We start from the raw sequence: 163,442 nt of genomic DNA, 5'->3' as shown, positions 1-163,442 counted from the left end.
GCCACCGCCGTTGACCACGATACCATCGGCCATCGCCACCACAGGCTGCCAGAACATCAGGTTGGCCAGGATGAACGCCAGGCTGCGCTTGGACAGGCCGCAGAACGAATCACGGGATTGCAGGGCAGCAGCCGGTTGCTGGGCCAGGAAGGTGAAGTGGCGAACGTCCATGTCAGTCTCTTAGCAATGCAGGAGCACAAGCCCCTGGAGCCTTCATCCTGAAGGCCCATGGCGAGGAAAAATTGATTTCGGCAAGCAGGATCGAACTGGCAGACCCTCTATCCCCGACAGGCAAAACAGGGACAAAAGGCACAGAGCGCGAGCAAAAATGATATCAATTCAATATCAAAATACTAAATAGCCACTATTCTGGCGTCAATCTTTCATTCACCACACCGTCATTTCGATGAGCTTTACTCGGGCATTTTCAGCCTGATGAATAATCCTCATTCCGACTATCCATTGGCTGGATAATTGCCCGCCGGCTACGCTGCAGCCCATAAAAACAACAACGGGAATCGGGCCGTGCGAGAAACCACCCAGCACTTTCGTCTGCAGTACCGCGCGGCGGTCAGTCCGCGCTACAACCCCTGGCTGCATGGCGGCTTTGTCCTGGCCTATGGCCTGCTGTGCATCGTCCTGCTGTGCAGCACCCTGAATCAGGTGCAGCCCCTGGAGTGGCTGGCGGTGCCGCTGGCGCTGCTGTTCTTCAACCTGTGCATCTACGGGGTGCACCGCTGGCTGGGGCACCACAAGCAGCGCTTCGCGCGGATGTTCTATGCCCGCCATACCGGCGACCACCACAGCTTCTTCGCCCCCGGGCTGATGGCCTACGAAGGCTACCGGGACTGGCGGGTGATCCTGTTTCCGGCCTGGCTGATCGTGCTCCACAGCCTGCTCTTCGCCCTGCCCCTGTGGGCCCTGCTGCGCCTGTGGAACGGCAACGTGGCGGCGCTGTTCGCCAGTTGCACCCTGCTTGGCTACCTGGCCTACGAGGTGTTCCATGCCTGCGAGCACCTGCCCGCCAGCCACCCGCTGGCGCGCCTGCCCTGGATCCGCCAGATGCGCCGCCTGCACGAACTCCATCACCGCCGCGAGCTGATGCAGGAGCGCAACTTCAATATCGTCCTGCCGTTGATGGACTGGCTGTTCGGGACCTTGTACTGGCAACCGGAAGAATCACCGCTCGCCACCCACTCCTCAGACAGGTCCACGCCCATGACGCGCATGCAGCATCAGGTCGAGATTCCCCGCAGCGCCGCCACTGCCCTGGCCTACGCCGCCAGCCCACGGTGCTGGCCACAGTGGCACCCGTCCTCGCTCAGGGTCGAGGGCGATGAGGGCCCGCTGTTCGCCGGGCAAGGCTTCGAAGAAGACATCCATGCCGGCGGACGCAGCGGCCACCTGAGCTGGCAGGTCGAGGAATACCTGCCGGGGCACCGCTGGCGCGCCACGGCCCGGGGCGATCACGGCCTGCAGTTGCAGGTGACCTATGAATGCCAGCCGCTGGCCGCCGAGCGCACACGCTTTGTGCGAACCCTGGACTACCGCTTCGACGGCCTGCTGATGCGCCTGGGCAATCAGCTGTTATTCAAACGACGGATAGAACGGGAATCCGCCGCCTCATTGCTGGCATTGTGCGAAATGGCTCAGCGAGCCATCCCGCTGCCGTCCACCGATCCGGCCCGCAGCTGATCCTGAATGCGTCACTTGAATGGAGTCATTGCATGAACCAGATTGCCCCCCGACGCTTTCGCCTCAGTCGGATCCTGCTGTTGCTGCTGATCGCCCTCCTGGCCTTCCTGTTGCTGGCGCCGACCGCGGTCCAGCCGGTGGCCTGGCACCCGGCGCCGGCGCCATCCCTGAGCCAGGGCCCATTTGCCGCGAACCAGAAACTCCAGGCGGTGCAACCGGTGGGCGCCCGCGGCATCGACGGCCCTGAAGCCCTGATCCTGGAAAACGACCAGTTGATCACCGGCCTGCATGATGGCCGGGTGATCCAGACCAGCCTCGACGGCCAGTCCCTCAAGGTGCTGGTCAACACCGGCGGCCGGCCCCTGGGCCTGGCCCGACACCCGGATGGCCGCCTGATCATCGCCGATGCCATCAAGGGCCTGCTGGCCCTGGACGGCCAGGGCCAGTTGCAGACCCTGAGCACCGAGGCCAACGGCCTGAAGTTCGGTTTCACCGACGATGTCGCGGTGGATGTCGCCGGGCGCTACGCCTACTTCAGCGACGCCACCAGCCGCTGGGGCTATGGCCATGACGGCGAAGCGGTGATCGAGCACGGCGCCGATGGTCGCCTGCTGCGCTACGACTTCCAGAGCGGCACCACCGAGGTCCTGCTGGACCGCCTGGAGTTCGCCAACGGCATCGCCCTGGGGCCGGACGAAGCCTATGTCCTGGTCAATGAAACCGGCGCCTACCGCATCAGTCGCTACTGGCTCAAGGGCGACCAGGCCGGCAGCCATGACCTGTTCATCGATAACCTGCCGGGGCTGCCGGACAACCTCAGTTTCAATGGCCAGGGGCGTTTCTGGGTGGCTCTATACGCACCGCGCAACGCCCTGCTCGATGGCACCGCCCCCTACCCCTTCGTGCGCAAGATGCTGGTACGGGCCATGACGGTGGTGCCCAAGCCGGTGGAGAAGCGCGGCTTCGTCCTGGGCCTGGATACCCAGGGCCAGGTGATCGCCAACCTGCAGGATGGCAGCAGTGGCAACTACTCGCCGATCACCACCGTGCGCGAATACGGTGACGCCTTGTACCTGGGGTCGCTGAGTGCCAGCCACATGGCGCGGCTGCCGTTGCAGGAGGCGCTGGCGCCTTGAGGATGTGAAGTGGGTGCGCGGTAGCGTGGTGAGAGAACAGGCGGAGGGCGTCAGGGCGGCTAGGCCGCCCAGCGGGAGCAAGCTCCCTCGCCACAGAAAATCTCCTTGTCACAGGGGGAAGAGTCAGGAACGGGCGGTGAGTTTCCCGGCGATTTCATCCTTGATCAGCAGGCGTTTTTCCTTGAGTTTCTTCAGTTCGTCGTCTGCGGCAGCGGCAGCTTCGGCCTTGAGCACCTGATCGTCGATGCTGGTGTATTTGTCGAACAGCGCATTCAGGTGGGGATCACTGGCCCGACGCTGCTGAATGTCTTCTTTACTGCAGCTCAGGTCCTGGTAAAGGTCGTGGGTCACCGGCATGGAACACCTCCGTGGTTAATCGGCAGCAAGGGCGTCTTCACGCCCCTGCCGGTTACCAGAATGGCCTCGCCGCCCCGGGTCTGTCGACCGCCAATCAGACCAGCGGTAACCGTTCGTCGCCAATTCCTGCCCTGGATCAATGCCCCGCCAGGGCCGCGGCGAGGAATGCCGCGGTGCGGCTGTTGCGCTGCTTCGCCACCTGTTGCGGTGGACCGCAGGCCACCAGGGTGCCGCCCTGATCACCTGCGCCCGGGCCGATGTCGATGACCCAGTCGGCCTGGGCCACCACGCGCATCTCGTGCTCGACCACCACCAGGCTGTGCCCTGCCGTCACCAGCTTGTCCAACTGCTCTAGCAGGCGATCCACGTCCCGGGGGTGCAGGCCAGTGGTGGGCTCGTCGAGCACGTACAACGTGGCGCCCCGAGCGTTGCGCTGCAGCTCGGTGGCCAGCTTGATGCGCTGCGCCTCACCACCGGACAGTTCGGTGGCCGGTTGCCCCAGGCGCAGGTAATCCAGGCCGATGTCGCGCAGCACTTCCAGGGAACGGCGAACGCCCGGTTGCCCGGCAAAGACCGGCAACGCCTGCTCGACACTCAGTTGCAGCACCTGGGCGATGTTCAGGCCCTGCCAGGTCACGGCCAGGGTCTGGGGGTTGTAGCGCGCGCCATGGCAGGTCGGGCACGGGGCGAACACGCTGGGCATGAACAACAGTTCGACGCTGACAAAACCTTCGCCTTCGCAGGCCGGGCAGCGGCCCTTGGCGACGTTGAAGGAAAACTGCCCGGCATCGAAACCGCGCTCCCGGGCCTCGGGGGTGGCGGCGAACAGCTTGCGCACCTGATCGAACAGCCCGGTGTAGGTCGCCAGGTTGGAGCGCGGCGTACGGCCAATGGGTTTCTGGTCCACCTGCACCAGGCGCTTGATCTGCTCCATCCCAGCGGTGATCCGGCCACCACTGCTGACCGGAGCCTCGTCTTCCAGGTCCAGTTCGGGGCTTTCGCCACTGTCTGCGGGCTTGCCCAGATGGCTTCCCACCAGCTCCAGCAGGGCCTGGCTGACCAGGCTCGACTTGCCGGAACCGGAGACCCCGGTCACCGCGGTGAAGCAGCCCAGGGGAAACTCGACCTCCAGTTGCTTGAGGTTGTTGCGGCTGACGCCTTCCAGGCGCAGCCAGCCCTGGGGCTCGCGGGGGCTGCGGCGGGCCGGGGCCTGCTCGGCGAACAGGTAGGCCCGGGTCTGGGACGCGGCAACCTGTGCCAGCCCCGCCGGCGGCCCGCTGTACAGCACCTGGCCGCCACGCTCCCCCGCGGCCGGGCCGACGTCCACCAGCCAGTCGGCGCGGCGCATGGTCTGCACATCGTGCTCCACCACAATCAGCGAATTGCCGGCGGCCTTGAGCCGCTGCAGGGCCTCGAACAAGGCTTCGGCATCCGCCGGGTGCAGGCCGGCCGAGGGCTCGTCCAGCACATAGATCACCCCGAACAGCTGCGACCCCAGCTGGGTCGCCAGGCGCAGGCGCTGCAATTCGCCGGAAGACAGGGTCGGGGTGCTGCGCTCCAGGGCCAGGTAGCCCAGCCCCAGGTCGGTCAGGGTAGCGACCCGCTCCAGCAGGTCCTGAGCGATGCGTTGCGCCGCCAGGCGTTTCTCCAGGGACAGGTTCGGCGTGTGGCGCACATCCGCTGCGCCGCGATGCGCCGCTGCCCCCTGGGCATGACGCTGCTGGCGCGCGGCGCGGGTCTGCGCACGGCTCAAGACCGGATCATCGGCGGCGGCCTGCGCCAGGTAATCCGCCGCGGCAACCGGCCGCAATACCTCGGCCAGTTGCATCAGCGGCAGGCGCGCCAGCTCGCCGATATCCAGCCCGGCAAAGGTCACCGCCAGGGCCTCGCGCTTGAGGCGCTTGCCCTCGCACAGCGGGCACGGGCTGCCGCGCATGAACTGCGACACACGCTTTTTCATCAGCGCGCTCTGGGTGTGGGTGAAGGTGTGCAGGACATAGCGCCGAGCACCGCTGAAGGTGCCCATGTAGCTGGGCTCCTGCTGGCGCTTGAGGGCTTCGCGGGTCTGTTCCGGGGTCAGCCCGGCGTACACCGGCACCGTGGGGGTTTCCTCGGTGAAGAGGATCCAGTCGCGCTGCTTCTTCGGCAGCTCGCGCCAGGGGATGTCCACGTCGTAGCCCAGGGTCACCAGGATGTCCCGCAGGTTCTGCCCCTGCCAGGCCAGGGGCCAGGAAGCCACGGCGCGCTGGCGGATGGTCAGCGAAGGGTCGGGGACCATGCTTGCCTCGTCGACCTCATACACCCGGCCCAGGCCATGGCACTCCGGGCAGGCGCCCTGGGGGGTGTTCGGCGAGAAGTCCTCGGCATACAGCATCGGCTGCCCCGGCGGGTAGCTGCCGGCCCGGGAATAGAGCATGCGCACCAGGCTCGACAAGGTGGTCACGCTGCCCACCGAGGAGCGGGTGCTGGGGGTGCCGCGCTGCTGTTGCAGGGCCACCGCCGGCGGCAGGCCATCGATCCGGTCGACATCCGGCACCCCGACCTGATCGATCAGGCGCCGGGCGTAGGGCGCCACCGATTCGAAATAGCGGCGCTGCGCCTCGGCATACAGGGTCGAGAACGCCAGGGACGACTTGCCCGAGCCGGAGACCCCGGTGAACACCACCAGCGCGTCCCGGGGAATGTCCACGTCGACATTCTTCAGGTTGTGCTCGCGGGCGCCGCGCACCCGGACAAAACCGCCGTGAGCGGAGGAAGGCGTACTCGCCGGGGAAGCACCTGGGGCATTGCGCGTAGAAGTCATGGACCTGCCTTATGTCGAAAGCCTGGGCGTTGAAAATCCGGCATCGAGATCCATCGATGGGCAAGCGCCGGCCGCCGATCATCACACAATCCGCCGCCCCGAGGGCAACCCGGCGGAGAACGACGCAGCGGTTTTCACGCCAGGTTTTCGAACCTCGCAGCTCAGGCAAGGTTCCATCTGCAACAGGCTTGCCGCCAGGGATGCCGCGCGCGGCGCCCGGTGCGCCAGCTGCTGGAGCCGGCTACCTGCGGCCCGCCTGTTCCGCCGCCAGGCCGGTGTGCTTGAGGTCGTAGCGCAGTTCGGCAATCAGCTCCGAGAGGGCCCGGGAGCTGGTCAGGGTACGGGTGTTGATGCCCGTCACCAGCAGATCGACGCGGCCGCTGGCCGGGTCGCAGATCCGCACGGTCATGCCGCCGTGGCCGACGGTGCACTGGCATTGCAGGGGCAGAAAGCTGGTTTCAATGATTCGGCGCAGTTCAAGGGTGGAGATCACGGCGGAGCATCCAAAAAGGGTTGATCGGTAAACCGCGCAAGACAGGCTGTATCGGGGTGGGTTCAGGCGGTCAATGCCCTGCCCTTGGTCACTGGGAAAACAGTACAAGTTCATTCAACTTGGTGCAGCGTAGAAGCTTGGCCGCCACTTGTCGTCAACGACTGTCGGTTTTTATGCGCTGCTTCACATTGATGCCGTTACGCCCTCGGCCAGCAATGCTGCTCGCACGCCCAAGGTGTGGGACTGCTCGGCAGGCGGGCGGCGCCGGTGATGGCAGCCGCTAAGAAGGGGCTGCGCCGTAGCACACTGACGCCTGATCGGTGACAGGGGCCGTGCCTGAGCGAACTGAAAAGACAGCTCAGGCGATACCGGCCGGCCCAGGTGGACGCCCGCAGGCGCCACCTGGCAAAGGGTGGATTGCCCACCCTGAGGTTTCAGTCGGTGCCGTATTTCGGCGAGCGGGGACCGTACAGCAAACCGGTAGGCCGCCCTGCCGACAACAGCCGCTGGCTGGCGATGCCGGCAATCGGGTGGCCAGCATCGGTGGCGGTGTTGATGATCTGCTTCACCGCCGCGGTGATCAGCATGCCCACCAGGCCGCCGTTGTTGCCGTTGTTGCCCTCCTCGCTGGATGCCCGGGCACTGCCGGTCCATAGCGTGGTGCCGGTCTTCAGGTCCACCAGGGTGGCACTGGCGGTGACCACCGTCTCACTGCTGATCAGCATGTAGCTGGTGCCGTACTCCTTGACGGTGATGTACAGGCCGGCATCGGCGCCGAAGATCTCGTTAAGCTTGGCCGGCGACAGGCCGTGGATGTCCGCCGGGTTGGTCACGCCGTTGTGGCGGAAGGTCTCATCGACCACCGCGATCGGCATCACGTAGTAACCGGCCTCGGCCAGGGGCAAGGTCACCTGGGACAGCATGCTGTAGGTGGCCTTGACGTCGGGCGACTCATTGAGCGGCGGCAGCACCAGGATCGACTTCGGACGGGCCTGCTTGTAGGCCGAGTAGTCCACGGTCTTGGGGGCGGCGCAGCCCACCAGCAGGCTCACCGACAACAGAGCCAGCACATTGCGCAGGGCATTGAGGCTCATTGGGCGCCTCCCTTCTTGGCGTTTTTCAGCAGAAAGTCCATGTAAGACGCGGACTCGGGGAACAGCGCCTTTTCAGTACGGAACTGCTGCACCATCTGGTCATCCTTGCCCAGGCCCGCATAGAGCATGCCCAGGTGCGCGTGGTAACCCGGCGGCACCGCCTTGCCGGTGGACTTGATCTTCTGCAGGTCGCGCTCCAGCGCCTCGACTTGAGCTTCTTTGGCTTCCTCGCCCTTGAAGTACTCATAGGTCTGGGCCTGGTAGGTCTCCCACTGATACAGCGTCTGCGGACTGCTGCAACCGGCCAGCCCTACGCTGCCCAGCAAGGCGGCGACCCTCAATGGTCGTGCCATCATTGTCTTGAACATGCTTGCACTTCTCCCTGTCAGCAGTGTTTATCAGCGGCTCGGTTTCCAGGCGCCGGCATCGATGGCCTCGACCATGCGGTTGACCGCCTCGCGCATGGCCAGATCGAGGACCTTGCCGTTGAGGGTCGAATCGTAGGAGGCAGTGCCGCCGAAGCCGACCACTTCCCGGTTGGACAGGGCGTACTCACCGGCGCCCTGGGTGGAATACACCACTTCCGAGGTGCTGATGTTGACGATGTTCAACGCGACCTTGGCGTAGGCCACCTGGGTCTTGCCACGGCCGAGGATGCCGAACAACTGGCGGTCGCCGGTTTCCTTGCGGCCGAACTCGGTCACGTCGCCGGTCACCACGAAATCCGCGCCCTTGAGCTTCTGCGCCTGGCCCTTGATGGCCGCCTCCTGCTGGATCTCGCCCATGTTGTCGCGGTCCAGCACGCTGAAGCGGTTGGTCTGCTGCAGGCGGGTAATGAGGATGGTCTTGGCCTGGCCACCGAGGCGGTCGACGCCGTCGGAGAAGATCCCGCGCATGTAGCTGGAACGATTGTCGAACTTGCCCACGGCCATCGGCACCCGGGCCCCGGTCCAGGCCTGGCTGGCACTCTGAACCTTTTCCACCGGCAGCGCACGGGAGCTTTCCGTGGCACAACCGCTGACTCCTGCCAGCACCGCCACGGCTGCGCCCGACAGTACCCACTTCGAGATTACTCTCACTCTGCGTTCCCTCTTGATTGATCAATAACGACTTTGGCACCTGGCATAAATCCTCCCCGGCGCCTCTGGCAAAGGGCCGCGGGAAAGATCACAGGGCTTGGCAAGCTGACGCAGGGGGCGCCGTCGGCGGTGAGTATGACAAAACGCTATCATCGCGAAAAGGAATAAAAATCTTTGACGTCAGTCCATTGGCGTCTTTCAAATCCCAGGGCAGGCACCCGGTTTACGCCACCCGCAGGCAAGTGCCTGATCCGTCAGCGAAAATCCCGGCTGCGCACGCTGATGCCGTCCAGCAACGGGCTCAGGTCCCTCAGGCGTCCGGCGATCAGGTGCCGCACCTCGCCCTCGGTTTCCAGGATGCCGTCGACCCGCAGCAGCTGCGAGCCCACCAGTACCCGGCGCTGGCGCTCGGCCAAGTCGCGCCAGACCACCACATTGACGTTGCCGAACTCGTCTTCGAGGGTGACGAAGGTCACCCCACTGGCGGTGCCCGGACGCTGGCGGCCGGTGACCAGCCCGGCGACGCTCACTGGCCGCCCATGCTCGACCTCCTGCAGCTCCCGGGAACTGCGGCAACGCTGGGCCTTGAGCTGGGCCCGCAGCAACGCCAGCGGGTGCGGCCCCAGGGTGGTGCCGAGGCTGTGGTAATCGGCCTGCAGGTCTTCGCCGACGCTGGGCCGGGGCAGGCTCACCGCGTCCTCTTCCTGGCTCGGCAGGGCCGCGAACAGCCCCAGCTGTTGCTCGACCCCGGCCACTTCCCAGCGGGCCCGGAAGCGATCCCCGGCCAGGCCGCGCAAGGCCCCGGCATCGGCCAGCAGTTCCTGGGCGCGGTCATCCAGCCGGGCCCGGCGCCCGAGGTCGGCGATGTCAACAAAGGCCCGCTGCTGCCGGGCGTCCTCGATGCGCCGGGCATCTTCCTGGCGAAAGCCCTTGATCATCCGCAGGCCCAGGCGCAGGGCCGGCTGGCCAGAAGCGGTGACTGTCGCGTTCGGCCATCTTGCGTTGCAAGCAGGTTCGCCAGGCTCATTCACAGCCTGCGCCCTCGCCTGTTCCGGCCCGGCCCGGCCTTCACTCGCAAGCTTTTCAGCCCCTCTGGACTGGCCCTGGATCGGTTCCAGGCTGCAATCCCAGTGGCTCGCCCCCACATCCACCGGCCGGATCTGCAAACCGTGGCGCCGGGCGTCCTGGAGGATCTGGTCCGGGCTGTAGAAGCCCATCGGCCAGCTGTTGATCAGGGCACAGGCGAAGGCCGCCGGCTCATGGCATTTGAGCCAGCAACTGGCGTAGGTCAGCAAGGCGAAGCTGGCGGCGTGGGACTCGGGAAAGCCGTAGCTGCCAAAGCCCTTGATCTGCTCGAAGATCTGCGCCGCGAACGCATCGCTGTAGCCGTTCCTGCGCATGCCCTGGCGCAGCCGTTCGCGGTGCGGTTCCAGGCCGCCGTGACGCTTCCAGGCGGCCATGGAACGGCGCAACTGGTCGGCCTCGCCCGGGGTGTAGTCGGCGGCGACAATGGCGATCTGCATCACTTGCTCCTGGAACAGCGGCACCCCCAGGGTGCGCTGGAGCACCACCTCCAGCTCCGGCGAAGGGTAGGTCACCGCTTCCTCGTTCTTGCGCCGGCGCAGGTAGGGATGAACCATGCCGCCCTGGATTGGCCCCGGGCGCACGATGGCCACCTCGATCACCAGGTCGTAGAAGTTCTTGGGCTTGAGCCTGGGCAGCATCGACATCTGCGCCCGGGACTCGATCTGGAACACCCCGATGGTGTCGGCGCGGCCGATCATTTCGTAGGTCGCGGCGTCCTCGGGAGGAATGCTCGCCAGGCTGTAGCGCTGCTGGCGATAGCCGTGGATCAGGTCGAAGCAGCGGCGGATGGCGCTGAGCATGCCCAGGGCCAGGATGTCGACCTTGAGCAGGCCGACCCGGTCCAGGTCGTCCTTGTCCCACTGGATCACCGTGCGCTCGGCCATGCTGGCGTTCTCCACCGGCACCAGGCTGTCCAGGGGCTGCTGGGAAATCACGAAGCCGCCAGGGTGCTGGGACAGGTGCCGGGGAAAGCCTATCAACTGCCCGGTCAGGCTCAGCACCCGGCGCAGCACCGGGCTCTCGGGGTCGAAGCCGGCCTCCTGCAAACGTTCGACGCTGGGCGGCGTATCGCTCCAGTGGCCGCAGCAGTCGGCCAGGGCATTGACCTGGTCCGGGGGCAGGCCCAGGGCCTTGGCCACGTCGCGTACTGCGCCGGCGCCGTGGTAGCTGCTGACCACCGCGGTCAGCGCCGCGCGGTGCCGGCCGTAGCGCTGGAACACGTACTGCAGCACCTCCTCGCGGCGCTCATGCTCGAAATCGACGTCGATGTCCGGCGGCTCGTTGCGCTCCCGGGACAGAAAGCGCTCGAACAGCAGGGTCGAACGGTCCGGGTCGATCTCGGTGATGCCCAGGGCGAAGCACACCACCGAGTTGGCCGCCGAGCCCCGGCCCTGGCAGAGAATGGCCTGGCGCCGGGCGAAGTCGACGATGTCGTGCACGGTGAGGAAATAGCTCTCGTAGCCCAGTTCGCTGATCAGTTCGAGTTCTGTTTCGATCTGCTTCAGCACCTCGGCCCGGGCCCCGCCGGGCCAGCGCCGGAGGATCCCGCGCCGGGTCAGGACCCGCAGCCAGGACTTGGCGTCGTGGCCGTCGGGCACCAGCTCCCGGGGGTATTCATAACGCAGTTGGCCGAGGTCGAAATGGCAGCGCTCGGCGACCCGCAGCGATTCGTCGAGCAGGGCCTGGGGGTACAGGCCTTGCAGCACCGACAGCCCTCGCAGATGACGCTCGCCATTGGCGAACAGGCGCTGGCCGGCCTCGGCCACCGGCAGGTGATGACGGATCGCGGTCATGGTGTCCTGCAGCGCCCGGCGTCCGCGCACATGCATGTGCACATCGCCACAGGCCAGGGCCGGCAGCGCCAGTTGCCGGGCCAGGGCCAACAGCTCCTGCAGGCGCCGGGTGTCGTCCTGGCCGCAGTGCAACTCCACCGCCAGCCACAGCCGCCCGGGGAATAGCCGCTGCAGCCAGTGCCCCTGCTCCGGCGGCCCGGCGCCGTCCGTCAGCCACAGGGCCAGGAGCCCCGGCAAGGGTTCAGCGAAGTCTTCGCGCAGCAACCGGTAGCAGCCCTTCTCGGCCCGGCGCCGGGCCCGGGTGATCAGCCGGCACAGGCCCTGGTAGCCCGCCAGGTCTTCTACCAGCAGCACCAGACGCGGGCCGTCCTCGACCTGCATTTCACTGCCGACGATCAGCTTCAGGCCCGCCTCGTCGGCCGCCTGCCAGGCCCGCACGATGCCCGCCAGAGTGCATTCATCGGTGATCGCCAGGGCCTGGTAGCCCAGGGCCTTGGCGCGCTGGAACAGCTCCGCGGCACTGGAGGCGCCGCGCTGGAAACTGAAATTGGACAGGCAATGCAGCTCGGCGTAGCCGCTCATGCGAACCAGCCTTGCAGCAGCAGCGGCCCGGGTTCGCCGACGCAGCGATAGGCCCAGCCCTGCTGGCCGCTGCGGGTTTGCACCAGGTAGTAGTCGCGGCGCACGTCCCCCCCGTCCCACCAGCCAGACTCGATGCGTTCCGGGCCCATGAGGATGCGCACCGTGTCCTCGCTCAAGGCCTGGGGCTCGCTGAACAGCCAGCCGGGGCGGCGCAGCCCGGGGCTGGCCGGGCACGGCCGCGGGTCGCTCAGGGCCTGCCAGCTGCATTCGGGACGATGATCGGCGCGGTGCCCAAGGCCCTGCACCGCCTCATCCCCCAAGCGCGCCCGCAGGCGCTCGCGCAACTGCTCCCAGGGCAGGTTCTGCTGCGGGCGCTCGTCGAACAGCTCGGTGTGCTGGGGCACGAACAAGGGCAGGTCCTCGGCCACCAGCCGCAGGTTGCGCACCGGCGCCGGCACCTGGATCTGCTCCAGGCGCCCGCGGGCCAGTTCGAAGAGCAGCGCCGGGTCGCGCTCGGCGCTGAGCAGGCCCACCGGGATCAGGGTGTCGGCGCCCTCGGCATGTTCCAGGTGCAGGGCAAAGCGCTGCACCCCGCTGTCGCGGCCGCAGAGAAAGGCCGCCAGGTCGGCCGTCAACCGGCGCAGGGGAAACAGCAGCGCCTGGTGCGACAGCACATCGAAATTCAGTTCGATGCGCAGGTCGAAACGGTCCGGCGGCTGGTAGAAGGCCAGCCCCAGCGGGCGTTCCCCGAGCAAGGTATCGAGGTGCTTGAGCAAGCCGCCATCAAAACGCCGGGCCAGGCTTGGCCGGGGCAAGGCGCGCAATTGCTCGAAGGTGCGCAGGCCCATGCGCGACAAGGCCGTGGCCTGCTCCGGCACCAGCCCCAGGCGCTCGATGGGCATCGGCCCCAGGGCCTGGCGCAAGCTTGCCTGATCGGCCACCGCCAGCCCGTCGTAGGCATTGGCCAGGGCCCGGGCCGCCGCCGGGTTGGGCGCGGCGACAATCCGGTGACGAAAGCCCAGGGCCACAAGTTCCCGGCGCAGGCGCGCCTCCAGCTGCGGCCAGGGGCCGAACAGCCCCAGGCTCGATTCGATCTCCAGCACCAAAGTGCGCGGGTAGGCAACGCTGACCTGGGAACTGAAGGAATAGGCCCAGGCCGCCAGGAACTGCTGCCAGTGCTCGATCTGCTGCGGGTCGTATTCGGCGCTGGCAAAGGCCTTGGTCAGGGCCTGGGCGGCGGTCAGCGACTGCCCGGGGCGCAGGCCCAGTTGCCGGGCGGCCTCATTCACCGCCTGGATCACCCGCCGCTGCGGGGTACCGCTGAGCAGCGCCAGGGGCGCCTCGGGTTCGGCGCGCTGGCGCAGCGCCGCGTCCAGCGCCAATTGCGGGAACAGGATACAGACCCAGCGCATGGCAACCTCAATGCCCCGGGCTGAAAGCAATCGGTGCCGAATGGGCCAGCCCGCCCCGGCACTTGAGCACCCGCAACTGCGCCGGCCGGGCATCCACCGCGATCCGCAGGGCCGCTGGCGACGGGTTGACGGCCTCGGCCTGCGAGCGATAGGCGAAGGCCAGGGTCTGGCCGGTCTCGGCTGCCACCTGCAGGCGCCGCAAGGCCCGGTCATCGGCCTGTTGCGGCCAGCACAGCACCGCACCGCAACTGCCCGAGCGCAGGCACTGCTCGGCCGCCCACAGGGCATCGCGGTCGGCCGCCCGGATCAGCGACAACTGGCGCACATCCACCCCGGCGTTCTGCCAGGCCTGGGGATAGGGCACGTAGGGTGGCGCCACCAGCACGATGCGCTCGCCCGCCGCCGCCAGCCGCGCCAGGGTCGGCCATAACAGTTGCAACTCGCCCACGCCCTCGGCGGCGATGAGGATCTCGCTCAGGGCCGCTTCCGGCCAACCGCCACTGGGCAAGGCCGCATCCAGCGCCGCATGGCCCGTGGGCTGCGGGCTGACGCTGGGCGCAGCCGGCCGGCCCTTCCACACCCGGCCGGCATTGAACAGCGAGTCCAGGGCAACCACGGCGCCCATCAGCCTTGCCTCACCAGGCCACAGAACACCCCTTCGATGGCCAGCTCCCGATCGGCCTCCACCAGGATCGGTTCATACGCCGGGTTGCGCGGCAGCAGGCGCACCTGCTCGCCACTGCGCTCAAAACGCTTGATGGTGACCTCACCGTCCAGCCGGGCCACCACGATCTGGCCGTTGCGCACCTCGCTGCTGCGGCGCACTGCCACCAGGTCGCCATCGAGAATGCCGTCGCCGATCATCGAGTCGCCCTGCACCCGCAACAGGTAGTCCGGGGTACGGGAAAACAGCCCGGCATCGAGCATCAAGCGGCTGTGCACCTGGGCATCGGCATCGATCGGCGCACCGGCGGCCACCCGCCCCAGCACCGGGATCTCCAGCAGTTCGGGGCGCCGGCCCTGATGCACCAGGCGGATGCCCCGGGCCTGGTTCGGGTTGACCTCGATAAACCCGGCCTCGGTCAGCGCCAGCACGTGCTTGCGCGCCACGCTGCGGGAGGCGAAACCGAAAGCCTCGCTGATTTCAGCGAGGCTTGGGGGCTGACCATGATCGGCGATGCGTTCGCGGATAAACGTCAGGATGGCACTGCGGCGGGGAGATAAAGTCGTCATGGAGTACATTTGTACTCTTCTCAGATTTATCTGACAAGAACCGCCAATCAGTCCAGCCCGCGGCTGGCCAGAAAACCTTCCACATAGTCGATGAACGCCTGCACCTTGGCCGTCGCCCGGCGGTGGCTGGGGTAGACCGCGAGGATGTGCGGACCGAAGGAATCCGGGTCGATGGCGTAGTCCGCCATCAAGCGCACCAGGCGCCCGTCGGCCAGGTAGGGCGCGGCGCTCCACAGCGGGGTGTGCAACAGCCCGACCCCGGCCAGGGCATTGGCCAGCAGCAGGTCGTAGTTGTCGCTGCGCAACCGCGGTGCCAGGGGTTGCGCCAGGCTCAGGCGCTGGCCGTCGCGCTCGACCCACCAGAACTCGCGACTGAGCAAGGGGTGGCGATAGAGCAGCCATTCATGCTGGTCGAGGGTCTGCGGGGTCACCGCCAGGCCCTTGCGGGCCAGGTAGACGGGGCTGGCACACAGGGCCAGGCAATTGCGCCCGACCACCCGGGCGATCAGCCCCGGCAAGTCGTCATGGCCTTCGCGCAGGGCCAGGTCGTAGCCGCTTTCCAACAGGTTGACGAACTCGTCGCACAGGTCCACCTGCAGGTTGATCTGCGGGTACTGCTGCAGAAAACCGCCACAGACCTGATCGAGAAACGCCTGGCCGTAGGCCAGGGGCGCGGTGACCTTGAGATTGCCCCGCAGGCCATGCTGCAACTGCTCGACCTCCTCGCCCACCTCTTCCAGCCGCTGCAGCACCTGGCGCGCGGTTTCCAGGTAGAGCCGGCCGACCTCGGTGAGCACGATGCGCCGGGTGCTGCGCTCGAACAAGCGCGCGCCGAGGTCGGCCTCCAGGTGGTTGACCGCCTTGGTCAGGGCCGAGGGGGTCTTGCCCAATTGCTCGGCAGCCCGGCTGAAACTGCCCAGTTGCGCGGTGACCACGAACATCTTCAAGGCACTCAACTTGTCCATGGTTTTTCCATTCAGGCAAAAATGTTTTTCGCTGGCGAGGCGTTCTGCTGAGCGTGATCAGCCCCTAATCTGCCGATCACCCAGAATAATAAGGAAATGCTCGATGAAAAGATTCATCCCCAACCTGCTGCTGGTCGCCATGGGTTTTGCCTCGATGGAAGCCATGGCCGCCACCGACCTGGTGCTGCTCAATGGCCAGATCTTCACCGCCGACCGCGCCCAGCCCAAGGTCCAGGCCCTGGCAGTGGAGAACGGCAAGGTCTTGCAGGTGGGCAGCGATGCACAGATCAAGGCGCTGATCGACAAGGGCACCCGGGTCATCGATCTGCAGGGCAAGACCCTGATGCCGGGCCTGATCGACACCCACTCCCACGCGATCTTCGGCGGCCTGGAAATGACCTCCGCCAATCTGCAGGACGAAGTGCTCAAGCTCGACGAGCTGGAGCAGCGCCTGCGCACCTGGCGTGACGACGGCACCGCCCGGCACGGCGATGTGCTGAACATCGCCGGCATCAGTTCGGCCTACTGGGCCCAGGCCGAAGCCCTGGGCCAGCGTTTCAACCGCGGTGAGTGGGCCAAGGTAGCGGTGGTGCTCACCGGCAGCGACCACCACACCGCCTGGGCCAATGACGTCATGCTGCAACGCGCCGGCATCGACGCCGCCCTGCTCAAGCGCCTGCCCGAGGCCGAGCGCGGCACCATCGGCAGCCTGGCGGACGGCCGCCCCAACGGATTCCTGGTGGACGCCGGCTGGGACCGGGTCGCGGCGCAGATGCCGGTGGCCGACGCCGCGACCCTGCTGCGAGCGGCGCAATCGGCCCTGCACTACAACAACAGCCTGGGCATCACCGCCTGGATGGACCCGGCCGCCAACGCCGCCCCCGGCGAAGCGCTGTTCGCCCTCAAGCCCACCGAAAAGACCGTGGGCATGCTCCCCGCCTACAAGGCCCTGGCGCAAAGCGGCGGCCTGACCGCCCACGTCGCCGCGCTGCTGGTGGCCAACCCGAAAAGCGTACCGGCCGACCTCGACACCCTGGACAAGGTGCGCCAGCAATTCCAGGGCATCCCCAACCTGACGCTGCCAGGGATCAAGATCTTCGCCGACGGGGTGATCGAGTACCCGGCCCAGAGCGCAGCGATGCTCGAACCCTACAAGAACTCCCACAAACCCGGCGAACTGCTGATCGACCCGGCGCACTTCGGCGAGCTGGTCAGCGCCATCGACCAGCGCGGCTGGCTGGTGCACATCCATGCCATCGGCGACCGCGCGGTGCGTGAATCCCTGAACGGCATCGAGCAGGCACGCAAGGACCGCCAGAGCGGCATCACCCACTCCATCACCCACCTGCAGATGGTCAACCCCAAGGAGTTCGCCCGGTTCAAGCCGCTCAACGTGATCGCCTCGATGCAACTGCTGTGGGCCTCGGCCGACGACTACACCACCGACATGATCAAGCCCTACGTCAGTGCCCTGGCGTTCCGCTACCAGTACCCGGCGCACTCGCTGCTCAAGCAGGGCGCGACCCTCGCCGGTGCCAGCGACTGGCCGGTGTCCTCGCCCAACCCATGGAACGCCATGGCCCAGGCCATCACCCGCCAGGGCCCGATGGGGGTGCTCAATGCCGATGAAAGCCTGGACCGCGAAACCCTGTTCTACGCCTACACCCTGAATGCCGCGCGCACCCTTGGCCTGGAGCAGCAGATCGGCTCGCTGACAGCCGGCAAGCAGGCCGACTTCATCGTCGTCGATCGCGACGTGTTCGCTGTCGATGAAAAGGCCCTGCATGAAACCCAGGTGCTGCAGACCTGGTTCGCCGGCCGCGAGATCTACAGCCGCCCGCTCTGACCCCGCGCCACCGTTGCACCGCCTGCCCCGCGCCCTGGTGACGCCGGGGTACGGCGCCGCCTTGCCCGCTCCCCCATAACAATCACAACAACGGGATACCCATGAAGACCCTCACCCTGCTCACCCTGGGCGCCGTGTGCCTGCTGCCGCAGGCCGGCCACGCCCTGCCCCTGACCGACGACCTGGCCGTGGAACTGGAGCTGACCCTGGCCAGCGACTACCGCACCCGCGGCATCTCCCAGACCCAGAACGACCCCGCGGCCCAGGCTGCCGTGACCCTGCTGCACAGCAGCGGCCTGTACCTGGGCACCTGGAGCTCCAACGTCGATTTCGGCGGTGGCCTGAAGACCCGCCAGGAAGTCGACTACTACGGCGGCTGGCTGTGGCAGGCCAGCGCAGACATCAGCCTGGACCTGGGCTACCTGAAGTACAGCTACCCCCGGGAAGCCCAGTTCAACCAGAGCGAGGTGTACGGCATCCTCAGCGTCTACGGGGTCAAGCTGGCAGCCTATTACTCCGACGATGCCCCCGGCCTCGACAGCCAGCAGAGCACCCTGTACCGCTACCTCGGCTACGAGACCCGACTGCCCCTGGAACTGGGGCTGCAACTGCGCTACGGCCAGATGGACTTCAAGGACCCGCGGCTGATCCGTGCCTCGGGCCAGGGCGAGGACAGCTACCACGAATGGCAAGCCAAACTGACCCGGGAACTGGCCGGGCTGGAACTGGGCCTGAGCTACATCGACACCGACCTGTCCCGCAGCCAGTGCACCAGCAACTACGGCTTCAGCGACCTGTGCGGAGCGACCTGGGTGGCCAGCGTCACCAAGACCTTCTGAGCGACCAGCCGCCCGCCCCCGTAGGAGCCGGCTTGCCGACGAAGAGGTCCTTGAGTCTTGCACCGCCTGGGTGGACGCCTTCGCTGGCAAGCCAGCTCCTACAGCAGTCAGACAGACCGCGCAGATCCCCGTAGGAGCCGGCTTGCCGGCGAACAGGCCCTTGAGTCTTGCATCGCCTGGACGGGCGCCTTCGCTGGCAAGCCAGCTCCTACAGCAATCAGATAGATCGTGCAGTTCCCCGTAGGAGCCGGCTTGCCGGCGAACAGGCCCTTGAGTCTTGCATCGCCTGAACGGACGCCTTCGCTGGCGAGCCAGCGCCTACAGCAATCAGATAGATCATGCAGTTCCCCGTAGGAGCCGGCTTGCCGGCGAAGAGGACCTTGAGTCTTGCATCGCCTGGACGGGCGCCTTCGCTGGCAAGCCAGCGCCTACAGCAATCAGATAGATCGTGCAGTTCCTCGTAGGAGCCGGCTTGCCGGCGAAGAGGCCCGCAAGGCATGCCCCCACGGATCAGCCGCGCTGCAGGATCCGGTCCATCAGCCGGTCGGTCTTCAGGGCTTCGCTGGCCAGGGCCGGGTGCCGGATCTGGCCGCGGATATGGGCGTTCATGCCCTGCACGTGATGCCACTGGATGTGCTCGGGGTTGTCGATGAACAGGTTCAGGGTCTCTTCGGCTTCGAGTTGCAGCGGATGCTCGTCGAACACGGAAAAAGTGATGCGCCCCTGGCTGCCGATGATTTCCACCCGGTCCACCCGGCGGTCGGCGACGAAGTTCCAGGCGCCGCTACCCAGCGCCCCACAGGCGAAGCGCCAGCTGGCGCTGACCGCATCCTCGGCGGCATACAGCCCGGCCTGGCGGGTGCTGAAGCCGGCCACCTCGACGATATCGCCCAGCAGGTACTGGAACAGGTCCAGGCCATGGCTGGCCAAATCGGCGAAATAGCCGCCGCCGGCCACTTGCGGGTCGGTACGCCAATTGGCCGCGCCGCTGCGGTCGGCCTCGGAGGCGGCCTTGCTCAGGCTCCAGTGCAAGTGCCGGACCGTACCGATGCGCCCATCCGCCAGCCATTGCCGCACCTGCGCAAAGCGCGGCAAGGAACGCCGGTAATAGGAGACGAACAGATGCAACCCGGCCTGCTCGAAGGCCTGCTGCATGGCCAGGCTTTGCCCGGCATGCAGGGCCATGGGTTTTTCCACGCAGCAATGCTTGCCGGCGGCGGCCACTTGCAGGCTGTAGGCGTGATGACTGTCGGGGGGCGTGGCAATGTACACCGCGTCCACCTCAGGGTCGTCGATCAGGGCCTGGGCATCGGTGTACCAGCGGGCAATGCCGTGGCGCTGCGCATAGTCGCGCACCGCCTCGGCCCGGCGTCCCATCACCGCCACCAGCGCCGACCCTGGAGCCTTGTAGAAGGCCGGGCCGCTCTTGCGCTCGGTAACACTGCCGCAACCGATCATGCCCCAGCGCACGGTCCTCAGCGGCTCGGCCCCGGTGTTCATTTCGGCGCTTGCAGCGCGCTCAGGTCGAGGCGACCGTCCCGCAGCGGCGGGCACCAGTAGTAGCCGCCGGTGATCGGCCGGCTCATGCGGTACAGGCCATCGACGATGCCGTCTTCCAGGCCGCTCATGCGTCGCAGCTGCACTTCGAAGGCATTCAGGGTGCAGCCAAACGCCAGGAACATCAGGCCGCCCTTGTCGCCTTCGATCCACGGCATCGAGCGGCGCACCATGAAGGCTTCCGGGGTAAAGCTTTCCTGGGCGGTGCGCTTGACGTGGGCATATTCCGGCGCGTCGTCCAGTTCTTCGTTGTCGCTCAGGCGGCGGCCGATGATGTGGTCACGCGCTTCGGGCGACATCGCGGCAAACCCCTTGAAGTCGTGCTGCCACTGCTGGATCGCGGCAAAGCTGCCACCGCGCAGGCCGTCATCGCCCGTGGCCAGTGCAGCGGCCACAGCGGCCTGGTCCTCGGGGTTTTCCGTGCCGTCTTCGTAGCCGGTGAGGTCGTGGCCGGTCTTGTGGCGGAACGCCTCGCTCATCTGCACCAGGCGAAAGGCCGGGGCCAGAGCGGCCTCAAGCTCATTGCTGCGGTGCAGCAGTTCGCCGCGCTCGTCACCGTGCAACCAGACCCACAGGGCGTGCTGGGTCGAAGGGTTGTCGACACCGACCCCGGTCAGCGCCGGGAACGCCTTGAGCCCTTGCACCCGAGCCCCCAGGGCCTTGACCAGCGAAGCACCAAACCCTGCCACCGCCGTTGCGCCGTCGACCCGCGTGAGCAATTGATCGAGGGCCTGGGGCAAGGCCTCGATGGACTCAAGGCTAAAAAACAGGTGACGGGCCTGGGACGGAACGGGTGCAGCGAGGATGCCGGGCTGGTAGTAACTCATGGGAACTCCTGAATGAAGCCGGGCAGTTTAACCCTCCGGACGGCCGGCGTCAGCGTCGACACGCGAAGGCGGGACCCTTTGCCGCAGACAGACAGGCAGAGGATGGCCACGGCCTTGAAACAGCCAGGCTCGATGACTCAATCCTTCATGTTCACGAGCGCCTGGCGCGAGCAAGCACCCTCGCCACGGGGCCCGGCAGCCCTGGTCGCGCAAGCAGGCCTTGGCTGGCGTCGCCGGGGCGCACGAGCCCCCAGGCAGAGAGGGATCAGTGCACCGCGGTTTCTTCGCGAAAGGCGCTGGGGCTCAGGCCGGTCCAGCGCTTGAAGGCCCGGCGGAAGCTGCGCACGTCGCTGTAGCCGACCTCTTCGGTGATGCGTTCGATGGACAGCTCCGGGTTGCCCAGCAGGGTCAGGGTGCGGGCCTGGCGCACCCGCTCCAGCAGCGCTTCGAAGGTCAGGCCGTGCTCGGTCAGGCGCCGGCGCAGGGTGCGCCCGCTCATGTTCAGGTCCCCTGCCACCTGCTCGATCGGGCTGCCGGCCCGCAGGTCCCGGGACAGGGCCCGCTCCACCGCCTGGATCAGGTCCATCTTCTGGTGCACCTGGGCGCTTTCCAGTTCCAGCAACTTGAGGGCCTGGCGCAGGGCCACCGGGTGGTGATTGGGCAGCGGCACCTGCAGCCAGCGGGCCTCGATCACCAGGCGCGCCTGCAGGCAACCGAAGCGCACATTGTCGCCGAGCAAGCGGGTATAGAGCTCGGCATAAGCCGGCGCGGCGTGCATGAACTCCACCCGCAACGCCTGGAAGTCCGCACTCAACAGCGCCCGGCCATAGATCAGCAGGCTGGCGAAGAACTCTTCGGCAGCAAAGATCTGCACCTCGCCATAGGGCAGGCGGCATTGCAGTTCGACAAAGAACTCATCCCCCTGGCGCCCGACGTCGGCGCTGACGATGGTGCCCGAGGTGTGCTGGTGGCGGATACCCAGTTCGAAGGCATCGCCCAGGGTCCGGCACAGGGACAGGGCGTGGCCCAGCAGGCCCAAAGTGCCCAGCACGTTGCGGCTGCCGACCCAGAGCCCCAGCCCCTGCTGGGGCAAGGCCGCCAGGGCGCGCTCGATCATCGCCACCGCCTGGCGGTAGGAGATGCGCAGGGTCGGGTCTTGCAAGTCGTCCAGGGTAAAGCCCAGGCCCCGGCACAGGCGCTCGGCGCTGACCCCTTTGTCCTGGGCGACATCGGCCAGGGTCTGCAACAGGAAGGGTGAAACCAGGGCTAGCTGGTCATGGGCATCGACGGCTTTGATCGGCATGGAGTCGGCTTCCGGGCCGCTTGGGCGGCTGTTCTTATTGTCGGGCTGCACCGGTGCCAAGGCACCACCGGCAGCCCAAGCATATCCCGTGGCGGGGGAATTGGCGGGAGAATGTAACAAGGCATTGCAACCTGTCCGACAAAGTCCCCCTCAGTGGCCGCCAATACCCTGCCCCGCGCCCCGGCCAGGGCTTATTTCTATGGGGCGGCCGGCGCGCCTGCCACCGCGCTCCCCCACTAACAATAAGAATGAGCCCAACCATGCACCCGAAGCGTCTCACCTCCCCTCTGCGCCTGGGCCTGGCCCTGATGGCGTCCTGCAGTCTGACCGCCCAGGCCACGGAGTCCGGGGTCGACAACATCGGCCCCGGCACCGACGGTTTCTACGTCCTGCCCCTGAGCCCCGACCAACTGCCGGACCACATGTTCGCCTTCAACCTCTACTACAACCACTACCAGGCCAAGAAGCTCGACATCAGCTCTTTTGGCGGCAAGGTGCAGGAGGTCAAGATCACCTCCGACGCGATCATCCCGCGCCTGGACTACCTGAGCCCGCTGCGAGTCTTCGGCGGCCGCCTCGGGGGTTACGTGGCCCAGCCCTACCTGCGCCAGCAGGTGTCGCTGTTCGGCCAGAGCGACCGCCGCGAGAGCATGGGCGACACCACCTTCGCGCCGATCATTCTCTGGGACCTGGGGCCCAACCTGACCCTGGGCGCGGCGGTGGAAGTGACCTTGCCCACCGGCGAATACGATGCCGAGCGGCTGGCCAACACCAGCAACAACTTCAGCACCTACAAACCGCTGTTCTCCATGACCTGGCTGCCCAGCGAGCGCAGCGAACTGTCGTTCAAGACCACCTACAGCTTCAACCAGGAAAACCACGCCACCGACTACCGCTCCGGGCAGATCTTCCACTTCGACTATTCGGCCAGCTACCGGGTGACCGATGACCTGAGCCTGGGGCTCAACGGCTACTACCTGAAGCAGACCACCGACGACAAGCAGTTCGGCAAGACCGTGACCTTCATGGGCGAGGACGTCAGTGATGGCGTGCGCGGACAGGTATTCGCCATCGGCCCGGCAGTGCACCTGCGCTTTCTCAAGTACGCCAGCGCCGAGGTGCGCTGGGCCAAGGAGTTCGAAGTGAAGAACCGCCCCGAAGGCGACATGCTCTGGGCCAAGCTGACCATCCCCTTCGCCCTCTAGAGCCGCCCCGCCGGCAAGCCTCAAGCCTCAAGCCTCAAGCCTCAAGCCTCAAGCCTCAAGCCTCAAGCCTCAAGCTTGGGGTTTGAAGCTTGGGTTTTGTTATTTTTCGCTTTTCGCTTTTCGCTTTTCGCTTGCAGCTTGCAGCTTGCGGCTTGCAGCTGCCCCTCACCTATAAACCGGCCAGCGTTCGACGATGCGCCCGCCGCGCAGCGCCAGCAGGTCGCCGAATTGCAGAAGCACCGCCTCGCTCTGCTGCGGCCGCAGGAACACCTGGTCGTCCACCTGCAGGCCCACCGCCGGGGAGCCGTTGACCATCTCCTGATTGGAGCTGCGGCCAAACAGCTCGTTGCTCTGCAGGCCCGCCGGCGACTCGAAGTCCGCCAGCCAGTGGCCGCCGTAGATGAAAAAGGTCGCCCGCTGGTTGCTGTCCCACCAGGAGAACAGCCGCGACTTGTCGTCCAGGGCCGGGATCCGCACCGGGCCGGTGCTCTTGAGCACCGGGGTGGCGATAAAGGCCGCCGGTACATGCTGCTCCAGGGACGCCAGGTCGTAGTGGCTAGGTTTGAGCAGCGCCGTGCCCACCGACAGTTCGGTGCTCAAGGACTCCTGCTGATGCCGGCGATAGCTGGGGCTGCCGGCGGTGTTCAGGGTCAGGCCAGCACGCCACAGGGCCGGGTACTGCTGGCGGGTGAAATCGACGAAACCGTTGTAGAGCAGCATGACCTGGGCGAACAGGCTCTGCGGGGAGCCGAGGATCCCCGGCACGCCCATGTCGACAAAGGGGTCGTAGCCCATGAACCCGGCAAACTCCAGGTGCTGGGGATTGGCCTGGATCAGGCCGAGCATCTGCCCCAGCACGGCGTTGTCTGCCACCCCGCCCCGGTGCAGGCCCACGTCCAGCTCGATATTGATGCGCATCCGCTGGCCCAGGCCCTGGGCCAGCGCCAGGTACTGCTGCAGGCGTTCGGGGGTGTCCAGCAGCCACTGCAACTGACGCTGGGGGTCGAAGGGTCCCTTGAGCTGCTGGTAGAACAATTGCGCGGCGCGCACCGGCAGCGGCTTGCCCAGGAGGATATCGGCGTCGGGGAACACCTGGGCATCGTGATTGAGAAACGGCTGGTGGAAGGACATCAAGCGCCGGGTGCCGGCGCGCTGGGCGATATAGCCCAGCAGCCCCGGCGACGGCAGGGACTTCTCCACCAGGCGCAGCTGCTTGCCCCCGGCGCGCACCGACTGCATCACCTGGTCGATATTGTGGTCCAGGCGGTCGAGGTCGATCAGCATCACCGGCTGCATCGGCCCGTTGGCCTTGAGTTCGCGGTTGAGCGCAGCGAAGTAAGGGCTGTAGGGCGCGCCCCGGTCACCGGGCCGCAGCCAGGCGCCGACGCCCGCCAGCAGGACACCGGCACCCAGGGTGCCGGCCATGAAATGACGACGGTTCATGTGCTGAATCTCCGTTTCACGCCACACCCAGCACCGAGGCCAGGTGGGCATTGATGAACTTGCCCTGGGGGTCCAGTTCCTGGCGCACCCTGGCAAAGGCCGACCACTGCGGGTACAGCCCCTGCAAGGTGCGAGCGTTGAGACTGTGATGCTTGCCCCAGTGCGGACGGCCCTGATACTTCCAGAAGATCGGCTCCACTGCGGCGAAGAAGTTGTGGTGATCCATGCTGTAGTGCTGGTGCACCGAGATCGAACAGCTGTCGCGGCCCTCGAACATGCTCAGGGGAATGTCATCGGCCTTGACGTAGCGGTACTCGATGGGAAACCAGGTGCGCAGGTCCTTGTCGCGGATCAGCGCGAGGATTTCCCGCAGGCAGGCTGGGCCCTGGGCTGCCGGCACCGAGTACTCCATCTCGTTGAAGCGCACGCTGCGCACGTTGGCGTAGACCTGGAAGGAATCCCCGACCCGCTCATCGAAACGCGCCAGCCAGCGCAGGCTGTTGAGCAGGTGGCGGCGAGTCTCGGGGAAGTCGCTGACGTACTTGTCGAGGTTCTCGATCAGGCTGACGAATTCGTTGCCGCCCTCTTCCGCCGGATCCCTGGGCGCAGTGGCCGGATCGGAGGTTTCGTTCAGCGCCACCGCCAGGGCGTAGTCGGAATGGGTGACCACGAGCATTTCCCAGTGCTGGTTGTCACGGGTGAGGTGGTCCATGTCTTCCAGCAGTTCGTCGGTCCTGGCGATCCATTGTTTTTCCCGCAGGCGGTAGGCCGCGCGATTCTGCAAGCGCACCCGGGTGGTCACCCCCAGGGCACCGAGGGACACCCGGGCGGCGTGGAACACTTCGGCGTTGCCCTGGTGATCGCAGTCCAGCACTTCACCCTGGGCGCTCACCAGTTGCAGGCCGCAGACCTGGGACGAATAGGAACCGAAGCCGACCCCAGTGCCGTGGGTGGAGGTGGAAATCGCCCCGGCCAGGGTCTGGTAGTCGATGTCCGCCATGTTCCACAGGGCCTGGCCCACGTCCTTGAGGGCCGGGCCCATCAGCGCCATCGGCGTGCCGGCGGCGAACTCGGCCTGCAGGGTCTTGGAGTCGTGCGCCAGCAGGCCGTTGAAATAGGCCAGGGACAGCAAGGTGCCGTCGGTGGGCACCAGGGCGCTGAAGGAATGCCCGGAACCCACCGGACGGACCTTGCCCGGGGCCTGGCGGATCACCCGGATCAGTTCGTCGAGGTCCTTGGGCGCCAGCCGCGCCTCGGGCAGGCAGCTTTGCGCGCCGGACCAGTTGCGCCAGGGGATCAGCCGCGGGGCGCGGACCAGCTCGGCCAGCACCGGGTTGCTGCACAGTGCGGCAAAGGCACCGAGGGCGCCGGCCCCTTGCAGCAGCCGGCGTCGAGAAAGAGGCATGACCATGGGGCGGTCCTTGTCTTGTTATTGGAATGAGTGGCCGGACATGAAACTGATCAGGGCCAGGAACTGCTCCTCGCTGCACTGCATGCACTGGCCCATGGGCGGCATGCCCTGATAGCCGTTGATGCTGTGGTCCAGCAGGGTGTCGGCACCCTGGGCCAGGCGCGGGGCCCAGGCCTTGGCATCGCCGGCCAGGGGCGCGCCGGAGGCCGGGTTGGCGTGGCACAGCTGGCAGCTGCTGGCGTAGACCTGGGCCAGGGCCGGGTCGGCCGGGCGCTGCCGGGCGGCGTCGAGGCGCCCGGCAGCGGGGGCTTCAGCTTCGCCGCAGGCACTCAACAACAGGCCCAGGAGCAGCACTGGAGCCAGACGCAAGACAAACCAGGCGGGCTGCCTCAGCGGGCGGGAACAAGCGGGAATGGCGGTGGGCATCGACGGTCCTCTGTGCGGCCAGGGCAAAGGGCCCGCCCCAGCAACTGGAGCGGACCACACCCGGCCACACTAAGGCACCCCGACGCCGCGGTTGAGGGCATTGGCGGACAGCCAAGGGGACTTGCTCGGCCACACAACGAGCCCTCGGGCAACCTCGATGGGCGCCCGAGGCCCTAGTGGATCCGGTAATGGAAGGTGTTGCGCACCGCCGGCACCGTGACTGCCCGGCCATCGAGCAAGCGTGGCTGGTAACGGAAGGTCGCCACCGCCGCCAGGGACGGGCGCATGAACAGCGGATGGCAGCCATCGATGACCTTGGGGTTCTCCACCCGGCCCTGTGGGTTGACGCTGTACTCCACGGTGCAGTCGCCTTGCAGGTTCTTGTCCAGGGCTCGCTGCGGATAGTCCGGCGCCTCCTTGCTCAGGGGCTGGTACTGGCGGCTGTCGGCCGCCGCCTGGGCGGCCTGCTGGCGCGCACGCTCGGCGGCCAGCCGCGACTGCTCGGCACGCTGGGCCTGTTGCGCCTGTTCCTGGGCCAGGCGTTGCTCGGTATCGCGCTGCCGCTGTTCGGCCTCCAGGCGCTCGCGCTGCTGGCGCTGTTGCTCCTGCACCTGCTCGCGCTGCTTGTCTTGCACGCGCTTGCGCGCCAGGGCCGCCTGCTCCAGCTTTTGCGCCTGCTCCTGGGGGGCGACCTGGGGCGTGGGCGGTGCCAGCGCAGCCGCAGGTGGTGGCGGTGGCGGTGGCGACACCTCGGCCACTGCCGGCACGGGTGGCGCAGGCGCGGCGGGCGGCGCCAGCATCACCAGTTGGGTGGTCAGCACCGGCGGTGTTTCGGCCTTCGGCGTGTCCACCGCCCCGCCCAGCACCAGCGCCGCCAGCACCCCGGCGTGCAGGGCCAGGGCCAGGCTCGCCGCCAGGCTGTTGCGCCAGAAACCGGACGCCTCGGGGGCCATCGGCAGCAAGGCCGGGCCGGGCATGCTGAGCGCCGTCATTGCGGGGCCTCGGTCACCAGCCCGAGGTTGCGCACCCCACCCTGCTGCAAGGCGGCCATGGCCGCCACCACGCTGGCGTAGGCGGCGTCCTGGTCGGCGCGGATGTACACCTGGGTGTCGCCGCGCTGGGCAATCACCTGGGCCACCTTGGCGCGCATCTGCTCAAGGTCCACGGCGCTGTCGGTCTGGCTGTGGGTGTCCAACTCGCTGCCCAGGTTCCAGTAGTAGCCACCGCTGGCCTGCACCGACAGGGTGAGGATCTGCTGGCGGCTGTCGGTGGCCAGGGCCTCGCTGGCAACCTTGGGCAATTCGAGCTTCACCCCCTGGGTGAGCATCGGCGCGGTGACCATGAAGATCACCAGCAGCACCAGCATCACGTCGATATAGGGCACCACGTTCATTTCCGCCTTGGGTCCGTGCTTGCGTTGCGGCCTGACTAACATCGGTTTGCTCCTCGTTCAGGCGGCCACGGCCAGGTGGCTCGGGGTGCCCTGCAGGGTCCGGTGCAGGCGCACTTGCAGCTCGTTGCCGAAGGCGTAGTAGCGGGTCAGCAGGGTCTGGCTGCGGGCGGCAAAACGGTTGTAGGCGATCACCGCGGGGATCGCCGCGAACAGGCCCATGGCGGTGGCGATCAGCGCCTCGGCAATCCCCGGGGCCACGGTGGACAGGCTCGCCTGCTGCACCTGGGACAGGCCGAGGAAGGAGTTCATGATCCCCCACACGGTGCCGAACAGGCCGATGTAAGGGCTCACCGAACCCACACTGGCGAGAAACTGCAGGCCCTTCTCCAGGCGGGTTTCCTGTTCACTGACGGCCACGTACAGGGCCCGTTCCACCCCGTCGAGCACCGCCTCGGCGGCGCTGTGCAAGCGCAGGTGGCTGAACTCCTGGAAGCCGGCGAGGAAGATCGGCTCGACGCCGCCCTGCGGGTCCGCTTGCTGGGCCGTGTCGCGGTACAGCGGCAAGAGTTCGGGGGCCGCGCGAAAGCGCTGGATGAACGCGTTGAGCCGGCGCTCGTCTGCGCGCAGTACGCTGGCGCGCTGGATGATCAGGTACCAGCTGAGCAGCGACGCCAGAAGCAAACTCAGCATCACCGCCTTGACCAACAGGCTGGCCTCGCTGACCAGCCCCCAGATGCTCATGTGTTCGAGTGTGGCCTGCATGGTGGAACTCCTTCTCGGGTGCCCGCCAGGGCGTGAGCCAGTGCTGGCAGGACTATTCGATGAGATTCAAATGACCGGGTGATGACCGCCGGCTCAGGGCAGCTTCAGGGCCCGGGTGACGTCGGCCCAGGGCACCAACTTGAAGTTCTGGGTGTCTTCGGGCATGCGCTTGCGCCCGTCCTGGACCACCAGCAGGCCCTGCCCCCAGGGCCCGCCGAGGTTGGCCGAGGTGACTTCCAGGCCATCGGTTTCCGAGGCGCCGTCGATCCTTGCCGCAGCGTTGAGGCCGACCCGGAACGCACCGTGGGAAGCAAAGGGCGGCTCGGCATCGAGCACCAGGTAGCTGTCGTTGCCCTGGCTGGAAATCACCAGGTAGTCCCGGGCCTCGCTCTGGTACAGGGCCAGGCCTTCGACATCGGCCTGCAGCAGGCCACCGACCTTGATCACGCTGTGCAGGGTCGCCGGCTGCTCGGGACGGGCATCCACCGCCCAGACCCCGACATCCTCTTCACCGAGAAACAGCCGCTGGCGCTGGTCGTCGGCGACGCAGCCCTCGGGCTGGCTGGCCACCTTGAACTGGCGCACCAGCTCGCCCTGGGCGGTGCCGCCGGGGGCGCTCAGGCGGTACTGGACGAAGGTGCCGTCCTTGTCGTTGGCAATGGCGTAGATCTCGCCGCTGGCCGGCTGGAACAGGCAGATGCCGTAGATTTCCTTGAGCGGCGTGGGCACCTCCCCGGCCTCGCTCAGCTCGCCGCTGGCCCGGTCGATGGCGAACAGGCTGAGGCTGTTGCGGTCGCGGTTGCTGGCCACGGCCAGGTCCACGCGGCGCTCGCCGAGCTGGAAGTTGGGCCGCACGTCGACGTTGTTCAGGCGGCCCACCGCCAGCTCCTGCAACAGCTTGCCCTGCAGGTCATAGGCCAGCAGGCCCTGCTTCTTGTTGGTGCCCAGCACCCGGCTCAATTCCGGGCGCTGGGGGTGAATCCAGATCGCCGGATCATCGGCGGCATCGCCCTGGCGCCCCACCGGCGCGCTCTGCGCCGCGGCCATCACGCTGGGCAACACCTGTGGCAGGGCCTGCGGCGTCGGTTGCCAATCCAGCTGGCCCTGGTACAGGCGCCCGTCCTGGTCATCGCGCAGCAGCACTTGCAGGCCCTTGGCCGTGGCGCGCACGGCTAGGTTCTCCGGTTCCTTGAGGCCCTGGAGTGGCAGCGTGGCCTCGGCCGTCCAGCCCTTGGCCTGCTGCTGAAAGAGGTGCAGTTGCGCAGCCTTGGGGTCCAGGCCCAGTACCCCGCCCGGCACCAGGGCCATGGCCCCGGCGCTCTTGGCGATGGCGCCGAAAGGAGCACGCAAGGCCACCGGCTGGCGGCTGGTGTCGGCTTCGGCGTGGGCCGGGTAGGCCCACCAGCCCAGGTTCTGTTCATTGACCAGCAGTTGCTGGGCCCCATCCTCTACCTGGCAGAACTTGGCCTCAGGCGGCAGTGGCAGGCCGCGCACCCGTTGCGGCTCGGCGCTCAACTGCGCAGCGTTGCCCACCAGCCATTGCTCACCCTTGCCCTCCTCGCCCACCAGGAACAGGAACAGGTTGCTGGCCTCGTCGCGAAACAGGCACAGGCCATTGACCGGATAATCCCGGGCCGGCAAGTACAGCGGCTGGCCCCAACGGCGGGTCGCCGGATCAAGGCTCACCAGCAACGCCTGCTGACGGTCGTTGTCGAGGCTGGCCACCAGCACCTGCTGGCCGGCGGCGCGGCTGTCGAGGCCGCTGAACGACCCCTTGAGCTGGGCCAGGGAGCGCCCCTGCTGATCCAGCAGCAACAAGCCGTCGCGGGTGCTGGCGGCCAGGCGCTCGCTGCCCTGGCCCACGGGCAGAAAACCCAGGGCCTCGACACTCAATTGCGCGGTGGCCCAGGGCTTGAGGTTCAGGCCCGGCACGCTCGGCGCCGCCTGGGCAGCGCCCCAGGACAGGCCGACCAACAGCGCCAGCAGGCAGGGTTTGCGGGCAGATACAGTGCTCATCAAAAGGTGATTCCTTGGCAGAAGTCGATTGCGTCCGCCGCCACCGGGGCAGCGGCCGCAGGCTTAGAAATGGGTGAAGGTCAGGCCGAGCTTGTAGGTCGGGCCGTACTCTTCGTACTGGGCGTTGTAGGAGCGGTTGCCGGTGTAGACGAAGTACGGCTGGTCGGTGAGGTTCTGCGCCTCGAAGCTCAGCTGCAGGTTCTTGGTCAGGGCGTACTTGGCGCTGAAATCGACGAAGGTCTGGGCATCCACGTGCAGGTCGTGGGCCTTGTCGCTGATGGAGGCCAGTTCGAACAGGTAGGCCGACTTGTAGTTGGCCGACAGGCGCAGGCTGAGCTTGTCGTCTTCCCAGCCGAGCATCAGGTTGCCCACGGTGTTCGACTGGTTGGGCAGGTCGATGTCGCGCTTGCGGTTGACCCCGGCCTTCTGGTCGAAACCCTCGATGCTCGCGCTGGAACGGCTGAAGGTGCTGTTGGCGCCTACCAGCAAGCCGTTCCACGGCGCCGGCAGCCAGTCGAATTTCTGCGAGTAGGCCAGCTCCAGGCCGTACAGCTTGGCGCTGTCGCCGTTGGCGAAGGTGTGGGCCTCGGAGAACCCGCTCCAGGCGCCGGTGCCGGCCAGGTCGGTGTTGTAGACGAAGTTCTGGATGTCCTTGTAGAACACGAAGGCCGAGACCGTGCCGGCATGGCCCATGTAGTGCTCGATGCCCAGGTCCAGGTTGCTCGACTCCAGGGGCTTGAGGTCGGGGTTGCCGAAGGTCGCCTCGTCGCCGTCGATGACAAAGCCCGGGGCCAGCTGGCCAAAGGTCGGGCGCACCACGCTCTTGGTCCAGGCCGCGCGCAACTGGGTGTTCTTGTCCAGCTGGTAGCGTGCGTGCAGCCCCGGCAGCCAGTGCTGGTAGCGGCGTTGGGTGTCGGTGGCGGTGAAGGCGCCGTCGGTGACCCCGGTGCCCTTGGCCTGGAACTCGGTGCCCTCGTAGCGCAGGCCGGCGATAAAGCGCCAGTCGTCGATGTCCAGGGTGTTCATGAAGTAGCCGGCGTTGATGTCTTCGCGGATCTTGAAGTCGTTGACCCGGGATTCTTCCTCGTCGTAGAAGGCCGCCTGATTCAGGCCGCCGATCAACTGCTTGATGGCACCGCCACTGATGCCCGGGCCGAAGCGGCCGAGGGAATAGTCCACGCTGCCCTTCTGGAACTGCCCGAGGTTGAGCTGCGCGTCGCTGAACCCCAGGGCGTCGAAGTCCTTGTAGACCCAGGCCTCCAGGTCGTTGTCCTTGTTACGCCGGCTGAGCTTGCCGCCGAACTTGAACTGCGCGGCGTAGCCACTGAGGTCGTAGTCCCGGGCCAGGTCCAGGCGCAGGTTCTTCTCGGTGTCGGTGGTGTTCTGCTTTTCCCAGTCGACCTTGTCCAGGGTGAAGTTGGCCGGGTCGTAGAAGCCGGCGCCGATCACCGGGCGTGGCTTGCCGTTGCCGTAGAAACCGCTATCGGAAAAATCGCTGTTGCCCTTGAAGGTGGCCCCGGCGATGTGCGCCGGGCTGTCTTCGCTGGAACGGCTGTAGCCGGTCTGGCCGCTGAGGGTCCACAGGCCCAGCTGGCGCTCGCCGCCGAACACGTAGGACTGGATCTCCTGGGTCTCCTCGCGCTGCTTGAGCTTGCGCGCGGCTTCGGCGTCGCCACGCTCGCCGGCCGCCAGGGGATCGGCGAACTCGATGCTGGTGGAGTTGCGGGTCTCGCTGTCCTTGTAGCGGCTGTAGAGGGTGCGCAGGTAGTAACTGCTGCTGTCGTCGGGCTTGTAGTCGAAGTTCAGGCCGCCACCGGCGCGCTCGCGGCTGATGGCGTAGTCGCGCTGCTCGAATTCCTGCAGCTTGGCACCTTGCTCGAAGTCCCAGGCGCCGCCGGTCTCGACGTTGTCGGAACCGAAATCGCGCTTCTGCCAGCTCAGGGCCGCGGCCACGCCGAAGTTGTCGATGCCGTCGCCGAGGCTGAAGCGGTTGCTCGCCGCGCCGGAGAATTTCGGGCTGGTCTGGCGTGTGTTCTGGTCGTAGCTGGCCTCGCTGCTGCCGGTGTAGAACAGGCCCTTGTGGTCGAAGGCCGAGAGGCTTTTCACGTCCACGGTGCCGCCCAGGGAGTTGGCGTCCATGTCCGGGGTCAGGGTCTTGATCACCGACAGCGACTGCACCAGCTCCGAGGGCAGCACGTCCAGGGCCACGGCCCGGCGCGCGCTTTCCGGCGAAGGCACCAGGGTGCCGTTGATGGTCACGCTGTTGAGGTCCGGGCCCAGGCCGCGAACGCTGACGAAGCGCCCTTCACCCTGGTCGCGCTCGATGCTGATGCCCGGCAGGCGCTGCGCCGCCTCGGCAACGTTCTGGTCTGGCAACTGGGCCACGCCGTCGGCATGCACCACGCTCTCGATGCTGTCCGAGCGACGCTGCTCCTTGAGCGCCTGGTCGATGCTGGCGGCCTGGCCCACCACTTCCACGTGCTCGGTGGCCGCTGGCTCCGCGGCATTCAAACGCTCGCTGGCGATGGCCATGGCCAGCGCGGTCAAGGTAAAGCTGACAAGCCCGGGACTGCTGCGCTTGTACATGATGGTCCTCCCCCAAGAGTCCGCTGACGCCGGGCAAGGGGCCCGGCAACTGGGAGGGCACGCTAGGGTCGGCGAATGACGGTTCTGTGACAGGCCGGGGCGCAAGGCGAGCAAAACGCCCCTTTGCCCGGGTATCGCCCCGGCAAATGAGCTGAAATGACCCCTTGGGCAAGCGCACGTCGCGCGGGCCCCTTCGCCGGCAAGCCGGCTCCTACGGGAAACTGCACGGTCTATCTGCCTGCTGTAGGAGCTGGCTTGCCAGCGAAGGCGTCACCCAGGGCGCTGCATCACTTGCGGGCCCTTTCGCCGGCAAGCCGGCTCCTACGGGGATCTGCACGGCCTATCTGCCTGCTGTAGGAGCTGGCTTGCCAGCGAAGGCGTCATCCGGGGCGCTGCATGACTTGCGGGCCCTTTCGCCGGCAAGCCGGCTCCTACGGGGATCTGCACGGTCTATCTGCCTGCTGTAGGAGCTGGCTTGCCAGCGAAGGCGTCACCCAGGGCGCTGCATGTCTTGCGGGCCCTTTCGCCGGCAAGCCGGCTCCTACGGGGATCTGCACGGTCTATCTGCCTGCTGTAGGAGCTGGCTTGCCAGCGAAGGCGTCACCCGGGGCGCTGCATGACTTGCGGGCCTCTTCGCCGGCAAGCCGGCTCCTACGGGGATCTGCACGGTCTAACTGCCTGCTGTAGGAGCTGGCTTGCCAGCGAAGGCGTCACCCAGGGCGCTGCATCACTTGCGGGCCCCGCCAGCAAAAAAGATCGCCTGCACCCTGAGCTGATTCGACCCCCCAGCGGTTTTTCCCGGCGTCACCCCAGTGTCATGAACATCTGCTGTGCTGGCGCCCTCTCACTCCTGGCAAAAAGGATCGCGGCCATGTTCTGCGTGCTCAAACCCCATCGCTGGAAGCTCGCCGCGCTGCTGCTGGCGGCCAATGCCGGGCTGCTCCTGCACCTGGCCTGCGGCACCCTCAAGGCGGTCAGCGAATGGCAGTGGCTGGACATCATCGGCGAAGGCGGCTCGGCGCTGCTGGCCCTGGTGTGGCTCGGCCTGGTGCTCAAGAGTCGCCCCGCCGGCCGGGTCACCAACTACCTGGCCCTGGGCCTGAGCTGCATCTTCTTTTCCTGGTGGATCGACAGCCTCGACGAGTTCATCCGCCTGCCCGACAGCATCACCTGGGACCATTGGCTGGAGTCGGGACCGATGCCGGTGGGGATGATCCTGCTGACCATCGGCATCTATCACTGGCACCGCGAACAGCTGGCCATCAGTGCGCAGATGGAAAAGAAGGAACGGCTGTTTCGCGAGCATCGCCAGTTCGACAAGCTCACGCCCCTGGCCGGCGCCGATTACCTCAAGCGCGAGCTGGCCGCCAGCCTGGAAGACGCCCGCCGCCAGCAACAGCCCCTGTCGCTGCTGGCCCTGGACCTGGACCATTTCGCCGCGATCAACCAGCACTACGGCCATGCCGAAGGCGACGCGGTGCTGCAGGCCCTGAGCCATGTGCTGCTGCTCAACCTGCGCCGCCAGGACCTGCTGTGCCGGCTGGCCGGCGATCGCTTCGTGGTGCTGCTGCCCCACACCGGGGAAAGCCAGGCGCGGCTCCTGGCCCTGGAGCTGGAACAGGCGGTGCAAGGGCTGGCGCACAAGACCCGACAGCACGGCGAGCGCCTGCACCTGAGCGCCAGCAGCGCCGTGGTGATGGCCCTGGACGAGGCGCCGGAGGGGTTGCTCAAGCGCCTCAACCTGGCCCTGGCACGGGCCAAGCAGCCCCTGGCGAAAACCGCCTGAGGCGCCGTCATGACCGTGAAGACCAGTTGGTACGAAGCCGACACGCGCTTTATCCCCGGGCACTATCAACCGGCGGCGCTGATCGACCTGGCGCTGTCCCGGGACATCGACAGCCATCGCCTGCTGCGCGGCACCGGGCTGTTCCACGAGGACATCCTCGCCGGCCAGACCCGCCTCAGCCCGCAGCAGTTCCTGACCCTGATCGGCAACAGCCGGCGCCTGCTGGATGCCGATGACAGCAGCTTCCTGTTCGGCCAGCGCCTGCTGCCCGGCCACTACGGCGCCGCCAGCCACGCCCTGCGTCACGCGCAGAACCTGCACCAGGCCCTGGACAGCCTGATCCAGCAGCAGGCCCTGCTCAGCCCCCTGGCCAGCCCGCGACTGCTACTGGACGAGCACTTCGCCTATTGCTACTGGCTGGACAGCTGCGGCGCCGGCGAGCACTGGCGCTTTGTGCTGGAGGCGAGCATGACCGCGCTGGTGGCCACCAGCCAGTGGCTCAGCGGCCAGCGCCTGCCCTGGGAATGCGGGTTCAGCCATGCCGAACCGCGCTATGTGGAACAGTACTGGGTGCACCTGGGGGAACACAGCCAGTTCCAGCGCCCCCTGGACCTGATGCGCATCCCCCGTGCCTGCCTGACCCAGCCCTGGCCCAACGCCTCGGCCACCGCCGGCCAGGTGGCACGCCTGGAGGCCGGCGAGCAGCTGCAGCAGCTGGGGTTCGACAGCAGCTTTCTCGACGTCCTGTATGACTACCTGCACGACCAGGTGCGCCAGCCGCCCAGCCTGGAGCAGACGGCCCAGGCCTTCGGCATGAGCCCGGCGACCCTCAAGCGCAAGCTGAGCAAGCACCACAGCGGCTACCAGCAACAGGTGGATCGGGTGCGCAAGCACGTGGCCCTGTACCTGTACCAGATCAAGGGCTGGAGCAACGAGGCGGTGGCCGACTACCTGAACTTCAATGACCCGGCCAATTTCCGTCGCTCGTTCAAGCGCTGGACCGGCAGCACCCCGACCTTGATCCGGCAGTTGCTGGGCAGCGGCTGAAACGTTTAATCTCAAACCGCCAGCCACCGCGCCCCGATCCCCCGCCAGGGCTGATCCGGGCCCCTCGCGCCCTGGCGCCAGACGCAAAAACCACTAAAGCGCCGGGCCATTCAGGCGTATAAACCCTGGAGCGATGTCGCCACCTGTCATCCGCGCCGGAGCCATTTCCAACACGGGGTAGAGTCATGACCACAGCCACGCTGCTCGACAACCTGTTTCCCGCCGCTGCCCAGATTCCCGAAGCCTATCGCCTGCCCGACCCGGTGCAGCAGCGCGACTACCTGGTGGACGGCGAACTGCGCACCTGGAACGGCCCCCTGGCCCAGGTCCGCAGCCCGATCTACCTGGACACCGCCGACGGCGACCAGCAAGTGATCCTCGGCAGCACCCCGCTGCTGGACGCCGACACCGCCCTCACCGCCCTGGACGCCGCGGTGCGCGCCTACGACCGTGGCCAGGGTGCCTGGCCAACCATGCGCGTGGCCGAACGCATCCAGCACGTGGAAGCCTTCCTGGCGCGCATGCGCGAGCAGCGCACGGCGGTGGTCAAGCTGCTGATGTGGGAGATCGGCAAGAACCTCAAGGACTCGGAAAAGGAATTCGACCGCACCTGCGACTACATCGTCGACACCATCGGCGCGCTGAAGGAGCTGGACCGGCGCTCCAGCCGCTTCGAACTGGAACAGGACACCCTCGGCCAGATCCGCCGCGTGCCCCTGGGGGTGGCCCTGTGCATGGGCCCCTACAACTACCCGTTGAACGAGACCTTCACCACCCTGATCCCGGCGCTGATCATGGGCAACACCGTGGTGTTCAAGCCGGCCAAACTCGGCGTGCTGCTGATCCGGCCGTTGCTCGAAGCCTTCCGCGACAGCTTCCCGGCCGGGGTGATCAACGTCATCTACGGCAGCGGCCGCGAGACCGTCAGCGCGCTGATGGCCAGCGGCAAGATCGACATCTTCGCCTTCATCGGCACCAACAAGGCCGCCAGCGACCTGAAGAAACTCCACCCCAAGCCGCACCGCCTGCGCGCGGCCCTGGGCCTGGACGCGAAGAACCCGGGGATCGTGCTGCCCGACGCCGACCTGGACAACGCGGTCAGCGAGGCCCTCACCGGCTCGCTGTCGTTCAACGGCCAGCGCTGCACGGCGCTGAAGATCCTGTTCGTCCATGAAAGCGTGGCCGAGCGCTTTATCCAGCAGTTCAACGCCAAGCTGCAGGCCCTCAAGCCGGGCATGCCCTGGGAGCCGGGGGTGGCCCTGACGCCGCTGCCGGAGAACACCAAGGTCGACTACCTGCATGCCCTGGTGGCCGACGCCCAGGCCCACGGCGCCAAGGTGGTGAACGCCCACGGCGGCGAGGCTCGGGCTTCGTTCTTCTACCCGGCGGTGCTGTACCCGGTGAACCCGCAGATGCGCGTCTACCACGAAGAGCAGTTCGGCCCGGTGGTGCCCATCGTGCCCTACCGCGACCTGGACACGGTGATCGACTATGTCCTGGATTCGGACTTCGGCCAGCAGTTGAGCCTGTTCGGCAGCGACCCGGCGCAGATCGGCCGGCTGGTGGACTGCTTTGCCAATCAGGTCGGGCGGATCAATATCAACGCCCAGTGCCAGCGCGGCCCGGACACCTTCCCCTTCAACGGTCGCAAGAACTCCGCCGAAGGCACGCTGTCGGTACATGACGCGCTGCGCACCTTCTCGATCCGCACCCTGGTGGCGACCAAGTTCCAGGAGCGCAACAAAGCACTGATCAGTGACATCATCCGCAATCGCGAGTCGAGCTTCTTGACCACCGACTACATTTTCTAAGGCACATGCCATAGCACCCCGGCAGCCGCGCGACCCGCGGCTGCCAGTTGCCCCAAGGCCAACCGGAGGACCCGACCTGGACCTGTTCAAACCCCTGCGCAACCTCCACCTGCCGCCCTGGCTGCGGCGCCTGCTGCGCCCCGTGCTCGACCCCTACCGGCGCTACCGCCACGCCCGGCTGATCCATGCCGTGCGCGTCGCCCTGGGCCTGATCGCCACCATCCTCCTGACCACCGGGCTCAACCTGCCCCATGGCGAATGGGCCTCGGTGACCATGCTGGTGGTGATCGGCGGCCTGCAGCACCACGGCAACATCGGCAAGAAAGCCACTGAGCGGGCCATCGGCACCCTGGTGGGCGCCGGGGTCGGCCTGGTGCTGGTGGTGCAGCAGGCGTATTTCGGCCACCCCTGGGTCACCTACCTGGCGATGTCGGCAGTCTGCGGCTACTTCTCCTACCACGCCATCGGCAAGGGCGGCTACACCGCGCTGCTGGCGGCGATCACCGTGTTCATCGTTGCCGGCCACGGCGACAACCAGATCAGCGACGGCCTGTGGCGCGCCGTGGACATCCTCATCGGCATCGCCCTGGCCCTGGCGTTTTCCTTCGCCATCCCGCTGTACGCGGTGTACTCCTGGCGCTATAACCTGGCCAGTGCCCTGCGTGACTGCGCGCAGTTGTACGGGCGGATCATCCGGGGCCAGTCGGTGACAGACGACGAGCACCTCAAGCTTCTGGGCCGGGTCAACAGTGCCATGCTGCAACTGCGCTCGCTGATGCCTTCGGTGTCCAAGGAAGTGCGCATCTCCATGACCGAACTGGACGCCATCCAGCGCAACCTGCGGATGTGCATCAGCACCCTGGAGATTCTCGGCAACACCCGTCCCGACGCCAGCGACCGGCAAGCCATGGCGCAGATGCAACTGGCGCTCAAGAGTGAGCACCGGCAGATCCGCGTGCAGTTGATCGGCATGGCGCGAGCCTTGCAGTCGGGGGTGACCCAGCGCCTGGACAAACCCCTGGAAGGCGGCGCCGAGAACGCCCTGGAGGCACCGGTGTATTCCGCCCTGGACGGTTACCGGCTGCTGACCCGGCAACTCGCGGCCACCCTTGGGGAAATGCGCCAGCGCCTGGCCAAGAGCGCCCGCCACTGGCGGATCTGATATGACCGCAGCCCTCCAGCGTACTTGTCCAGAGTGAACTCTGGACAGTGCCTATAGAGTCACTCCCTCTGCCCCGCCCCCATCGTTTTCCAATCGTCATAGCGCCGACTATTCACACCCTGGAAAACAACTTAATAGCCTTATCCACACAAAATCCAATGATATATAAATAGCCTTCACTGCTCTAAGCGCAGGGTAGTCTTTGATAAATCTAAGAATTTTCCTATTTCCCCAAAGATGTGAAATAGCGATCATTATCGCGGAAACCTTAATGGCTCCCCAGCCACCAAAGTAACCTCGATAATTAAAACACTCTTCGCTCAACTCATTTTCAGCATGGAAGTAATCATGAAGCTTAAACACATCCTCATCGCCATGGGCTTGAGTGGTGCACTTATTGGCATGGCGCAGGCCGCACCCGCTTCGTCAAATACCGTTTCCAAGAAAATCACCCTCACCGCACAAATCAACGATGCCATGTTCGTTTCCAAGGCCGATGGTTCGACCTGGTATGAGACTGAAGAACTTGAGCCGGTGGATTACACCCAGAAAGCGTTCTCCAAGACCCTGCCAATTCGTGTCTGGACCAAGAACAGCGAGTTCAATGTTTCATTGGCACAACCGTTGAAACTGTCCAACGGCAGTTATGAAATGACCAACACTACCGTGAGTATTTCGCACTCCGGCGGCGAAGCTGCGGTGACCTTCGGCACCCCACTGAAAGTGACCCAGACCGTGGTCGCCAACGGCGGCTATGACGAAGTCCACAGCCTGAAGATAGGCGCCAAGGCACCGATCAAGACTGCAACCGGCCCTAGCACCAACGGCAGTTACAGTGGCGAGTTGGTGATGCTGTTCGAACCTGTTGCCGCAACTGGTACATAAGTAGCACCTGTCTCTCGAGCCCTCTTTGAGGGCTCTTCCCGGCTGTCACTGGAAACACTTAGGCATGCGCCCGCATCCCCCCTTCTTTCAACTACACAGATTGTTTGTGTGCGTCATTTCGCTTGTCTCGACCCAAGTACTCGCTCAAGTAAAGATTACCTACGGGATTCCTGAAGGTTTTAGCGCGATTGAAATGGAAAACACTGCACGCTATGTCGCCAACTATAACGGCCAGACCTTGCCCGGCTTTATCAGTTACTCGATGGAACAGCGTGGCTTGGTATTCGATTCGGCCCAGTACAGGGAAAATGGCATCACACTTGAAGACCTGCAAACCATCAGGCGCGTATTGGCAGGAGTCAACTACAAACAATGCAGCAATGGCTGCGACCTGCGCGTTGCCGAGCATTATGTAACCCTCGATAAAACCCGGCGCACGCTGAACATACGCAGCGCCCAGGAAGACTATCTTGCACCGACAACTTCCTGGGGCTTGATCAACAATCAATCGTTGGACCTGCGCAGTTCTTCCGAGCGTTATCACGCCATGAACTTGAACGGTAATACCTGGCTCGGGCTACCGGGGCGCAGTTTTGGCTACATGAACTGGTATGCCAATCGCAGCAGTAGCGAGGGTCGGCGCAGCAGCGACCAGGGAATATCGTCCTACTACCTGCAAAAGAACTTTGCCGGCACCTATGTGCGTGCCGGCAAGCAGAACAGTATCGACTACAGCTCAAGCTCGGTCAGCACGGTGCTGTCGCCAAGCTTCGACCAGTTCTTCACGTTCGGCAGCCAGGGCAACCTGCGCACTCACCAGGACGCGGGGGCGCTGGTGCTGTTCTCCACGGCCGAAGGCAACTACGAGTTCTACCGCAACGGGCGGCTGGTGCTCAAACGCCCCGCTGCGCTGGGCCGCAACGAAATCAGCTTCCTTGATCTGCCCGGTGGCTACTACCCCATCGAGATTCGCCTGGTGGATCGCAACGGCAACCTGGTGACCCAGGAAACCCAGGACGTCAACAACCTCAACTTCACCGGCGAAGCGGCCAACGCCTGGCGCGTTACCGCAGGCAAGGACATGGAGGCAGGCGGACAACTGTTCGAAGCCGCCCTGAGCCGCAACCTCAGCCAGCTCTACTTGAATGCCGCCGCCGTGACCGGCGACCGTTCGGACTGGGCCTCGGAGGTCAATATCTCCCGGCCTTCCACCCTAGGCCCCCTGGACCTGTCGCCCACCCTGGGCGTATTGGCTGGTGAGCGCGGCTCAGGCGGCTATCTGAACCTGAACCTGAACAATGAAGTGCTGGGCAGCCTCATGCTCAGCCGCTATCAGAGCAACGAGGTCTCGCGTTTCTACTGGGGCATGCCAAGCACCAGCCTGTCGTACAGCAAGAACCTGGGCAACCTACTGTTTGCCTACAACTATCGAAGCTCCAGCCACGCAGAAACCCAACAGGCCGAAGTGCGCTGGAACTACCGGCCCAACGGGCTTTGGTCGACCTTTTCCCTGGGCGTGCAAAAAGGCGGTGCCACTGCGAGCAACAGCGATTACACCCTCTACCTGAACATGTCATGGATGCTCGACCGATCCCAGGCGAGTGTGCGGGCGGCCCAGTTTGGCGGCCAGACACAGGTGACCGGGGACTACCGCCAGACCTTCGAGGACAGCTATGGCACCACCACCGGCGGCGTGACCGTCAATCGCAGCAATGGCCTGAACAACCTCAATGCCTATGGCAGCCGCTCCGGTACACGTGGCGACGCCTCGCTGAACCTTGGTCACAGCGCCGACGCCAACAACCTCGATTTCAACTACCGCGGCATGCTCGCGGCCAATCGCCAGGGAATCGCCCTGGGACGCTACAGCAGCAGTGGCAGCGCCATGTTGCTGGAAACCCCCGACCTCCAGGGCACTCCCTACGGCTTCAGCGTGGAAGGCCACCCCGTGGCGGGCGGCAGCACCTACGCCGTGCCCCTGAACAGCTACGGGGATGTGCCGTTTGCCCGCGTGATCAGCGACAGCCAGGACATGGACATGAACATCGAGGTGCCGGCGAACATCATCCGCGCCCATCCCGGGCAGGTGTACAACGCCCAGGCCAAGGTCGATATCAACAGGGTCTACAGCGGCCTTTTGATGGACGCCAACGGCCGCCCGGTGGGCGGCAGGATCCTGGAGACCGGTGATACCGCCTACCCCAACGGCCTGTTCTCGATCGCCCACAAGACCCTGTTGACCCACATCACCGTGGAACAGCCGGGACGCCAATACCGCTGCGACCTCACCCGCGCCGTCAACGGCAGCTACTACCCGTGCCAGTGACGAAGCCCCCACTACAGGAACCCACCATGATATTGCGTACCACGCTGCTGGCACTGCTGAGCTGGACGGCACTGGCCCAGGCCGAAGGCGAATTGATGGTCATGCCCGCCAGCCTCAAGGTCTATAACAACCACGAGCATTCGGTGACCGTGAGAAACGTCGGCGATGCCCCCCTTTACCTGTCGATCAACCTGCTCAAGGTGATGAACCCGGGGCAGGAGCCGGAGCGCAAGCTGGCGCTGCAGGAGCTTGATCACCCCGGCATCCTCGCCAGCCCGGACAAGCTCACCCTGGGCCCGGGACAGAGCCGCGCCATCAGCCTCAAGTCCCTTGCCGAGCCTGCGGCCGAAGCGCTGTTTCGCCTGTACATCGTCCCGGTGCGATCAATGCAGGTTGAGCAGGCGTCGCCCGACAAGATCAGCGCCCCGATGTCGGTCGCGGTCGGCTACGGCGTGCTGGTGCGCCATATGCCGCCGCCGGCCAAACAGCACTCGGCCTGGGCAAAGCGCTGTGATGCCGCGGGCATGACCCTGGAGAACACCGGCAACGTGCGCACGGTGCTGTCGCAAGTCGAGGTGGCGCCAGGCGCGCCCAGGCTCAAGGTGGCCCTGTTCCCTGGAACGCCCCAGCACTTCGACAGCAAGCGCCTGAGCCTGGTCGCCGATGATCAGCCCCAGACCCTGGAATGCCCCTGATGACCAGGACTCGACAGGGGCCGGCCCGGATAACCCCGACCACCGCGATGCGCCGCAAGAGACGCTGCTGGACAGTTCCAGCCTCACTGTTGCTGGCCTACCTGACACTCGGCGCGGACGAGGCGTCTGCCTGGGTCCTGAAATACAGCAACCTGAGCAACGGCTACAGCAGTTGCAGCTTCAAGGACAACGGCAATGGCACCAGCACGCTCCAACTGACCATCGACTACAAGTCGAGCAGTGGTCACACCGACGGCTCATCGTTTAATTCACGGGGCATTCTGATCTACACCTATGACGCCAATGGCAAGCTGAAAACCAGCTCCAGCAGTGCCAAGAACCTGTCGATCAACGGAGTCAAATACTCGAATACCTTCGCGGGCGAGGGCTACGTGATGTATTACGGCAGCGCCAGCCCATGGAAAACCACCAGCGCCTTTACCGCTGCCGTTGAGTTCCAGGTCGACAACTCGAGCATAGCCGCCTGGCCTGCCGTGGGCATCCGCGCCGGCAACTTCACGGGGGGCAACGACGTGGGCGAGAGCACCGGGCTGGCCTACCTGTCCTCGACCACCAAGGGCGGTGCCTGTCGCGTACTGACCAACCCGGACCTTCCGCCGCCGCCCGTGGATACGACCATCACCATGACCGCACCGGACTGGGACCTGGGCGAACTGCTGCGGGGCGAGGAAACCCTGAAGACCTTCAGCGCCACCAACCAGCAACTCTGCTTCACCTATGACGGCTCGAAGTTCATCACCTATCAAAAGTTCATCATCAACGCGAGCAACGAAAATGGCCTCTCGGCCAACGGGCGCTACCAGCTCAAGCACCTCGAGGACAGCTCGCAGACGGTGCCTTACACCCTGAGCCTGAACAGTGGCAGCACCCTGGTGCCCTTGCCCAACACTCAAAATGCCCTGTTGTCCCTGAGTTCGGATGGCCGCATGTGCTTTGTTCCAACCTTCCGGGCCCTGGCGCAAAAGTGGGCCAAGGGCGGCGCCTACAGCGATGTGCTGACCTTCACCATTGTGGCCAAGCCCTAGGAACACCTGCCCCGATGAACGATCCGATTGTCATGCTTCTGGCCTTGATCGCGCTCTGGTCACCTGCGGGCCTGGCTGCCGGGGTGTTGAAACTCTCGAGCACCGAGCTGCGCTTCGCACCCGACCAGCCTCAAGGCGAACTCTATGCGCAGAACACCGGCGACAGCCCCTTGTACCTGGACGTAGCCCAGCAACTGGTGGTGGCCCCGGGGCAGCCCGATGAACACCTGGTGCCCATTCATGAGGTGCGGCGCCCCAGTTTGCTGGTTACCCCCAATCGCCTGGTACTGGCACCGGGACAGAAGTACCGGATGACCCTGAAAGCACTGCAGGTGCCTCTCCACAACCAGGTCTGGCGCATCACCTTCAGGCCCCGCGAGCGAGTGATCGTCGAAACCGGCCCGGCCGCCGGGCAGCCGGCGCCCCTGGCCGTGAGCGTGGGCTATGGGGTGGTGATCTATCAACGGGCGGCGCAGCAGCAGCCCCCTGCCCATCAGGAGTAGCACATGAACAAAACCGCACAGGCGTGCCTGCTGCTGGCCCTGGGGGCACTGCCGCCCCTGGTGTCGGCGGATGTGATCCTGCTGGGCAAGACCAGCAGCAAGATCAGCGCCTACCTCAAGCCCAACAACAATCTGTTCGTCACCGACGACACCGGTGGCTGGTTCGCCCAGGGCCTGGAAATGGCGCAACTGGGGGGGTGGGACACGCCCTATGAAGTGCGGGCGCGGTTGCGGATTGTCTCGTCCACCGGAGTCTTCCAGGTGCGCCTGGATGAGCCGCTGCAGATGCGCAACGCCAGCAATGCCGCGCAGGTGTTCCGGCAACCCAGGGTGGACCTGGGGGCGGAAGGCGAAATGCCCAAGACCCTTGCCGTTGGCCAGGGCACCTCATTCAACAACCCGCCCCGGCCGGCGCCCGGAGAAGACTCCACCGGCTATTACGGCCTGACGGTCTCGGCCTACCCGCCCGATGGCAGCTTCAAGGAAACCAGCGGCGCCTACAGCGGGGTCCTGTCGCTGACCTTCGAGCCGGTGATTACCGACCCATGATCCAGCCCGCTCGCGGCCATGCCTGCCCAGAGCCATCGGCCAGGTCCCACCCATCCCATGGAAAACTCATGACACGCCTCACCCTGCACACCCTCGCGCTGTCGTCGTGGCTGGCCGTGGCCTCGCCGGCCTTTGCCCTGATCGATGTTCAACCCAAGATCACCGAGGTGCGGGAGCGGCCGATGACCGTCGAAATCGCCAACCACGGCGATCGCCCGGAATACATCTCGATCTCCCTGTCGCATCTGAGCAACCCCGGGGTCGAGCTGGCCGAGGAACGCCTTGAGCCCATCACTCAAGCGCAACGGCCCAAGCTCTACGCCACGCCCTTTCGACTCGAGCTCGCGCCCGGCCAGAGCAAGACCGTCACCTTGAGGCCCCTGGAGCCGGTGCAGCAGGAACAGGTGTACCGCCTGGACATCAAGCCGGTGATGAACCTTTTGGACCCAAAGCAGGCGAACATCGCCGGCCACGTGGTGATCAATCTCGCCTTCAGTGCACTGGTACGCCAATTGCCGCCGCGGCAAGTATCGGCGCTTGAGGTGCGCTGCGAGGTCGGGGGCGCGCGCTTCATTGCGACCGGCAACACCCGCTATCTGGTTGAGAACGCCCGGGTGGACGGCACACTGAGCGAGCCGTTCAACGTGTACCCAGGTGTGCCACTGCGGGTCGAAGGCGCGAAGATTCAAACACCCGGGCACCCTCCGTGCCCCGTTGCCGGCTAAGGCCAGGCGCTGCGCCTGGGCAGCGATGCGCAAGGCCCCGCAGCCGAGTTCACCGGCCTGCCCTTCTGCCACCGGCGCACCCGGCACCCTGGACGCCGGCCAAGGGACATCACACGCGGCAGCCCGCTCGTTGCGCCAGCGCCGATGAGGTCATCGATCAGCCGGATCAATCGACCATTCGACACCTGTGATTGGACGTCATCGAAGGACAATGAGATGGTTTGCGCCCCACAGTCTCCGTTGCGCCTGACCATGACCCCGACCCAACCCGCCACCGCCCTCTCCCTGCCCTGCTCGATCCTGCTGCTGGCGGGTGGCCGCGGCGCGCGCATGGGCGGGCGCGACAAGGGCCTGCTGCCCTGGCAGGGCCGGCCGCTGATTGCCCATGTGCACCAGGTGGTCCGGCCGTTCAGCGATGACCTGATCATTTCCTGCAACCGCAATGCCGAGCAGTACCAGGCCTATGCCGACCGTTTGGTGGAGGATTCCCAGCAGGGCTTTCCTGGTCCCCTGGCCGGGGTCCTCGCGGGCCTGGCAGCGGCCCGTCATCCCTGGTTGCTGGTATTGGCCTGCGATGCGCCGAAGATCGACAGCGCGCTGATCCAGGCCTTGCTGGCGGCACGAGCGAACCCGCCGGCGCCGCTGATGGTGCAACAGGCCGGGCAATGGCAACCCATGTTCAGCCTGCTTCCCACAACCCTGCTGGCCAGCCTGCACCAGGCCTGGGATGCCGGTGAGCGCAGCCTGCTGCGGGTCCTCGAGCGGCATGGGTTGACGCCTCTGCCGTGTGCCGTGGACGACCCGCGACTGAGCAACTTCAATACCCCTGAACGCCTGTCTGAAACGGACCTTGCCCCCTTGGCCCCGGTAGGCAACAAGCGCTGCGCAGACGCTCCCCCCGGGGAGTGACCCCTTCACAGGGGCAGGACTGTTGCGTTAATACTGACCCGACCCTTTTCCGCCAGGTGCCGCTGTGGACATCAAGCAACTCAAGTTTCTGATCGCCCTGGAGCAGACCCGGCACTTCGGCCAGGCCGCCGCACGCTGCCACATCACCCAACCGACCCTGTCCATGCGCCTGCGCAACCTCGAGGATGAACTGGACCTGGTCCTGGTGACGCGAAGCCAGCGCTTCGAAGGTTTCACCGAGGCCGGCGAGCGGGTGCTGGCCTGGGCCAAGACCCTGTTGGCGGCCCATGACGGCTTGTATGCCGAGGCCGCCGCGTGCCGCGGGCAACTGGTGGGCAAGCTGCGCCTGGGGCTGGTGCCCCTCAGTGGCTTCAACCCCATTCGCTACGTCCAGAACCTGTCCGCCAGCTTTCCCGAACTCCAGTTCAGCCTGTCGTCCATGAGCTCCGACCGGATCATCGAAGACATCGGCAATAACCAGCTGGACCTGGGGGTTTGCTACCTGGATCGGGTGAACGCCCACTACCTGGACTTCTTCGAGATCGGCCAGACCCAGGTCGGCCTGCTCTACGACACCCGGCACTTTCATTTCGAAGGCCCCGAGATGGGCTGGGAAGATGCCGCCCAACTGCCCCTGGGCATGCTCAGCAGCGGCATGCATTATCGCAAGTCCATCGACCTGAGTTTCCGCAGCCGTGGCCTGAACCCGACGCCGATCTTCGAGAGCGATTCCACCCACCAGCTGTACCAGGCGATCCACGCAGGCTTCTGCTGCTCCATCATGCCCCTGGACAGCGGCCTGGATTCGCCGATCGACACCCTGGCCTTCATCCGCCTGCCGGATGCCAGCGTGCTGGCGCCCCTGGGCCTGGTGATGCGCAAGACCGAACCGCGCTCGGTGATCGCCGAGCAGTGTTTTGCCGAAGCCAGGAAGCTGTTTGCAGGCAACAATGAATGAACGCCCAGCGGGCTTTTTCTACCACGCCCTGGCCCCATGGCCGGGAGCGAATTGAGTGTATCGAGGTATCGTCATGGTGTGCCGGATCGAACCAGCGGATCAACAGCCCGAGGCCAACGCCCCCGCTCCCGCGCCACAGCAGGTCAGCTACCGGGAATACGACGCCCGGGGCCAGGTGGCCCAGGCACCGCTGGCGGCGGAAATTGCCCTGGCCATTACCTACAACGGCCTGAGCCAGGCGGTGATGATGGTGTCTCCGGGCAATCTCGAGGATTTCATTCGCGGTTTCAGCATCACCAACGACATCGTCAGCGACCTCGATGAGATCTACGACATCCGCCTCAGCCATTTCCCCCAGGCCTGCCAGGCCGATGTGGAGATTTCCAGCCGCGCCTTCTGGGCCCTCAAGGACCACCGCCGGCAAATGGCCGGGACCAGTGGCTGCGGCCTGTGCGGCGTGGAGGCCCTGGACCAGGCATTGCCGCAGTTGCAGATCCTTGAGCCGACGCCACTGCCGCCGGCCGCACACCTGCAGGGCCTGCGCGACCGCATCGAACAGGCCCAGCACATGGCCCGCAGCAGCGGCGCCCTGCACGCCGCGCTGTACTTCGATGAGCAGGGTGAAGTGCGCCTGTGCCAGGAGGACATCGGTCGCCACAACGCCCTGGACAAGCTGATCGGCGCCCTGCTTCACGCCGGCATCGACGGCCGCCAAGGGTTCACCGTGGTCACCAGCCGCTGCAGCCTGGAGCTGATCCACAAGGCCGTGCGGGCCCGGCTCGGGACCCTGGTGAGCCTGTCTGCGCCCACGGCGCTGACCGTGCAATGGGCCAACAAGCACCGCCTCAACCTGATCCACGTGCCCCAGCGCAATGCCCCGCGGATCTACAGCCCGGTGTAACCTCGACGCGGCCTCGCCACAACGGTAACAGCCGGTTCAACCACCGCTGCTGCGCGAATCCTCAGGCGCCCGTCGGTGCGGGCATGCTCGCGCCGCCAGCCGAGCGTGGCTCGGGGGTCGGTATTGTCCCGGACCTCAGGGCTGCTGGGGCGAGCGCTCGGCCAACGCTTCCAGGAGGTCGGCCGAAGGCACGAAGAACAGGCCGCCGGTGACCGCGGTGCTGAAGTCCAGCAAGCGATCGTAGTTGCCCGCCGGGCGCCCGACGAACATGTTCTCCAGCATCTGTTCCACCGGCCGTGGCGAACGGGCGTAGCCGATGAAATAGGTGCCGAATTCCCCGGCGCCGGGGCGCCCGAACGGCATGTTGTCGCGCAGGATCTTCACCTCCTCGCCGTTCTCTTCCAGGGTGGTCAGGGAGCTGTGGGAGCAGCTGGGCTTCACCGAGTCGTCCAGCTCGATGTCCGCCAGCTTGGTGCGGCCGATGATGCGTTCCTGGGCCTCCACGGTCAGTGCGTTCCAGGCATCCATCTTGTGCAGGTACTTCTGCACCAGCACATAGCCGCCGTTGACGAATGCCGGATCCTCGCTGCCCACCAGGGTGAAATCCAGCGCCTCGCGGCCCACCGGGTTTTCGGTGCCGTCGACAAAGCCGACCATGCTGCGCATGTCGAAATAGCGAAAGCCCTGGACCTCGTCCACCACCTGGACCGCCTGCCCCAGGGGCTTGAGCAGTTGGGTGGCCAACTCGAAGCACAGGTCCATCTGCTCGGCGCGGATGTGCAGCAGCAGGTCACCGGGGGTGGACGGCGCCAGGCGGCCTGCCACGCCGACTTCGCGAAACTCGTGCAGGGAGGCCGGGCGCGGCCCGCCGAACAGCCGGTCCCAGGCACTGGAGCCGAAACCGCAGACACAGGACAGGTTGCCCGCCGGCACCCGCTTGCCCACCGAACGGGTCAGGGCCGCGACATCGGCGCACCAGTTGCGCAGGGTGTCGGCGGCCGCGGCGCCAGGGGCCAGGGTGGCAACGATAAAGATGGCACTGCCGGTGATGGGGCTGCAGATGGCTTGCGGCTCGGGTCGCTGCTCGGCCATGGAGGGATAGGTGGTCATGATGGGTTCCACAGGCTGCGGGAGAAAAAACACAGAGCGGAAATTAGCAGATTATGCCGCGCAAGCGGCACTGCCAGTCACCTTCGATCCGCCAGCCAAGGCTGGGCTGCCGAGGCTGGAGCAGGCGGTCTCGTCCGGGCCTGGGCGTTCGACGCTTCGATGCGCTGTCGGCCCAGGCGCCTCACACCCGCCCCGCCGGCGGCCCGGGACGATCGCCATTGCCGCCTGCAGCGGTTATTGCAAGGTCGAGCGCACCACCCGCACCGGCACCGACTTGTAGGACGGCGTGCCGCTGTCGACGTCCAGGTAATCCAGGGGCACCAGGCAATTGGCCTCGGGGTAGTAGGCGCCCACGGTGCCCGGGGCGATCTTGTACTCGATGGCGGTGATGCGTTCGTAGCGCAGGCGGCGCTCGCCGATCACCGTCTCGATGTCCACCAGGTCGCCGTGGGCCAGGCCCCGGGCATCCAGGTCGGCCTGGCTGATGAACAGCACGTCGCGCCGGCCGAACACCCCGCGATAGCGGTCGTCCAGGGCGTAGATGGTGGTGTTGTACTGGTCATGGCTGCGCAAGGTGATCAACCGCAGCACCTCGGCGCCGTCCACTTCCTTGTCTTCGTGCAGCCCGGGAAAGACGAAGAATTCGGCCTTGCCCGAAGGCGTCAGCCACTGGCGTTCGGTCGCCGCCAGCGGCATGCGGAAACCGCCGGGAACACGGATCCGCGCGTTGTAGTCGTCAAACCCGGGCACGGTCCGCTCGATCAGTTCGCGAATCTTGTCGTAGTCGGCCACCAGTTCCAGCCAGGGCACGCGGCTGTCCGGCAGCGTGGCCCGGGCCATGCCGGCAACGATGGCCGGCTCGGAAAGCAGGGCCTGCGAGGCCGGCGCCAGCTTGCCGGCGGAGGCATGCACCATGGACATCGAGTCTTCGACGGTGATTGCCTGGCGCAGACCGTCCTGCACATCCAGTTCAGTGCGCCCCAGGCAGGGAAACAGGTAGGTTTCCCGGGCCACCAGCAGGTGGCTGCGGTTGAGCTTGGTGGCCACGTGCACGCTCAGGTCGAGCTTGCCCATGGCCGCAAAACACTGGCCCGGATCAGGCAGGGCCACGGCAAAATTGCCCCCCAGGCACAGCAGCGCCTTGGCACTGCCGGCGATCATCGCCTGCATGGCCTGTACCGCATCGTGGCCATGGGCCGAGGGCGGTTTGAAACCGAACACCTGTTCCAGCCGGGCGAGAAAGGCCGGCGAAGGTTTTTCGGTGATGCCCACGGTGCGGTTGCCCTGCACATTGGAATGCCCGCGCAACGGGCAGATGCCGGCCCCCGGTTTGCCCAGGTTGCCGCGCAGCATCAGCAGGTCGCAGATCAGCCGGACATTGGCCGTGCCCTCGTTGTGCTGGGTGATGCCCATGCCATAGGTGACGATGGTGGCGTTGGACTTGGCATAGGCCGCCGCGACCATTTCCAGGTCCGCCTGGTGCAGGCCGCTGGCCTGTTCGATGTCTGCCCACAAGGTGGCGTGCAGGTCCGCCATCAGGGCCTCGATGCCGCGGGTGTGCTCGGCAATAAAGGCATGGTCGAGAACTTGCCCCAGGCTGTCCTCCAGGGCCAGCAACGCCTTCATCACGCCCTTGAGCGCCGCGGCGTCGCCACCGGCCTTGACCTGGAAGTACGACGAGGCGATGCGAGTGGAACCGTAGGTGGCCATTTCCACCATGTTCTGCGGGTCGGCGAAACGCTCCAGGGCCCGCTCGCGCAGGGGGTTGAAGACCATGATCGGCACCTTGCGCCGTGACGCTTCATGCAGGGTCCCCATCATCCGCGGGTGGTTGGTGCCCGGGTTGTGGCCGATGGAGATGATCAGCTCGCAGACGTCGAAATCCTCCAGGGACACCGTGCCCTTGCCGATCCCGATAGACCGCGGCAAGCCGACGCTGGTGGGTTCGTGGCACATGTTCGAGCAGTCGGGAAAGTTGTTGCAGCCGTACTCCCGGGCGAACAACTGGTACAGGTAGGCGGCTTCGTTGGAAGCCCGGCCGGAGGTGTAGAACTCCACCTGCTCGGGCGCCAGGCCACGGAGGATTTCGCCGATGCGGGCGAAGGCCGCCTGCCACTCCACGGGCTTGAAGGTGTCACTGGCACGGTCATAGACCAGCGGCTCGGTGAGGCGGCCGAGGTCTTCGAGCTGATAGTCCGAACGCTGCAGCAGGGAACTCACCGGGTGCTGGGCGAAGAACTCCGGGGTCACCCGCTTGTTGGTGGCTTCCCAGGTCACCGCCTTGGCGCCGTTCTCGCAGAACTGGAAGGTCGACTTGTGCTCCTTGTCCGGCCAGGCACAGCCCGGGCAATCGAAGCCGTCGGGCTGGTTGGTGCGCATCAGGGTCAGCGGCGCCTTGAGGGTGTCCATCTGTTCGCGCACGGCCGTCGCCGTGGCCTTGAGCGCGCCCCAACCGCCGGCGGGCCCCTCGTAGTTGCGGATGCCGGGAACCTTGCGTCGAGTGCTCATGATCGCTCCAGGGCCGGTTCGGCCCTGCACGGCGCGAGTCGGCGGTTGCAGATGATCGACCGCCGAGGCGGCATCGGAAAAACCGCGCAGCCCGGGATGACTCAAGGGCCGGATGGGCGGGCTGCCAGGTGCTCGAGCCAGTGGCAAAGCTGCAGCGCAAAGCCTGAGGCGCATGCTGAAATCTAGCGCTGCGCCTTGGCCTGTCAAGGCCAGGCGCCGACCGGTAGAGCCACGCTGCGGCGCCTCAAGTCCAGGCCCTGGCGCCTTGCCAACGGCCGCCTGCGCTCACTGCAGGACGCTGCGCCGGCGCTTCAGGGTCCAGCCCTGTTGCATGCCGGCGGCCGCCAGCAGGATTGCCCCGACACCCAGCCATTGCAGGAGCTCGAGGCGATGCCCGAAGGCCAACCAGTCGACGAAGATCGCCGCGATCGGGTAGATGAAGGACAAGGCGCCAGTCAGGGCTGTGGGCAATTTCTGGATCGCCCCGTACAGCAACACGTACATCACCCCGGTGTGGACGATGCCCAGGGTCAGCAGGCTGGCCCAGGCGCTGGCCTGCTGGGGCGGCTCGCCGAGGTTGGCCCAGGGTGCCAGCAACAGCACGCCAGTGCAGACCTGGATCAGGGCGATCAAGTGCGGCGGAGTCCCGCTCAGGCGCTTGATCAGCAAGGCGGCGAAGGCATAGAGCGCGGCGGCCCCCAGGGCCAGGGCGATGCCGCTCAGGTAGTCGCCACCGGCCTCGCCCCGGGAGCCGTGGGCACTGACGATGGCCAGCATTCCGGCAAACGCCAGGCACAGCCAGAACAGTTTCTGCGGGGTGATCTTCTCCCCCAGGAACAACGCGCCCAACGCCACCAGAATAAACGGCTGCACGTTGTACACCGCCGTGCCGATGGCGATCGAAGCACGGGAGTAGGAGGCGAACAGCAGCACCCAGTTGCCGACGATCGCCACGCCACTGAGGACCGCCAGAAGCAGCACGCGCCTGGTCAGAATGTTCTTACGCAAGAAACCGAATACGCCGCAAATCAGCAGCAGGGTCGCGGCACCGAACAGGCAACGCCAGAACACCACATCCAGCACCGGTTGCCCGGACACCAGGACGAACCAGCCAATGGTTCCGGAAATCAGCATCGCGACGGTCATTTCCAGCGATCCGCGACGGGTCAGCGCATCCATGATTCAGCTCCTCTGCAAGTGGCCAAATTATGCCGAGGGAACACCCGCCATCGCCAGTTCATAACCTAGGCTAGAATCAATCCAGACCTTTTTTATCAAGGCAAAAAAGCCAATCCACCTATCGAGAACAGCATGCTTGATGCCATCGACCAGGCGCTGATCAGCGCCCTGATGCAAGACTCCCGACGCTCCCTCAAGGCCCTGGCGCAGATCAGCGGGCTGTCCGCCCCCAGCGTGGCCGAGCGTCTGCGCCGCCTCGAAGATCGCGGCGTGATCAGCGCCTATACCCTGGAGGTCGACGCCAGGCTGCTGGGTTACCAGTTGCAGGCCATCGTGCGGATTCGCCCGTTGCCGGGCAAATTGCAGGAAGTCGAACGACAGATCCTGGCCATTGCCGAGTTCACCGAGTGCGACAAGGTCACCGGCGACGACTGCTTTATCGCTCGCCTCCAGGTGCGCTCCATGGAACAACTGGACACCCTGCTGGACCGCCTCAATCACTTCGCCGAGACCAACACCGCGATCGTCAAGAAATCGCCGATCAAGCGGCGTTTGCCGCCCCTGGAATGAGCGCGTGATGCAGGGGCGTTCCGAGGTGCCGAGCGGGGAAAAAAACCGCCATCAAACGCCTCGAGAACGCCTGACCTAGAGGTATTTTCACAAGAAAGAAGCCAATATCCTTACAACATTTAAGGATTTTTCTCACATGGCATAAGACAATTCTTAAAGTGGCCAGGGGCGGCTTTTTGGCGCCAATTTCAGTGCTACCCTGCGAATCTTCTGACGAACCCACAAGCAAAATACCTGCTCCTTTGAAGGAAGCCGCGCATTGCAGTGCGCTACTGCCTGTCAAAAACCCGAGTAATAAAGACGATGCCGATCCGCGTCCAGATAGCCGATGACCATCCCCTGACCCTGATTGGGATACACACCCTGCTGGAGAACCACGCCGACCTGGAGGTCGTTGCCCAAGCCCACAGTGTGGAAATCCTCCTGGAGAACCTGCAGCGCCAGCCCTGTGACCTGCTGTTGACCGACCTGATGATGCCCGGTGGCGACCAGGTCGACGGGATCCGCCTGATCCGTCGCCTGCGTGGGCTGTATCCGCAATTGGCGATCGTGGTGATCACCATGCTCGACAACCCGGCGTTGATCAGCAGTGTGCTCAAGCTCGGGGTCCAGGGCCTGGTAAGCAAGCGCGGCCTGCTCAACGACCTGCCCAAGGCGGTGGCCGCCAGCGCCCGTGCGCCCTTCGTCTCGTCATCGATCCAGCACCTGCTGGACACCAGTACCGCGCTGCACGGCAAGCCGCTGTTGCAGCCCGAGCAGCTGTCCGCGCGGGAGATCGAAGTGCTGCGCCTGTACGGCAGCGGCATGAGCATCGGTGCCATTGCCCTGCACCTGTGCCGCAGCAAGCAGACCATCAGCACGCAAAAAAGCAGCGCCATGCGCAAACTCGGCCTGGACACCTCGGCCAGCCTGTTTCTCTACATCCAGGAACATGGCCTTTCCTGAGTCGCCGAGTGCGGCAGATCCCGGAGCTTCCCCCTTATGCCCCTGATTTCGCTTTCCTTCGTGCGCCGGAGGATGCAGCGCTTTTGCCTGCTGATCATTCCCCTGGCCAGCCTCGGCCTGGCGCCAACCTCCGACGCCGATGAGCGCGCCTCGGCAACGGACTGCAACCTGCCCCTGAACAAGCTGCTGTCGATGCGCAACAGCCTACCCCGCAAGACCCTCAAAGTGGCCCGCATCGTCCCCCCCGAACGCCCCCTGGAAAGCGCCGGCAACCAGGTCCTGAAGTCGATCTCCGATGAATACCTGAAGCTGATCGGCGAACAGCTCGACCTGCATTTCCAGAACGTCGAGGTGCCCTCCCCCCAGGCCGCCATCGATGCCCTGCGCGAACACCGGGTCGACCTGCTGTCACGCGCCAGTGACTTCGAGGCGGCCAACCCGGACCTGCGCCTGAGCCAGCCCTATCTGCGCAACCAATCGATCATCGTCGGCCGCATCAACGATCAGAGCCTGCCCCTGGACCTCAAGGGCAAGCAGGTCCTGGTCCTGGACAACTACCTGCAAGCCGATCGGGTCCGCGCGGCGTACCCCCAGGCGACGGTACGCCGGGTGCGCACCACGGCGCTGGGCTTCGAGCAACTGGCCCAGGGCGAGGCGGATGCCTTCATCGGCGATCAGTTCCGCTCCAATCTCTACCTTCGTGCGCGCCCCGACCTGGCCCTGCACAACAAGTTTTCCGCACTCCTGCCCAACACCGGCTTCGGCTTTGCCGTACGCAGCGACCAGGCCACCCTGCTGGCCCTGCTCAACCATGTGCTGCACACCGTGCCCGAAGCGCAGAAGCTCAAGGTCCAGCAACAGGCCAGCCACGGCCCGTTTCCCTATTCGCCCACCGATGCCTTCATGCTCAGCCCCCAGGAGACCGCCTGGCTCAAGGACCACCCGCAGATCAACCTGCTGGCCCACGAGGCCCCGCCGTACCTGTACCGCAGCGGCGACGGCCAGTGGGCCGGGCTGAGCATCGACCTGCTGCAAACCCTGGCCGATGCCTTTCGCCTGAAACTGAACATTCAGCCGAGCCTGTCGCGCACCAACGACCTGGAACAACTGAGCAAAGGCAGCGCCGACCTGAGCAGCCGAGCCCTGGGGATCGGCGAAGGCGCGCGCAGGGTGCTGCTCAGCCAGCCCTACGGCACCCGCAGCTGGACCTTCATCATCCGCAATGGCGACAGCTCCCCCAGCTCCCTGGAGGCCATGGAAGGCCGGCGTCTGGCCCTGTCGCGCTTTCATCCGCTGTACGAGCATCTGCGCACGCGCTACCCGCGGATCCAGCTGCTGCTCACCGAGAACTACCAACAATCCCTGGACCTGGTGCTCCAGCGCCAGGTCGATGCCACCCTGGACAGCCCCAGCGCCGGCCAGACCCAACCCGGGCCGGGCCTGAAATACGGCCTGTCGATCAAGGCCACGCCTACCCCCCATCAGTTTTCCGTGAGCGCCGATGCCGGCGAACTGCTGAGTATCCTCGACAAGCTGCTGGACTCGCTGTCGCGCACGCCCCAGAGCGACATCCAGGTGATCGCCGAGCGCCCCCGGGACAACTTCTGGAAATGGGCCGCCGAGCAGGCCTGGCATGTCGGCGTGGTGGTGCTGGTGATCTTCGGCCTGTCCCTGGTGTGGAACTGGCGGTTGAAGATCCAGGTCAAGGAGCGGCTCATCGCCCAGACCCGGCTGCAGGACCGCCTGGCGTTCCAGTTTTCCCTGCTCAACGGTCTGCCGACCCCGTTGTACGTGTGCGACCTGGCGGGGCGATTGAGCACCTGCAACCGCGCCTATGAAGAGTTCTTCACCACTTCCGAGGACCAGGTTACTGGCTGCCTGCCCACCGAGCAGCTCAACATGCCCGCGGAATTCGCGCGGATCCTGCAGGACGAACACCAGCAACTCTTGCACAACCACCGGCCGCGTTTTCTCGACACCAGCTTGATGATCAAGGGCGAGCAGCACTACCTGTATCAGTGGCTGGTGCCGTTCTACAGCGCCCGCGGCCAGTTGCAGGGCCTGCTGGGGGGCTGGCTGGACATCTCCGAACGCAAGCACCTGGAAATCAAGCTGCGCGAAGCCAAGCAGGTCGCGCTCAAGGCCAGCGCCGCCAAAAGCGAGTTCCTCGCCTCCATGAGCCACGAGCTGCGCACCCCGCTCAATGCCCTGGTGGGGCTGCTGGAACTGGAAACCAGCGGCCGCAGCACGCCTTCGCACAACCTGAGGGTGGCCCAGCAGTCGGCGACCTCGATGATCGACCTGGTCGGCAATATCCTCGACATGGACAAGATCGAGAGCGGCCTGATGCAGCTGGCCCCTCACCCCACCGCGCTGGAACCGCTGCTCAACAACAGCCTCGGCCTGTTCGCCGTCCAGGCTCGGGAAAAGAACCTGCAGTTGCATTTCGACTACCAGGCCGACCGCCAGCGGGTGTACTGGGTCGACTCGCTGCGCCTGCAGCAGATTTTCCACAACCTGATCAGCAACGCGCTGAAATTCACCGACCAGGGCAGCATCCACGCTCGGGTCAAGGAAACTGCCCTGCGCGAAGGCGTCAGTCTGCTGACCCTGACGGTCCGCGACAGCGGCATCGGCATCCCCCAGGCCCTGCAGCCGTTGATCTTCGAGCCCTATCGCCAGGCCAGCGCGCGCACCGCCCACCTGTACGGCGGCTCCGGCCTGGGGCTGAGCATCTGCAGCCAGCTGACCCAGTTGATGGATGGCCATATCTGGCTGGAAAGCGAGCCCGGCCAGGGCTGCAGCGTGCATGTGGAACTGCCCCTGAGCTGGCAGTTGCCGCTGGTGCAGGCACCCGAGCCCCTGGCGCCGGAGCAGCAGGCGGCCAAGGCCCTGCGGGTGCTGGTGGTGGACGATGTGTCCACCAACGGCCTGGTGCTGACCCTGCAACTGGCCCGCCTGGGCCACCAGGCGCAACACGTGTGCAGCGGCGAAGAGGCACTGCTGGCCTTGGCCGAAGAACCGTATGACGTGCTGATCAGCGACTGCAACATGCCGGAGATGGACGGCTACGCTCTGACCCGTGCCGTTCGCGAAGACGAGCAGCGCCGGGGCTGCACGCCGCGCTTGATCATCGGCTACACCGCCAGCGCCCTGAGCAACGAGGCCACCCAGTGCTCCAACGCCGGGATGAACGACCTGATGATCAAGCCGGTGACCCTGGCACGCCTGCAGGAAGTCCTGAGCAACCCGCTGGCGCCGGAGGAGGAGCCGGAGCAGGACCGTGCGTTCAGCCTCGACCACCTGGACGAAGTGGGCCGTAACAGCTCGATCCTGCGGCGGCGAATTCTGCTGGAGCTGACCAAGAACCTGCAGCAGGAAATCCAGCAGCTGCGCGAGGCCGACCTGGTCGCCGCCTCCCACACCCTCGGCGACCTGAGCCATCGCCTGAGCGGCGTGGCCTGCCTGATCGATGCCGGCGAAATGGCTGCCGCCTGCCACGGATTGCGTCAGGTCAACGTGCTCCAGCCAGAGGCCATTCGCCGCTGCCAGGCCACCTTGCTGGCCGCCATGGAGCGGATCTTCGAGCAGGCCAAGGCCGACCTCGCCGCCTTGCGCCAGCCGCTCAAGCCCTGGTCGCGAGGCATCGCCCGGGCCCCGCTGCTGCACTCTCGTACTGGTCCGATGTGATCCACAGGCTGTTCTTCCTACTCTGGCGCCTGCTTTCGGGGGGCGCCAGACAGGGATGCCAGTCTCAACTTGAGCCATGACCTCCTTCCCCACGATCGCCTGTTGAATCCAATAATTTCCAACTAAGGATCAATCGATGATCACGTTGCACCGAGCCCGTTCATTCCTCAAACTTCCGCTGGCCATGGCGATTGGCATGGCCGCGCTTGCCGCCCAGCAAGCCAGCGCCCACGGCTACATCGAAAGCCCGAAAGCCCGTTCGTTCATGTGCAGCTCAGGCGGTGGCGGCCAGAACGCCAACTGCGGCCCGGTCATGTACGAACCGCAGAGCGTCGAATACTTCGGCACCCCTGGCGGCGGCCGCGAGCACTTCCCCAGTAATGCCCAGGCCTGCACCGGCGACTTTCGTGTCTGTGGCCCGGCCAATGGCACCATCGCCGCCGGCGGCATGATCGGCTTCGCCAAGCTCAACGAGCAGTCCAGTACCCGCTGGGCCAAGAACACCATCAAGCCCGGCCTGCAGACCTTCACCTGGAAATACACCGCCGGGCACGCCACTCGCTACTGGCAGTTCTACATCACCAAGAAAGACTGGAACCCGAACCAGCCGCTGACCCGCGACTCCTTCGAGATGACCCCGCTGCTGGATGAGAAGTGGAACGGCAGCATGCCGGCCAAGGGTGGCGAGACCACCAAGCACCAGGTCAACATTCCGGCGGACCGCAGCGGCTACCACGTGCTGCTGGCCACCTGGAAGGTCCACGACAACTCCAACACCTTCTACTCGGTGATCGACCTGAACATCGACAACGCCAATGCCGTGCCATCGCAATGGAACGACATCGGCGCCGTGCAGCCCGAGCCATTGAAGGTCGGCGACAAGGTCATGACCCGGGTCTTCACCAGCTCCGAGCAGAGCGCCAAGCAGGTAGTGCTGAGCATCGATTCGCCCGAGCTGGCCAACGAAAACGTCTGGCCGTTCGAACTGGCGAAGAAGGTCAACGCCGCCAAGCTCGGCTATCAGATGGGCATCCTCGACGACCAGGACCAGATCAAGCCCAACCTGGGCAAGAACAGCATCTTCGTCAAGAAAGGCAGTGACATCAGTAACGTGATCATCGCCAAGGAACTGGCCGGCCAGCCAAGCGAACTCAGCGTCACCGGCCTGCAGCCCGAATACACCGCGAACAACGGCCAGGTCGATCTGCACTTCAATGCCATCGTCAAGGCCAACGACCCGAAAGACGAGTTCATGGTCTACGCCAAGGTGTTCGACAGCGCCGGCCAGACCCTGGCCTACGAGCACGCGCCGGTCGGCAACCTGACCCCGCATTTCTCGATTTCGCTCAAAGGCATCAAGTCCGGCAAGTACGACCTGGTAGTGGTCTCCAGCTCGAAGAAAGGCCAATTGATGCAGCAGACCCACAGCTTCTCCGTCAAGGTCGAAGGCAACACCGGTGGCGGCACCCCGCCGGGCGAAGGCGGCGGCAAGCCGGGCGAAGGCGCCAAGTACGACCACGTGTTCCCCGAGGGCCTGAGCAGCTACAAGGCCGGCACCCTGGTGCTGCAACCCAAGGACGGCAAGACCTACAAGTGCAAGCCCTTCCCCTACGGCGGCTACTGCCTGCAGTGGAAAGCCGGAGCGACCCAGTACGAGCCCGGCTCCGGCAGCCACTGGACCATGGCCTGGGATCGCCAATGACCACTAGCACCCAGGCTTGACCCTTGAGCGTGGCACGCAAGTGCCACGCTTTTTTTTGCCTGGCAATCCCCGGCCCCGGCGTGCCGCACGGCTCCCTCGACGGCTGTCGTGCAATGACCTGAAACATCTGCTCCATCGGACTCTAGTACTCGTCCGATGGGCCCCCGGCACCCCGCCACGTAGCCTGTGATTGTTCCCGGGGATGTGCGGGCAAGGATGCCAGCGCTGTACATCGGCCCCCCGTCCCCCCCAGGGAGCTTTTGTATCTTTTTAATTGCTCAAGGCTTTTTCAATGATCAACACCACACAAGCCCGCTCGTTCCTCAAACTGCCCCTGGTCCTGGCCATGAGCGTTGCCGGCCTCGCCGCGCAACAGGCATCCGCTCACGGCTACATCGAGAGCCCGAAATCCCGCGCCTTCATGTGCCACTCCGATGGCGGCAAGCTGAACGCCAACTGCGGCGCGGTAACCTACGAACCGCAAAGCACCGAGTACATCGGTCGTCCGGGCGAAGGCGCCATCTCCCACTACCCGAGCAGCGCCCAGGCCTGCACCGGTGACTTCACCAAGTGCGGCCCGGCCAACGGCACCATTCCTGCCGGTGGCCTGGCGCGCTTCTCCGAACTCAACGAACAGTCGGCCACACGCTGGACCAAAAACACCATCAAGCCGGGCCCACAGACGTTCACCTGGCTCTACAAGGCCGGTCACGCCACCCGCTACTGGCAGTTCTACATCACCAAGAAAGACTGGAACCCGAACCAGCCCCTGACCCGTGATTCCTTCGAGAAGACCCCACTGCTCGACGAGCCATGGCCAGCCCTGAACGTCCCTGCGCCAGCCGGTGGCCGCACCCAGCACACCGTGAACATCCCGTCTGACCGCAGCGGTTATCACGTCCTGCTGGCGACCTGGAAAGTCCACGACACCGACGCGACCTTCTACCAGGTGGTCGACCTGAACATCGACAACGGCGCGGTGATTCCTTCGACCTGGACCACCGTCGGCGCGGTACAGCCCGAAGCCCTGAGCATCGGCGACAAGGTCAAGACCCGGGTGTTCAACGCCCAGGGCGAGATCAACGCCAAGCAAGTGGTGCTGGAGATCAACTCCGCCGAGCTGGCCAAGGCCGATGTCTGGCCGCACGAACTGGCGAAGAAGGTCAACGCCGCCAAGCAGGGCTACCAGATGGGCCTGCTCAACGACAAGGACGAAGTGGTACCGAACTTCGGCAAGAACGACATCCTGGTCAAGAAGGGCAGCGACATCAACAACGTGATGATCGACAAGGAACAGGCCGCCAAGCCAGGCGAGCTGACCATCACCGGCATGCAGCCCGAGTACACCCTGAAGGATGGCAAGGCCGACCTGCACTTCAACGCCATCGCCAAGGGCGGCGACTACACCGTGAAGGCCACGGTGTTCAACGCCAAGGGTGAAAGCGTCGCCTTCCAGCAAGCGCCTCCGGGCAACACCCCGCACTTCTCCATGCCCCTCATCGGTCAGAGCGCCGGCAAGTACGACCTGACCGTCGTGGCCACCTCGAAGAAAGGCGAGCTGCTGCAACAAGGCGCCAGCTTCCTGCTCAAGGATGAAGACACCGGTGGTGGCGAAGGCAAGTACGACTACGTGTTCCCCAACGGACTGAAAGCCTACAAGGCCGGCACCGTGGTGCTGCAACCCAAGACCGGCAAGACCTACGAGTGCAAACCCCACCCGTACAGCGGTTGGTGCACCCAGTGGACCAGCGCCAATAACGCCTATGAGCCCGGTGTAGGTTGGGCATGGGACAACGCCTGGATCGCCAAGTAAGTCTCGACCTCGTCAACCCGAACGTGGCGCTCCGGCGCCACGTTCCCTTTGCCGGAACAGCCCCCATGAGTTCAATCACTTACTCGAAGCTTCAGGTACTGCTGCACTGGACGTTCGCCGCCATCATTCTCTGGGCGACGGTCACCGGTTTCGGCAACGCCCTGCTCACCCTGCCCACCGCCATCGCCGAAGGCCTCAACTTCATCAACGTGTCGTTGACCTTCCTGCTGATTCCGCTGTTCGGCCTGCGAATTCTCTGTGCCCTGGATCGTCACCCGCCGGCCCAGGCCCACCGGATCCTCGGCCTGCTGGCCAAGGCCGGCCACCTGGCACTCTACGTCATGACCGGCCTGGTGCTGGTCACCGGGGTGCTGATGATGGAGCGACCGATCAATGTCTTCGGCCTCATGCACCTGCCCCAACCGCTGCAGGAACCGCTGCTCACCGATTTTTTCAACAGGGTGCACAAATACGCCTGCGTCGCCCTGGCCCTGCTGGTGATCGGCCATGTCGCCGCCGTGGCCGTGCATCATTGGCGCGGTGAAAAGCTGCTGCAGCGCATGTCGCTGTGAACCGCTTGCGCCTTCCTCCACGCGCCGGCCTCTGGGCCGGCGCTTTGCTGCTCCTGGCCGGCTGGTTCGGCTGGCTGGGCCATGGCACCTGGCAGTTCAGCCAACGCCTGCACAGCGTCCAGCAACCAATGCCGGTGCAGACGCCCACGGCGCCTCCCGCGGTGCTGGACAGCGCCGCCATCGCCCGCCTGTTCGGGGTACTGCCGGCCGAGGCCAGCGGCAACCAGCCACGGGTGCCCCTGAACCTGTTGGCCAGCCTGGTGGAGCGCCACCCCGAGCAATCCCGGGCCTTGATCGAGTCGCCTGAAGGCAGCCGTTTCTACCGGATCGGCGAAGCCCTTCCAGGGGGCGGCAGCCTGCGCCGGATCGGCCCCCAGGAAGTCTCGATCCAGCGTTTCGGTGAAGAGCAGTCACTGTCGCTGGCCCCCACTTCGACCTTGCTGGTCCCCCTGCCGCCGGACGGCCGCGACCCGACGAGCCGTACCGCCAATGCCGGCGGCGCTCTCCAATCCCCCTCATCCTTGTGAACCCTGACCCCATGAAACGAGCATTTATCGCCGGCTCCCTGCTGGCCCTCGGCACCTTGATCAGCCCCTTGCAGGCGGCGGAAAAGAACACTGCCGAGCAGCAGTGGACCTTGAACATGAAAGACGCCGAGCTGCGCGACCTGGTCAACGAGGTGGGCCAGATCACCGGCAAGACGATGATTCTCGACCCGCGCCTGAGCGGCAAGGTCACGGTGCAATCGAGCACCGCGATGGACCAGAAGGGCATCTACTCGCTGTTCCTCACCGCCCTGCGCAGCCAGGGCTATGCGGCCATGGACCAGGGCGACCGGGTGCTGATCCTGCCGGTGGCCGAGGCCAAGACCAAGGCCCATGCCGAACCCAGCGGTGGCAGCGATGAGTTCGTCACCCAAGTCATCGAACTGAGCAACTCCAATGCCAGCGAAGTGGCGGCGGCCGTGCGCCCGCTGGTGGCCGCGGACGCCTACATGGCGCCGTCCACCACCGCCAACGCGCTGGTGGTGTCCGACAGCGCCAACAACGTGCAGCGGGTGCGCCAGGTGATCCAGGAACTGGATAACGCCGGTGGCCGCCAGTTCAATATCCTCCAGCTCAAGCACGCCTGGGCTGGCGACGTGGCCAAGACCCTGAGCGACAGCCTGACCGACAACAACGGCGCCATGAGCAGTGCCAAGGCTATCGGCGATGCCCGCAGCAACCGTCTGATCCTGGTGGGCCCGGCGCCGGTCCGCCTGCAGATGCAACGCCTGGCCCAGAGCCTGGACGTGCCGAACAATGCCGGCGAGAACGCCCGGGTGCGGCGCATCAACCACGGCGACGCGAAGAAGCTCGAAGAGCTGCTCAGCGGCATCGGCAAGCGCATGGAATCCGGTGGTCGCAGTGACGGCCAGAAGCAGGAGAACCCGGTGCTGGTCAGCGCCGACGAAAGCCAGAACGCCCTGGTGCTGATGGCTTCCCCGGCGCAGCTGGCGACCTTCGAAAGCATCATCGACGAACTCGACCAACCCCGCGCCCAGGTGCTGGTGGAAGCGGCCATCGTCGAAGTCAGCGGCGACATCAACCAGGCCCTCGGCGTGCAGTGGGCCGGGGCTCGGGGCAACTGGGCCGGGGCCAGCAACTTCAACAGCGCCGCAATGTCCATCGGCACCCTGCTGGGCAACCTGGAGGACGGCAAGAGCCCGACCCTGCCGGACGGCGCGATCATCGGCATCGGCAGCCGCAACTTCGGTGCGCTGATCACCGCCCTGTCCAGCGACTCCAACAACAACCTGCTGTCGACCCCCAGCCTGCTGACCCTGGACAACGAACAGGCGGAGATCCTGGTGGGCCAGAACGTGCCATTCCAGACCGGCTCCTACACCACCGACACCGCCGGCGCCAGCAACCCCTTCACCACCGTGGAGCGCAAGGATGTGGGGATCACCCTCAAGGTCACCCCGCACATCAACGAGGGCAACTTCCTGCGCCTCAAGGTCGAGCAGGAAAGCTCCGAGCTGGCCGCCGCGCCACCGGGCATCAGCACCAGCGACGTGATCACCAACAAGCGCTCGGTCAAGAGCACCATCCTGGCCAACGACGGGCAGATCATCGTCCTCGGCGGCCTGATCAAGGACAACGTCAAGGTGCAGGTGAGCAAGGTGCCGTTGCTGGGGGATATCCCCTGGGTCGGCAAGCTGTTCAGCAGCAGCAAGGAGGTCAACGAGAAGACCAACCTGATGGTGTTCCTGCGCCCTACCCTGCTGCGCAATACGGCCAACGCCGACAAGCTCAGCACCCAGAAGTACAACAACCTGCGTTCGCTGCGCACCCTGGACGGCAAGCCCCGCGGCCAGCTACCGCAGAACCCGCACCAGCTGTTCGACGCCAACAGCGAGGGCGACCAGGGCCTGATCGACATGCGCACCGGCGGCGCCGCGCAGCCATGATCACGCCAGTCGCCAGCCCGCGCCTGGCCTTTGCCTATGCCCGGCGCCACGGCGTGGTGCTGGAGCACCAGGCCCAGGGCCCGGTGCTGTATTGCCGGATCGATACCCCCTGGTCGGTGATTGCCGAGGTGCGCCGTTTCAACGGTGCGCCGTTGCGCAGCGAAGTGCTCGACGAGCAGGCGTTCGCCCAGCGCATGGCGGCCCACTACCGCGATGGCCAGGACGGCGCCAAGCAGGTGGCCGACGGCCTGGGCGAGCAGTTCGATGAGGAGTTCGACCTCTGCAGCCTGGCCGACCAGTTGCCGAAAACAACCGACCTGTTGGAGCAGGAAGACGACGCACCGATCATCCGCCTGATCAACGCGATCCTCAGCGAGGCGGTGAAGAGCAAGGCTTCCGACGTGCACCTGGAAGCCTTCGAGGAACACCTCTCGGTGCGCCTGCGGGTCGACGGCCTGCTGCGTGAAGTGCTGCGCCCGCGGCGCGAACTGGCGACCCTGCTGGTGTCGCGGATCAAGGTCATGGCCAAGCTCGACATCGCCGAGAAACGCATCCCCCAGGACGGCCGCATCGCCTTGCGCATCGCCGGCCACGAAGTGGACGTGCGGGTCTCGACCCTGCCTTCGAGCCACGGTGAACGGGTGGTGATGCGCCTGTTGGACAAACAGGCCGGACGCCTGGACCTGGGTCACCTGGGGATGAACCCGGTGCTGCGCCAGCGCCTGGAAACGGCCTTGCACAAACCCCACGGCATTCTCCTGGTGACCGGCCCCACCGGCTCCGGCAAGACCACCACGCTGTACGCCGGCCTGGCCAGCCTGAACAGCCTGGAACGCAACATCCTGACCATCGAGGACCCGGTGGAATACCACCTCACCGGGATCGGCCAGACCCAGGTCAACGCCAAGGTCGACATGACCTTCGCCCGTGGCCTGCGGGCGATCCTGCGTCAGGACCCGGACGTGGTCATGGTGGGCGAGATCCGCGACCGCGAGACCGCGGAAATCGCCGTGCAGGCCTCCCTCACCGGGCACCTGGTGCTCTCGACCCTGCACACCAACAGCGCCATCGGCGCGGTGACCCGCCTGGTGGACATGGGCATCGAGCCGTTCCTGCTCTGCACCTCGTTGCTGGGGGTGCTGGCCCAGCGCCTGGTGCGCCTGCTGTGCATCGACTGCAAGGAAGCCCACAGCGCCGATGTTACCGCCTGCGAGCGCCTGGGCCTGGCCCCGGACGCCGCGCCGCTGCTGTATCGGCCAGTGGGCTGCCCGGCCTGCCAGCAGTCGGGCTACCGCGGCCGCCAGGGGATCTACGAACTGGTGCTGTTCGACGACACCCTGCGCCAGTTGATCCATACCGGCGCCGGCGAACACCAACTGCTGGGCCATGCCCGCCTGCACAGCCCGAGCCTGTTCGATGACGGCCAGGCCATGGTGCTGCCGGGGCTGACCAGCCTGGAAGAACTGCTACGGGTTACCCAGAGGGACTGAACATGGCCGCCTACGAATACCTGGCCATGTGCGCCGCCGGGAAAAAAACCAGCGGCGTGCTGGAAGCCGACAGCCCGCGCCAGGCCCGGCAACTGTTGCGCGAACGCCAGTTGATCGCCCTGAAGGTCAGCGCCAGCCACGGCAAGCGCAAGCCTGGCGCAGGGGCCAGCCAGACCTTCGGCGGCAGCCTGAGCAGTGCCGAGCTGGCCTTGATGACCCGCCAGCTGGCGACCCTGGTGCAGGCCTCGCTGCCCCTGGAGGAAGTGCTCGCGGCGGTGGCCGCCCAGTGCGCCAAGCAGCGCCTGAAAAGCATGCTGCTGGCGATCCGGGCCCGGGTCCTGGAAGGCTACAGCCTGGCGGTGGCCCTGGGCGGCTACCCTCGGGCCTTTCCCGATCTGTACCGGGCCACGGTGGCCGCCGGCGAGCGTTCCGGGCACCTGGACCAGGTGTTGATGAACCTCGCCGACTACACCGAGGCCAGCCAGGCGGCGCGCCAGCAGATCCAGCTGGCCATGCTCTACCCAAGCATCCTCATGGTGGCGGCCATCAGCATCGTCGGTTTTCTCCTGGGGTTCGTGGTGCCGGATGTGATCAAGGTGTTCATCGACAGCGGCCAGGAACTGCCCCTGCTGACCCGGGGCCTGATCGCCAGCAGCGGCGTGCTGCGCGACTACGGCCTGGCGTTGCTGATCCTGATCGGCATCGCTGTAGCGGGGTCACGGGCGGCCTTGCGCCAACCGGTCAACCGCGAGCGCTGGCACGCCCTGGTGCTGCGCCTGCCATTGATCGGCGGGCTGGTACGGGCCAGCAACTGCACGCGCTTCGTCAGCACCCTGGCGATTCTCGGGCGCAGCGGCGTGCCGCTGCTGGATGCCCTGGGCATTGCCAGCGAAGTGGTGGCCAACCAGAAAATTCGTACCGGTCTGAAAGACATCGTCCGTGGCGTGCGCGAAGGTATCAGCCTGACCCGGGCACTTGAGCTCAACGGCAGTTTCCCTCCGATGATGCTGTACATGATCGCCAGCGGTGAACGCTCCGGCGAGCTGGACAGCATGCTCGAACGCGCCTCCAGGCAGCAGGAAGAACAACTGGCCAACCGCATCGCCTTGCTGGTGGGCCTGTTCGAGCCGGCGATGCTGGTGTTCATGGGTGCGTCCGTGCTGGTCATCGTGCTGGCGATCCTCATGCCGATCCTCAGCCTGAACCAATTGATTACTTGAATGTGGAATCCCCCGACGTGCACACAGCGAACAAACAACGCGGTTTTACCCTGATCGAAATCATGGTGGTGGTGGTCATCCTCGGCGTCCTCGCCGCCCTGGTGGTGCCGCAGATCATGAGCCGCCCCGACCAGGCCAAGGCCTCCGCCGCGCAAAGCGACATCAAGGCGATCGCCATGGCCCTGGACATCTACAAGCTCGACAACCACCAATACCCCAGCAGCCAGCAAGGCCTGCAGGCCCTGGTGAGCAAGCCCAGCGGCAACCCGCCGGCGCGCAACTGGAACCCCGACGGCTACCTCAAGCGCCTGCCGATCGACCCCTGGGGCAACGGCTACCAGTTCCGCGCGCCGGGTTCCCGGGGGGGCGCCTACGACCTGTTTTCCTTCGGTGCCGACGGCAAGCCCGGCGGCGAAGGCCTGAACGCCGAGATCGGCAACTGGGACCGCTAAGCGGTGCAACGACGCCAGGCCCGGGGCTTCACTCTGCTGGAGCTGTTGGTGGTGATCTTGCTGATCGCCCTGACGGCCGGCCTGGTGGGCCTGGTCAACCCCGACTCCGGCCCGCGCCAGGCGCGCCAGGAAGCCCAGCGCCTGCTGGGCCTGTTGCAGTTGCTGCGCCAGGAAGCCGTGCTCGGCTACCAGGACTTTGGCCTGCGCATCGAGCCTGACGGCTACGAGGTGCTGCGTCTGGATGACCGGGGCCGCTGGGTCGCGGCCAGGGATTTTCGCACTCACCGCTTGCCCGAGACGCTGCGCCTGCGCCTGGAAGTCCCCGAGGCTGGCCCGGCCCTGGGCGCCAGCGGCAACAGCAACGGCCTGCCGCAGTTGCTGCTGCTCTCCAGTGATGAAACCAGCGCCTACACCCTGTGGATCGACTACCGCCAGCAGGCACTGCTGAGCCTTTCCAGCGACGGCATACAGGATGCGCAACTTGAAACCCAGGACTGATCAGGGCTTCACCCTGCTGGAAGTGATGGTCGCCCTGGCGATCTTCGCCACCTTGTCCATCGCCCTGTTCAGCGCGGTGCAGCATATCGCGCTGAACAGCGCCAACCTCGCCGAGCGCACCCAGGCACTGTGGATCGCCGACAACCGGATGAATGAACTGCGGGCCGGAATGCGTGAAGCCGACTTGCGGCGCACCGAGGAGCGCATCGAATTCGGCGGCCGCAGTTGGTGGCTGTTCAGCGAGATTGAAAGCGCTCCGGACCCTCGCCTGCTGAAGATCCAGCTACGGGTCTCCGCCGAGTCCAACCTGCAACGCGCCCGCCAATACAGTCGCGCGCAATTGCTCGGCTACCTGGAGGCTCGCCCATGAAGCAGCGCGGTTTCACCCTGCTCGAGGTGGTGATAGCCATCGCCATCTTCAGCCTGCTGGGACTGGCCACCTATCAGTTGCTCGACCGGGTGCTGCGCAGCGACCAGCGCATCGGCCTGCATGAACAGCAACTGCGGGCGCTGCAGCGGGCCATGAGTGTGCTCGAACGCGACCTGGTCCAGGCCCGTCGCCAGCCGCTGGTGGACGACCCCAGCCATAGCCAGGCGCTGATCAGCCAGCCCGACGGCATCCGCCTGGTGCGCGGCGGCTGGAACAACCCCCTGGAATATCCACGCAGCAACCTGCTGCAAGTCAGCCACCGCTGGCAGGACGGCACCTGGCTGCGGGAAACCCGTGCCCTGTCCCAGCCCCCGGCCGACCCGGACGCCCGGCAGCGCCCCATCGGTCCCAGCAGCCAGCAACAGCAACTGCTCACGGGGGTGCAACTGACCCGCCTGCGCTTGATCGACGGCCTCGGCCAGGCCCATGAATCCTGGCCAGTGGGCAGCGAAAGCCTGAGCCTGCCGGCGGCGCTGGAGATCGAACTGGACGCGCCGGGCTACCCGCAGGTGCGCCGGGTGATCCTGCTGCCCGGCGGCATTGAACCAGAGGCGCAGCCCGGCAATGACTAACCCCGGCCGGCAACGGGGCGTGGCCCTGCTCAGCGTGCTGCTGATCACCGCGCTGGTGACCCTGGTGGTGAGCAACATGCTCGCCCGCCAGCGCCTGAGCCTGCACAGCAGCAGCAACCTGGTGCAACAGCAGCAGCTCTGGCAACTGGCCCTGAGCGGTGAGAGCTGGGCCCGCCGGCAACTGCTGGAGGATGCCCGCAGCGAAGGCGGCCTGCTGGTGACCCATCTGGGGCAGCACTGGGCGCAACCGGCGCCGGTGTTCGAGCTCGATGGCGCGCGCATCCACATTCAGTTGGAAGACCTCAGCGCCCGGCTCAACCTCAACAGCCTGCGCCAGGGCAACAACCTCAACCTGCGGGCCCGCTACCAGCGCCTGCTGGCCTTGCAAGGCATCAAGGCCCATGACCCGGCGCGGCTGATCGGCCAGAACAATCGCGAGGGCGTGCCGTTGCCCTTGAGCGACCTCAGCCAGTTGCGCCAACTGCCCGAAGTGGACAGCCAGGTGCTGCGCCAGCTCGAACCGCTGGTGGGGGCGTTCGACAACAGCGCGATCAACGTCAACACCACCCGCGCCGAAGTACTGGCCAGCGTCGAAGGTATCGACCTGCCCACTGCCCGCACCCTGGTCGACTCGCGCCCGGCCAAGGGCTACCCCAGCCTGGCCGCCTTTCTCTCCAACCCGATGCTCCAGGGCCGAGACATCAGCCCCCAGGGCCTGGGGGTCAGCAGCCGGCAGTTTCGCGCCACCATCGACGTCGAACAGGGCTCGCGACGGCTGCGCCTGGTCAGCGACCTGCGGCTGATGGACACCAAGAAAGTCCGGGTGCAGCAGCGCACGTTGCTGCCCAGCCCGCCCCCCGATCAATCGAAAACCGAGTGAACCGACATGAGCCAGTGGCTTTACCTTTCCCCCCACGCCAGCGGCGCGGCGCCCTGGCGCTGCTGCTGGTGGCAAGCGGGTGGCCCGTTGCACCAGGGCGACCTGCAACAGGCCGCGGCCGAGCTCGGCCCGCAGCCGCTGACCCTGCTGCTGCCCATGGAAATGGCCAGCCATCACCAGGTCAGCGTGCCGGCGCGCAGCGGCCGCTGGCTGCGCCAGGCGCTGCACAGTGCCCTGGAAGAACAGCTGATCGATGAACTGGAGAGCCTGCACCTGGCCCACGGTCCGCTCAAGGACAAGCGCCATTGCCCAGTCCTGGTGCTCAATCGCCAACGCCTGAGCCACTGCCTGGGGCAGTTGGCGGAGCTGGGCTTGCACCCCTCGCGCATTCATGTCGACGCCGACTGCCTGCCCCAGGATCAGCCTCGGGCCCTGGCCTGGGATGGCCGCTGGCTACTGGGGGGCAGCGCGCCCCTGCGCCTGGCCCTCGCCGTGGACGAGTTGGGAGCACTGGGCCCAAGACTGCCGGCCGAGCTGATCTGGCAGGGGCCACAACCGCCAGCGCTGGAACGCGCTGACGCGTTCCATTGGCAAGCCGAAGAACGCCCCTGGGACTGCCTGAGCCAGGGCTCGCAACAGGCCATCGACCTGTGCCAGGGTGAATTCCAGCGGCGCCCCCGGCAGGCCTCGCCCTGGCGCCTGGCCCTGGTGGTCCTGCTGCTGGCCGGGGGCGCGCAGTTGCTGCAGAACGTTGGCCATCGCTGGTACCTGGAACACCAGAGCGAGCAGCTCCAGGCCCGCAGCCTGGCGCTGTGGCAGCAACGTTTTGCCGATGAGGGCCCGGTCACCGACCTGGCGGCGCAGATCCACGCCAAGCAACAGCAGGAGGTGGAGGAACAACCCGGCAGCGCCCACAAACTCTCGCGGCTGGCCGAGCAGTGGAGCCTCAGCCACGGCGCCCTGGTCCTGGTCCACCGCCTGGACTACCAAGCGGGTGAAGGCTGGAGCCTGCAAGTCAGCGCGCCGGCCTTCGCTGACCTTCAACAACTGCGCGAAGGCCTGATTGCCCAGGGCCTGGACGCCAGCACCGACTCCTCCGTACGCGACACCGCCGGGGTCAGCGCACGGTTGCAGATCAAGGAGTGAGGCATGACCCCGCCTGCACTGAAAAGACCTTCCCTGTCCACCCTGCTGGGCCTTGGCCGGCTGCACTGGCAGCGCCTGGCCAAACGCGAACAACGGGCCCTGCAGGGCCTTGGCCTGTTCGGCCTGGTCACCACGTTCTATCTACTGCTCTGGCAACCGCAACTTCAAGCCTTGAAGGATGCCGAGCAACGCTTTATCGAGGTCACGCATTTGTACCAGCAACTTCAGCAACTGCCCGCCACCAGCGCCTCCAGCCCGGCGCCGGCGATTTCCATCGAAGCCTTGCCCGGGCTCCTGGCCCGTTCCAGCAGCCAGGCAGGCCTGAACCTGGAGCGCATGGACCATGAGGCTCCGGGGCGAGTGAGCCTGGCCCTGGAAGGACCGCTGGGCGGCCTGATCGGTTGGGTCGATCAACTGGAGCAGAAGCAGGTGGAGGTGCTGTCGTTTTCCATCGAGGTCAACCAGGACGCCGTGGCCACGGCGCGATTGCAGGTCCAGACCCGCTGAATCCCGGGCCATCAGCCGAAACCCACGCAACAAAAAGCCCGCCGAAGCGGGCTTTTTTACAGGGGGTTTAATCCCTGTGATCAGTCATCACGACCCAAGATGCCGAACAGCTGCAACAGGCTGACGAACAGGTTGTAGATCGATACATACAGGCTGATGGTCGCCATGATGTAGTTGCGCTCGCCGCCGTGGATGATGGCACTGGTCTGGAACAGGATGCACACCGAGGAGAACAGCACGAAACCTGCGCTGATCGCCAATTGCAGGCCGCTGATCTGGAAGAACAAGCTGGCCAGCACCGCACCCATCAGGACAAAGAAGCCGGCGGTGATGAAGCCACCGAGGAAGCTCATGTCCTTGCGCGTGATCAGCACGTAGGCCGAGAGGCCGCCGAACACCAGGGCGGTCATGGCGAAGGCCGAACTGACCACTTCGGCGCCGCCCTGCATGCCCAGGTAGCGGTTGAGGATCGGGCCGAGCAAGAAGCCCATGAAGCCGGTCAGGGCGAAAGCCGACACCAGGCCCCAGGCCGAGTCACGGAGTTTGTTGGTGAGGAAGAACAGACCGTAGAAGCCGATCAGCACCACGAAGATGTTCGGATAGCCGACGCGCATCTGCTGCGCGACATAGGCCATCACACCGCTGAACGCGAGGGTAAGGGCCAGCAGACCGTAAGTGTTGCGCAGGACGCGGCTAACCTCTAGCTGCTCGGCCTGCACGCCGTTGTTAACTGCGTAATCCTGTTCGCGCATGGCGACACTCCTGTTGGGGGAAACATTTAGTGGCAAGGATGATAACAGAGGCTCTGTAAGTCGCGACGCAGAGAGTTTGACAGTGTGTTTCATTCGGGTATTATGGCGCCCGCAACGCGATCTGGAGGTGTGGCCGAGTGGTTTAAGGCAGCGGTCTTGAAAACCGCCGACTGTAACAGGTCCTAGAGTTCGAATCTCTACGCCTCCGCCAAATCTCAACGAGAAAGCCCTGATTTTTCAGGGCTTTTTTGTGTCTGGTGGATTTTGCTCCTAGCCTCTGCCAATCGAATCAGCCCTATCAGTTTTGGACGCGTCCGAAACTCTGCTGTTTTACCCAGGCCCTCGTGGCGTTATGTCTTCATTGACTAGAGCAGTCCTATTTCAGTGGCACATGATGCTCTAGCCCAGCCTTCCGGCGCCCTGGCGACCGAACACCACCTCTCCCTGTTCCCCCATCCAACGTGGATGGAATGCCACTACCACCTTGCCCAGTATCAGCAGTAATGTGTTGCCCCTCTCAAAGCCAAGGAGCGGTGATGTCAATCAGAAGCCTCAGGAAAAACCTTCCCGCTGACCCAGACAACAACGGCTGGGTACTCGGCTGGGCAGTGATGAGGGACGCTCCCGGATCATGGCAATTCGTCGCTATCCACGCCGATAAACCTACCGCCGAAGCGCAGGCTAGACGTCTTGGTGGGTGGTATGTCGTCGAATACGGTGCCCATCAGCCTGGTACTGAAAAATTCATTGGCGGCTCTGCACCTCCGCAATAGCGGGCCGATTTTCCTCGGCCAATCCCCTGCGGCACGGACCCGGCCCCGGCTCAAGTGAGCCCGGATTTTTCCCCTTTGTGCCGCTAATCAGCGCCCCGGATCTCGCGCCCGCATCCACCCTGGATGCCGCGTTTGCTGTCCCTATCTGCAGGTGGTGCATCTGCATCAGCCGTGCAACGGCGCACTGACGCGCTGCAAGCCTGTCGCGCCCGCTGCTTCGGGTGCAGGTTCGCGCTCTGCCCCGCCAGCCATCCTTTTGCTCGGTGATAGTGCATGCCGAATTGATCACCGCGCAGGTAGTTACGCCCCGCAAGACGTTTAGCAGTAGAGAGGCCCACCCTCTATAACCATCAACAGCTTGATTGCTAAAAACACCCTGTTTTTATCGTACTCCCGAATGCCCCGTTTAATAGGGACAACTATTAAACCCAATTCAAAACTGCATCCACATTAAAAATATGCTTGCTACAGTGTAAGTAGCCAAAGCGCAGCAACCGCCATTCAACCTTTACATAAAGGTGAATCACCCTATCGGCAACAACGCTCGTTGCTGCAGTGATATTTGGCCCGCGACAGCTGTTGCAATTGTTTCAACAAGCTTCACCCCAACCCACGAAAACAGACCCAGCATCAAGCAACATCGATTGGCATGCCACACAACCCACATGCCATTCAACAGCACTAAGGAAAGCAGACAAGAATAATTGCTTGATATATCCCTAGTTCAACACTTGCCGAACAAGAAACAAGGCATCCACCCGCCAATGGTGGATATCGAATTATCTTGATTGAAAACTTTTACCCTAACAGGAGATTACTATGAGACCGGTCCAGAAAATCACCGTTAACAACAAAGGCGGCTACGTATTCAACTTCTCGGTCCAATGGCTGGGCAGCGACGGCAGGTGGGTGACCTCCGAGTGGAATAGCGGCAACTATCCCGTGGCGACCTCGCGGACAACTCCCGACCTGAACACCATTGGGGTTCCGGCCAATGCGCTGGCGGTCACGGTCTATGGACACGCAGTGGCCGGGACTTCCGGTCAGGGAACGCCGTTTGTCGCGTTCGCAGCTAACGGTCAGATCGCCACCTATGACGCTGTCGGTACCACGTTCATTGGCTTTGCAATCAACTTGATCGAGTAGACCGCAACCTTGTCCCGATGATGCCTGGCGCCAATGCTCCATGGAGAGTTGGCGCCAGCGCATTTCATCGACCGCATGTTTCATGCCGCCATCCCCCAACTGGACATCACCATGAGAAAAGTCGAGCGCATTGGCTGCCTCAACAATGGCATCTTCATCATGAACTTTTCGATTCAGTGGTTTGATTCGAAGGGAAGCTGGCATACCTCGGCCTGGAACAGCGGCAACTTCAACAACGGCCTGTACAAGGTAAGCCCGGCACTTTCGTCGCTCAGAGTTCCAGCCGATGCGATCGGGGTGGCCCCTTATGTTTGTGCAGTGCTTGGAACAAGCAATCGAGGGACGCCCCTGGTGCAGTCGGCAGATAACGGCAGGCTGGCAGCTTACGAAGTGACAGGAACGACCCTGGACTTCAAGGTCCAGCCTCTGCCGTGGAGGAACTGGGCACAGAACATCGTTCATACAATGTCGATCGATGGGGAATATTACTTCTCGCCGACGAACCTGGTTGAACTCCAGGCCATCGTCAGCCAAGCCGTACTGGCTGGCGCGACTGTCCGCGTTTCCGGCCAGCGGCACGCGCAGCCGGCCCTGGTGGCCGAAGACAATCGCCTCGCGCCGAACCCGGCGCGCTGGCTGATCGACCTCTCCTGCTACAAGGACCTGGGGCCCGAGGGCAATCAGTCCATCGTCCTGCACCCCTCCGAAACCAGGGTCACGGTGAACACCGGTGTGCGCGAGGATGCGCTGGATGCGTTTCTGACGGGCCACGACATGATGCTCAAGACCGTGACCGCCGGCGGTTTTTTCAGCCTTGGCGGGATGACCGCGGTGGACGTGCACGGTGCCACCATCAACGCGCCGATCTTCGCGGAAACGGTCTCGGCGTTCAGCATCATGGGCCCGGATGGCCAGGTAAGGACCCTCGACACACAAACCCCGGCGGTGGATGGCTGGTCGCCCCTGCAGTTCGCCCGCGTCTCTCTGGGGGCCCTGGGAATCGTAACCTCGGTCACCGTGGAGGTGATGCCACGCCCCTGGGCCACGACCTTGAAATCGGGCAAGGAGGGCAACATCACCTGTAACGATCAGCAGGCGTTCATTGCTCAATTCAAGACCCTGCTCGCCAGCCATGACCGCGTTGAGTCCTTCGTCAATCCGTACACCCACAACTTCCTCATCCTGTGGTGGGACCTGGTTTCGTCCCCAGCGACGAAGATTCCGAACCTGCAGGCAAGCGTTCCCGATGCCTGTGCCCTGGCGCAAGAAAACATCTTCGGCGCGCCCTATTTGATACCGATGGAGCCGATCCTCGAACCGCCCCTGATTGCGGCGCAGTATCTTGGAAACAAAAAGGCGGCCAACGCGATCATCGATGCGGGCTACCTCACCATAGAAACCCTCTTCGATCAGGCTGCGGCTGTCTACTCCGACTTGTGGCTGACCCGGGCGTCGCGGGTGATCTTCATGTCTTATTTCATCGAACTCCCGGCACTCGATGATTCAGGGCTGGGCAAGGCCTGGCAGGGTCTTGACGCGGTCATGGAGCGCCTCAAGCGTTCCAGCGACTTCCTGCTGGTTGCCCCGATGGAGTTCCGCTTCGTCCGTGGTGGCGACAGCGCACTGGCCGGAACCTACACCGAAACCCCCAACGCGACCTTCGTCAATCTGGACCTTATCGGTTACGTACCGGCCGTCGCGGGGGCTGAATACCCCCAGCTCCTGCTGCACTTCTTCGCCGACATCGAGCGCGCCTGGGTGGCCCTGGGAGGAATGCCGCACACCGGCAAGATGTTCGGTTTCTACGACCCGAATCGCCCCGCTGGAACATTTTCGCCACCGTTCAACCCGGCGTTCCTCAAGGATCTGGCGACGCGGCGCGGTGCCAGAATCAAGGCCTTCGATTCCTACCGCAGAAGCTGCGATCCACAGGGTGTGTTCCACAACCGTTTCGTAGCGGCGCTGTTGGGCGACACGCCCCAGTAGAGCAGCCCCGCCAAGGAAAGCGTCCGGTGCCTGATCTACAGTTGAAGCAGGCATTGAGGACATGACCATGTGCGGGCGCCTTTCCCAGTACCGTGGCATTCATGATTTCGTGGCGGCCTTGAGCATGCCCGGGGCCCTGGTCAACAACCTGGGCGAGCAGCCCCTGGGACACTACAACGGCGCACCGAGCATGCAACTTGCCCTGTTCCATGTCACCGCTGGCAGGCTTTACGCCGACCCGGTGCGTTGGGGCTGGAAGCCGCACTGGGCCAAGGATCGAGCCCCACCGATCAATGCCAGGGCCGAGAACGTGGCCCACGGCCCGTTCTTCCGGCAGATCTGGCCACACCGGGCCATCTGCCCCATCGACAGCTGGTTCGAATGGGTCGACGAAGGTGGCCCGAAGAAGCAACCCTATCTGATCAAGCACCGCGACGGTTCGCCCATCCTCTGCGCATCCATTGCACAGCTGCCCGACCCGGACCAGGGCCGCGGCGAGCACGACGGCTTTGTGCTCATCACTGCCGCCAGCACCGGCGGCATGGTGGACATTCACGACCGGCGACCGGTCGTCCTGGAACCCCGGCTCGCCCGGCAATGGCTAGACCTGAGCACCTCGAAACAGCAGGCCGAGCAGATGGCCTTGTCCCTGGGTGAGTCAGTCGAGCGTTTCCAGTGGTTCAGGGTGAGTCCCGCAGTGGGCAACGTGAAGAACCAAGATCCCGGGCTGATTGCCCCCCTGGAGGCCTGAGCGGTCAGCGTCCACTGCCGCCGCCCCGCCCTCCTCTACACCTTCAGTACAGCGAGCGGCCGCCATTGGTTCGCGGGCTCCGGCTTGGGAATTTTCTGACAAGCTGCTCGGCCGCTCCTCAAAGACTGAAAGTTAATGTCAATGTAATATTTTCAGCAGAAACCAGACACTTAATACCTCAACAAAACCACATCAAGTGCAATGTTCTCCTCACCCCAGCCTTCGAATCCGCGACACAAAGTCAGTTCCTACCAGCAGCAAGGCCAGCCACGATGAACCGCACAACTTCCCCCTCAAGTGCCCTTGCATTTATTGCATCGATCTATATGTATTGCCTCACTGCACAAGCCGTTACTATTACAGCGACCGGCAGCGAATATGAGCCGGCAGGTATTCGTTACTTCTTTACCGTCGATGACTGGAACAGTTTCAGCTCAGGTGAAAGTTGGTGCCGCTATCAATCCCCTGACATAAATAATTGCAGCTTACATATTTATGGATTGAGATCACCTGGAAGCAGCTCCTACATGGTCTCAAGCTTATATTCTTGGTATTACATGCCAACGACCTCCAGGACCATGGGCCAACTTTATAACCAAATGAACAGCAAAGGCTTTTCCACCCCATTCAAGGGGTCGATACTGGTCCCAAAAAATATAAATCCTCCGCTCACAAACCCCATCTGTATCAGCTTCGCCAGATCTTTTACCGGCCCCAATCTCGGCGGAGCCATTGGGCCTGTAGGGCCCTGCGCCCGAGTCATTCCCCCACCACTCAAATGTGAAATCCATGGCAACAGCACGATCGACCACGGAACCCTGAGCGACGATAAGGTCGATGGGCACACCGCCTCCACTCAACTGGTTGTCGAGTGCACAGGCATCAGCAGCATCAATATTTCGCTGGTCGATGTCGGCGTGAATGGCATTCGCCTGAGGGACGACCGCAGCCTCTATTCGATGATAAGCATCAACAACAAGACCGTGGATGCCCACGGCGCATTGTTCGCTATCGATAACAACCTCCTGCTCAATGTGTCCTCCCAGCTTTCAAAGAAAGGCGAGCTGGCCCCAGGCACTTTTTCAGGGGCTGCAGTCCTCAGGGTAAGCCCGCCCTGAAGGCTCGCTCGAACCAGCACTGGCGCATTGGGCACCACAAGCATCGGGGGACGGGCGAAAAAAAACCGGCGAGTCATCGCCGGTTTCATTCACAGCCGCTCGGCAGCACAGGGAAGCACCTTGTTCCCCGGCCCGCCGCCAGGCTCAGTGCGCCGCGTTCAGGGTCAGGCGCATCTGGCGGTTCACATCCTTGTACAGCAGGTAGCGGAAGCGACCCGGGCCACCGGAGTAGCAGGCCTGCGGGCAGAAGGCGCGCAGCCACATGAAGTCGCCAGCCTCGACCTCGACCCAGTCCTGGTTCAGGCGATACACCGCCTTGCCTTCCAGCACGTAGAGGCCGTGCTCCATGACGTGGGTTTCGGCAAACGGAATCACGCCACCGGGTTCGAAGTTGACGATGTTGACGTGCATGTCATGGCGCATGTCGCTCATGTCGACGAAGCGCGTGGTGCTCCAGCGGCCTTCGGTATCGGGCATGATCCGTGGCTCGATGTCCTGCTCGTTGGTCACGAACGCGTCCGGGTACGGCACGCCATCAACCTTCTGGTAGTGCTTGCGGATCCAGTGGAAACGCGCCTCGGTGCCGCTGGTGTTGCGCAGTTTCCAGTCGGCGGCCGGCGGGATAAAGGCATAGCCGCCGGGCTTGAGGACGTGAACCTGGCCCTGCAGGGTCAGGTTGATCTCGCCTTCGACCACGAACAGCACCGCTTCGGCGTTCGGATCTTGCTCGGGCTTGTCGCTGCCGCCATTGGCGCCGACTTCGACGATGTACTGGGAGAAGGTTTCGGCAAAGCCGGACAGCGGCCGGGCCAGGACCCACATGCGCATGTTGTCCCAGTGCGGCAAGTGGCTGGTGACGATGTCACGCATCACGCCCTTGGGAATCACCGCGTAGGCTTCGGTGAACATCGCGCGGTCGGTCAGCAACTCGGTCTGCGCCGGGTGGCCGCCGTGGGGCGCGTAATAGGTGGTTTTGGACATGGAGACTCTCCTCATTGTTGTTTTGCTGCCCGGCGTACGAGCGGCGCCGGGGTAAACAAAGCTGCAGGTCGAGGCGCCCGGGCAAGGCGCGAACCGCTACTGGCGACCACGATATCCAGCCGCGCCTGCATGCACAAATTAAATGTTGGAATCCGTATTATTCATTTATTGAATGCGAGATACCTCTCAGCCAGCGGTCTCCTGGGCCAGGACCTGGGACAGCACCCGCGCCAGGGCCTTGACCATCGGGTCCGCCACGGGGCGATGCAGCAAGGCCACCTCAAAGGCATCCACCGACGGCAGCACGGTGTTCTTGGGCAACACCCGATGCTCCGCGGTCACCGCCCGCAGCGGCAACAGGCCGATGCCCATGCCGTCGGCGATTGCCGATTGCAGGCTGGTGAGGCTGGAACTGGTGAAACTGATGTGCCAGCGCCGGCCAACGGACTCCAGGGCACTGATCATTTCGTCACGGTACACCCCCCGTGGCGGAAAGGTGACGATGGGCAACGGGTCAAGATTGATGCAGGGGTTCCTGGCGCTGTCCACCCAGCAGGTCCTTTCTGGCCAGCAGACCAGCGCCTCACGGCTGTTCTGGCGTTGTTTGAGCAATACCAGGTCGAGTTCGCCTCGGTCGTAGCTGGCACTCAGGTCACGGCTCAGGCCGCTGGTGACTTCCAGCTTGACCTGGGGATAGCGCCGGTTGAAGGCCGCCAGTTGCTCGGTGGTACGTCCGGCTGCAAAGTCATCGGGAACGCCGATGCGCACCGTCAGCACCACCGTGGCACCGGACAGCGCCTCAGCCATTTCGTCATGCAACGCCAACAGGCGCCGTGCATACCCCAATAGCGTCTCGCCGGCATCGGTGGGCAATACATCGCGGTTGCCACGCTCCAGCAGGCGGTGCCCGGCCATGTCCTCGAGACGGCGAATCTTCTGGCTGATGGTGGACTGGGTGGAATGCAGGCGGCTTGCAGCGGTGGTGAAGCTGCCGCAGTCGGCCACGGTGACGATGGCCCGCAACAGGTCGAGGTCGAACAGGCGACCATTGGGTTTCTCAATATCACTCATGGGGCTATCTGTTTTCTGAATGCACCTGAGCGTTCTACCGGTTCTTGCCCCTGCTGACAAACTGCCGCTCGACAACCGCTGCTTCGGCTCGCCTCTCCTCACTGACAGTGATTTCGAACAGCCCCCGAAGCTCGAGAGAAAAGTTTCCACGGCCCGCAGATGGGTGATGTGTATCAAGATGTGACGGAGTAGGATGAGGCTCCACTTTCCTCGATCCTGGGCCCAGGTCTGGAGCTGCTGAACATGAAGTTGCATTGCATCAGAGTTTTCTTGATAAGCACCGCCCTGCTACTGAGCGCCTGCTCGGGAACCCCACCCACGACTCACTCCTGCTACTCGGACAACTGCCGCCTTGGCGGCGGCATGACCAAGCTCAACGTCAATGGCGGCAACTCCCTGAGCAACAGCTTCAACCAGTACGGCGACAGCCTGCTGCACGATTGACCCGCGTGTGTTGCTGGCAGCGCCTGATCCTCGGCGATCAGGCGCTTGCGCCTGGGCCTGCAAATCGCGCCTCGCTGAAGCGCTCAGGCCAGCACCTGCCGGTGACCATCGGCTCATCCCTTGTTCTTGTTTTTCGCCCCGCCCTGGCGCGCCTTGAAGCGTGGATTGGACTTGCAGATCACGTAAATCCGCCCGCGCCGTTTGACGATCTGGCAGTCACGGTGACGGTTCTTGGCTTCCTTGAGGGATGACAGGACTTTCATGGGGCACTACTCCTGGAGGGTGATCGACAATGTAATAACATATCTTATTCCCAGATAAGAATAATTATCAACTGAAGATTGCGCAGCCCGCCTGATGCGTTGTCCGGCTTGCCCTTCTTCCTGCACCGCGAACACCGACGGGAAGCCAACGCGAACAACAACACCTCAGAAGCCCAGCGGAAGAACCGCGCCTCATGGGCTGGCGCACGACCACCGGGGCTTCGGCGACCGGTGAATCCGGAAAACGCGCTGGCGCGGCAATCGCCTGGCACGGCCCAGCCCTGGGGAGACTCACCCAGGCCATTCAGGCCATCCGTCACGCTAAAGCCAGGGGAAAAACAGCCGTTACAGTTAATTCCACCCCCACTCAAGGATGCAGTGACATGGAAATCAACAATCGCCCCTTGCCCCCACTGACCAGCGGCGGCAACCACCCTCCCATCACCCTTCCCGTCTCTGATACGCCACCGCCGCCCCTCACCCAAGAGCAGAAAGACGCCCTGGAAAAACTCCGGGACCAGCTCAAGGCACAGCCCCCAGTGGCAGCCACACCGACAAAAACCTCATTGATCGACGAAGTGGTCTGATCCACCAGCACCGGCGGTCACGGCTGTGCAGCAGTCGGGCCGCCGAATGCCAACAGGCAAACAGCTCACCAACTGCCCGAAGCACCGCCCCCTCCGCTGGATCCGCCGCCCCCGGAAAAACCACTGCCTGAACTGGAACTGGAGCGCGAATCACTGCTGCCGCTGCTGCCACCCCCGCTGCTCCAGCGAAAGCCACTGCTGCCGGCAAACAGCAGCAGGGCGAGAAAATAAGTGAAGGGCAAAACCGTCAGCCAGCGCAGCCCATCACTCCAGGCGCCCACTGCCGAGCCCAACAGCAGAAGCAGCACCAGCAGCACGCCCAGCCGCCACAGGAACCCCCAGGAACTCTTTCTCCAGGTGTTGCGCATCATTCGGAACAACAGCCAATGAGCGCCCAGCACCAGCAGCACGCTGGCCGGCGCAGCCAGGCCGTAAAGAAAGGTCGCGCTGCCCTGGTAGCGGCTGATCAGGGTCAGCAGGGCGATGTACAGCAGCAGGCCCAGCACGCCGTAAAACACCCGGCGCGCCTGCCAGAGGCCGGCAAAGGTCGCCCCTCCCACCAGCATGCACAGCGGCACCACCAATGATTGCACCAGCCACTCGCGCCCACCCACGCCGGCCACCAGCAATATCGCAGCCAGCAACAGCCCGGCCAGGACTCGGCGCCACCGCCAGCCAGCGGCCAGCATCACTCCGGCCACCGAGCCGAAGACAAACGCCAGCAACAGGGCATAGGCCTCCGGCGGCACCGATAGCGGCGCCGCAGCCGAAGATGCCGCCGGTTGCGGCAAGGTTCCACCGTCAATCAACAGGATCAGATCATCCAGGGCGCGGTCGATTCCGCCGGCAAAGTCGCCCTGGCGAAAGGCCGGGGTCAGGTCCCGGGCGATGATCTGCCCGGCCAGCAGGTCGGTGACCTGCCCTTCCAGGCCATAGCCGACCTCGATCCGCACCTGGTGGTCATTCTTTGCCACCAGCAGCAGGATGCCGTCATCAACCCCCTTGCGCCCCAGCTTCCATGCGCGAAACAGCTGGTTGCTCAGGGCCTCGATGCTCTGCTGGCCCAGGTTGGGCACCAGCATCACGGCCATCTGCGTGCCGCGCCGCTGCTCCAGGGCCGCAAGCTTGTGTTCCAGCCGTTCCTGGGTAACGGCATCGAGGGTACCGCTCAGGTCGATGACCCGACGATCCAGGGCGACCTTCACCAGCCCTGGCGGCGCAGGGTCGGCGAACACCTGCGCCGGCAACAGTAGCCCCAGGAACAGCGCCAGCCACAGGCCGCGCCCTTGTTGCCACATTCGCTTGATCATCCGCCCGCTACCCGTATCGCTCGTCCTGAAGGGGCGAACTTTACCACCGCCGGTGCCAGGCCCCAGGTGCCGCAGTCAACAGTCAATACAAAAACACCGGGCCGCCCATCCGCCCAGCCCGGTTCCCGCCAGGCTGCCGGCGCAGCACGGCAGGCCTCACGCCAGGCCTCACGCCAGGCGGCTCACGCCGAGGATTGTGGAAGTGCCTGCCGCTGTTCCGGCGCAACACGCTCCTTGCACGCCAGCCCCCAGGCTTGCCAAGCTTGCACTCGCCTGATCGAGCCCCCGACATGACAAGGAACGGCAATGAACCGCACCGAGCACCTGTGCCTGATGGCCCGCTACAACCAGTGGATGAACAGCAAGCTGTACAGCGCCGCCATGGGCCTGTCCGATGCGCAACTGGCTCTGGACCGGCAGGCCTTTTTCGGCTCGATCCTCGGCACCCTCAATCATTTGCTGGCCGGCGACACCATCTGGCTCAAGCGGTTTGCCCAGCACCCGGCGCAGTTTGCGGCCCTGGCGCCGCTGCAGCAGGTGGCCCTGCCACGGGACCTCAAGAGCCTGCTGTTCCCTAACCTGGGCGGGCTCTGGCAGCAGCGTCAGTGGCTGGACCAGTTGATTCTCGATTTCAGCCAGTCCCTGAACGACATCGACCTGGACAGCAGCCTGCATTACGCCAACACCCGCGGCGTGGTCGCCGAGCGCGATTTCTATAGCCTGCTGGTGCATTTCTTCAACCACCAGACCCACCACCGCGGCCAGGCCAGCACCCTGCTGACCCAGGCCGGGGTGGATGTCGGCGATACCGACCTGCTTATGCTGATACCCAGCGCAATCTGATCAGGCTTGAGCCCAACGGGCGCGCAACAGGGGCAGGCCGCGCTCGTGCCAGAAGCCCATGGAAATCCCGCCGCTGGACATGCCGCCATGGGCAAAGGCCTCGACGAAGAAATGCCCTGCCGCGCTCCAGGCCCTGCCGGTCAGTTGCTCGAAGGCCTGGACGATCAGCGCTTCCAACTGCTGCGCCGTGGCCGGCCAGGGCCTGTGGGCCAGATGCGTGGCCATGGCTCGCCACAGATAGGGGTCACCCCGCAGCCCCCAGGACAGCGGCTCCTCGGCGAACAGCCGTGCGACGCTGCGCTCCTCCTTCATCGCCCCCTCCCGGCACTGCGCCCAGTATTTATTCAGCGCCCAATCTAGCCTCTGCACCGGGCTTCTGCGACCATGCGCGCGGAAAAATCCGCTTGCTAAGGAATGGCGCCATCAAAGCCCTCAATGCTCTGCTCGTTGTGTCCCTGCTGTCCCTGGTGGGCTGCGGCACCCTGATCGCCCGCACCCCCAACTCCCATACCAGCTACGACTACTACAAAGGCACCCAGGCCAATATCGAACTGCTGACCATGCGTGGCGCCAGCGGTTACGACGGCTATGCCACGATCTTCTGCTGGATGAGCATCGTCTGCCCGGTAGTGGCCATCGTCAGCCTGCCGGTGGACGCCGTGACCGACACCGCGCTGCTGCCCTATGACGCGATCAATCGCTGACTCTCGCCGGCCCCTGTTTCGACCCTGTGTGGAAGCCTGATCATCCGAAGCATCCTTTGCCTGTTGCTCAATACTCTGCTGCTAAGCGGTTGCGGCACCTACGTGGTTCGTAGCGGCCATGATTGGCGCGACGATCGCTATTACCGCGGCGCAACCATGAACGCGCAGATACTCACCGGCTACGACATGGGCCACGCACGCATGATCACTGGCGCCTGCTGGGTCACGGTGGTGTGTCCGATCCTGATGATCGCCAGCCTGCCCCTGGACGCCGCCGTCGACACCGTGCTGCTGCCCTACGACGCGATGAAGCCCTGAGCCTCGCCCCCTGCCACTGCCCTGAATGGAAGCCCGATCATCCGAATCATCAATTACCTGTTGCTGCTCAACACCCTGCTGCTGTCCGGCTGCGGCACCTACATGACTCGCGGCAATGCCCTGGACTTTCGCGACGACCGCTACTACCGCAGCGTCAAGACCAACGCCCAAGTGCTCACCGGCTATGACATGGGCTACGCCCGCATGATCACTGGCGGCTGCTGGGTGATGGTGGTGTGCCCGATCCTGATGATCGCCAGCCTGCCCCTGGACGCGGCGCTCGACACCGTGCTGCTGCCCTACGACGCGCTCCAGCCGGAGCGGCCCAAGCGCAACATGCACGTGAACATGAAAGACATTGCCGAGGAAGACCTGCCGGCATTGCCCATCAGTGCCGAGGTGCAAGACCCGACGGCCCACACCCCACCCATCACCCCGCAGGCTGATTGACCTCCTTCAGGCGGGCAGACGCCGTGCCCTGGCGCAGCCGGGCTACACCTGATCCGACGCGCACAGCTGGGGCACCCGCTGCGCCAGGCGGCAACGTCGCCCCAGGCGATCCACCTGGGGGCGGCCGAACAGGTAGCCCTGCCCCCACTCACCACCACAGGCCGTGGCCAGCCCCAGGTCGGTGGGTAGCTCCACGCCCTCGATGATCACGCAGGGCGCCAGGGTCTTGCACAGTTGCACCAGGTGGCTGAGGGTCTGGGCACTGTTGAGTTCGCCCCGGGCGCGCTGGATATAACCCTTGTCGATCTTGACGATGTCCGGCCGGGTCTGGCGGATGAACTCCAGGGTCCCCAGGCCCGCACCGAAATCATCGATGGCCACCCGGCACCCCAGTTCCCGCAGGCACAGCACGAACTCGCTGGCCGCCTCGATGCTCGGCGGCGTGGCACTTTCGGTGATCTCGATCACCAATCGCGCGGCCAGCGAGGGTGCATCGCGCAGCGCATCGAGGATGCCGTACCAATGGGCATCGATGATCGCGCTCTGGGCCGAGATGTTGCAGCCCAGGCGCAGGCGCTGGTCGCGGCGCAGGCAATCGATGACGCTGAGCACCACACTGTGGTCCAGTTCGCGCATCACCTGGTGCTTTTCCAGCAGCGCCAGCGGATAGGCATCGCCACCCTGGGCATCGACATGGCGCAGCAAGCCTTCGTGGTACAGCACCCGGCTGCTGTCCGGCAGCCACACCACCGGCTGGAACGCCAGCATCAGGCGGCCCTCGGCCAGTTCGCGATAAAAGTCTTTGATGCTTTGCATGACAGATCCATAGGCAAGACAAGCGCACCCCCTTGCAAGCGTGCCGCGACGCAGTGGCCGTCGCTGGCACCCAAGGGTCCCTGCCCGATCATGATCGACCCTGCCTGGCCCCTCAGGAAGTGTTCCCGGGCACCTTTCGCTTGTCCTCGGAAGCCCCGCTCCGCGCTTAATCGTCTGCGGCCTTTTGTTTATTGCAATCATGCCCAAGGCCCCATCGATATCATTTAGCCACTAGTCCAGGAAGACCTATGCATAGAATGACCAGCGCCAGCTTTCGGGTGCTTGCCGATGTCATGAGAGAGGGTGGCGCCGATGTCGACGCCCTGCTCGAACAATTCGGCAGCAGCGCCCAGGACGTTGATGAGAACCCCAAGGGCGTAAGGCTGGAACTGGTCTATCAGGTGATGCGCGAAGCGGCCCGGCGCACCGGCAATCCCGACCTCGGGCTGCTGGCCTACGGCAAGGCCCACCCGGCCAATCTCAAGGCCCTGGGGTACGCGGTGATGTCCTGCGCGACCCTGGGCGCGGCCTTGCAACGCCTGGTGGACTATCACGCACTGATCAGCAACGGTTTCTGCATGTGCCTGGAGCGCAAGCCCCAGGCGCTCAAGCTGATCGGCTTCGACGTCACCGCCGAGCCCTCGCTGATGCCGCGGGCGCTGATCGATGCCGGCGCCGCCCAGACCCTCGGCCTGCTGCACTGGCTGCTGCCCCAGCACAAACCCAGGCCGCTGACGGCAGCCTTCACCTACCCGGAACCGGCAGACACCCAGGCCCTGCGGCGCCTGCTGGGGGACAACCTACAGTTCTGCGCGCCCCACAACAGCCTGACCTTCAGCAACCAGGATTGCGCCATTGCCCTGCCCACCGCCGACCCGGCCCTGGACGTGCTGCACATGGAATACGCCCGCGCCCGGCTCAATGTGCTGCTCAGCGGCTCGATGACTGCGCGGGTCCGCCGAGCCCTGGCGGAGTGCCTGGCCCGGGGTGCCCCCAGCGACCTGCCGCACATTGCCGAGGTGGTCGGGGTCAGCGCCCGCAGCCTGCAACGGCGCCTGAGCCGAGAAGACGTGCACTTCTCGGCCCTACAGGACGAAGCCCGGCTGATGCTCGCCCACAGCTTTCTGCGCAACTCCATGCGCAGCGTGAAGTACATCGGCGCGCTGCTGGGGTTTCGCGATCAGAGCAGTTTTCACAAGGCCTGCATGCGCTGGTTCGGCATGACCCCGGGGCGCTATCGAGAGCAGGCCTGAACGACGATGCCGGGCATCCGCCCGGCACCCAGATCCGCGCCTGAATCAGTGAGCCGCCTGCAACTGCGGCTGTACCTGGGGCATGGCCGAGGAATGGTGGTTGAGGATCTTCCACTGTCCGTCGATGCGCTCGTAGAGGAAGGTGTAGCGGGCCTGGACCTGCTGTTTCTGGCCGTCGGCGGCGGTCAGGCTGAAGGTATAGACGCCACTGTCCAGGGCCGCATCCGGGCCCAGGTGGCGGATCTCCCGGTAGTTGATCTGCCCCACCGGCTGCGTCGCCAGGAAATGCTCGAAGTAATCCTGGATCTGCGCGTGGGTGCTGCGCACCTGGTTGGAGACCGTCGGCTGCAGCACCGCATTGGCCGCGTAGAGGCTGACCACCGCCTGCGGATTGCCGGTCTGCAAGGCGCTGTTCCAGCGATCGAACAGGCTGGCGATTTCCCGGTCCTGCAGGTTCTGCGGCTGCTCGGCCACGCTGCGGTAGACGTAAGGGGTCGCTTCCAGGGCCTGAGCCAGCGGCGCGCTGAGGACGAAGAACAGGGCCAGGGCGGTGGTTTTCAGTTTCATTGGGTGACTCCAGTGGGTTTCAATGCACCTCACTGTGCCAAGGGCCCCGGCCTTCGCCATCGGCCAACCGGTGCCCGCGGCCTATGCCATTTGGCAGATAGGCGCATCGCGGGCCAGCAGGTCTAATGCTCTGCCACCGCGCCACCGCCCTGCCCGCGCCGCTACCCTGGAGCTCCAACATGCCCACCCCGCCCCTCGACCCCGGCAGCGCCCTGGCCCTGCGCAGCCAGTACCGGCAATCGCAAAGCCGTGCCGCGCGCCTGCGCCTGCTGGTGGATACCGGCCAGGAGCTGCTGCAACTGCCACCGCCGCACATGCGCCAGCGGGTGGTGCAGCGGGCCTGCGCCTTTGTCGCCATGGACCAGGGGCTGCTGCTGGAGTGGAGCGCCGCAGGTGCCGTGCAGGCGACTGCCGAACAGGGCAGCGGCGAACCCCTGCAGGCCCTGCGTGCCCTGGCCGAACAGCCGCACTGGCTGGAGCAGCCGCCGGCGGGCGAGACGCCGATCCTGCGCATCCTCCTGCACCGCGCCGACGGCCAGGCCTTCGGCGCCCTGCTGCTGGCCAACAGTGTGCCCATCAGCGCACCGGACAGCGAAGACCTGGAGTCCCTGCAACTCTTGGCCACACTCCTGGCTGCGCACCTGGAAAACCAGCGCCTGCTGGGCGACCTGCAAGCCCGGGAGCGCAGCATGTCGGAACTGGTGCAGCGCCTGTTCAGCGCCCAGGAAGACGAGCGCAAACGCGTCGCCTACGACCTGCACGACGGCCTGGCGCAAACCCTGGCCGGCCTGCACCAGCGCTTGCAGGGCTTCGCCGGGCGCTGCCCGCCCCTGCCCCCGGAGCTGGACAGCGAATTGCAGACCATCCTGCAACTGGCCCAGGGCTGCGTCGGCGAAGGCCGGCAACTGATCGGTGGCCTGCGCCCCCATGTGCTCGACGACTTCGGCCTGCTGCGGGCCATCGACCGCGAGGCCGACCGCCTGCGCGACGCCGGGCTCGCGGTGCACTGGCTGCAGCGCTGCCCGGAGCGCTTGCCCGGGGCGCTGGAAACGGCCCTGTTCCGCATCGCCCAGGAAGCCATCAACAACATCCTCAAGCATGCCCGCGCCGCCCGGGTGACCCTGAGCCTGGCGGTGCAAGCCGGGCAGGCAACGCTCGATATCCAGGACGACGGCTGCGGCTTTACCAGCCCCTGCGCCCAGGGCGCCGAGCAGTTGGGCCAGGTGGCCATGCAAGAGCGCGCCCACCTTCTGGGCGGCCATTTCAGCTGCACCAGCCAGCCCGGCGGCGGCACCCGGATCCAGGCCAGTGCCCCTCTCCCCACGTTGGAGCAACGCCCATGAGTGCGCTGATACGCCTGGTCCTGGCAGACGATCACGAAGTCACCCGCACCGGCTTCGTTGCCCTGCTGGCGGGCAATCCGGAATTCGCCGTGGTGGGCCAGGCCCGTGACGGCGAAGAGGCCCTGGCCCTGTGCGAACAGCTGCGCCCGGACATTGCCATCCTCGATATCCGCATGCCGCGGCTTAACGGCCTGGGCGCCGCGCGCCTGCTGCAACAGCGCCAGCCCGAGGTCAAGGTGGTGGTCTTCACCATGGACGACAGCCCCGATCACCTGGAAGCCGCCATGGCCGCCGGGGCCATGGGCTACCTGCTCAAGGACGCCAGCCGTGCCGAGGTGATCGATGCCCTGCAGCGGGTGGCCCGGGGTGAAGAAGCCCTGAACAGCGCGGTCAGCGCCCGGCTGCTGCGGCGCATGAGCGAACGCGGCAACGGCCAGGCGCCCCAGGCCCAGCCCCTGACCGCCCGCGAGCGCCAGGTGCTGGGCCTGGTGGCCAGCGGCTTCAGCAATCGGGAGATCGGTGAAAAGCTCGGCATCACCACCGGCACCGCCAAGGCCCACGTCGAGCGAGTGATCGGCAAGCTCGGCGCCGCCGACCGCACCCAGGCCGCGGTGCGCGGTATCGCCCTGGGGCTGGTGGCGCAACCCGCCGGGCAATGGCCATGAACCTGCTCAGCGCCCGGCGCTGGGCCGACCTGCCGCTGCGGGGCAAGGCGCTGGTGGTGATCTCCCTGCCCCTGGTGATCCTGCTGCTGTCTCTGGTCCTGATCTACAGCACCGAACGCCAGACCGCCCGCGCCGAAGAGGACGTGCGCCGGGTGCTGCTGGTGCAGGGCGACATCCAGGCGGTGCACACCCTGCTGGCCGAAGCCGCCGCCAGCGTGCGCGGTTACCTGCTGACCCGGCGCGAGGACTTCCTGCCCGCCTACCTCCAGGCCCGGCCGCAGATCGAAGCGGCGCTGCAGCGCCTGGACCACAACGTGCGCGACGCGCGGATGCGCGAGCATCTGCAGGTCATCACCCCGCTGATCCGCACCAAGCTCGACGGCCTGGTGGCCCTGCGCAACGGCAGCCGTGACGACGACGCCACGGTGACCGCGATCCTGATCGACAACAAGCAGGTGCTGGACGTGCTGCGCGAGCAGATCAGCGCCATGCGCGTACGCGAGGACGCCCTGCTGGCCGAGCGCACCGGCGCCGCCGCGGCGACCCGCATGCGCCTGCTGTTCGCCACCCTGCTGGCCGCCGGCTGCGGGCTGTTCGGTGCCATCGTCGCGGTGCTGTTGCTGTCCCGCGGTATCGTCACCCGGGTGCAGCAGGTACAGGGCAATGCCCAGCGCCTGGCCCTGGGCCAACCCTTACTGCCACAGGCACCGGAGCTGGACGAGATCGGCCAGCTGGGCACCCGCCTGGTGGAGGCCGGGCAACTGCTGGCCGAGCGCGAACGGGCCCTGCGCGACAACGAGGAACGCCTGCGGCTGATCATCGACGGGGTCAAGGACTACGGGATCTTCGCCCTGGACACCGATGGCCGGGTCACCACCTGGAACGTCGGCGCCGAGCGGATCAAGGGCTACCGTGAGCAGGAAATCATCGGTCGCCACTTCTCGCTGTTCTATCTGCCGGAAGAATGCCCGCAGCACCCGGATATGGCCCTGCGCGAGGCCACGGCCCACGGCCACTACATGGAAGAAGCCTGGCGCTGCCGCAAGGACGGCAGCCGCTTCTGGGCCAGTGTGGTGATCACCGCGCAGTACGACGCCAGCGGTGCCCTGCGCGGGTTCTCCAAGATCACCCGGGACATCACCGACCGCCGGGCCGCCGAAATTGCCCTGGGCACCGCCCGCGAAGAAGCCGAGCGCGCCAGCCGCGCCAAGAGCGAATTCCTCTCGCGCATGAGCCACGAACTGCGCACCCCGTTGAACGCCATCCTCGGATTCGCGCAACTGCTGGACATGGACTCCAGCGCCGGCCAACGGCCCCAGGTCGGGCATATCCTGCGGGCCGGCCAGCACCTGCTGGGGCTGATCAACGAGGTGCTGGACATCGCCCGCATCGAGGCCGGGCGCCTGCCGCTGAACCTCGAAGCCCTGGCCCTGAACGCCGTGCTGCACGAAGCCCTGACCCTGGTGTCACCGATGGCCGCCGATGCCGGCATTCGCCTCGCGCCCTTGCCGGCGCTGCCGTCGGACAGCGGGGTGATCGCCGACCATCAGCGCTTGATCCAGGTGCTGCTCAACCTGCTGTCCAACGCCATCAAGTACAACCGCGCAGACGGCGAGGTCAGCCTCGAAGTGGCGAGCGACGCGGCGCGCCTGCGCCTGAGCGTGATCGACACCGGCGCCGGGATAGCCGCCGAGCATCTGCAGCGCCTGTTCAAGCCCTTCGAGCGCCTGGACGCCGACCCCAGGGTCGAGGGCACCGGCCTGGGGCTGGCCCTGAGCAAGAGCCTGCTGGAAATGATGGACGGCAGCCTCAGCGTGCACAGCACCCCGGGCAGCGGCTGCCGCTTCACCCTGGAACTGCCCTTTGTGCGCCTGCCCGAAGCGCCCGCCGTGGCGCCCTTTGCCGCCCCGGCCCTGAACCCGCCGAGCACGCAACGGGCGCCGCGCTACCAGGGCAAGGTGTTGTACATCGAGGACAACCTGCAAAGCCTGGCGCTGATCGAGACCCTGTTGCAGCGCCGCCCCGGCGTCCAGTTGCTGACCAGCATGCAGGGGCAGATCGGCCTCGACCTGGCCCGCCAGCACGCACCGCAGCTGATCCTGCTGGACGTCAACCTGCCGGACCTGCAAGGCCTGGAAGTGCTGCAACGGCTGCGGGCCTCCAGCGCCACCGCCAGCACGCCGATCCTGATGATCACCGCTGACGCCAGCGAGCCGACCCGGCGCGCCCTGAGCGAAGCCGGGGCCACGGCGATCCTGACCAAGCCGATCCCGATCCCGGCCTTTCTCGCCCACCTTCAGACCTACCTCCCGGAGCCTGCATGAGCAGCGATTTTCGCATCCTGATCGTCGACGACCAGCGCCCCAACCTGGAACTCATGGAGCAGTTGCTGGCCCGTGAGGGCCTGCACAATGTGCTCGGCAGCACCCAGCCGCTGCGCACCCTGGAGCTGTTCAACAGCTTCGAGCCGGACCTGGTGATCCTCGACCTGCACATGCCCGAGTTCGACGGCTTTGCCGTGCTCGAACAACTCAACCGGCGGATCCCGGCCAACGATTACCTGCCGGTGCTGGTGCTGACCGCCGATGCCACCCGCGAAACCCGCCTGCGGGCCCTGGCCCTGGGGGCCCGGGATTTCATCAGCAAGCCCCTGGATGCCCTGGAAACGATGCTGCGGATCTGGAACCTGCTGGAGACCCGCGCCCTGTACAAGACCCTGCGCACCCTGCTGCCGCCGGAGCAGATCGAACTGCTGCGCCACCCGCGCGCCTGAGGCACCTGGACGCGGTACGCCTTGCCCAGCCCGTCGTTGCAGGCGCACACGGCGAGCCAGGCATCTCGTCCCTCGCCTACAGGCTGCGGAAAAACTCCCCCGGGGTGGCATCGAACTGCTGGCGAAAGGCGGCGATAAAGGCCGAGGTCGAATCGTAGCCGCAGGCCAGCGCCACATCGGTGACCCGCTCGCCCTGCTCCAGCGGCGTCAGCGCGCCCAGCAAACGCAGGCGCTGGCGCCAGGCGCGAAAGGTCAGCCCGGTGTCCTTGAGAAACAAGCGGCTGAGGGTCTTCTCCGTCACTCCCAGTTTGTCGCCCCACTGGCCCAGGGTGGTGGCTTGCTCCGGGTGCGCCTGCAGGCTGCGGTAGATCGAGCGCAGGCGCGCGTCATGGGGCAACGGCAGCATCAGGTCCAACTGCGGCGCGGCGGCCAGCTGGTCCAGCAGCACCTGGGCCAGGCGGCCATCGGCGCTGTCCTCGACATATTCCACCGGCAGTTCGCTGAAGCTGCGGATCAACTCCCGCAGCAGGCTGCTGACCGCCAGCACCTGGCAGTTCTCGCCCGGCGCCCAGGTGGTGACGCTGCAATCGAGGTACAGGCTGCGCATCTCGGTGCGTGGCGAGCTGAACACTCGGTGCGGCACCCCGGCGGGAATCCACACTGCCCGTTGCGGTGGCGCGACAAAGCGCCCGCCGCTGGTCTGGATCTCCAGCACCCCGGCAATCGCGTAGGACAATTGCACCCAGGGGTGGCTGTGACGCCGGGTCAGGGCGCGGTTGGGCAAGGATTCGGTGCGTCCGTAGACCGGTCGCGGCAGGCTCGGCAGACCGGGAATACTGCGCCGGACGAGTTTTTCATGTCCTTTAGGCGGCATTAACTGGCTCATTGGCGTTAGTCGGTAAACAGCGACCACGTTAGAGTCGCCCCATCGCACTTGGCAACCCCCGGATGATCCCCTTATGACTCGCTCGCGTCTCTTGCCCGACAATTTCACCCTGACCCTGATCGGCGTGGTGCTGCTGGCCAGCCTGCTGCCCGCCAGCGGCCAGGTGGCGGTCGGTTTCGGCTGGCTGACCAATATCGCCATCGGCCTGCTGTTCTTCCTCCACGGCGCCAAGCTGTCGCGCGAGGCGATCATCGCCGGTGCCGGCCACTGGCGCCTGCACCTGCTGGTGTTCGGCCTGACCTTCGTGCTGTTCCCGCTGCTGGGCCTGGCCCTCAAGCCGCTGCTGTCGCCGCTGGTGGGCAATGACCTGTACATGGGCATGCTGTATCTGTGCGCGCTGCCGGCCACGGTGCAATCGGCGATTGCCTTCACCTCCCTGGCCCGGGGCAACATCCCCGCGGCCATCTGCAGCGCCGCGGCGTCCAGCCTGTTCGGGATCTTCCTCACCCCGCTGCTGGTGACCCTGCTGCTGAACGTGCACGGCGATGGCGGCTCGACCCTGGATGCGATCCTCAAGATCAGCGTGCAACTGCTGCTGCCGTTCATTGCCGGGCAGATCGCCCGGCGCTGGATCGGCGCCTGGGTCGGGCGCAACAAGAACTGGCTGCGCTTCGTGGACCAGGGCTCGATCCTGCTGGTGGTCTACGGCGCCTTCAGCGAGGCGGTGATCGAAGGCATCTGGCACCAGATCCCGCTGTGGGAACTGGCCGGGCTGGTGGTCGCCTGCTGCATCCTCCTGGCCCTGGTGCTGCTGGCCTCGAGCGTTCTGGGCAAGCTGTTCGGCTTCGATCAGGAAGACCGCATCACCATTCTCTTCTGCGGCTCGAAAAAGAGCCTGGCCACCGGCGTGCCCATGGCCCAGGTGCTGTTCGCCGGCAGCACCATGGGCGTGCTGATCCTGCCATTGATGCTGTTCCACCAGATCCAGTTGATGGTCTGCGCGGTGCTGGCCCAGCGTTACGCCAAGCGCCCGGAATCGGTGGCGGAACTCATGGCCCAGGTGGACCCTTAAGCCGGCAAGCCCCGTCGAACCGCAGCGGCCCGCAGCACCACCGGGCCGCCTGCACATGGCGACCCAGAGCGGGCGATGGCATGATGCGGCAGCGACAATCAACCAGGACCGCGGATGTTTCCCCATCGAATACAAGCCCCCGACCAGGCCGGGCTGGACCAGCAAGTCAGCGCCCGGCTGGAGGCCGACCCGCAGGCCCGGGTGATCGTCCAGTTCGCCAACGCCGAGCAGTACGATACCGAGCTGCTCCAGGCCATCGATGCCCTCTGCGCCCGCTTCGGCCAGCGCCTCAACCTGCGCTTCTACAGCCACTATCCCGGCAGCGGCTTTGATGGCCGGACCTTGTCCGCCCTGCCCCACGTGCAGTCCCTGAGCCTGGATTGCCTGGATCAGCTGCAGCACCACGAGATCCTGGGCGAGTTGCCGCAGCTCAAGGATTTTGCCCTGCAGGTGATCAGCGCCCACCTGCCCGACCTGCTGGCCCTGCCCAACTTCAGGCAACTGCAGCAACTGCGCCTCTCCCAGGACAAGGGCGCGGCCATCGATCTGGCGCCGCTGGCGCAGATGCCCGAGCTGCACAACCTGTCCATCAGCGTGCAGAGCCGCAACCTCGACGCCCTCGCCCAGTGCCCGAATATCAGCGTTTTATCCCTGCACCGCATGCCGGCCAAGACCAGCCTGGGCATGGTCGCCGCCATGGCGGGGCTGCGCAGTCTTGCGGTCACTTTCGGCAGCCGCGACGCCATGCCGGAGCTGCACCACGCGCAGCTCACCGAGCTGGAGATCCTGCGGGTACGTGGCCTGAACCAGCTCGACCTGGGCGGTTTCCCCCAGCTGGAAATCCTCAAGATCGAGGACCAGGCACAATTGAGCTGCCTGGATCTGGCCGCGGCTCCCGACCTGCGCATGATGCGCCTGGCTAACCTCAAGGCCCTGAGCCAGCTCAAGGCGCTCAAGGCTTCGAGCATCACCGACCTGCGGATCATCAACGCACCGGCGCTGGACGTGCTGGCGCTGTTCGAGCAGCAGCTTCCCCCCGGCCTGGAACAGCTGAAGTTGCTGGGTGGCAAGCGTTCCCTGGACCAGCAGATCGAAGCCCGGCAATTGCAGCTGGGTATCCCCGTGCCCCAAGGGCCTTTCTGAAGGGCGCCAGCTGGGGCTGGGTGCTGTTCAGCAGCGATAGACCGGGCGATCACTCAGCACCTATACAATGCTCGGCCTTGAGTGCGCCGAATCGGACCTGGAACAAGGCGGTGTTCGCCAAGCCCTCTATGCTGCCTGCGGCTAGCTCAGCTGAGCCGCAACCCTTTTTGACCTGATACGGAGATCTCATGTCCTTTGTCCCCGCCTTTACCGATGAATTGCTCGCTCACCTGCAACAGGACGACCGCCAGCGCGTTCTCAAATCCATCATCGTCGCCTCCGCCCCCGAGCTGTGGCTGAGCCTGGAGTCGGCGGCGCTGCTGGATATCCAGCGCGACAAGTTCGGCCTGGGCGGCCAGCTGGATGAACGCACGGAGTACCGCCTCCACAGCGAACTGCCGGCCCGCAGCAACGTCCCCCGCTGGTTGATCGCCGCCGAGCGACGCAAGGTGGATATCTGGGTCGAAGACAGCTACGCCGAGAAGCCTTCCACCGCCATCGAGTTCAAGGTGGTGCACAACAACAAGAACGCCTTCCACAAGATCTGGGAAATCCGCAAGGACCTGCTCAAGCCGATTCCCCGGTCCGCGCCCAAGGAGCGCATCGAACGCTGGGGCATCGTGCTGCTGACCTACTCGCGGTTCTACAGGGACCAGCAAGGCGGCTTCACCTACGGCAAGTTCGACAGTTGCGAGGACTTTCTCCACGCCTTCAAGCAGGGGTTGAACGACAACGATGAATGGTACGACGGCGCGCCCGAGCTGGAGCTGGTCAAGGGACCGGAGCGGGTCATCGATCTGGAGGGGGCTCATTACATCGAGCCGGAGAAAAACGCCGGGGTCTATCTGGCCCTGGTCAAATGCAAGGCCTGAACCCTGGTTGAGCACGCCGCCGGGCAAGCGGATTCAACCGCGCCGTGACCGGCCCTGGTGCGGTTCACCTGACCCGGCCGGCGCCCTCCAGGGCGGCACGCAGGTGGCGCACCACCTCGAACTCCACCGGCCCTTCTGCGCCTCCCGCACTGAACACCGCGCAGGTTGCGGTGTTCTGGCCGTCCTGGCTGCGATAGACCGCCACCACACTGCCCGGCCCCACGCCCGTATGCCCGCACAAGGTCAGGCCAGGGCCGACCTCGCCCTGCATCAAGCCAAGGCCATAGCCGGGCGCGCTCCAGGGCCGACCGGGAATGGCTCCGCCCAGGCGCAGGGCCGCCTGCATCTGGGCCAGCAATGGGCCCCGGATCAGGTGCCCGTCCAGCAATAGGTCCAGCAACAGGCAGGCCTGCTCCAGCGGCCCCACCAGCAGACCGTGATAGACCCAGCCGGGGTCGTAGGTCGAGGCCGCGCCCATGACGACCTGCTGCAGGTCTTGCGGGGTCTTTGCCAGGCGTACCCGGGTCAACCCCAAGGGCGCCAGTACACGCTGGCGCAGTGCATCCTCAAGGCTCAGGCCGGTCACCCGCTCCAGCAGTCTGGCCACGTACAGGTAGCCCAGGTTGGAATAGCCCCAGCCTGCGCCGGGGGCATAGCGCAACCTGGACGCGTCGAGGCGTTGCAGCATCTCCTCCGGCGCCCAGGGTGCGTCGCCCCTGGCCACCGCGGTGTGGTAGTCGGCCAGTGCGCTGTAGTCCGCCAGGCCGGCTTGGTGACGCAACAATTGCCGCAGCGTGAACGGACCTTCTGCAACCGGTTCATCCAGTCCGACCCGGCCCTCCTCCACCAATGTCAATGCGGCGGCGGCAAGTACCGTCTTGGTGAAGCTCCACCAGGGAATCAGCGCCTCGGACGAATCGAATGTGCGCAGCTGGTTGTTGGCAACGAGGGAATAGCGCATCGGTGGCTGGCTCTGAAGCAAAGGGCCGTTCGGGGTCGGCATTGGGTGGAGAATTTCAGCCCAGGGGCAATGGCCGCTGCGCCAGCTCGTCACTGCTTGACGTACTGCCATTTATTGCCGTCGAAGCGATAGCGGGTGCTGTCCGCATCACCGAGCGCCCGGGTCTTGTCCGGTCCATCGATGGTGGTGCCACTGAGCTTGACCTGCACCAGCGGCATCGGGCCGTCCCCCGGCACAAAGCTCAGCTCACCGTCGCTGCCGATACAAGGCATGACCGTGCCGTCGTCACAGGCCGCCGAGTTGTCCTCGCCGGTGAACACCGGGCCAAGGTAGGCCCAGACCCCGCCGTCGGCATAAGACCTCGGGTTCGGATTGAACACGAACAGCGAGTAGCCCTTGATGCTGACGCCACTGTCGAAGGTTTCGGTGGGCACCGCCAGCACCAGGCGCGAATCGGCGGTGCGGTACTCCAGCGGCGGGCGGGAGCTGTCCACTTCCTCCGGCTGCTCGCTGCCGCCCATGAAACCGATCTTGTGCTCGAGGTAGGTGAAGGAATAGGCCGGTGTCTTGCCCGGATCGGTGCGCTCGAAGGTCACCTGCGCCAGGCGCACCTGGACATCGGGGGCGACAAAGTCCTCGTTCTTCCTCGCCTCGCGATCCCGGGTGTGCCAGACAAAGGCGGTGTAGTAGTGCTTGCCGGCCAGGTCGAATTCCTGACCGTACCAGAAGGTCGCGACCACGCCGTTGTCCAGCTCCAGGGTGTCTTTGTCGGCGTCCACAGGGACGTTGTGAATCGCCCCGAGCACCGCGCCGTGCGGTGGCGGCCGATCCTCAGCCTGGGCCTGCGCGGGCGCCGCCAGCAGCATCGAGGCCAACAGCACCCCGGTCAGGGCCCTGCCCAGGGCACCTGGTTTGTTCGGAACTGCCTTGATCTTGGTTTTCATCGCTGGAACATCCCTGTAGAGCGTTGGAGAACATCAAACCCGTGCCTTGCCCAGCCGGACAGACAGGTGCAGGCCACTGGCATCGGTTGTGCGGCGCCCAGCCTCATCCACCGCGGCGAGCCTGGCGCGCCGATCATATAGGCAGTTTTTCAAGGCTGACAAGATACCGGCACATGGCTAGTGCCGATCCCTCGGGAGGTCGCCGGGCCGGCTGGCCAGCCCCACAAAACAAGGGGCTTTGGCCATGCCGACCCGCCAAGGGACAGGGCGAACGCAGGCTCATCTGTGGCGAGGGCGCTTGCTCCCCCTGGGGCGCCCAGCCGCCCCCCCATGGCCACCACCGAGCACCGGCCAGAAACCCCGCCCCCCGGGCTACCGGGGCAGTGCCCGGTAACCCCGGCCAGAGCAGGTTCTCTTGCCAGCTGTCACCCCGTGGGCCCTTAGCCCTTGAGGTACTTTTCCATCAGGGTTGTGACCGAGTTCAAGCTTTCGCCTTGGCCCGTGCGCTGTGGAGCTTCTTGTAGCTGTCGATCAAGCGCAGGTGCCGGTCGAGCCCTTCCAACTTCATGCTGGTGGGGGTCAGGCCGAAGAAGCGCACGCTGCCGTCCACCGAGCCCACCGCCGCGTCCATCCGCTCGTTGCCGAACATCCGGCGGAAGTTGGCCTCGTAGTCGGCCAGTTCCAGGTCCTCGTCCAGTTGCACTTCCAGCACCACATTCACCGCCTGGTAGAACAGGCCGCGTTCCACGGTGTTGTCGTTGTACTGCAGGAAGGCCTCCACCAGCTCCTTGGCCTCGTCGTACATCTTCAACGCCAGGCAGATCAGCAACTTCAATTCGAGAATGGTCAACTGGCCCCAGGCGGTGTTGTCGTCGAACTCGATGCCGATCAGGGTGGTGATGTCGGTGTAGTCATCCAGCTCGCTGTTGTCCAGGCGCTTGAGCAAGGCCCGCAGGTGGCGCGCCTCCAGGCGGTGCAGGTTGAGGATGTCTTCGCGAAACAGCAGGGCCTTGTTGGTGTTGTCCCAGATCAGGTCCTCGATCGGGTAGATCTCCGAGTAGTCCGGCACCAGGATGCGGCAGGCCGTGGCCCCCAGGTGCTCGTACACCGCCATGTAGGCTTCCTTGCCCAGCCCTTCGAGGATGCCGAACAGCGTGGCGGCCTCGTCGGCGTTGGAGTTTTCGCCCTGGCCGGAGAAGTCCCACTCGACGAACTCGAAGTCGGCCTTGGCACTGAAGAAACGCCACGACACCACACCGCTGGAATCGATGAAGTGCTCGACGAAGTTGTTCGGCTCGGTCACCGCGTGGCCTTCGAAGGTCGGCTGCGGCAGGTCGTTCAGGCCTTCGAAGCTGCGGCCCTGGAGCAGCTCGGTGAGGCTGCGTTCCAGCGCCACTTCAAGGCTTGGGTGAGCACCGAAGGAGGCGAACACGCCGCCGGTGCGCGGGTTCATCAGGGTCACGCACATGACCGGGAATTCGCCGCCCAGGGACGCATCCTTCACCAGCACCGGGAAGCCCTGCTCCTCCAGGCCCTGGATGCCCGCCAGGATGCCGGGGTACTTGGCCAGCACTTCCTCGGGCACATCCGGCAGGGCCAGCTCGCCTTCGAGGATCTCGCGCTTCACCGCGCGCTCGAAGATTTCCGACAGGCACTGCACCTGGGCTTCGGCCAGGGTGTTGCCGGCGCTCATGCCGTTGCTGAGGTAGAGGTTCTCGATCAGGTTGGAAGGGAAATACACCACCTCGCCATCGGACTGGCGCACGAACGGCAGCGAACAGATGCCGCGCTCCACATTGCCCGAGTTGGTGTCGTACAGGTGCGAGCCCAGCAGTTCGCCCTCGGGGTTGTAGATCGCCAGGCAGTGGGCGTCGAGGATCTCCTCTGGCAGCGCATCTTTGCGGCCGGGCTTGAACCAGCGCTCTTGCGGGTAATGCACGAAGTCCGCGTTGGCGATCTCCTCGCCCCAGAACTGATCGTTGTAGAAGAAGTTGCAGTTCAGGCGCTCGATGAACTCGCCCAGGGCCGAGGCCAGCGCGGCCTCCTTGGTCGCACCCTTGCCGTTGGTGAAACACATCGGCGAGTGGGCATCGCGGATATGCAGCGACCAGACGTTGGGCACGATGTTGCGCCAGGAGGCGATTTCAATCTTCATGCCCAGGCCGGCGAGGATCCCCGACATGTTGGCGATGGTCTGCTCCAGCGGCAGGTCCTTGCCCGGCACATAGGTGCGGGTCTGGGAGGCGGTGTCGAGCATCAGCAGGGCCTGGGCATCGGCGTCGAGGTTGTCCACTTCCTCGATGACGAACTCGGGCCCGGTCTGCACCACTTTCTTGACCGTGCAACGGTCGATGGAACGCAGGATGCCCTGGCGGTCCTTGGCGCTGATATCCGCCGGCAGCTCGACCTGGATCTTGAAGATCTGGTTGTAGCGGTTTTCCGGGTCGACGATGTTGTTCTGCGACAGGCGGATATTGTCGGTGGGGATGTTGCGCGTCTCGCAGTACAGCTTCACGAAGTACGCGGCGCACAGGGCCGATGAGGCCAGGAAGTAGTCGAAGGGGCCCGGTGCCGAGCCATCGCCCTTGTAGCGGATAGGTTGATCGGCCACCACGGTGAAGTCATCGAACTTGGCTTCAAGTCGAAGGTTGTCGAGAAAGTTAACCTTGATTTCCATGGGGGATCACCAGCATCACGAGCAAAAAATTGGCCGGTATTATCCGGCTTTTGCGCGGGAAGTCTCGTGCTTTTCGGCGCTGGCCGCCGACTGGTGCCGGGCGCCGTCTCGGCCGCTTGCCGCGAGCACCGGGGTTGATCGGGGCCCGCCAAGGCCAAGCGGACCGGGCGCACCCAGTCCGCCCGCCGCATCAGCTTTGGCAGAAGCGGATCCGATTGCCGAACGGATCGTAGACTTCCAGCACCTGGCCCCAGCCCTGCTGGACAATATCCGGCCGCCCATAGCCGTAGCGCTTGCCCTGCAACTCGTCCCGTAACAACTCAATATTGTGCATCGGTACGAAGATCGTCGAACCCGGGCTGGCATCGCCGTGGTGCTCCGACAGATGCAACTGCAGACCACCGCGGCTGATGCCCAGGTACAAGGGCAGATCGGCCTCGAAGCGATGCTCGAACTCGACGGCAAAACCGAGGAAATCCAGGTAGAACTCCCGGGCCTTGGCTTCGTCGAACATCCGCAGGATCGGGATCGGCCGTTCGAAGCTGATGCTCGCTTCGGCGTCTGGCCGGGGCAGCGAGGCCGCTGCGGTGTTCCAGTCCTTGTAGCCCATTTGCCGGGCCACCAGCTCCAGGGCCGTGACATGGGACACCTGCTGGTTGCCGGCGGCCAGCGCGCTGCGCAGGCGCTTGGCCATCTGTTTGGCTTGCTCGATTGAAAACATCATTCCTCCTCGGGTCGAGGGCGCTGGGTGCTCGCATTGCCAAACCTCGACCATCAAGAGAAACGACAGGGTCTGGAACCGACAGCAATGCTTTCACCTTTCCCGAGGGGAGCGAGCGGCGGGCAGCATCGGCCCGCTGCGATCATACACAGGCGCTTTGACCGGCGAAAGATTGTTCCGGCGCCTCTGCAGCGGCGTTTTTCATAGCGCCCATGGGCAGTGCCGCTTGCAGGCCTGCAGCCTCGGGAGCAGCCTCGGCAGGTCAGGATGCCGGGTTCTTCCGGCCGCTAGTCGAGCCTGTTACTGTGCGCGAACTCCAGTTCTGGAACATGCTCCGATGTCCATCGCCGACACGCTCCTGGCCTTTACCTTGGCCGCCACCCTGCTGACCCTGACCCCGGGCCTGGACACCGCCCTGGTGCTGCGCACCGCCACTGTGGAAGGCCGGCAACAGGCGCTGCGCGCCGCCCTCGGGGTCAATGCCGGCTGCCTGATCTGGGGCGCCGCCGTGGCATTTGGCCTGGGCGCGCTGCTTGCGCTTTCGGAACTGGCCTTCAGCCTGCTCAAGTACTGCGGCGCGGCCTACCTCGCCTGGCTGGGCCTGAACATGCTGTTGCGCCCGCGGCGCTCATTCTCTGCCACGGGTACGGGCGACAAGCCCGGAACCCACTGGTTTGTCAAAGGCATGCTGGGCAACGTGCTCAACCCCAAGGTGGGGATTTTCTACGTGTCCTTTCTTCCCCAGTTCATCCCCCAGGGCCAGCCGCTGGTGGCCTGGACCTTTGGCCTGGTGAGCATTCACGTGGTGATCGGCCTGGCCTGGTCACTGCTGCTGATCGGCGCCACCCGGCCCCTGGCCGGGATGCTGCAACGGCAACAGGTGATCCAGTGGATGGACCGCACCACCGGCATGATCTTCGTGCTGTTCGCCGCGCGACTGGCGTTGAGCAAGCGCTGAGGACAAGCCCGGGCCGCCCAGGTTTCAGCGGGCGTTGCGCCGCACATTTCGGAGCCGCTTTAAATGCGTACCGCCTTTGCAATCCTGCTGTTGTTGGCCAGCACCTGAGCCGTGGCTGGCTACGACGTGCACATCACCCGCAAGCCCTTCTGGGCGGATGAGTCCGGGCCGGAAATCACCATTGAACAGTGGCAGGCTTACCTGAGGCTCGACCGCCAAGTCGCCCCGGATGCGACCAACAGCAGCGAGGACTTCCTGGTTGCCCTGCCGGGGCAATCCTTTCCCCTCTGGTACAACCCGCAACTGGGTGAGCTCTATACCAAGAACCCGACGCCGCAAGCCATCCGCAAACTGCAAGCCATTGCACAGGCGCTGGACGCCAGGGTGCAGGGCGATGACGGTGAGTTCTATCCAACGCGCCCCTGATTCCCGCCATTCGCTGACCAACCCTCGCCCTTTCAAGCCTGCGCCAGTACCGCTCCCCGCTCCTCCAGCAACTTCACGAACATGCTCAGGCTCTGGGACACCGTGCCGCGCCGCCAGACCAGCCAGGTCTGGAGGAAACGAAAGCGCGGCGACAACGGCCAGACACTCACCGTGGCGCAACCGGGCATGCTTTCCAGCATGCTGCGGGGCATCAGCGCCAGGCCGGCACCGGCGCTGACGCAGGCCAGCATGCCGTGGTAGGACTCCATTTCATGGATCTTGCCCGGCACGGCCGCGTCCTGGGTGAACCAGCTCTCGAAGTGATGGCGGTAGGAGCAGTTGGCCCGGAAGGCGTAGATGCTTTCGCCATTGACCTCCCGCGCGCGGTTGATGGGGGCGTGCCCCAGGGGGGCGATCAGGACCATTTCTTCTTCGAACACCGGCAGCCCTTCCAGGGCCGGGTGGCGCACCGGGCCGTCGACAAACGCCGCCACCAGGCGCCCCGACAGCACGCCTTCGATCATGGTGCCCGAAGGGCCGGTGGACAGGTCCAGCTCGACCTTGGCGTATTGCTGGTTGTAGGCCGCCAACAGGGCCGGAATGCGCACCGCCGCGGTGCTTTCCAGGGAGCCCAGGGCAAAGGGCCCCTGGGGTTCTTCGCCGGCCACGGTCAGCCGCGCCTCGGCCACCAGGTCGAGAATCCGCCGCGCGTAGTCGAGGAAGTTCCAGCCGGCAGGCGACAGGCGCATGCGGCTCTTCTCGCGGATGAACAACTCCACCCCGAGGTCCTGCTCCAGTTGCTTGATCCGCGTGGTCAGGTTCGACGGCACCCGATGGATCAATTGCGCGGCAGCGCTGATGCTGCCCTGCTCGGCAACGGCCTTGAAGATTTCCAGCTGGACCAGATCCACAGCATTCTCCAAACGTGAATGACTTGCTCAATATTATTCAGTTTTCAGCAAAGAACCAGCCCCGTAACCTGCCGTCAATCCCACCCGTGCAGGACGGTGCCATGACCCTTGTCTCCAGCCACACCCACGCCTTGTCGATCAACCCCGCCACCGGCGAGCAGATCGGTGCCTACCCCTATGAATCCGACGCGGTGCTGGACGCTGCCCTGGGCCGCGCGGCAAGCGGCTTCGGCCAGTGGAAGCGCCAACCTGTCGGCGCCCGCGCCCAGTGGCTCCAGGCGCTGGCCCAGGCCCTGCGGGACAACAGCGAGGCCATGGCGCGGATGATCACCGAGGAAATGGGCAAGCCATTGCCCCAGGCACGGGGCGAGATCGAAAAATGCGCCCAGCTGTGCCTGTGGTACGCCGAGCACGGCCCGGCCATGCTCGCCCCCGAAGCGACCCTGGTGGAGAACGACAAGGCGCGCATCGAATACCGCCCCCTGGGGCCGATCCTCGCGGTCATGCCGTGGAACTTCCCCATCTGGCAGGTGCTGCGCGGCGCAGTGCCGGCGCTGCTGGCCGGCAACACCTATGTGCTCAAGCACGCGCCGAATGTCATGGGCAGCGCCTACCTGCTGCTGGAGGCATTCAAGCGCGCCGGCTTCCCTGAGGGCGTGTTCGAGCTGATCAACGTCACCCCGGACGGCGTGTCCCGGGCCATCGTCGACCGCCGTATCGCCGCCGTGACCCTGACCGGCAGCGTGCGCGCCGGCATGGCCATCGGCGCCCAGGCCGGCGCGGCGCTGAAAAAGTGCGTGCTGGAACTGGGGGGCTCCGATCCCTTTATCGTCCTCAACGATGCCGATCTGGATGAGGCGGTCAAAGCCGCGGTCATTGGCCGCTACCAGAACACTGGCCAGGTCTGCGCCGCCGCCAAGCGCCTGATCATCGAGCAAGGCGTGGTGGAGGCCTTCACCCGCCAGTTCGTCGAAGCCACCCGCGCCCTGGTGATGGGCGACCCACTGGCAGGCGACACCTACATCGGCCCCATGGCCCGCTTCGACCTGCGTGACGAGCTCGACCAACAGGTCCAGGCCACCCTGGCCGAGGGGGCAACCCTGCTGCTGGGCGGGCACAAGGCCTCAGGCACCGGCAACTACTACCCACCCACGGTGCTGGCCGACGTCACCGACCAGATGACCTCGTTCAAGCAGGAACTGTTCGGCCCGGTGGCCTCGATCATCACTGCCCGGGATGCCCGTCACGCCCTGGAACTGGCCAACGACAGCGAGTTCGGCCTGACCGCAACCGTCTACACCCGGGACCTGGAACTGGCCCGGTACTTCACCGACGAGCTGGAAACCGGCGGCGTGTTCATCAACGGCTACAGCGCCAGCGACCCGCGGGTGACCTTTGGCGGGGTGAAGAAAAGCGGCTTTGGTCGCGAGCTGTCGCACTTTGGCGTGCGTGAGTTCTGCAACGCCCAGACGGTGTGGCTGGATCGGCGCTGATGCAATGATCCGCCTGGGCCGCTGAGTGCAGGGACAGGCAAACCGACCGGATACAGCTTTCAAGGTTCTGTGCGATCAAGGGGGGTGAAGGCGCTTGCTCTCCCTCGGGCGGTCGGTGCTCCGGGGCGCAACGCTCGTTAGCCCGGCGTGCGGGGTTTGCGGTCAAGGCTGGGCGGGCTAGCCATTGGCGCCGCTACGCCCCCCAGCGGGCGCAAGCGCCCTCGCCACGCTGGGTGTTGGCGCTTGCGTGATGGCCAAGCACTGGATGCCGGCCCGTTGCGGCCAGGCACCTGGGCAGGCGTGGAGGGTCAGACGGTGTCCAGCACGAAGTACAGCAGCACCGCCGCGATCATCACCAGCCCTTCATGGTGATGGGCCAGGCCATACCCCGCCAGGCAGACCAGCACGATACTGATAACCGCCAGGAGCGAAGCACACACCTGCATCCTGAACATGAAGCGCGCCGGCGGCTGCGGGCACCAATCGGCCCCGGTCGGATCAGGCATCAACGGGCTGTGGGTGGTTTGCCCGAGTACATAATCGACAATCTGCGCCTGGTTCGGCCGTTGCAGGGCCTTGCCGTGGTTACCGTTGAACCAGCGGGTCTGTGTGCTGTAGGGATTGCCCTCCAGGTCATCGAAACCGTCGACGCCGCCCGTCCCCACATCGCTGAAACCGATCCGCTGCAAGCCTCGGCACAAGCCACCCACCGGCCAATCCTCGGAGCTGCACTGGTTGACCAGCGTGGCGACCCGATCGGGGAGCATCGCTTGCCAGGCAAACTCCCGCGGCAGCACGCAGCCGGCCAGGTACACCCGTTCAAATTTCAGGGACGACACTTGCAGCAGGCTGGTGCCGAGGATGTAGGTGCCATTGCTGTGGCCAATGAAATGGAACTGCACATCGGGGTTGCGCGCCATGTGATAGCTGTAGCGATCGAGGAACCAGGGCAGGTTGCTGCGCCGTACCCAGGGCAAGGCGAACTTGATCGCCGAGAACCAGCCGTAGGTGGAACGGTCGACGAGCACCGGCGGCTCCATGAAAGCCCCATCCGCCCCCTCGATGTTTTCCAGCTGCCGTCTGTTGATCTCCTGGTCCTTGCAGCGCTGCTCTATGGCCTCGGTCAGGTCGGTGACCCAGCCTGAATTGCCATCGCGAATGCCATGCAGCACGAACACCACCAGCCTGGGCCCGCTGACCTCCAGCGTCCGCGCTTGCTCGGGGTTGCGCGCCTGCGGATCGGGGTTCTGGAACACCTGCAATATCTGGGTAAACCCCTCAGCCGCTGGAGGCGCGTGCGGATCGAAGAGGTTGTTGTGGTCGGCCCCCTTGATGGTGACCGTGTAGGAGTTGGCAAACGCCTCGGTATCACGCACATCTTCACGGGCGACCACACCATCGATATCCCCCAGAAACTGCACGACAAAAGGCCGATGCTCCTGCCCCCGATGATGAAAGTGGCGCATCCAGGCCAAACGCAGGTCGGTGACGAAAAACGAGCCTTTCTCCAACTCCATGAGCCAGCCCAGGGCAAAACTGAACGGCGGCGTGAGAAACAGCCACTGCAGGGTCACCAGCTTCATCAGCGCCAGGCCCAAGGCCCAGGAAGCGCTGGCGTAGGGCCGGTAGCCCCGATTGAGGGAAGCGAACAACAGCACCGCCTCGACCTTGTCCCACCACTCGAGCCGCTGCGAATGATCGGCGTAGGCGCCTGCCGCCACCAGGTAAGCGTCGCGCACGACCATGCCGCCAGCACTGTGCCCCACCAGGATGATGCGCCTGCGGTCCTTGGCCAGGTGGTTGATCTTCGCGATCAGCGCCAGGGAGAGGTCGCGCACCCGGGCTCCGCGAAAGAGATTCTGCGGGCTGCGGGTATCGTGAAAATGCCAGTCACCGGCGAACCCCTGCTTACGCAGCCGCGCCTCGAGCCGCTTCCAGGCCCCGTCGAAATGGCCAAGGCCACCGACCACGATGATCAACGGTTGTTCGCCCATGGAGCACCTCCTTGTGGGTTGCCTGGCGATGCCCCGCAGCGATGCTGGCGTCGCGCCACATTAGGTATAGGTACTTTTGCGCAAACCGTGACTCGGCCAGCGTTTTTTTTCCGTTGAGCGCCGCCGCTGTCTCTCGGCGCCGGGCCCTTGAGGCGTTTTCTCGGCTCGGGCTGGAAGCCGGATTACATCGAGCGAGAAATATGCCGGGTATTTGCGCTCCCGATATGGCTGATTTTCAGAATTTTCCTGCATTAACCGAGGGAGTGACCTCCCTATGATGTCATTTTAGAAATAACGCTAGAGGTCCCGCATGCACTTACCCGCCCAGAAGTTCATTGTTCGTCTTCCGGATGATCTTCACGCACAAGTCAAGAGCATTGCCAAAGTACAGAACCGCAGCATGAACAATGAAATCGTCAACCGCCTGGAAAAGTCCCTGGCCGACGACACGGCTTATGAACTGTCTGAAAAGCTCCTGACGCTGCTGCTGAAGAAAGTCGAGTCACTGGAAAAGCAGATCGAATGCCTGCAACCGGAAAGCCAGGAGACTGGCCAGTAACCTGGCCTTTGCGGCGCCGGCCGGCACTGCACCCGGCCTTTGGCGGCGGCCGCCCCAACTGGCCCTTGAACTACCTTTACCCCTTCACCACAGCTTGTATGATGGCGCCTGTTTCAAGCGCACCCCGACGCCTGCCAGCTGCCATCATGCACCGGCCTGACACCCTCAGGACGTCCCAGTTGCTCCCCGATTCACGCGCAGGTTGCCCACCGCCAGCCGTGCCAGGCCATCGCCTGCGCACAGGGTGGCCCTCAAGGAATGTTCATGAACCGGATTGACCAGACTTCCCGCCTGGAAGCCTGCACCACAGGATTGACCTTCAACCGCCTGACCCTGGGCCTGCTGCTGGCCGGCAGCGCCTCGGTGGCCCAGGCCACGGGCACCGAACTGCCGACCCAGACCGTGACCGGGCAAGCGCACCAGGACTATCAGGCGGAAACTGCATCGGTGGCCGGCTTCGAGGAAGCACCGCTGCTCGACACCCCGGCCTCCATCAGCGTGTTCAATGAAGCCCTGATCAAGGACCAGCAGGCGCGCCTGCTCAGCGAGGTGCTGAGCAATGATGCGTCGGTGGGCCAGAGCTATGCACCGGTGGGCTACTACGAGAATTTCATGGTCCGCGGCTTTGCGCTGAACGCCGCCAACAGCTACCGGATCAATGGCCGCAGCATTGCCGGGGAACAGAACGTCGGCCTGGCAAACAAGCAAAGGGTGGAAGTGCTCAAGGGCCTGTCCGGCCTGGAAAGCGGCATCGGCGAACCCGGCGGGTTGATCAACTACCTGACCAAGCGCCCCACCGATGTGCGCTCAGTCACGGTGTCCACCGACGACCGTGGCAGCGGTTATGTGGCTACCGATGTCGGCGGCTGGTTCGGCAGCGAGCAGCAGTTCGGCCTGCGGGCCAACCTGGCCCATGAAGACCTGCACTCCTACGTGGAGCACACCAATGGCCAGCGGGATTTCGCCTCCCTGGCCTTTGACTGGAACATCAGCCCCGACGCCCTGCTGCAACTGGACCTGGAATACCAGACCAAGGAACAACGCTCGGCGCCGGGTTACCAGTTGCTGGGCGGCAGCGCCCTGCCCCATCACGCCTCGCCGAAAAAACTCCTCGGCCACCAGAGCGGCAGCAAGCCGGTGAGCAGCGAGGCCCTGAATTTCAACGGCAACTTCGAGTACCGCTTCAGTGATGACTGGAAGGGCAATGTCAGTGCATCACGTAGTCGGGTGGTGATTGATGATTACAGCTCGTTTGCGTGGGGTTGCTATGGCTGCGGTGTTCCCGGCCCGGAAAACACCTTCGGCCCCGATGGGACCTATGACATCTACGACTTCCGCAGCCCCGACGATACCCGGCGCAATGACGAGGTCCAGGCAGTGCTCAGCGGGCGTTTCGACACCGGTCGCCTCGGCCATGAACTGAGTGTCGGGACCAGTGCATTCCGGCGGGTGGTGGACAAGCGCGAGTCGATCAACGAGTGGATCGGCACCGGCAATATCAACAGCGAACCCGAGAACCATCCGCGCTACGATGGCTCGCTCAAAGACTCCCACCGACGCCTGGACAGTCGCCAGTACGGGCTGTTCTTCAATGATCGGATCCGTTTCAACGAGCAGTGGCAGACCGTGCTTGGCGGGCGCGAAGTGCGTCTCGATGAAGAGAGCTTCGACCAGAATAGCAATAGCGCCCGCCATACCCAGCGCTATGTGTTTCTGCCTCAAGCGGCACTGATCTATAAACCCCTGGCCAACCTTGCGCTGTATACCCGCTATAGCAAGGGCCTGGCCCTGGGTGGTGAGGCGCCGTGGTTCGCCACCAACAAGAGTGAAATTCTCGAACCAAGTACTTCGCGCCAGATCGAGGCCGGCCTCAAGTACGACTGGCAACGCATGAGTTTCGCTGCCGCGCTGTTCCAGATGCGCCAGGCCAACCAATACTCGCGCCCCAATGCCGACGGCGCGCTCACCTACATGCAGCAAGGCCAGCAGAAAAACACCGGCCTGGAAATCTCGGCCAACGGCTGGGCCAGCGAGCGCCTGCAGATCGCCGCCAGCGTCGCGGCGATCCGCTCGCGGGTCAGCGGCACCGACACCCCGGCCTACGAAGGCCACCAGGCCCTCAACGTGCCCAAGCTGCGCGCCAGCCTGCAGGGCGACTACGCCCTGCCCTGGCTCGATGGCCTGGCGCTGCTGGGAGGCGTGCAATACAGCGCCAGCAAATACGCCGACCGGGTGGGCAATGTCGAGGCCGGCAGCTACGCGGTGTTCAATATAGGCAGCCGCTACAGCACGCGCATCGATGGCTACGACACAGTGCTGCGCCTGACCGTGGACAACCTGTTCGACAAGCGCTACTGGCGCGACGTGGGCGAATACCTGGGGGACGACTACCTGTTCCAGGGCCCGCCGCTGACCGCACGCTTGAGTGCATCGATCAACTTCTGACCGCCGCTCAGCGCTTCACGCAACCGCGTCATTGGGCCGGTTGCTTGCTCGCGGTCGGCTTGGTGGCCGTGGCGCCATCGGGCAAGCCCGGGTGGCGCTGCTGCATGAACGCCTGCAAACACATGGCCTGATCCCTGGCACGCGGAAACCACACCACCCGCGCCTTGTTGCCTGACCTCAAGGCCCCCACTGCCTTGCTGCCACGAAAACCCGAGCCACTCGCGGTCACTCAGCGGCCTCCCTTCAGCCAGCACCGGCAACCTGGCTCCCCAGGCTTCGGCCCCTTCGGCGCCGGGTGATCAACTCTGCCGATCGATATCGCGCCGCAGCACCACCGCGGTGGTGATGTCTTCGACGGTTTCGTGGCTCGCGACCCGGTCTCTCACCCGATTCAGGTCATCGATGGTCCGCGATTCCACCTCGATGACCAGATCGAGCTGGCCACTGACGGAAGAGACGCGTCGCACCTGGGAGTTCTGCGCCAGCAGGTCCAGCAGGCTGATTGCGGGCGTACGTTTGAGGCTCACCAGCAAGATGGCCCGAATCACATTGGCATCGATCTCGCCGATATCCGCGCGGTAGCCACGGATCACCCCGCTGCGTTCAAGGTTGATCACCCGCTCGCTGGTCGCGCTCCTGGAAAGGCCGATCCTCGCCGCCAAGGTCTTCAGTGCAACTCGCGCCTCTTTCGACAGTATTTCGAGTATTTCGCGATCTTTCGCGTCCAGGTCGCGCATCAGCACCCCTCCATTCTGCTACCGAAATTATGCCGGTCGATTCCGACCATATGCCGGCCAAAGCCGACCCCATACCTACTGTCTTCGAGGATTCCCCATGCCAAGCTAACTGAAATATCGCTCGGAAAATAATAACGATGACAAATCTTTCCCACCCCGCGCCCTCGTTCTCGACAGCAGATGCCGAAAAGCTGGGTGAGCAGCTGTTCAACGTGATCGGCAGCGCCACGCCGCTGGATGGCGAGCGCGACCGCAACTACCGATTGACCACCGGAACCGCGGCCGAGTGGATTCTCAAAGTCGTCAACGCCTCCGAGCCACGGATCGAAAGCGAGTTCCAGGCGGCCATTCTCAGCCACCTGGCGAACCACACTCCCGAGCTGACCGTGCCCTTTCTCAAGAAGAGCCTGGCGGGCGATTTTCTCGCCTCTGCGGTTGCGCCCACTGGCGAAACCCATGCGGTGCGGCTGGTCAGCTGGTTGCCCGGCACGCCGCTGGCCGAGGTCGATCGCAGCGTCGAATTGATGCGCAACCTGGGCCGGTCGTTCGGTGAGATCGACCGGGCGCTGCAGGGCTTCATGCACCCGGGGGCGGTACGGGATCTGGACTGGGACCTGCGTCACGCCGGGCGTTCGCGCTCGCGCCTGCACTTCATCAAGGACCCGGACAGAAGGGCCATTCTGCTGCGCTTCATCGAGGCTTTCGAACTCAACGTGCAGCCGCGGCTTTCCCGCCTGCGCGCGCAGATCATTCACAACGACGGCAATGACTGGAACATCCTCGTCGACGCCCAGGACCACCAGCAAGTCTCGGGCATCATCGATTTCGGCGATGCGCTGCACACGATCCTGATTGCCGAAGTCGCCATCACCTGCGCCTACTCCATCCTCGACATGGACGACCCGATTGGCGCCGCTGCCGCCCTGGCGGCCGGCTTCCACGAGCAATACCCGCTGCACCCCGAAGAGCTGGACGTGCTGTTCAACCTCATCGCCATGCGCCTGGTCACCAGCGTGACCTTGTCCGCATCGCGACATGCACAGACCCAGGACAACCCCTACCTGGCCATCAGCGAAGCCCCGGCCTGGCGCCTCCTGGAAAAGATGGACCGCATGAGCCCGCGACTGGCGACGGCGATCCTGCGCAAGGCCTGCGGCTTCGATGCGATCGAAGGCGCGGGGGCGATCCGAAGCTGGGTGGCCGAGCACCGCCAGTCCTTCGCGGACATCGTGCGGCCCGGCGCGGCGACCCTGAACAAGATGATCGCGCCGTTCGGCGATGCCGCCCATGTGATGACGGTCGCCTCGGCCGAGCAGCGCCCAGCGCAAGCGACGGCATGGTGGAAGGCGTTTTCAAGGGAACACCACGTAAAGCTCGGCGTCGGCCCCTGGGGCGAGGTCAGGACCATCTACACCGACAGCGCATTCGAATCGCGTTTTATCACCGGGCAGCGGCGGGTCCTGCACGTTGGTATCGACTTGATCATGCCCGCCGCAACGCCGCTGTATACCCCGGTGGCCGGTGTGGTGCGCAGCGTCGAGGTCGAGCACGAGCCCCTGGGCTATGGCGGCCTGATCATGCTTGAGCATGCACCTGAAGGTTGCCCGCCATTCCTGACCCTGTGGGGCCACATGGCTCAGGAAGCGCTGACGCGCCTCAAGCCTGGCGACCATCTGGAGGCTGGCGCACTGGTCGGCTACATGGGAAACGATCAGGAAAATGGTGGATGGATTCCGCATTTGCATTTGCAGATGTCCACCGACACCGGGTTGCAGGCCAGCGAGTTTATCGGCGTCGGTGAACAGGCCTATCTGCAGGTCTGGGCCGACCTGTTCCCCGACGCCTCCGCCCTCGCGGGCATTCCCCCGGAAACCTACAGCCAGGAGGGGCGCAGCAAGGCAGAGATCGTGGCAAAACGCAAAGAACTGCTGCTGCCGAACCTGTCGATTTCCTATTCGGACCCGATCAAGTTCGTGCGCGGTGATGGGGTGTGGTTGATCGACAATTTTGGCAGGGCCTACCTGGACTGCTTCAACAACGTCTGCCACCTCGGGCACTGCCACCCCGATGTGGTGGAGGCCCTTGCACGCCAGGCCGCGCGCCTGAATACCAACACCCGTTACCTGCACGACCACCTCGTGGAGTACGCCGAGCGGCTCACCGCGACCTTGCCCCAAGGCCTGGCGGTGGCCTCCTTCGGCTGCTCCGGCAGCGAAGCCAATAGCCTCATGCTGCGCATGGCGCGCAATCACACCGGGCGCGACGATGCCATCGTGCTGGATTGGGCCTACCACGGCACCACTCAGGAACTGATCGACCTCAGCCCCTACAAGTACAAGCGCAAGGCCGGCAAAGGCCGCGCCGCGCACGTGTTCGAAGCCAGCGTTCCGGATGCCTACCGAGCCCCTGAAGACTGGCCGTTCGAGGAGCTGGGCAAGCGCTACGCCGAAAGCGTCGCGCAGCAGATTGATGACATGCGCAAGCAGGGCCGATCCCCGGCGTTCTTTTTGGCCGAGTCGATTCCCAGCGTCGCCGGGCAACTGTTCTTCCCGGAAAACTACCTGCAAGAAGTCTATGCCCTGGTGCGTGCAGAGGGCGGACTGTGCCTGGCCGACGAGGTCCAGGTCGGCTTTGGTCGCGTCGGCAGCCACTGGTGGGCGTTCGAAACCCAGGGCGTGGTGCCCGATGCGGTGTCCATGGGCAAGCCCATTGGCAATGGCCACCCCCTGTCCGCGGTGGTGACCACCCGGGAGATCGCCGACAGCTTCAACAACGGCATGGAGTACTTCAACACCTTTGCCGGCAGCCCGGTTTCATGCGCTGTTGGCCTGTCGGTACTGGAGGTGATCGAGCGCGACAAGCTGAAGCTCAATGCCCTGACCATAGGCAACTACCTGCTCGAAGGCTTGCGCAAACTGCAGCAGCGATACGATGCAATCGGTGATGTGCGGGGGCTTGGGCTGTTCCTTGGGGTCGAGCTTGTGACCGATCGCCAAACGAAAATCCCAGCCACAGGCCTGGCCAAAAAAGTCGCCGACGGGGCCCGGGAGCGAGGCATTCTGATCGGCACAGAAGGCCCCCATGACAATGTGCTGAAAATGCGTCCGTCGATGATTTTCAGTCAAGCCAACGCGGACTTTTTACTGGAGGTGCTGGACGAGAGCTTCCAGGCCGCCCTGGCATAGATCGCCGCTGACAGGGCAGGCAAGCACAGGCTGGGGAAGCGCCTGGTGCCCCGCCGTCGGCGCTGCACAACCGCTCGAAGCCCCGTGCTTTGAGCGGGTACCGAGACCTACCGGACAGAGTGCCGGCCAACTCCGGCAATCTGCCAGGCTGGCTGTCACATTGCCTGGTGCTTTCCCAAAATGCCTGTGCAAGACTTTTCCTGACGGCTGGGTGAATAGCCCAAGAAACCAAATAATAATATGTCTAAGGTGCTATCGAATGTTCACTAAAAAGCTCAAGGGCCTGGTGGTTGCCTGCGCCGTAACCGCCGCGACGTTCCTCTCCTGCACCGCTGTCCACGCCGATGAACTGCAGTCGATCGAGCAATCCAAAGAGATCCGTATTGCCATGAGCGGCCAATACGCGCCCTTCAGCTTCGCCAACGAACAGAACCAGATTGTCGGCTTCGACGCGTCCATCAGCGAAGCCATTGCGCAGCAGATGGGGGTCAAGGTGACGATCATCACCACCCCGTTCGACGGCATCATTGCCGGCCTTCTGGCGAAGAAATACGACGCCATCATCGCCTCCATGTCCATTACCCCGGAGCGCCAGAAGGCCGTGGACTTCGTGGGCCCCTATTACCACGCCGGCCGGACGATCGTGGTGAAGGACAGCTCTGCGATCAAAAGCTTTGCTGACCTGAAGGATGTGTCGGTCGGGGTGACGCTCGGCGATATCCACGACAAATGGGCCCGGGCCCGGGGCAACCTGAAGGTCAGAAGCTACAAGGGCCTTCCCGAAATGCTCGTGGACCTGGACGCCGGACGCCTCGATGCACTGGTGATGGACAGCATTCCGGTGATGGTCGCGGTCAAGGAGACGGGACAGCAGGTCCGCCTCATCAGCACCCCTGAAGACCAGGGAGGCACCGAAGGCCTGGGCATAGCCCTGCGCAAGAACAACCCTGAACTCAAGGCGGCGATGCAGAAGGCATTGGACACCATCCTCGCCGATGGCACCTACGAAAAGATCTCGATGCAGTGGATTGGCCGCGACATCCGCTGATTGATCCCGAGTACGGCTCGACCTGGCGTCGGGCCAAGCCATCTGACTGTTCTGGGTGCCCCTATGGATCTGACACTGATACAGCGCATATTGCCGTTTTTCCTGGAGGCGGCCTGGATTACCCTGCAGATCAGCGTACTGGCACTGCTCCTGGGCTTGCTGGTCTCGATCGTGCTGGTGGCCGGACGCCTGTCCAGCGTCTTCATCTTCAGGGGCCTGGCCAGGCTCTACATCAGCGTGTTTCGCGGCACGCCCTGTTTGGTCCAGCTGTTCATCCTCTACTTCGGCGGCCCACAGATCGGGCTGGAACTGGAACCCTTCGCTGCCGGGGTGATTGGCCTGGGCCTCAACATCGCGGCCTACATGGCGGAGTCCATTCGAGGCGCCATCAGCAACGTCGACCCGGGCCAGGAAGAGGCGGCGCGTTCCATCGGCTTCGGCCGCCGGCAAACCCTGTGGTTCATCACCCTGCCACAAGCGGCCAAGTTGATGATCAGACCGCTGGGGGTCAACGCGGTCGCGCTGATCAAGGGTTCGGCCCTGGTCTCGACCATTTCTGTGGTTGAACTCTCCTACACCGCGCAGCGCTTTATCAGTTCAACCTACAAGCCTTTCGAGATCTTCGCGGTATCGGCCCTGCTCTACATGGTGATGGTCTATTCGGTCAGGTTCTTGATTGACTACCTCGATAATCGCTTCGCGGCACGGTGAGCGTATTCCCATGCACAGCCTGGACTTCAATATCGTCGCGCCCTACTACGAACTGCTCATGACCGGTCTCTGGTGGACCCTGGTGATGTTCTTCAGCGCCAGCGTCTTGAGCTTGATCGCCGGAATAGCCTTTACCCTGATCCTGCTCTATGCGCCCAGGATAGTGGCGCTGCCGATCCGCTTCATCACCTGGCTGTTGATGGGAACGCCCCTGCTGCTGCAGCTGTACGTGATTTATTACGGCCTGGTGCAAGTGGGGATAGATATTCCTGCCCTTGGCGCGGGCATCATCGGCCTCAGCCTGCATTTCGCCGTCTACAACGCCGACGTGATTCGCGCCGGCGTGCTGGCGGTAGACCCAGGGCAGATTGAAGGCGCGCGCTCCATCGGCCTCAGCCGTGGCCAGACCCAGCGCTACATCATCGTGCCGCAAGCCCTGCGCAGCACCCTTGCGCCGCTGGGCAACAACCTGATTGTGCTGCTCAAGGACACCTCCCTGGTGTCCATCATTGGGATTGCCGAGTTGGTCTACAGCGCACAACTGGCGGTGAGCGACACCTACAGCCCCTTTGAGTTTTATCTGACTGTTGCGGTTATTTACTATGCAGCCAATCTTCTGCTCGAGGGCGGCCTGCACCTTCTTGAAAAAAAGGTAGAGAGGTCACGATGACCAGCGAAAAGTTCATGGTTGAGGTAAAGGGTGCCCGCAAGGCCTACGGAGCCCTGGAAGTACTCAAGGGCATCGACCTCTCGGTCTCTCGCGGACAAATCATCGCCATCATCGGCCCCAGCGGATCGGGCAAGAGCACGCTCCTGCGCTCGATCAATCACCTGGAAGTGCTCAACGATGGCGAAATCTGGCTGGACGGTGACCAGGTCAATCGCCCCTTGAAAGGCCGCGCGTTCGAACAGCACATCAATGCCGTGCGCCAGCAGATGGGCATGGTGTTCCAGCACTTCAACCTGTTCCCGCATTTGACCGTGCAGGAAAACATCGCCATTGGCCCGATAAAACTCAAGGGGCTGAGCAAAAAGGCCGCCCGTGAACTGGCACTGGAATACCTGCTGAAAGTGGGCCTGGAGCACAAGGCCGACGAATACCCTTCGCGCCTGTCGGGCGGACAGAAACAACGCGTGGCGATTGCCCGGGCGCTGGCGATGCAGCCCAAGGTCATGCTGTTCGACGAGGCCACCTCGGCCCTTGACCCGGAGCTGGTGGAAGAGGTCAACCTGGTGATGAAGCAACTGGCGGCGGAGCACATGACCATGCTGATCGTCACCCACGAAATGCGCTTTGCCGGCGAAGTGGCCGACCGCATTGTGTTTATGGATGGCGGGGTTGTGGTGGAGCAAGGACTGCCCCAGGAGATCCTGCAACAGCCGGTTCAGGAGCGAACCCGATCGTTCCTGAAAAAGCATTTGCACGATAGGTAGGGGGCGTTTTCGAATCTCTTCTCGGCACCCAGTGGGTAACCTTCAGCTACTCGCTTGGTGCATCTGCTGATCGAGATTGATGCTGCAAAATCGTGGTGGGCTGGCGGCTCCAGGTGACAGGAAACACCCAGACCGTGATGCACTTCATCGCTGCCATCCTGCTGGTCGGCAGCGGGCTGGAATTGATGGCCAAGCACGTACGCAAGGCGACGCCAAACTGCCTAACGCCCGTAGGAGCCGGCTTGCCGGCGAAGGCGCCCTCAAGAAACAACGCCAATGGTCCAACCAGCTATCGGACTATAGGCTCTTGCGCACCAGTCCGGCCGGCTCTCTGCTGCTGAACGAGCGCCAGAATGATCAATACCAGGCACTCATATCGAGGGGCATCTGCGAGCGCCCCTTTCACTACGCGCACAACACGGCCGCTGAGCACTTGAATCAGTCCAGCTAGATGGTCGGTTACATAGTCGGTTACTTGATCGGTTCCTGAGTCGCTTTGGCTGCCATGTACCGGCGATGTTCAACAGTCCAACCACCAGTTCAACAGCGTCTCGTCCTCATCGTCATCGAGATTTTTATAGACGTTGGCGTAGTACCACTGGATCCCGGTTTTTTCGCGAAAACCATCGAAGAGCGCATTGATGCGCTGCATGCCATTGCTTGCAGGCACGGCAAACGACAGAGTCCCCCCGAACAGCCCATCCAGGGTGCCCGTCAACTCGGCCATGACCTGGTGTTCCAGCGCTATTACATCGGCCGGCTCAATAAAATCGGCGTAGATCTGAATGCAGAAATTGCCCCCGCGCTTCAACACCTGCGCAGGCGCGTTCGCATCGCGGATGCACACCACATCGCCCCGCGCCAGGTTCTGCGCCAAACCTGGTGAAGAGAGCAACTCATAAGTGTCCGGCCCCACCTGGCGTGCCGGCAGTTCCTCACGAACGGCGCCCCCGTCATCGGCCATGTACACCTGAATCAATACCGGTGATTGCTGATCGTCCATCGAGTCTCCACTGCCCTCCCATTCACGACAAAAACTATCTGGCCGAACCGCCCCCTCCAGGGGACAACACTCTCCCCCACTCAAGGCTGCGGCTCAAACCATCCACTGCTTTTATTCCACTCAAACCCCGGCAGCTTGCAGTCCCTGAAACCGATGCGCAGCTCATCTCCCTGCGCCTGCAACTGCAGAGTATCCACCCCCAGATTGCGACAGCCCGGCGCCGCCACCGTCAGGGTCTGCAACGGCTTGCCAGTGGCCTTATCCATCACCTCGATGGCGGTGATCCTTTGATCACTGCCCGGCATCGGCACCTGGAAATACCAGCGTTTGGTGGAAGCACTCTGCAACAGCCGGGTGACCGGCTGCGGCCACGAGCGATCCGAATCCACCAGGCCCACCAGCTTCAGCGCAATGGGCAAGGTCTTGCCCGTGCGATAACTGGTCCAGGTGCCACGCACCTGCTCCTGCTGACGGTAGTTCATCAAGTCATTGAACTGCAGACGCGCCACCGGCACACCCTGCTCGTCCAGCTCATCCATGGCCAGCGTCTTGTTGCTGTAGCTGAAGGTCGGCTTGAGACGGATCGGCGTGCGATAGCGCTGATAGGCATAGGTACCCTGGTACACCGCATTCTGGCTGCCCAGGGTCAAGACTATCGCCTGCTTGCCCAAGGTCCCCTCGTACACCCCATGGGACGCCTGCGCCGGCAACAGCCACAACGCCAACACCAGCACCGCCAACCCCCGAGCAACATCAAACCCGCGCATCAGAAACGCTCCTCGCCCGACGACAGAAACTGCAACCGATCAGGGCTGATGACCCGGTAATAATCCCAACGCCGAGTGCGCTGGTCGTAATTGATGAAGTCCTGCTTGCTGAACTCCACCTGGCCACTGGGGGAAAAGCGCAACGTACCGTCCACCGCGAACTGCTCCAACTGCGCATGGCGCAGATACTCCCGGCCTTCACGGTTGTACAGATAATACTGAGTGGGCGAGCACCACAGCCGGCCATCCTCCTCGGCCACGCGATAGCTCTGGGCCTGAAAATCGATCCGTGCCTCATCCTGAAAATGCCCGAAGGTCAGGGTCTTGGTCCCCACCGAAGATAGGCACCACTGCCCACTGATCTCCTGCACTCGCCGGCCGGTAACCCGACTCATCACCCGGATACTGTCCACCCGCGCCACCTCCTCCCCGGCCTTGCGCGTGGCATGCACACTGAAATAGAAATCCCGATCGAATACCGGCTGCAACAACTCCCCGTCAAACGCCTCCCGCTGACTGCCACCAAAGCGCGTCACCCGCTGCAACTGCAACGGCTGCTGCGTGCCCGTGCGCAAATCCACCAGATTGCCCTGCAACGCCTCCGCGCCCTCGGCGAACGGCTGCAACGACACCGCTGCCGCAGGCAGGGTTGGGTTGTCCATGATGTTGATCAAGAGCGCGGAGCCGGGATGGAAAGGGGTGGATTCCAAGGCCATGGGCAGGCGCTCGGAGTCGGAGAACCAATAGCCGGACATACCGCCGCCGTATTGGGAATCGTAGGTCAGGGCCAGTTCAACCGGGGTGTCGCCGAGGGTGCCGCGGTAGGTGGTGGTGGGGTTGGCTTGGGCGGTTGGGGTGATGAGCCCGAGGCCGAGTAAGAGCGCTGCGGTCAGGCGGAACAGGAGACGTTGCAGGTGACGCTGTTGGCCAGCCCTTGTTTGTGAACTGCTGCCAATAGGCCGGGTCATGCCTGCGCTCCTTGCGATGGGGAAAAGGGGACGCAGGATAGCAAAATCGATTGAAGGTCAGATGGCTTTGCTGAGACCTAGCCCGATTCTGAAATTGTCCAACAGGCTGTTGGACAATTGCCGTGGGGCCACAATCTGCTGCTGATCACCAAGCTAAAAAGCCCATACAGCCAGTGTCAGGCACAGCGGATATGAACTCTCTGGAGAGTTCAGCCGGTCCGTACTCGCAATAGAGACCGTTCTTACAGAAGCGCCATTGTCCCGAGCCTGCCCTGTCCCTATAGTTTTCTCGTTCGCTGAGTTTTGTCAGCGACAGGGTTTCGCAGCCCAACAGAAAGATTCAAGCAACACAGTCACTGCCAACTCAGGCAAACTTCGCCTGCGTTTCGTTTATGGCAGCTGTGCGTGGGAGACCTTCGGGTCTGCCGGGTTTGTTTCTTTCCTCGGTCTGCGAACCCGCGTACAGCTGCCACCCAGTTGATTCGCAGCAACAGGTGGCGATTTTTCATTTTCTTGGAAGAAACGACACCATGAATACTCAAGATTTATCCGAACGTTTTATCCCCATGACCCCAATCGCCAGCGATGGGCCGGTGCTGTTTGTTGACAGCCAGGCACCATTGATGGATTTGCATGCGTGTGCGAGTGAGCGGTTGGTGACTGCGCTCGACTTTCTGAATCTGATGGCCTGCGCCACGTTGCGAGACGCAAGCGATAAGGATCTTGGTACCGTGACCAACACCGCCAGGTTGTTGATGCAAGATGTACGGGATGTGTTGGCGGTGATTCAGACAAGGGCGTTTAGCAAGTGATTTAGACATCAAGGAAGCCGACCATAAGTCGGCTTTTTAATGCCTCAAACGTTTGTAAAAAAACGCCAGTATTGAAAGACATAGTTCCCCTCCTTACTTGAGTCCATATCCAAACTATCAGCACTTTGCAGCAGGCATATCGGCGCGGGCGTCATGTCCGTGTGCGATCTCATCTTTGAGCAAAGGGAATAGAGCGCAAAGCAGCCGGCAAGCTCCGATCCCTACCCATGACCTGCATTTCTACATGGGTTGCTACAGATAGGCTGTCCGACAGGTTAGACTTGCCGCTTTACCTGCACTCCAAGGAACTCCCGCGTGAACACTGAAAATCATTCCCAGACGGCCGCCTTTCTCTGGTCGATTGCCGACCTGCTGCGTGGTGATTTCAAGCAATCCCAGTACGGCCGCATCATCCTGCCATTTACCCTGCTACGGCGAATGGAGTGCGTGCTCGCACCGACCAAGGATGCTGTGATTCGCGAGTTCTACGCCCAGGAAGGTCGCCCGGACAACGTACGTGAAATGTATATGCAGCGTGCAGCAGGCAGCCTACCGTTCTTCAATGCATCACCTCTAACCCTTGCGGTCTTATCTGACACCCAGATCGCTGACGATCTGATGAGGTATGTACGAGCCTTCAGCAAAGACGCCTACGAAATCTTCGAGCACTTTCACTTCGAGGACTTCGTTCAGCAGTTGGCTAGCGCCAACCTGCTCTATCAAGTGGTGCAACGCTTTGCCACCACCGACCTGAGCCCTGAACGCATTAGCAACTTCGGCATGGGCATCATCTTCGAAGAATTGATTCGCAAGTTTGCTGAAAGCTCCAACGAAACCGCTGGGGAACACTTCACCCCACGGGATATCGTGCACCTCACCACTTCGTTGGTGATAACCGATCAAGACCACAAGCTCGCGCCCAACAAGATCGTCACCATCTACGACCCAACTGCCGGTACAGGTGGTTTTCTATCCGAGGGTGATGAGTACATCCAATCCATCAGCGAAAAAGTCAGCGTGTCGCTGCATGGCCAGGAACTCAACCCCGAGTCTTATGCCATCTGTAAGGCCGACATGCTCATCAAAGGCCAGGGCGTCGATAGCATCAAGCTCGGCAATACTTTGTCCAACGACCAGCTTGCTGACATGCGCTTCGACTTTATGCTCAGCAACCCGCCATTCGGTGTGGAATGGAAGAAGGTGCAAAAGCAGATCACCGACGAGCACAACCACAAAGGCTTCAATGGCCGTTTTGGCCCGGGCCTGCCACGAGTGTCCGACGGTTCACTGCTGTTCCTCCTGCATCTGGTCAGCAAAATGCGTGACCCGCGCGACGGCGGCTCGCGCATCGGCATCATCCTCAACGGCTCGCCGCTGTTTACCGGTGGCGCGGGCTCGGGTGAGTCGGAGATTCGCCGCTACCTGCTGCAAAACGATCTGGTCGAGGCCATCGTCGCGCTACCGACGGACATGTTCTACAACACCGGCATCGCCACCTATGTATGGATACTCAACAACCACAAGGCTGCTGCGCGCCAGAGCAAGGTGCAGTTGATCGACGGCAGCCAGCACTACGCCAAAATGCGCAAATCGCTGGGCAGTAAGCGTCAATACATCACCGAAGAGCAAATCAGCGAGCTGGTGCGCCTGTATGGCAGCTTCGAGCAAACCGCACAGAGCAAGATCTTCCCAATCGACGCCTTCGGCTACCGGCGCATCACCGTCGAGCGCCCGCTACGGCTGAACTTCCAGACCAACGCCGAGCGCGTCGCCAAAGTGCTGGAAGAAAAAGCCATCCAGAAACTCGACAGCGCCGCGCAGCAGCAACTGATGACAGCCCTGCAATCCATGGACGCCAGTCAACTGCACCGCAACCGCGAGCAGTTCAGCAAGCTGCTGAAAAAAACCCTCACCGCGCACGGCATCAGCCTCAGCACGCCAGAGCTAAAAGCACTGCTCAATGCCTTGAGCGAACGCGACCCTGAAGCGGATATCTGCACCACCAAAGGCCAGCCGGAGGCGGACGCCGGGCTGCGTGATAACGAGAACGTACCGCTAGGTGAGTCGGTGTATGACTACTTCCAACGGGAAGTTATTCCTCATGTACCGGATGCCTGGATCGACGAGAGCAAGACTGATGCGCTGGACGGCGAAGTCGGTATCGTCGGCTTCGAGATTCCGTTTAATCGGCACTTCTACGTGTTCCAGCCGCCGCGTCCGTTAGCAGAAATCGACCGCGACCTCAAAGCCTGCACCGATCGCATCAAGCAAATGATTGAGGGGTTGTCGGCATGACAAATTTGTCGGGCGCAAATTTGAACAGCGACGCAGCCGTTGGCTCGCAGGGCGAGGGCTGGGATAGCCCGAGTATTTTTCCGGCATATTCGGCGTATAAAAATTCCGGGATGGAGTGGCTGGGTGAGGTGCCGGTGCATTGGGCTTTAGGCTCCTTGAAACATTTGGCTTGGATACGTAACGGAAGGGATTACAAGGATGTTGAAAGCCCGGGTGGCGAGTACCCTGTTATTGGCTCGGGTGGGCAGTTTGCAAATGCAATTCAGTATCTTTATGACGGCGAGTCCGTACTGCTCGGCCGAAAGGGGACTATAGACAAACCACTGTATATCCATGGCCGATTCTGGACCGTTGATACCATGTTCTATACCGAGGTTTCATCAGGCGCTTCTGCGAAATTCCTTTATTACAATGCACTCACGATACCTTTTGAGTACTACTCGACCAGTACTGCTCTGCCGAGCATGACGCAGGGTGATTTACTAAATCATCCCTGTGCCATTCCTACATTCAAAGAGCAAATCCAAATCGCACGCTTCCTCGACCACGAAACCGCCCGTATCGACGCGCTGATCGAAGAGCAGCAGCGCCTGATCGAACTGCTTAAGGAAAAGCGCCAGTCTGTCATCTCCCATACAGTAACAAAAGGCCTCAACTCCACGGTTCCGATGAAAGACTCTGGCGTGGAGTGGCTAGGCGAGGTGCCGGCGCATTGGGATGTGAAGGCCCTCCGTTACCTGGGCGAATGCCAAAACGGCATCAACATTGGCGGAGAGGCCTTTGGGTCGGGTTCCCCTTTTGTAAGTTATGGCGATGTGTATAAGAACGACGTATTACCTGCTGAAGTTACCGGGCTTGTTCAATCATCACCTGAAGACCAGCAACGTTACTCGATTGAGTATGGGGATGTATTTTTCACTCGGACATCGGAAACAGTTGACGAGATAGGCTTCAGTGCAACCTGCTTTCAAGAGCTTCCGAATGCTGTTTTCGCAGGATTTCTCATTCGATTTAGGCCAATAGGAAAGTCTCTAACACCTGGCTTCTCGAAGTATTACTTCCGCAACCAAGGGCTACGTATTTTCTTCAATAAGGAAATGAATTTAGTTACCAGAGCGTCTTTAAGTCAGGACTTACTGAAGCTGCTGCCAGTAACCCTTCCGCCAGTAGTTGAGCAAATAAAAATTTCTGATTTTTTAGATAGAGTCACTGTGGAGTTCGCTTCTTTGCTGAAGCAAGGAATCAAGGCTATTGATCTGCTAAAAGAACGCCGCTCCGCCCTAATCTCCGCCGCCGTCACCGGCAAAATCGATGTACGCGGTTGGCAGCCACCAACCCCTGCAACATCCCCCGAATTAGCACCAGAGGCCGTGTAATGGCAGACAGCAAGGAAGCGCAGTTTCAACAGGACATCATCGAGGCCCTATCCGCCCAAGGCTGGCTAGTGGGCAGCGCCCGTGGCTACGACCGCCGCACTGCGCTCTATACCGAAGATGTGCTGGGCTACTTCAAGGACGCCTGGCCGGAGCGTTGGGACAAGCTCACCAAGGCCAACCCCAATGCTCCTGAAGATGTACTGATCCAGAAACTGGTGCGCGAGCTGGAGCAGAGCGGCACCTTGGATGTGTTGCGTCATGGCTTCAAGCTGCCTGCGGTAAAAGTGGAGCTGTGTAGCTTCCAGCCCGACCACGGCATGAACCCCGACACCCTCAAGCGCTACCAGTACAATCGCCTGCGGGTGGTGCCAGAGGTGTCTTACTCGCCGCACGCCCGCGAAGCGGGTGGCAGTGGGCAGAGCTACAATCCTCGGCTGGACTTGGTGCTGTTCGTCAACGGCATCCCCACCGCCACGCTGGAACTGAAAAGCGAGTTCAAGCAGTCGGTGGAAAACGCGAAGCGCCAGTACCGCTACGACCGCCCGGTAAAAGACCCGCTAACCCGCAAGCCCGAACCACTGTTGAGCTTCAAGCGTGGCGCGCTAGTGCACTTTGCCGTGGGCCAGAACGAAGTGGCGATGACCACCAAGCTGGCGGGCAAGGACACCTTCTTCCTGCCCTTTAACCTCGGCACTGAGGAAGGCGGCGCCGGTAACCCAATGCCCGCCGGCGACAGCCAATATGCTACCAGCTACCTCTGGCAACGTCTGTTGCAGCCCGATGCCTGGCTCAAAGTACTGGGGCGCTTTCTGCACCTGGACAAAAAAACCAGCGAAGGCTTCGACGGTACGCTGGTCACCAAGGAAACGATGATCTTCCCGCGTTACCACCAATGGGAAGTGGTCAACAAACTGGTCAACACCACGCGCACCGAAGGGCCAGGCAAGCGCTATTTAATCCAGCACAGCGCCGGCTCGGGCAAGTCCAACTCCATTGCCTGGACGGCCCATCAACTGGCCTCGCTGTACGATGATGCCGGTCAGCGGTTGTTCAATTCGGTCATCGTGGTAACCGACCGCACGGTGCTGGACAGCCAACTGCAAAACACCATCTACCAATTCGAGCACGCCCAGGGCGTGGTCAAACCCATCAGCCGTGACGTCGGCAGCCAGAGTAAATCCGAACAACTGGCCGAGGCGCTGGCTGAGCAAACGCGCATCATCATCGTCACCATCCAGACCTTCCCTGCCCTGTTCGATGCCCTGGACAAGTACCCCAAACTCGCCAGCGGGCGCTATGCGGTGATTGCCGATGAGGCGCACTCCTCGCAGACCGGCTCGTCGGCCAGCAAGCTGAAACAGATTCTTGGCAGCGATGCACTGGATGGTGAGGAAATCAGCGCGGAAGAGCTGCTGGACGCCGCCGTGCAGGCCCGCCAACCCAATGAGCGCATCAGCTACTACGCCTTCACCGCTACGCCCAAGGCCAAGACCCTGGAGTTGTTCGGGCGCCCTACCGACCCAGCGCTGCCGGCCAGTTCCAGCAACAAGCCGGAGGCGTTTCATCTGTATTCCATGCGCCAGGCCATTGAGGAGGGTTTTATCCTCGACGTGCTGCGCAACTACACCACCTACAGCACCGCCTGGAAGATCGCCCACCCGGAGGGCGAAGACGATGAGGTGGACAGCAAGAAAGCGCGCATCAAGCTGGCGCGCTGGGTGCGTTTGCACCCGTACAACATCAGCCAAAAGGTGGAAGTAATCGTCGAGCACTTCCGCGCCAATATCCGCAAGCTGCTCAATGGTCAGGCCAAGGCCATGGTGGTCACCAGTAGCCGCCAGGAAGCGGTGCGCTACCAGTTGGCAGTGCGTGCCTACGTACAACAGATGGGCTACAAGGATGTGCACCCGTTGGTGGCGTTCTCCGGCAGCGTGCTCGCGGATGAGGTGATCCCCGAAGAGGTCACGGAAAACAGCCACCTGCTTAACCCCGGCCTGCATGGCCGTGACCTGGCAGTGGCCTTCGACACCCAAGACTTCAACGTGATGATTGCGGCCAACAAGTACCAGACGGGTTTCGATCAGCCCAAGCTGTGCGCCATGTACGTGGACAAAAAGCTGCAAGGTGTGGACTGCGTGCAGACCCTGTCGCGGCTGAACCGCACTTTTGGTGACAGCAAGGAAACCTTCATCCTCGACTTCTTCAACGAGCCGCAGGACATTCTCGATGCCTTCTTGCCTTACTACACCAAGGCCGAGCTGACCGATGTCACCGACCCGCAGATCATCTATGACCTGCAGAAGAAACTGGATACCGAAGGGATCTATCACTGGCAAGAGGTCGAGGCATTCGCCATGGCCTTCTTCGACCCCAAAGCGGCTGCCAGCAAGCTCAGCTATTACTGCACACCCGCCAGGGAGCGCTTTGCCAAGCGCTACGCCTTTTCGCTGGAGTCGCACCAGCAGGCGCTTGATTACAAACGCACCACCGAAGCCAACGGCGACAGCGCTGGCTTGAAAAAAGCCGAGCATGCGTTGAAAGAAGCCGGTGAACAGATCGATCAGCTCGACTTGTTCCGCAAAAACCTACAGAGCTTTGTGCGCCTGTATGAGTTCCTCTCGCAGATCATCCCTTATGAAGATCGCGAACTGGAGCAGCTCTGCGTATACGCCAAGCACCTGCACCCGCTGCTGCGCTCGGATCGCCTGCAACAAGACGACGTTGATGTGGGCGAGTTGCAATTGAGCCACTACCGCCTAAGCAAGCGTGCTGAGCACCAGTTGCGCCTGAGCGAAGAAAAAGGCGAGTACACCCTCAAACCTGGCAGTGATGTGGGCAGCGGCAAGCCCCATGACCCGGAGAAAAAGCGCCTGTCGGAAATCATCGACGCGTTGAACGATATCTTTGGTGCCGAAACGCAAGATGATGACCAACTGCATTTTGCTAAAGGCATCACCCAACGCCTGTTGCGCCAAGACGACTTGATGGCTCAAGTCAACAGTCACTCGGTGGACCAGGTGATGCACGGTCTACTCCCCAAACGCGTGGTGGACACCGTACTCGACGCCATGACTGACAACGAAAAATTGTCGTTGGAGGTGCTGGACAACGACACCAAGAGCCGAGCCTTTGCTCTGGTGATTTTGAAAATGCTCAAGGCAGCGGCAGGCCTCGCTGAGAGCGATCAACTGGGTTAAGGAGTGACCATGACAATTCCGGACTTTCAAAGCGTCATGCGGCCGGTGCTCACCACCGTACAGAACGGTGCACCGCTGCCACTCAGAGAACTGCGCGAGCGCATTGCCGATCAGTTCCAACTGACCGAGGAGGAGCGCAAAGAGTACCTGCCCTCTGGGAATCAGACGGTAATCAATAACCGCGTAGGCTGGGCCCGAACTTATCTCAACAAGGCAGGGCTGCTGACCATTCCCGCCAAAGGCATGGTGCAAATCACCCCGCGTGGCCTCGACGCCTTATCTAACGGACCCGCGCGCATCACCGTGAGCTGGCTGAAACAATTCCCCGAGTTCGCTGACTTTCATACCGCCAAACCACAAACGGCGGACATCCCCGCTGCGCTGGATATCGCCCCATCGGAAACCACTCCCGACGAACAACTGGCCGAGGCTCACCAGGCACTGGTGCAATCACTGGCGGATGAACTGCTTGCTCAAGTACGAGCCGCAACCCCGAGCTTCTTCGAGCAGGTAGTGGTCGACCTGATGCTAGCCATGGGTTACGGCGGCTCACGTAAAGAAGCGGGCAAAGCCACCCAACTCACGAATGACGGTGGTATCGACGGCATCATCAAGGAAGACAAACTCGGCCTGGACGTGATCTACCTACAAGCCAAACGTTGGAGCAACACCGTACATCGCCCTGAGATCGACAAATTCATCGGTGCCCTGACCCGCCAGCGGGCGCGCAAAGGTGTATTTATCACCACCTCGGATTTTTCCATGGGTGCAAGGGACGCGGCGCTGGGCTTGGATATCAAAGTGGTGTTGATCGATGGCGTCGAACTTGCTCGACTGATGGTCGAGCACAACCTGGGGGTGAGCGTGAAGCAGGTGTACGAGGTCAAGCAGCTCGACAGTGATTATTTTGCTGAGGAGTGAGTTACGACGGGACAACAAGCTCCACTCAATTGGTCCAAGTTTGCAAAAATCACTGCAGGTGCATTTCTTCGGCTTCCATAGCCTATGGTCGATGCTGAGGGCGCGAATTCGCTTGAGGCGTACAGCCGTGAAGGTCCCATAGAGCCTTTTCCTAATATGACCGTGGATTCACTTGCGCAGCCCGAATTGGATTGCGAGCGGTTGGCGGTGAAGCCGATTTCTTTTGTCTTGAAAAGAGCCCAGCCGCCAGGTGTCTGAATATTGTCTACTCTAGAGGCCTCATTATTGAGACGCCCCTTACCCCTCTAACTCCTCCATCATCTCTCTCGCAGCCTCGAGATATTCCGTTAATGGTATCTCCACTAAAGCAACATGCATGGAATTAAAATAATTCAACTCGCCAGTGTGATCATTCTTTAGGGAAATTGTGGATGGGGTTGCACAATCAGCACCAATAGCAAGCTCATACGTATCAGACCGGTCAGCTTTGAAGCTAATTAAAGACCCGTTTTTTAAATAAATTTTCGTATGCTCTATAAACTCAGAAACAGCTTCCTCATTTAGCTTATGTTCCTCTATGAGATCAGTAATAACCTTTTTTAGGGTCTTAGAGTTTTTTGACTCAAACTCATCCTCATCCCAGAAAAACTCACTTATTCCACGATAGATTTCCGCTCCCCAACCTTGATAACCGTCAATAGAAAGCTCCCAATCGTCATCAGCAGGCTGATCAGCAGCATCATCCAGGAGCCGAATTCTTTGCATCAGGTCAGGATTTACGATCAAGGCTTTGTTATTAAGCGTGCTAAGCAATAGCCAACCAGAAGAGGTGTGCCGTTCCGACAAAATATGATGGATTCTTCCACATTCGTTTTCAGTAATCGGATACCACTGGCTCTTCAACTTTCCGGGGAGAAGAAGCCCAATATGCCCCCAGAATCCATCAATGCTTTCATCTTGGAGCCTCCAGTGCTGTGAAGAAATTTTGGCCCGCCCTACTGAATACTCCAGCAGATCATCAACACTCGTTCCCAACAAGGTAGCGATATCCCTCAAAGTCGCGAAGCTGGGTTCAGCATCTCCTCGCTCCCATCTAGCAACGGTTTGTTGTGAAACACTCAACTGGCTTGCTAAAGCAGCCTGCGTCAACCCCAAAACCTTCCGTAACTCTTTCAGCCGTTCCATAACCCACCCCAACAAAAAACACATATTATGTGTTTATACACCAAAAACGAGTATTAATTCAATACCTCCAGCCCTCCTCATCGATACTCGCTCAACATCTACGCCCTCTGAAGGGGCCTTCTGATTTCACTGATCACCTTAAGAAAGGGGAAACCGACTGATTGACAGCAATGAAAGCCCGTATCCACTAGAAAGATACCGGTCAGATGGCGAAGCCTAGATTGAACTTGTAGCTCAACGTAATGGCGCAATAGAATCACTATCAACACCCTGCTAAATCGCACCAGCGTGTGAGTATTTATTTAAGGTTGTTGTCCGCACGGAAGAAGCAGTAGGGCTGAAACCAATCAGCAATTGCATAGGTCAAGGAGACCGACATGGTAGATATCAAGGAACAAAAACTGCTTTATCACCTCACCGCCCTTGAAAATTTGAGCAGTATCTTTCAGAACGGCCTCAGGCCACGCGCGCAGCTCAAAGGGTTCAAAGACGTAGCTGATGCTGAAATACTAAAAAAACGACAAGCGCTGGGACTCGAAAACTACGTCCCCTTTCATTGGTTTGCCGCGAATCCATTTGACGGAAGCGTTCAGGGCAGTAAACGCGATACCCAATTCGTAGTCATTTCTATTCGCCGATCCTTCGCGCTTGAAAATAACTGGAAGGTTATTCCTCGGCACCCATTGGCTAACGACACCATTCAATTGCTTGACTATAAGGCAGGCTTCGAAGCCATTGACTGGGATGTGATGAACCAAAGGGATTATCACGACCCTCACTGCAAAAGCGTCTGCATGGCGGAATGCCTGTCTCCCACCGTTGTTTCTGCTAATAATTTTTTCAAGATTTTTGTCGCTAACTCAGAGGTTGAAGAGCATTGCGGGGCTAAAATGCGCGAAGCTGATGTTTCTGTGCAGATTGGAGTGAATACCGGAATGTTTCGTCGATGAATTACAGCAGACTGAATCCAGAGAAGGCTCTGATTTGGCGTATCGTCCATCGCGACAACCTGCCTTGGATTCTGGACAACGGTCTGCATTGCGCAAGCTCCGAAGTACAGGCCCCGCAATACGTGAACATCGGCAACGTTGACCTGATCGACAAGCGCCGAGCACGTCATGTGCCCATTGTTCCTGGCGGTGTGCTGGCTGATTATGTGCCCTTCTATTTCACCCCTTTCTCTGTGATGATGAAAAACATTCACTCAGGCCGGAGTGTTCAACAGCGCACCAATGATGAGATTGTGATTTTGGTCTCAAGCCTGTACCGCGTCGAACAGCTAGGGCTACCGTTCGTCTTCACAAACGCACACGCCTATCCGTATTGGACAGACTATTACAGCGATCTAGCGAATCTCAGCCAGATCGACTGGGCTATCCTTCAGCGACGCGACTTCAAACGCGACCCCGATGACCCTAGAAAAATGGAGCGTTATCAGGCTGAAGCGCTGATTCACAATCACCTACCGATTACAGGACTCCTCGGCATCATGTGCTACAGCGATGCAATGAAGAAACGCATAGAACAAGACTTGGCCACCAGGGGTTTGGCCTTACCTGTCCATGCGCGTCCGGGATGGTATTTCCAATGATCCGTTTTACCCAAGGCAACCTTCTGGAAGCCAAAACCGAAGCCCTGGTCAACACGGTGAATACCGTTGGCGTGATGGGCAAAGGAATCGCTCTGATGTTTAAAGAGCGTTTTAGCGAGAATTACCGTCTGTACTCGGCAGCCTGCAAAGCTGGCGCGGTGGAGACTGGCAAAATGCATGTCACCGCCGTCAACGAGTTGGATGGGCCACGTTGGATCGTGAACTTCCCTACTAAGCGTCACTGGCGATCACCCTCGCAGATGGCTTGGATAACAGAAGGCTTGTATGACCTTCGCCGTTTTTTGCTTGAAAACCAGGTGAAGTCCGTCGCAGTGCCTCCGCTGGGTGCCGGTAACGGTGGCTTGAAATGGCCTGAAGTTCGGGAGCAGATCGTTTCGATACTCAGCGATCTGGATGTCGATATTTTGGTGTTTGAGCCTTCCAAACAGTATCTAAACGTCGCCAAACGAAACGGAGTGGAGGAACTCACGCCCGCTCGCGCGCTGATTGCAGAACTGGTTAGGCGTTACTGGGTTTTAGGCATGGAGTGCAGTCTGCTAGAAATTCAGAAACTCGCTTGGTTCCTTGAGCGAGCAATAGAAAAACTGCCAGACACCGAGAACCCTTTAAACCTTAAATTTGTTGCTCACAAATTTGGGCCATATGCCAACCGCTTGGAGCATTTGCTGAATAATCTGGATGGCAGCTATCTGCACTGCAACAAGCGAATCAGTGACGCCGATATTAGCGATGTGATCTGGTTCGACGATGTGCGCAAGACTTTCCTACAGACCTATCTCAAAACCGAAGCAAAAGAGTACGCCCAAGCATTGGAGCGCACCGCTGAGCTGATCGACGGTTTTGAATCTCCCTTTGGCATGGAGCTGTTGGCGACGGTCGATTGGTTACTAAACCGAGAAGGGGTTTCTCCAACTGTTCCCGCAGTGCGCGAGGCATTGAAGCAGTGGGACGGAGGGGCCGGCTCTGCTGCTCGCAAGAACAGGCTGTTCGACGATCAGGCGCTTGATATAGCGCTCAAACGCCTAACCACCAGCAGCTTCAGACCTGAACTGGCTGTCTGTTAAATAGAATTCAGGCGGCCCTTCGGCCGCCTTCGCTGGCAAGCCAGCTCCTACACGGGCCGGCGTCAACCGATGGCTGTGCGGTGTCAGCGAACGTTGCGATACAACATCAACCGCGCCCCCTCATGCATCCCCCGCGTCAACTCCAGCAACCGTTCAAACTCCTGCGGATGCTCCTGCGCCACATCCTCACGCGGGGTGTTTGACGCTAGGTCATGCAAAGTCGCTCCACTACCGTCGTGCTGCATCTGCAGCAGAAAATCCTTGGTCACGCCACCAATCACGGGAAAGGTCCCTTCCCTTAATACCAACGGCACCACCCGCTCGCCTTCCGGTGCGGGTTGTTGAATGTCCCGCCCCATGGCGCCATTGGTGAAGGGCATCCCGGCCATGCCGGCCACGGTGGGCAGCAGGTCGGCGAGGCCGACGGCTTCTTCGATCACTCTGGGCTGCAACATCCCCGGGGCATGGATCAGCAGCGGTACGTTGTTGCTTTCCAGCCCTAGCTGTTCGAACGCGGGGGCCATGTGGGGGATCTGGCTGATGCGGGTGTTGTGGTCGCCGAAGAATACGAAAATCGTGTTGTCGTAGTAGCCGCCCGCCTTGGCGATCTCCATTAGCCGGCCGATGTTGAAGTCCAGCAGGCGCACGGCGTTGTATTGCGCAAGGCTGCGGGAACCAGCGGCCTGGACCTGTTCCAGGGGCAGGTCTTGAGCTTGGAAGCCGTCGTTGTCCTTGGGGATGGTGAACGGGCGGTGGTTGCCGGAGGTTTGCAGGTAGGCGAAGAAGGGTTGGTCCTGGGGGATGGCGCGCAGCAGGCGGTCGCTTTCTTTGAACAGGTCGAGGTCGGAGATGCCCCAGACGTCCACCAGGGGCGATTGCCAGTGGCTTTCGTCGTATAGACGCACGTTGTCGATGCTTTGGCGGATCAGGCCGTTGATGTTGGCCCAGCCGGCGTTGCCGCCGATCAGGTAGAGCCTGTGGTAGTCGCTGAAGGCGTTCATCAGGCTGTGTTGGCGGGTGATCAGGGGCTGGCGGGTGGCGGTCTCTTGGCGGGTGACGTCGGGCACGCCGGTGATGCTGGCCCACACGGTCTTGGCGGTGCCGGTGACCGGGACGTAGAAGTGTTTGAAGAACCAGCTCTGGCTGGCCAGGCGGTCGAGGTTGGGGGAGGGGTTCAGTGGGTTGCCGTAGGCGCCCACGGCGCTGGTGCCGAGGGATTCGAGCATGACGAAGATAACGTTGGGCGGCCGCGGGCGGTCGATGCGATACGGCTGAATGCCTTGTTGGCGGGTGAAGCTGAGGCTGTGCGGGTCTGGATGGTCGACGCCAAGGTAGCGGGCCAGGGCCGGGTAGTGTTGGCGCACTTGGGCTTCGTCGTACTGGGCCTGGCCGGCCTTGAGGGTGTCGTAGAAGAACAGCACAGGGTTCAGGCCCAGGGCGGCGATCTGGCTGTTGCCGGAGAAGTAGGCGTCGCTCCAGCGCAGGGGCACGGGGTTTTCCAGGTTGAGGTTTTCCACCCGGCCCAGCAGGCCGAGGAACACGGCGGCGATGCCCAGGGCGCTGGCGCAGGCCAGGGGCAGCCGGCCCATGGCTTGGGCCGGGCGGTCGAGGGTCAGGCGCTCCAGGCGCAGCAAGGCGTAGCAGCTCAGGGCCAGGGCGCTGCCCCAGGCAAGGACGATCCACAGCACCGGGTAGCTTTCCCAGAGCATTTGCCGGGAGATCTGTGCGTCGTCGAGGTAGCGCAGCACGGTGGCGTTGATGCGCACGCCGAGGTAGGCGTAATGGCCGAAGTCGATGATGTACAGCAGCCCTACCCCGCCCAGCACCAGCAGCAGGTAGGCCCGGGCTAGCCAGCGCAGGGCTGGTTGGCGCAGCAGGTTGTAGCGCGGCAGCCAGGCCAGCAGGGCCAAGGGCAGCAGGAGCAGCAGGGTCAGGCGCAGGTCGAAGCGCAGGCCGATGCCGAGGGTCTGGAGAATGGCCTCGCGCTCATTGGCGGCGCTCAGGTCGACCCCGGAAAAACCCACGGCGAACAGCAGCCGCAGCAGTGCCAGCAAGCCGAATACCAGCCCTATCGCGCCCACGCCGTAGCGCAGGCGGCGTGATTGCAAGCCGCCCATCATTGACCTCTGTATGGTGTTGTCGAAGGCCGCGGCGCGGCCTGTTGGTTTAGCCGGCAAGGGGCTGCCGGCGGCTGCGCTGGACGAAACGGCGCCACAGCCACAGCAGCAGTGCGCCACTGCCGGCGATCAGGCAGTAACTCGCCAGCAGCGGGTCCAGCAGATAGTCCCAGTAGTTTTCCGAAGGCTTGAGGCGCAGGGCAAAGGCCAGGGTGCCGGCCGCCAGCATCAGTACCCCCAGCAGGTTGCGCTGCCACAGCAGCACCAGCGCCGCCAGGCCCATCAGCACAATCATCGGTCGTGGGTTGTAGCCCCAGCGGTAGGGGTCGAAATAGGTCAGGCCCAGGGTCGCGGGGTACAGACTCAGGGTCAGGCCGATAAACAGCAGCAGGACCTGCACTCGGTGTTTGCCGGGCAGCGGCGCAACCACTCCCAAGCGCCGCAGGCTGACCCAGCCCAGCAGCACCAGGGTGCTGATGGCCAGGTCATCGGTGAAGCTGCGCACATAGGCCGCCAGCGGCAACTGGTTCAGCGGGATAAAGCTGACCAGGGCCAGCACGGGCAGCAGCCAGGGGCGCCAGGGCGTGGTCACTCGCAGGCTGCCGAGCAGCACGAAACCCAGGAGGATAAAACTCAGGTGGGCTTGCCACAGGGACAGCATCACAAGCGCTCCGCCAGCCACGCCGCGTTGAAGCTGACGTGCTTGATAAAGGTGTTGTTCCAGGAATAGACCAGGTGGTACATGCCATCCGCCCCGCGGCTGAAGTAGGGGTATTCGTACTCGAAGTCGCAGCCCTGGGGCTTGCACACCCGGTAGTCGAGGTTGCTCAGGAAGCGCTGCTCCAGAGGCAGGCGCCGGGCGCCGCTGGAGGCGCGGAAGCCTGCGCCGATGATGTCCTTGTAGGCCTCATGGGAAAACGGCTGGCCCAGGGGATCGGGGGACTGGTCCAGTTCCACCAGCGGGCGCCATTGGCTGAGGCCGGCGTCGGTGCCGTACAGGCTGAGTTTGAAGCGCCCGTCCTGCAGGTCGTTGAGGGCCACCAGCAGACCTTGGTCGTCGGTGCCCACTGCCGCCAGGGACGAGTTGGGGTTGGACGGTTGCAGGGGATAAGGTTCGCTCCAGGTCTGCCCGGCGTCTTCGGTGCGGCTGGCCAGGACCTTGTGGTGGGTGTCGCCGGCGTAGCGCAGCATGGCCACGGCGCGACGTTCGTCCAGGGGCACGATGGTCGGTTGCAGGGAGTGCTTGCCGCGGCTGATGCGGAATTTGTCGATCACCGCGCCATCGGCGCTCAGGTACAGGTACTCGGCGAACTTGCCCATGAACTCGTGGTACACCGGCAGGCCGATGGCGCCGTCGGCATGGAACACCGGTGCGGCGCGCACCAGGGTGCTGATGTTGAAGAACGGCGAGGTCACCAGTTGCCGTGGCGCCGACCAGCTGCGCCCCAGGTCGTCGGAGACCATCAGGTTGATGGCGCTGGTGGCCCAGCCGCCCACCGACACCGAAACGTAGAACATCCACAGGCGCTGGTCCGGGCCGAGGGCGATCACCGGGTTGCCGAGTTTGCGGATGTAGCGCCCGGTGCCGTCGCGGGTCGATTCACGGGTGGCCAGCACCTGCTCGGCGCCCCACTCGCCGCTCTGGGCATCAAAGCGTGCGCTGCGCACCTGGACATCGGCGGCGCCTTCCCGGGAGCCGGCGAACCACACGGCCATCAAGTCGCCGCCGGGCAAGGCAGTCACCGAGGAGGAATGCACGAAGTCATCCAGTTCCGAGGAGACGAAGCGGCTGGTGTATTGCGGTGTGCTGTTGGCCGTCGCCCCGTCGCTGCTGACGGCGGCCTGGGCGAAAGGCGCCAGCTGATGAGGTGGATGGCTGCGCCAGGCGGCGATAAAGACTGCGGCCAACAGCAGGCTGCTGCAGAGGAAGATCAGGCGAAAGGACAGCGCACGCATACAGGAACCCGTGGCAAATACAGGGTGGGAACAAGGAAAAAAACCATTAGCGCTTAGCACTGCCCGGCAAGGGCCGGCGGCGGCCGGTGAGCATCGACAACGGCAGGTTGTCGCGCACCTGGACGCTTTCAAATATCGCTGCGCAGACGTGCAGCAGCACCAGCCCCAGCAGCACATCGGCGCTGGTTTCGTGCACCTGCAGCGGCCAGTCGGCGCCCCACAGGGCATCGACCTCCGCCATCAAGAAGCCGCTGATGCCGATCAGCAACAGCGCCAGCAGCATCAGCAACATCACCAGGGCGCCCAGCGGCGAATGTCCCAGGCGATGCTCGGGGCGCCCGGCCAGCAGCGAGCGCAGATGCCCCGCCAGTCGGGCCCGGGTCGGCCAGAAGTCGGACCAGCGCGCACTGCGCGGCCCGACAAATCCCCAGACTGTGCGCAATAGCAGCCAGGCCATGGCGTAGTAACCGAGCCAGACATGCCAGTCGTCACCGGCTTCATTGAAGAAGTAGTTGCCGATAAAGACCCCGGCGATGGACAGGTGAAACAGTCGCACCAACGGGTCCCACAGCCGCAGGGAAGCTTCTGGCATCAGCCTTTGATCTCGGTCTTCACTGCTTTGCCGGTGACCGGGTCGTGGTAGATCTCGACCTTGCGCTTGTCCTTGTCGAAGCCGTAGATCTCGTAGCAGTTGCCATCGGTGACCTTGAACTTGCTGATCTGGTAACCCTGGGCCTTGAGCTGTTCCTGGAAGGCTGTCTGATCCTGCCATTGCGAGCGTTCGGCGGTGGTGCATTGCGGGCCGGCGATGGCCAGGGGGCTGGCGAGAACAAGGGACAGCAGCAGGACTTTGCGCATGGAGAAACGCTCCGTTGATAAAGGGAGCCTGCACTGTGCAAAACCAAGCTTAATGAAAGCTTAGTTGGCAACGCGCGGTAACATTTCCCCGGGAAAAACCCCTGCCGGCGGACCCTGGCCGGCGTCATCATGCGCCCCTTCCCTTCCCCCTTGTCCTTCCGAGAACCGCCCATGCGCCTGCTGCTTGTCGAAGATGATCGTGCCCTCGGCCAGGGCATCCGCGTGGCCCTGGGCGCCGAAGGCTACACCCTGGACTGGCTGCAGGATGGCATCAGCGCCCTGCACGCCCTGCGCAGTGAAAGCTTCGACCTGTTGCTGCTGGACCTGGGCCTGCCGCGGCTCGACGGCTTGGCGCTGCTGCAGCAACTGCGGGCCGAACAACAGGAGCTGCCGGTGCTGATCCTCACCGCCCGCGATGGCACCGCCGAGCGCATTGCCGGGCTGGATGCCGGGGCCGACGACTACCTGGTCAAACCGTTCGATGTCGAAGAGCTCAAGGCCCGGGTCCGCGCCCTGTTGCGCCGTAGCCAGGGCCGGGCCCAGCCGCTGCTGGAGCACGCCGGGATCCGGCTCGATCCGGCCACCCAGCAGGTGCATTGGCAGCACAGCGAAGTGCTGCTGACTCCCATGGAATATCAGCTGCTGCACCAGTTGCTGGTGCGTCCGGGCAAGGTGGTGACCCGCGAGCGCCTGTCCCGGGCGCTGTACGGCTGGCAGGACCGGGTCGAAAGCAACACCCTGGAAGTGCTGATCCACAACCTGCGCAAGAAGCTCTGCAGCGAACTGATCCGCACCGTGCGCGGCGTCGGCTATGTGCTGGAGCTCAAGCCATGAATTCGGTACGCACGCGGATCCTGTTGCCGGTGCTGGTGCTGGTACTGCTGGGGGACTTGCTGATCAGTTGGCTGGTGCTGCGCGACAGCCACCATGAAATCGAGGAGGTCTACGACGCGCAGCTGGCCCAGAGCGCGCGGTTGCTGCAAGGGGTGCTGCGCCAGCGCGACCCGGCTCAGAAGCCGGACGCAGCGGACTGGGAACGCCTGCACCAGGCCTTCGACCAGGCCATGAGCCGGGTCGGCGTGGAGGGCGCGGCCCACCCCTATGAAACCCGCCTGACGTTCCAGGTCTGGCGCGACGACGGCCAGTTGCTGATGCGCTCCGCCGAGGCCCCGATATTGGCGGCACCGCCTGCAACCCTGGGGGCCCACGATCTGTTGGAAAACGGCAAGGACTGGTGCGCCTTTCTCCTCGCCGACCCGCAGCAGGGCTTGCTGATCTGGGTTGGTGAGCGCGACGACATCCGCCAGGACCTGATCCAGCGCATCATGCGCCACACCTTGTGGCCGACCCTGATCGGCGTGCCATTGCTCAGCGTCCTGATCTGGCTGGCCATCGGCTGGGGCTTCAAGCCGTTGCGGGCCATGGCCCAGGGCATACGCGGGCGCAGCAGCGAGACCCTGCAACCCCTGCAGCTCAAGCCCCTGCCCCGGGACCTGGAGCCGATGCAGACCGCCCTCAACCAGTTGCTGGGGCAGATCGACAGCCTGCTGGAGCGCGAGCGGCGCTTTATTGCCGACGCCGCCCATGAACTGCGCACACCGTTGGCGATCCTGCGGATTCATGCGCAGAACGCCCAGCACGCGGCCACCCCGGAACAGCGCCAGGAAGCCCTGGACTTTTTGCGCAACGGCGTCGACCGGGCCACGCGCCTGGCCAGCCAGTTGCTGACCCTGGCCCGCATCGAACCGCCCTCGATGCCTGTGCAGCACAGCCCCGTGGCCCTCACCGCCCTGGTGCGCGAAGAGCTGGCGGAGTTGGCGCCCCTGGCCCTGGACAAGGACGTTGAACTGGTACTGGAGGGTGACGAAGACTGCCGGATCGACACCGATCCCCTGGCCCTGGCGATCGCCCTGCAGAACCTGGTGACCAATGCCCTGAACTTTGCGCCGCCGGGCAGCGAAGTGCAGGTGCGGGTCCAGCCCCTGGACGATGCCAGCGTGCGCTTGAGCATCGAGGACGCCGGCCCCGGCATCGATGAAGCGCAACGTCCGCGGCTGCTGGAGCGTTTCTACAGCCAGGGCACGGCCAACGGCGCCGGGCTCGGGCTGGCCATTGTCCAGGCCATTGCCGGGCGGATCGGCAGCCGCCTGGAACTGCACAACCGCCCCGAAGGCGGCCTGTGCGCCGTGCTCCTGCTTCCCCGATCGCCCCGGCTTGAGCCCGCGAGCTCAGCGCCCGACCCCGTAAGGTTGGTATAAGATGCGTGCCCCTGGCGACGCGCACCTGCGTCGGCCAGCCGGCTGTAGCAATAACCAGACAGGAGCCAGAACATGGCCATCCCGGATCGGCTGAAACCCCTGCGCCCAACGCCGAAAAAACGTGCCTTGATGAAGGCGCTGCTGAGCGAAATCCTGGAAAGAATCTGCGACAACCAGGAGCAGGAAAGCCCCGAAATCGATGCCCTGATCCAGCAGTGGAACAGCCATTGCGTCAACCCGTTCGAGTTCCACGAATTTCGCGACATGTACAGCTACACCGATGCGCAGAACTTTATCCGCACGGCATTTCACCAGGAAAAGTACGTCGCCGACCTGAGCTTCGACGAGGCCTGCGCATTGCTGCAGTTCATCCGCAAGTGCGAGGGCAAGGAGTCGGATATTCACTACGCCCTCAGCCTGCTGGAAACCAACTTCCCGCAGGCCAACGCCTCGGACCTGATCTTCTGGCCCAACCATTGGTTTGGCGATGAGGCGCTGTTGCAGGTGGAACTGAGCACGGAGCAGATCATCGGGTATCTGATGCAGCAGTCATCACGACCATTGCCGGATGCGCCGCCCATCAGCCTGCCCCATGCCCTGCCCCCACGGACCTGACAAGCGGCCGTGCTGGCCGCTGCCCCGAAATATCAGCGTCGATCACCGCCCCCCGGGCCTCCGCCAGGGCCACCGCCCGGTCCGCCTCGCTCACCGCCCCCGTAGCCGCCGTGACCACCGCCATGGCCGCCACCCGGGGGGAAGAACATCCAGCAACCGGACAGGGAGGACAGCAGGGCCACCAGCGCTGCCATTCGGGTCATTTGCTTCAACAACATAGGCTCACTCTCATTCATGATCAGGAGGTATTTTCCTGGCCGTTCAGACAGCCGCCACGGCCGTTTGCGCACCGCTTCAAGGTAAAGAATGGGTAAGGGTTGTATCCGCGATGATGCACTTTCCCGCGCCCGTCGCCCCGCTTCAGGCACAGGTGCAATCGCTGCCGGCCCGCCCCGCTGGTGCCACGGGCCACAGGCCGCGTCAGAGAGTCGAGTATCCATGGCGCTACAGGCTTTCCATCTCGAGCGGTCGGCCATGGATGCAGCTCTGGCGCAGCCATGGTTTGCACGCCGCGGTTTCTCTCTGCAGGGCGCGCCTCGCTCCGGGCCAGGAGACCCAGCCGCGCGCCTCGCGGCGCCAATGCTTCGCGCCGGAGCGCTGATCCTGCGCTGCTCGCGCGGCCCTTGTCGGCGCCTCGAACGCTTGCATAACGCCTCTCCTGCAGCCGGCGCCAGGGCGCGCTGAAACTGTGCTGCTTTCGTCAAAATTTACCTCCATTTCGATCAAGCGCCGCCCCTCCTTTGCGCTCATTCTGAGGCCTGCCTACTTGGCTGAGGGGAGGTTCGAAAGAGGCCCGCCAGGCTGCTCGACGCCCTCGCTGAATGTGCTGATCACCGCGCAGCCGCCCGCGGCGGCCCCTGCACTGTTTGCAGCGCCCAATGACTTGTTTAAGGAGAGACCACCATGAGCGATAACATCTTCACCGGCTGCATACCCGCGCTGATGACCCCTTGCACGGCTGCACGCAAACCGGATTTCGACGCCTTGGTCGCAAAGGGCCGCGAGCTGATCGATATCGGCATGAGTGCGGTGGTGTACTGCGGCTCCATGGGCGACTGGCCGCTGCTGACCGAGGCCGAACGCCAGGAAGGCGTGGCGCGCCTGATCGCCGCGGGGGTCCCGACCATTGTCGGCACCGGCGCGGTGAATACCCGCGAGGCAGTGTCCCACGCCACCCATGCGGCCAAGGTCGGGGCCCAGGGGTTGATGGTCATTCCGCGTCTGTTGTCCCGTGGCACTTCGGTGGCGGCGCAGAAGGCGCACTTCAGTGCCATTCTCAAGGCCACGCCGACGCTGCCATCGGTCATCTACAACAGCCCGCACTATGGCTTTTCCACCCGTGCCGATCTGTTCTTCGAACTGCGCCGCGACTACCCGAACCTGATCGGTTTCAAGGAGTTCGGCGGCGCCGCCGATCTGCGCTACGCCGCCGAGCACATCACCTCCAAGGATGACGACGTGACCCTGATGGTGGGGGTCGATACCCATGTGGTCTACGGCTTCGTCAACTGCAACGCCACCGGCGCCATCACCGGCATCGGCAATGTGCTTCCGCGGGAAGTGCTGCAACTGGTGGCGCTGAGCAAGGCCGCCGCCAAGGGCGACCCCAAGGCCCGTCGCCAGGCCGGTGAGCTGGAGACGGCCCTGGCGGTGCTGTCTTCATTCGACGAAGGCACCGACCTGGTGCTGTATTACAAGTACCTGATGGTGCTCAACGGCGACCGCGAATACACCCTGCACTTCAACGAAACCGATGCCCTCAGCGATGCCCAGCGCAACTACGCGCAGACCCAGTACGCGATGTTCCGCCAGTGGTACGCGACCTGGTCGGTCGAGCAAGGCTTCGCCTGACCCGGCGCCCATGGCCGCTCATGGGCGTGGCGCCCTGAGCGCGCCACGCCCACTGCGCCACAGGGTGCCGCCACGGCGGGCAGCCTGTGGCCCTCATTGCGCTTGCTGTTCCTGGGCGCGCCCTGCTCTGGCCGGCGGCACGCCGAGCACGAGACACCGGCACCGCGCCCACGACTCACAATCCTTCCGCGCCCCGTGCGCCCCGGCGCATGGCCGCGCCGTGTATTCGATGGCCAGACAGAGGTCCTGCATCATGCCGAACAGCGTTTCCAATGCCCCCCAGAACACGCCGGACATCGCCATTGTCGGCGCGGGCATCATCGGCGTGGCCTGCGCCCTGCAGTTGGCGCGCCAGGGGCTGCGGGTGGTATTGCTGGACCAGCAGCCGCCCGGCCTGGGCGCATCGTTCGGCAATGCCGGGCACATGGCCACCGAGCAGGTATTCCCCATCGCCGACCTGTCGATCCTCATGCGTTTGCCCGCCATGCTCATGGACCCCATGGGGCCGTTGCGCCTGGACTGGAAATACCTGCCCCGGGCCCTGCCGTGGTTCGCCCGGCTGTTGCTCAACCTGCGCCCGGCGCCATTCCAGCGCAGCGTGGCCGGCATCCGCGCGCTCAATGAAAGCAGCCTGGGCGCCTGGCAACGCCTGCTCGCGTCCATTGACCGTGCGGCGCTGTTCAAGCACCAGGGCTCGTTGCTGGTATTCGAGCGCGGCGAATCCCGTCGCGCCATCGACGCACTCCAGGCACGCATGGGCCAGCAGGCGGTGGCGCTTGACTACTGGTCGGCCGATGCGGTGCGCGAGGCCGCGCCGCAATTGAGCGAGCAGATCAAGGGCGGGCTGTTCTTCCCGGCCACGGGGCACTTTCTTGACCCCTACCAGGTGGTCGGTGAACTGATGGCGGCGGCCCAGGCTTTAGGCACAGCGTTTATCCAGCGCCGGGTGCTGGGGGGCTGGCTGCATGAGCGCGGCGTCTCATTGCTCACCGATCAGGGGCCGGTCGAGGCACGCCGGGTGCTGATTGCCTGCGGTGCCCATTCCGCCCAACTGACCGCGGCCTTGACCGGCAAGCAGGTGCCCCTGGACACCGAGCGTGGCTACCACCTGATGCTGCCTCATGAACCGCAACGCTTGCCGTTCCCCGTGACCTCGCTGGAACGCAAGTTCATCATGACCCCCATGAGCGGGGGGCTGAGGCTGGCGGGCACGGTCGAGTTCGCCGGCCTTGAGCGCCCGGCGAACATGGCCCGGGCCTGGCAGCTGCATCAATTGAGCAAGGGCCTGTTCCGCCAGGACTTGAACCTAGAAGACGCCACACCCTGGATGGGGTTTCGCCCTTCCCTGCCGGACTCGCTGCCAGTGATCGACCAGGCAGCGGACGGCCGGGTGCTGCTGGCTTTCGGGCACCAGCACCTGGGCTTGACCCAGGCGGCGGTGACCGCCGAACTGGTCGGCCGCCTGGCGATGCCGACAGCGCTCAGCGCCTCAGGGCCACTGCCGGATCTGCAACCCTACCGTCTGGATCGGTTCTGAAAAGGGCCGCGGCCGAGCATCGCCAGCAAGGCCGCGGCGCCATTGTGCAACTCAGTGGCGCGGCCGCAACGGCTGGCTGCCCCTGGCCCCGGAGCGACGCACCGACATCCGCAACAGCCCATGGGCCAGCAGGCCGAAGATCAGCCCCCAGAACGCCGCCGACAGCCCGAACAGCGACATGCCCGAGGCCGTGACCAGAAAGGTGATCAGCGCCGCCTCACGGTCCTCCGGCACCCCCATGGCGTTGCTCAGGGCACTGCCAATCGCACCGAACAGCGCCAGCCCGGCCAGGGCCGCGATCAGCGCCGGGGGAAAGGCGCTGAACAGCGAGACCAGGGTAGCGCCAAAGATTCCCAGCAGCAGGTAGAACACCCCACCCATGACCCCGGCGACATAGCGCTTGGCGGGGTCGGCGTGGGCCTCGCGGCCGGTGCAGATGGCGGCAGTGATGGCGGCCAGGTTCAGGCCGTGGCAGCCGAACGGCGCCAGCAACCCCCCGACCAGGCCGCTGCTGGCAAGGATCGGGCTGGCCGGGGTGCGGTAGCCGTCATTGCGCAGCACCGCGATGCCGGGCACGAATTGCCCGGTCAGGGCCACCACCACCAGCGGCAGCGCGACATTGAGCAGCGCCGAGAAACTGAAGGCCGGGGTGATCCAGTGGGGCGTGGCCAGGCCGATCACCAGGGCCGACGGGTTGATGTCGCCGCTCCCCAGGGCCATCCCGCAGCCCACCAGCAACACCGCCAGCACCGCATAGCGCGGCAACAGGCGCTTGCCCAGCAGGTAGGCACAGAACATTGCCCCCACCAGCAGCGGCTTGTCGGCCATGGAGCGAAACAGCCCGGTGCCGAAACTGAACAGGATGCCCGCCAGCATCGCCGCGGAAATCGCCGCCGGCAGCTTGCCGACTATCCGGTCGAAAATCCCCCACAGCCCCACCAGCAAAATCAGCCCGTTGGCCACCAGGTAGGCGCCCACCGCCTGGTCAAGGCTGACGCCCGGCAACAGCGCCACCAGCAACGCCGAGCCCGGCGCCGACCAGGCGATCACCAGCGGCACCCGAAAGCGCAGGCTGAGGACGATGCCCAGCACCCCGCTGCCGATGGAGATGGCCCAGACCCAGGACGACAGCACGGCTTCTGGCAACCCGGCGGCCTTGGCCGCCTGGAAGATGATCACCAGGGGCCCGGCATAGGAAATCAGCGTGGCGATGAACCCGGCCACCAGCGCCGAGAGGGAAAAGTCCTTGAACAGGGTATTCATGCAGGCTCCACAAAACGAGGGCAGCACGCTCTGCCGCGGTGCCGATGCCATAGGCGGTGGTTTCTCACACGGTGCGGCGGATGCAGGCCGAACCAGCAACGGTCGGGGCAGGGTCCAGCGCAGGGTGACTCATCCATTCCCCTCTGCGCCGCCAGTCTCGCGTAGCGCCGCAACGGCTGGTAGGGCAACAGCATCCATCCCCTGCCTGTTGCCCAACAGCCCCTAGACCCCGGCTTCGGCCAGGGGCAACGCCCCGGCCCGGCGCGGATAGACAAAGCACATGGCCAGGGCCGCCACTGCCCCGGGCAAGGCAAAGGCCATGAAGTTGTAATGCAACGGCAACTCCACGGCCACCAGCGCTCCGCCCAGCAGCGGCCCGACAATCGCCCCACTGCGGCCAATGCCCGAGGCCCAGCCAAGGCCCGTGGAACGCATGGCCATGGGGTAGAACTGGGCGACACAGGCGTAGGCCAGGATCTGCGTGCCGATGGTACTGGCGCCGGCGATGGCGATCAGGGCGTAGAGCAGCGGGCTCGGGCTCTTGAACCCCAGCAGGCTGATGGACAGCGCCGCCATGACGAAGAACCCCACCAGCACCTTGGGCAGGGACAGCCGGTCACCGATCCAGCCACCGCCCACGGCGCCGAAGATCGCGCCGAAGTTCAGCACCAGCAGGAACATCAGGCTCGAGCCCAGGCCGTAGCCGGCGCTGGTCATCAGCTTGGGCAGCCAGGAGTTCAGGGCGTAGACCATCAGCAGGCAACAGAAGAACGCCAGCCACAGCATCAGCGTGCTCAGCGCCCGGCCTTGACGAAACAGCTGCAGCACCGGTGCACCAGTGGCGGCCGGCAGCGCCTGGACAAAGCGGTCCCCGGCCTGCGGGACAAACCCCGGCTCCACCTGCTGCAGCACCTCCCGGGCTTCCTGCTCGCGGCCCTGGCGCAGCATGAAGCCCACCGACTCCGGCAAATGCTTGAGAATCAGCGGCAACAGCAGCAGGGGAATCGCCGCCACATAGAACACCGACTGCCAGCCAAACGCCGGCAACAGGACAATGCCCAGCCCGGCCGAAAGCATGCCGCCCACCGAATAGCCGCTGAACATGATCGCCACCAGGGTGCTGCGGATCTTCTTCGGCGCGTACTCACTCATCAACGCCACCACATTGGGCATCACCCCACCGATGCCCAGGCCGGCGACAAAGCGGCACAGGCCGAACTCCGTGGGGTTGCGGGCGAAGCCGTTGAGCACGGTGACCCCGCTGAACAGGATCACGCACACGGCAATGACCTTCTTGCGCCCGATACGGTCCGACAGCGAACCGAAGAACAGCGCGCCGAGCATCATGCCGAACAGCGCGTAGCTGCCCAGGGCCCCGGCCTGCAGCGGGGTCAGGCCCCACTCGCGCATCAGCACCGGCAGCACCACGCCGTAGATCACCAGGTCATAGCCGTCGAAGATGATGATCAGCGCACACCAGAACAGCACGCGCCAGTGGAAAGGGTTGAAGCGGGCCTCATCGATCAAGGCATTGCAATCGAGGTTACGCATGGCATCGGACTCTTATTGTTGTTTTGGAAACCGCGTCAACGAAGCGCACCGCAGGGGGAAGACCTCAGCGGATTGCCCCGGGATGTTGGGGGTCAGGCCGTGTGCTGCAGCCTCTTCCTGCCGCCAGGAGTTCAAGGCTCAGTGTGCGCCGCCGGCCCCTGCAGCAGCGCCTGGCGGCCGGGGCGTTGTGTGCTTCAGCCCTGATCCCCTCCGCCCACCGGCATCACCATGCCAGTGATGTAGGAAGCCTCATCGGAGGCCAGGAACAGAATGGCCGCAGCCTGCTCGTCAACGCTGCCGTAGCGTTTCATCAAGCTGCTGTCGAGGGTCTGGTCGACGATCTGCTGGTACCAGACTTTTTCTTCCGGGCTCTGCTCGGCGCTGTTGCGCGGGATGCGCCGTGGTGGTGCTTCAGTGCCACCGGGGGCGGTGGCGTTGACCCGCACCCCGCGCCCGGCGGTTTCAAACGCCAGGCAGGCGGTCAGTGCGTTGACCCCGCCCTTGGCCGCGCCGTAGGGCACGCGGTTGATGCTGCGGGTGGCGATCGAGGAAACGTTGACGATGGCGCCGCTGCCCTGCTCCAGCATGTAGGGCAAGGCGGCGTGGCAACACCACAGGGTCGGGAACAGCGAGCGGCGCACTTCGGCTTCGATCTGTTCGGCCTCGTAGTGCTCGAAGGGCTTGGCCCAAATGGTGCCGCCGACGTTGTTCACCAGCACATCGAGGCGGCCAAAATGCTGCACCGCCGCGGCCATCACCCGGCTGCATTCGGCATGGGACTCCAGGTCGGCGGTAAGGGCCAGCACCGGGTATTGGGGCGCCAGTTCGGCTTGCAGTTCGAAGACCAGCTCCGAGCGGTCCACCAGCACCACCCGGGCGCCCTCTTCGGCCAGGCGTTGGGCAACGCGACGGCCGATGCCCTGGGCGGCGCCGGTGACCAGAGCGACTTTGTTATGGAAGCGGTTCATGCAGACCTCGTGAGTGCAAAAAGATGGAGGGAACACCAACCGACGTAGGAGCCGGCTTGCCGGCGAAGGGGCCCTTGAGCCTTGCAGCGCCCTTGGGAACGCCTTCGCTGGCAAGCCAGCTCCTACAACGCTATGCCGTGCCGTGTGGAATTCCGTAGGAGCCGGCTTGCCGGCGAAGAGGCCCTTGAGCCTTGCAGCGCCCTTGGAGACGCCTTCGCTGGCAAGCCAGCTCCTACAACGCTATGCCTTGCCGTGTGGAATTCCGTAGGAGCCGGCTTGCCGGCGAAGAGGCCCTTGAGCCTTGCAGCGCCCTTGGGGACGCCTTCGCTGGCAAGCCAGCTCCTACACAACGCTATGCCTTGCCGTGTGGAATTCCGTAGGAGCCGGCTTGCCGGCGAAGGGGCCCTTGAGCCTTGCAGCGCTCTTGGAGACGCCTTCGCTGGCAAGCCAGCTCCTACGGCGGTGAGGCGTTCTTCAGGCGGCGCTGGCGGCGAATTTTTCGAAGTAGAAATTCGCCGGGACGATGCCCTGCTCGCGGATGTACCGGCTCACCGCTTCGACCATCGGCGGCGGGCCGCACAGGTACACGTCCACATCACCCTGGTTCAGGTGTACCGGTTCGATGTGCTGGGTCACATAACCTTTGCGCGGGTACTGGCTCTCGGGGCTGGCCACGCAGGCGCTGAAGCTGAACTGCGGGATGCGCGCGGCAAAGTCTTCCAGGCGATCCAGTTCCACCAGGTCGAAATCGTTGGTCACCCCGTAGATCAGATGCAGCGGGTACGCGCTGCCCTGCTCGGCGATTTTCTCCAGCATCGCGGTGAACGGCGCCAGCCCGGTGCCGCCCGCCAACAGCAGCAAGGGACGACGAATCTCGCGCAAGTAGAAGCTGCCCAGGGGGCCGGCCAGGGTCAGGCGGTCGCCAGCCGAGGCCGGCCCGGTGAGAAAGCTGCTCATCAGGCCGCCAGGCACATTGCGGATCAGGAAGCTGACCTCGCCATCGCGCTGCAGGGAGCTGAAGGAATAGGCCCGGGTCTGCGCGCTGCCCGGCACCCCGAGGTTGACGTACTGCCCCGGCAGGAACGCCAGCCGGCTCAGGGCCTCGCTTTTGACCGACAGGGCAATGGTGCTGTCGGACAGCTGCTGCAGGCGGCTGATCTGTGCGTCGAAACTGGCCTGCCCGGCACGACACACCGCCGAGGACGCCGGCACCCGCACCACGCAATCGCTCAAGGCGCGCATCTGGCAGGTGAGGACAAAACCCTGCTCGGCTTCGGCGGCGCTCAGGGCGTCTTCGATGTAGTCCTCGCCCAGCTCGTAGCGCCCGGCTTCGGCCTGGCACTTGCAGGTGCCGCAGGCGCCGTCGCGGCAGTCCAGGGGAATATTGATGCCCTGGCGGTAGGCGGCATCGGCCACGGTTTCTCCGGCGTTGGCGCTGACGAAACGGGTCACGCCGTCTTCGAAATTGAGTGCGATTTGGTGGGTCATGGCAGTCGCCTCAGAGGTGGTAGATGTCGACGACCTGGCGAACGTAGTCGTTCTTCAGGATGACTTTCTTGGCCAGGATCAGCGGGTTTTCGCCCCGTAAATCGAGGGTGTAGAAGCTGCTGCCGAAGTAGCTGTCCACGGTCTTGTAGCGAAAGCTCAGGGTGTGCCAGTTGAAGCGCACCTTGCACAGGCCGTCGGCCTGCTCCAGCAGCTCGATATTGCTCAGGTTGTGGGAGGTGCGGGTGTCGGGGATGCTGGCGCTGGAGCGCTCGGTCTTGATCCGGAACACCCGGTCTTCCAGGCCGCTGCGGTTGCCGTACCAGATTAGCGAGATCTCCCGCTGCGGGTCTTCGGTGAGCTGGTCGCTGTCGTCCCAGGAGGGCATCCAGAAGGTCGCGTCGGCGGCGTAGAGCTCCAGCCAGCTGTCCCAGTCCTTGTCGTCCAGGTAGCGGGCTTCGCGGTACAGGAAATCGCGCACGGCATCATAGGCAATGTTCATTGCACGGCCTCCACGGCGATCTGGCGTGACTCTTCTACGGCCAGGGCGGCGAGCATGGTCTGCTGCCAGTACTTGTGCTGCATCACGAACAGGCCCTCGTCCTCGGTGCGCACGCCGCTGAGGATCGGGTGCAGGTCGCTTTCCCTGGCCGCCTCGTCGGCGCCCTCGACCCAGTGCTCGGCCCCGCGGGACATGTCGTTCCAGGCCGTGGTGCTGCCCTGGTAGCCCATCTGGCAGGAGCGAAATTCCTCCAGGTCGTCGGGGGTGGCCATGCCGCTGACGTTGAAGAAGTCCTCGTACTGGCGGATGCGCCGGGCTCGGGCTTCATCGCTTTCACCCTTGGGGGCGATGCAGTAGATGGTGATTTCCGTGCGGTCCACGGAGATCGGCCGGGCGATGCGGATCTGCGAGCTGAACTGGTCCATCAGGTAGACGTTGGGGTACAGGCACAGGTTGCGCGAGTTCTCGATCATCCAGTCGGCGCGGGCCTGGCCGAAGTCCCGGGCCAGCTCGTCACGGCGCTCGTACAGCGGTCGGTCCTCGGGGTTGGCCCAGCGGGTCCAGAGCAGCATGTGGCCCTTGTCGAAGGAGTAGAAGCCGCCGCCCTGCTTGGCCCAGCTGCCGGCGCTCATGGTGCGGATGTCTTCGCCGGCCTCACGCTGCTTGCGCTGGTTCTGGGTGGCGGCGTAGTTCCAGTGCACCGAGCTGACGTGGTAGCCGTCGGCGCCGTTCTCGGCAGTGAGTTTCCAGTTGCCTTCGTAGATGTAGCTGGAGGAGCCGCGCAGCACTTCGAGGCCGTCGGCGGACTGGTCGACGATCATGTCGATGATCTTCGCCGACTCTCCCAGGTGCTCCACCAGGGGCAGCACCTCGGGGTTGAGGCTGGCGAACAGAAAGCCGCGGTAGGACTCGAAGCGCGCGACGCGGGTCAAGTCGTGGGAGCCTTCGCAGTTGAAGCTCGCCGGATAGCCGGCGGCGGCCGGGTCCTTGACCTTGAGCAGCTTGCCGGAGTTGTTGAAGGTCCAGCCGTGGAACGGGCAGGTGAAGGAAGCCTTGTTGCCGGTCTTGTGCCGGCAGAGCATGGCCCCGCGATGGCTGCAGGCGTTGATGAAGGCGTTGAGCTCACCGTTCTTGTTGCGGGCGATAAACACCGATTGCCGGCCCATGGTGGTGCTGTAGTAGTCGTTGGGGTTGGGGATCTGGCTTTCATGGGCCAGGTACAGCCAGTTGCCCTCGAAGATGTGCTGCATCTCCAGGTCGAACAGCCGGGGGTCGGTGAACATCTCGCGCTTGCAGCGGTAGACGCCCTGGTCGCGGTCTTCTTCAAGCAGGGCGTGCAGGTATTCGGGTCGCAGGGTCATGGCCACCGCCTCCATTGTTTTTGTTCAGGCAGCCCCATGCTAGGACGGGGGTTGGGTGGGCAATAGCCGTTGCGTGCAGACCTGTATCCGTTTTCTGCAAAGGGCCTGGCGATGGGCTGTGCAGGAGCCGGCTTGCCGGCGAAGAGGCCCTCAAGCCTTGCATCGCCTCCACGCGCACCTTCGCTGGCAAGCCAGCTCCTACGGGCCGGATCTGAAAGGGTCGTGTGTAGGAGCCGGCTTGCCGGCGAAGAGGCCCTCAAGCCTTGCATCGCCCTCACGCGCGCCTTCGCTGGCAAGCCAGCTCCTACGGGCCGGATCTGAAAGGGTCGTGTGTAGGAGCCGGCTTGCCGGCGAAGAGGCCCTCAAGCCCTGCATCGCCCTCACGCGTCCCTTCGCTGGCAAGCCAGCTCCTACGGGCCGGAGCTGAAAAGGTCGTGTGTAGGAGCCGGCTTGCCGGCGAAGCGGTCCTCAAGCCCTGCATCGCCCTCACGCGCGTCTTCGCTGGCAAGCCAGCTCCTACAAGGGGCCGATGCCTGGGATCAGTGGCGGCGCTTGAGGGTGTCGGAAGGCAGTTCGCCGTAGTGCTGGCGGTAGCTCTGGGCAAACCGGCCCAGGTGCAGGAAGCCGAAGTCCAGGGCCAGTTCGGTGACGTTGCGCACCGGGCTCTCGGGATCATTGAGGCAGGCGTGAACCCGTTGCAGTTTCTTCTGCCGAATGTAGTTCTTCGGGGTGGTGCCGGCGTTGCGTTCGAACAGGCCGTACAGCGAGCGCAGGCTCATGCGCGCCTGCTGCGCCAGTTCTGCGCAACCGATGTCTTGCTTGAGGTTGCGTTCGATGTAGTCGGCGATGCGTTCGAAGGTCGCCGCCGAGGCTCCCAGGGCGCCGCGCTGGACGTTGGTCTGCATCAGCCCGAGCAGCTTGCCCACCAGGATCTGTGCATAGTGCTCCTGGACCTTGGGCATGCATTCCCGGGCTTCGGCTTCGCCGCAAAGCAGGCTCAGCAAGGGGATGAAACCTTCCAGGTCCTGCAACTGGTAGCGCTGCTGGAGAAAGCGCACGCCCTGCCCCGGGTACTGCCAGCGCTGTTCCTGGCAGGCGGCTTCCAGCAGGCGCGTGGGAATCTTGATGATGAATTTTTCGCAATCGTCGGAATAGGTCAGGTCCACCGGATCGTCGGGGTTGATCAGCAGCAGTTCGCCGGGGGCGAAGTAGTGTTCTTCACCCGGGCCGCGCCACAGGCAATGGCCCCGCAGCAGCACTTGCAGGTGGTAGATGCTTTCCAGGGCCGGCGAGGTGACGCGCACGCTGCCGCCGTAGCTGAGGCTGCACAGGTCGAGGCTGGCCAGGGAGCGGTGGTTGAGGCTGGCCTGGGGGCTGCCGGCCCGCGGCAGGCGGATGCAGTGGCTGCCCACGTGCTGGTTGACGTAGCCGGACACGGCATAGGGATCGGCTTGGACAAACACGCTACTGCGCTCAGTCAACAGATGCATTTGCATAACCGGGTCACTCTGATTGTTCTTATAGGGGGTGCATTGCGCGGCACTGGTACCGCCAATGCAGGCAGATCACGCAAGGCACACTCGCACACAACGGCAAAAGCCACGAGCCCCGAAGGGAGCCCGTGGCTCGGTCCTGCACGATCGGGCTCAGGCCTCCAGGGCGCGCACCCGCTCGTGGCGCTGCTGCTCTTGTGGTTGCGCCGAAGACTGCAGGGTGAAGTCGAAGTCGATCTCGGCAAAGCGTCCGCTGACCCCCAGGGCCTTGGCCCGGGCCTGGTCTTCGCTGAAGGTGATCTTGGCGATCAGTTCGTCGCGGGTGGCGTAGGCGAAGTCGTCGTGCAGGTACTGGTCACCGTCCAGGTTGATCTGGGTGGTCAGGTGGCGATGGTCGTCCGCCGAGATGAAGAAGTGGATGTGCGCTGGGCGCTGGCCATGCCGGCCCAGTTGGTCGAGCAACTGCTGGGTCGGGCCATCCGGCGGGCAGCCGTAGCCGGACGGCACGATGCTGCGAAAGCGATAGCGACCCTCGGCGTCGGTGACGATGCGCCGGCGCAGGTTGAATTCCGACTGGCTGCCGTCGAAGTAGGAATAGGTGCCGCCGGTGTTGGCGTGCCAGACGTCGACGATGGCCCCGGCCAGGGGTTGGCCCGCGGTGTTGGTGACCTGGCCCTGCATGAACAGCACCACGCCCGGGTCGACGCCGTCGTCAAGCCGCGCCTCACCCTGGGACAGCGGCGCACCGGCCACGTACAACGGGCCTTCGATGGTACGCGGGGTGCCGCCGGTCTTGCCGGCCTGTTCGTCGGCGGCGTCCATCAGCAGGTCCAGGTAGTGCTCCAGGCCCAGGCCGGCAGCCAGCAGCCCGGCTTCCTGACGGGCACCGAGGACGTTGAGGTAGTTGACCGCTTTCCAGAACTCTTCCGGGGTCACCTCCAGGTCTTCGATGATGTTCACCGAGTCCCGCAGGATGCGGTAGATGATGGCCTTGGCCCGTGGATTACCGCCCTCGGTGAACTGCCCGCTGGCTTCTTCGAGAAACTGCTGGGCGCTGGCAGTGTGGGAAATACGCACGTTCATGATCGATCCTCATCTTGTATTTATTAGAGTGGCTAACGCTCTGGCAACGGACTCAGCGGTCATCCTCATGAATCGAGGAAGGATGCCTGCACATGGCGTCGACTTCGATAGCCATGTACGGATACAGCGGCAACTGCATCAGGGTGTCGTGCAGTTCCTGCACGCTGTCGACGTCGAACACGCTGTAGTTGGCGTACAGCCCGGCAATGCGCCACAGGTGGCGCCACTTGCCCTCGGCCTGCAGGCGCTGGGCCAGGGCTTTCTCGTCGGCCTTGAGCTGCGCGGCGCGCTCGGGGTTCATGTCGACCGGCAGGTTCACGGTCATTTTCACGTGGAATAGCATGGAGCCCTCCTCAGGTGTGATGCAGCACGGGGGTGGTCTTGTCGCGGCGGAAGAACGCCAGGCGCTCTTCGTCCAGGCTCAGGCCGAGGCCCGCTGCCCGGGAAACATGCAGCTGGAAATCCCGGTACAGCGGCGGCTCGGCGAGAATGTCCTCGGTCAGCAGCAGCGGGCCGAACAGCTCGGTGTCCCAGCTCAATTTGTTCAGGGTCAGGAACGCGTGGGCCGAAGCCAGGGTGCCGATGCCGCCTTCGAGCATGGTGCCGCCATACAGGCCGATGCCCGCCGCCTCGGCAATCGCCGCGGTGCGCAGGGTGGCGCGAGGGCCGCCGTTCTTGGCGATCTTCAGGGCGAACACCGAGGCCGCGCCTTCCCGGGCCAGGTTGAAGGCATCTTCCACGCACTCGATGGATTCGTCGGCCATGATCGGCGCCGGACTCACGGCATTCAGGCGCACCATGCCGGCGCGGTTGTTGCGCGAGATCGGCTGCTCGATCAGGTCGATGCCATTGCCGCCGAGGATGCGGCAAGCGCGCAGGGCCACGGCTTCGTCCCAGGCCTGGTTGACGTCGACCCGCACGCTGGCGCGGTCGCCCAAGGCCTTCTTGATCGCGATCACGTGGGCCAGGTCACGGTCCACTTCGCCGGCGCCGATCTTCAGCTTGAAGATCCGGTGGCGGCGCAGGTCGAGCATCTGTTCGGCTTCGGCGATGTCCTTGGCGGTGTCGCCGCTGGCCAGGGTCCAGGCCACCGGCAGCGCATCGCGCACCCGGCCGCCCAGCAGTTCGCTGACCGGCAGGCCAAGGCGCTTGCCCTGGGCGTCGAGCAAGGCACTTTCGATGCCCGACTTGGCGAAGGTGTTGCCGCGGATGCTCTGCTCCAGGCGCAGCATGGCGGCGTTGATGTTGCTGGCGTCCTGGCCGATCAACAGCGGGCTGAAGAAGCGGTCGATATTGGTCTTGATGCTGTCCGGGCTTTCATTGCCATAGGCCAGGCCGCCGATGGTGGTGGATTCCCCCAGGCCTTCGATGCCGTCGGCGCAGCGCAGGCGGATCAGCACCAGGGTCTGGTTCTGCATGGTGTGCATGGCCAGCTTGTGAGGGCGGATGGTCGGCAGATCGACGATGATCGTCTCGATCGATTCAATGGCAGAAGCGTGCATTTCCATACCCGTCAGGTTCTTGAAGTTCTGCCAACGATTCTGTCCCGGCTTTTTCCGGGGGGCCAATATAGAATTGGTCTGGTTCGATACCTTTAAGGTATTCAAGCATCACCACCGGAGGCCCCATGGAACTGCGTCACCTGCGTTACTTCCAGGTGCTGGGAGAAACCCTGAATTTCACCCGCGCCGCCGAACGCCTGCACATCGCCCAGCCGCCCTTGAGCCGGCAGATCCAGCAACTGGAAGACGAACTCGGGGTGTTGCTGCTGGAGCGTGGTCGGCCCTTGCGCCTGACCGCCGCCGGGCGGTTTTTCTATGAACACTCCAACCGGGTGCTGGAGCAGTTGGGCAAGGTCTGCGACAACACCCGGCGCATTGGCCTGGGGCACAAGACCTGGCTGGGCATCGGCTTTGCCCCTTCAACCTTGTATGGCGTGCTGCCGCAACTGATTCGCCGCCTGCGCGGCAACGAGACCCTGGAGCTGGAGCTGGGGCTGTCGGAGATGACCACCCTGCAACAGGTGGAGGCCTTGAAGGCCGGGCGCATCGACATCGGCTTCGGGCGTATTCACATCGACGATCCGGCCATCGTCCAGCGCGTGCTCACCGAGGATCGCCTGGTGGCCGCCCTGCCCGCCGGGCATCCCTTGCTCGGGCAACCATTGAGCCTGCAGCAACTGGCCGCCGAGCCGTTCGTGCTCTACCCCGCCAACCCACGCCCAAGCTACGCCGACCATGTGATTGCACTGTTCGCCGGCCACGGCCTGCAATTGAAAGTGGCCCAGTGGACCAACGAACTGCAGACCGCCATCGGCCTGGTGGGCGCCGGCCTCGGCATCACCCTGGTGCCGGCCTCGGTGCAGGTGCTGCATCGTGACGACATCGGCTTTTGCCCGTTGCTGGAACCCAAGGCCACCTCGCCGATCATCCTCAGCCGCCGGGTCGGCGAGCCGTCGCCGGGCCTCACCCACTGCCTGCATCTGATTGCCCAGTTGCGGGCCGAAATCGGTCGCGAAGAACCTTCCATCGGCTGAAAACACCAGCGCCGGCCCCATCGAAAGACGGGGCCGGCGGCTAATGCCAGTCAGTTGAGGGCAAGCGCTGCACTGGTGGCGAGGGAGCTTGCTCGCGCGGGGGCGCGCAGCGGTAAAAATGGGACTGCGACACAGTCCAGCAGGAACAAGCTCCCTCGCTCCAGGTTATTTTTCGTTCGCTCTAGCGCTCAACTGATCGGCATTAGGCACCGGCGGCTCTCTTGCCGTTTGCAACGGGCTGCGGCTCTTAGAACGTCAGGCCAACCTTGAAGCCATACTCGTTACGCTTGAGCCGGGTGTTGTCGGCCACCGGGGTGTCTACGTCCAGCTTGTATTCGGTGCGGGTGTAGTAGACCCCGGCCATCACCGGCAGCGAGCCGTTCTGGTTCATCAGGAAATTCACCTCGGCATAAGGGTTGGTGCGGTCCTTGAGGTCCACGGTGTCGCTGCCGACATCGTCGACCTTGAGCCGGGCCTTGCCGTTGATGGTGTGGCGAGCCCCCAGTTCAACGCGCATGGTGACGTCGTCGAACTGATGGTTGTAGCCCAGGGCCGCCTTGGCAAATGGCGACTTGTTGGTGAGCTTCATGTCGTAGTCGCCGGTGTCCGGCTCGTAGCGGGTCCAGCTGTAGCCGGCGCCCACCAGCACGTCGACGAAATTGCGCGCATCCAGCGCCGCACGCCAGCCCAGGTCCAGGTCGGCCTGGCCTTCCTTGAGCTTGTTGTCACTCTTCTTGCCGAACTTGGCTTCGACCCCGGCCTGGTAGATCAGCCCCGATTCGGCGGTCATCTTGTTGCCGAAGTTGTAGAACACACCCCCTTCACCCAAATGCTCCTTGTCGCTGTCGCTACCGCCTTCGAGCTTGAAGTCGTTGTAGCTGCCCAGGATCCCCAGGGTGGAAATCGGCCCGGTGTCCGGTGCGGCCATGGCGTTGCCGGACAGTACCAGCAGGGCGGCGGCGGAGGTGCTGGCTAGAAGGGTTGCATAGACATTTGGCATTGCGAGTAAATCTCCCTGTATAAAAAAGACCAATGACTCAGGAGCCTTTTCGAGGGAGATGAAAAGCAAAAGGTTCTGATTATTTTTCACCTTTTTTTCACATCGTAATGGCGCCTCGCCACGTGCCAGGGCTTTAGGCCTTACAATACCGGGCTCAATACACGACGTAGTCTTGGGGCAATGCATGGAAGTATCGAGAACCAGCCTGCTCATCCGGCGCATCCTGGCCTACCTGCTGGACAGCGCCCTGACGGTGCTGCTGTGGCTGGCCTTGAGCCTCGCCGTGGGCGGTTTCTACCACACCGACCTGGCGCTGATGGCGATCTGGAACCTGTATTTTGTGCTCTGCGAATACCTGTTGCACGGCCGTACCCCGGGCAAGGCCCTGTGTGGCCTGCAGGTGATCAACGGCGTCGGCCAGGCCCCTTCGCTGATGCAAGTGCTGATCCGCTCGGCCACGAGGCAGTTCGAGGCGGCACTCAGCCTGGTCACCTTGCTGGTATGTGCCAACTCGGGCCGCTGCCAGCGCATTGGCGATATGCTGGCGCGTACTTACGTCATCCCGCGCAAGGACCTGGTGCAGTTGCGCGGTTTGCCAGTCGGGCCTTGAGCGCTGGCAACACCTCTATCATCGCGCCCTGCTGCATCGGCGCTTTTTCCGGGAGTCTCAATGGCAATCAACGAACAGCCCCATGAACTGGCCTTGCGCAGGTTCCTCGAGCAACGCCCCGACTTGAATCAACAACTCGACCACCTCAATCCCCTGGAAGCCCGGGCCCGCGGTGAAACCCCGGAGCAGTACCGCGCAGAACGCCTGCACGAGGCCTTCGAAGCGGAAGCCGAGCGCCAGGGCTTGTTCGCCTGGGAGCTGAGTCTGCAACTGACGACAGCCAGCACTGATGAGTACCGGCAGCGACGCCTGGCAGTGCACAAGGAGGTGGCAGAAATGGCCGGCATGCCGTGGCCGGAGTATTGCGCGCTCCACGGCATCGTCCCTGATGCCTGAACCTTGCAGCGCCCCGCACACGTCCCCGCGCAGTCCCTGAACAGGAGAACCTGACGATGCTGCCTTCCACCCTCGGCCATCACGGCGACCCCGCCCTGCAACGCGCACAAAAGTGGCGCGGTCGGATCGGCCTGGCCCTGGTGGCCGCCCTTTCGGTACTGGCAGGCATGACCGATGCCATCGGCTTCATGGCCACCGGGGATTTCGTTTCATTCATGAGCGGCAACACCACGCGCCTGGCAGTGGCCATCAGCGACGGCGATGTCGGCCTGATCCTGCGCCTGAGCCTGCTGGTGGCGACCTTTGTCGCAGGTAACGCACTGGGGGTGATGGTCAGCCGCCTGGGTGGCCATCGCGCCCTGCCCTTGCTGCTGTGTATCGGCGCGTTGCTGTGCATCGCCGCCAGTTGGCCCGGCAATAACAGCTCATTGCCGGCGATACTCGCGGCCATCATCGCCATGGGCATGCTCAACGCCGCCGTAGAGGAAGTGAACGGCCTGCCCATCGGCCTGACCTACGTGACCGGCGCCCTGTCGCGCTTCGGCCGCGGCTTCGGACGCTGGCTGCTGGGCGAACGACGCAATGGCTGGCGGGTGCAACTGGTGCCCTGGACCGGGATGTTCGCCGGTGCCGTGCTGGGAGCCCTGCTGGAACAGCGCCTGGGCTTGCAGGCGCTGTATGTCAGTGCCGTGATCTCGGCCTTGCTGGGGCTGCTGTCACTGCGCATTCCCCGGCGCTGGCAACGCAAGTACATCGGCCGCTGAGGCGCTCGGCATCAACTGAACAGGCCACCGTCATCGGTGTCGATGACGATCGACGACAGGCTGATGTGCCGTGGCCGGGTCAGGGCAAAGATCACCGCCTCCACCACATCGCGGTTGGTGCCCTTCTGGCCCTTCTGGCGCTCGGGCACCTGCTGCCATTGCTCATCCAGGGGCGAGATGTCTTCCAGGTACGGCGGGTGCACGCACAGTGAACGCACCGGAGTGCCCTTGAGCATCTGGCGCAGGCCGTCGGCCAGGGCCAGTTGCCCGTGCTTGGCCGCGTAGAACGGCAGTGACACGCTGTGCAGCGGTGCATTGGGCAAGCCGCTGATGGAGCCGATGGTGACGATGTCCGGGCGCGTCGATGCCTTGAGCACCGGCAGCAGGCCCTGGGTCAGCAGGTAGGTGCCGCTGAGCGCCGCATCGATCACCCCCAGCACCTCGCCCGCACTGTGGGGCTGCTCGCTGGCTTCCAGCCACATGGCGCCGTTGTTGATCAGGATGTCGACCTGGGGCTGGCGCACGTGGATCTCGGCCAGGGCCGCCTTGACGCTGTCCATGTTGGCCAGGTCCACCACCACCTGTTCGGCCGTGGTGCCGGTACGTTCGAGGATCTGCGCAGCGACATCCGCCAGGGCCGCCCCATTGCGACCACAGAGGATCAGCTTGCAACCCAGGTCCGCCAGGCTGATGGCCAGGGCCGCCCCCAGGCCGCGACCGGCACCGGTGACCACCACAACTGCTGATTTGAGGTCCAACATCCCTTGCTCCTTGTCCGAGATAGATTGAGGCCGTGAGTCTATCCCCGGGCACCGGCCGAAGGGCCGGACAAGCGTTACCCGATATGTCCCGCCAGCCCGGCAACAGCCTGTACGCAAAGGGGTTTAGCCGCGGCGACGCTAAAGCTTTATCATGGCGCCCAGGTTTGCCCGAAGAGTCCGTCATGAAGTTCGCCATTGCCCTGTTCTCCGCCGCCCATGCGCCCTCCTCGCGCCGCGCCCTGCTGTTCGCCCAGGCGGCGCTGGCGGGCGGGCATGAGATTGTCCGGCTGTTTTTCTACCAGGACGGCGTGCACAACGCCTCGAACAGCATCGTCACGCCCCAGGACGAGCAGGACCTGCCCCGCCAGTGGCGCGAATTCGTCAGCCAGCACCAATTGGACGGCGTGGTGTGCATCGCCGCGGCCTTGCGCCGCGGGGTGTTGAACGCCGATGAAGCCAAGCGCTACCAGCGCGGAGCGGTGAATGTCGAGGCGCCCTGGGAGCTGTCCGGGCTCGGCCAGTTGCACGACGGGGTGCAGGCCGCCGACCGCCTGATCTGCTTTGGAGGGGCGTGAAATGGCCAAGTCTCTGTTGTTGATCAGCCGCCAGGCTCCCTGGTCCGGCCCCGGCGCCCGGGAAGCACTGGACATCGTGCTCGCCGGCGGCGCCTTCGACCTGCCCATCGGCGTGCTGTTTCTCGATGACGGCGTGCTGCAGTTGGCCCCCGGGCAGCAACCCGCAGCCCTGCAGCTCAAGGACCTGGGGGCCAACCTCCAGGCGCTGTCGCTGTTCGGCGTGGACGAGCTGTTTGCCTGCCAGGTGAGCCTGGCCCAGCGCGGCCTCGACCCGGCCGCCCTGAACTTCGATGAGGTAGAGCTGTTGAGTGCCCCGCAACTGGCCGGGATCATTGACCGTTATGACCAGGTGATCACCCTCTGATGTCGACCTTGCATGTGTTGTCCCACTCCCCCTTCACCGATACGCGCCTGGACAGTTGCCTGCGCCTATTGGGCACCGCCGATGCGTTGCTGCTATGCGGCGATGCGGCCTACGCCCTGCAGCCCGGCACCGCCGCCTGCAACGAGTTGAGCGCCCGCCGTGGCCTGAACCTCTACGTCCTTGACGAAGACCTCCAGGCCCGCGGCCTGGCATTGCCGGACTGGGCCAGGGCCGTGGACTATCCGGGTTTTGTCGAGCTGTCGATCCAGCATGACAAGGTCAATACCTGGCTATGAGCACCTTGACTGTCGGCCCCCGGGCCATCGAACTGGACAAGGACGGCTACCTGGTCAACCTGGAGGACTGGTCCGCCGAGGTGGCCGAGGCCCTGGCCACGGCGGAAGCACTGGAGCTCAGCGCCGAACACTGGGAAGTCCTCGACCTGCTGCGGGGCTTCTACCAGGAGTTCCAGCTGTCTCCGGCCACCCGCCCGTTGATCAAGTACTGCGCCCTCAAGCTGGGCCCGGACAAGGGCAACAGCCTGCACCTGAATCGCCTGTTCAAGGGCACCCCCGCCAAACTTGCCGCCAAGCTGGCGGGCCTGCCGAGGCCGACCAATTGTCTATGACCGAATTCACTCCCCTGCTCACCCAAACCCCTGCCGAGCATCCCTTCGCCCAGTTCGTGCGGATCCTGGGCAAAGGCAAGCGCGGGGCGCGCAACCTGACCCGGGAAGAAGCCCGGGAAGCCATGGGCATGCTGCTGGACGAGCAGGTCGAGGACACCCAGCTGGGGGCCTTCCTCATGCTCCTGCGGCACAAGGAAGAGAGCCCGGAGGAACTGGCAGGCTTCACCGAGGCCCTGCGCCAGCGCCTGAACGCCCCGCCAATCGCCCTGGACCTGGACTGGCCGACCTATGCCGGCAAGAAGCGCCACCTGCCCTGGTACCTGCTGGCGGCCAAGTGCCTGGCGCAGAACGGCGTGCGCATCCTGCTGCATGGCGGCGGCGCTCACACCGCCGGGCGCCTGTACACCGAACAGCTGCTGGAGCCCCTGGGGATTCCCCTGTGCCGTACCTGGCAAGCGGTCGGCAGCGCCCTGGACCAGGGCAACCTGGCCTTCATGCCCCTGGGGGACTGGGCACCGCAGTTGCAACGGATGATCGACCTGCGCAACACCCTGGGCCTGCGCTCGCCGATCCACTCCCTGGCGCGGCTGCTCAACCCCCTGGGTGCCCGCTGCGGCCTGCAGAGCATCTTCCACCCCGGTTACCAGGCCGTGCACCGCGACGCCAGCGGCCTGCTGGGGGACAACGTGATTGTGATCAAGGGCGACGGCGGCGAGATCGAGATCAACCCGGACGCCGACAGCCACCTGTATGGCAGCACCGGCGGCATCAGTTGGGACGAAGAGTGGCCGATGCTGTCGGCCCAGCGGCACGTCAAGCCGGCCAGCCTTGACCCCGAACACCTCAAGGCGCTGTGGCGCGGCGAAGCCGAAGACAGCTACCCGCAGCTTGCCCTGTTGGCGACCATGGCCCTGGCCTTGCGCGGCCTGGGCACGCCCCGGGAGCAGGCCTTCGAGTTGGCGCAGCAGTATTGGGATGCCCGGGACCGATCGATTTAATCGATCCTGACTGCCCAGTTTTTGCGCTTTTTGTTCGAACCCACAGGAATAGACTGCACTCCAACCCATATTGGCCGAGGAGCATTCCATGGGACTGCTGATCGAAGGACGCTGGCATGACCAGTGGTATGAAAGCAGCAAAGACGGTGCCTTCCAGCGCGAACAGGCGCAGCGGCGCAACTGGGTCACCGCCGATGGCCGGCCCGGGCCCAGTGGCGAAGGCGGTTTTGCCGCCGAGGC

The 163,442-nt window shown here is 64.1% G+C and carries 150 protein-coding genes, 1 tRNA gene and 1 pseudogene (1 of these 152 running past the window's edge); 88 read left to right on the top strand and 64 right to left on the bottom strand.

Going from position 1 to position 163,442, the window contains the following annotated elements; translation table 11 throughout:
• A pseudogene (locus U873_RS37450) lies at positions 1-171 on the bottom strand (ShlA/HecA/FhaA protein); the annotation flags it as partial.
• Positions 172-525: 354 nt separating this feature from the next.
• On the opposite strand from U873_RS37450, the gene U873_RS0102595 reads away from it, so the two are divergent.
• A complete protein-coding gene (locus U873_RS0102595) occupies positions 526-1,695 on the top strand; it encodes an SRPBCC family protein (RefSeq protein ID WP_025126752.1) in 1,170 nt (389 codons plus the stop codon).
• 32 nt (positions 1,696-1,727) lie between these two features.
• The gene (locus tag U873_RS0102590; protein WP_025126751.1) at positions 1,728-2,831 is read left to right on the top strand and encodes an SMP-30/gluconolactonase/LRE family protein; all 1,104 of its coding nucleotides are present in this window, start codon (positions 1,728-1,730) and stop codon (positions 2,829-2,831) included.
• 123 nt (positions 2,832-2,954) lie between these two features.
• Here the strand turns inward: U873_RS0102590 and U873_RS0102585 are convergent, their stop codons facing one another.
• From U873_RS0102585 to U873_RS0102535, 11 genes are all read right to left on the bottom strand, one after another.
• Positions 2,955-3,188 carry a DUF465 domain-containing protein gene (locus U873_RS0102585; RefSeq protein WP_025126750.1) on the bottom strand — a complete coding sequence of 78 codons (234 nt, stop codon included), beginning with the start codon at positions 3,186-3,188 and terminating at the stop codon, positions 2,955-2,957.
• A 136-nt stretch (positions 3,189-3,324) separates the two neighbouring features.
• Entirely contained in the window at positions 3,325-5,991 is a 2,667-nt protein-coding gene (locus U873_RS0102580) for an excinuclease ABC subunit UvrA (protein ID WP_025126749.1), read from the bottom strand.
• A gap of 241 nt (positions 5,992-6,232) precedes the next feature.
• Positions 6,233-6,484, bottom strand: coding sequence for a DUF1652 domain-containing protein (locus U873_RS0102575; RefSeq protein ID WP_025126748.1), 252 nt, complete (start codon positions 6,482-6,484; stop codon positions 6,233-6,235).
• Positions 6,485-6,918: 434 nt separating this feature from the next.
• Positions 6,919-7,578, bottom strand: a complete 660-nt coding sequence (locus U873_RS0102570) for a DUF799 domain-containing protein (RefSeq protein ID WP_025126747.1) — start codon at positions 7,576-7,578, stop codon at positions 6,919-6,921.
• Complete coding sequence (locus tag U873_RS0102565; protein ID WP_025126746.1) at positions 7,575-7,946, bottom strand: DUF4810 domain-containing protein; 372 nt, start codon at positions 7,944-7,946, stop codon at positions 7,575-7,577. The genes U873_RS0102570 and U873_RS0102565 overlap by 4 nt, the downstream gene beginning before the upstream one ends.
• A gap of 30 nt (positions 7,947-7,976) precedes the next feature.
• Positions 7,977-8,657, bottom strand: a complete 681-nt coding sequence (locus U873_RS0102560) for a CsgG/HfaB family protein (protein WP_025126745.1) — start codon at positions 8,655-8,657, stop codon at positions 7,977-7,979.
• 254 nt (positions 8,658-8,911) lie between these two features.
• The gene (locus U873_RS0102555; RefSeq protein ID WP_025126744.1) at positions 8,912-12,118 is read right to left on the bottom strand and encodes an error-prone DNA polymerase; all 3,207 of its coding nucleotides are present in this window, start codon (positions 12,116-12,118) and stop codon (positions 8,912-8,914) included.
• A complete protein-coding gene (locus tag U873_RS0102550) occupies positions 12,115-13,530 on the bottom strand; it encodes a DNA polymerase Y family protein (protein WP_025126743.1) in 1,416 nt (471 codons plus the stop codon). Before U873_RS0102550 ends, U873_RS0102555 begins: the two co-directional genes overlap by 4 nt.
• Positions 13,531-13,537: 7 nt before the next feature.
• Positions 13,538-14,155 (bottom strand): translesion DNA synthesis-associated protein ImuA, encoded by a 618-nt coding sequence (imuA, locus tag U873_RS0102545; RefSeq protein ID WP_025126742.1) that lies wholly within the window; start codon positions 14,153-14,155, stop codon positions 13,538-13,540.
• Positions 14,155-14,772 (bottom strand): transcriptional repressor LexA, encoded by a 618-nt coding sequence (gene lexA, locus U873_RS0102540; RefSeq protein WP_025126741.1) that lies wholly within the window; start codon positions 14,770-14,772, stop codon positions 14,155-14,157. The genes imuA and lexA overlap by 1 nt, the downstream gene beginning before the upstream one ends.
• A gap of 38 nt (positions 14,773-14,810) precedes the next feature.
• Positions 14,811-15,728, bottom strand: a complete 918-nt coding sequence (locus U873_RS0102535) for a LysR family transcriptional regulator (protein WP_025126740.1) — start codon at positions 15,726-15,728, stop codon at positions 14,811-14,813.
• Between the two features lie 103 nt (positions 15,729-15,831).
• Between U873_RS0102535 and U873_RS0102530 the strand changes: the two genes are divergently transcribed.
• Both U873_RS0102530 and U873_RS0102525 read left to right on the top strand, forming a co-directional pair.
• Entirely contained in the window at positions 15,832-17,574 is a 1,743-nt protein-coding gene (locus tag U873_RS0102530; protein WP_025126739.1) for an amidohydrolase, read from the top strand.
• 101 nt (positions 17,575-17,675) lie between these two features.
• Positions 17,676-18,413 carry a TorF family putative porin gene (locus U873_RS0102525; protein ID WP_025126738.1) on the top strand — a complete coding sequence of 246 codons (738 nt, stop codon included), beginning with the start codon at positions 17,676-17,678 and terminating at the stop codon, positions 18,411-18,413.
• Between the two features lie 510 nt (positions 18,414-18,923).
• Here the strand turns inward: U873_RS0102525 and U873_RS0102520 are convergent.
• The 3 genes from U873_RS0102520 to U873_RS0102510 all read right to left on the bottom strand — a co-directional run bounded on the left by U873_RS0102520 (position 18,924) and on the right by U873_RS0102510 (position 22,100).
• Positions 18,924-19,892 (bottom strand): Gfo/Idh/MocA family protein, encoded by a 969-nt coding sequence (locus U873_RS0102520; protein WP_025126737.1) that lies wholly within the window; start codon positions 19,890-19,892, stop codon positions 18,924-18,926.
• Between the two features lie 17 nt (positions 19,893-19,909).
• Complete coding sequence (locus U873_RS0102515) at positions 19,910-20,797, bottom strand: Dyp-type peroxidase (protein WP_025126736.1); 888 nt, start codon at positions 20,795-20,797, stop codon at positions 19,910-19,912.
• Positions 20,798-21,062: 265 nt separating this feature from the next.
• A complete protein-coding gene (locus U873_RS0102510) occupies positions 21,063-22,100 on the bottom strand; it encodes an AraC family transcriptional regulator (RefSeq protein ID WP_025126735.1) in 1,038 nt (345 codons plus the stop codon).
• Between the two features lie 260 nt (positions 22,101-22,360).
• On the opposite strand from U873_RS0102510, the gene U873_RS0102505 reads away from it, so the two are divergent.
• Positions 22,361-23,305, top strand: coding sequence for a transporter (locus U873_RS0102505; protein WP_043274460.1), 945 nt, complete (start codon positions 22,361-22,363; stop codon positions 23,303-23,305).
• 165 nt (positions 23,306-23,470) lie between these two features.
• Here U873_RS0102505 and U873_RS0102500 read toward each other — a convergent pair whose 3' ends face one another.
• The 8 genes from U873_RS0102500 to U873_RS0102465 form a co-directional block, all read right to left on the bottom strand.
• Positions 23,471-24,679 carry a DSD1 family PLP-dependent enzyme gene (locus tag U873_RS0102500; protein ID WP_177330223.1) on the bottom strand — a complete coding sequence of 403 codons (1,209 nt, stop codon included), beginning with the start codon at positions 24,677-24,679 and terminating at the stop codon, positions 23,471-23,473.
• A gap of 85 nt (positions 24,680-24,764) precedes the next feature.
• Positions 24,765-26,093 (bottom strand): D-arabinono-1,4-lactone oxidase, encoded by a 1,329-nt coding sequence (locus U873_RS0102495; protein WP_177330222.1) that lies wholly within the window; start codon positions 26,091-26,093, stop codon positions 24,765-24,767.
• Between the two features lie 84 nt (positions 26,094-26,177).
• Entirely contained in the window at positions 26,178-26,585 is a 408-nt protein-coding gene (locus tag U873_RS0102490; RefSeq protein ID WP_025126731.1) for a cytochrome c5 family protein, read from the bottom strand.
• Positions 26,586-26,758: 173 nt separating this feature from the next.
• Positions 26,759-27,577 (bottom strand): energy transducer TonB, encoded by an 819-nt coding sequence (locus tag U873_RS0102485; protein ID WP_025126730.1) that lies wholly within the window; start codon positions 27,575-27,577, stop codon positions 26,759-26,761.
• Complete coding sequence (tolR, locus tag U873_RS0102480; RefSeq protein WP_025126729.1) at positions 27,574-28,020, bottom strand: protein TolR; 447 nt, start codon at positions 28,018-28,020, stop codon at positions 27,574-27,576. The genes U873_RS0102485 and tolR overlap by 4 nt, the downstream gene beginning before the upstream one ends.
• Positions 28,021-28,035: 15 nt before the next feature.
• Entirely contained in the window at positions 28,036-28,740 is a 705-nt protein-coding gene (tolQ, locus tag U873_RS0102475; protein ID WP_025126728.1) for a protein TolQ, read from the bottom strand.
• A 93-nt stretch (positions 28,741-28,833) separates the two neighbouring features.
• Positions 28,834-30,756 (bottom strand): phytase, encoded by a 1,923-nt coding sequence (locus U873_RS0102470; protein ID WP_025126727.1) that lies wholly within the window; start codon positions 30,754-30,756, stop codon positions 28,834-28,836.
• A 63-nt stretch (positions 30,757-30,819) separates the two neighbouring features.
• Positions 30,820-33,342, bottom strand: coding sequence for a TonB-dependent receptor (locus U873_RS0102465; protein ID WP_025126726.1), 2,523 nt, complete (start codon positions 33,340-33,342; stop codon positions 30,820-30,822).
• Between the two features lie 871 nt (positions 33,343-34,213).
• Here U873_RS0102465 and U873_RS0102460 point away from each other — a divergent pair.
• The 14 genes from U873_RS0102460 to fdhD all read left to right on the top strand — a co-directional run bounded on the left by U873_RS0102460 (position 34,214) and on the right by fdhD (position 48,645).
• On the top strand, positions 34,214-35,128 hold the full coding sequence (locus tag U873_RS0102460) for a GGDEF domain-containing protein (protein ID WP_025126725.1): 915 nt from the start codon (positions 34,214-34,216) through the stop codon (positions 35,126-35,128).
• A gap of 9 nt (positions 35,129-35,137) precedes the next feature.
• Positions 35,138-36,175 carry an AraC family transcriptional regulator gene (locus tag U873_RS0102455; protein WP_025126724.1) on the top strand — a complete coding sequence of 346 codons (1,038 nt, stop codon included), beginning with the start codon at positions 35,138-35,140 and terminating at the stop codon, positions 36,173-36,175.
• A gap of 185 nt (positions 36,176-36,360) precedes the next feature.
• The gene (locus U873_RS0102450) at positions 36,361-37,986 is read left to right on the top strand and encodes an NADP-dependent glyceraldehyde-3-phosphate dehydrogenase (RefSeq protein WP_025126723.1); all 1,626 of its coding nucleotides are present in this window, start codon (positions 36,361-36,363) and stop codon (positions 37,984-37,986) included.
• A gap of 121 nt (positions 37,987-38,107) precedes the next feature.
• Positions 38,108-39,148: an FUSC family protein gene (locus U873_RS0102445; RefSeq protein ID WP_025126722.1), complete on the top strand. Its 1,041-nt coding sequence runs from the start codon at positions 38,108-38,110 to the stop codon at positions 39,146-39,148.
• Between the two features lie 348 nt (positions 39,149-39,496).
• A complete protein-coding gene (locus U873_RS0102440; protein WP_025126721.1) occupies positions 39,497-40,033 on the top strand; it encodes a CS1 type fimbrial major subunit in 537 nt (178 codons plus the stop codon).
• A 193-nt stretch (positions 40,034-40,226) separates the two neighbouring features.
• The gene (locus tag U873_RS0102435; protein WP_029978089.1) at positions 40,227-42,359 is read left to right on the top strand and encodes a TcfC E-set like domain-containing protein; all 2,133 of its coding nucleotides are present in this window, start codon (positions 40,227-40,229) and stop codon (positions 42,357-42,359) included.
• 26 nt (positions 42,360-42,385) lie between these two features.
• Positions 42,386-43,054, top strand: coding sequence for a pilus assembly protein (locus U873_RS0102430; RefSeq protein WP_025126719.1), 669 nt, complete (start codon positions 42,386-42,388; stop codon positions 43,052-43,054).
• Positions 43,054-44,100: a hypothetical protein gene (locus tag U873_RS0102425; protein ID WP_157838055.1), complete on the top strand. Its 1,047-nt coding sequence runs from the start codon at positions 43,054-43,056 to the stop codon at positions 44,098-44,100. Before U873_RS0102430 ends, U873_RS0102425 begins: the two co-directional genes overlap by 1 nt.
• 14 nt (positions 44,101-44,114) lie before the next feature.
• The gene (locus U873_RS0102420; protein WP_025126717.1) at positions 44,115-44,603 is read left to right on the top strand and encodes a hypothetical protein; all 489 of its coding nucleotides are present in this window, start codon (positions 44,115-44,117) and stop codon (positions 44,601-44,603) included.
• Positions 44,604-44,606: 3 nt separating this feature from the next.
• Positions 44,607-45,152 (top strand): hypothetical protein, encoded by a 546-nt coding sequence (locus U873_RS0102415; RefSeq protein ID WP_025126716.1) that lies wholly within the window; start codon positions 44,607-44,609, stop codon positions 45,150-45,152.
• A gap of 68 nt (positions 45,153-45,220) precedes the next feature.
• Positions 45,221-45,877, top strand: coding sequence for a hypothetical protein (locus tag U873_RS0102410; RefSeq protein ID WP_029978081.1), 657 nt, complete (start codon positions 45,221-45,223; stop codon positions 45,875-45,877).
• A 252-nt stretch (positions 45,878-46,129) separates the two neighbouring features.
• Entirely contained in the window at positions 46,130-46,786 is a 657-nt protein-coding gene (gene mobA / locus U873_RS0102405; protein ID WP_051586054.1) for a molybdenum cofactor guanylyltransferase MobA, read from the top strand.
• 64 nt (positions 46,787-46,850) lie between these two features.
• Positions 46,851-47,744: a LysR family transcriptional regulator gene (locus U873_RS0102400; RefSeq protein WP_025126715.1), complete on the top strand. Its 894-nt coding sequence runs from the start codon at positions 46,851-46,853 to the stop codon at positions 47,742-47,744.
• A 73-nt stretch (positions 47,745-47,817) separates the two neighbouring features.
• On the top strand, positions 47,818-48,645 hold the full coding sequence (gene fdhD / locus U873_RS0102395) for a formate dehydrogenase accessory sulfurtransferase FdhD (RefSeq protein WP_025126714.1): 828 nt from the start codon (positions 47,818-47,820) through the stop codon (positions 48,643-48,645).
• A 135-nt stretch (positions 48,646-48,780) separates the two neighbouring features.
• Here fdhD and U873_RS0102390 read toward each other — a convergent pair whose 3' ends face one another.
• The 3 genes from U873_RS0102390 to U873_RS0102380 form a co-directional block, all read right to left on the bottom strand.
• Entirely contained in the window at positions 48,781-49,755 is a 975-nt protein-coding gene (locus tag U873_RS0102390) for a Dyp-type peroxidase (protein ID WP_025126713.1), read from the bottom strand.
• Positions 49,756-49,989: 234 nt separating this feature from the next.
• The gene (locus U873_RS0102385) at positions 49,990-52,263 is read right to left on the bottom strand and encodes an FdhF/YdeP family oxidoreductase (RefSeq protein ID WP_025126712.1); all 2,274 of its coding nucleotides are present in this window, start codon (positions 52,261-52,263) and stop codon (positions 49,990-49,992) included.
• Positions 52,264-52,548: 285 nt separating this feature from the next.
• Positions 52,549-53,442: a DMT family transporter gene (locus U873_RS0102380; RefSeq protein ID WP_025126711.1), complete on the bottom strand. Its 894-nt coding sequence runs from the start codon at positions 53,440-53,442 to the stop codon at positions 52,549-52,551.
• A 132-nt stretch (positions 53,443-53,574) separates the two neighbouring features.
• On the opposite strand from U873_RS0102380, the gene U873_RS0102375 reads away from it, so the two are divergent.
• From U873_RS0102375 to gspM, 17 genes are all read left to right on the top strand, one after another.
• A complete protein-coding gene (locus U873_RS0102375) occupies positions 53,575-54,012 on the top strand; it encodes an Lrp/AsnC family transcriptional regulator (RefSeq protein ID WP_025126710.1) in 438 nt (145 codons plus the stop codon).
• Between the two features lie 303 nt (positions 54,013-54,315).
• Positions 54,316-54,957, top strand: a complete 642-nt coding sequence (locus U873_RS0102370; RefSeq protein WP_025126709.1) for a response regulator transcription factor — start codon at positions 54,316-54,318, stop codon at positions 54,955-54,957.
• Positions 54,958-54,993: 36 nt separating this feature from the next.
• Complete coding sequence (locus tag U873_RS0102365) at positions 54,994-58,647, top strand: ATP-binding protein (protein ID WP_025126708.1); 3,654 nt, start codon at positions 54,994-54,996, stop codon at positions 58,645-58,647.
• Between the two features lie 136 nt (positions 58,648-58,783).
• Positions 58,784-60,349, top strand: a complete 1,566-nt coding sequence (gene gbpA / locus U873_RS0102360; RefSeq protein WP_025126707.1) for an N-acetylglucosamine-binding protein GbpA — start codon at positions 58,784-58,786, stop codon at positions 60,347-60,349.
• Between the two features lie 292 nt (positions 60,350-60,641).
• Positions 60,642-62,162: an N-acetylglucosamine-binding protein GbpA gene (gene gbpA, locus U873_RS0102355; protein ID WP_025126706.1), complete on the top strand. Its 1,521-nt coding sequence runs from the start codon at positions 60,642-60,644 to the stop codon at positions 62,160-62,162.
• Positions 62,163-62,227: 65 nt separating this feature from the next.
• On the top strand, positions 62,228-62,734 hold the full coding sequence (locus U873_RS0102350) for a cytochrome b (protein ID WP_025126705.1): 507 nt from the start codon (positions 62,228-62,230) through the stop codon (positions 62,732-62,734).
• A 5-nt stretch (positions 62,735-62,739) separates the two neighbouring features.
• The gene (locus U873_RS34195) at positions 62,740-63,261 is read left to right on the top strand and encodes a type II secretion system protein N (RefSeq protein WP_157838054.1); all 522 of its coding nucleotides are present in this window, start codon (positions 62,740-62,742) and stop codon (positions 63,259-63,261) included.
• Between the two features lie 11 nt (positions 63,262-63,272).
• Positions 63,273-65,186 (top strand): type II secretion system secretin GspD, encoded by a 1,914-nt coding sequence (gene gspD / locus U873_RS0102340; RefSeq protein ID WP_025126703.1) that lies wholly within the window; start codon positions 63,273-63,275, stop codon positions 65,184-65,186.
• Entirely contained in the window at positions 65,183-66,676 is a 1,494-nt protein-coding gene (gene gspE / locus U873_RS0102335; RefSeq protein ID WP_029978077.1) for a type II secretion system ATPase GspE, read from the top strand. Before gspD ends, gspE begins: the two co-directional genes overlap by 4 nt.
• A 2-nt stretch (positions 66,677-66,678) precedes the next feature.
• Entirely contained in the window at positions 66,679-67,896 is a 1,218-nt protein-coding gene (gspF, locus tag U873_RS0102330; protein ID WP_025126701.1) for a type II secretion system inner membrane protein GspF, read from the top strand.
• Positions 67,897-67,913: 17 nt separating this feature from the next.
• Positions 67,914-68,348 (top strand): type II secretion system major pseudopilin GspG, encoded by a 435-nt coding sequence (gene gspG / locus U873_RS0102325; RefSeq protein WP_025126700.1) that lies wholly within the window; start codon positions 67,914-67,916, stop codon positions 68,346-68,348.
• A 3-nt stretch (positions 68,349-68,351) separates the two neighbouring features.
• Entirely contained in the window at positions 68,352-68,846 is a 495-nt protein-coding gene (gene gspH, locus U873_RS0102320; protein WP_025126699.1) for a type II secretion system minor pseudopilin GspH, read from the top strand.
• Positions 68,821-69,216, top strand: a complete 396-nt coding sequence (gspI, locus tag U873_RS0102315) for a type II secretion system minor pseudopilin GspI (protein WP_025126698.1) — start codon at positions 68,821-68,823, stop codon at positions 69,214-69,216. The genes gspH and gspI overlap by 26 nt, the downstream gene beginning before the upstream one ends.
• Positions 69,213-69,848 carry a type II secretion system minor pseudopilin GspJ gene (gene gspJ, locus U873_RS0102310; RefSeq protein ID WP_025126697.1) on the top strand — a complete coding sequence of 212 codons (636 nt, stop codon included), beginning with the start codon at positions 69,213-69,215 and terminating at the stop codon, positions 69,846-69,848. Before gspI ends, gspJ begins: the two co-directional genes overlap by 4 nt.
• Positions 69,841-70,728 (top strand): type II secretion system minor pseudopilin GspK, encoded by an 888-nt coding sequence (gene gspK, locus U873_RS0102305; RefSeq protein ID WP_025126696.1) that lies wholly within the window; start codon positions 69,841-69,843, stop codon positions 70,726-70,728. Before gspJ ends, gspK begins: the two co-directional genes overlap by 8 nt.
• A gap of 6 nt (positions 70,729-70,734) precedes the next feature.
• Complete coding sequence (gene gspL, locus U873_RS0102300; protein ID WP_025126695.1) at positions 70,735-71,874, top strand: type II secretion system protein GspL; 1,140 nt, start codon at positions 70,735-70,737, stop codon at positions 71,872-71,874.
• Positions 71,875-71,877: 3 nt separating this feature from the next.
• Positions 71,878-72,381 carry a type II secretion system protein GspM gene (gspM, locus tag U873_RS0102295; RefSeq protein ID WP_081818597.1) on the top strand — a complete coding sequence of 168 codons (504 nt, stop codon included), beginning with the start codon at positions 71,878-71,880 and terminating at the stop codon, positions 72,379-72,381.
• An 80-nt stretch (positions 72,382-72,461) separates the two neighbouring features.
• Here the strand turns inward: gspM and U873_RS0102290 are convergent, their stop codons facing one another.
• Positions 72,462-73,133: a Bax inhibitor-1/YccA family protein gene (locus U873_RS0102290; protein WP_025126693.1), complete on the bottom strand. Its 672-nt coding sequence runs from the start codon at positions 73,131-73,133 to the stop codon at positions 72,462-72,464.
• Between the two features lie 123 nt (positions 73,134-73,256).
• On the opposite strand from U873_RS0102290, the gene U873_RS0102285 reads away from it, so the two are divergent.
• The 5 genes from U873_RS0102285 (at position 73,257) to U873_RS0102265 (ending at position 78,907) form a co-directional block, all read left to right on the top strand.
• Positions 73,257-73,344 (top strand) — tRNA-Ser (locus tag U873_RS0102285).
• Positions 73,345-74,725: 1,381 nt separating this feature from the next.
• Positions 74,726-75,052 (top strand): hypothetical protein, encoded by a 327-nt coding sequence (locus U873_RS0102280; protein ID WP_015636211.1) that lies wholly within the window; start codon positions 74,726-74,728, stop codon positions 75,050-75,052.
• A 111-nt stretch (positions 75,053-75,163) separates the two neighbouring features.
• Positions 75,164-77,038 carry a D-arabinono-1,4-lactone oxidase gene (locus U873_RS0102275; protein WP_043274474.1) on the top strand — a complete coding sequence of 625 codons (1,875 nt, stop codon included), beginning with the start codon at positions 75,164-75,166 and terminating at the stop codon, positions 77,036-77,038.
• Positions 77,039-77,105: 67 nt separating this feature from the next.
• Positions 77,106-77,789 carry an SOS response-associated peptidase family protein gene (locus tag U873_RS0102270; protein ID WP_025126691.1) on the top strand — a complete coding sequence of 228 codons (684 nt, stop codon included), beginning with the start codon at positions 77,106-77,108 and terminating at the stop codon, positions 77,787-77,789.
• A gap of 272 nt (positions 77,790-78,061) precedes the next feature.
• Positions 78,062-78,907 carry a hypothetical protein gene (locus tag U873_RS0102265; protein ID WP_157838053.1) on the top strand — a complete coding sequence of 282 codons (846 nt, stop codon included), beginning with the start codon at positions 78,062-78,064 and terminating at the stop codon, positions 78,905-78,907.
• Positions 78,908-79,051: 144 nt separating this feature from the next.
• On the opposite strand, the gene U873_RS0102260 is transcribed toward U873_RS0102265, so the two are convergent.
• The gene (locus tag U873_RS0102260) at positions 79,052-79,888 is read right to left on the bottom strand and encodes a bifunctional allantoicase/(S)-ureidoglycine aminohydrolase (RefSeq protein ID WP_025126689.1); all 837 of its coding nucleotides are present in this window, start codon (positions 79,886-79,888) and stop codon (positions 79,052-79,054) included.
• A gap of 186 nt (positions 79,889-80,074) precedes the next feature.
• On the bottom strand, positions 80,075-80,959 hold the full coding sequence (locus U873_RS0102255; RefSeq protein ID WP_025126688.1) for a LysR family transcriptional regulator: 885 nt from the start codon (positions 80,957-80,959) through the stop codon (positions 80,075-80,077).
• Between the two features lie 270 nt (positions 80,960-81,229).
• Between U873_RS0102255 and U873_RS0102250 the strand changes: the two genes are divergently transcribed.
• Positions 81,230-81,403 carry a hypothetical protein gene (locus tag U873_RS0102250; RefSeq protein ID WP_256244253.1) on the top strand — a complete coding sequence of 58 codons (174 nt, stop codon included), beginning with the start codon at positions 81,230-81,232 and terminating at the stop codon, positions 81,401-81,403.
• Positions 81,404-81,516: 113 nt separating this feature from the next.
• Here the strand turns inward: U873_RS0102250 and ykgO are convergent, their stop codons facing one another.
• A complete protein-coding gene (ykgO, locus tag U873_RS0102245; RefSeq protein WP_020297337.1) occupies positions 81,517-81,666 on the bottom strand; it encodes a type B 50S ribosomal protein L36 in 150 nt (49 codons plus the stop codon).
• Between the two features lie 383 nt (positions 81,667-82,049).
• On the opposite strand from ykgO, the gene U873_RS0102240 reads away from it, so the two are divergent.
• Positions 82,050-82,253 (top strand): hypothetical protein, encoded by a 204-nt coding sequence (locus U873_RS0102240; protein ID WP_025126686.1) that lies wholly within the window; start codon positions 82,050-82,052, stop codon positions 82,251-82,253.
• A 65-nt stretch (positions 82,254-82,318) separates the two neighbouring features.
• Here the strand turns inward: U873_RS0102240 and U873_RS0102235 are convergent, their stop codons facing one another.
• Positions 82,319-83,563, bottom strand: a complete 1,245-nt coding sequence (locus U873_RS0102235) for a YgcG family protein (protein ID WP_025126685.1) — start codon at positions 83,561-83,563, stop codon at positions 82,319-82,321.
• 306 nt (positions 83,564-83,869) lie between these two features.
• Here U873_RS0102235 and U873_RS0102230 point away from each other — a divergent pair, with 306 nt between their 5' ends.
• Positions 83,870-84,406, top strand: coding sequence for a DinB family protein (locus tag U873_RS0102230; RefSeq protein WP_025126684.1), 537 nt, complete (start codon positions 83,870-83,872; stop codon positions 84,404-84,406).
• Here the strand turns inward: U873_RS0102230 and U873_RS0102225 are convergent, their stop codons facing one another.
• Positions 84,407-84,718, bottom strand: a complete 312-nt coding sequence (locus U873_RS0102225) for a hypothetical protein (RefSeq protein WP_025126683.1) — start codon at positions 84,716-84,718, stop codon at positions 84,407-84,409. It abuts the gene before it with no gap.
• Between the two features lie 92 nt (positions 84,719-84,810).
• On the opposite strand from U873_RS0102225, the gene U873_RS0102220 reads away from it, so the two are divergent.
• The 3 genes from U873_RS0102220 to U873_RS0102210 all read left to right on the top strand — a co-directional run bounded on the left by U873_RS0102220 (position 84,811) and on the right by U873_RS0102210 (position 85,878).
• Positions 84,811-85,110: a YceK/YidQ family lipoprotein gene (locus U873_RS0102220; protein ID WP_025126682.1), complete on the top strand. Its 300-nt coding sequence runs from the start codon at positions 84,811-84,813 to the stop codon at positions 85,108-85,110.
• A gap of 63 nt (positions 85,111-85,173) precedes the next feature.
• Positions 85,174-85,428 carry a YceK/YidQ family lipoprotein gene (locus U873_RS0102215; protein ID WP_025126681.1) on the top strand — a complete coding sequence of 85 codons (255 nt, stop codon included), beginning with the start codon at positions 85,174-85,176 and terminating at the stop codon, positions 85,426-85,428.
• Between the two features lie 60 nt (positions 85,429-85,488).
• Positions 85,489-85,878, top strand: coding sequence for a YceK/YidQ family lipoprotein (locus tag U873_RS0102210; RefSeq protein WP_025126680.1), 390 nt, complete (start codon positions 85,489-85,491; stop codon positions 85,876-85,878).
• Between the two features lie 42 nt (positions 85,879-85,920).
• Here the strand turns inward: U873_RS0102210 and U873_RS0102205 are convergent, their stop codons facing one another.
• The gene (locus U873_RS0102205; protein WP_025126679.1) at positions 85,921-86,694 is read right to left on the bottom strand and encodes an EAL domain-containing protein; all 774 of its coding nucleotides are present in this window, start codon (positions 86,692-86,694) and stop codon (positions 85,921-85,923) included.
• A 248-nt stretch (positions 86,695-86,942) separates the two neighbouring features.
• Here U873_RS0102205 and U873_RS0102200 point away from each other — a divergent pair, with 248 nt between their 5' ends.
• Positions 86,943-87,947 (top strand): AraC family transcriptional regulator, encoded by a 1,005-nt coding sequence (locus tag U873_RS0102200; protein WP_025126678.1) that lies wholly within the window; start codon positions 86,943-86,945, stop codon positions 87,945-87,947.
• Between the two features lie 45 nt (positions 87,948-87,992).
• Here U873_RS0102200 and U873_RS0102195 read toward each other — a convergent pair whose 3' ends face one another.
• Entirely contained in the window at positions 87,993-88,514 is a 522-nt protein-coding gene (locus U873_RS0102195; RefSeq protein WP_025126677.1) for an SgcJ/EcaC family oxidoreductase, read from the bottom strand.
• A 179-nt stretch (positions 88,515-88,693) separates the two neighbouring features.
• Here U873_RS0102195 and U873_RS0102190 point away from each other — a divergent pair, with 179 nt between their 5' ends.
• From U873_RS0102190 to U873_RS0102175, 4 genes are read left to right on the top strand one after another with little or no spacing between them, the layout of a single operon-like run.
• Positions 88,694-89,857, top strand: a complete 1,164-nt coding sequence (locus tag U873_RS0102190) for a sensor histidine kinase (protein ID WP_025126676.1) — start codon at positions 88,694-88,696, stop codon at positions 89,855-89,857.
• The gene (locus tag U873_RS0102185; RefSeq protein ID WP_025126675.1) at positions 89,854-90,522 is read left to right on the top strand and encodes a response regulator transcription factor; all 669 of its coding nucleotides are present in this window, start codon (positions 89,854-89,856) and stop codon (positions 90,520-90,522) included. Before U873_RS0102190 ends, U873_RS0102185 begins: the two co-directional genes overlap by 4 nt.
• Entirely contained in the window at positions 90,519-92,846 is a 2,328-nt protein-coding gene (locus tag U873_RS0102180; protein ID WP_025126674.1) for an ATP-binding protein, read from the top strand. Before U873_RS0102185 ends, U873_RS0102180 begins: the two co-directional genes overlap by 4 nt.
• A complete protein-coding gene (locus U873_RS0102175; RefSeq protein WP_025126673.1) occupies positions 92,843-93,295 on the top strand; it encodes a response regulator in 453 nt (150 codons plus the stop codon). Before U873_RS0102180 ends, U873_RS0102175 begins: the two co-directional genes overlap by 4 nt.
• Before the next feature lie 76 nt (positions 93,296-93,371).
• Here U873_RS0102175 and U873_RS0102170 read toward each other — a convergent pair whose 3' ends face one another.
• Positions 93,372-94,169: a helix-turn-helix transcriptional regulator gene (locus U873_RS0102170; protein WP_025126672.1), complete on the bottom strand. Its 798-nt coding sequence runs from the start codon at positions 94,167-94,169 to the stop codon at positions 93,372-93,374.
• Between the two features lie 85 nt (positions 94,170-94,254).
• Between U873_RS0102170 and U873_RS0102165 the strand changes: the two genes are divergently transcribed.
• From U873_RS0102165 to U873_RS0102155, 3 genes are all read left to right on the top strand, one after another.
• A complete protein-coding gene (locus U873_RS0102165; protein ID WP_025126671.1) occupies positions 94,255-95,253 on the top strand; it encodes a bile acid:sodium symporter family protein in 999 nt (332 codons plus the stop codon).
• A 114-nt stretch (positions 95,254-95,367) separates the two neighbouring features.
• Positions 95,368-96,396 (top strand): hypothetical protein, encoded by a 1,029-nt coding sequence (locus U873_RS0102160; RefSeq protein ID WP_025126670.1) that lies wholly within the window; start codon positions 95,368-95,370, stop codon positions 96,394-96,396.
• A 188-nt stretch (positions 96,397-96,584) separates the two neighbouring features.
• Complete coding sequence (locus U873_RS0102155; protein WP_025126669.1) at positions 96,585-97,268, top strand: hypothetical protein; 684 nt, start codon at positions 96,585-96,587, stop codon at positions 97,266-97,268.
• A gap of 64 nt (positions 97,269-97,332) precedes the next feature.
• On the opposite strand, the gene U873_RS0102150 is transcribed toward U873_RS0102155, so the two are convergent.
• From U873_RS0102150 to U873_RS0102135, 4 genes are all read right to left on the bottom strand, one after another.
• Positions 97,333-98,229 carry a serine hydrolase gene (locus tag U873_RS0102150; protein ID WP_025126668.1) on the bottom strand — a complete coding sequence of 299 codons (897 nt, stop codon included), beginning with the start codon at positions 98,227-98,229 and terminating at the stop codon, positions 97,333-97,335.
• A gap of 89 nt (positions 98,230-98,318) precedes the next feature.
• The gene (locus tag U873_RS0102145; RefSeq protein ID WP_025126667.1) at positions 98,319-99,173 is read right to left on the bottom strand and encodes a hypothetical protein; all 855 of its coding nucleotides are present in this window, start codon (positions 99,171-99,173) and stop codon (positions 98,319-98,321) included.
• 481 nt (positions 99,174-99,654) lie between these two features.
• On the bottom strand, positions 99,655-101,850 hold the full coding sequence (locus tag U873_RS0102140) for an OsmC domain/YcaO domain-containing protein (protein WP_025126666.1): 2,196 nt from the start codon (positions 101,848-101,850) through the stop codon (positions 99,655-99,657).
• 190 nt (positions 101,851-102,040) lie between these two features.
• A complete protein-coding gene (locus U873_RS0102135) occupies positions 102,041-102,571 on the bottom strand; it encodes a glyoxalase superfamily protein (RefSeq protein ID WP_025126665.1) in 531 nt (176 codons plus the stop codon).
• Positions 102,572-102,908: 337 nt separating this feature from the next.
• Between U873_RS0102135 and U873_RS0102130 the strand changes: the two genes are divergently transcribed.
• Together U873_RS0102130 and U873_RS34190 are read left to right on the top strand one after the other, a co-directional pair.
• Positions 102,909-103,529, top strand: coding sequence for a LysE family translocator (locus tag U873_RS0102130; protein ID WP_025126664.1), 621 nt, complete (start codon positions 102,909-102,911; stop codon positions 103,527-103,529).
• Positions 103,530-103,640: 111 nt separating this feature from the next.
• Positions 103,641-103,955 carry a hypothetical protein gene (locus U873_RS34190; protein WP_218188921.1) on the top strand — a complete coding sequence of 105 codons (315 nt, stop codon included), beginning with the start codon at positions 103,641-103,643 and terminating at the stop codon, positions 103,953-103,955.
• Between the two features lie 32 nt (positions 103,956-103,987).
• Here the strand turns inward: U873_RS34190 and U873_RS0102120 are convergent, their stop codons facing one another.
• Positions 103,988-104,866: a LysR family transcriptional regulator gene (locus U873_RS0102120; protein WP_025126663.1), complete on the bottom strand. Its 879-nt coding sequence runs from the start codon at positions 104,864-104,866 to the stop codon at positions 103,988-103,990.
• 101 nt (positions 104,867-104,967) lie between these two features.
• Here U873_RS0102120 and U873_RS0102115 point away from each other — a divergent pair, with 101 nt between their 5' ends.
• Entirely contained in the window at positions 104,968-106,359 is a 1,392-nt protein-coding gene (locus tag U873_RS0102115) for an aldehyde dehydrogenase family protein (protein WP_025126662.1), read from the top strand.
• A 308-nt stretch (positions 106,360-106,667) separates the two neighbouring features.
• On the opposite strand, the gene U873_RS0102110 is transcribed toward U873_RS0102115, so the two are convergent.
• Positions 106,668-108,353, bottom strand: coding sequence for an alpha/beta hydrolase (locus U873_RS0102110; protein ID WP_081818592.1), 1,686 nt, complete (start codon positions 108,351-108,353; stop codon positions 106,668-106,670).
• Positions 108,354-108,663: 310 nt separating this feature from the next.
• Between U873_RS0102110 and U873_RS0102105 the strand changes: the two genes are divergently transcribed.
• Together U873_RS0102105 and U873_RS0102100 are read left to right on the top strand one after the other, a co-directional pair.
• Positions 108,664-108,912, top strand: coding sequence for an Arc family DNA-binding protein (locus tag U873_RS0102105; protein WP_025126660.1), 249 nt, complete (start codon positions 108,664-108,666; stop codon positions 108,910-108,912).
• A gap of 264 nt (positions 108,913-109,176) precedes the next feature.
• Positions 109,177-111,357: a TonB-dependent siderophore receptor gene (locus tag U873_RS0102100; RefSeq protein WP_025126659.1), complete on the top strand. Its 2,181-nt coding sequence runs from the start codon at positions 109,177-109,179 to the stop codon at positions 111,355-111,357.
• A gap of 299 nt (positions 111,358-111,656) precedes the next feature.
• Here the strand turns inward: U873_RS0102100 and U873_RS0102090 are convergent, their stop codons facing one another.
• Entirely contained in the window at positions 111,657-112,094 is a 438-nt protein-coding gene (locus tag U873_RS0102090) for an Lrp/AsnC family transcriptional regulator (protein WP_025126658.1), read from the bottom strand.
• A gap of 137 nt (positions 112,095-112,231) precedes the next feature.
• On the opposite strand from U873_RS0102090, the gene U873_RS0102085 reads away from it, so the two are divergent.
• The 5 genes from U873_RS0102085 (at position 112,232) to U873_RS0102065 (ending at position 118,472) form a co-directional block, all read left to right on the top strand.
• Positions 112,232-115,279: an aminotransferase class III-fold pyridoxal phosphate-dependent enzyme gene (locus U873_RS0102085; protein WP_025126657.1), complete on the top strand. Its 3,048-nt coding sequence runs from the start codon at positions 112,232-112,234 to the stop codon at positions 115,277-115,279.
• 259 nt (positions 115,280-115,538) lie between these two features.
• On the top strand, positions 115,539-116,327 hold the full coding sequence (locus U873_RS0102080; protein ID WP_025126656.1) for an ABC transporter substrate-binding protein: 789 nt from the start codon (positions 115,539-115,541) through the stop codon (positions 116,325-116,327).
• A gap of 63 nt (positions 116,328-116,390) precedes the next feature.
• Complete coding sequence (locus U873_RS0102075) at positions 116,391-117,038, top strand: amino acid ABC transporter permease (protein ID WP_025126655.1); 648 nt, start codon at positions 116,391-116,393, stop codon at positions 117,036-117,038.
• Positions 117,004-117,708 (top strand): amino acid ABC transporter permease, encoded by a 705-nt coding sequence (locus U873_RS0102070; protein ID WP_256244250.1) that lies wholly within the window; start codon positions 117,004-117,006, stop codon positions 117,706-117,708. The genes U873_RS0102075 and U873_RS0102070 overlap by 35 nt, the downstream gene beginning before the upstream one ends.
• On the top strand, positions 117,705-118,472 hold the full coding sequence (locus U873_RS0102065; RefSeq protein WP_025126653.1) for an amino acid ABC transporter ATP-binding protein: 768 nt from the start codon (positions 117,705-117,707) through the stop codon (positions 118,470-118,472). Before U873_RS0102070 ends, U873_RS0102065 begins: the two co-directional genes overlap by 4 nt.
• Before the next feature lie 520 nt (positions 118,473-118,992).
• On the opposite strand, the gene U873_RS0102060 is transcribed toward U873_RS0102065, so the two are convergent.
• The 3 genes from U873_RS0102060 to U873_RS0102050 all read right to left on the bottom strand — a co-directional run bounded on the left by U873_RS0102060 (position 118,993) and on the right by U873_RS0102050 (position 121,210).
• Positions 118,993-119,475 carry a DUF4265 domain-containing protein gene (locus U873_RS0102060; RefSeq protein WP_025126652.1) on the bottom strand — a complete coding sequence of 161 codons (483 nt, stop codon included), beginning with the start codon at positions 119,473-119,475 and terminating at the stop codon, positions 118,993-118,995.
• Between the two features lie 80 nt (positions 119,476-119,555).
• Positions 119,556-120,242, bottom strand: a complete 687-nt coding sequence (locus U873_RS0102055) for a hypothetical protein (protein ID WP_025126651.1) — start codon at positions 120,240-120,242, stop codon at positions 119,556-119,558.
• Positions 120,242-121,210: a hypothetical protein gene (locus U873_RS0102050; protein WP_025126650.1), complete on the bottom strand. Its 969-nt coding sequence runs from the start codon at positions 121,208-121,210 to the stop codon at positions 120,242-120,244. Before U873_RS0102050 ends, U873_RS0102055 begins: the two co-directional genes overlap by 1 nt.
• 530 nt (positions 121,211-121,740) lie before the next feature.
• On the opposite strand from U873_RS0102050, the gene U873_RS0102045 reads away from it, so the two are divergent.
• The 5 genes from U873_RS0102045 to U873_RS0102020 all read left to right on the top strand — a co-directional run bounded on the left by U873_RS0102045 (position 121,741) and on the right by U873_RS0102020 (position 129,811).
• Complete coding sequence (locus tag U873_RS0102045; protein WP_025126649.1) at positions 121,741-122,022, top strand: hypothetical protein; 282 nt, start codon at positions 121,741-121,743, stop codon at positions 122,020-122,022.
• A gap of 315 nt (positions 122,023-122,337) precedes the next feature.
• The gene (locus tag U873_RS0102035) at positions 122,338-124,317 is read left to right on the top strand and encodes a class I SAM-dependent DNA methyltransferase (RefSeq protein WP_025126648.1); all 1,980 of its coding nucleotides are present in this window, start codon (positions 122,338-122,340) and stop codon (positions 124,315-124,317) included.
• Positions 124,318-124,427: 110 nt separating this feature from the next.
• Positions 124,428-125,693 carry a restriction endonuclease subunit S gene (locus U873_RS0102030; RefSeq protein WP_051586052.1) on the top strand — a complete coding sequence of 422 codons (1,266 nt, stop codon included), beginning with the start codon at positions 124,428-124,430 and terminating at the stop codon, positions 125,691-125,693.
• Entirely contained in the window at positions 125,693-128,890 is a 3,198-nt protein-coding gene (locus tag U873_RS0102025; protein ID WP_025126646.1) for a type I restriction endonuclease subunit R, read from the top strand. Before U873_RS0102030 ends, U873_RS0102025 begins: the two co-directional genes overlap by 1 nt.
• A 9-nt stretch (positions 128,891-128,899) precedes the next feature.
• On the top strand, positions 128,900-129,811 hold the full coding sequence (locus U873_RS0102020; RefSeq protein WP_025126645.1) for a restriction endonuclease: 912 nt from the start codon (positions 128,900-128,902) through the stop codon (positions 129,809-129,811).
• 297 nt (positions 129,812-130,108) lie between these two features.
• On the opposite strand, the gene U873_RS34705 is transcribed toward U873_RS0102020, so the two are convergent.
• A complete protein-coding gene (locus tag U873_RS34705) occupies positions 130,109-130,996 on the bottom strand; it encodes a helix-turn-helix domain-containing protein (RefSeq protein WP_025126644.1) in 888 nt (295 codons plus the stop codon).
• Between the two features lie 377 nt (positions 130,997-131,373).
• Between U873_RS34705 and U873_RS0102010 the strand changes: the two genes are divergently transcribed.
• The 3 genes from U873_RS0102010 to U873_RS0102000 are packed head-to-tail and all read left to right on the top strand — an operon-like array spanning position 131,374 to position 133,672.
• Entirely contained in the window at positions 131,374-131,946 is a 573-nt protein-coding gene (locus tag U873_RS0102010; RefSeq protein ID WP_025126643.1) for a DarT ssDNA thymidine ADP-ribosyltransferase family protein, read from the top strand.
• Positions 131,943-132,587 (top strand): DUF4433 domain-containing protein, encoded by a 645-nt coding sequence (locus U873_RS0102005; RefSeq protein ID WP_025126642.1) that lies wholly within the window; start codon positions 131,943-131,945, stop codon positions 132,585-132,587. Before U873_RS0102010 ends, U873_RS0102005 begins: the two co-directional genes overlap by 4 nt.
• Positions 132,584-133,672: a macro domain-containing protein gene (locus U873_RS0102000; protein ID WP_025126641.1), complete on the top strand. Its 1,089-nt coding sequence runs from the start codon at positions 132,584-132,586 to the stop codon at positions 133,670-133,672. The genes U873_RS0102005 and U873_RS0102000 overlap by 4 nt, the downstream gene beginning before the upstream one ends.
• An 83-nt stretch (positions 133,673-133,755) precedes the next feature.
• Here U873_RS0102000 and U873_RS0101995 read toward each other — a convergent pair whose 3' ends face one another.
• The 5 genes from U873_RS0101995 to U873_RS0101975 are packed head-to-tail and all read right to left on the bottom strand — an operon-like array spanning position 133,756 to position 138,603.
• Complete coding sequence (locus U873_RS0101995; RefSeq protein ID WP_025126640.1) at positions 133,756-135,789, bottom strand: LTA synthase family protein; 2,034 nt, start codon at positions 135,787-135,789, stop codon at positions 133,756-133,758.
• A gap of 49 nt (positions 135,790-135,838) precedes the next feature.
• On the bottom strand, positions 135,839-136,450 hold the full coding sequence (locus U873_RS0101990) for a membrane protein (RefSeq protein WP_025126639.1): 612 nt from the start codon (positions 136,448-136,450) through the stop codon (positions 135,839-135,841).
• Positions 136,450-137,745: an exo-alpha-sialidase gene (locus tag U873_RS0101985; protein WP_025126638.1), complete on the bottom strand. Its 1,296-nt coding sequence runs from the start codon at positions 137,743-137,745 to the stop codon at positions 136,450-136,452. The genes U873_RS0101990 and U873_RS0101985 overlap by 1 nt, the downstream gene beginning before the upstream one ends.
• Positions 137,746-137,791: 46 nt before the next feature.
• The gene (locus U873_RS0101980) at positions 137,792-138,337 is read right to left on the bottom strand and encodes a cytochrome b/b6 domain-containing protein (RefSeq protein WP_025126637.1); all 546 of its coding nucleotides are present in this window, start codon (positions 138,335-138,337) and stop codon (positions 137,792-137,794) included.
• Positions 138,337-138,603 (bottom strand): PepSY domain-containing protein, encoded by a 267-nt coding sequence (locus U873_RS0101975; RefSeq protein ID WP_025126636.1) that lies wholly within the window; start codon positions 138,601-138,603, stop codon positions 138,337-138,339. Before U873_RS0101975 ends, U873_RS0101980 begins: the two co-directional genes overlap by 1 nt.
• Positions 138,604-138,774: 171 nt before the next feature.
• Here U873_RS0101975 and U873_RS0101970 point away from each other — a divergent pair, with 171 nt between their 5' ends.
• The 3 genes from U873_RS0101970 (at position 138,775) to U873_RS0101960 (ending at position 141,476) form a co-directional block, all read left to right on the top strand.
• A complete protein-coding gene (locus tag U873_RS0101970) occupies positions 138,775-139,437 on the top strand; it encodes a response regulator (protein ID WP_025126635.1) in 663 nt (220 codons plus the stop codon).
• Positions 139,434-140,861 (top strand): ATP-binding protein, encoded by a 1,428-nt coding sequence (locus tag U873_RS0101965; protein ID WP_025126634.1) that lies wholly within the window; start codon positions 139,434-139,436, stop codon positions 140,859-140,861. The genes U873_RS0101970 and U873_RS0101965 overlap by 4 nt, the downstream gene beginning before the upstream one ends.
• A gap of 72 nt (positions 140,862-140,933) precedes the next feature.
• Entirely contained in the window at positions 140,934-141,476 is a 543-nt protein-coding gene (locus tag U873_RS0101960) for a hypothetical protein (RefSeq protein WP_025126633.1), read from the top strand.
• A 32-nt stretch (positions 141,477-141,508) separates the two neighbouring features.
• On the opposite strand, the gene U873_RS34945 is transcribed toward U873_RS0101960, so the two are convergent.
• Positions 141,509-141,694, bottom strand: coding sequence for a hypothetical protein (locus U873_RS34945; RefSeq protein WP_081818590.1), 186 nt, complete (start codon positions 141,692-141,694; stop codon positions 141,509-141,511).
• A gap of 685 nt (positions 141,695-142,379) precedes the next feature.
• Here U873_RS34945 and U873_RS0101945 point away from each other — a divergent pair.
• A complete protein-coding gene (locus U873_RS0101945; RefSeq protein ID WP_025126631.1) occupies positions 142,380-143,327 on the top strand; it encodes a dihydrodipicolinate synthase family protein in 948 nt (315 codons plus the stop codon).
• A 253-nt stretch (positions 143,328-143,580) separates the two neighbouring features.
• On the top strand, positions 143,581-144,864 hold the full coding sequence (locus tag U873_RS0101940) for an FAD-binding oxidoreductase (RefSeq protein WP_025126630.1): 1,284 nt from the start codon (positions 143,581-143,583) through the stop codon (positions 144,862-144,864).
• Between the two features lie 51 nt (positions 144,865-144,915).
• Here U873_RS0101940 and U873_RS0101935 read toward each other — a convergent pair whose 3' ends face one another.
• The 10 genes from U873_RS0101935 to U873_RS0101890 form a co-directional block, all read right to left on the bottom strand.
• Complete coding sequence (locus U873_RS0101935; RefSeq protein ID WP_025126629.1) at positions 144,916-146,127, bottom strand: benzoate/H(+) symporter BenE family transporter; 1,212 nt, start codon at positions 146,125-146,127, stop codon at positions 144,916-144,918.
• Between the two features lie 222 nt (positions 146,128-146,349).
• A complete protein-coding gene (locus tag U873_RS0101930) occupies positions 146,350-147,678 on the bottom strand; it encodes an aromatic acid/H+ symport family MFS transporter (RefSeq protein WP_025126628.1) in 1,329 nt (442 codons plus the stop codon).
• Positions 147,679-147,872: 194 nt separating this feature from the next.
• Complete coding sequence (locus tag U873_RS0101925) at positions 147,873-148,646, bottom strand: 1,6-dihydroxycyclohexa-2,4-diene-1-carboxylate dehydrogenase (RefSeq protein ID WP_025126627.1); 774 nt, start codon at positions 148,644-148,646, stop codon at positions 147,873-147,875.
• A gap of 474 nt (positions 148,647-149,120) precedes the next feature.
• The gene (gene benC / locus U873_RS0101920) at positions 149,121-150,134 is read right to left on the bottom strand and encodes a benzoate 1,2-dioxygenase electron transfer component BenC (protein ID WP_025126626.1); all 1,014 of its coding nucleotides are present in this window, start codon (positions 150,132-150,134) and stop codon (positions 149,121-149,123) included.
• 10 nt (positions 150,135-150,144) lie between these two features.
• Positions 150,145-150,633: a benzoate 1,2-dioxygenase small subunit gene (gene benB, locus U873_RS0101915; protein ID WP_025126625.1), complete on the bottom strand. Its 489-nt coding sequence runs from the start codon at positions 150,631-150,633 to the stop codon at positions 150,145-150,147.
• The gene (benA, locus tag U873_RS0101910) at positions 150,630-151,994 is read right to left on the bottom strand and encodes a benzoate 1,2-dioxygenase large subunit (protein ID WP_025126624.1); all 1,365 of its coding nucleotides are present in this window, start codon (positions 151,992-151,994) and stop codon (positions 150,630-150,632) included. Before benA ends, benB begins: the two co-directional genes overlap by 4 nt.
• A 539-nt stretch (positions 151,995-152,533) precedes the next feature.
• On the bottom strand, positions 152,534-153,490 hold the full coding sequence (locus U873_RS0101905; protein ID WP_025126623.1) for an AraC family transcriptional regulator: 957 nt from the start codon (positions 153,488-153,490) through the stop codon (positions 152,534-152,536).
• A 150-nt stretch (positions 153,491-153,640) separates the two neighbouring features.
• Complete coding sequence (gene catA, locus U873_RS0101900; protein ID WP_025126622.1) at positions 153,641-154,570, bottom strand: catechol 1,2-dioxygenase; 930 nt, start codon at positions 154,568-154,570, stop codon at positions 153,641-153,643.
• Between the two features lie 52 nt (positions 154,571-154,622).
• A complete protein-coding gene (catC, locus tag U873_RS0101895) occupies positions 154,623-154,913 on the bottom strand; it encodes a muconolactone Delta-isomerase (RefSeq protein ID WP_011062149.1) in 291 nt (96 codons plus the stop codon).
• A gap of 10 nt (positions 154,914-154,923) precedes the next feature.
• Entirely contained in the window at positions 154,924-156,072 is a 1,149-nt protein-coding gene (locus U873_RS0101890; RefSeq protein ID WP_025126621.1) for a muconate cycloisomerase family protein, read from the bottom strand.
• Positions 156,073-156,197: 125 nt separating this feature from the next.
• Here U873_RS0101890 and U873_RS0101885 point away from each other — a divergent pair, with 125 nt between their 5' ends.
• Positions 156,198-157,106, top strand: coding sequence for a LysR family transcriptional regulator (locus U873_RS0101885; RefSeq protein WP_025126620.1), 909 nt, complete (start codon positions 156,198-156,200; stop codon positions 157,104-157,106).
• A 247-nt stretch (positions 157,107-157,353) separates the two neighbouring features.
• Here U873_RS0101885 and U873_RS0101880 read toward each other — a convergent pair whose 3' ends face one another.
• Positions 157,354-158,106, bottom strand: coding sequence for an outer membrane beta-barrel protein (locus U873_RS0101880; RefSeq protein WP_025126619.1), 753 nt, complete (start codon positions 158,104-158,106; stop codon positions 157,354-157,356).
• Between the two features lie 184 nt (positions 158,107-158,290).
• Between U873_RS0101880 and U873_RS0101875 the strand changes: the two genes are divergently transcribed.
• Genes U873_RS0101875 through U873_RS0101865 form a run of 3 tightly spaced genes read left to right on the top strand, consistent with a single transcriptional unit; the run spans position 158,291 to position 159,876 of the window.
• Positions 158,291-158,716 (top strand): RDD family protein, encoded by a 426-nt coding sequence (locus tag U873_RS0101875; RefSeq protein ID WP_025126618.1) that lies wholly within the window; start codon positions 158,291-158,293, stop codon positions 158,714-158,716.
• Between the two features lie 60 nt (positions 158,717-158,776).
• On the top strand, positions 158,777-159,112 hold the full coding sequence (locus tag U873_RS0101870; protein ID WP_025126617.1) for a DUF6388 family protein: 336 nt from the start codon (positions 158,777-158,779) through the stop codon (positions 159,110-159,112).
• Between the two features lie 56 nt (positions 159,113-159,168).
• Positions 159,169-159,876: a YoaK family protein gene (locus U873_RS0101865; RefSeq protein ID WP_025126616.1), complete on the top strand. Its 708-nt coding sequence runs from the start codon at positions 159,169-159,171 to the stop codon at positions 159,874-159,876.
• Between the two features lie 11 nt (positions 159,877-159,887).
• On the opposite strand, the gene U873_RS0101860 is transcribed toward U873_RS0101865, so the two are convergent.
• Positions 159,888-160,637, bottom strand: coding sequence for an SDR family oxidoreductase (locus tag U873_RS0101860; protein ID WP_025126615.1), 750 nt, complete (start codon positions 160,635-160,637; stop codon positions 159,888-159,890).
• A gap of 182 nt (positions 160,638-160,819) precedes the next feature.
• On the opposite strand from U873_RS0101860, the gene tusD reads away from it, so the two are divergent.
• The 6 genes from tusD to U873_RS0101830 form a co-directional block, all read left to right on the top strand.
• Positions 160,820-161,212 (top strand): sulfurtransferase complex subunit TusD, encoded by a 393-nt coding sequence (gene tusD, locus U873_RS0101855; protein ID WP_025126614.1) that lies wholly within the window; start codon positions 160,820-160,822, stop codon positions 161,210-161,212.
• A gap of 1 nt (position 161,213) precedes the next feature.
• Entirely contained in the window at positions 161,214-161,576 is a 363-nt protein-coding gene (gene tusC / locus U873_RS0101850; RefSeq protein ID WP_025126613.1) for a sulfurtransferase complex subunit TusC, read from the top strand.
• Positions 161,576-161,872, top strand: coding sequence for a sulfurtransferase complex subunit TusB (gene tusB / locus U873_RS0101845; RefSeq protein ID WP_025126612.1), 297 nt, complete (start codon positions 161,576-161,578; stop codon positions 161,870-161,872). The genes tusC and tusB overlap by 1 nt, the downstream gene beginning before the upstream one ends.
• A complete protein-coding gene (locus U873_RS0101840; protein ID WP_025126611.1) occupies positions 161,869-162,204 on the top strand; it encodes a TusE/DsrC/DsvC family sulfur relay protein in 336 nt (111 codons plus the stop codon). Before tusB ends, U873_RS0101840 begins: the two co-directional genes overlap by 4 nt.
• Positions 162,201-163,202, top strand: a complete 1,002-nt coding sequence (locus U873_RS0101835; RefSeq protein WP_025126610.1) for a glycosyl transferase family protein — start codon at positions 162,201-162,203, stop codon at positions 163,200-163,202. The genes U873_RS0101840 and U873_RS0101835 overlap by 4 nt, the downstream gene beginning before the upstream one ends.
• Positions 163,203-163,290: 88 nt before the next feature.
• Positions 163,291-163,442, top strand: the 5' portion of a protein-coding gene (locus tag U873_RS0101830; RefSeq protein WP_025126609.1) for a glutathione S-transferase family protein. The gene runs 850 nt beyond the window's last position; the window shows 152 of its 1,002 coding nt (coding positions 1-152); its start codon is at positions 163,291-163,293; the stop codon falls past the right edge of the window.

The organism is Pseudomonas sp. PH1b (assembly GCF_000633395.1).
GTDB lineage: Bacteria > Pseudomonadota > Gammaproteobacteria > Pseudomonadales > Pseudomonadaceae > Aquipseudomonas.
The sequence above is the reverse complement of the archived record's forward strand: the minus strand, read 5'-3'. Positions and strand labels throughout refer to the sequence as shown.

Bases quoted from the DNA above. Each gene is read 5' to 3' on its own strand.
- U873_RS0102590 (WP_025126751.1), top strand. From the start codon at position 1,728: ATGAACCAGATTGCCCCCCGACGCTTTCGCCTCAGTCGGATCCTGCTG.
- U873_RS0102585 (WP_025126750.1), bottom strand. From the start codon at position 3,188: ATGCCGGTGACCCACGACCTTTACCAGGACCTGAGCTGCAGTAAAGAA.
- U873_RS0102580 (WP_025126749.1), bottom strand. From the start codon at position 5,991: ATGACTTCTACGCGCAATGCCCCAGGTGCTTCCCCGGCGAGTACGCCT.
- U873_RS0102570 (WP_025126747.1), bottom strand. From the start codon at position 7,578: ATGAGCCTCAATGCCCTGCGCAATGTGCTGGCTCTGTTGTCGGTGAGC.
- U873_RS0102565 (WP_025126746.1), bottom strand. From the start codon at position 7,946: ATGTTCAAGACAATGATGGCACGACCATTGAGGGTCGCCGCCTTGCTG.
- U873_RS0102555 (WP_025126744.1), bottom strand. From the start codon at position 12,118: ATGAGCGGCTACGCCGAGCTGCATTGCCTGTCCAATTTCAGTTTCCAG.
- U873_RS0102550 (WP_025126743.1), bottom strand. From the start codon at position 13,530: ATGCGCTGGGTCTGTATCCTGTTCCCGCAATTGGCGCTGGACGCGGCG.
- imuA (WP_025126742.1), bottom strand. From the start codon at position 14,155: ATGGGCGCCGTGGTTGCCCTGGACTCGCTGTTCAATGCCGGCCGGGTG.
- lexA (WP_025126741.1), bottom strand. From the start codon at position 14,772: ATGTACTCCATGACGACTTTATCTCCCCGCCGCAGTGCCATCCTGACG.
- U873_RS0102535 (WP_025126740.1), bottom strand. From the start codon at position 15,728: ATGGACAAGTTGAGTGCCTTGAAGATGTTCGTGGTCACCGCGCAACTG.
- U873_RS0102530 (WP_025126739.1), top strand. From the start codon at position 15,832: ATGAAAAGATTCATCCCCAACCTGCTGCTGGTCGCCATGGGTTTTGCC.
- U873_RS0102525 (WP_025126738.1), top strand. From the start codon at position 17,676: ATGAAGACCCTCACCCTGCTCACCCTGGGCGCCGTGTGCCTGCTGCCG.
- U873_RS0102515 (WP_025126736.1), bottom strand. From the start codon at position 20,797: ATGAGTTACTACCAGCCCGGCATCCTCGCTGCACCCGTTCCGTCCCAG.
- U873_RS0102510 (WP_025126735.1), bottom strand. From the start codon at position 22,100: ATGCCGATCAAAGCCGTCGATGCCCATGACCAGCTAGCCCTGGTTTCA.
- U873_RS0102505 (WP_043274460.1), top strand. From the start codon at position 22,361: ATGCACCCGAAGCGTCTCACCTCCCCTCTGCGCCTGGGCCTGGCCCTG.
- U873_RS0102490 (WP_025126731.1), bottom strand. From the start codon at position 26,585: ATGCCCACCGCCATTCCCGCTTGTTCCCGCCCGCTGAGGCAGCCCGCC.
- U873_RS0102485 (WP_025126730.1), bottom strand. From the start codon at position 27,577: ATGACGGCGCTCAGCATGCCCGGCCCGGCCTTGCTGCCGATGGCCCCC.
- tolR (WP_025126729.1), bottom strand. From the start codon at position 28,020: ATGTTAGTCAGGCCGCAACGCAAGCACGGACCCAAGGCGGAAATGAAC.
- tolQ (WP_025126728.1), bottom strand. From the start codon at position 28,740: ATGCAGGCCACACTCGAACACATGAGCATCTGGGGGCTGGTCAGCGAG.
- U873_RS0102470 (WP_025126727.1), bottom strand. From the start codon at position 30,756: ATGAGCACTGTATCTGCCCGCAAACCCTGCCTGCTGGCGCTGTTGGTC.
- U873_RS0102465 (WP_025126726.1), bottom strand. From the start codon at position 33,342: ATGTACAAGCGCAGCAGTCCCGGGCTTGTCAGCTTTACCTTGACCGCG.
- U873_RS0102460 (WP_025126725.1), top strand. From the start codon at position 34,214: ATGTTCTGCGTGCTCAAACCCCATCGCTGGAAGCTCGCCGCGCTGCTG.
- U873_RS0102455 (WP_025126724.1), top strand. From the start codon at position 35,138: ATGACCGTGAAGACCAGTTGGTACGAAGCCGACACGCGCTTTATCCCC.
- U873_RS0102450 (WP_025126723.1), top strand. From the start codon at position 36,361: ATGACCACAGCCACGCTGCTCGACAACCTGTTTCCCGCCGCTGCCCAG.
- U873_RS0102440 (WP_025126721.1), top strand. From the start codon at position 39,497: ATGAAGCTTAAACACATCCTCATCGCCATGGGCTTGAGTGGTGCACTT.
- U873_RS0102435 (WP_029978089.1), top strand. From the start codon at position 40,227: ATGGAAAACACTGCACGCTATGTCGCCAACTATAACGGCCAGACCTTG.
- U873_RS0102430 (WP_025126719.1), top strand. From the start codon at position 42,386: ATGATATTGCGTACCACGCTGCTGGCACTGCTGAGCTGGACGGCACTG.
- U873_RS0102425 (WP_157838055.1), top strand. From the start codon at position 43,054: ATGACCAGGACTCGACAGGGGCCGGCCCGGATAACCCCGACCACCGCG.
- U873_RS0102420 (WP_025126717.1), top strand. From the start codon at position 44,115: ATGAACGATCCGATTGTCATGCTTCTGGCCTTGATCGCGCTCTGGTCA.
- U873_RS0102415 (WP_025126716.1), top strand. From the start codon at position 44,607: ATGAACAAAACCGCACAGGCGTGCCTGCTGCTGGCCCTGGGGGCACTG.
- U873_RS0102410 (WP_029978081.1), top strand. From the start codon at position 45,221: ATGACACGCCTCACCCTGCACACCCTCGCGCTGTCGTCGTGGCTGGCC.
- mobA (WP_051586054.1), top strand. From the start codon at position 46,130: ATGACCCCGACCCAACCCGCCACCGCCCTCTCCCTGCCCTGCTCGATC.
- fdhD (WP_025126714.1), top strand. From the start codon at position 47,818: ATGGTGTGCCGGATCGAACCAGCGGATCAACAGCCCGAGGCCAACGCC.
- U873_RS0102390 (WP_025126713.1), bottom strand. From the start codon at position 49,755: ATGACCACCTATCCCTCCATGGCCGAGCAGCGACCCGAGCCGCAAGCC.
- U873_RS0102385 (WP_025126712.1), bottom strand. From the start codon at position 52,263: ATGAGCACTCGACGCAAGGTTCCCGGCATCCGCAACTACGAGGGGCCC.
- U873_RS0102380 (WP_025126711.1), bottom strand. From the start codon at position 53,442: ATGGATGCGCTGACCCGTCGCGGATCGCTGGAAATGACCGTCGCGATG.
- U873_RS0102375 (WP_025126710.1), top strand. From the start codon at position 53,575: ATGCTTGATGCCATCGACCAGGCGCTGATCAGCGCCCTGATGCAAGAC.
- U873_RS0102370 (WP_025126709.1), top strand. From the start codon at position 54,316: ATGCCGATCCGCGTCCAGATAGCCGATGACCATCCCCTGACCCTGATT.
- U873_RS0102365 (WP_025126708.1), top strand. From the start codon at position 54,994: ATGCCCCTGATTTCGCTTTCCTTCGTGCGCCGGAGGATGCAGCGCTTT.
- gbpA (WP_025126707.1), top strand. From the start codon at position 58,784: ATGATCACGTTGCACCGAGCCCGTTCATTCCTCAAACTTCCGCTGGCC.
- gbpA (WP_025126706.1), top strand. From the start codon at position 60,642: ATGATCAACACCACACAAGCCCGCTCGTTCCTCAAACTGCCCCTGGTC.
- U873_RS0102350 (WP_025126705.1), top strand. From the start codon at position 62,228: ATGAGTTCAATCACTTACTCGAAGCTTCAGGTACTGCTGCACTGGACG.
- gspD (WP_025126703.1), top strand. From the start codon at position 63,273: ATGAAACGAGCATTTATCGCCGGCTCCCTGCTGGCCCTCGGCACCTTG.
- gspE (WP_029978077.1), top strand. From the start codon at position 65,183: ATGATCACGCCAGTCGCCAGCCCGCGCCTGGCCTTTGCCTATGCCCGG.
- gspF (WP_025126701.1), top strand. From the start codon at position 66,679: ATGGCCGCCTACGAATACCTGGCCATGTGCGCCGCCGGGAAAAAAACC.
- gspI (WP_025126698.1), top strand. From the start codon at position 68,821: ATGCGCAACTTGAAACCCAGGACTGATCAGGGCTTCACCCTGCTGGAA.
- gspJ (WP_025126697.1), top strand. From the start codon at position 69,213: ATGAAGCAGCGCGGTTTCACCCTGCTCGAGGTGGTGATAGCCATCGCC.
- gspK (WP_025126696.1), top strand. From the start codon at position 69,841: ATGACTAACCCCGGCCGGCAACGGGGCGTGGCCCTGCTCAGCGTGCTG.
- gspL (WP_025126695.1), top strand. From the start codon at position 70,735: ATGAGCCAGTGGCTTTACCTTTCCCCCCACGCCAGCGGCGCGGCGCCC.
- gspM (WP_081818597.1), top strand. From the start codon at position 71,878: ATGACCCCGCCTGCACTGAAAAGACCTTCCCTGTCCACCCTGCTGGGC.
- U873_RS0102290 (WP_025126693.1), bottom strand. From the start codon at position 73,133: ATGCGCGAACAGGATTACGCAGTTAACAACGGCGTGCAGGCCGAGCAG.
- U873_RS0102280 (WP_015636211.1), top strand. From the start codon at position 74,726: ATGAGACCGGTCCAGAAAATCACCGTTAACAACAAAGGCGGCTACGTA.
- U873_RS0102275 (WP_043274474.1), top strand. From the start codon at position 75,164: ATGAGAAAAGTCGAGCGCATTGGCTGCCTCAACAATGGCATCTTCATC.
- U873_RS0102270 (WP_025126691.1), top strand. From the start codon at position 77,106: ATGTGCGGGCGCCTTTCCCAGTACCGTGGCATTCATGATTTCGTGGCG.
- U873_RS0102265 (WP_157838053.1), top strand. From the start codon at position 78,062: ATGAACCGCACAACTTCCCCCTCAAGTGCCCTTGCATTTATTGCATCG.
- U873_RS0102260 (WP_025126689.1), bottom strand. From the start codon at position 79,888: ATGTCCAAAACCACCTATTACGCGCCCCACGGCGGCCACCCGGCGCAG.
- U873_RS0102255 (WP_025126688.1), bottom strand. From the start codon at position 80,959: ATGAGTGATATTGAGAAACCCAATGGTCGCCTGTTCGACCTCGACCTG.
- ykgO (WP_020297337.1), bottom strand. From the start codon at position 81,666: ATGAAAGTCCTGTCATCCCTCAAGGAAGCCAAGAACCGTCACCGTGAC.
- U873_RS0102240 (WP_025126686.1), top strand. From the start codon at position 82,050: ATGGAAATCAACAATCGCCCCTTGCCCCCACTGACCAGCGGCGGCAAC.
- U873_RS0102235 (WP_025126685.1), bottom strand. From the start codon at position 83,563: ATGATCAAGCGAATGTGGCAACAAGGGCGCGGCCTGTGGCTGGCGCTG.
- U873_RS0102230 (WP_025126684.1), top strand. From the start codon at position 83,870: ATGAACCGCACCGAGCACCTGTGCCTGATGGCCCGCTACAACCAGTGG.
- U873_RS0102225 (WP_025126683.1), bottom strand. From the start codon at position 84,718: ATGAAGGAGGAGCGCAGCGTCGCACGGCTGTTCGCCGAGGAGCCGCTG.
- U873_RS0102205 (WP_025126679.1), bottom strand. From the start codon at position 86,694: ATGCAAAGCATCAAAGACTTTTATCGCGAACTGGCCGAGGGCCGCCTG.
- U873_RS0102200 (WP_025126678.1), top strand. From the start codon at position 86,943: ATGCATAGAATGACCAGCGCCAGCTTTCGGGTGCTTGCCGATGTCATG.
- U873_RS0102195 (WP_025126677.1), bottom strand. From the start codon at position 88,514: ATGAAACTGAAAACCACCGCCCTGGCCCTGTTCTTCGTCCTCAGCGCG.
- U873_RS0102190 (WP_025126676.1), top strand. From the start codon at position 88,694: ATGCCCACCCCGCCCCTCGACCCCGGCAGCGCCCTGGCCCTGCGCAGC.
- U873_RS0102185 (WP_025126675.1), top strand. From the start codon at position 89,854: ATGAGTGCGCTGATACGCCTGGTCCTGGCAGACGATCACGAAGTCACC.
- U873_RS0102180 (WP_025126674.1), top strand. From the start codon at position 90,519: ATGAACCTGCTCAGCGCCCGGCGCTGGGCCGACCTGCCGCTGCGGGGC.
- U873_RS0102175 (WP_025126673.1), top strand. From the start codon at position 92,843: ATGAGCAGCGATTTTCGCATCCTGATCGTCGACGACCAGCGCCCCAAC.
- U873_RS0102170 (WP_025126672.1), bottom strand. From the start codon at position 94,169: ATGCCGCCTAAAGGACATGAAAAACTCGTCCGGCGCAGTATTCCCGGT.
- U873_RS0102165 (WP_025126671.1), top strand. From the start codon at position 94,255: ATGACTCGCTCGCGTCTCTTGCCCGACAATTTCACCCTGACCCTGATC.
- U873_RS0102160 (WP_025126670.1), top strand. From the start codon at position 95,368: ATGTTTCCCCATCGAATACAAGCCCCCGACCAGGCCGGGCTGGACCAG.
- U873_RS0102155 (WP_025126669.1), top strand. From the start codon at position 96,585: ATGTCCTTTGTCCCCGCCTTTACCGATGAATTGCTCGCTCACCTGCAA.
- U873_RS0102150 (WP_025126668.1), bottom strand. From the start codon at position 98,229: ATGCGCTATTCCCTCGTTGCCAACAACCAGCTGCGCACATTCGATTCG.
- U873_RS0102145 (WP_025126667.1), bottom strand. From the start codon at position 99,173: ATGAAAACCAAGATCAAGGCAGTTCCGAACAAACCAGGTGCCCTGGGC.
- U873_RS0102140 (WP_025126666.1), bottom strand. From the start codon at position 101,850: ATGGAAATCAAGGTTAACTTTCTCGACAACCTTCGACTTGAAGCCAAG.
- U873_RS0102135 (WP_025126665.1), bottom strand. From the start codon at position 102,571: ATGTTTTCAATCGAGCAAGCCAAACAGATGGCCAAGCGCCTGCGCAGC.
- U873_RS0102130 (WP_025126664.1), top strand. From the start codon at position 102,909: ATGTCCATCGCCGACACGCTCCTGGCCTTTACCTTGGCCGCCACCCTG.
- U873_RS0102115 (WP_025126662.1), top strand. From the start codon at position 104,968: ATGACCCTTGTCTCCAGCCACACCCACGCCTTGTCGATCAACCCCGCC.
- U873_RS0102110 (WP_081818592.1), bottom strand. From the start codon at position 108,353: ATGGGCGAACAACCGTTGATCATCGTGGTCGGTGGCCTTGGCCATTTC.
- U873_RS0102105 (WP_025126660.1), top strand. From the start codon at position 108,664: ATGCACTTACCCGCCCAGAAGTTCATTGTTCGTCTTCCGGATGATCTT.
- U873_RS0102100 (WP_025126659.1), top strand. From the start codon at position 109,177: ATGAACCGGATTGACCAGACTTCCCGCCTGGAAGCCTGCACCACAGGA.
- U873_RS0102090 (WP_025126658.1), bottom strand. From the start codon at position 112,094: ATGCGCGACCTGGACGCGAAAGATCGCGAAATACTCGAAATACTGTCG.
- U873_RS0102085 (WP_025126657.1), top strand. From the start codon at position 112,232: ATGACAAATCTTTCCCACCCCGCGCCCTCGTTCTCGACAGCAGATGCC.
- U873_RS0102080 (WP_025126656.1), top strand. From the start codon at position 115,539: ATGTTCACTAAAAAGCTCAAGGGCCTGGTGGTTGCCTGCGCCGTAACC.
- U873_RS0102075 (WP_025126655.1), top strand. From the start codon at position 116,391: ATGGATCTGACACTGATACAGCGCATATTGCCGTTTTTCCTGGAGGCG.
- U873_RS0102065 (WP_025126653.1), top strand. From the start codon at position 117,705: ATGACCAGCGAAAAGTTCATGGTTGAGGTAAAGGGTGCCCGCAAGGCC.
- U873_RS0102060 (WP_025126652.1), bottom strand. From the start codon at position 119,475: ATGGACGATCAGCAATCACCGGTATTGATTCAGGTGTACATGGCCGAT.
- U873_RS0102055 (WP_025126651.1), bottom strand. From the start codon at position 120,242: ATGCGCGGGTTTGATGTTGCTCGGGGGTTGGCGGTGCTGGTGTTGGCG.
- U873_RS0102050 (WP_025126650.1), bottom strand. From the start codon at position 121,210: ATGACCCGGCCTATTGGCAGCAGTTCACAAACAAGGGCTGGCCAACAG.
- U873_RS0102045 (WP_025126649.1), top strand. From the start codon at position 121,741: ATGAATACTCAAGATTTATCCGAACGTTTTATCCCCATGACCCCAATC.
- U873_RS0102030 (WP_051586052.1), top strand. From the start codon at position 124,428: ATGGAGTGGCTGGGTGAGGTGCCGGTGCATTGGGCTTTAGGCTCCTTG.
- U873_RS0102025 (WP_025126646.1), top strand. From the start codon at position 125,693: ATGGCAGACAGCAAGGAAGCGCAGTTTCAACAGGACATCATCGAGGCC.
- U873_RS0102020 (WP_025126645.1), top strand. From the start codon at position 128,900: ATGACAATTCCGGACTTTCAAAGCGTCATGCGGCCGGTGCTCACCACC.
- U873_RS34705 (WP_025126644.1), bottom strand. From the start codon at position 130,996: ATGGAACGGCTGAAAGAGTTACGGAAGGTTTTGGGGTTGACGCAGGCT.
- U873_RS0102010 (WP_025126643.1), top strand. From the start codon at position 131,374: ATGGTAGATATCAAGGAACAAAAACTGCTTTATCACCTCACCGCCCTT.
- U873_RS0102005 (WP_025126642.1), top strand. From the start codon at position 131,943: ATGAATTACAGCAGACTGAATCCAGAGAAGGCTCTGATTTGGCGTATC.
- U873_RS0102000 (WP_025126641.1), top strand. From the start codon at position 132,584: ATGATCCGTTTTACCCAAGGCAACCTTCTGGAAGCCAAAACCGAAGCC.
- U873_RS0101995 (WP_025126640.1), bottom strand. From the start codon at position 135,789: ATGGGCGGCTTGCAATCACGCCGCCTGCGCTACGGCGTGGGCGCGATA.
- U873_RS0101990 (WP_025126639.1), bottom strand. From the start codon at position 136,450: ATGCTGTCCCTGTGGCAAGCCCACCTGAGTTTTATCCTCCTGGGTTTC.
- U873_RS0101985 (WP_025126638.1), bottom strand. From the start codon at position 137,745: ATGCGTGCGCTGTCCTTTCGCCTGATCTTCCTCTGCAGCAGCCTGCTG.
- U873_RS0101980 (WP_025126637.1), bottom strand. From the start codon at position 138,337: ATGCCAGAAGCTTCCCTGCGGCTGTGGGACCCGTTGGTGCGACTGTTT.
- U873_RS0101975 (WP_025126636.1), bottom strand. From the start codon at position 138,603: ATGCGCAAAGTCCTGCTGCTGTCCCTTGTTCTCGCCAGCCCCCTGGCC.
- U873_RS0101970 (WP_025126635.1), top strand. From the start codon at position 138,775: ATGCGCCTGCTGCTTGTCGAAGATGATCGTGCCCTCGGCCAGGGCATC.
- U873_RS0101965 (WP_025126634.1), top strand. From the start codon at position 139,434: ATGAATTCGGTACGCACGCGGATCCTGTTGCCGGTGCTGGTGCTGGTA.
- U873_RS0101960 (WP_025126633.1), top strand. From the start codon at position 140,934: ATGGCCATCCCGGATCGGCTGAAACCCCTGCGCCCAACGCCGAAAAAA.
- U873_RS34945 (WP_081818590.1), bottom strand. From the start codon at position 141,694: ATGTTGTTGAAGCAAATGACCCGAATGGCAGCGCTGGTGGCCCTGCTG.
- U873_RS0101945 (WP_025126631.1), top strand. From the start codon at position 142,380: ATGAGCGATAACATCTTCACCGGCTGCATACCCGCGCTGATGACCCCT.
- U873_RS0101940 (WP_025126630.1), top strand. From the start codon at position 143,581: ATGCCGAACAGCGTTTCCAATGCCCCCCAGAACACGCCGGACATCGCC.
- U873_RS0101935 (WP_025126629.1), bottom strand. From the start codon at position 146,127: ATGAATACCCTGTTCAAGGACTTTTCCCTCTCGGCGCTGGTGGCCGGG.
- U873_RS0101930 (WP_025126628.1), bottom strand. From the start codon at position 147,678: ATGCGTAACCTCGATTGCAATGCCTTGATCGATGAGGCCCGCTTCAAC.
- U873_RS0101925 (WP_025126627.1), bottom strand. From the start codon at position 148,646: ATGAACCGCTTCCATAACAAAGTCGCTCTGGTCACCGGCGCCGCCCAG.
- benC (WP_025126626.1), bottom strand. From the start codon at position 150,134: ATGACCCACCAAATCGCACTCAATTTCGAAGACGGCGTGACCCGTTTC.
- benB (WP_025126625.1), bottom strand. From the start codon at position 150,633: ATGAACATTGCCTATGATGCCGTGCGCGATTTCCTGTACCGCGAAGCC.
- benA (WP_025126624.1), bottom strand. From the start codon at position 151,994: ATGACCCTGCGACCCGAATACCTGCACGCCCTGCTTGAAGAAGACCGC.
- U873_RS0101905 (WP_025126623.1), bottom strand. From the start codon at position 153,490: ATGCAAATGCATCTGTTGACTGAGCGCAGTAGCGTGTTTGTCCAAGCC.
- catA (WP_025126622.1), bottom strand. From the start codon at position 154,570: ATGAACGTGCGTATTTCCCACACTGCCAGCGCCCAGCAGTTTCTCGAA.
- catC (WP_011062149.1), bottom strand. From the start codon at position 154,913: ATGCTATTCCACGTGAAAATGACCGTGAACCTGCCGGTCGACATGAAC.
- U873_RS0101890 (WP_025126621.1), bottom strand. From the start codon at position 156,072: ATGCACGCTTCTGCCATTGAATCGATCGAGACGATCATCGTCGATCTG.
- U873_RS0101885 (WP_025126620.1), top strand. From the start codon at position 156,198: ATGGAACTGCGTCACCTGCGTTACTTCCAGGTGCTGGGAGAAACCCTG.
- U873_RS0101880 (WP_025126619.1), bottom strand. From the start codon at position 158,106: ATGCCAAATGTCTATGCAACCCTTCTAGCCAGCACCTCCGCCGCCGCC.
- U873_RS0101875 (WP_025126618.1), top strand. From the start codon at position 158,291: ATGGAAGTATCGAGAACCAGCCTGCTCATCCGGCGCATCCTGGCCTAC.
- U873_RS0101870 (WP_025126617.1), top strand. From the start codon at position 158,777: ATGGCAATCAACGAACAGCCCCATGAACTGGCCTTGCGCAGGTTCCTC.
- U873_RS0101865 (WP_025126616.1), top strand. From the start codon at position 159,169: ATGCTGCCTTCCACCCTCGGCCATCACGGCGACCCCGCCCTGCAACGC.
- U873_RS0101860 (WP_025126615.1), bottom strand. From the start codon at position 160,637: ATGTTGGACCTCAAATCAGCAGTTGTGGTGGTCACCGGTGCCGGTCGC.
- tusD (WP_025126614.1), top strand. From the start codon at position 160,820: ATGAAGTTCGCCATTGCCCTGTTCTCCGCCGCCCATGCGCCCTCCTCG.
- tusC (WP_025126613.1), top strand. From the start codon at position 161,214: ATGGCCAAGTCTCTGTTGTTGATCAGCCGCCAGGCTCCCTGGTCCGGC.
- tusB (WP_025126612.1), top strand. From the start codon at position 161,576: ATGTCGACCTTGCATGTGTTGTCCCACTCCCCCTTCACCGATACGCGC.
- U873_RS0101840 (WP_025126611.1), top strand. From the start codon at position 161,869: ATGAGCACCTTGACTGTCGGCCCCCGGGCCATCGAACTGGACAAGGAC.
- U873_RS0101835 (WP_025126610.1), top strand. From the start codon at position 162,201: ATGACCGAATTCACTCCCCTGCTCACCCAAACCCCTGCCGAGCATCCC.